Here is a 168,962-nt window from a genome sequence, read left to right as displayed (position 1 = left end):
GCCCCCCCCCCCCCCCCCCCCCCCCCCCCCGCTCCCACAAGGACGGCGGTGGCTTTGTGGGAGATTGTTGGGTTCAGGCCTGACGGCGTTGACGCGCGAGGGTCATGGCGGTGTCTTCGATCATGTCCTCCTGGCCGCCGACCATGCCGCGGCGGCCCATTTCCACGAGGATTTCCCGGGCCGACACACCGTATTTTTTCTCGGCACGCTTGGCGAACAGCAGGAACGAGCCATAGACCCCGGCATACCCCATGGTCAGGGCATCACGGTCGCTGCGGATCGGGAAGTCCATGATCGGCACCACCAAATCTTCAGCCACGTCCTGGATCCCGAAAACGCTGACACCGGTGTCAATGCCCATCCGGTCGCAAACCGCCACCAGCACTTCCATCGGCGTGTTGCCGGCACCGGCACCCAGGCCCGCGCAGGCGGCATCGATTCGCTGGGCTCCAGCGGCAATCGCGGCGATGGAGTTGGACACGCCCATCGACAGATTGTGATGACCGTGAAAACCGATCTCCGTCTCCGGCTTGAGGGCGGCGCGCATCGCTGCGACACGGGCGCTGACATCATGGGGCAACAGGTAGCCTGCCGAGTCGGTCAGGTAGATGCAGTTGGCACCGTAGCTCTCCATCAGCAAGCCTTGCTTGACCAGGCCTTCGGGGCTGTTCATATGGGCCATCATCAGGAAGCCGACGGTGTCCATGCCCAGGCTGCGAGCGTAGGAAATGTGCTGCTCGCTGACATCCGCCTCGGTGCAATGGGTGGCGACGCGAATGGTATTGACCCCCAGTTCATGGGCCATTTTCAAATGATCGACCGTACCGATGCCCGGCAGCAGCAACGCCGAGACCTTGGCCTTTTTCATCAGCGGGATCACCGCCGACAGGTACGCTTCATCGGTATGGGCCGGGAAGCCGTAATTCACCGAGCTGCCGCCCAGGCCATCGCCGTGGGTGACTTCGATCAGGGGCACGCCGGCCGCGTCGAGGCCGCAGGCGATGTCCTTCATCTGTTGCAGGCTGATCTGATGTCGCTTGGGGTGCATGCCGTCGCGCAGGCACATGTCGTGAACGGTGATGCTTTTGCCGCGAAGATCCATGGTCGACTCCTTATGCGTGAGCGGTTTGCGCGGTAGCGGTCAGCACGAGTTCGCCCTTGAGGATTTCCTCGGCGAACATCTCAGCGGTGCGCGCTGCCGCAGCAGTCATGATGTCGAGGTTGCCGGCGTACTTGGGCAGGTAATCGCCCAGGCCTTCGACCTCCATGAAGATCGACACGCGATGGCCATCGAACACCGGACCGTTGACCAATTTGTAGCCGGGCACGTAGCGCTGCACTTGCAGGATCATGGCCTCGATGGCAGCGGTGATCGCCGGCTGGTCGGGTTCGCTGGCGGTCAGGCAATGGACGGTGTCGCGCATGATCAGCGGGGGTTCGGCGGGGTTGATGATGATGATCGCCTTGCCTTTTTTCGCGCCGCCCACCTTCTCCACTGCGCTGGAGGTGGTGCGGGTGAACTCGTCGATGTTTTTTCGGGTGCCGGGGCCGACGGACTTGGACGCGGCGGTGGCGATGATTTCCGCGTACTCCACCGGCTGCACGCTGGACACCGCCGCTACCAGCGGAATCGTTGCCTGGCCGCCACAGGTGACCATATTGACGTTCATCACGCCCAGGCCCAGCTGCGCCTTGAGGTTGACCGGCGGCACGCAATACGGGCCGATGGCCGCCGGCGTCAGGTCGATCATCAGCACCCCGAGGGCGTTGAGCTTGCGCGAGTTCTGCGCGTGCACGTAGGCCGATGTCGCGTCGAAGGCAATCTGGATCTGATCGTCCAGGACATGAGGCAGCAGACCGTCGACACCTTCGGCGGTGGTTTTCAGGCCCAGCTCTCGCGCCCGTGCCAGACCTTCGGAAGTGGCGTCGATACCCACCATCCATACCGGTTCGAGGACCTCGCTGCGCATCAGTTTGTACAGCAGGTCGGTGCCGATGTTGCCCGGCCCGATCACTGCGCACTTGATCTTGTTGCTCATGGTTTTTAGCTCCGGAGGAGGAAAGGAGAATCAGGCGACGAAGTGCAGGCTGGCTTCGCCAAGCCCGCTCATGGACAGGCTGATGCGATCGCCGGGGCCCACCGGGACCAGCGGCGCCAGTGCGCCCGAAAGGATGATTTCGCCGCGACGAAACGGTATGCCCAGCTCGCCCAGGGTATTGGCCAGCCAGGCCACCGCGGTACAGGGGTGGCCTTGCACGGCCGAGCCCAGGCCAGAGCCGGCCGGTTGGCCGTTTTTCAGCATGTGCATCTGCACGGCAGCGAGATCCAGTGAACGTGGGTCAATGCGTTGATCACCCAGGACGAATACCCCGCAGGAAGCGTTGTCGGCCACGGTGTCCTGAATACGAATCTGCCAGTCGTCGATCCGCGAATCGACGATCTCGAAGCACGGCGCAACCGATTGGCTGGCCGCCAGCACGTCTTCGGCGCTGATGCCCGGGCCTTGCAAGTCTTCACCGAGGATAAAAGCGATTTCGCCCTCGGCCCGTGGCTGGATCAGGTTGTAGCGGGCGAAGCTGACGGCGCTGCCATCCTCGACCTGCATGGCGTTGGTGAGGAAGCCAAAATCCGGTTGGTGGACGTCGAGCATTTCCTGCACGACGCGGCTGGTGACTCCGATTTTCTTGCCGATCACCTGCTCGCCGAGGGCTTCGCGGCGTTGCAGGAATTGCAGGGAAATCCGGTAGGCCTGCTCGAGGGTGATCTGCGGATATCGGCGGGTCAACGGTGCCAGGGTCTGGCGAGTGCGCAGGGCATTGAACAGCTCTTCACCGAGCGCGTTGATCAGATGAGCATCCATGGCGAGGGCTCCAGAGGGTGGGAAGAAAAAAAGCCCGCCCCACCGTGATCAGGGACGGGCCCAAAGGAGGGGTCAGCCGGGCCAGACCGACGAATCGGCACCACCGTCGACATCGATGATCTTGCCGGTGACCCAGGCCGAAGCGGGGCTGGCCAGGTACAGCGCGGCGGCGGCGATGTCTTGTGGGGTGCCCAGGCATTTGAGCGGTGTGTTGGCCTCCATGGCCTGGCGCATGGCGCTGGGCATCACGCCGTTCAGCGCTTCGGTCAGGGTAGGGCCGGGCGCGACGGCATTGACCCGGATCTGCGGCGCGAAGTCCTGGGCCAGCAGGCGGGTCAGATGACTGAGGGCAGCCTTGGCCGTGCCGTAGGCGCTGAAGTGGCGCTGGGCATAGCGCGCCGCCACTGAGCTGATGTTGAGGATGTTGCCGCCACCGGCTTCGCGCATCAGCGGCACGCACAACTGGCAGAAGGCGTAGCTGGTGGCGACATTGAAATTCAGCACCTGGGCGAACTGTTCGGGTGACAGGGCCAGTGGATCGTTGGGCCCGCCGCCGCCGACGTTGTTCACCAGGTGGGTGAGACGGCCCATCTGTTCGACGCTTTGGCGCACCAGTGCCTGGCGTTGCTCGGCCTCGTTGACGTCGCACGCTATTGCCAGGGCGCGCCGGCCCAGCCCGCGCACCTCTTCGGCCACCGCCTGGACCTCGTCCAGCGAGCGCGCCGAACACACCACATCGGCGCCGGCCTCGGCGTACGCCAGGGCAATCGCCCGTCCAATCCCCCGGCCGCTGCCGGTGACGATGGCGACGCTGCCATGCATCTGGAAACGCTGCAAAATACTCATGGCCCTTGCTCCGTGGGGTCGATAGTTGATGGGTTCACTATCGCCGCCACGGCCGCCGCCAGCATCGTCTCAATGGACTATCAGGCAGGGCACATAACCTGTGGGAGCGAGCCTGCTCGCGAAGAGGCCGGCAGAACGGAGTCCGCCCCTAGTCCGCTTTGACGATGAAGGATTGTCCGCTCGATCCGATGATCGATCACAACTGGCGCAGTGGCGCAGTGAGATCGGGAGAATTGAGTGATGCACTTCATGCGAGAAAAGACCCAGGACGAATGTGATCTGCTGGAGCGCGCACGGCGCCTGGTGCCGGTACTCAAGTCCCGCACGGCACAGGCCGACAAGGACTTGAAGGTGCCGGTGGAGAGCGTGATCGAATTGCAGTCCGCCGGCTTGCTGCGCGCCTTGCAGCCACGGGCGTTTGGTGGCTACGAAGTGGACCCGCGGACCTTCTTCGAAATCCAGGCGATCCTCGCCGAGGGCTGCATGTCCACGGCCTGGATCTACGGTGTGATGGGGGTTCACCCCTGGCAGCTGGCACGCTATCCGATCGAGGCGCAGCGCGAAGTCTGGGCCGAGGACCACAACGCGCTGATCTGCTCCACCTATATGCCCGCCGCCAAGGTGACCGTGGTCGAGGGCGGTTATCGCATCAGCGGGCGCTGGGGGTTTTCCAGTGGCAGCGAGCACTGCCAGTGGGCGTTTCTGGGCGGAATCCTGCCGCCGGATGGTGAACTGACCGCCGAGCACGGGACCTTTCTCCTGCCGCGCGAGGACTATCAGATCGAGCGCAACTGGGACGTGATGGGCCTGCGCGGAACCGGTAGCCATGACATCGTGGTCGAGGATGTCTTCGTCCCGGCCCATCGTGTGCAACGCACCAACAACTGGACGCTTGAAGCAACGCCGGGTCGCCTGGTCAACACCAATCCGATCTACGCGATCCCGTTCGCCCAGGTGTTCTCCCGCGCCGTGTCGACCTCGGCCATCGGCGCCCTGCAGGGCGCGATCAACGAGTACCGTGAAAACGCCGCCAAGCATATCGGCAAACACGGCGCACGCACGGCGGAAGACCCGGTGGCACAAACCGCCGTTGCCGAAGCGATGATCACCGTCGATGCCCTGCGCCTGGTGCTGGAACGCAACTACGAGCACCTGATGAGCTTGGCGCAAGCCGGCGAATACCCGGACACCGAAACCCGCCTGTTGTACCGCTACCAGTCGGCCTACGTGACCAACGTCTGCGCCGAGCGAGTCAACGACTTGCTGCGCAGCATGGCCGCCTCGGGCCTGTACAACACCAACCCGGTGGCGCGCCTGTTCCGCGACCTGCACCAGGCGCGCGGGCACATCGCCAACAACTACATGGCATACGGCCGCAGCTACGGCGCGGTGCTGATGGGCCTGCCCAACCCCGATCCCTACGTCTGAGGCCGCGACGTTCGTTCCGACACCCCCTGTCCGGGATACGCGGCCAGGGGGTCATGAGTACCTGACCTATGAACAACTATCTTGCCCTGCGCGTGGCGCGAGTCATCGAGGAAACGGCGGATGCCCGTTCCCTGGTGTTCGACGTGCCGGACCATCTGGCTGAACGCTTTCGCTACCAGCCCGGCCAGTTCCTGACGTTGCGAGTGCCCTTCGAGGACGGCTGGCTGCCCCGTTGTTATTCATTGTCCAGCACGCCGTTGCTGGGCGAACCGCTGAGAGTGACGGTCAAGCGCGTGCACCAGGGGCGCGCCTCGAACTGGCTGTGCAGCGAGCTGCAGGCTGGCCAGATGCTGGAAGTGCTGGCACCGGCCGGGGTGTTCGTGCCGCGCAGTCTCGACGGTGACTTGCTGCTGTTCGGCGGGGGCAGTGGCGTGACCCCGGTGCTGTCGATCCTGCGTTCGGCGCTGCTGGCCGGAACGGGGCGGGTGCTGCTGATCTACGCCAACCGCGATGAGGCGTCGGTGATTTTCAAGGACGAGCTCAAGGCTCTGGCCAGCGCTCATCCGCAACGCCTGCAGATCGTCCACTGGCTCGATTCGGTGCAGGGCATTCCGAGCGTCGGACAACTGACTGAACTGGCCCGGCCGTTTATCGATGCCCAGGCCTTCATTTGTGGCCCCGGCCCGTTCATGGACGCGGCGGTCAGCGCGCTCAAAGCGTTGGGCATGCCGGACCGGCGGGTGCATGTCGAGCGTTTCGTCTCGCTGCCCGGCGAAGGCGAACTGCCGCTGGTGGCCAGCAGCGAGGCGGCGGTGGCCGCGCAACTGGCGGTGCGCCTGGACGGTGAAGATCACCAGTTGCCCTGCGACAGCGGTGAAACCGTACTGGCCGCCATGGAACGTGCCGGTCTCAAACCGCCCAGCGCCTGCCGTGTGGGGGGTTGCGCCTCGTGCATGTGCACGCTGGAAAGCGGCGACGTCGAGATGCTGCACAACGATGCGCTGGATGCGGGCGAGCTGGCTGAAGGCTGGATCCTCGCCTGTCAGTCGGTGCCCACCAGCGCGCAACTGCGTATCCGCTTTCCCGAATGATGCACCGAATCACGCCGACCGCGAGCCTACGATGAATCAGAGCCTGAACCTTGCCGCGCCCCTGAGCGCAGCCCCCACCACCCTGGCCCAATTGGTCTTCAGCTGCGCCGAACGTTTTGCCGGGCTTACCGCCATCGAGGAACACGGCCAGTGCCTCGATTATGCCCAGTTGCCCGAGCGCGTCCTGGGCTTTACCCGGGGCCTGATGGCCCTGGGCATACAGGCCGGTGACCGGGTGGGTCTCTGGGCACCGAACGGCGCTGAATGGATTCTCGCGGCACTGGGCATTCAATGCGCCGGTGCGGTGCTGGTGCCGATCAACACGCGGATGAAAGGCCTTGAGGCCGCCGATGTGCTGGAGCGCAGCGGATGTCGGTTGCTGTTCGTCCAGCAACGCTTTCTCGATGTCGACTATCCGGCGCTGCTCGCGCCCCATCGGCCGGCCAGTCTTGCGCATATCGTGACGTTCGACGGGGACATGCCCGGACGCTCCTCGGACCTGACGCTTGCACAGTTCCTGCTCGGCGCGGCGAGCATTGATGTTGACCACGCCAGGGACCGCGCGTTGGCCATCAGGCCCGAAGCGATGTGCGACCTGCTGTTCACCTCCGGCACCACCGGCAAACCCAAAGGCGTGATGAGCGGCCACGGGCAGAACCTTCGTGCATTCACCGAGTACGTGAGGATCATCGGCCTGGTGCCGGGTGACCGCTATTTGATCGTCAACCCGTTCTTCCATGCCTTTGGCTACAAGGCCGGCTGGCTGACGTGCCTGATCGGCGGGGCGACCATCCTGCCGCATGCCGTGTTTGACGCCGAGCAGGTGTTCCAGCGCATCGCCCGTGAGCGCATCAGCGTACTGCCCGGCGCGCCAACCCTGTACCTCTCGCTGCTGGCTCATCCCCAGCTCAAGCAGGCCGACCTGTCGAGCCTGCGTATCGCGGTGACCGGTTCCGCCAGCATCCCGCCGAGCCTGATCGAGCGCATGCGCACCGAGTTGGGTTTTGCCGTGGTGACCACCGCCTACGGCCTGACCGAGTGTGGTGGCCTGGCGACGATCTGCGATCCGGGTGATTCGGCGCAGGTGATCGCCGGCACCAGCGGACGGCCGATCGCCGGCACCGAAGTGAGCATCCGTGACCCGCACAACCAGGCACTGGCCTCGGGGCAAACCGGTGAGATCTGCCTGCGCGGCTTCCACATCATGCAGGGCTATTTTCAGGATCCCGAGGCGACTGGCGAAGCCATCGACGCCGATGGCTGGCTGCATACCGGCGATGTCGGACGCCTGGACGAAGCCGGCAACCTGATCATCACCGACCGCCTGAAGGACATGTTCATCGTCGGCGGTTTCAACTGCTACCCGGCGGAAATCGAAGCGGCGCTGATCAGGCACCCGGCCATTGCCCAGGTGGCCGTGATTGGCATCGCCGATGAGCGCATGGGCGAAGTCGGATGTGCCTGCGTGGTGCTGCGCGAAGGTGCAGCACTCGACGAGGCGCAATTGATCGCCTGGAGCCGTGAGCAGATGGCCAACTACAAAGTGCCGCGCCAGGTGCGCTTCTTCAGTGCCTTGCCACTCAACCCGTCGAGCAAGGTGGCGAAGAACGACCTGCGTGCGTGGGTGGCCGACCGCGCTCGGGGCTGAGCGGCACACCGTTCACCAAACGGACGATGTGGGTGACTGCGGATTTTTTCATGCTGGGACACAAACCAAAACAACAACAAAAGGAGAGGAGCATGGTTACGCGAAACACGGTTGCACGTTATCCGGGGAAGCAGATCAGTGGACGGTGCCTGCTGGCCACGGCCATTACCGTCGCGAGTGCCACGGCCGGTGCGGCGCCGACGATCCAGCTGGGGGAAAACACCACCCTGGATTCGTCGCTAACGGTCAATTACACCGCGTCCATGCGTACCGCCAAACAGGCCAGTCAATACCTGAACGATCCGAACAACGACGACGGCACGCGCAACTTCAAGCGCGGTTCGTTGATCAACAATCGCTTGAGCCTGTTCGGCGAGTTGCAGCTCAAACACGACAACCTCGGTGCGGTGCTGCGCGGCAGCGACTTCTATGACGACGTCTACAACCAGCGCAATGCCAACGATTCGCCGGACACCGTGAACAAGCTCGGGCACAACGACGGCTTCAGCGACAAAACCCGCCAACTGAGCGGCAGCACCGCGCGCCTGCTCGATGCCTATGTGTACGGCAACTTCGATGTGGGCGAGACCCAATACCTGTCGATCAAGGCCGGGCGGCATCTGGTGGCCTGGGGCGAGAGTCTGTTCTGGCCCAACATCAGCCAGGGTCAGGCCCCGGTGGATTCCACCAAGTTCAACGTCCCCGGTACAGAGGCGAAGGACTCCTACCTGCCAGTGGGCCAGGTGTCCGGTTCGTGGTCGCTCAATGATCGATTGGCGCTGGTTGGCTACTACCAATACGAGTGGGAAAAGACCCAGCTCAACCCGGTGGGCGATTATTTCGGCAGTGACACCTTTGGTCCCGGCGCCGAATTCTTTCGCCTGGGCAGCGGCGTGATCGACAGCCTGCCCAACGGTGGCGCCGTCAGCTACGCCGGTGAGAAAGAGGCCAGCGACAGCGGTCAATGGGGCGTGGGGGTGCGCTATCGGATCACCGAGAACACCGAGGTCGGGCTGTTCCATTACCGCTACAACGAGCGTGTCGGCTCGTTGTTCTTCGACTTCACCGGCAACACCCAGTATTCCTCGCTCAAGAGCATCGGCCACAAAGGCAATGCGATGACCTATCGCATGGGCTACTTCGAGGACGTCGAGCTGACCGGCGTCAGTTTCAGCTCCAAGGTCGGCGACTCGGTGCAATACGCCGGCGACCTGAGCTACCGCGACGGCGCTTCGGTGTACTTGAACAATGGCGCACCCACCACCGGGCAAATCTGGCAAGGCAACCTCAACGCTTCGTACATCCTGGGCCCCAGCTTCCTGGCGCAACAGACCACCTTCATGGGCGAAGTTGTGCATCAACACATTGCCGGGGTGGACAGCTTGACTGTTACCGGCGGCGGGCCGGGCGTGGACGGCACCTTCGACGAATTCGAGTCGAAAACCCAGACCCGCGGCTCGACCTTGCTGGGGCTGGGGGCCTACATGGACTACCCGTCCATCGCCAACGGCCTGGACCTGAGCACCAAGGTGGTGTGGACGCAGAACGTCGATGGCAGCGCCTATCAAGGATTGGGCCGTGACGAGAAACGCCTGACCGTGGGGGGCGATTTCAAGTACCTGGGCAACTTCCAGATCGGCATGACCTATGTCGCCTACCTGAGTTCGCCGGATGTCGCCCAGGGACGCTTGCTGGCTGACCGCGATTACCTGTCGCTAAACGCCAAGTACACCTTCTGAAGATCAGGGCTGCGTCACGATCCGGCGACGCAGCCTTCATTTGTAGCCTGATAACAATAAAGCGAGGCCTGTCATGATCCTTCGTCCGACCCCATCACCGTTCAGCCCCATCGCGATCGGCCCACTGACCCTGAAAAACCGGTTTATCAAAGCCGCCACCAACGAGGGCATGAGCGCCGGGGGCGTGCCTTCCAAACAACTGGTCAAGCTGCATTCGGCCCTGGCCGCAGGCGGGATTGCCCTGACCACCGTGGCGTACTGCGCGGTGAGCAGCGATGGCCGTACCTTGCCCAATCAATTGACCCTCACGCCCTCCAGCGTGCCACATTTCAAGGCCCTGACTGACGAGGTGCACCAGGCGGGTGGCCTGGCCAGCGCGCAAATTACCCACGGCGGCTGTTTTACCTTCATTCGTGAACGCTCGACCAAGCGCCCGTTGTCGGCCAGCGGCGGCTTCAACAAGATCGGCTTGATGAGCGGCATGTTCCTCAAGCAAGCGATGAACGAAGCCGACATGCAGCAAGTGGTGCGCGACTTTGCACAAGGCGCACGACTGGCACGCCAGGCGGGTTTCGATGCGGTGGAAATCCACATGGGCCACGGTTACCTGCTCAGCCAGTTCATTTCGCCGATGTACAACAAGCGCCGCGACCAGTACGGCGGCAGCCTTGAAAACCGCCTGCGCTTTCCGCGCCGGGTGCTGCGCGCGGTGCTGGATACGGTCGGCCATGAGATGGCAGTGATCTGCAAATACAGCGTCACCGAAGGCGTGCGCGCCGGTAACAGCGCCGAAGACGGCGCCAGGATTGCACGCATGCTGGAGGAGGAGGGCGCGCATCTGCTGGTGCTCAGCGCCGGGATGAACGCGGAATCGATCACCACCATGTTTGGTTCTTCCTTCCCCAAGGAAAACCGCGTGCAGCAGAAAAACAAGTTGATTGCCTTCGCGATGGCCATTCAGCGCCGCAAAGAGCCTACCGTTGAGTTTCGTGAGCTGTATTTGCTGGAACATGCGCGCAAGGTGCGAGCGGCGGTGAACATGCCGTTGGCTTACCTGGGCGGCGCCAAAAGCCTGGCCAGTATCGAGCAGATCATGGCCGAGGGCTTTGATCTGGTTGCCATGGGCCGGGTGTTGCTGGCCGAACAGGACTACGTCAACAAGCTCGCCAGTGGCGCCAGTCGCGACTCGATCTGCACCGCCTGCAACCGTTGTGTAGCGATGATGTACACCCCCGGTGGAACCTCGTGCGTGCTGGGCCAGCCTGGCGACGCCGTGTTGAACAGCCAGAAAGCGGCAAGTCGCTAACCCCGGTCTTTCTGCAGGAGCGAGCTTGCTCGCGAAGGTCGTGAACGATAACGCGTGTTTGCCGGATGAACGCGTCGTTCGTGAGTCCTTCGCGAGCAAGCTCGCTCCTGCAAGGGGGGCCGTTTTTGCGATCAACCGTTCTGCAGAAAGTCGATGCAGGTGCGGTTGAACAGCTCGCGATGTTCCACCTGGACCCAATGCCCACAGCGGTTGAGCACGATGAAACGGGCATTCGGCGCACCATCGATAATGCGCTGCGCGCCGCTGACCGGATTGAAGTGATCGTTGTTGCCCCAGAAACCGAGGATCGGGCACTGGATCTCGCCAAGACGCGCCTCCATGTTCGGCACCATCATCGTGCTGAACAGGTTCTTAGGCTGAGTCACGGCCACCGCGACGCGTTCCTGCAACAGACTCTCCGGCAGGATCGAATCATCGAACAACTGCAAGCGCATCATGCTGCGCATTTCGTTCATGCCGATAGGGCCGGCGCTGAACAGGCTGACCATGCGCACGATGCCTTCCATCTTGAAGTAGGTTTCCCGTTCTTCGACACCGCCCGGTGCCAGCAGAATCAGGCTTTGGGGCAGTTGCGGCAGGCGCAGGGCCAGGCCCAGGGCGATCGCGCCGCCCAGCGAGTTACCCAGCAGGGTGCAGCGCCGCAAACCGACGGCTTCGAGGAACGCCGCCACACTGTCGACGAAGAAATCCAGGTTGTACTGGATATCTTCCGGTTTGTCCGAGCGGCCGAAACCGGGAAGGTCGAGCACGATGTTGCGATAGCCCGCGGCGACCAGTTGCGGGTAATTGCCCTTGAAATTGCTGAAGCCGCTGGCGCCCGGCCCGCTGCCGTGCAACCACAGCACCACGGGGCCGGCGCCCTCATCCAGATAATGCAGACGCAGGCCGTTGGGCAAGGTCGCGTAATGGCCCACGGGCAGGGGCAGGTCTACGGGTTGGTTCATGGGGTTCTCCAGTGTCTGCGGATGCGTGAAGCACAGCCGCGCCAGGCCCAGCGGCACGTTGAAGGGGAGTGCTCAGCCCGGCGCGGTGCGCACCCTGCAGATGCTGGGCCTGCGCCGCGATGACGGCATCGTCCGTTCAGACCACGCGCCGCTAGTCCCATCGGACGATGTGGCCCAAGGCACAGGCCGCTAATCATTCAGGGGACGGTTCCCTGCAAGGGCAGCGAGCTGCAGCGTATTTGCACATTAGGAGAACGCTATGAAGTTACTCGATAAAGTGGCCTTTGTGACCGGTGCCGCGCAGGGCATGGGCCAGGCCATCGTGCGCGGTTTTGTCGCCGAAGGCGCCAAGGTGGTCGCTGTCGACCTGAACCAGGCCACCCTCGCCGAAACCCTGGCAGACCTGGGTGACTCGGTGCTGGCCCTGGCCTGCAATGTCGGCGACGGCGCTTCCGTGGCCGATGCCATGGGCCAGGCCGAACAGCACTTCGGCGGCCTCGACATCCTGGTCAACAACGCTGGCGTGGGCGCGCTGGACAGCTTCCTCGAAACCCCAGACGAGAGCTGGGCGCGGGTGATCGGCGTCAACTTGGGTGGCACCTTCCTCTGCTGCCGCGAGGGCGCCAGGTTGATGATCAAGGGCGGCCGCCAGGGCGCGATCATCAACCTCTCCAGCACCGCCGCGCTGACCGGCGATGGCCCGAGCCACTACTGCGCCTCGAAAGCCGGCGTGATGGGCCTGACGCGTTCGATCGCCCGTGAACTGGCGGCCAGCGGCATACGCGTGAATACCCTGGTCCCCGGGCCGACCAACACGCCGATGATGGCCGGCATCCCTGACGAATACATGCAAGCGCTGCTGAAGAACGTGCCCCTGGGGCGTATGTGCGAGACCGACGAGATCGCCAAAGTGGCGGTGTTCCTGGCCAGCGAAGATGCCAGTTTCATGACCGGGCAAAACATCGCCGTCAACGGCGGCATGGCCTTTATCTGATCAGGGAGTCACCCATGAGCAAACGTCTACAAGGGAAAATCGCCTTCGTCACTGGCGCCGGTTCCGGCATTGGTGAGGCCACCGCCCTCCGCTTCGCGGAAGAGGGCGCGACCGTGGTGCTGTGCGGGCGCCGCATCGAACCACTGCAAGGCGTGCAGGAGAAAATTCGCGCCCTGGGCGGGCAGGCTGACATCGCCGTCGCCGATGTCAGCGATGAGCAGGCTTATGTCGACGCACTGCACGCCACCGCGCAACGTCACGGACGCCTGGATATTCTGGTCAATAACGCGATGGCCTATACCTGGGGCGGCATCGATGCGATGAGCACCGCGGACTGGCACGCCAACTTCGCCACCACCGTGGACGGCACCTTCTGGGGCACCCGCACCGCGATGCAGTTGATGAAGGCGCAGGGCGGTGGTTCGATCGTCAACATCGCGTCCATCTGCGGCCTGTTCGGCACCGCGTGGATGGCCGGTTACTCGGCGGCCAAGGCCGCGGTCATCAACTTCAGCCGGGCGGCGGCCAGCGAAGGCGCACCGCACAACATCCGCTGCAACGTGATCATCCCGGGCGTGGTCGACACTCCGGCGACGGCCGGCATGCTGGGCGACGCCAAGACCCGCACCAATACCGAAAAAGTGATCCCGATGAAACGGGTCGGCCTGCCGGTGGAGCTGGCCAATGCCATCCTGTTCCTGGCCAGCGACGAAGCGTCGTATGTCACCGGTGCCAGCCTGGCAGTGGATGGCGGGCGTGGCTCGGACCTGTACACGGTGCTCGATTGATGAGCCAGGACACGCACGCATTACTGGCCCGCATCGACCGGCTGGAATCGCTGGACGCGATCCGCCAGCTGGCCGGCAAATACGCCCTGGCACTGGACATGCGCGACATGGATGCCATGGCCAACTGCTTCGCCCCAGACGTGCGCGTGGGGCGCGAAAAGAGCGGTCGCGCGCACCTCAAGGCGTGGCTCGACGAAACCATGCGCAAGCAGTTTCACGGCACGTCACATCACCTGGGTCAACACATCATCGAGTTCAGCGATGCCGACCACGCCACCGGCGTGGTCTATTCGAAGAACGAGCATGAGACGGGCCCGGAGTGGGTGATCATGCAGATGCTGTATTGGGACGACTACGAGCGAATCGACGGACGCTGGTGCTTCCGCCGCCGCCTGCCGTGCTACTGGTACGCGACCGACCTGAACAAACCACCGATTGGCGGGCTGAAAATGCGCTGGCCGGGGCGCGAACCGTACGCGGGCACGTTCCACGAGCTGTTTCCATCCTGGGATGCGTTCTGGGCACAACGCCCGGACAAGGACGCGCTACCCCAAATCGCCGAACCGGCGCCGCTGGAGGGCTTCCTCGAATCCCTGCGCCGCGGATCGCAGGCCCCGAAAATCCGCGTACGCTGAAGACTGAGGCGGCCGACGCAGGATGGCCGCCTCAGGTGCAGCGCATCCCGAGTCGGGATTCCAGATTGGCGAGCAACCCGGAATCCCGAGCTCACCAGAGATCCCTGTGGGAGCTGGCCTGCCAGCGATGGGGCCGGCACATCCAGCATCTTCATTGCCTGACCCACCGCCATCGTCAGCAAGCTGGCTCCTACAGTGGATTGGCGTCGAGCCTGAAATCTGCGGCCACTGCCATCCCCTGTGGGAGCTGGCCTGCCAGCGATGGGGCCGTCAGATTCAGCATTAATGTTGGCTGACCCACCGCCATCGCCAGCAAGCTGGCTCCTTCAGTGGATGGGGGGTGGAGCATTCAAACCGCCCGCGGCTCTCGCGGCATGCCCAGCGCCCGCTCGGCAATGACGTTGCGTTGAATCTCGTTGCTGCCGCCGTAGAGGGTGTCGGCGCGGGTGAACAGGAACAGCGACTGCAGGCGGCTGAGTTGATAGGGCGCGGCGTCGAGGATTTCTCCTGCATCGCCCAGCACATCCATGGCCAGTTTGCCCAGGTCGCGATGCCAGTTGGACCAGGCCAGTTTGTAGATCATGGCCTCGCGGCCGAGGTTGCCATCTTGCGGACCCGAGAGCATGCGCAAGGAGTTGTAGCGCAACACCTTGAGGCCGGCCCACGCCTGGGCGATGCGCTGGCGCAGCAGCGGGTCGCGTGCGGCACCATTGGCGCGGGCAATGCGAATGATGTCGTCGAGTTCGTTGTGGAACTGCATCTGCTGCCCCAGCGTGGACACCCCGCGTTCGAAACCCAACAGGGCCATGGCGATTTTCCAGCCATCGCCGGGCTGGCCGATCAGGTTGTCGGCGCGTGTGATCGCCTGGTCGAAGAACACCTCATTGAACTCACTGGTGCCGGTCAATTGCTGGATCGGGTGCACGCGAATGGCAGGCTGGGCCATCGGCACCAGCAGGAACGACAAGCCCTGATGGCCCTGACTGCCGGGTTCGGTGCGCGCCAGCACGAAACACCAATCGGCTTCATGGGCCAGCGAAGTCCAGACCTTCTGTCCGCTGATCAGCCAGTGCTCGCCCGAGGCATCCAGCCGTGCCCGGGTCTGCACGTTGGCCAGGTCCGAGCCGGCCCCCGGTTCCGAGTAACCCTGGCACCAGAACTCACTGCCGCTGAGAATGCCGGGCAACAGGCGTTGTTGTTGGGCCGGGGTGCCGAAGGCGGCGAGTGTGGGACCGACCAGGCCTTCGCCGATGTGGCCCATGCGTCCGGGACCACCGGCGCGCGCGTATTCCTCATGAAAGATTACCTGCTGACTGATAGACAGGCCGCGTCCGCCCTGTTCCCTGGCCCAGCCCACGCCAATCCAGGCGCCTGCCGCCAACTCGCGCTCCCAGGCCTTACGCTCCTGCGTAAAGCTGTGTTCGTCGCCCGGGCCGCCACGAAAGCGCAGGGGCGCGAAGTCCCCGCTCAGGTGCTCGGCCATCCACTGGGCGACTTCTTCGCGAAAGGCTTCATCTGCACGACTGAATCCGATTTTCATGCTTGCTCTCCCAGTAAATGCGCGGCCAGTCGCTCGCGGTGCAGCGCCGGGCTGCCGAACAGCTGCTCGCCGGCGCGAGCACGCTTGAAGTACAGGTGCGGATCGTATTCCCACGTGAAGCCCACTCCGCCATGCAGCTGGATCGACTCGGCGGCACAGTGGAAAAACGCTTCGCTGGCATGGATTTTCGCGGTGGCGGCGGCCTGCTCGAGCTCGATGGCCACGGCGGCATCGCCTTGCGGGTCGAGGCGTTCCTGGGCCACGCAAGCGGCGTAGTAGGCAGCTGACCTGGCGCATTCGACTTGCAGCATCATGTCGGCGCAGCGGTGCTTTATCGCCTGGAAACTGGCAATGGTGCGTTTGAATTGCCGGCGTTCGGCGATGTACGCCAGGGTCAGGTCCAACGTCTGTTGCGCGCCGCCTGTCTGTTCGGCGGCGAGCCCGATGGCGGCGATCAGCAGCGTGTCGCGCAGCACGGCCCAGCCTTGCTCGGGGCCGCACAGTTGGTGCGCCGCGCTGACCCGCACTTGACGCAGCTCGATGCGCGCCAGGCGCCGGGTCTGGTCGAGGGTGGCCAGGGCCGTGCGGGTCACCCCCGGCGTATCGCCTGGCAAGGCGAACAGGCTGATGCCCTGTTCGTCGCGGGTTCCGGGGGCGCGGGCGGCGACGATCAAAAGGTCGGCCGAGGCGCCGTCAATCACCTGCGCGTACTGACCCTCCAGGATCCAGCCCTCGGGGTCCGGTTCGGCCACGGTTTCCACACGGCAAGCTTCCAGTCCCGCAGTGCTGGCGAACGCCAGGGTGGCGCGGGTTTCACCGGCGGCAATCGCCCCCAGCCACTGCGTCTGCACGGCTTCGTTGTGCCCCAGCAACAGCGCCGGGCTCGCCAGGCACGCAGTGGCGAACAGCGGCGAACCCAGTAGAAAGCGACCACTTTGTTCGAGCAGGATAGCCAGTTCGACAAACCCCAAACCCATGCCGCCAAAACGTTCGGGCACCATCAGCGCCGGCCAGTACAGTTCCTGGCCGATCTGTCGCCAGACCTCGGGATCATGCGCATCCGCGCGACTCATGGCGGCGCGTACCGCAGGCGAATCGCTGGCCTGGGCAAGGAAGCGCTCGGCACTGTCGCGGATCATCAGGTGTTCTTCGGTAAAAGCGAACTCCATGGGGCTGTCTCTGCAAAGCGGATGGATGCGCCAGTCTGCGGCGTTGGGGGCGGGGTCGAATCACTAAAACGGACTAGAACACCCTGCGCCCACCCCATCACCGACCGACTCCCCCAGGCGCCAGGCTTGCCCGCGAATAAGAGGCGCATGCGGTGCTTAGTCTCAACGGACGATGAAGCGGCGGGCGGCGCTTTGCACAATGTTCGCCACGAAGCCATTCAGCCAACGAGGACCAAGGCATGATCGACATTCGCGGTTTGAGCTATTTCGTCTCGCAGATCGAAAACCTCAGCCAGTGGCAGCGTTACGCCGAAGACGTGCTGGGCATGCAAGTGCATCCTGCGCCGGGTGGTGGTTTGTACGTGAAGATGGACGAGCGTCCCTTTCGCATGCTGATTGTCGAAGGCAGCGAGGCGCGTTACCTGGCCTCCGGTTGGGAGTTGAGCAACGAGTTGGCGTTCAAGGCCGCACTCAAGCACCTGACCGATGCCTGCATCGAATGGCAACCGGGCTCCGCTGCCGAGATCGAGCAGCGCGGCGTGCAGGCGCTGGTCAAGGTCATCGACCCGTCGGGCAACTGCCATGAACTGAGCTGGGGACATCGCTCCGATTGCCAGCCGTTCGTCTCCCCTCAAGGCGTGCCGCGTTTTATCACGGGCGACATGGGCCTGGGCCACACGGTGCTGCCGGCACCGAATTTCGACGCGACGCTGGCCTTCGCCAAGGACGTACTGGGCTTTGAACTGTCGGACATTTTCAACTTCCGCCACGACCCTTCCGCGCCGCCGATCCGCATTCACTTCCTGCATTGCCAGAACGCCCGCCACCACAGTTTGGCGCTGGCCGAATACCCGGTGCCGTCAGGTTGCGTGCACGTGATGGTCGAGGTTGATTCGATGACCGAAGTCGGTCGTGCCCACGACCGTCTGCGCGCCCATGAAGTGCGCCTCTCGGCCACCCTCGGCCAGCACCTGAACGACCGCATGACCAGCTTCTACATGAAGACACCGTCGGGCTTCGATCTGGAGTACGGCTTTGGCGGATTGCAAGTCGACTGGGCCGAACATTCGGCGTTCGAGTTCACCCGCGTGAGTATTTGGGGGCACGACTTTTCGGTCGGCCAACAGTAAGGAATTGTCATGATGAACAAACAACTGACAGCGGCCGATGCGGTCGCTCAATTGCGCGATGGCATGACCATCGGTTTCGGTGGTTGGGGCCCACGGCGCAAGCCGATGGCGATCGTGCGCGAGATCCTGCGCTCGGAGGTCAAGGACCTGACAGTGGTCGCCTACGGCGGCCCGGAAGTGGGCATGTTGTGTGCCGCCGGCAAGGTCAGGAAACTGGTGTTCGGCTTTGCCACCCTCGACGCCATTCCACTGGAGCCTTACTACCGCAAGGCCCGTGAGGCCGGCGAGCTGGAGTTGCTGGAGCTGGACGAAGGCATGTTCCAGTGGGGCCTGCGCGCCGCCGGCATGCGCCTGCCGTTCCTGCCTACCCGTTGCGGCCTGGCCACCGACGTCACGCGCTTGAATCCGGACCTGAAGACTGTTCAGTCGCCTTACGCCGACGGCGAGGTGCTGTTGGCGATGCCGGCACTCAACCTCGACGTCGCGTTCCTGCATGTCAACGTTGCCGATCGCCTGGGCAACTGCCTGGTGACCGGGCCTGACCCGTATTTCGATCACCTGTTCGCCCGCGCCGCCCAGCAGTGTTTTGTCTCGTGCGAACGCCTTGAAGAGCGTCTTGAACTGAGCGCCGATCAGGCTCGCTTCAACACGTTCGAACGTTACCTGGTGAGCGGCGTGGTGCACGCGCCCCTCGGCGCCCACCCGACGACCTGCGCGCCCGACTATGGCTGGGACATGAAGCACCTCAAGGCTTATGTCGCCAGCAGTCAGGCGGAAAACGGCTGGCAGGACTATGTGCAGACCTACATCGCCGGTGGCGAGCAGGCCTATCAGGCACAGAACGGCGGTGCCGATTCCATGGGCGCCTTGCCCCTTCCCGTGTTCTGAGGATTAGCGACTATGTCTGCAACCTGTGATTTCACCCTCGCTGAACTGATGATCGTCGCCGCCAGCGAAGCCTGGCGCGGCAATGGTGAGGTGATTGCCTCCGGCCTGGGCGTGATCCCGCGCCTGGGCGCGAGCCTGGCCAAACTGACCCATAGCCCGCAATTGCTGATGACCGACAGCGAGGCATTCCTGGTCGAGGAACCGATTCCCCTGGGCCCGCGCGGTGACTACGTGCCGCGTTACTCGGGCTATATGTCCTTCGAACGGGTCTTCGAATGCGTGTGGGGCGGGCGTCGTCACGCGATGATCGGGCCGACCCAGATCGACCGCTGGGGCCAGACCAACCTGTCCTGCGTCGGCGACTATCAAAAGCCCAAGACCGCGATCCTCGGTGTGCGCGGCCTGCCGGGCAACAGCATCAACCACCTCAACTCGTTCTTTGTGCCCAGCCATAACACCCGGGTGTTCGTCAGCGGCGAAGTGGACATGGTCTCCGGTGTCGGCTTCAAGGCCGAGCGCTGGCCTGAAGGCGCGCGCCGCGACTTGATGGACATCCATTGCGTGGTCAGCGACCTGTGCGTGCTCGATTTCAATGGTCCGGAACGGGCGGTGCAAGTGCGCTCGCTGCACCCCGGCGTGAGCTTCGAGCAGGTCCAGGACAACACCGGCTTCCCGTTGCTCAAGTCCGCACAGCTGCACGAAACGGCACACCCCACCGGTGAGCAGTTGGCGCTGATCCGCCGGCTCGATCCACACGATTACCGCGCCACGGCGATCAAGGGCAACCCGCCCGGTATCCGTACGGCCTGAGGCAAGGACAGCGAGCATGCACAGCAGCGACAGTGAATTCATCGTCCGCCAGGACAACGCCGTCTACGAGACGGACACCCCGGTGCTGTACAGCGTGGCCGAGGGTATCGCCACGCTGACGCTGAACCGGCCGACGTTCAACAACGCGCAAAACTCGCAGATGACCTACGCCCTCGATGCTGCCCTGCGCCAGGCCGTGGACGACGACAGCGTCAAGGTCATCGTCCTGCGCGGCAACGGCAAGCATTTCTCGGCGGGGCATGACATCGGTACGCCGGGGCGCGATATCGACAAGCCATTCGAGCGCGCGCACCTGTGGTGGGACCACACCAACAAGCCCGGCGGCGAGCAGCTGTATGCCCGCGAGCAGGAGGTGTACCTGGGCATGTGCCGACGCTGGCGCGAGTTGCCCAAGCCGACCATCGCCATGGTGCACGGTGCGTGCATCGCGGGCGGGCTGATGCTGGCCTGGGTCTGCGACCTGATCGTCGCCAGCGATGACGCGTTCTTCCAGGATCCGGTGGTGCGCATGGGCATTCCGGGGGTGGAGTACTTTGCCCATCCCTACGAAATGAACCCGCGTCTGGCCAAGGAGTTTCTCTTCACGGGTGACCGTATGAGCGCCACCCGCGCCTGGCAGGTGGGCATGGTCAATCGGTTGGTGCCGTTCGCCGAACTGGAACAAGCCACCTATGCCCTGGCGGCCGGTATCGCCCGTCAGCCGCGCATGGGTCTGGCCCTGACCAAACAGGCGATCAACCACGTCGAGGACTTGCAAGGCAAACGCACGGCCATGGATGCCGTGTTCGCCTGGCACCACTTTGCCCATGCCCATAACGAATTGTTGTCCGGGGACAAACTGGGCGGTTTCGATGCCAGGGGCATGGCGCAAGCGAACAAGCGGGCCGAGGACAAAAGCCAATGAATCGCTGGCTCGATACGCCGCTGACTGAGGCCCTTGGTTGCCGTTACCCGATTGTCCAGACCGCCATGGGCTGGGTCGCCGATGCGAACCTAGTGATCGCCACGACCCAGGCCGGGGGCTTCGGCTTCCTGGCGGGAGCGACCATCGCGGCCGATGAGCTGGAAGGCGAGATCCGCAAGGTGATCGATGTCACCGGCGGCAGCAACTTTGGCCTCAATTTCCACATGTTCCAGGACAATGCCGCACAGTGCGTCGACCTGGCGATCCAGTATCGCCTGCGTGCCGTGAGCTACGGACGCGGTCCGGACAAACACACCATCGCCCGTTTCAAGGCGGCCAACGTGCTGTGCATTCCCACCGTGGGCGCGCTGAAACATGCGCTCAAGGCGGTGGAACTGGGGGCCGACCTGATTACCGTCCAGGGCGGCGAGGGCGGTGGCCACACCGGCGGCGTGCCCAGTTCGATCCTGTTGCCGCAAGTACTGGCGGCGGTCAAGGTGCCCGTGATCGCGGCGGGGGGGTATGCCACCGGCCGTGGCCTGGCCTCGGTGCTGGCGGCCGGTGGCGCCGGTATCGCCATGGGCACGCGCTTTCTCATGACCCGCGAATCGCCGACGCCGTCCACGACCCTGGAACGCTACCTGAAAGTCAACGATCCGCAGCAGGTGCGCGTGACCACGGCAGTGGACGGCATGCGCCACCGCATGATCGAAAACCGTTTCATCAATCATCTGGAACAGGCGGGTCCGTTCGGTCGCCTGCGCATTGCCCTGGGTAGCGCCTGGCAGTGGAAGCAGCAGACCGGCATGAGCCTGGGGCACATGGCCTCGGTCTTCATCCGGGCCGTGCGTGAAGACGCCTCGACGCTGTCGCAGGTGGTGATGGCCGCCAATCAACCGGTGCTGTTGCAACGCTCGATGGTCGATGGCGCCCCGGACGAGGGCATCTTGCCCAGCGGCCAGGTCGCGGCGGCCATCGGCGAGCTGCTCAGTTGCCGTGAGGTCATCGAAGGCATCGCCAGCGAGGCCCAGCACTGTCTGGACGCGCTTCTGGCGCGCAGCCAGCCCAGTCCCTCGAACCATCCCGCCAGTATTGGAGAACCCCTGTGAACCAGGCATTTACGACACAACTCAATCAGGGGATCGCTGAGCTGGTGATCGCCAAGCCCCCGGTCAATGCCCTAGATAGCCATGAATGGCATGCACTGGCGCGGGAGATCGAAGCCCTCGGGGCCGACCCAGACGTGCGGGTGATCGTCATCCGCGCCGAAGGCCGGGGCTTCTGCGCCGGGGTCGATATCAAGGAACTGGACAAGCACCCGGAGCGAATCGTCGCGGTCAACGCCGGCAACTACGCCACCTTCAAGGCTGTGCATCGCAACCCGGTGCCGGTGATTGTCGCGGTCCATGGTTTCGTCCTGGGTGGCGGCATCGGCATCACCGGGGCCGCAGACATCGTCCTCGCCGCCGAATGCGCCACCTTCGCCCTGCCGGAAGTCGACCGTGGTGCCATGGGCGGCGGTGCGCATTTGCAGCGCCTGTTCCCGGTGCAAAAAGTCCGTTACCTGTTCTTCACCGGCGACACCATCGGCGCCCGCGAGGCCCTTCAGTACGGCTTCATCGAGCGCATCGTGAGCAAGGAACAACTGCGCGAAACCGCCCTCGGCATCGCCGCGAAAATCGCCGAAAAGAGCCCCGCCATGATCCGCCTCGCCAAGGAAGCCTTGAACGGTATCGAAGACGGCAACCTGGAGGACAAATACCGCTGGGAGCAGGGCTTCACCCTGCAGGCCTATAGCAGCCCCGATTCCGCCGAAACGCGCCGGGCCTTCGTCGAAAAACGCGACGCCAAGTTCTGAGGTAACGCCATGGACCTGACTTTTACCCCCAAGCAAAACGCCTTTCGCGCCGAGGTGCGCGCCTGGCTCGCGGCCAATCTGCCTGCCGAGCCGCTGGCCAGCTACGACACCCGCGAAGGCTTCGAGCAGCATCGGGCCTGGGAGGCCAAGCTGTTCGAAAGCCGCTGGTCGATGGTGATGTGGCCGGCCGAACTGGGCGGTCGGGGTTGCGACCTGATCGAGTGGCTGATTTTCGAAGAAGAATATTACGGCGCCGGGGCACCGATGCGTGTCAACCAGAACGGCCAGTTGCTGCTGGGGCCGACCCTGATGGAATTCGGTACGCCGGAGCAGAAGCAGCGCTTCCTGCCGCGCATGGCGGCCAGCCTGGACATGTGGGCGCAAGGCTGGTCCGAGCCCAACGCCGGCTCCGACATGGCGGCGATCACTAGCAAGGCCGTGCTCGACGGCGACCATTATGTGATCAATGGGCAGAAAACCTGGTCGACCCGGGCGATCTACGCCGACTGGCTGTTCGGCCTGTTCCGCAGTGAACCGGGATCGACCCGTCACCACGGCCTGTCGTTCGTCATGGTGCCGCTGGACACGCCGGGGGTGAGCATTCGCCCGATCAAGGCACTCAACGGCAAGGACGCGTTCGCCGAGGTGTTTTTCGACGACGTGCGGGTGCCGGTGGCCAACCGCATCGGTGCGGAAGGACAGGGCTGGCATGTGGCAATGGCCACCGCCGGTTTCGAGCGCGGCCTGCTGTTGCGTTCACCGGCACGCTTCCAGGCCACGGCACGCAAACTGGTTGAACTGTACAAGGCGCACCGCGCCAGCGCCGACCGCGACCCGGGCTTGCGCGATGCCGTGCTGGAGACCTGGATGGGCGCCGAAGCCTACGCCTTGTCGGCCTACCACACCGTCGGCCGCTTGAGTCAGGGCGAGCAGATCGGCGCCGAGTCGAGCATCAACAAAATCATCTGGTCGGAGCTGGACCTGAAGATGCACGAAACCGCCATGCGCATTCTCGGTACGCGCGGCGAGCTGCTGACCAATGGCCCGGACGCCAGTGATGCAGCGGGCTGGCTGGAGGGCTTTCTGTTCGCCCAGTCCGGCCCGATCTATGCCGGCACCAATGAAATCCAGCGCAACATCATTGCCGAGCGGATGCTCGGCCTGCCGAAATAAGGAGCCGCCATGGACTTCACTTTTAACGACGACCAGTTGGCGTTCCGCGAAGCCATCAGCCGTTTCCTGATGACCGAGGCCGCGCCGGAAATGCTCCGGGAAATCTGGGAAACCGATGTCGGGCGCTCCCGTGACCTGCGCAACAAGATCGCCGGCCAGGGACTGACCGCCTTGTCGGTGCCCGAGGCCGAAGGAGGCCTGGGCATGGACGATGTGACCTGGGCACTGATGACGCAAGAGCTGGGTTACTACGCCATTCCCGACTCATTGGCCGACACCGCCTACGTTGCCAGCGGCCTGCTCGCCGGTCTGCCCGCGCAGCACCCGGTTCGTGCCGACCTGTTGCCGCGAATTGCCGACGGCAGCTTGCGCATGGCGATCGGTCATCCGGTCAATGCCCTGGTCAGCGACGCGCAGCTGGCTGAAGTGCTGATCCTCACCGACGGCGACGACATCCACGTGGTGCCGCGTTCCCAGGTGACCGTGGACAATCATTCAAGCATCGATGCCTCGCGGCGCCTGGGCCGGGTGACCTGGACTCCGTCGCCGGCCACTTGTGTGGCCAGCGGCGAGCTGGGCAGCACCTTGCGCGATCGCCTGCTGGACCGTGGCGCACTGTCGGTGGCCGGGCAATTGCTGGGGCTGGCGCAGCGCATGCTGGATCTGTCGGTGGACTACGTGGCCCAGCGCAAACAGTTCGGCAAGCCGATCGGCAGTTTCCAGGCGGTCAAGCATCACCTGGCCGATGTGGCCCGTTACATCGAACAGGCCAAACCGGTGTTGTACCGCGCCGCCCATGCCTTGGCCCGCGGTGATGCCAACGCTGGCGTGCAGGTCTCGCAGGCGCGCCTGGCCGCCAACGAGGCGAGCTGGATCGCGGCTCGCAAGGGCATCCAGGTGCACGGTGCGATGGGATACACCTGGGAAGTGGACCTGCAGATGTTCATGAAGCGCGCCTGGGCCCTTGATGCGTCCTGGGGCGACCGCGGTTTTCATAAAGACCGGGTCAGCGACTACCTGTTCGCCGACGCCACCCGCCTGGGGCCGGGACACACTTTCGAGGAATGAGTCATGACACAGGCTTACATTGTTGATGCACTGCGCAGCCCTACCGGCAAGCGCAAGGGGTCATTGAGCGAGATCCACGCCATCGACCTGGGCGCCCATGTGCTCAAGGCGCTGGTGGGGCGCAACGTGATTCCCGCCGAGGACTACGACGACGTGATATTCGGTTGCGTTGATACCATCGGCTCCCAGGCCGGCGATATCGCCCGCACCAGTTGGCTGGCTGCCGGTTTGCCGCTGACGGTGCCGGGCACGACGGTGGATCGCCAGTGCGGTTCATCGCAACAGGCGCTGCATTTCGCCGCGCAAGCGGTGATGAGTGGCACCCAGGACGTGGTCGCGGTGGGTGGGGTGCAGACCATGACCCAAATCCCGATTGCTTCCGCGATGCTGGCCGGTCAGCCGCTGGGCTTTGCCGATCCGTTCTCCGGCAGCGTCGGCTGGCGGGCGCGGTTTGGGCAGCAGCCGGTCAACCAGTTCTATGCTGCGCAACGGATTGCCGATCATTGGCAGATCAGTCGCGAGCACATGGAAGCCTTTGCCCTGCAAAGCCACGAGCGAGCGTTGGCAGCCATCGCCAGCGGACGCTTTGCCCGGGAAATCGTTGCCTGCCAGGGGTTGGCGGTGGATGAAACGCCGCGCCAGAGCAGCCTGGCGAAGATGGCCGAATTGCAACCGGTGGACCCGCAGTTCCCGTCGATCACCGCGGCCGTGTCCAGCCAGACGTGCGACGCTTCCGCGGCCTTGCTGGTGGTCTCCGAAGCGGCGCTCAAGCGTTACGACTTGACCCCGCGGGCGCGGATTCATCACCTGACCGTGCTCGGCGACGATCCGATCTGGCACCTCACCGCACCCATTGCCGCGACCCGCCGGGCCCTGGCCAAAAGCGGTCTGAGCATGGCTGACATCGACCGGGTGGAGATCAACGAGGCCTTCGCCTCGGTGGTCATGGCCTGGGCGAAGGAGCTGGATTACGACCCGGCGCGCACCAACGTCAACGGCGGCGCGATTGCCCTGGGTCATCCATTGGGCGCCACCGGGGCACGACTGATGACCACGCTGCTGAACGAACTGGAATGCAGCGGTGGCCGCTACGGCCTGCAAACCATGTGCGAAGGCGGTGGCCAGGCCAACGTGACGATCATCGAGCGTCTGTAGTTTTTTCAGGCGGGCCGCCGCTTCGGGCGTGCGGCCCTGCGCATTTTTCAAGGAGTAAAACATGGCTACGTGTACCGATCGTACGGTGATTATCACGGGGGCGGGTGGCGGGCTTGGTCGGGCCTACGCCCTGGCGTTCGCGGCCGAGGGCGCCAAGGTGCTGGTCAACGATATCCGCGCCGAGGCCGCCGAAGCGGTGGCAGACGAGATCCGCGCCCAGGGTGGCCAGGCCATCGCCAACAGCGACGACATCACCACCCTGGCCACCGCGCAACGCATCGTGGATGCGGCATTGGCGGCGTTCGGCGAGGTCCATGTGCTGATCAATAACGCCGGCGTATTGCGCGATCGCATGTTCATCAGCCTCAGTGAGGAGGACTGGGACATGGTCATGCGTGTGCACCTCAAGGGTCATTACTGCCTGGCCAACATCCTCGGTCGCCGCTGGCGCGATCAGGCCAAGGCCGGCCAGCCGGTCGACGCGCGGATCATCAACACCAGCTCCGGTGCCGGCCTGCAGGGCTCGGTGGGGCAGTCGAATTATTCAGCGGCCAAGGGCGGCATCGCTGCGCTGACCCTGGTGCAAGCGGCGGAACTGGCCCGCTACGGCGTTACCGCCAACGCGCTGGCTCCGGCCGCCCGTACCTCGATGACCGAAAGCGCCATGCCGGAGGTGGTCAAGAAGCCGGAGGACGGCAGCTTCGACGCCTGGGCCGCCGAAAACGTCGCGCCGCTGGTGGTGTGGCTGGGCAGCACGCAATCGGCCCACGTCACCGGTCAGGTGTTCGAAAGCCAGGGCGGTCGCATCTCCCTGGGGGATGGCTGGCGCACGGGCGTCACCCGCGACAAGGGCGCGCTGTGGAAAGTCGAAGAAATCGGCGCGGCCGTGGATGCCATCCTCGCCGAAGCCCCAAGGCCCCAAAGAGTCTGGGGCAGCTAAGGCCCCGATCCCAGTGGGAGCTGGCCTGCCAGCGATGGCGGCGTTACAGCCGACCCATCTCCCGCAGTCATACCCGATCTACTGTGGGAGCTGGCCTGCCAGCGATGACGGCCTGACAGCCAACCTGATGTCAAGCGAGCGCGTTCCCCTGCAGCTTGCCCGCGAAGCGGATAGCGCGGTGCATGTGTTGCTCCACGCGTCCATACCCCATTTTGACGATGCGCCCGCATCGCCCCCTCCGTACAACTGCAGCGTATTGATTTCTTCGGAGGTAGACGCTGTGAAACAAGCCCCCCCTTATGTGCCCGGTCACCAACTGTTGGCCGGCAAGTCGGTATTGATCACCGCTGCCGCCGGTGCCGGTATCGGTTATTCGGCGGCCCGGCGCAGTGCCGAGGAGGGTTGTCGGGCATTGATGATTTCCGACGTCCACCCGCGCCGGCTGGAGGAAGCGGTCGAGCGCCTGAAAGCCGAAACCGGTCTGCAGGCGATTTTTGGCCAGCTGTGCAATGTCACCGTCGAAGACGAAGTCCAGGCCTTGGTGGCTGCAGCCGAGGACGCCCTGGGCGGGGTCGACGTGCTGATCAACAATGCGGGGCTGGGTGGCCAGAAACGCGTGGTGGAGATGAGCGACGAAGAGTGGTTGCGGGTTCTCGACGTGACCCTGACCGGCACCTTCCGCATGACCCGGGCGATGTTGCCGCACATGCAGCGGCGCGGCGCGGGGGCCATCGTCAATAACGCATCGGTGCTCGGTTGGCGGGCGCAGAAAGAGCAGGCCCATTACGCCGCCGCCAAGGCCGGCGTCATGGCGCTGACCCGCTGCAGCGCGCTGGAAGCCGCCGAGTTCGGCGTGCGCATCAACGCGGTATCGCCATCGATTGCCCTGCACGACTTTCTCAAGAAGGCCTCCAGTGAACAACTGCTGGCGAGCCTGGCCGGGCGCGAAGCGTTCGGTCGCGCCGCGGAAGTCTGGGAGGTGGCCAACGTGATGATGTTCCTGGCCAGCGACTATGCCTCCTACCTGGTCGGCGAAGTGCTGTCCGTCAGTTCGCAACAAGCGTGAGGATTGATACATGAGCCACGTATTCAGCAGTGCCCGGGCGTTGCTCGCGGCCGAAGGCCTGGACCTGGGGCACACCGAATGGTTGACCATCAGCCAGCAGCGCATCGACCTGTTCGCCGAGGCCACCGGCGATCACCAGTGGATCCATGTCGACCCGGTGCGTGCCGCCAACGGACCGTTCGGCGCCTGCGTTGCCCACGGCTACCTGACCCAGTCGCTGGCCAATCTGTTCATGCCGCAGTTGATGACCCTCGAAAACATGGCGATGGGGGTCAACTACGGCAGCGACCGAGTGCGCTTTCCGGCGCCGGTCAGGGTCGACTCGCGGGTGCGCGGCAGCGGCCTGATCATTCGCGCCGAAGCGCTGGGCGACACCGTACAAGTGGTGGTGCGCATCACCGTGGAAGTTGAGGGCCAGGCCCGTCCCGGTTGCGTGATCGACACCATCAGCCGCTACACCTTCCACCCCCTTTGCAAGTGAGTGCCTCATGGACCTGAATGAAGTTGTAATCGTCGCCACTGCCCGTACCGCGCTGGCCAAATCGTTTCGTGGATCGTTCAACGATACCGAGGCCCCGGTGCTGGGTGGCCATGTGGTTCGCGCGGTGGTCGAGCGTGCCGGCATCGAGCCGGGCGATGTCGAGGACGTGATCATGGGCGCGGCGGTGCAGCAGGGCACCCAGGCCTATAACATCGGCAGGCTTTGCGCCTATACCGGCGGCTTGCCGGACAGCGTGCCGGGCATGGCCCTGGACCGGATGTGCGCCTCGGGCCTGATGAGCATCGGCGTGGCGGCCAAGAGCATCATGGCTGGCGAGATGAACATCGCCATCGGCGGTGGCGTGGAGTCCCTGTCGCTGACCCAGACCAAACACAAGAACAGTTACCGCGCCCAGTCCGAAGCGGTGTTGCAAGTGATGCCCAGCGCCTACATCCCGATGATCGAAACCGCCGAGATCGTATCCCGTCGCTATGGCATCAGCCGCGCGGCCCAAGACGAATATTCGCTGCAAAGCCAGCTGCGCACCGCCGCCGCGCAACGGGCTGGCCTTTTCGATGAGGAAATTGTTGGCCTGAGTGTGGACAAGCTGCTATTCGCCGACGGTCAGCCCAATGGTCATGAGCGCGTGCAGGTGCTGCGTGACGAGTGCAACCGGCCGACGACGCGCCTGGAAGACCTGGCGGGATTGAAGCCGGTCTGGAAGGACGGTAAATGGATTGAACAGGGCGAGTTCGTCACCGCCGGCAACGCCTCGCAATTTTCCGACGGGGCCGCGGCAAGTCTGCTGATGAGTCGTGCCGAAGCCAGGCGCCGCGGCTTGACGCCGCTGGGTATCTACCGAGGCATCGCCGTCGGCGGTTGCGCACCGGAAGAGATGGGCATCGGCCCAGTGATCGCCATCCCCAGGTTGCTCAAGCGTTTTGGCCTGAGCGTGGCGGACATCGGTTTGTGGGAGATCAACGAGGCTTTCGCCAGCCAGGTATTGCATTGCCGCGATGCGCTGGAGATACCGGCGGAGCGCTTGAACGTCAATGGCGGCGCGATTGCCATCGGCCACCCGTTCGGCATGTCCGGTGCGCGGATGGTGGGCCATGCCTTGCTCGAGGGGCGCCGCCGTGGTGTGCGCTATGTGGTCATCGCCATGTGCATTGGTGGCGGGATGGGCGCCGCGGGCTTGTTCGAACTGCCCTGAAGCAAGCGGGCCGGCTGCGCTTTCTTGATTGAATCCATGGGGGCCCGCGGGTCGGGCCTCCTGCTGGGGAATGGTTATGCAAAGTTGTCTGCCCAATGCACAGGTCCTGGCACACATGGGCCTGGAGTTAGCCGAGTACGAACAGCTCATTGGCGACCTTTACGATTCGGCGATGAATACCCGCAGTTTGAGCGATGCGTTGCGCAAGCTGCGGGCGTTGTTCAAGGCCAACTTCGTGACGTTGATCCTGCGGGTCCAGGACGAGCCGCTGCTGTCGCCCATGGTGGTTGCGGGCGATATCGAGCTGGGGGAGGGCGGGATCAATCATTTTGCCTATTACTCCAAATCCACCCTGTTCGACAGCCTGCCCACCGACACGGTGTTCACGGTCGATGAACTGATGAGCGATGCCGAATGGAGCCGTTCGGCGTTTTACCTGTTGTATTGCCAACCTTACGATTGCTACCACATGCTCGGTGCCGATATCCGCATTCCGGATGGCGGCACCGTACGCTTCCGGGTCAATCGGCCTCAGGGCCAGCCCCGGTTCAGCGAGGCCGAACGGGCCATGTGCGCCATGCTGTTGCCGCATTTGCGCCGGGCCTTGCACATGCATTCGCTGCTGGGCCGCAGCGAGTCGCTGGGCAGCCTGTATTCCCAGACCATCAGCCGCCTGGCGGTGGCAACCATCGTGCTCGATGAAAACGGCAGCGTGGTGCAACTCAATCCCGTAGCCCGCGAGATTATCGACAGCCAGGACGGCCTCAAGGTGGTGGGCGGTCGACTGGAAGCGACCTACCCCAGCGACAATCGTGAGCTGGCGCGCTTGGTGCGCAACGCCTTCCAGCGCGCCAGGCAGGGCGTCGCCAAGGGTGTGCAGGTGGCTGAGGCCACGTCGATATCCCGCCCTTCGGGCTTGGTCAGTCTCGGCGTGGTGGTGGAGCTGATCCCGTCCCAGGAACTGCTCGAAGGCAAGGGCAAACCCACGGTGGTGGTGTATGTGCGCGACGCGGTCAGCAAGTCGCTGGTCAGCACGGTACTGACGTCGCAGCTGTACAACCTGACCCCGGCGGAAACCGCGCTGGCCCTGGAACTGGCCAACGGTCTGTCGCTGGAGGAAGCCTCGGAAACCCTGAATATCCGGCGCAATACGGCGCGGGCGCATTTGCGCTCGATCTTTTCCAAGACCGGCGTGCGGCGCCAGACCGAGCTGGTGCGGATCATGCTTAACAGCGTGGTGGCGCTGGGCGCGCCGCAGCCGACGGCGTCGCCGCTATGACGCGCCGGACGTGAAAATGCGTTAGTCCGTGCGGACGATGCTGGTCGAATCCTGAGATGTCGATACTGGGCAACCAATGTCGAACTGAACAAGGAGAATAATAATGACCGGCAGTAATCAGTCCGCGGGCTGGGCCCTGGTGTTGTTGATGGGATGCTGTGGCGTCGGGACGGCGAATGCCGCCCCGGAAGACGTCGCGCGCCTGGGCAATGATTTGACGTGTCTGGGTGCGGAAAAGGCCGGCAACGCCGACGGCAGCATCCCTGCATTCAGTGGCAAATGGCTGGGGGCGCCGCCTCATGTGGATTTCAAGGGCACCGGCAATCATCCGGTGGACCCGTATCCGGACGAAAAACCGTTGTTCGTCATTACCGCGCAGAACCTCGCGCAATACAGCGACTCTCTGTCCGACGGCCAGAAAGCCCTGTTCAAGCTGTACCCGGCCACCTACAAAATGCCGGTCTACCCTTCGCACCGGGATTTCCGTTTCAATGATGCGGTATGCCAGGCCACCCGCGAGAACGCCAGCGTGGCGCGGCTGGTGGATGATGGCGAAGGGGTGGTCGGCAAGACCGGCGGCACACCATTCCCGGTACCGCGCAGCGGTCTTGAGCTGCTGAAGAATGCCTCGACCTTCACCTTGCGCGCCTGGACCGAGGAATACACCTCAGACAACGCCTACGTGCTCAAGGACGGCAACATCAATTGGGGGCGCGTACATTCGCGCAACCTGGCCCCCGCGCTGGAGCCGGGCAAGGTGGGCGATACCACCGGCAACTCGTCGTTCTATCTCAACGAAACCCTGCTGCCGCAGCGCGACAAGGGCGAGATCAATACTGGGACCGAGTTCTGGAACGACAAGACCGAACCTCGCCAGGCCTGGCGTTACGATCCGGGCACCCGGCGCGTGCGCCAGTCGCCGGGCTATGGCTTCGACATGTCGTTCCCGGGCAGCGGTGGCTCGATCACCGTGGACGAGGTTCGGCTGTTCAACGGTTCCGGGCAACGTTATGACTGGAAGATCGTCGGCAAGCGCGAGATGTTCATTCCCTACAACACCTATCGCCTGCACGCGGCCAACCTCAAGTACGCCGACCTGTTGACACCTGGGCACATCAGTCCGGATGCCATGCGTTATGAGCGTCATCGGGTATGGGAGCTGGAGGGCACCTTGAAGCCGGGCTTCCGCCACCTCTATGGCAAACGCAAGTTGTACATCGACGAAGACACCTGGTTCCCGATGCTCGCCGACAACTACGACAACCGCGGCGAGCTGTGGCGCACGTCGATGGTCAACTATTTCTACGCCTACGAAAGCCAGCGGCCGCAAGCGGGGGTGGGTCTTTATTACGACCTCAACGCCGGCAGCTACCTGGCGTTCAACCTGATCAATGAACAGCGCAACGGCTACCTGTTGAACAGGCCCGGTTTCAGTCCCCGGGACTTCGGTCCGGAAGCTGCCCGGCGTTTTGGCCAGTGACCGTGACACGTCGCGTCCTGTGTCGCTGTGTGAGAGTCCATCGCATTTGACCTAGTCCAACTGAAGGATGATCCCGTTGCGCGGCCACCTGATGATGGGCGCCATGGGGTCACCCTGTATTTCTTGGGAGCGTTGCCTGCTCCGAAGTCTGCAACCGAGGAACAATAACAATGACGAAACTCGCTGAAATCAACATCGAGAATGCCCAGCGTACCCACCGGTACGCGCGCGGCTGGCATTGCCTGGGCAACGCCGAGGATTACCGTGACGGCAAGCCCCACACCCTGGAGATATTTGGTACACGGCTGGTGGCTTTTGCCGACAGCCAGGGTTCCATCAGCATCCTCGATGCCTATTGCCCGCACATGGGCGCCGACCTGTCCCAGGGCACGGTCGAGAATGACAGGCTGGTGTGCCCGTTCCATCACTGGAAGTACGACACCGCCGGCAAATGCGTGGAGATTCCCTACTGCAAACGCATTCCGCCCAAGGCCAAGACGCGCAGCTGGTTGACCTGCGAGGAGAACAAGCTGCTGTTCGTGTGGAACAACCCCGAGGGCCGTCCGCCGAAGGAGGGCGTGGTCATTCCGCACCTGCCGGAAATGGACGATCCCGACTGGGTTCATGACTGGAACATCGACACCATGCTGATCGAAACCAACCCGCGGGAGTTGGTCGATAACCTGGTGGATGCCCAGCACTTCGGCCCGGTACACGGCACGCCGACCAAATACTTCGCCAACGTCTTCGAAGGACATATCGGCCACCAGATTTTCCACGGTGACTCCGAACGCCTGGGCGGTGACCTGATCGCGCCGTCGGCCTACTACGGCCCGGCCACCCACTTCACGCACATCAGCTCGATGTTTGGCGATGTGCGTATCCACGCCATTCTGCTGAACAGCCATGTGCCGGTCACGCCCAACAGCTTCGACCTGCGCTTTGGCTGTATGGTCAAGCGCGTGCCGGGCTGGACTGAAGAGCAGAACCGGGAAGTGGCCAGGGCCTACGTCCAGGGCAACCGCGATTCGTTCTACCAGGACGTGGTGATCTGGAAACACAAGATCCGCATCGACAAGCCGGTGCTGGCGGAAACCGATGGGCCGGTCTATCAGCTGCGCGAATGGTACGAGCAGTTCTTCACCGATGAGGATGAGGTCCCCGCGTTCATGGCGGAGCGTCGCGAGTTCGTCACGGTCGACGAGCGCTGACGGAGCAAAGGGCGCCCTGGAGTGACCGACAGATCACTCCAGGGCCTGGTCTTGATGGTCACGAGAGCACTGACAATGAAAATAAAAAGTCATCCTGGCTACTACGTTCCTTTGTTGATCCTGGGTTTGCTGGTGTTGATCGTGCTGGTTTCGGCCCCGCCGGAATCGGCCAGCACCCGGGCCTGCAAGCAATACGCAAGCTGCGTTGCGATGAACGCCGGTGTCCCGAGCTTGCTCAACCTGCGCTAGCGACGCTCATGCACGCTTTGATCATTAACTTGTCAGTTTCGGTCATTGAGCGACCGCTGGAGTGCTCATAATCTGTAATCCATGACAAAGGGCGCCAAAGAGCGCCCTCACTTTTCCGTGATGGAGTTACCGATGACCGCCGCTCATTACCCGCACCTGCTGGCCCCGCTGGACCTGGGCTTTACCACGCTGCGCAACCGTACCCTGATGGGCTCGATGCACACGGGCCTGGAAGAAAAACCGGGTGGTTTCGAGCGCATGGCGGCGTATTTCGCCGAGCGCGCCCGCGGCGGCGTCGGCTTGATGGTGACCGGCGGCATCGGCCCAAATGACGAGGGCGGCGTGTATTCCGGCGCGGCCAAGCTGACCACCGAAGAGGAAGCGCTCAAGCACCGGATCGTGACCCGCGCGGTGCACGAGGCGGGCGGCAAGATTTGCATGCAGATCCTTCACGCCGGTCGTTATGCCTACAGCCCGAAACAGGTGGCACCGAGCGCAATCCAGGCGCCGATCAACCCGTTCAAGCCCAAGGAACTGGACGAGGAAGGCATCGAGAAGCAGATCAGCGATTTCGTCACCTGCTCGGTACTGGCGCAAAAAGCCGAGTACGACGGCGTCGAGATCATGGGCTCCGAAGGTTATTTCATTAACCAGTTCCTCGCGGCCCACACCAACCACCGTACCGACCGCTGGGGCGGCAGCTACGAAAACCGCATGCGCCTGGCGGTGGAAATCGTGCGCCGCGTGCGTGAAGCCGTTGGCCCGAACTTCATCATCATCTTCCGCCTGTCGATGCTCGATCTGGTGGAAGGCGGCAGCACCTGGGAAGAGATCGTGACGCTGGCCAAGGCTATCGAGCAGGCTGGCGCGACGATCATCAATACCGGGATCGGCTGGCACGAAGCGCGGATTCCGACCATCGCCACCAAGGTGCCGCGCGCGGCGTTCAGCAAAGTTACTGCCAAGCTGCGTGGTTCGGTGAGCATTCCACTGATCACCACCAACCGCATCAATACCCCGGAAGTGGCCGAGCAGATCCTGGCTGAAGGCGATGCGGACATGGTGTCGATGGCGCGGCCGTTCCTCGCCGATCCGGATTTCGTCAACAAGGCCGCCGAAGGCCGCGCCGATGAAATCAACACCTGCATCGGTTGCAACCAGGCGTGTCTCGATCACACCTTTGGCGGCAAGTTGACCACGTGCCTGGTCAACCCGCGGGCCTGCCACGAAACCGAACTGAATTACCTGCCGGTGCAGCAGATCAAGAAAATCGCGGTGGTCGGTGCCGGGCCTGCGGGCCTGTCCGCGGCGACCGTGGCCGCCGAGCGCGGTCACCAGGTGACGCTGTTCGATTCGGCCAGTGAAATCGGTGGCCAGTTCAACATCGCCAAGCGCGTGCCGGGCAAGGAAGAGTTCTACGAAACCCTGCGCTACTTCAACCGCAAACTGCAGACCACCCACGTCGAGGTCTGCCTGAATACCCGCGTCGATGTGGCGAAGCTGGTTGAAGGCGGTTATGACGAGATCATCCTGGCGACCGGTATCGCACCGCGTACGCCGGCCATTCCGGGCGTCGACAACGCCAAGGTGCTGAGCTACCTGGACGTGATCCTCGAGCGCAAACCGGTGGGCAAGCGGGTCGCGGTGATCGGCGCGGGCGGCATCGGGTTCGACGTCTCGGAGTTCCTCGTGCACCAGGGCGTGGCGACCAGCCTGGACCGTGAAGCGTTCTGGAAAGAGTGGGGCATCGACACTCGGCTTGAAGCCCGCGGCGGCGTCGCCGGGATCAAGGCCGAACCGCATGCCCCGGCCCGCGATGTGTTCCTGCTGCAACGCAAGAAATCCAAGGTTGGCGACGGCCTGGGCAAGACCACAGGCTGGATCCACCGCACCGGCCTGAAGAACAAGCAGGTGCAGATGCTCAACAGCGTCGAATACCTGAAGATCGATGACCAGGGCCTGCACATCCGCATCGGCGAAACCGGCGAGCCGCAGGTGCTGGCGGTGGACAACATCGTGATTTGCGCCGGGCAGGATCCGCTGCGGGAGTTGCAGGACGGTCTGGTCGCGGCGGGGCAGAACGTGCATCTGATTGGCGGTGCGGACGTGGCGGCGGAGCTGGACGCTAAGCGGGCGATCAATCAGGGGTCGCGGTTGGCGGCTGAGCTGTAACAGGCAGGTTCGCTCCCACCTGGATTGAAGTGTTCATTTGATTTGTGAACACCCCAGAACACTGTGGGAGCGAGCCTGCTCGCGATGGCGCCCATGGCGCCTTTTGATCGACTAGAATGCTGGCTCTTCACCCTGAGCCAGCCTCCATGCTTCTCCCTCCCAATCATTGGCTCCCCCAAGCCCCACTGGATCGACTCGACCTCGACTGGCTCGCCGCAGCAGGCATTCAGGTCGCCATCCTGCGCCTTGACCTGATCGACCCGCTCATCAGCGGTAACAAGTGGTTCAAGCTTATCGAACATTTGAAGGCTGCCGATCAGGCCGGTGCCCAGGGCATCATCAGTCTGGGCGGTGCGCACTCCAATCACCTGCATGCGCTGGCGGCGGCGGGGCAGCGCTTCGGTTTCACCACGGTCGGCTTGCTGCGGGGGCATCCGCAAGACACGCCAACGGTCAACGATCTGCAGGCGTTCGGCATGCAACTGCACTGGCTCGGGTTTGGCGGCTATCGCGCGCGGCATGAAGCGGGGTTCTGGACACCCTGGCAGGCGCTGTATCCCGATCTGTGGCCGGTGCCGGAAGGTGGCGGCGGTTTGCCGGGCGCCGAGGGTTGCGTGCAGTTGAAGGCGATGGTCAGCGAGCAGTTGAATGGGCTGGGCTGGAATGACTACGACGGCTGGTGGCTGGCCTGCGGAACCGGCACCACACTGGCGGGCCTGGTACTGGCCGAAGCGGGGGAGCATCCGGTGTATGGCGCGTTGGCGGTGCCCGATGACCATGGCGTGGCGCAGCACGTTGAATCGATCGTGCAAGAGGCGGGTTTGCAGCTTCCGGCGTATGAACTGTTCGACGCCAGCCGTGGCGGCTTCGCCAAAGTCGATCCGCCGTTACTGGATTTCATTGCGCAAACCGAGCAGGCCTGCGGCATTCCCCTCGAACCGCTGTACACCGGCAAAGCGCTGCTCACGCTCAAGCAGCAGCTCGACACCGGACGATTCGCCAGGGGCACGCGCCTGATCTTCATCCATACCGGCGGATTGCAGGGCCGCCGCGGATTTCATTCGCAACTTTGAAGTGTGCAACAGCCCCACACATTCAGGTATTGCGGCTGACTCGCTTGGGCATCATCCGCAGCAACGTGTTATCGCCGACCACATAGTGGTGATAAATCCCCGCCAGCGCGTGCAAGCCGATCAGCCAGTAACCGAGGGTGCCACCGAGTTCATGCCAGCCCTGGATACGTTTGGCCAACGCCTTGTCCTCGGACACCAGCATCGGCAGATCAAAACCGTAGAACATCACCTGATGACCCTTGGCGCTGGTGACCAGCCAACCCAGAATCGGCATCGCGATCATGAACAGGTATAGCGCCCAGTGCATCACCCGCGCGAGGGCGGTTTGCCAGTGCGGGGAGGCGGGGAAGATCTGCGGCGCCGGGCCCAGGCTGCGGGCGAATAGCCGGAACCAGACCAGCACGAATACGGTCAGCCCGAGCATGAAGTGCGATTCGGTGATCAGCGTTCGACCACCGCTGCCTTTTGGAAAGACCCCGCGAAATTCGATACAGGCGTAAACCAGCGCCAGCAGGACCAGCATTAACCAGTGCAGGGTGATCGACACGGTGCTGTAGCGTGAATCGGAGTTCTTCCAGGGCATACGGCGTTCCTCGCAGGTCGGGTCAAGCCACCGTTCTTGGTCGACGGTGTGCTTTAACTGTAATCCTGTTTTGGAGGGTTTGCCTGAGACTGTTGGACGCTGAATGTGCTGATTCAGGTAATTGACAGGAAAACGAGTAGCCCAGTAGGAACGACGCTTGCCCGCGAAGGCGTCTGTCGGCAGACATTCATGTTGAACGTCCGGACGTCTTCGCGGGCAAGCCTCGCGCCTGCAGGCGTGGTGGATCAGTTGGTCTGTGGCATCTCGCCGTTGGCCAGGCGCTGGTTGATGTCGACGATCACTTGCGGCAAATCGGTGATGGTGTCGATCATGTAATGCGGGCGCGAACCCTCGAACAGCGCGTGGATGCGCTTGCGTTCGCTAGCCAGTTCATCGCTGTCGAGGGCGCGATACCCTTCGTAGTCCAGGCCCAGCGCATTGCCCGAGCAGATCAGGGCGACGGTCCACATGCCGGCGCGGCGACCTTCAAGAATGCCCGGCACGGTGTCGTCGATCTTCACGCAGGCCGCGACATCGTCGATGCCCAGGGCGATGACGTTGGCCAGTGCCTGGGCCGGCCATGGACGGCCGTTCGGTACTTCGTCGGTGGCGACCACGTGATCGGCGATGTAACCGTTGGTGGCGGCCAGTTCGACCACTTTGTCCATGACCTGTTTCGGGTAGCCGGAGCAGGAACCGATCTTGATCCCTTGCCCGCGCAGGTTGGCGATGGTGTCCAGCGCGCCGGGGATCAGCGCCGAGTGCTCGGCGATTTTCTCGATCTGCAGCGGCATGAAGCGTTCATAGATGGCGGTAACGTCAGCGTCGGTCGGCGTGCGGCCGAAGGCTTTGCGATAACGTTCGGCGACCGCTGGCTGATCGCACAGGGTGCGGATGTGGTCCCACTTGCCCATGCCCATCGGGCCACGGGCTTCTTCGATGGACACCTGGACGTCGAATTCGGCGAAGGCTTCGACAAAAATCTGCGTCGGGGCGAACGAGCCGAAATCGACCACGGTGCCGGCCCAGTCGAGGATGGCGGCCTGGAGTTTGGTTGGGTTGGTGTAGTTCATGATGATCAGAATCCTGTGGCAACGGGTTGAATAGGGAGCTGCTTTTGGTGGCAGCGGGCTTGCTCGCGAAGGCGCTGGATCAGGCGACAGCAATGTTGAATGCTGAATCGCCTTCGCGAGCAAGCCCGCTCCCACAGGGGAATGCGCTGTGGTTAGATTGTTGACACTTCCATCTCGCGCAACACTTCGCCGATGGCGGCCACGGCCTGGCGCATCTCGGCGGGTTGCACATGACCGATGCAGCCCACGCGGAAGGTCTCGACCTGGGTCAGTTTGCCGGGGTAGAGGATGTAACCCTTGGCCTTCACGCGTTCGTAGAACTCCTTGAACTGGTAGCGCGGATCTTTCGGGGCGTGGAAGGTGGCGATGATCGGCGCCTGAATCGCCGCCGGCAGGAAACTGCGCAGCCCCAGTTTGCCCATCTCTTCCATCAAGGCCTGGCAGTTGTCGGCGTAGCGCTGATGGCGCGCCGGCAGGCCACCTTCCTCGCTGTATTGCAGCAGGGCTTCGTGCAGCGCTGCGACCACGTGGGTCGGCGGGGTGAAGCGCCACTGGCCGGTCTTGGCCATGTAGCTGTGCTGGTCGTAAAGGTCCATCGCGAGGGAGTGCGAGTTGCCGGCGGCATTGGCCAGCGCTTCCTTGCGAGCGAAGACGAAGCCCATGCCCGGTACGCCTTCCAGGCATTTGCCCGAGGCGGCGATCAGTGCGTCGAACGGCACCTGCTGCGCATCCACTGGCAGCGCGCCGAAGGAACTCATGGCGTCGATGATCAGGCGCTTGCCGTGTTGCTCGACCACCTGGGCGATCTCCGGCAGCGGGTTGAGGATGCCGGTGCTGGTTTCGCAGTGGATCAGCGCGACGTGGGTAATGCCGGGGTCGGCGCGCAGCAGACGGTCGACGTCGGCAGCGGTGGTCGGTTCGTCTTCGGCGGTTTCAAACGTGCTGAACGAGCGGCCGAGCACGTCGCAGATTTTCGCCAGGCGTTTGCCGTAGGCGCCGTTGATCAGCACCAGCACCTTGCCATCGCGAGGCACCAGCGTGCCGATCGCCGCTTCGACCGCGAAGGTGCCGCTGCCTTGCAGAGGAACGCAATGGTGGCTGGCGCCGCCGTTGATGATTGCCAACAGTTGCTCGCAGAGGCTGGCGGTCAGTTGGTTGAAGCGGTCATCCCATGAACCCCAGTCGACCATCATTGCCTGGCGGGTGCGGGCCGACGTGGTCAATGGGCCGGGGGTGAGCAGGATGGGTTCGGCAATACTCATTCTCGTGTCCTCGCAATCGATGGGATGAAGCTACGGGGCTTAAATTGCAATTTGCCGTTGCATCAATCAAATTGTTTGTTGTTATGCCAACCATCAGTGAGGCTTATTCATGAACCTGTTCCAGCTCCGCGCTTTTGATGCGGTAGCCCGCGAGGGCAGCTTCACCCGTGCCGCCGCGCGGTTGTTCATCAGCCAACCGGCGGTCACCGGGCACATCAAGGCGCTGGAGGAGCACTACCAGATCACCTTGCTTCGGCGTACCGCGCGGCGGGTCGAACTGACGGAGGAGGGCACCAAACTCGCGGCGATCACCCGGGCGATGTTCGGCCTGGCGGAAGAGGCGCAGGTGATGCTCGAGGCCAATCGGCAGTTGCTCACCGGGCGACTGGAAGTGGCGGCGGACGGGCCGCACATGGTCATGCCGATGCTGGCCAGTTTGCGTACGCGCTATCCGGGGATCACCGTGAACCTGCGCCTGGGCAATGCCCAGGAAACCCTCGCGGCGTTGCTGTCCGAGCATGCCGACGTGGCGGTGTTGACCGAAGTCGAGCCGCGCAAGGGCTTGCATTTGCAGGCGTTGAGCGAATCGCGGATTTGTGCGCTGGTGCCCGAGGGTCACCCGTGGGCGCAGAAATCGAAGGGTGTGCACCTCAAGGAGCTGGATCAGGTGATCATGGTGTTACGTGAACCGAGCTCGATTACCCGGCGTACGTTCGACGAAGCTTGTGTCCAGGCGAAGGTCAATCCGCGGGTGTTGCTGGAACTGGACAGTCGCGAGGCGGTGACCGAGGCCGTCGCCGCGCAGTTGGGCGTGGGTGTGGTGTCGTCAGTGGAAGTCAGCCATGACCCGCGGGTGGCGGCGGTGCCGATCATGGGGGACGGGTTGGTGAACCGGCACATGATGGGGTGCATGGAGCGGCGCCGGGATTTGCGCTTGATACAGGCGTTTTTCGAGCTGGCGCCAGGCCCGTAAACCGAGTCGCCTGCATCGCTAGCAGGCTAGCTGTCACAATGGATTTGCGTCGACGCATCACCCCTGTGGGAGCTAGCCTGCTAGCGATAGGGCCAGACCTGCTTACTCCAGACTCTCGCGCACCATCTCCAGAAACGTCGCCACAATCCGCCGCGAACTCTGCTCGCGCAAGCACACCAGCGTCTCCGTCAGCCGCCGTGTGCAATCGGTGATCGGCAACGCACACACCCGCGAATCCGCGCCAAACTCCGCGGCCGAAACCACGCCGACGCCAATCCCCACCACCACCGCCTCCCGCGCCGCTTCCCGCCCTTCAACCTGAATCGCCGGCCGAATGCGAAACCCCGCCCGGGCCATTTCTTCTTCGAGCGTCTGGCGCGTCACCGAGCCGATTTCCCGTAGCACCAGTGGCGTGTCGTCCAGGTCCGCCAGGCAGATCGACTCGCGATCGGCCCACGGGTGGTTGCGTGAAACGAACGCCACCATCGGGTCGTTGCGCAACGGCAACGAGATCAGCCGGTCATCACTGACATCACGCCCCAGCAGCGCCAGGTCGGCCTGATAGTTGAACAGCCGAAACAGCGATTCATCCGTGTTGCCGGTCTCGATCTTCACGCTGATGCCGGGGTAGCGCTCGCAAAACCGGGCGATCTGCGGCAGCACGTGCACCGGGGCATCCACCGCGAGGATCAGGCTGCCGGTCTGCAAGGCCCGGGAATCGTGCAGCAACTCCTGAGCCTCGGCCTCAATGACGAACAGCCGCTGCGTAATCCCGAGCAAGCGTTCTCCGAGATCGGTCAGGCGCACGGAACGTTTGTTGCGATGAAACAGCAGCACACCAAAGCGCTCTTCGAGTTTGCGCACCTGGTCGGAGATGGCCGGTTGGGTGAGAAAAAGCCGCTCGGCGGCCTTGGTGAAGCTGCCGTGAACGGCCACGGCGTGGAAGGCTTTGAGCTGGGCGTGGGAAACCGACATCGACACCTCCAGTAACAAGCTGAGCTTATATTGGAAATACGATAAATCGATTTCACTTATTAATCAGTAATTGTTTTGATCGGCCTCAGTCGCGGTGACTGCTCGGTCGAGCAGCAGCGTGACCATGAGCCTGCCCGTGCATTTGCAGGCCTCATCTGACCGGTATCGCCACAGGGAAGCCGCGATATCGCAGTGCTCAACAATAAAAAGACAGGCGTTATTTCTCAATTTCTGCCGGCACACTCACACCCTGAGGTCAGAACCACAATGAACAAGCACATCGGCACCATCAAGCGTTGGCGCGTGCAGATCTTCGCGATCACCTGGCTCGCCTACGCCGCTTTCTATTTCACCCGCAAAGCGTTTTCCGTCGCGAAACTGGGGATCGCCGAAGACCCCACGTTCATGCTCGACAAAATGGCCATGGCCAACCTCGACGCCATCTACCTCGCCGCTTACGCTGTCGGCCAATTCACCTGGGGCATCCTCGCCGACCGCTTCGGCCCGCGGGTCGTGGTGCTCGGCGGATTGCTGATTTCCGCCGCGGCGGCGCTGGTGATGGGCAGCTTCGCGACGTTACCGATTTTCGCCACCTGCATGCTGATTCAAGGCCTGGCCCAGTCCACGGGATGGTCAGGGCTGTGCAAGAACATCGGCAGTTTCTTCCCCGCCGAACAGCGTGGGCGGGTGCTCGGTTTATGGAGTTCCTGCTACGCCTTTGGCGGGCTCGTGGCTTCGCCGTTTGCCGGTTGGTGGGCGTACACGCTCATCGGCACCTGGCACGCGGCGTTCATTTCCAGTGCGGCGGTCGTTGGGCTGGTCGCCGTGCTGTTTTTTATTTTCCAACGCAACAAACCGGAAGACGTGGGCTTGCCGGCCGTGGAGCCTGAACCCGAGCTGACCGCCGAAGAAGCGCACGCTCAAAGCCAGATCAGTGTGCTCGAACCGTTGAAGGAGATCCTGCGCAACCGCACGGTGCTGATTCTCGGCCTCGCGTATTTCCTGCTGAAACCGGCGCGTTACGCGATCTTGCTGTGGGGCCCGGTGATCGTGTTCGAGCAGATGCCGACCGTGGGCAAGGTCGGCGCGGCGATCATTCCGACCGCGTTCGAGCTGGCCGGGTTGCTCGGGCCGATCCTGCTCGGGCTGGCCTCGGACAAAGTGTTCGGCGCCCGACGCATGCCGGCCTGCGTGCTCAGTTTGTTTGCACTGACCGTGTCCCTCGCACTGTTCATGGGCGCCTTGCACACCGGCAGTGTGACGTTGGTGGTGGCACTGTTGTTCGTCATGGGTCTGACCCTTTACGGTCCGGATTCGATGATCAGCGGCGCGGCGGCCATCGATTTCGGCACCGCCAAGGCCGGCGCAACGTCGGCAGGCTTCGTCAACGGCTGCGGCTCGGTCGGGGCGATTCTTGGCGGTTTGCTGCCGGGTTATTTCGACTCGGTCACCGTGTTCATTATTTTCGCAGGCTGCGCGTTGTTCTCTGCGCTGGTGCTGGTCCCTTACTGGAACAGTCGCCCGGCTGGCTTGCGAACCGAAAGTGCCTTCGTGCCCAACCGGCCGATGAGTGTCAAACCCCTGCGGACCTGAGGAAATACCCATGAGACCTTTCTGGCTGGAACAGGCGCTGGCGGCCGAGTCCTGCGCGCCCTGCGAACCGTTGCGCGCAGACACCCGTGCCGATGTGTGCATCGTTGGCGGTGGCTACACCGGGTTGTGGACCGCGATCATGCTCAAGGAGCAGAACCCTGAGCTCGATGTGTTGCTGATCGAGGCCGACATCTGCGGCGCCGGTGCCAGCGGCCGCAACGGCGGATGTGCGCTGTCGTGGTCGGCCAAGTATTTCACCCTGGAAAGGTTGTTCGGCGTCGAAGAGGCGGTGCGACTGGTCAAGGAATCCGAGCGCAGCATTTACGCGATCGGCACCTTCTGCGAACAGTACGGCGTGGAGGCCGATTACCGCCTCGACGGCACGCTCTACACCGCCACCAACCGCGCGCAGTGTGGCTCGACCGACGCGGTGATCACCGCGCTGGAACGCCATGGCATCAACTCGTTTACCCAACGCCCGGTCGCAGATGTGCAACGGATGGCCGGCTCCGATAAACACCTGGAAGGCTGGTTTTCCCCGGCTGCCGCGAGCGTGCAGCCGGGCAAACTGGTGCGTGGCTTGCGCCGCGTAGCGTTGCAGCTCGGGGTGAGGATTCATGAAAACACCGCGATGACCGGGCTGGAGGAAGGCAAGCCGGCCGCGATCCAGACCCCGCACGGCACGGTCCGCGCGGACCGCGTCGTCCTGGCGATGAACGCCTGGATGGCCCGCGCGTTCCCGCAGTTCGAACGCAGCGTGGCGATCGTTTCCAGCGACATGCTGATCACCGAGCCGCGGCCCGACCTGCTTGACGAAATCGGTTTGACCAGCGGTGTCACGGTGCTGGATTCGCGGATTTTCGTGCACTACTACCACAACACGCCGGACGGCCGAATTATGCTCGGCAAGGGCGGCAACACCTTCGCTTACGGCGGGCGGATGCTGCCGGTGTTCGATCAGCCGTCGCCCTATGCCGGCTTGCTGCAGAGCAGTCTTACGGATTTTTTCCCGGCGTTTGCCGGGGTCAAGGTCGACGCGACCTGGAACGGCCCGTCGGATCGCTCGGTCACCGGTCTGCCGTTCTTCGGCCAGATGAGTGGCCACGGCAATGTGTTCTACGGTTTCGGTTATTCCGGCAGCGGCGTCGGGCCGTGTCACATGGGCGGGCAGATTCTCGCCTCGATGGTCCAGGGCCTGGACAACGCCTGGACCCGCTCGCCGCTGATCAACGGCCCCTTGGGTTTTTTCCCGCCGGAGCCGATTCGCTACCTGGGCTCGCTGATGGTACGCAACGCCATCCGCCGCAAGGAGCGCGCCGAGGATCATGGGCGGCGGCCACGGCATCTGGACGTGCGCCTGGCGAAATTCGCCGCCGCGGCGGGCAAGGCCGACAAGGGCTGATCAGGGATTGCGGTTCACCAGCCAGTCGAGCAACAGGCGGTCGTCGCCCTTGGGTGGCTGGCTCGGCCGCGGCGCCGGCGGGCTGTTCGCCGTGGCGTACAACACCGGGCGGTCCGGATCGCTGTCGAGAAAACTGATGAGTACGTCGGTGCCGGCCACCGGCAGCCTCGAGGGATCGATCCGGCTGTCCGGGGTGGCCTGGACCATGGGCAACCAGAACCCGCTGGCTTCATTCGCATCGGTGTCCGGTGTTGGCCACAACCTGACCTGTATCCGGCCCTGATCGTCGGGTGTGGCCGGTTCACCGATCGGCCCCAGCACCCGCGCCGTCTGGAAACCTGGAATGACCGGTCTGGCCTGCGTGAGGGCGGGGCGGAACACCGTTGACCAGGGAATCGCACTGAACTGATTGCTGTAGCGTCGGACCCTGTCGGTTGTAACGTGTTCGAGAATCGACGGCTGCTGGCCCTGATGGCGGATGTCGGTCAGCAGCCATTGATCGTTGAAGTTGGGCAGCGGATGGTCCGACACCTGGACGATTCGTCCGCTGCGCAATGCACTGTGGTTGCTTCGACCCTGCATCTGCCCATGCCGGCAACGCAGCCGCTCCAGTATGCGACGGCTGAGCCGGTCGAGGTCGAGGGGCGGCGGGGTGGGGGGCGCAGTCAGTGGCGGTGAGGTGTGGCGCTGGAACAACTCGCTGATCACCGGCACGTGGGTATCAGGCGACTCATCGCCGTGGAAGGGCATCAGCAGCGGTTCCTGCGGGAAACTCAGGCTGTCATCCGCCAGCACCAGTACATGGCCGCCACGCTGATGTTCGAAGTGATAGTGGATGCCTTCTTCCTCGCAGAGTCGCTGCAGGAACGTCAGGTCGCTCTCGTCGAACTGAATACAGAACGGCTTCACGGGGTAGCGGCCGCTGGGCAGTTCAAAGCGGTAGCTGCTTTCAGGCAGGCCGTTTTCTTCGAGCAGCTGGCGCAGGATGGCGGGCACATCGAGCTGATGAAAAACCCGTCGCGAACGCTGTCGGTCGAGGGTTTGCAGCCAGGGCACCAGCACCAGGCTGTAGTCGATCCGCTGCGGGCCGCGGTGTTCGCGGCTGGCGCTGTGGATGATGCCGTGCACGCCGTGGCCGTCTGCCAGACTGAGGAACACCGGTTGTTGCAGCAGTCGGTCGAGGTGCATGGCCGGTGCCAGGCCGATCACTTCGATGTTGAACCGATAAGGCTGGTTGAGGGCTTCATGGCCGGTGAACTGCAACACCTGCAGGGTCAGATCGCCGTCCAGCAGTGTCAGGGTGAAGGGACTTTCCTTGTCGTTGTGCATCGAACGCGCTTCTGCCTGGGAGTACGGGCACTGAGGGTACGAAACCATGGCGCTTTATGCTCAGTGCAACTCAACGTTTCAGAAACGCCCTACAACTATCGGTAAAGATGTTGATTTGGCAGGATCGATTTTTTGGTCGATTGCCGACTTTAGGCCGTATAAACTTGCGCAAAGCGTCGGCCAATAGATGTCTCGGCGCCACAGATAAGAGAGTGAGTAATGGGCGCACAGTGGAAGGTTAAACACAAAGAAGCGGCAGCCAATGCCAAGGGCAAGATCTTCGGCAAACTGGTGAAGGAAATCACCATCGCTGCGCGCAACGGTGCCGATACCGCCACCAACGCGCACCTGCGTCTGGTGGTCGAACAGGCGAAAAAAGCGTCGATGCCCCGCGAAACCCTGGAGCGCGCGATCAAGAAAGGCTCCGGCCAGCTCGGTGAAACCGTGCAATACCATCGCGTGACTTATGAAGGCTTTGCACCGCATCAGGTGCCGCTGATCGTCGAGTGCGTGACTGACAACATCAATCGCACCGTCGCGGAAATCCGCGTCGCGTTCCGCAAAGGGCAGTTGGGCGCCTCCGGTTCCGTGGCCTGGGACTTTGACCATGTCGGCATGATCGAGGCGTCCCCGGACAGCCCCGACGCCGACCCGGAAATGGCTGCCATCGAAGCCGGCGCCCAGGATTTCGAGCCGGCCGAAGACGGCGCGACCCTGTTCATCACCGAAGCAGTCGATCTGGATTCGGTGCAGAAGGCCTTGCCCGAGCAGGGTTTCACCGTGTTGTCGGCGAAGTTGGGCTACAAGCCGAAGAACCCGGTCAGCGGCTTGAGCGACGAGCAGATGGCTGAAGTCGAAGCGTTCCTGGAAGGCCTCGATAACCATGATGATGTGCAGGATATGTTTGTCGGGTTGGCGGGGTAATTTGTTTCTTCAGTGACGGTTTGGCAGGCCGTCTTCGCGACTTGCTCGCGAAGACGGCAGAAGCGACGCCGCAACGCCCGGGTTTAACCCGGCTCCCTGACTTCCAGCAACTGCCCCAACCGACTGCGAGTCCGCGCCAGATCGATCGCCTCACCTCCCAGGCTCTCGCGCAACGAGCGCCGTCCCAGCAGAATCAGGTGCTTGTCTTGGTCATACAACACATCCACCAGATTGATGAAACGTTGCTGCGCCGCGATCGAGCAGTCGGCGAGGCTGGGCAGTTCGTCGATGATCCAGTGATCGAAGCGCCGACACAGCTCCAGGTAATCCATGACGGCGGTGGGGTGATCACACAGGTCGCTGAAGGTGAAACCGATGGTGCGCCCTTCGCAATGGCGGGCCGGCAGATGCCGGGTGCCAACGGCTAACAGAATGGCGGGCGCGTCGGCGTAGGGTTCGGGCAGGTTCAGCGCCAGACGCTGCGCGGCGGTGGCTGGCCAGACGTAGTGGCCTTGGGTGAACAATTGCTGGGCGTGGGTTCTGGCGTGACTGCGATAGTCGTGCGGACCGCCGACCTCCATCACTTGCATACGCGCGTGGATCAGGTCGATGACCGGTTTGAATCGCGCGTGATAGAGCGGATTCGGCAGCAAGCCTTCGGGCGGGTAGTTCGAGGTCACCAGCAGCAGGATGCCGCGGCGAAACAGCGCTTTGAACAGCCGCGTAATGAGCATCGCATCGCCGATGTCATGCACATGAAATTCGTCGAAACACAGCACCCGGCAGTCTTTCAATAGCTCGTCGAGTGTGGTCGCCAGCGCATCAGGCTGGTCGCGGTGACTGAACATGCCCTGATGCAGCCGGGCAAAAAACTCATGAAAGTGCAGGCGTTGTTTTTCCGCGAGGGGGAGCGCCTGGAAAAAACCATCGAGCAGCCAGCTTTTGCCGCGACCGACCGCACCGTGCAGGTACAGGCCTGGCAGCGGTTTCGCCGAGGTGCCGAGCAGCGCCGTGGCGTGCTGCGCCATGCAATCGATCACGCGCTGCTGGCTGTGGCTGAGGGTATAACCCTGGGAGTGGGCCTTCTGGCGAAAGTAGTCGTGGACGATGCGTCCTGGCGCGGAATGACTGCTGGCGCTCGAGGCCTTGCCGAACAGGCGGCGCAGCGCGAGCCAGCGTGGAGTGAATCGTGAACGGTTGGGCGGTCGAACGGCCACTGATGTTCCCCGGTAATCGTCAGGCAGGCTTCCCGAGCCGCGGCGGCGTAGTGTAACCAATACGGGAATTTTGCTTCCAGTTGTGTCGACCGGCGACGTCAGGACTTGAACAAAAAAATGCGGGCTGTACAGCTTGTTTCACCTAGGGGCGCGGTGTTTTGTCAGTGGTACGACACAAAAGCATACCCTTTTCGTGGATCCAATTTTCCGGCGTCGCTGGAAAATCCTCGTTCCGTTGCTAACCTCAAAGTCTGAAGCCACCCCCCTCAAGGATTGGGCCGTGAATGGAATCGCTGTATTGGCAGGCGCTGGCATGGTGTTCAGCGCGCAGGTAGTGGCCGCGGAGCTTCAAGTTCAGGTGCGGGTTGACGTGCAGCGCGGCTGTCAACTGGTCGGCCAGCAACGCAGTGCGGGCGTCGAGCAACTGGGCGTGCTGGACTTCGGCCAGACGGCGCGCCTCGATGATCCCGCCGGCCCCTTGGGAGCGGCGTTGATGAATCAGCGCTTGCCTCGTCTCGAATGCAATCCCGACACCCCTTATCAATTACGCGTCGACGGCGGCCAGCACGGCGGCGTCGGCGAAGTGCGCTACATGGCCGGTTCCGCTGGCAGCAAACCCATTCCCTATCGGCTCTACCAGGACCCCGCGCGGCGGATCCCGCTGGCGGTGGATGTGCCGATGAGCGGACGGGTGCCGGACACCGGATCAGTGGATTTACCGTTGTATGCACGCATTGAACGGCTCGCGGAGATTCCCCGTGTCAGTCGCTATACCGACCTGGTGAAGGTGACCGTCAGCTGGTAGCAGCACCGTGTAACGGCCCCGGATGGATTCGTGGGGCGCAGGGAAGGGGCGTTGCGCATTGAACGCCCGGGTTTTGGCATCCTGAGGGAATTGGGATTGGCGTTATGACAAGCAAGCACTGGATATGGATCGGTGTCGGGGCACTGGCCATGCTGACCGACGACGCGCAAGCGGCGGTCAGCGGGCAGATCCACGCGCGCCTGACCATTATTGCCGGTTGTGAAGTCACCAACGGTGGCAGCAGCGGCAGCCCGGTCAGCGATTTCGGCACGCTGGATTTCGGTGAACAAGGTCCGACCTGGAACGCCCCGATCAAGGCCACCCTCGGCGAAGACGGCAGCGGCAAGCTGAATGTCGCCTGCAACCCTTCGGTCACCGGCTTCACCGTCACCATCGACGGTGGCGCCCATGGCGACGGCACTACTCGACGCCTGAGCAACGGTAGCCAGACCCTCCCTTATCAGCTGTTCCTCGATGCCTCTGGAAACCAGAGCTACAGCATCGGCCAACAACACAATTTCGCTGTCACCAGCGGCGCCCAGGTACCGATTCCGGTCTTTGGCGCGGTGGTGGCGAATACCCGCGCGGTCCCGGCCGGTGTCTATACCGACACCCTCACCGTGACGCTCGATTGGTAAACCCGTAGAGGACGGACACCATGCACAAGCTCGCTACAAGGATAGGTTTGTCACTGCTCGGCCTGACGCTGGCGTCCAGTGCCCAGGCGGCCACCACGGTCACCGGCCAGATCACTTCCAGTCTGATTCTGATCAGTAGCTGTCAGGTGAACGGCGCCGGCGGTTCCAGCGGGTTGAATTTTGGTGCCTTGAACTTCGGCACCGCCAACAGTCTGTTCACCGAGGCTGACGCGCAAGTGCTCGGCGGCGGTGGCGGGGCGCTGTCGATCCTCTGTTCCAGCGGCACCACGCCGGCGGTCAAGGTCCGCGCGGGCAGCCACGATGGGCAATCGCCCGGAGGCAGTCGCGCTCTGGCCGATGGCAGCGGCAATTTCGTGCCCTATGACCTGTACACCGACGCCGGGCATTCGCAGCTGTTGGCCATCGACGGGGTGATCAATCTGGCGGCCAGCACCGGCGTGGCGCAGACCGTGAACATCTACGGCAAAGCGGTGGGCAAGGCCGGTTTGCCGGCCGGGACCTACAGCGACACCGTCGCCGTCGAACTGACGTTCTAGGACGATGAACCGCCATGGACGTGCGGCGCTGCTGTTGTTGTGTGCGGGCTGCTGTGTGCCGTTGCCATTGGCGGCGGTGACGAGCCAGAGCTTTCAGGTCAGCGCCACCGTGACGGCTGGCTGTCTGGTGGTTGGCGGCGTGTCGAATTACGGCAACCTGAATTTCGGCAGTCAGTCGGCGTTGGCCACGACCACTGTGCAGGTGGCGTTGACCGGGGGCGTGCAGTTGCAATGCACGCCGGGGGTGACGATGAACATGACCGTCGATGGCGGCCAGTACAACAGCAGCGGACGACACATGCAGCTCACCACCGGCAGCAATCGCGTGGCGTATCAGTTGTTTCGCGATGCGGCGTACAGCCAGAGCCTGGGTATCGGTCAAAGTGTGGCCGTGGCCTATGCCGACGCCAACAACATCCGCCTGCCGATTTACGGCCAGGCGCAGTTACCCGGCAATCAGCCCGGGGGGACCTACAGCGACGTGCTGCAAGTGCAGCTCTCGTGGTAATGCGGCGTTTTTTGATCGCGCCTGGCAAGCTTGAGGAGCAGGGAAATGGAGTTACCTTCGCGGCGACATCCGGTCGTGCGTCATGCAGTATTGCTGATGGTGTTGGTGGCGGCGGTCAAGGTGCAGGCGGCCAGTTCGGTACTGATCTGGCCGATCGATCCGGTGCTTGAGGCCGATCAGCAAGCCAGCGCGTTGTGGCTGGAAAACCGCGGCACCGAGACGGCGAATTTGCAGATTCGGGTGTTCGCCTGGAACCAGAGCGGTTTTAGCGACCAGTACCAAAACCAGCGCGACGTGATCGGCAGTCCGCCGGTGGCGAAGATCGAACCTGGCCAGAAACAATTGGTGCGCCTGACCCGCACCCGGGAAATTCCGCCGGGGCAGGAGCTGGCGTATCGCATCATCATCGACGAAATTCCCTCGGCGAAACCGCCCGCTGCCGAAGAGGGCAAGACGGCGGCGGCGATTCGTTTCCAGATGCGTTACTCGGTGCCGCTGTTCGCCTACGGTGCGGGGCTGTGGAGCAAGGAGGACACCAGTCGCAAGCGTGACCCCAAAGGTGCGGGGCTGCCGGATTTGAGCTGGCGCACGGTGGCGGTGGACGGCCACCCCTATGTGGAAGTGCGCAATCGGGGGGCGGTGCATGCGCGGTTGACGGATGTGGCGGTGAAGCAAGGCGGGCAGACCCAACCGTTGGTGGAAGGCTTGCTTGGTTACGTGCTGCCGGGCGCGATCATGCGCTGGCCGGCGCCCGGGCCAATGGCGGGGGATCCGGCGTTGCAGGTTCGAGTGAACGGAGCACCGCAAGTACAAAGCATCACACCTGCGCGCTGATACGTGCGGCGTTCGCGGTGATTGAGGGACAGGAGGGCAGAGTCCATTGATGGACGTAAAGCGGCAATGAGCCGGGGGCGGGCTCGCAGTTTCCAGCGTTCGTTGCGGGCCATGAGCTGTGTGGGTTGCCTGGTGTTCGCTCACTCATCCGGAGCCGGTGATTTACCGCCTCCCCCCAGCGGCATGGAGGCCGTGGCCGATGCGCAGTTGTTTTTGGAATTGGTGGTCAATCAGATGAATACCGGAGACGTTGTCGCGGTGGAGCAGCGCAACGGGCGGTTGTTCCTGCCGGCCAGCGCGTTGCGTGACACCGGTATAAAGCTGCCGGCCAGCGTCGAGGCCGAAGTCGACCTCGACAGCCTGCCAGGCCTGCATCGCGAGTACGACAGCGCTGCCCAGCGCCTGCTGCTCGACGTGCCGCCGAACTGGCTGCCGGAACAGTTTGTAGGCAACCGCGACGCCTACCCGCGAACCCCGGCGCTGAGCAGCTTCGGCGCGTTGCTCAATTACGATGTGTACCTCAACGACACCGATGATGCCGGCACGTATCTCGCGGCGTGGAACGAAGTGCGCTTGTTCGACAGCTGGGGCACGCTGTCCAACACCGGGCAATATCGCCGCACGCTTTCGGGGGAGGCGGTCAGCTCGCTGAACAACGGCTACCTGCGTTACGACACCACCTGGCGCTACTCCGATGACGAGCGACTGCTGACCTACGAGGCGGGGGACCTGGTCAGCGGTGCGTTGCCCTGGAGCAGCTCGGTACGGTTGGGCGGGGTGCAACTGTCCCGGGATTTCGCGGTGCGCCCGGACCTGGTGACTTATCCCTTGCCGCAGTTTGCCGGGGAAGCGGCGGTGCCGTCCTCGGTCGACCTGTTCATTAACGGCTACAAGTCCAGCAGCGCGGACCTGCAACCGGGTCCCTACACGCTGACCAATATTCCGTTCATCAACGGTGCCGGTGAAGCGGTCGTGGTCACCACCGATGCCCTGGGTCGGCAAGTCTCGACCACCGTGCCGTTCTACGTCACCAGCAGTTTGCTGCAAAAGGGCTTGAGTGATTTTTCCGTCGCCGCCGGCACCTTGCGCCGGGACTACGGCCTTCGTGATTTCGGCTATGGACCCGGCGTCACCTCAGGCAGCCTGCGTTACGGCCTGAGTGACAACTTCACCCTGGAAAGTCACGCCGAGGCCTCGGATTCACTCAGCGTCGGCGGCCTCGGTGGCAACCTGCGCGTCGGCAATTTCGGCGTGCTGAACACCGCGCTGAGCCAGAGCCGATTCGACGGTGACAGCGGTCAGCAACTCAGCCTCGGCTATCAATACAGCAGCCAGCGTTACAGCTTTTCCTATCAACGGCTGCAACGCCGCGACCAGTACGCTGATCTGACGGTGGTTGACAGCCCTTACACAACCCTCAGCAAACGCAGCGAACAAGCGACCCTGAGCGTTAACCTCGACACCTGGGGCAGCCTCGGCGCCGGCTATTTCGACGTGCGCGCGGCGGATGATTCGCGCACCCGACTGCTCAACCTGACGTGGAGCAAACCGTTGTGGCGCAACACCAGTTTCTACCTGTCGGCCAACCGCGAGATCGGCGACAGCAACTGGGCGGTGCAGGCGCAACTGGTGATCCCGTTCGATCTGCGCGGCAGCCTGGCGATCAGCAGCGAGCGCAGCAAAACCGGGCAAAGCCAGCAGCGGATCAACTACAGCCGCGCGGTGCCCACCGAAGGCGGCGTCGGTTTCAACCTCGGTTATGCCCACGGCGACGGCCCGGCCTATCGTCAGGCAGACCTGACCTGGCGCCTGCAATCGGTGCAGTTGCAGGCGGGTGTCTACGGCAACAGCGACGCCGAAACCCGTTGGGCGGATGCCAGCGGTTCACTGGTGTGGATGGACCGTCAGGTGTTCGCCGCCAACCGCATCGACGATGCGTTTGTGGTGGTCAGCACCGATGGCTATGCCGACATTCCGGTGCGCTACGAAAACCAGCAGGTCGGCCAGACCGATCGCAACGGCCACCTGTTGGTGCCGTGGAGCAGCGCCTATTACCGCGGTAAATACGAGATCGATCCGCTGAACCTGCCGGCCAACGTGCGCAGCCCGAATGTCGAACAGCGGATTGCCGTGCGCCGTGGCAGCGGTTATTTGCTGGAGTTTCCGCTGAGTCGGGTGATCGCGGCGAGCATCGTGCTGGTGGACGCGCAGCAGCAGGAGTTGCCGTTGGGCAGCGGCGTCGAACACGAGCAAAGCGGCACACAGACCGTGGTCGGTTGGGACGGTCTGGTGTACCTGGAAAACCTTCAGGCGCAGAACACATTGCGGGTGACCTTGGCTGACGGCAAAGCCTGCCAGGTGCAATTCGCGGTCGATATGAAGCAAGACCAGATTCCGCTGATCGGGCCGCTGGTGTGTCGATGAAGACAGTGCAGTGGCTGGTGCTGGTGGCATGGTTATCGCCCGGTTCGGCGTGGGCACTGTGCTCGGTGGTCACGACGACACCGGTGGGGTTTGGGTCGCTGAGTTCGATCGCCGTGCGTACCACCTCGCAGCCCAGTTCAACCTTGAATGCGGGGTTGAGTTGCACCGGCTCATTGCTTTCATTGCTGACCAGCAGTGACCATTTCTACGCGACGATCACCTCGACACAGTCCGGACTGTTGGGCCCCAGCGGGGACGTCATCGGTTACACGTTGTATGCCAACAATTCCACCAGTTACCCGATAACCCGCGGTGTGGCGTTCGATTTCGCCCGCAACGGGATCATCGATGCGCTCGGGTTGCTGGGCAGCGTGGTACCGAAAACCGCGCCAATCTATTTGGGTACCACCATTGGTAGCAACGTGGCGGCGGGCATCTATACCGAAACCCTGAGCATTGCCTGGAACTGGAATTATTGCGCCGGCATCGGCGTCGGCAATATCTGCCTGGGGCGCGATATCAGCAGTGGCAACACCACGCTGACCGTCAACCTGACCGTGGCCAACGATTGCACGATCACTGCGCCGAACATCAGTTTCGGCAGCGCGCCGGTGATCAGCGCCTTTGCCCCGGTCACCGGCCTGACCATCAACCTGGCCTGCACCAAAGGCAGCGCCTATACCGTGGGCCTGAGCGATGGCCAGCAGGCGCTGAGTGTCGGCGGGCGACGGCGGATGATTTCCGGCAGCAACTACCTGGCCTACGACATTTTCAAAAGCGCTGGCACCACCCGCTGGGGCAGTGTCGGCAGTGCGCGTCGGGCCAGTTCCGATGCCGAGGTCAATCCCGGCAACGGCCTGGGTACCGGCAGCCAGATCTTCAACTACAACGCGAAAATCTACACTGACCAGGCTACCCCACCGGCAGGGACGTATCTGGACAGCGTGGTTCTCGATGTGGGGTTCTGAACCATTGTCCCGCTGACAAAGAACCTGTGGGGCCTGTGGGAGAACCTGTGGGAGCGACGGTGCGACGATTCGAACTGCTCGCTCCCACAGGGGGTAAAGGGGATGGACGGGTCAGAATTGCACGGTCTGCCTGAGCATCTGCGCCGCCGGCGTATCGCTCGGGCTGACCATCGCGTAGTTGTATCCACTTCCCGACCAATACTCAGCCTGTAACTCGCCGTCACTGCGACTACCCCTGGGCAGTAGGAAGTTCTTCGGTCCCGGCGGGCGCACGTAGAAGCTGATTTTATGCCCGCTCAAATCCTCATAAACCACCATTGCCGCCGGCCCTTGCTCGGTGCTGAGCAAGCGTCCGCTGACCGGCTTGAACCCGGCATCTGAAAGGTCAGGCAAGCGATGGGCCTGAGTGAAATAGCGGTCGAGCCAGCGCTGCATATCGCCATCGTCGCTGACCTTGTAGTCGGCCGGGAGCATGCCCTGCTGGGCAAACAGCCGATACGCCTGCATCGCGTCTGCCATCGGCGCCGCGGTACTGAGCAGGGTCATTTCCCGCGCCTGCCAGCCACTGAATCCACCGATGCTCACGGCGATCAGCAGCACGGCGGCGCTGGCCAGGTGACGGCGCGATTGGTGTTTGCGGCGCTGCCGAATCAGCGCCGGGTCGAGTGCCGGGTTGGCCGGTTGTTGCAAGGCACCGCTGAGGGCGGCGCGCAGTTGTTGGGCGTCCTGTTGCCAGGCGCGTACCTGGGCGGACAACGACGGGTTGCCGGCCAGAAAATTCTCCACCAGACGTCGGTCGTCGTCGTTGAGCTGGTGGTCCACGTAAGCGTGCAGGTCACGCTCGCTCGGGGGCATGCTGATCATTTGAGTCTCCGCAGGGAAGGGCGGGTGATTTCGCCGTCGCTGAGTTGGCGCAAGGCCTGGCGGGCGCGGGACAGCCGCGACATGACGGTGCCCGTAGGGACATCGAGAATCTCGGCGACTTCCTTGTAGCTCAAGCCCTCGACCGATACCCAGAGCAGCAAGGCACGCTGCTCGGTGCTGAGCTGGTCGAAGGCTTGCAGGGTCGATTGCGCGATCACGGTGCGCTCCACCGACGGCTGGGCGTCGTCGCGTCCGGTAAAGAATTCGAGCATCCGCGCGTAACGTCGGGAGCGCCGGTGAGCGTCGAGAAATTGCCGATAAAGAATCGCAAACAGCCAGGCACGCAAGTCGCCTTCCGGGCGTTTGTCGCTCCAACTCGACAGCGCCCGCTCAAGGCACCCCTGCACCAGATCGTCGGCGCTGCTCGGATTGCGCGTCAATGACACGGCAAACCGGCGCAATCTGGGAATGATTTCTCTCAGTTGTTCGTCGATATCGTTCATGAAGTTCTGACTAGTCACTACGCTGTGGACTAGGAAGACGCCCGGAACCCGAGGTTATTCCAAGCCTGAAAAATTAAATACCGTGCGATGGAATAAACCGGCGTGCGGTTCGTCTGCTTGATCCTTCTCACTTGTGGCCGCTGGCCCTGGAGTCTTTCATGGTAGATCGCCCATCACCGCCCACCCGGCCGCCCTTGAGTGCCGCGAGCCTGACATTGCGCCTGGCCGGCATCGCCGTGGTGGTCGCCGCCGTGGCCGGGGCCTTTGCCTACGTCAATGGCACCCTCGACCCACAGCGTCTGACCCCGAAAAAACTGATCAACGTGCTGGAAACCAACAACGGCGTGCACCCGGGGTTTCGCCGTAATCACTCCAAAGGTGTGTGCGTAATCGGGCATTTCGAAAGCAGTGGCGAAGCGCGCAGCTATTCCAGCGCCCAGGTATTCAACGAGGCGCGGACCCCGGTGGTCGGGCGTTTCGCCTTGCCGGCCGGTAATCCTTATGCGCCGGACAGCGCAGTGCCGATCCGCAGCCTGGCGCTGCGTTTCACCCAGGCTAACGGCCAGCAGTGGCGCACCGGGATGAACAGCATGCCGGTGTTTCCGGTGGGCACGCCGGAAGCGTTCTATCAATTGCAACAAGCCCAGTCGCCAGACCCGGCCACCGGCAAACCGAACCCGGCTGCCGTGCCGGCGTTCTTCGGTGCGCACCCGGAAGCCGGGCCGTTCCTGGCCTGGATCAAGACCGCCAAGCCGTCCGCCAGTTACGTGACCGAAACCTACAACAGCGTCAATGCGTTTTACCTGGTCAACGCCGCCGGGCAAAAGCAGGCGGTGCGCTGGAGCATGGCGCCGGTGGCGCAGGATGCGGCGGGCGCGACGGCGCCAGAGGGAGCGGATTTCCTCGAGAAAGATCTGGTTCAGCGCATCGCCGCGGGACCGTTGCGTTGGCAGCTGAACCTCACGCTGGCCAATCCCGGTGACCCGGTCAATGACGCCAGCAAGGCGTGGCCAGAGGGTCGCAAAGTGGTTAACGCCGGCACGCTGGTGCTCGAAAGCACCCAGCCGCAGCTCAACGGCGAATGCCGCGACATCAACTACGATCCTCTGGTCCTGCCGGCCGGTATCGAAGGCTCCGAGGACCCGTTGCTCGCGGCTCGTTCCGCCGGGTACGCCAGCTCCTACCTGCGCCGCACCAGTGAAGTCAACCAATTGCCAGCCGCTAAACAGGAGGCTCAACAATGAGCACTCAACCGAACCACTTTGCACCGCTGGCGCGACTGCTGCACTGGCTGATGGCGTTGATGATCATTGCCATGCTGTTTATCGGCGCGGGAATGGTCGCCTCCGTGTCGGAGCGTCACGAGTGGCTCATCCACCTGCATAAACCGCTGGGCATCGCCATTCTGCTGCTGGTGATCGTGCGCCTTGCCGTGCGCCTCTCGACCCGACAGCCGCCATTGCCAGCGGACTTGCCTGGTTGGCAAGTGCTGGCAGCCAAGGGCTCGCATTACTTGCTGTATGCGCTGATGTTCATCCTGCCACTGCTCGGCTGGGCGATGATTTCTGCCGCGGGCGACCCGGTGATGCTCAGCACTTCCTTGCAGCTGCCGTCGATCCTGCCGGCAAATGCGCAGGTATTTGCGTTCTTGCGCAAGGCGCATGGCTATCTGGCATATCTGCTGTTCCTGACTGTGCTGCTGCATCTGGCGGCAGCGTTGTTTCACGGTTGGGTACGGCGTGATGATGTGCTGGATAGCATGTTGCGAGGCAGGGATCGCGGTTAATCGCTAGCCGCAGTGTCAACCGCTGATCTGTTGGTGGCCAGCGTCGTCCACCAATAGACCAGCGCCACGGCGTTGATCCCCGCGCCCAACAGGCAGACGCCGGGCCACCCGGCCCAGGCGTACATCGCCGTTGAACCCATCGAACCCAGTGCGCTGCCAATCGAATAGAACAGCATGTAACCGGCGGTGAGGCGACTTTGGGCTTCGGGGCGCACGCTGTAGATCATGCTCTGGCTGGTGACGTGCACCGCCTGCAAACCCAGATCGAGGGTGATCACCCCCAGCAACAAGGCCCATAACGAGGATTGTGTCAGGGCGATTGGCGCCCAGGAGGCCAGCATCAACAGCAGTGACAAGCCGCTGGTCCATTGACCGAGGCCGCGATCGGCCAGATGCCCGGCGCGCGCAGCAGCCAGCGCACCGGCGGCGCCGGCCAGTCCGAATAATCCGATTTGCGTGTGGGACAACGACAGCGGCGGCGCGCTCAGCGGCAATACCATGGGCGTCCACAACACCATGGCGCTGGCGAAGGTCAGCAGGGCGAGCATTGCCCGTTGACGCAGCACCGGCTCCTCCTTGAACAGCGTAAACACTGAGCCGAGTAGCGCTGCGTAGGCACTGGCGGGTTGCGCGTCTTCGTGTTTGGGCAGTACGCGAAACAGCAGCAACGCCATCACCACGGTCAGCCCCCCTGATAACAGGTAAATCGAGCGCCAACCCGCCAGATCGGCCATGCCACCCGCCACCGTACGGGCCAGCAGAATACCGACGACGATGCCACTGGTGACCACGCCGACCACACGGCCGCGTTGCGCCGGGATGGCCAATGTCGCGGCGTAAGCCACCAACACCTGCGTCACGACTGCCAGCAATCCGGTCAGCGTCATGCCGATCAATAACCAGGTGCTGCTCGGGGCTAACGCAATGATCAATAGAGCCAACGCCGACAGCAGCGTCTGCGTGACGATCAGGCGTCGGCGATTCAGCAGATCGCCGAGCGGCACCAGCAACAACAGGCCGACGCCGTAACCGACTTGCGTGAGGGTAACGACAATCCCGATGGTGGCCGGGTCCATGGCAAATGCATCGGCCATGGCGTCAAGCAGAGGCTGTGCGTAATACACATTGCCGACGGCCAGGCCGCAGGCGACGGCGAACAGCAGCACGACGCCGGTGCCAAGGGAAGTTTGAGTGGGCTGCATACCAGGCTCCTAAAGTGGTTTTGAAATGAAACCAGTTGTAAGGTAGGTAGTCCGGTTTTATATTGCAACCACATTTGTTTCGAGGGCACGCTCATGGCCAAACGTACAAGCCTGCAAAGCGCCGAATGCCCGGTTGCCCGTTCACTGGATGCCATTGGCGATTGGTGGTCGTTGTTGATCGTGCGTGACGCGTTCGATGGCATTCGCCGATTTGGCGAGTTTCAACGCAATCTGGGGATGGCGAAAAACATTCTCTCGGCGCGCCTTCGCACACTGGTGACCCACGGGATTTTCGATCTGGTGCCAGCGTCGGATGGCAGTGCGTATCAGGAATACGTGCTGACGGAGAAAGGCAAAGGGCTGTTTCCGTTGATCATCGGCTTGCGCCAGTGGGGCGAGGCGTTTTTCTACGAGGAAGGGGAGGCGCACTCGCGAGTGGTCGACCGCGAGCAGGGTCAGCCTGTACGCACACTGGAATTGCGCGCCGAGGACGGGCGCCTGTTGGGGCCCGAGGATTGTGTGCGAGTGGCGGCTGAATGAAACGGGGCTGCAGGCCAGGCATGCAGCCCCTTGAGGGTTAACGCAAGGTATCGACCATGTCCGCCACGGTGGTCAGCACATCCTTCCCCAACTGCTTGGAGCGCTTGCCCGACCAGCCCGTCAACGGATTCGGTGCGTCGTTGTTGTCCTTGAACGGCATTTCCAGGGTCAACGACAGGCAGTCGAATTTCTCGCCGACGCTGTTGCAGGCCAGCGTCATGTTGGCTTTGCCTGGCTCGTCGCGGGTGTAGCCGTGTTTGGTCTGGAAGTCTTTCGTCAGATGCTGCAGATGGCTGCGGAAACGCTCTTCGAGTTTTTCCAGACGCGGGGTATAGCCCGGATTGCCTTCGCAACCGGCGGTGAACACGTAGGGGATTTCTTCGTCACCATGGACGTCGAGGAACAGGTCGACGCCGTATTTTTCCATCTGTTGTTGTACGAAGAAGACTTCCGGACTGATCTCCTGGCTGGCGCTCTGCCAGGCGCGGTTGAGGTCCTGACCCATGGCGTTGGTGCGCAGGTGGCCGTGGAACGCGCCATCCGGGTTCATGTTTGGCACCAGGTACAGGTCGGCGTTGGCCAATAATTCGTTCAAGACTGGGTCGTCGTGCTTTTCCAGGCGTTCGATCACACCTTCCATGAACCACTCGGCCATGTGTTCGCCGGGGTGTTGCTGGGCAATCATCCACACCTTGCGCCGGCCTTCGGCACCCGAACCTTTGCGCAGCAGCTGAATGTCACGACCTTCAACACTCTTGCCGGTGGCCAGCAGTTCGGTGCCAGCCTTGGTCAGTGCCTGCTCGATCAACCAGTCATGACGGCCACGGCTATAGGGTTCAAAGTAGGCAAACCACGCGTGGGTGGCGGTGGCTTCGAGGCTGAAGCGCAGGCAGTCGCCTTCAAAGATGGTCGGCACCCGAAACCAGTTGACGTGATCGTAGGACGCCACCGCCTGATAACCATCCCAGGCCCTGTTGTACGAGGACTTGCTGGCATTGTTCAGGCGAAACCAGTGCTCCTGACCGACGTGCAGACCGCTGGCCTTGAAGTGAAACCATTGGAAATGCTGACTGCGGGTATCTGGTTTGATGGCCAACAGCGCTTGCAACGGGTTGCTGATATCCAGCACTTCGATGTTGCCGCTGTCGAAGTTTGCACTGATGCTGAAGGAGGATTTAGCCACGGTCATAGTCGATTCCTGAATATGATTTTTATGGCTGTAACTTTACACGCTGGGGGAGGAAAAAACGGGGAAATTGCGGGGGGCGTCTTCCTTGACGCCGAGGCAGCTTAGAGACTGTGCGATTGATTCTCAAGTGCTATTTTTCTTTAGTTTTACCCAATGTTGCCGGGCTTCTCTTGCCAGCCCATATTATTTTGCTATCATCCGCGCCATCGAATTTGCAGCACCCAAAGACTTCATTAGCCTGAAGGTTAAGCCAGAATAACTGGCAAAAAAAAGACCCGGCAAAAAGCCGGGTCAAAAACCGTGATTAGCCTGATGAGGAGAAAGTCCAGGAGACCGACCTGAGGTCACTTGGACAATCGACTGATCTCGCGACCAGCTGAATGCAATAATAATCATTCTCGTTTGCAAGTCAAACGATTTCATCTGTGCGATTGTAAAAATCTTTCTTGCACCCTCCGAAACCCGCTCGCCTTATCCGTGATGGATCCCGTCCAGGGATCGGTCCAGCAACGCCTTGGCCATATCGATCATATGCACCGTCGAGAACGCCAGATCCCGATGAACACCCTGCAAATGGTTCGCCGACTCGTAGGCCGTGGCGGCGGCGCAGCGCAACAGGTCTGAAGCGCGCACCAACGCCTCCTCGCTGCTGACATTGCGGTTCACGTCGAAGAAACGCTCTTCTTCCAGCTCTTCGGACGCAGCTGGTTTCAAGTAATAGTCCAGCGCGCGTTGCGCCGCGGCCGAGCCTTTTGGCGAGGTGAGGGAGGTGTCGATTTGCACGTCGGGCAGTTCGTTGCTGGGGATGTTCATGGCAATGGCAAGCTCCGTGATAGATTCAGATCCGTGAATCAATCCTAGTACGATCTGTATTTGTGACGAGAATTTAAATACTACAATTTGTGTTTTGATGGCCGGAGGCGCCCACGTATCGTGCCGCACATGGATAAATGGATTGAATTGGTCAAGGCCAAGATGAGTGAACTGAACGTCACTCAAGAGATACTCGCCGACCGCCTCGGGATGTCCCAGGGCGGCATCGGGCATTGGTTGAACAAACGTCGCCAGCCTGGCATCGATGACATGAACCGGGTGCTCCATGCACTGGGCATGAGCTTTCTCGAGGTGGCGCTGGTCATCCGTGAGCCGGACTCGGCGAGGGAAGAAAGCGAGGACCTGGTGCGCAAGTACAACCCGTACTTCCGTTACCCAGTCAGCAACTGGCGGGAATCCTGCGAGGTGCGCGACGGCGAGCCGGCGAAATATGACAAGGCGGCCTTCGAATTGACCGATTACCACGCCCAGGGCGCGGCTTTCTGGTTGCGAGTGGTGGGTGACGCAATGACAGCGCCGAGCGGCGTCAGCATCGCCGAGGGCATGATGATCCTGGTGGACCCGGCCATCGTGCCGGAACCCGGAAAGCTGGTGATCGCCCGCTGGCCGGACAGCCCCGAGGCGACGTTTCGCAAGCTGATCGAAGAGGGCGGTCAGCGTTACCTGGTCCCGCTCAATCCGACTTATCCGAAAGCCCTGTTCACCGACGCTTGCCGAATCATCGGCGTGGTCGTTCAGGCAACGGCCAGGTTCTGATCAGATCGGTCCTCGCAATGCGTAGGACCGATCTTCATTTCACGCTTCTTCCAGTTCGACCAACGCACTGCCTTCGCTGACCATCTCGCCTTCCTGGCAATACAGCGCCTTGATCACTCCAGCGTGTGGCGCACGAATGCTGTGCTCCATTTTCATCGCTTCCAGCACCACCAGTTGTGCGCCGGCCTCGACCGTCTGCCCGGCCTCCACCAGTACTCGCACGATGCTGCCGTTCATCGGCGCGGTGAGCCCGCCTTGATGGCTGTGACTGGCTTCGACCGCGCTGATCGGGTCGTAGGCCTCGATGCGCCGCAACTCACCTTCCCATTGCAGATACACAACGCCGTCGCGACGGATCGTTCGATGCTGGCGGCGCACGCCATCCTGTTCGGTGGACAGATACTCGCCCTTGAGCTGAGCTGAACCGGCCTTCAGGGTCAATGCCCGGTCCTGGCCTTCGCAGCTCAGATGCAGCGTGATCTCTTTCGGCAGTCCGGCACGGAAGCCGTTGCCGTTAGCCCAAGGCGAACTCAGGTCATCGATGCGGGTCGTGTCTGGCTGGCTCCGCGCAAATGCCTGCGCCGCGGCTTGCCAGAATTCATCGCTGAGTTCAGATGGCGTGGGCAGCAGTTGATCCTGATAACGTGGAATGAACCCGGTATCCAGTTCTGCCGCCGCAAACGCGGGATGGCCGATGATGCGGCGCAGGAAGTTGATGTTGGTCTTGAGCCCGCCGATCGCGAATTCGTCGAGCATGCTCAGCAAACGCAGACGCGCCTGTTCACGGTCCTCGCCCCAGGCAATCAGCTTGCCCAGCATCGGGTCATAGAACGGCGAAATCTCGTCGCCTTCTTCAACGCCGCTGTCGACCCGCCGTCCCGGCCCTTCGGCAGATTCGCGGTACAACTCCAGACGCCCGGTGGCCGGCAGGAAATCATTGCCCGGGTCTTCGGCATACAACCGCACTTCAATGGCATGCCCGATCAACGGCACCTGATCCTGGGTCATCGGCAGGGCTTCACCGCGAGCCACGCGAATCTGCCAGGCCACCAGGTCGAGACCGGTGATGGCTTCGGTGACCGGGTGTTCGACTTGCAAGCGCGTGTTCATCTCCATGAAGAAGAACTCGCCGCGGGCGTCCAGCAAAAATTCCACGGTGCCGGCGCCGACGTAACCGATAGCCTGCGCCGAACGCACGGCGGCTTCGCCCATCGCGCGACGCAGTTCCGGGCTCAGGCCTGGCGCAGGCGCTTCCTCGACGACTTTCTGGTGCCGGCGCTGGATGGAGCAATCGCGCTCGTTGAGGTAAAGGCAGTTGCCGTGCCGGTCGGCAAAAATCTGGATTTCCACGTGCCGCGGTTTCAGCAAATATTTCTCGACCAGCATCCGCGAATCGCCGAACGAGGACTGTGCTTCACGCTGGGCCGAGGCCAGGGCTTCGGCCAGTTGGCTGACCTCCTCGACCACTTTCATGCCTTTGCCGCCACCGCCCGCGGTCGCCTTGAGCAACACCGGATAGCCGATGCGTTCGCAAGCGTCGCGGAAGGTGTCGAGGTCTTGAGCTTCGCCGTGATAACCCGGCACCAAGGGCACGCCAGCGGTTTCCATCAAGGCTTTGGCCGCGGACTTGCTGCCCATGGCGTCGATGGCCGAGGCGGGCGGGCCGAGGAAAATCAGGCCGGCGGCTTCGATCGCACGGGCGAATCCGGCGTTCTCCGACAGGAAGCCATAACCGGGATGAATGGCCTGGGCGCCGCTGGCCTTGGCGGCGGCGATCAGCTTGTCGATTTGCAGGTAACTGTCGGCGGCTTTGCTACCGCCGAGATCGACACGAATATCCGCTTCGCGGCTGTGCCGGGCTTCACGGTCGGTGGCGCTGTGCACGGCCACGGTGGTCAGGCCCAGTGCCTTGGCGGTGCGCATCACCCGGCAAGCGATTTCGCCACGGTTGGCCACCAGCAGGGAAGTAATGACAGGTGCGCTCATCAACGCGGCTCCTTGGGGGTGATTTCGGCCTGCCAGCTCGGCGGACGTTTTTGCAGAAAGGCGCGCAGGCCTTCCTGGCCTTCGGGGCTGACGCGGATTCGCGCGATGGCATTTTCGGTGTAGCGGCGCAGCGCCGGGGTCAGCGCACCGTTGCCGACTTCACGCAGCAAGTCCTTGCTAACGCGCATGGCGGCAGGGCTGTTGAGCAGCAGGTTGTCGATCCACTGTTCGACTTTCTGGTCCAGCTCCGCTGCCGGGTAGCTCTCCGACAACAGGCCGATTTCCCGCGCCCGCTGCCCACCGAAGCGCTCGGCGGTCAGGGCATAGCGACGTGCGGCGCGTTCGCCGATGGCTTGAACCACGAACGGGCTGATGACCGCCGGTGCCAGGCCGATGCGCACTTCCGACAGGCAGAACTGCGCGTCATCAGCACCGATGGCCATGTCACAGCAACTGATCAGGCCCAGCGCGCCGCCGAACGCCGCGCCTTGCACCACGGCCAGCGTCGGTACTTTGAGCTTGGCGAGGTTGTACATCAATTCCGCCAGTTCCCGGGCGTCGTCGAGGTTGGTGCCGTAATCAAGTTCGGCCGATTGCTGCATCCAGGCCAGGTCGGCACCGGCGCTGAAGTGTTTGCCGCGGCCGCGTACCAGCAGGAAACGCAGGCTGGCATCGGTCGAGACCTTGTCCAGCGCGAGGACCAGTTCTCGGATCATCTCGGCGTTGAAGGCGTTGTTCTTTTCTTCCCGGCTGAGCCACAGCGTGGCGAAACCACGCGGGTCGATCTGCAGCTCGAGGGTGTTGAAGTCGCTCATATTCTTCCGTCTCCACAACTCTTTCCTGTAGGAGCGAGCTTGCTCGCGATGGTCTTGAACTCGCCGCGGGGTGTCAGGTGTGCAGCGTTATCGTTGAGAATCATCGCGAGCAAGCTCGCTCCTACAGGGGGCAGGATCACATCCGGAACACGCCGAAGCGGCTCGGTTCGATTGGCGCATTCAGCGATGCGGACAAGGCCAGGGCCAGCACGTCGCGGGTCTGCGCCGGGTCGATGACGCCGTCGTCCCACAGCCGTGCACTGGAGTAGTAGGGGTGACCCTGTTCCTCGTACTGATCGAGGATCGGTTGCTTGATCTCGGCTTCCTGCTCGGCGCTGAACGCCTGGCCACTGCGCTCGGCCTGCTCGCGCTTGACCTGCACCAATACGCCTGCGGCCTGTTCGGCACCCATCACGCCGATGCGTGCATTCGGCCACATCCACAGGAATCGTGGATCATAGGCCCGACCGCACATGCCGTAGTTACCGGCGCCGAAACTGCCACCGATGATCACCGTGAATTTCGGCACCTTGGCGCACGCCACAGCGGTGACCAGTTTCGCCCCGTGCTTGGCGATACCGCCAGCCTCGTACTTCTGGCCGACCATGAACCCGGTGATGTTCTGCAGGAACAGCAACGGAATGCCGCGCTGGCAGGCCAGTTCGATGAAGTGCGCACCTTTCTGGGCCGCTTCGGCGAAGAGGATGCCGTTGTTGGCGAGGATCGCGATCGGGTAACCGTGCAGGTAGGCAAAGCCGCACACCAGCGTCGTTCCGAACAGTGCCTTGAATTCATCGAACACCGAACCGTCCACCAGCCGCGCGATCACTTCCCGCACGTCGAACGGTTGCTTGGCGTCCGCCGGCACCACGCCGTACAGCTCGTCGCTGCTATAGAGCGGGGCGATCGGCGTGCGTTGCTGGACTTCACCGAGCTTGCGCCAGTTGAGGTTGGCGATGCTGCGTCGGGCGATGGCCAGGGCATGTTCATCGCTTTCGGCGTAATGGTCGGCGACACCGGAAATCTTGCAGTGCACATCGGCACCACCGAGGTCTTCGGCACTGACCACTTCACCGGTCGCCGCTTTCACCAGCGGAGGGCCGGCGAGGAAAATGGTCGCCTGTTCGCGCACCATGATCGCTTCGTCCGCCATCGCCGGCACGTACGCACCGCCGGCGGTGCACGAGCCCATGACCACGGCAATCTGCGGAATGCCCATGGCGCTCATGTTCGCCTGGTTGAAGAAGATCCGCCCGAAATGCTCCCGGTCCGGGAACACTTCATCCTGACGCGGCAGGTTGGCGCCACCCGAGTCCACCAGATAGATGCACGGCAGGCGGTTCTGCTGGGCGATAGTCTGGGCGCGCAGGTGTTTTTTTACGGTCAGCGGGTAATACGAGCCGCCTTTCACCGTGGCATCGTTGGCCACGATCATGCACTCGACGCCTTCCACGCGGCCGATCCCGGCGATCACGCCAGCGGCCGGCACGTCTTCGCCGTATACCTCGTAAGCGGCGAGTTGACTGATTTCGAGAAACGGCGAGCCCGGATCCAGCAGGCGATTGATCCGCTCACGGGGCAGCAACTTGCCTCGCGACGTGTGGCGCTCTTGCGCCTTCGGGCCGCCACCTTGCTGCACTTGTGCGAGCAGGGTGTGCAGGGCGTCGACCTGTTTGAGCATCGCCGCACTGTTGGTCGCGAACTCCGCCGAACGGGGGTTGAGCTGGGTATGCAGGATAGCCATGGACAGCTCCGTCTTAGCGGGTTTCGTTGAACAGTTCGCGACCGATCAGCATGCGACGGATCTCGCTGGTGCCGGCGCCGATTTCGTACAGCTTGGCGTCACGCAACAGGCGACCGGCCGGGAATTCGTTGATGTAGCCGTTGCCGCCGAGGATCTGGATCGCGTCGAGGGCCATTTGCGTGGCGCGTTCAGCGCTGTAGAGAATGACGCCGGCGGCGTCCTTGCGCGTGGTTTCGCCGCGTTCGCAGGCTTGCGCCACGGCGTACAGGTAGGCGCGGCTGGCGTTGAGCTGGGTGTACATGTCGGCGACCTTGCCCTGGATCAGCTGAAATTCGCCGATGCTCTGGCCGAACTGCTTGCGGTCATGGATGTACGGCACGATCAGGTCCATGCAGGCCTGCATGATCCCGGTCGGGCCACCCGACAGCACGACGCGTTCATAGTCGAGGCCGCTCATCAGCACTTTCACGCCGCCATTGAGCACGCCGAGGATGTTTTCTTCCGGCACTTCGACGTCATCGAAGAACAGTTCGCAGGTATTTGAACCGCGCATGCCGAGCTTGTCGAACTTGTTGCTGCGGCTGAACCCTTTCCAGTCGCGTTCGACGATGAACGCGGTGATGCCGTGAGGGCCTTTTTCCAGGTCGGTCTTGGCGTAGATCACGTAGGTGCTGGCGTCGGGGCCGTTGGTGATCCAGGTTTTGCTGCCGTTGAGGACGTAGCGGTCGCCACGTTTGTCAGCGCGCAGTTTCATCGACACCACGTCGGAGCCGGCATTCGGCTCGCTCATGGCCAGTGCGCCGACGTGCTCGCCGCTGATCAGCTTCGGCAGGTATTTGCTTTTCTGTTCGTGGTTGCCGTTGCGGTTGATCTGGTTGACGCAGAGGTTGGAGTGCGCGCCGTAGGACAACGCTACCGAGGCTGAACCCCGGCTGATTTCTTCCATGGCCACCACGTGCGCCAGGTAACCCAGGCCGGCACCGCCATATTCTTCCGGCACGGTCACGCCGAGCAGGCCCATGTCGCCGAATTTGCGCCACAGATCGGCGGGGAACAGGTTGTCGATGTCGATCTGAGCGGCGCGCGGGGCGATCTCTTTGGCGACGAAGGACTGAACCTGATCGCGCAGCATGTCGATGGTTTCACCGAGGGCAAAGTTCAGGGATGGGTAGCTCATGGGTCACCTTTTGGCTTTTTTGTAGGGCGGGGAGGCCAGCGATCCAGCTCTCACCTTTACGTTAACGTAAGCCTGTGACGAATGGCTGTCAATGGCCCTTTACGTTAACGTCAACTTGAGCGACAGTAGCGCCAGTTCAAGATAGAAAAGCGGACCCGTTCTGTAGGAATGATCTTGTTAGCGAAAGCGTCTGTCTGTCGATGCAGGCGTCGTCCGAAACACCAGATTCGCGAGCAAGCCCCTTTCTGCAGGTGAGCGTCGGCAACCCATTAATAAAGACAATAGGGGTCGTCATGGATCAACCCAGTGCAAGCCCGCAGCGCAGCTACACCCGTGGTTCTCAGGACAAAGCCTTGCTGGCGATGACCATTGGCGAGGCGTTCGATCACACCGTCGCGCAGTACCCGTCAGGGGAGGCGCTGGTGGTGCGCCACCAGCAGCGGCGTTACACCTGGCAGCAACTGTCCGATGCGGTGGACCTGCATGCCCGGGCATTGCTGGCGCTGGGCTTGCAGACCGGTGACCGGCTGGGCATCTGGGCACCGAATTGCGCGCAGTGGTGCATCAGCCAGTTCGCCAGCGCGAAGATCGGCGTCATCCTGGTGAATATCAACCCGGCATATCGCAGCTCTGAACTCGAGTACGTATTGAAGCAGTCAGGCTGCCAGTGGCTGGTTTGTGCAGGTTCTTTCAAGACCTCTGATTATCACGGCATGCTCCAGGGCCTGGTGCCTGAGCTGGCCGAACAATCCATCGGACAATTGCACAGCGAACGCCTGCCGGACTTGCGCGGCGTGATCAGCCTCGATGCACAGCCGCCGTCGGGTTTCCTGCCCTGGTCGCAATTGACCGATCTCGCCGCGGGCGCCTCCATCGAACAATTGCGCGAACGTCAGGACAGCCTGCACTTCGACCAGCCGGTGAACATCCAGTACACCTCCGGCACCACCGGTTTTCCAAAGGGCGCGACCCTCAGCCACTACAACATTCTCAATAACGGTTACATGGTTGGCGAAAGCCTTGGCTTGACCGCCGATGATCGGCTGGTGATTCCGGTGCCGCTGTATCACTGCTTCGGCATGGTCATGGGCAACCTCGGCTGCATCACCCACGGCAGCACCATGATTTACCCCAACGATGCCTTCGATCCGTTGTTGACCCTGACCACCGTTGCCGAAGAGAAAGCCACCGGGCTCTATGGCGTACCGACGATGTTCATCGCCATGCTCGACCAACCCCGGCGTGGCGAATTCGACCTGTCGACGTTACGAACCGGGATCATGGCCGGCGCGACGTGTCCGATCGAAGTGATGCGCCGGGTCATCAGCGAAATGCACATGAGCGAAGTGCAGATTGCCTACGGCATGACGGAAACAAGTCCGGTGTCGTTGCAGACCGGTCCGTCAGACGAACTCGAATTGCGTGTCACCACCGTCGGCCGTACACAGCCGCAACTGGAAAGCAAAATCATCGACGAGGCCGGCAACCTGGTGCCACGCGGCACGATCGGTGAACTCTGCACTCGCGGCTACAGCGTGATGCTCGGGTACTGGAACAACCCTGACGGCACCGCCGAAGCGATCGATGAGGCGGGATGGATGCACACCGGTGACCTGGCGAGCATGAATGACGAAGGCTACGTCTGCATTGCCGGACGCAACAAAGACATGATCATTCGCGGCGGTGAGAATATTTACCCGCGGGAACTGGAAGAATTCTTCTTTACCCATCCAGCGGTGGCGGACGTGCAAGTGATCGGCATTCCGTGTTCGCGTTATGGCGAAGAGATCGTTGCCTGGATCAAGTTTCACCCGGGCCACAGCGCCACCGAACAGGAACTGCAAACCTGGTGCAAGGAACGCATCGCGCACTTCAAGACGCCGCGTCACTTCAAGTTCGTCGAGGAGTTCCCGATGACCGTGACCGGCAAGATCCAGAAGTTTCGGATGCGCGAGATCAGTGTCGAGGAGTTGCGCAGCAAACAGAGCTGATCAAATCCCCTATAGGAGCGAGCTTGCTCGCGAAGAGCGTCAACGATAACGCGTGCAGTCTGGATAAACGCGGAGGGTTGGCGTTCTTCGCGAGCGAGCTCGCTCCTACACAGGGCGGGATGAAAACCTGAATCGCAGACAGCACAAAGGGGAGCCGAAGCTCCCCTTTAATTTTCGTTGCGCGTGCTCTTTTTTTATTATTGAGGGGCGGTCTGTTTTTGTTTTTAGTAACCGTGACCCTTTACCGCTGTTTTTGTCGATCCCCATCCGGGATCAAGAGCAAACGTATTTTTTTGAGCGCTGATCTGCTTTTTCGCCGAGCGATCCAACCAGTTCGGGAGCTACCTGAAGGTAGTTTTATTGTTCTCTGCCCGGTTGCGGGTTACTTCGAAAAGCACCCTGAAAAGCACACCTTCTCCAAAAAAATCTGTTAGCTGCGTCTCTGCCGTGTTGTTCTTGTTATGTCAGAGTCGTTTCGTCTTATTTTTATTGGTTTGCTGCTTTTTATTCTTGTTATGCCATAGAGATAGCAGAAGCCGTGCCAACTTTTAAAAATCCTTATAATTCAATTAGTTGAGTTTTTGTGGGATTTTTCGGTCAGGCGAAAACCGACTATTTGTTTCCGTGTTACTCGCCGGCGCCCCACATTTCAGACCCGGCGGTAACACCCGGACATACTCAGCGTGCCATGCTTGCCTTGGCCACCCGCGAAGCAGTCGGGCGGCCGAGCACGGCACTGATCTGCTGCCCGGCGAGAATCAAGGCGTCCAGGTCAATACCGGTGTCGATACCCAGGCCATTCAACAGATACACCACGTCTTCGGTCGCGACGTTACCGCTGGCGCCTTTGGCGTAGGGGCAGCCGCCGAGGCCGGCGATGGAGCTGTCGAACACCGCGATGCCTTCCAGCAGGCTGGCGTAGATGTTGGCCATGGCCTGGCCGTAGGTATCGTGGAAGTGGCCGGCCAGCTTCTCTCGCGGGACATCCGCGGACACCACATCGAACATCGTGCGTGTCGCGCCCGCCGTGCCGGTGCCGATGGTGTCACCCAAGGAAATTTCGTAGCAGCCCATCGCGTAGAGCTCGCGGGCCACCCGGGCGACCTGTTCCGGAGCGATGTGACCTTCGTACGGGCAACCCAGCACGCAGGACACGTAACCGCGGACGCTGATGCCGTGTTGTTTTGCGGCTTCCATGATCGGCGCGAAACGCTCCAGGCTTTCGCTGATCGAGCAATTGATGTTGCGCTGGGAGAACGCTTCGGACGCCGCGGCGAACACCGCGACTTCCTTGACCCCGGCGGCGACCGCATCTTCAAACCCACGCAGGTTGGGGGCGAGGGCCGCGTAGATCACGCCCGGTTTGCGCTGGATCTGTGCGAAGACCTCGGCGGACCCGGCCATTTGCGGCACCCATTTGGGCGAGACGAAACTGCCGACTTCTATATAGCCGAGGCCGGCTGCGGTCAGCGCGTCGACCAGTTGCACCTTGTCGGCCACGCTGATCGGTTGGGCTTCGTTTTGCAAACCGTCGCGTGGGCCAACTTCGACCAGGCGTACGTGGGTGGGGAGAGACATGGGAATTGACCTGTGCTGTCTGTCTGAATGTCCACAAAGCCCTGTGGGAGCGAGCCTGCTCGCGAAGGGGGCGTGACATTCAATAGAGATGTTGACTGACCGTCCGCTTTCGCGAGCAGGCTCGCTCCCACAGTGGACCGTGTGAAGTTCTACTTAATCGCTTGGCTTTTCATGGTTTCTTCCAGCGCCTGAGTGCAGCGCTCCTGCGCCGTGTCCAGCTCCAGCTTCATCTGTTCGATGTCGAGCATCTGCTGCTCCAGCTGTTCACGACGTTCGGCGATTTTGTTGAGCATGGTTTGCAGTTGTTTCTGGTTGCCGCCGGTCGGGTCATAGAGTTCGATCAGCTCGCGGCATTCGGCGAGGGAGAAGCCGATACGCTTGCCCCGCAGGATCAGTTTCAGGCTGACCTTGTCCCGGGGCGAGTAGATGCGTTCCTGGCCACGGCGCTCGGGGCTGAGCAGGCCTTGCTCTTCATAAAAGCGAATGGCCCGCGTGGTGATGTCGAGCTCGCGAGCGAGGTCGGAGATGCTATAGGTCTGGCTGCTCATGGAAGCGCTCGAAAAAGGTCATGGCGCTAAACTAATGGCAGGTTGACGTTTACGTCAAGGGGCGGGCTCTGCGATGTGATCCTGGCCTCTTCGCGGAAAAGCCTCGTTCCTACAGGGCGACGATGATTCTGTAGGCGCGAGGCTTGCCCGCGAAGAACGACACGCGGATTAACGCCCTACATCTTGTCCAGCTTCTTCTCATGCGCCGTCACTTGCTGGCACAACTCGATCATCTGCTCGCGCATCCAGCGGTTCGCCGGGTCCTGGTCGGTGCTTTCATGCCAGTAAAGGTGGGTTTCCACCGGTGGCACATCGTTGACCGGCAAACTGAAGGCGTGCAGGTCGTTACGCCGGGCAAAGCGTTCCGGCACGGTCATGACCATGTCAGTCTGCTGCAACACCTGGGAGGCCATCAGGTAATGCTGGGAACGCAGGGCGATCTTGCGCTGGATGCCCATCTTGCCCAAGGCCAGGTCGACATGGCCGAGACCGCTGCGACGGCTGGAAATATGGATGTGGGTCAGCGCCAGGTAATCATCGAGGGTGATTTTCTCTTTACCCGCCAGCGGATGGCCCTTGCGCATCGCGCAGACGTAACGGTCTTCCATCAGTTTGACGTGACGCACCTGCGGATCGGTGTTGAGCGGCGCATCCACGGCAAAGTCGAGGCGCCCGGCCGCCAGTTCCTTGGTGGTCTCGCGGCGCTTGGACAGGAAGCTTTCGATGATGACCGTCGGCGCCAGACGGCGCAGACGCTGGAACAGCGGCGGCAGGATCACCGCCTCGGTGAGGTCGGTCATGCTGATGCGATAGGTCTTGACCGCCTGCAGCGGGTTGAAAATACGGCTTTCCTGCACCGACACCCTGAGCAGGGAGAGGGCGTTGCGCACCGGGCCGATAATGTTCTGGGCCATGGGCGTTGGCACCATGCCCTGGGCGGTCCGCACGAACAATGGATCGTTGAAGGTCTCGCGCAGGCGGGCCAGTGCGTTGGAAACGGCTGGCTGAGTAATGCCGACAATCTGCCCGGCGCGGGTCAGGTTGGCTTCGGTGTAGATCGCGTCGAAGACGATGAAAAGGTTGAGGTCGACCTTGCTCAGATTCATTGCGCTGCACTCTTATTGTTGGGGCATTTTTGATAAGGCCGGGGGCCTCGGCAATCACCCGATCATATATCGGTGATGAATGTTAATACACGCCGAGAATAGGCTAGGTAAATTTTCGTAGCTGTTCTAGCATCGATTGCATGACCTGAACAACTTCCCCCAAGAAGGTAGCTGCCCATGGATTTCGCTTATTCGCCCAAGGTGCAAGAACTGCGTGAGCGCGTAACCGCGTTCATGGACACTTACGTTTATCCCGCCGAAGCCGTGTTCGAGCGTCAGGTTGCCGAGGGCGACCGCTGGCAGCCGACGGCGATCATGGAAGAACTCAAACTCAAGGCCAAGGCCGAAGGCCTGTGGAATTTGTTTCTGCCTGAGTCCGAACTCGGTGCCGGCCTGACCAACCTTGAATACGCGCCACTGGCAGAAATCATGGGCCGCTCGCTGCTGGGTCCCGAGCCGTTCAATTGCTCGGCCCCCGACACCGGCAACATGGAAGTGCTGGTGCGTTACGCCAACGAAGAACAGAAACAACGCTGGCTCGAACCGCTGCTGCGCGGTGAGATTCGCTCGGCGTTTGCCATGACCGAGCCTGACGTGGCGTCCTCCGACGCCACCAACATGGCGGCCCGCGCCGTGCGTGACGGTGACGAGTGGGTGATCAACGGCAAGAAATGGTGGACCTCGGGTGCCTGCGATCCGCGCTGCAAGATCCTGATCTTCATGGGCCTGAGCAATCCCGATGCGCCACGCCATGCGCAACACTCGATGATCCTGGTGCCGGCGGATGCTCCGGGGGTGAAGATCGTCCGTCCGCTGCCGGTGTTCGGTTACGACGATGCGCCACACGGCCACGCCGAAGTGCTGTTCGAAAACGTCCGGGTGCCGTACGAAAACGTTCTGTTGGGTGAAGGCCGCGGCTTCGAAATCGCTCAAGGTCGCCTCGGCCCAGGCCGGATTCACCACTGCATGCGTTCGATCGGCATGGCTGAACGTGCACTGGAGCTGATGTGCAAACGCTCGGTGAACCGCACTGCATTTGGTAAACCGTTGGCGCGTCTGGGCGGCAACATCGACAAAATCGCCGACTCGCGGATGGAAATCGACATGGCGCGCCTGCTGACCTTGAAGGCGGCGTACATGATGGACACCGTCGGCAACAAAGTGGCGAAGAGCGAAATCGCGCAGATCAAGGTGGTCGCACCGAACGTGGCGCTGCGGGTCATCGACCGGGCGATCCAGATCCATGGCGGGGCAGGGGTTTCCAATGATTTCCCGCTGGCCTACATGTATGCGATGCAGCGCACGTTGCGTCTGGCCGACGGCCCGGACGAAGTACACCGTGCAGCGATCGGCAAGTTCGAGATCGGCAAGTACGTGCCCAAGGAAATGCTGCGTAGCAACCACTAACCAACATCATTTCCTGTAGGAGCGAGCACGCTCGCGATGGTCGCTGACGATGACGCGTATTGTCTGGATAAACGCGGCGTCTATTTAACCCATCGCGAGCCATCTCGCCCCTACACGATGGTTGGCAGCCCAAAGAAGGCTCGCGCACACGCTGTGCTGTGAGCCGCGAGCGCTTCCTTGCTTTCCCCCCGATGCAATGCCACTTCCCGCAATACTTCAGTGAGATAAGCCGGCTCGTTACGACCATTTTTCGGTTTCGGTCGCAAGCTGCGTGGCAGCAGATACGGCGCATCGCTCTCCAGCATCAATCGGCCGCGCTTGATCTCCTTCACCAGCGGATGCAAATGCGTGCCGCGACGCTCATCGCAGATCCAGCCGGTAATGCCGATGTGCAGGTCCAGATCGAGGTAGCTGAACAGCGCTTTCTTTTCCCCGGTGAAACAATGCACCAAGGCGGCCGGTAACTGGTCACGGTAATCCCGGAGGATTTCCAGCAACCGCTGGCTGGCATCGCGTTCATGGAGGAACACCGGTAATTGCAATTCGACCGCCATCGCCAGGTGCTCTTCGAGGACTTTTTCCTGCTGCGGACGCGGCGAGAAATCGCGATTGAAATCCAGCCCGCATTCACCCACGGCCACCACGTTTGGCTCATTAAGCAGGCTGCGAAGACGCTGTGCGCTGTCGGCGTTCCAGTCGCTGGCTGAATGCGGGTGGATGCCTGCGGTGGAGAACAGGCGCTGAGCCGTCTCATCCCGCTGGCGGCACAGCTCCAGCGCCTGTTCGCTGCCATCGACGCTGGTGCCGGTGAGCACCAATTGGCAGACCCCGGCGGCATACGCACGGTCGAGCACAGCCTGGTGTTTGTCGGCAAAACTGGGGTTGGTCAGGTTGACGCCGATATCGATGAGTTGCATGGTGCTACCTCGGACCCAAGGCCGGAAAGCATATCAGAGCTGTAGATTTATAAGAAAAGCCAAGAACTACAACGAGTTAAAGCTGTCTTTTGATGCCGCGAGACAAACCGGGGTGGTCGCCGTGCCATCACGGCGCCAGTCTTTCGCACTTTGCCAGCGCTCCAGGCGCTCTGTTTCTGTCGTGCGATTTCACTTTTTTGAGATCGACTCAGTATTCTTTCCGGAGAGTGGATGATACGTCCCTCGATTTTGTTACTGCTGTGTGGTTCGTTGCTTCTGTCGATGCCGGCGGTCGCGCGTCTGGCCGGCCCGCTGCAAGCCGTGCCGGCGACCAAGGTCCGCGACCTGCAGGAAATCCGAAGCAGCCGTGTGCTGCGGGTGCTGGTCAACCAGAGTCGCAACAGTTCCGGCGAGGTCCAGGGCCAGGCCATCGGCGTTGAATACCATCGATTGCGCGCCTTCGAACAATACCTCAACGGTCACGCCCGTGACGGTCAGGAAATCACCCTCAAGATCATCCCCAAAGCCAAGGACCAGTTGCTCGGCGCGTTGCAGCGCGGGGAGGGCGATCTGGTCGCACCGGGTGAATTGCTCGATCTGCAACCGGGTCATGCCGTCAGTGCCAGCGAACCGGTTGCCAGCAACATTCCGCTGGTACTGGTCGGGATCAAGGGCGAAAAACGCTACACACGTCTCGAACAACTGTCCGGGAAAACCCTGGCATTGCCCAATGGCAGCGCCGCTGGGGATGCGATCAGTCAGATCAACCAAAAACTCGCCTTGCACAAACTGGCGCCGGTAAAGATCGAGTGGGTCGATCCAACCCTGGCGGTCGAGGACGTGCTGGAGATGGTTCAGGGCGGCATCTTTCACCTGACCATCGTCGAACAACCGATTGCCGAACGGTGGGGCAAGATCCTGCCCAAGCTGCGTTTTGATCGGCAGGTGTTGATCAGCGACATGGGTGAAGAGTACTGGTTCGTCCGTCGCGATGCCTCGATGCTGCGGGCGAGTATCGATCGGTTCCTGGTCGGGTACAAAAAGCCTTCGGATCAGGACGCGGCCTTCCTGCGGATCTATCGCCGCCTCTACCAAGTGCACTATCCGTTGGCCAAGGGCGATCGCCAGCGCTTGGAAAAACTGCGACCGGTGCTGCAGAAACACGCCGATGCCCAAGGCATGGACTGGCTGAACCTGGCAGCACTGGCGTTCAAGGAATCTGCCCTGCAGCCCAGCGCCCGCGGCGGTGGTGGCCCGACCGGCCTGATGCAGATCACTCCGTCAGCGGCCCAGCGCGTGGGGGTCAATAACATCCAGGACCTCGACGCCAATGTTCAAGCCGGGGCCAAGTACCTGGCCATGATCCGCCGCAAGTTTTTTGCCAGCCCCAAACTCAACGAACGTGAGCGCATGGCGTTCGTGCTGGCGGCTTACAACATCGGACCGGAAAGGGTTCAAGGCATGCGCGCTGAGGCGCGACGCCGCGGGCTGAATCCCAATCAGTGGTTCTTTCAGGTCGAGCGTATCGCTATGGAGCAAGTGGGAATGGGCCCTGTCAGCTATGTTAATAGCGTGAACAAGTATTACCTGGCGTTCGATCGGGAGCGGGAGTCGTTGGAGCCCCAAGGGCAGAAAGTTGCCTCACGTAAATGATCGACTTAACTGATTGTTATGACGGAATAATTGCACTATTAATATTTGGTTTACTGATTAATATAGCGATCAACCACACACAACTCCGAGAATGGATGACATCGCATGAGCTCACTGATTAACAAGGTACTGTTTACCCGCGCTGGCTACGGCCTGACTGTTCTGCGAATCTTCATCGGCATCATTTTCGCTGCCCACGGCTCGCAGAAACTCTTCGGCGCCTTCGGCGGCTATGGCCTGGCAGGCACCGCGCAGTACATGGAGAGTGTTGGTTTGACGCCGGGTTACGTGATGGCCACCTTGGCCGGTGGTACTGAATTCTTCGCCGGGCTGGCGCTGATCATTGGTCTGCTGGTACGTCCGGCGGCGCTGGGGCTGGCGTTCCTGTCGCTGGTTGCGATCTTTACTGTGCACATCAGTCACGGTCTGTTCATGGCCAATAACGGTTATGAATTCGCCCTGGCCCTGCTGGGCGGCACCCTCGCGGTGCTGATCGAAGGGGCTGGCAAGTTGTCGGTTGACCGCGCCATCGCTGGCTGACCGCTCTGGCTCAACGAAAAGGCCCGCATTGCGGGCCTTTTTTGTTGCTAGGGATTCTTGACACTGCTGTATCGGCTTCTCTAGGATGCTGCTCATGCGCCGATTTAAACAGCTACTTGCGGGGCGCCAGGTGACTCATCCAGTTACCGACAGAAGCCTGGAACAGGCTTCGAAATACCGCTAAAGCGCTGGTTCGGTGTTGCCTCTCACCTGCCATGCAGACTTTTGAGGCAGAGACACGACACGATGAATGCATTAAACCCCGTTGTACGTCCCGCGCCGATCACGGCACATCTCACCCAGCGCAATCCAAAAATCCTGCTTGGCGGCAAACATCAGCCGACGCTCCTGCGTTACCTCGACGGTTGGCCACGTCGCACCGGTGGGCCTGCAGCGTTCCTGATCCAGTTTGTCGAAGATGGCGAGTCGCTGGCCCGATTTGCCAGTGACAGTTTCGACCTCGCGGTGATTCAGTCACCCAGCCTCGAAGACGCCCCCGAAGTGATCAGGCAACTGACCCGCGTGGCCCGGCAAGGATTGATTACGCGTCGCTGATACTGGAGCGCTTCCAGGCGTTTGGTAGAACGCGCACGTACCTGTCCATTTCGCAAAGCCGTTAGCCGCGGCCTATGGGAACTAACAAAAATATTATTACCCCCCCCTTATCTGCAATGATGATTCTTCGGGGGTGGAGACGAGCTCAAAAAGTATGGCGCCATCAATGCGCTCAGCTTAAGCGGCAGGTTGGAAACTCGTATTTATCCTCCTACAGTATGTGGTGAGACTACAAGTCTTTGGAATGTCTCGTGGCTGTAACACGTTTTGTTGTTTTTGTTAGGCAATATAGCCAGTCGCTATACCTGAAAGATTGCGTCGCTTAAAAAAGTTTTAAATTTCAGTTTTTTTTGTCTTTAGATTTTGTATCGACTGCTACGCTTGTGCCTGTCAGTGGGTGTACCAGTCACAGCGGCGAAGCTTTATTTTCCGGCTTTGCAATGATCACTTGGGTTTGATTTTTCTATCAACAATATATGGAAGGGGTGGGGTGTGGAATGATTCGAACTTGCCTCCCTATTGTTATGCTGGGCTTGTGCGCAACCAGTGTCTGCGCCGAGCCTATGTGCAATGACGATGGCTCAGTGAGAAAAAGCGAGTCGGCTTACAGTATTCCGCAGGCTACGTATTTGCTCGAGGCGAGAGAAAATTACAATAACAAGGTTTTGGCTCTTTCCAAGCTCGACAGCTCAGTTGATCTGGCGATTTTAAAGCTTCAAGGGAGCAGTGAAGGGATTTATCTTAAACGGCAGGATTTTTTGCGCATTCTCTATGCACCCGACCCTGACTCAGTTTTAGGTAAGAAGCTGTCGTTGCCAGCGAGCGACATAGATTCGCTCAAGAAATGCAATAAGTCGGTGGCGCCATTCAGGGATATGGGGCCAATTCCTTCAAACGTCTCTCTGAATCCCAAGGATGCTTGCAGAATTTTACAGTTCGACAAGTATTGTCTGACAGGTAAAGACGCACCCGGGTTTGTCGTCGAAGGACGGGCTGAGCAAGCTGTTTTCAGTGTGCTGACAGTGATTGTTTCGGACGGGGGGACGCCCTATTGCATGGGGATTTTAAACAAAAAATACGGGGAGCTATATTTAATAACTTCACGTCATTGTTTCATCGATAGAGAGACGGGCAGGGCTCGTGTCGACATCAAGCTACGGCGTGGCGTGACGGTGGATGAAAAAACCAAAATAGCAATTAGTGAGTCAGCCATCGGTAGTTTGGAATTCCCATGTACTGGACGCTGCACTTTACCTGTAGGTGCCTATGGACCAGAGCAAGATGCCATATCAATAAAAGTATCCAGCACAGGTAGCCCCAACCTAGACGCCGGAGTTATAGAGGTGGTACGGCCTGTCCTCTGCACTTCGGCTGTGAGTGGTGACATGGATAGTTGTACCAAAGTTTGGGTCATGGGGTTTTTTCCTGGTTTATTGCAAGCAAAGCTACTTGAGTCCGAGCGTACCGGCAGTGCCAGGGATACGTCCTATCGAGGACAGTTAAGATGGGCGAGACCTTACGGCGATTATGCCAGAGTAAATTATGTAGAAAATGAGTGCGGATATTACACAGCACAAACCACTGGTGGATTTAGCGGATCGCCGCTGATTGCTGGCGTGCAACAGGTTGGCGGTAAATGGGTCATCAAAATCGTGGGAGTCCATATAGGTGCTAATAGCGCCGACAAGGAGGCATGGCCTGCCTGCAAGACAGATGACAAAAATCCGAGTGACTCCAGGCTGTCGTTGAATATTGTAGATCTGAAGGTGGACTCTCCATGAAAACAACATTTTTAATGCTGTCGGTCGTACTCGCTAGTTTCACAGGTTGCTCAAATTGGTCTGGAAAACCCAATCCTCATATCGTCGGCCCGGAGGGAGATAAAAACCTGATTTTAAAGTCCGGTGTTTTTAAAAGTTGTATGCATTTTGATAATGCAAAAGCCGGCGCTGAGATTGCACCAATTGCCGCGGCTTTTGCACTTTCGGCCATTGAAAAAGTCAGTACCTTGGCGGTGGATAAGATGGTGGGTGCTCTGTCAGAAGTGGCAAAAAATAGAAATGATGCTTTTCCTGTTGACGGAAAAAGTGTTGCTAACATGTATAGGAATGAGCCTGCGGGAGTCGCGCTGCAGCGCTGCCTGGTTGTAGTTGCAGGTGTTCAGGATTCGACCAGTCAACTATGTGAGAACAAGGATTCTGATTGGTATAAGCAGCTAACGAATATGGATGCCTGTCGCAACGATGAACCGGTTATCGAGAGCATCAATGGCTGGGGCATCAGCAAGCCTGCATTTTATGCGGAAATTGTTTTGTATTCTCCTAATGATGAATCCCCAAGTTATGTTGTTCCAAAGCTAGTATATTTATATTATCCCGAGCCGCTCTCATCACACGCTGCTAAGGATCTGAAAAGCACGATATTTACTGTTTCAGCCGCCGCCCCCAGCAACCTGACCGCTCCTGTTTTTTCATTTGTTTACGATGCAGGTCAGGTTTCGCCCAGTAAATCAATCAAGTTAGCGGGTACTCCTGAAGCTTTAAAGTTTGCGGATGATCCCGGTGTTTGGACAGTTGTACCGAGCACTCTTTCAGCTTTGGGTAATGGTGCGGTAAATTTAACGGCTTCGCTGATTGAAACACCCAAACCTAACTTATTGATTACGCAGGCTGAGGAGTTGCTCAAAGAGCAGGAGCCTATGCTTAAGACCGAACTGAACTCAAAAGTACAATACGCGTTTCTTAGTGATACGAGGAATGACGTCAGGCAAGCTGAGCTGGCCAAGGCTGAAGTTGATGACAATGCGGCACTTACTTCATGCGTCAAGCTTGGAGAGAAAATCACGGCGGCGGAAGGTGCTGCCCGCGAGCTTACAGGCGGGAAGCCAACGGTGGCTCACCAATCAGCTTGTGTGGAGTACAGAAGTGCCAGACGGCTGGCTTCACTTGCTTGGGTGAAGAGCAGTTTCAAGCGTGATGCATTGTGTTTTATCGATGATAATCAGGAGCTGATAACAGGTTGCGGTAAATAAGTAGCGTTACCGTTGGAGACCGAACGTTAGAGTCTAGCTGATGCTATTTCTTCTGGTTGGGTAATTCTGCTCTGGAAGTCAGGGATCGTTGATCGCCACGATATACACGCACTGTTCGCCGGTCGGCGTCTGCACCCGGACTTGCGCGTCTATTGCCTTGCCGATCAGGGCGCGCGCCAGTGGCCAGTCGATGCTGATCAAGCCCAGCTTCATTCACGATCATGCGCATGCGAGTGAATCGTCAGGGCGCCCGGTACTTTAGTTCGCTCAAGCCCCCCACCGTCCAGCCACCACAGCGTCTGCTTGTAAGCGCGCTGCAACAAGGACTCGGTCTGCGCGAAGTTGAACACCGAGACATCGACCGGACACAAAGGCGGGACGATGTGCAGGCTGGTGAGGGTGCGGAAGTGTTCGATGTCGCTCACCAGCTGGCGCATGCTCATCAGGTTGACGGTGTGCAAGGCTAAAGCGACCAGGCCTCGCGGCGGTTGTGTCAGGGCGCAGCTCACGCCGGTGGGAATGACCACAACGTTGGTGGCTCCCAAGCCTACGGCAGTCGAAATAGGTGTGTTGCTTGCCACACCTCCATCCACCAGAAATCGTTCGGCGATTTGTACGCAGGGGAATACCAGCGGGATGGCAGCACTCGCCAGTAACGCCTGCTTGAGTTCGCCGCTGGACAGGACGGTCTCGGCACCGCTCAGCAGATCGGTGGTAACGATGTGCAAGGGAAGTACCGCATCTTCAATGCGGTGAATGGGCAGTGCATGCCCCAGCAGTCGGTGCAAGGCTGCCGGCTGCAGCAGATGGCCACGCCGCTTGATCAGTCCTCTACAGGTATCGAGCCAAGACAGGGGAAAGATGTCGGCTTTACTCAGGCCGCGCCAGAAACCGGCTAGCGCCTCGACGCCCTCGGCATCGGGCCTTGCGGCAAAGTACGCTCCGTTGATGGCGCCTACCGACGCACCTACCACGAAATCGAAGCGAACATCGGCCTCGACCAAGGCCCGCAACATGCCCACCTGCACAGCACCCAAGCTGCCACCGCCCGCGAATACGATTGCAGTTTTGGTCGCCATGCCTGAAGCCTCTGAAGAGCCATGCGTCGAATCAGTGTAGCCGACGAAGCAGCGTTTTTTCGGGAGGGCTCTCTAGTGCGGGCGAAGTATCCCGAGCGATTTTTTAACCACCGAAAGGTTGTCACAAAACCGCATTCAGACAAGAGGGGGATTCAACATCGGAGCAGATGTTGTTAATCACCCACTTATTTTCAAGCCAAAAAGCAGAGCACTTCGAATAGAGGTTTGTATCCTTTGTTGCGACAGAGCGTTGCTTTTCGACGGGCTTATTCTTTCCTTCGCTCCGGGCATAGTGATCTCAACGGAATCGACACCACAACGGTTGTCGACGAACCGATGACCAGAGGAATTCATGATGTCCATTAGCACCCAATTGATCCCCTTTCGCGTTGAGATCCCCCAAGCCGAACTCGATGACTTGAAGCGTCGTCTGGATGGAACCCGCTGGCCGGATCGCGAAACCGTAGCCGACCAGTCCCAAGGGGCGCAATTGGCCAAGGTGCAGGATCTGGTTGGATACTGGCGCACTCAGTACGACTGGCGTCGATTCGAAGCGCGTTTGAATAGCTACCCACAGTTCAAGACCGAAATTGATGGCTTGGGTATTCACTTCCTGCACATCAAATCCCCCCATGAGAATGCCTTGCCATTGATCATGACCCACGGTTGGCCGGGCTCGATTGTCGAGTTCCTCGATACCATCGATCCATTAGTCAATCCGACCGCCCACGGCGGTGAAGCGAAGGACGCTTTCCATGTGGTGCTGCCATCGATTCCCGGGTACGGTTTTAGCGACAAGCCCACCACCAAGGGATGGAACCGCACCCGCATCGGCAATGCCTGGCACGAGCTGATGCAACGTCTTGGCTACCCTCGTTATGTTGCCCAGGGCGGCGATTGGGGCAGTGTGGTGACCACCGAGATGGGGCGCTTGAAATTTGATGGTCTGGCGGCGATTCATGTAAACCTTCCCTTTGTTGTCCCGGCCGATTTGCCGGCAGAGTTGAGTGCCGAAGAGCAGGCAGCGCTCGATCAGTGCGTGCTGTTTGCGTCTGACGGTATCGCCTATCACGATCTGCAGACGACTCGACCAGAGACCATCGGCTTCTCTCTGGCGGATTCTCCGGTGGGCCAGGCCTCGTGGATCTACGAGAAGCTTGCATCCTGGAGCGACAGCGACGGTTCTGCCGAAAGCGTGTTCTCCTACGATCAGATACTCGACAACATCATGTTGTACTGGGTAACTAACAGCGGTGCTTCGTCGGCGCGTATGTATGCCGAACATCCAGGCCTCAACTTCGGTGCCGTTCACCTCGATCTGCCGGTCGCTGTCTCGGTGTTCCCGGGAGAGATCTACACCCCGCCAAAAGCGTGGGCTGAGCAGGCGTACAGCAACCTCATCTACTGGAACAAGGCGGAAAAAGGCGGTCACTTTGCAGCGTTTGAACAGCCTGCGATTTTCGTCAGTGAAGTACGGGCGGCGTTCGCCAGCGTCCGTTAATAGTGCGGTCGGCGGCTGTGCGATGTAGTCGCGCCTGATCAACCCAAGGTTGAATAAGGGCCCGCGTGTTGAGTCTGTAAAACAGAGTCTCTGCACGTCGGGCCCTTCGTCTGCTCCCTGGTTTTGTGAGACTGCACGCCACCCGAAATGTGCAAGCGGTACTCTTTCAATCGCTGTATCTGCAGAGCGGCAGACTGGCAGACTGGCTCAATGCGTGCGTGGACTCTTCCCGTTCAGCTCAACGGACAGCGCCGCCTGGGCACTGGGGCGGGCGGCGATGCGCTCCTGGTAACGTACCAGCTCTGGCCAACGACCCAGGTCTATGGAGAACCAGGCAAGCCATCGTAGTAACGTGTAGAGATACGGATCCGCCACGGAGAAAGTCTCCCCGAGTAAATACGGCTGCTGGCTCAGCGTCTCGTTGAGTGAATCAATACGCCTGAAGAGGCGAGTGAAGATCTGATCGCGTACCTGCTGCGGGATGTCCCGAAAAAGAGGACTCATCGCACAATTCAGCTCGCAAGACAAAAAGCTCAGCCATTCACGCAGACGAATTCGTTGCCAACTGTCGACCGGAGGTGCCAAGCCTGCTTCTGGTTTGAGGTCCGCGAGAAATTCGAGAATGGTCGATCCTTCCGTCAAAACCTCTCCGTTATCGAGCATCAGCGCTGCGATGTATCCGTGAGGATTGATACTCCAATAGTTCTCACCTGCAGAGGTGGTCTTGGTGGCGTGGTCAACTTGGATTAAATCAAACGGAAGGTTCAGCTCGCGCAAAACGATATGGGGAGCCATCGAGCAGGCTTCTGGAGTGAAATAGAGCTTCATGGTGGGGCTCTCGTAACACGTGTCTGGAGGTAAAAAGGATAGCTTGCTGGCAGAAAATATCCGTCTGACGTTGATCCAGCGAAGCTCCGTTCATCTCCAAGGAAAGCGCGTCAATCACGCCTTGACCGCAACGTCTATACAAACAGGCACATGCTCCGATTGTCGCTTTTCCGGCAACTGTGAAACAACCTTGGCGTTATTTATGCGCCTTTGGCGACGCGGCATAATTTCTCGTAGGTCATGTAGGAGGGTTGAAAATGTTAATTTCAGCAATCAATACCGTCGAAATCGATGCCGCTCCAGGGCGGGTGGGCGAGGTGTGTTCGAAACTTCCTCGCATTGTTCGCGCACTCCTTGGCAGCACAGAGTGTGTGGGATACGCCATTACCGATAATCGTGGGGCTAATAACTCCTGGATTGTTAGCGGTTACTGGGCGTCAGAAAGTCAGATGCGTGCACATTTCGATCATCCGGAACTGGCTGGATTTATGGACATGCTGAGCGCTGGCATGGCGCGTCGGATTAATTTCAATAGCTTTATTATTGATCCAGCTGAAGATCAATCAAGTAATGGTATGCCCTCCTGAGAATTGAACAGAACTTCATGTCTACATGCCTTATGTTTTTACCGAGTGAGCGTCACTAACGCGTCGATCAGCTAGCTCCTAACTTATCCTGCCGTCAGCAGTTTCTAAGTGCTGTTGCGGTGGAGCGTTCGTGTGTCTGATTTTTCACGGTGTTTATAACGCGCTCACGGTGACGTGGATTAGAAGAGTCGGGGTCATTGTCTCTTGGGTGGCTACTAACAGTAGAACCCCGCGTTATTTATCAGCTGTCAGCATTCCTGCACTATTCATCCATGGGCAGTTCACTTCCTGGCTGCCGATAAGGTTCACATCTGGGCTGCCGCATATTTCGCGCACCGATAGCCAAGCTGAACCGGATCTATTTCTAGAATGGGCGTAGAAGCAGAGGCAGCGGCGATGTTGACGAAACACCACATTACCTCCGGTGCTTACCTCGAAAATTTCGGTGAGATGCCAAAAGAGATTTTATGGACGCTTAAGCAAATTGAGCAGTCCATGCACGAAACGTTAGCAAATCGCCCTACTAAGGGCGATATCTGGATTTTCGGTTACGGTTCATTGCTTTGGAATCCGCTCCTGAACTTTTCGGACCAAAAGCGGGCAACTTTACAGGGCTGGCACCGAAGTTTTTGTATGCGAATACTTGCCGGTCGAGCCACCGTGGAAACGCCGGGGCGCATGTTAGCGCTGGAGCCGGGCGGCTCTACTCAGGGCGTCGCCTTCAAGCTGACCGAACAAGTTGCACAGGAAGAATTAATACTGCTGTGGGTGCGTGAGATGCCCACAGGTGCCTACCGGCCAATATGGGTGCCATTGTCCATAGATGACGGGACTGAAATCATGGCACTTGCATTTGTGGCAGAGCCAGATCATCCACTGTATGAACAAGATGCGAGTATTGAGTCAGTTGCGCGGCACATTGCAGAAGCCTCGGGCCCTATGGGCACTAACGCTGACTATGTCCATAAATTGAACAGCGCGTTATGCGAAAGCGGTTTTGTAGATGAGTATATCGGCGCACTTTCGGCAGGGATAATGCCTTGAACTAATCCTGTTGTAACGAATGATACGTTGTAAAGGCCCCTATTTTGGGTGACAGCTTCCTCGCGCCCGAATTTTGTAAAAGCAGCTCTTTGAAATTTAGCAGGCGGTCGGAGTATTTGTTCGATCACTGTCTTTCTAAAGCAACTTAATTTAGTAGGAGAAAAGAAATGATCGCCCATCACAAACGACTTTCCGTTGCGTTGAGTGCGCTCTTAGTGGCCGGCACAGCCGGGATCGCCGTGAAGTATGGCGATCATTTTTCCCCGGTTGCAGCGGCTCATGCAACCGAGGCGTCGGCCGTTCCAAAAACAGAGGTCGACGTAGCCACGGTGGTCTTCAAACAGATCAGCGAATGGCAGAGTTATTCGGGACGCCTGGAAGCGGTGGGCAAGGTAGATATCCGCCCATTAGTGCCGGGCACTATCGTTGCCGTCTATTTCAAGGACGGGGCACTGGTCAACAAGGGTGATCGCTTGTTCACCATCGACCAACGCCCTTATCTGGCTGAAGTGGATCGTGCTGCCGGCCAGTTGGCCGCTGCTGAATCCCGTGCTGTCTACACCGCAACCGATGCTGCTCGCGCTGGGCGACTGATCGAGTCGAACGCTATTTCCAAGCGCGATCTGGATGAAAAGCAAAATGCTTCGCGTGAAGCGATTGCCAACGTGAAAGTCGCGAAGGCCGCACTCGACGCTGCCAAGGTCAATCTCTCTTACACCGACATCACCGCACCCATCGCGGGTCGTGTTTCTCGCGCGGAGCTGACTGTCGGCAACGTTGTTTCGGCTGGCCCGGCTGCACCGGTACTGACCAGCCTGGTATCGGTTTCGCCTATCTACGCTTCGTTCGATGTCGATGAGCAGACCTACCTGCGCTACCTGAACCAGGCTTCCACCAAGCCCGCACCGGTATCCCTCGGCCTGGCTGACGAAACCGGCTATTCGCGTACCGGCGTGGTCGACTCGATCGATAACCAGCTCGACACCCAGTCCGGAACCATCCGCGTTCGTGCGCGTATCGACAACGCCAATGGCGCACTGCTGCCAGGCCTGTACGCACGTATCAAGGTCGGCGGCGGCAAGCCGACGGACGCTGTGCTCGTGGATGACTCGGCGATCGGAACCGATCAGGCGAAGAAATTCGTCCTGCTGGTTGGCCAAGGCGATGTTGTCGAGTACCGAGAAGTCACCCTGGGCAACCTGCACGAAGGGCTACGCATTATCACCTCCGGTTTGAAGGCGGGTGATCGTGTGGTGGTCAGTGGTGTGCAGCGTGTGCGCCCTAACGACACCGTCCGTGCCAACTCGGTTGAAATGGCGAACATCGGCCGTTCTGCCAAGCCTTCGGCTTAACGAGAGAACATCATCATGAATATCTCTAAATTCTTTATTGACCGGCCCATCTTCGCCGGCGTGTTGTCGGTGGTGGTGGTGCTGGCGGGGCTGATTGCCCTGACCAAACTGCCGACCGCCGAATACCCGGAAGTGGTGCCGCCATCGGTGGTAGTGCGCGCTGAGTACCCCGGCGCCAACCCGAAAGTCATCGCCGAAACCGTTGCTTCGCCAATCGAAGAGCAAATCAACGGCGTGGAAGACATGCTTTACATGCAGTCGCTGGCCAACAGCGACGGCAAGTTGACCACCACGGTGACCTTCAAACTCGGCACCGACCCGGACAAGGCGCAGCAGTTCGTACAGAATCGGGTGGCTCAGGCCCTGCCGCGTTTGCCCGAAGACGTACAGCGGCTGGGCGTGACCACGATCAAGTCGTCACCCACGCTGACCATGGGCGTGAGTATCACCTCGCCCAGCGAGCGCTACGACCTCACTTACCTGCGCAACTACGCTTTGATCAACGTCAAGGATCGCCTGGCACGTATTCCAGGCATCGGTGAAGTGGTGATGTGGGGCGCCGGTGACTACTCGATGCGGATCTGGCTTGACCCACAGAAAGTCGCTCGCCTGAACCTGACGGCGACCGATGTGGTCAACGCCATTCGTGAGCAAAACGTGCAAGTGGCGGCGGGTATCGTCGGCGGTGCACCGATGCTCACCAACGTACCGCTGCAGTTGAGCGTCAACGCCCAGGGCCGTCTGAAAACCGAGCAGGAATTTCGCGACATCATCCTCAAGACCAGCGGCGGGGCGGTGACTCACCTGTCCGATGTGGCCCGTGTCGAGATGGCGGCTTCCGAGTACACCCTGCGCGCGCTGCTTGATAACAAACCTGCGGTGCAGTTGATCATCTTCCAGCAACCGGGTGCCAACTCGCTGCAGATTTCCGATGACGTGCGCAAGGTCATGGAAGAGATCAAGCAGGACATGCCCGACGGTGTCGACTACGGCATCAAGTACGACCCGACCCAGTTCGTGCGGGACAGTATCCACGCTGTGATTCAGACCCTGCTTGAAGCCATCGCCCTCGTGGTGCTGGTAGTGATCGTGTTCCTGCAAACCTGGCGCGCCTCGCTGATTCCGTTGCTGGCGGTGCCGGTGTCGATCATCGGGACCTTTGCGCTGTTGTTGGGGTTCGGCTACACCATCAACGCCCTGTCGCTGTTCGGCATGGTCTTGGCCATCGGTATTGTGGTGGACGATGCCATCGTGGTGGTGGAGAACGTCGAGCGTAATATTGCCGAAGGGTTGTCGCCGCGCGACGCGACCTACAAGGCCATGCAGGAAGTAAGCGGGCCGATCATCGCCATCGCGTTGACGCTGGTTGCGGTGTTCGTACCACTGGCGTTCATGTCCGGCCTTACCGGTCAGTTCTATCAACAATTCGCGATGACCATTGCGATCTCGACGGTGATTTCGGCGTTCAACTCGCTGACCCTGTCACCAGCGCTGTCGGCCATCCTGCTCAAAGGGCACGACGCGCCAAAAGACCGTCTGACCCGGATCATGGACGCGCTGTTCGGCCGCTTTTTCAACGCCTTCAACCGCGTCTTCAACCGTGGTTCTGAAAACTACGGCAAGGGTGTTCGCCGGGTAATCGGTCGCAAGGCTGTGATGCTGGTGATCTATAGCGTCCTGCTCGGTGGTGCGGTGTGGATGGGCGAGATCGTGCCTGGCGGTTTCGTGCCGGCGCAAGACAAAGACTACGTGGTTGCCATTGCGCAGCTGCCAAGCGGTGCCACCCTGGATCGCACCGAGAAGGTTGTCCGCGAAATGGGCGATATCGCCCTGGCCATTCCTGGGGTCAAGAACCTGCCGCAGTTCCCGGGGTTGTCGGTCAGCCTGGCCAACTCGCCAAGCAGCGCACTGGTATTCCCTGTGCTTGAGCCATCCAAGTATCGCTCCAAGGAGGAGTCCGCCTCGGCCATCGTTGCGCAGTTGAACGCCAAATATGCCGGGATCAAGGACGCGGCCATTGCAGTATTTCCACCACCGCCGGTGGCGGGTCTTGGGACAGTCGGCGGTTTCAAACTGATGATCGAAGATCGTGGCGCTCTGGGGCTGGAGGCGCTGAACAAGGCAACCCAGGACTTCCTGGCCGCTGCTGCGAAAGCGCCTGAACTGGGCCCGGCGTTCTCGATGTTCCAGATCAACATGCCTCAACTCAATGTCGAGCTGGATCGGGTCAAGGCCAAGCAGTTGGGTGTGTCGGTGACCGACGTTTTCAGCACCTTGCAGATCTACCTGGGCTCGATGTACGTCAACGACTTCAACGCCTTTGGCCGTGTCTATCAAGTGCGGGCTCAGGCGGATGCGCCGTTCCGTGCCACCGCTGAAAACATCGGTTTGCTGAAAACCCGCAACGACAAAGGCGAGATGGTTCCGCTGTCGTCGTTGATCAAAGTGACCACCACCTACGGCCCGGAAATGGTAACGCGTTACAACGGCTATACCGCCGCCGATATCAACGGTGGCCCGGCGCCGGGTTACTCGTCCGGCCAGGCTCAGGCGGCTGTCGATCGCATTGCCAAAGAAGTGTTCCCACGTGGCATCAAGTACGAATGGACTGACCTGACGTATCAACAAGTCCTGACCGGCAACGCGGCAATGTGGGTATTCCCGATCAGCGTCTTGTTAGTGTTCCTGGTACTGGCAGCGCTGTATGAAAGCCTGACCTTGCCGCTGGCAATCATCCTGATCGTGCCGATGAGCATCCTGTCTGCACTGGTGGGTGTGTGGCTGACTAACGGCGACAACAACATCTTCACCCAGATTGGTTTGATGGTGTTGGTAGGGCTGTCGGCGAAGAACGCGATTTTGATTGTCGAGTTCGCCCGAGAGTTGGAGATGCAAGGTCGAACCATCGTGCAAGCTGCGATCGAAGCCAGCCGTCTGCGTCTGCGCCCGATTCTGATGACGTCGATCGCCTTCATCATGGGTGTTGTGCCGCTGGTGTTCTCCACCGGAGCCGGTTCCGAAATGCGCCAGGCCATGGGTATTGCGGTGTTCTTCGGCATGCTCGGCGTGACCTTGTTCGGCCTGATGTTGACGCCGGTGTTCTACGTGTTGCTGCGCAAGCTGTCGGGTGTGGAGCACCTGGTGGACAAGCACGGTAAACACCCACACCTGGGCGCTGACTTTGATGCCGGTTATGACATCAGCCCGGATCACGCCTCCCACGCCAATGATGGTCATCACACTCAAGCGTCAGCTCGCGTGCCTGAAGCCGCGTTCCTGAAGTAAGGAGAACGACATGAAAGTGTTTGCAATGAATCGGATGCTTTTTCGCTCGGTGTGGCTGGCGACGATGTTGGTGACTGCTGGCTGTTCACTGGCGCCAACTTATGAGAAACCTGAGGTGTCGGCACCTCAGTCATATAAGGAGGAAAAGGCGCTGACGCCACTGGCACCTGCAGAGGCTGGTAATTGGAAAACCGCTCAGCCATCGGAAGAGTTCGCCAGAGGCGAATGGTGGCGGGTGTTCAATGACACTGCCCTGAATCACCTCGAAAGCCAGGCCCAGGACGCCAACCAGAACCTGGTCGCTGCGGCAGCCCGGTTGAAGGAGGCGAGGGCACTGAACCAGTCGGCTCGTTCGGCCTTGTTCCCGACGGTGGACGCAGGTTTTGGCCCAACCCGTCAGCGAGTTTCACCGGCCTCGCAGTTCCAGTCGGACAGCGGGCAGGGGGCCAGTCAGACGATGTGGCGTGCCCAGACCGGCATCTCGTATGAAGTCGATATGTTTGGTCGTGTGTCCAACACGGTCGATGCGGCGGATGCGGAAACTCAACGTAGCGAAGCCTTGTTCCACTCGGTGCTGTTGGCCTTGCAGGCGGACGTTGCGCAAAACTATTTCGCGCTGCGTGAACTGGACTCGGAAATTGACGTTTATACCCACGCGATCGAGTTGCGCGAGCAAGCGTTGAAACTCGTGCAGCAGCAATATGCCCAGGGTGATATCAGCGACCTGGACGTTGCTCGCGCGCAATCCGAATTGGCAACTGCACGCTCGGATGCCATGACGGTACAACGTCTGCGTGCGGCATCTGAACATAGCCTCGCAGTGCTGCTGGGCAAGACTCCAGCGGAGTTCTCAATGGCGGCCAATCCTTTGCAGCCGGTGAATCTCAGAATTCCGGCAGGCTTGCCATCGTCGCTGTTGGAACGTCGTCCAGACATCGCAGCAGCTGAGCGCTCCATGGCAGCGGCCAACGCACGAATCGGTGTAGCGAAAGCTGCATTCTTCCCATCGTTAACGCTGACAGGTACTGCAGGCTTCGAATCCGGTTCGCTGAGCAACCTTTTCAAATGGAGCAGTCGTACTTTCCTTCTGGGTCCATTGGCTGGCACGGCGCTCAGCCTGCCGATCTTCGACGGCGGTCTGCGCAAGGGTAACCTGGCCAAGGCCCGGGCCGAGTACGAGGAAGATGTTGCCAACTATCGGCAACAAGTGCTGGTGGCGTTCCGTGAGGTGGAGGACAACCTCTCTGACCTGCGGGTTCTTGAAGAGCAGACCCAGACACAGTCTCAAGCGGTAGATGCATCGGGCCGAGCTGCGAAAGTGGCGCGGGCACAGTACACCGAGGGCGATGTCATCTATCTCTCGGTGATCGATGCCGAACGCACGGCGTTGCAAGCCCGTCGGGCGGCGGTGCAATTGCAGGGTGCGCAGGCGGCAGCCACGGTCAATTTGATTCGCGCATTGGGCGGTGGCTGGGGGAATGCTTCGCCGGTGAAAACGCAGGAGGTCACGCAGCGGTAAAGTCGACCAGACATCACTGACAAGAAAACAAAGAAGCATGCCGGCGAGCATGCTTTTTTGTTTTTGTAACAGCGCAGCGTGGGCACGTTCCATTGTCTCTTTGCGAGCGACGAAGCGTCTCACGCAGGTGCGTTTAAGGTCTTCGTCCCATGCGGGACAATTGCTTCTCCAGAGCGCAATCACACGCGCGGATCTTCAAATGCTGTGCACGCAGCGCTGCCCAATCCCACTAACGGTGAAATCATGAAATCAACAGACCGCGACGCCAAGGCGAGGGACAAGCTGCTTATTCTTGCAGCGATTTGTCTTTCCGCACTGGTACTACCCCTGAGCTTTACCGGAGGGGCGGTTGCTACGCCCGCTATCGGCCGCGATTTGGGCGGGAGCCCCGTGGCTCTCACCTGGATCACCAACGCGTTCATGCTGTCCTTCGGCAGTTTGTTGATGGCGGCGGGCGCTTTGGCCGATGTTTACGGGCGCAAGCGCCTTTTTGCGATCGGCATGATGTTGTTTACCGCAGCGTCACTGGCACAGAGCTTGGCGCCCTCGGTGGTCTGGCTTGATATCCTGCGAGCTATTCAGGGCGTCGCTGGCGCGGCTGCTCTGGCCAGCGGTTCTGCGGCGCTGGCGCAAGAGTTCGAAGGGCATGCCCGTACTCGTGCTTACAGTATGCTCGGGACAACGTTCGGTATTGGTCTTGCGTTCGGCCCACTGGTTGCGGGCGTATTGATCGATGCCTTCAGCTGGCGTGCGATCTTTGTCTTTACCGCTCTGATCGGTGTAATCGCGATGGTCTTCGGCCTTCCTCGTATGCGCGAGACCCGTGACCCTGGGGCTCAAGGGCTGGATTGGCCAGGCACGATTACCTTCAGCGCTACTTTGGCGTTGTTCACCTTCGGTGTCATCCAGGCGCCAGACAGTGGTTGGGGCAGCCCGTTGGTTGTAGGTCTGTTGGGCGCGTCGGCAGCCCTGCTGGTGGCATTTATCATGATCGAGATGCGCGTCAAGCGTCCGATGCTCGATCTGACGCTGTTTCGCTTCCCCCGTTTTGTCGGTGTGCAAATGCTGCCGATCGGCACGTGTTACTGCTACATCGTGTTGGTGGTGATGCTGCCATTACGTTTCATCGGCGTTGAAGGTTTGAGCGAAATTGACGCGGGTCTGTTGCTGCTGGCGCTTTCCGCACCGATGCTCGTAGTACCGATGCTCGCTGCCGCCATGACCCGTTTTATCTCGGCCGGCGTGCTGTCAGGCGTGGGTTTCCTCGTTGCTGCGATTGGCCTGCATTGGCTGAGTCTGTACAACGTTGGTGAACCCAAGTTTGGTCTCGTGGGCCCGATGTTGTTGATCGGCATCGGAGCAGGTCTGCCATGGGGTTTGATGGACGGTCTGTCGGTCAGCGTCGTGCCAAAAGAGCGCGCGGGTATGGCGGCTGGCATTTTCAACACCGTGCGTGTGGCGGGTGAGGGTATTGCCTTGGCAAGTGTCGCCGCGATGCTTGCGTCCTTACTGCACACCAACCTGACTGATGCCGTGCAGGTGGTCGTCGGCAGCGCCGATGCAGCGCTCATTGCGGAGACAGCGCACCGCGTTACCACTGGCGACATGGCTCACGCAATCAACACTGTCCCAGGTCTGGCCAACGAGCGTCTCGTTCAGGGTTATGCCTCGGCGTTCCAGTACCTGTTGCATATCCTGACCCTCATTACATTGGCTTCCGCTGCTGTGGTGCTGGGGCTGTTGAGTAAAGATCGTTCTGTTGCTGATGACGGTGTAAGCGAGGCAGCTTAATCGCCAGGAGGTTTGCCCTCGGCGACGCTGGCGCGGGCAATCCCTCTGAGGGCTCCCGGAGTAGAAGACTTTCTTCTGCTCCGGGAGTTTTTACGTTTGAGCGTTGGCGTTTCAGCAGGCTAGCGCAAGCGATCGGCAAGGTAGTTCAATACCGCTCGCGTTTTCGCTGGCATTCGACTGCCCAACGGAATAAGAGCATGTACCGGGGGGCCAGGCGAATCCACCGCAGTGAGTACGCGCACAAGCTTCCCGCAATCGACGTACGGTTGAGCCACTTTGTCATAGATCTGGGCAATACCGAGCCCAACGACAGTGGCGTCAATCACCGCTTGCCCATCCGATACAATCAAAACCGGAGACGGAGCGAACTCCCGAGTATGGCCATTTTCGGCAATCGACCACGGTCGTAGTCGTCCCGTAAAGCCGCGAAAAATCACCGCTTCATGGTTGACCAGGTCGGCTGCTGACTCTATCGGTGTATGACGGGCCAAGTAGTCGGGAGCGGCGTAAAGGCTGAGTGTGATATTGCACAGCTTGCGGACAGTCATCTCACTGTCTTGTGGCAATTCGCCCGCTCGAACGACGATATCCCATCCTTCTCCAACAGCATCCGACATGCGATCCGTCATGGACAACTCCAGCGTTACCTGTGGGTACCTTTGACGAAGCTCAGATATGGTTGGAAGAAACAGTTGGCGAAAGCCCGACGGAATGTCCAATCGAACACGCCCGATAGGCTCTTCTTTTCGAGCTGCCAACTCATGCGCTGCGTCTCGGAGACCATCCAGTGCCGCGATGGCAGCATTTAGATAGGTCTCTCCGTCTTCGGTGAGGCGCACGGCACGGGTGGTTCGCTGGAAAAGCTTGGTGCCCAGCCTGACCTCAAGGCGCTGCACCGCCTTTCCAACGTTAGATTTGCTTGTTGAGAGATTTTCAGCGGCTCGGGTGAAGCTGCCGGTCTGCGCGACTCCCACGAAGGCGGCGATGTCCGGAAATGAAGTGTCGGCTCTTTCCATTACGGTTCTCTTTTGGTCTTTTCATTTTTGACGTGACGCACAGAGCTCGCCTGATCAACTATGGCTCAGTTTTCGGAAAAGTATCAAGTTTCCAAGGTGCTTAGTGAACGCAAGCGTATGTTGCGATTGGTCGGGTTGGTTTTTATGTGTGGCTTGAGACGACCGCGTCGATCGAGTCGTTCTTATTGTGAGCTAAGGCGGAAATCTTACATGAAGTTTCGGTTGCGTTGGGGCGGAGAGCGCTAGATACATTGATATTGTTGAAAGTGATAATTTTAAAGGCGCGCTTGAGAATTCTCTTGTCCCGTTAAAATTGTAAATCGGCAGATGTGGTAATAAGGATTTTGATAGTGATTATTATTGTTTGTGATTTTTAGGTAACGCTGTAATCGGTAGAATACGCCGCAGCGGATAGTTGAGTGGCCAGTTGCAGAACTGGTTCTTTTATTGCTGCCGCTGCTCTGAGATGGTTGTTTTGGCCCGCCCGCATGCGGGCCTTTTTTTTCGAATGAAAATGGTGTTGTGTTAGTTGGCCGGACTCATGAGAAAGGCCCGATGGCTGAGGAATGATTGTATCTGCGAGAGCTACAGAGCGTATCGTTTTGGACGGTTTATCATTTTCCGAGTGAGGCTCAGACTTTGATCACCAGCCCAGATTCAGGGCGCGGAAAAACGTCTGACTCCCGAGGAATGCAATCATGACCAAGTTGTACATCGCCGATCAAACCTGCTCCCAAGCTGTTCAAATCATCGCTAATGAAATCGGTCTGAATCCAGAGCTGGTTCACTTCAACGTGTTCAACGAGACCACTTCGAATGGCGACTCTTTTGCCGAGGCCAATCCGCTTTTGTACGTCCCTGTTCTGGATCTGGAAAATGATTCCCAGGACAAGCTCACCGAGACGATCGTTATCACTTCCTACCTGGCAGACCAGCATCCTGAGTCAGGCCTGATCCCAGTTCGCGGCACTTTGGATCGGGTCAAAGTTGATCAACTGTTGGTGTTTATCGCCACTGAAATCGCGCAGAAACACATCCCTCTGATGCGTAAGCTGATGACTGAATTCGGCACCGAGTGGACGCGCGCCAAATTGGTCGCTGCTTACACCACCCTGGACACGCGCCTGGCTGATGGCCGCGCCTATCTGCTTGGTGACAATTTCTCCGTAGTTGACGCTTATGTTTGGGCCACCCTGTGGCACGAACGCTCTGGAGCCGAGATTGGCCATCTGGAAAACCTGGCGGCGTGGAAAGCCCGCGTAGACGCTCGCCCATCGGTGCAAAAAGCCCTGAAGGATGAGGCCGAGATCGTGGCTATCCACAAGGCACAAGCGACTGCTTGACGCTGGGGTATAGAAGGGCGATGGGCCGCGGTGGCAACTGCGGCCCATTTTTTCCGGCCTTTCTTGTCATTCGAAAGGCGTCGCAAGGTTAGTAAACCTTCATCTGATTCCACGCTTGGAAACGCGTCTTTACACCCGAAAGTGAGTGTCAGGAGGCCATCGTAGTGCTCGTTCTAAATCGCCTTTCGGTTTTAGGGCATCGGAAAGATGAACCCGTCGCAGGCTTGGATAGCGACGCCCGTCAGCAAGCCCTCCCGCTCGGAAGTGGTGCGCTAGAAACGTTGAGCGGCGGTTTTTGTCGATGTTTTCTAACGTGGGTGACGTTGGCTACGATCCTGTTTTGTTCAATGGCGCTGAACCACGAACTGCCGTCCCTTTCGATGCCTCCCCCCTACAAAGAAGAAAGGACTGAACCAACGCTCAGTTGTTTCAAGACACTGGTTCTCCACGATCAGTCTCAATAGTGCAAGGTTTACTCACATAGCGAGGGAAAGAGGAACATGGCGATCAATGAGGAAAATTTTCATGACGTCGACCTCAACTTGATGGTGACGTTTTTAGTGCTGTACCGTGAACTAAGTGTTACGCGAGCGGCAACACTTATGAAAGTGGGACAACCTGCCGTGAGTGGTTCTTTGGCCCGGCTACGAACTCACTTTGATGACCCGCTTTTTCTTCGCACCGGTAGGGGCGTGCGCCCGACAAATAAAGCGATTGAAATCGCGGAAAGTTTATTGCCCGCATTAAGTCGTATTGAAACCGTCCTGACAAGCAATCTTCATCGCGTGAGTGATGGGGAGAAGGTCGGCCAGCAGTGAGTACTTGTCATTGTTTCAATTATTTTGGGTGCGTCTTAAGCGCGGCTGATATGTCTCTTAAGTCGCTGGGTAAACACCACGTGCTCGACATCTGTTTTTTCGGCCAGGGAAAACAGCCTCTAGATTGACTCATAAGTGATCTTGTTGACGTACCAGACGGCTTCGCCGCTCGGCGTCGGTACGATGACCTCGTCACCTTCACTTTTCTTCAGTAGCGCACGGGCCATCGGTGAGTCGATGGAAATGTAGTCATTACGGCCATAGATTTCATCGTAACCCACGACCCTGAATTTCTTGAGCTCGCCTTCATCGTTTTCGACCTCCACCCAGGCGCCAAAAAAAACCTTTCCTTCCTGTTCGGGGGAGTAGTCGACGACTTTGACGTCCTCCAAGCGTTTGCGCAAATACCTCACCCTTCGATCAATTTCACGCAGCAGCTTTTTGTTGTATTGGTAATCGGCGTTTTCGCTCCGATCTCCAAGGGAAGCCGCCCACGTGACCTTTTGTGTGATCTCAGGCCGGTAAACGCGCCACAAGTGATCGAGCTCAGCCTTGAGGGCGTCGTGGCCACCGCGAGTGATGATGTTTGTGGCCAAAGCGGCGTCCTTCTGAAAAATGATGCAAGCCCTAAAGGAGGGCGAAGCAGATTGCCGTGAGCGAGGATCAGATCTTTGTGGTGGAGAAGGCTGGAGTCTATCAACCCTCGCGCAGGACTGTCAGGGGGCTTGCATTCAAGGCCCGGCGGGTGCCGAACACGCCGGCCCCGCCGATCAGCACGGCGCCGATCAATGGCAGCACCAGCAGCCAGGGATGCGGGTGCCAGGGCAGGTCGAACGCGTAGCGGTAAAGCACCAGGCTCACCAATTCCGACCCGAGCGCTGCCAGCAACCCGCTGACCGCGCCGAGCAGGCCGAACTCGATGCGGCGCGCCTTGACCAGCAGCTGCCGCTCGGCCCCCAGTGCGCGCAGCAAGGCGCCTTGGCGAATGCGCTCATCCAGCGTCGCTTGCAGGCCCGAGAACAACACCGCCATCCCTGCTGCCAACACAAACAACAGCACGTATTCCACCGCCAGGGTGACCTGGGCGAGGATGCTGCGCAGTTGCTCCAGTAACGCTTCGACTTGCAGGATGGTCACCGCCGGGAAGGCGCGGGACAGGTCGACAATCTGTTGGTCATGACCGGCCGCCAGATAGAAACTGGTCAGGTAAGTCGCCGGCAAATCCTTCAGCGTCCCAGGCTGGAAAATCATGAAGAAGTTCGGCTGGAAGTTGTCCCAGTTGATCTCCCGTAGACTGGTCACTTTCGCTTCGCGGTTGACGCCACCAACGGTAAACACCAGGTGATCGCCCAGTTTCAGCTTCAGGCTTTCGGCGACTTTGCCTTCCACCGATACGCCAGGGATGTCATCCGGCGTCTGTTCGCTCCACCAGTTGCCGGCAGTGAGTTTATTGCCAGCCGGCAGGTCTGCCGCCCAGGTCAGGCTGAGGTCGCGCTGGATCGCCCGATCACCCGCCGAGTCCTTGCTGACAATGTCCTGCACCGGCGCGCCGTTGATGCTGATCAGCCGTCCCGGCACCACCGGATACAGCGGCGCGGACTGCGCCGACAGTTCGATCAGGCGATCGGTGAACGCCTGTTTGTCCGCCGGCAGAATATTCAGCGCGAAATAGTTCGGCGCGTTTTTCGGCAGTTGATTCTGCCAGGTGTCGAGCAGTTCACCGCGCAACAGGGCGATCAACGCCATGGACAGCAGGATCAGGCCGAAGGCCAGCGATTGGCCCGCGGCTGCCAGTGGGTGTCGCAGCAATTGACCCAGCCCGAGGCGCCACGGTAACGAAGCGCGGGCGAGCATCCGGCGCAGGCTCTTCAGCAGGAGTAACAGCAACCCACCCAGTATCAACGCTGCAATCACGCCGCCGCCGAGCAGGGCGAAGGTCAGCACCAGGTCCAGGCTCAGGCGCCACATGATCAGCCCGAGGGCGCCCAGCGCGGCACCGTAGACCATCCAGGTACTTGAAGGAATCGGCAGCATGTCGCGGCGCAATACGCGCAATGGCGGCACTCGCCCGAGCGCGGCCAGTGGCGGCAAGGCAAAACCGGCGAGTGCTACCAGTCCGGTGCCGATCCCGGCAATGGCCGGAAACAGGCCGCCCGGTGGCACGTCGGTCGGTAACAGATCATGCAGCAGGGCAAACAGTCCAAGCTGCGCCAGCCAACCAATCACGGCACCGCTGATGCTCGCCAATAATCCAAGCACGGCCAGCTGCAAACTGAACAGCACCATGGTTTCCCGACGGGACAGGCCGAGGCAGCGCAGCAGCGCGCTGGCATCGAAGCGACGGGTGGCGAAGCGTGTCGCCGAGAGTGCCACGGCGACACCGGACAACAGCACGGCGACCAGGCTGGCCATGTTCAAGTAGCGTTCGGCCTTGCCCAGCGCACCGCCGATCTGCCGGTTGCCGTCGCGGGCATCCTGGATGCGCTGGTTGGCGGCGAGGCCGGGTTTGATCAGTTGGCGATAGGTTTCCAGTGCCTCGGCTTTGCCGCGCCAGAGCTCGCGATAACTGACCCGGCTGCCGGGTTGCACCACGCCGGTGGCGGCGAGGTCGCTGAGGTTGATCAGTACACGCGGCGTCAGGCTGTAGAAGTTGCCGGCGCGGTCCGGCTCGTAGGTCAACACGCGTGCCAGCTTCAGGGTGCGCATGCCGACGTCGATGCTGTCGCCGATCTTCAGGTCCAACGCAGTCAGTAGTCGGGCTTCGACCCAGGCTTCACCGGGTTTCGGCCCGCCACCGGTTTCCTCCGGCGCGAAGGGCGCGGGGGCGCTTTTCAGTTCGCCGCGCAGCGGATAGACATCGTCGGCGGCTTTGATGCTGGACAGTTGAATGCCGTTGTCGGTGGCGATGACACTGGAAAATTCCACCACCTGCGCATGTTCGAGGCCCAGCTCCGTCCCGCTTTTGATCTGTTCGGGGCGCGCCGGCGAACTGCCTTCCAGCAGCAAATCGGCGCCGAGGAATTCGGTAGCGCGCAGCATCATCGCGCCATTCAGGCGGGCGCCGAAGTAACCGATGGCGGTACTCGCCGCCACCGCCACCAGCAAGGCGAAGAACAACACCCGCAGCTCGCCGGCGCGGGCGTCGCGCAGCAGTTGGCGGATGGCGAGACTGAACAGGCGCAACAGCGGCAGGCGTGCCATCAAGGCTCCAGAGGGGCGACCAACAGGCCGGCTTCAAGGCGGATCAGGCGCCGGCAGCGATGTGCCAGGCGTTCATCGTGAGTCACCAGCACCAGGGTCGTGCCGCGTTCCTTGTTCAGTTCGAACAGCAGGTCGCTGATGCGCTCGCCGGTGTGGCTGTCGAGGTTGCCGGTGGGCTCGTCGGCAAACAGCACATCGGGTTCGGCGGCAAACGCACGGGCAATCGCCACGCGCTGTTGTTCGCCGCCGGAAAGCTGGCGCGGCGAATGGGTCAGGCGCTGGCCCAGTCCGACCCGCTGCAACAATTCGGTGGCGCGCTCCCGGGCGTCTTTGCGGCCGTCGAGTTCCAGCGGCAGCATGACGTTTTCCAGGGCATTGAGACTGTCGAGCAATTGAAAGGACTGGAACACGAAACCGACGTGTTCGGCGCGGACGCGCGCGCGCTGGTCTTCATCGAGATTGCTCAGGCCCTGACCGGCGAGGGTGACTTCGCCGCTGCTCGGCAGATCGAGGCCGGCGAGCAGGCCGAGGAGGGTGGATTTGCCGGAACCGGAGGCGCCAACGATGGCCAGGCTGTCGCCCTTGTTCAGTTCCAGGCTGAGTTCGTGCAGGATAGTCAGTTCACCTTCCGCGCTGGGAACCACTTTGCTGAGGTTCTTCGCGGTGAGAATGCTTGCGCCCATGGAGAATCCGATGCGTGTGTGGTTTTTGAGTGCTGGCCTGGCCTTGATGTGCATGGCCCAGAACGCAGCGGCGGGTACAGTCCTGATCGTTGGCGATAGTATCAGCGCCGGTTTCGGCCTGGATACCCGCTTGGGGTGGGTGTCGCTGCTTGAGCAACGGCTCAAGCGCGAAGGTTTCGACGATAAGGTGGTCAATGCGTCCATTAGCGGCGACACCAGTGCCGGGGGGCAGGCACGCCTGCCGGCGCTGCTTGCAGAGCATAAACCGGAGCTGGTGATCCTCGAATTGGGCGGTAACGACGGCCTGCGCGGGATGCTGCCGACGCAATTGCAACAAAACCTTGCAGCGATGATCGACAGCTCCCGCGCCAGTGGCGCCAAGGTGCTGCTGCTCGGCATGCAATTGCCGCCTAACTACGGTGCGCGTTACACCAAGGCGTTCGCCGAGGTCTACGCCACCCTCGCCACCGAGAAAAAAATCCCGCTGGTGCCCTTTTTTCTCGACGGCGTGGGCGGTCATCCGGACCTGATGCAAGCCGACGGCCTGCACCCGGCCGCAGGGGCTCAGGACAAGTTGCTGGAAAATGTCTGGCCGACGCTGAAACCGCTGCTTTGACGCTTTTCTAGCGGCGGCGTTTCGGCTAAGGTGGCGCCCCCGATTTGGAGGCCCCGATGCCGCGTCCCGCCTGGTCCCTTTTTGCCTATCAACTGATCGAGCCTGACGAACAGCTGGATCTGTTCGCCTGCCAGGAAGTGCGGGTGCATCTGGTGACCCGTCAGCTGGAACTGGGCGGCTCGGCCGATCGAACCTTGTGCGGCAGCCTGCTGCCCGCGCAGCCGCGCTGGTCGAGCGTCGACCGCCGGGTGTTCCAGGACCAGCGCCTGTGCTCCCTGTGCCGGGCCATCCTTGAATCGCAGAAACGCGGCACTTCGCCGATCTGGCCAGAGTTGCGTTTCGAGCTCTAAAGTCATAAAGATAGCGTGCTATCGGCCAACTCCCCGAATTTACGGGCGTCGGTGTACAATCCCGTTTTTACCCAGTCGATCATGCGAAGGATTTTCCGGATGTTGCCGCGCTTTCCTGCCGTCACCCGCTGCCTGACACTTGCCGCCCTTTGTGCGGCAGGTCCCGTGGCCGCATTGGAGTTGCCCCTGCCACCGCCTGGTGAAGACATCGTCGGCCAGGTGCAAGTGATCAAGGCCAAGTACGAAGATACCTTCGCCGATCTTGGTACCACCTATGACCTGGGTTACACGGAGATGGTCGCGGCCAACCCTGGCGTCGACGCCTGGTTGCCGGGCGCCGGCACCGAAATCATCCTGCCGACGCGCTTCATCCTGCCGCCGGGCCCGCGTGAGGGGATCGTGATCAACCTCGCGGAATACCGCCTCTATTACTACCCGAAAGGCCGGAACGTGGTGTACACCTTCCCGCTGGGTATCGGTCGTGAGGGTTGGGGATCGCCCATCGCCCACACCACCATCACCGCCAAGACGCCGAACCCGACCTGGACGCCCCCCGCGTCGATCAAGGCCGAGCACGCCGCCGATGGTGACCCGCTGCCGAACGTGGTGCCAGCCGGCCCGGATAACCCGTTGGGGCCGTTCAAGTTCAGCCTGGGCACACCGGGCTACCTGATTCATGGTTCGAACAAGAAGTTCGGTATCGGCATGCGCACCAGCCACGGCTGCTTCCGCATGTTCAATAACAACGTGCTGGAAATGGCCAGCATGGTGCCGGTCGGAACGTCGGTGCGAATCATCAACGATCCGTACAAGTTCGGCGTCAGCGGCGGCAAGGTTTACCTCGAAGCACACACGCCACTGGACGACAACGGCAACCCGTCGGTGGTCGACAAGCACACCGCCGTGATCAACGCGATGCTCAAGCGCGAAGACATTACCAACAACCTGCGCATGAACTGGGATGTGGTGCGTGACGTAGTGGCCGCGGAAGATGGTTTGCCGGTGGAAATCGCCGTGCCGAACAATTCCGCGCCGATGGTATCGAGCGCACCGCTCGACCCGCTGCAGTAAGGGTTGACCGAACCCGCCGATGCAGGCCGCATCGGCGGGTTTTTTATGGCCTGCGCAAAACAGCAGATCATAAAAAAGCCGACCCAAAAAATGGGTCGGCTTGATAACAATCCCGAGGGATTATTACTTGCGGCTAGCTTTGTCCAGCATGCGCAGAGCGCGCTCGTTAGCTTCGTCAGCAGTCTGTTGTGCTTTTTGAGCAGCAGCCAGAGCTTCATCAGCTTTACGGTAAGCTTCGTCTGCACGAGCCTGGGAGCGAGCAGCTGCGTCTTCAGTAGCAGTCAGACGTGCTTCGGTTTCTTTCGATGCGCTGCTGCAACCGGTAGCCAGAACTGCGGCCAGAGCCAGAGCAGAGAATTTCAGAACGTTGTTCATCGTGTTCCCCTTCAAGGACTTTCTATTAAGTAGCTGTCTCCTCAGACTGAGGAAATAGCCGGCGTACATACTACCCATTACTTGTCGTAAGTAAACTGACGTAAAGCAGGAAGCAAAAAAAATTGTAGGCGTTGATTCTTTTTCGGGCAACTTTTACTTGCATTTGATTAAAAAATATCCAGCTGCAAGGCCCGCGCAGAGCGAGTTGGCATGAAAAAGTTCCCGGCCAACGCGACAGTTTTCCCAGTCTTGGCTAAAGTCTGTCTAGATGGATTCGTCTATACTTTTGTTCAGGATTTGCGCAGCACCTCTCATATCTTTCTCCTAGTTGAGGTGACTTAATAGAAGGGCGCTCGTCTTAAGTCTCAACATCCGGCAATGTTCAGGCGCTCGACGCCCAGAAATTTCAGTCGAGCAGCCCCTGCGTACCCCCGGAGCAGCACCTGCCACCCCAGCATGATGACGAGCGCACCTTGAGCATTTCTGCCATTGGTGCCTACTATTTGATACGTGCCAGGTTGCGCGAGATCGGTGCAGCTCTTCTCGGTGTCCATTCAGGCACAGGGTGGCGTAGATGTTCCTTCGCCGGAAAAACATCGGTAAGGTAGGGGTCGGAATTAAGACCCGCGAGGAGTAGTGATGAGTGAGGCGTTGTCCATCCACCATGACCAGGCTGGTCATCAGTTCGAGACCAATGTGGACGGTCATCGTGCCTACCTGACCTATATGGATCTGGGGAAACAGACCCTGGATATCTATCGCACGTTCGTGCCCAATGCCTTGCGTGGTCGCGGCATTGCGGCCGCCTTGACCGAGAAGGCGCTGGAGTACGCTGAGGAAATGGGCTACACCGTAATTCCTTCATGCTCCTACGTGGAGCGCTACATGGAGCGTCACCAGCGGCACGCGGCCAAGCTGAGCCAGTAAAAAAAACGCATAAAAAAACGCCGGGTCAAGCCCGGCGTTTTTGTGTGCGCTGAAAAGTGATCAGGTGCGATCACGTTTCGGCAGCACATCCTTGAGCTTGGCGTGCATGCTGCGCAAGGTGGTCTCGGTCGCTGACCAGTCGATGCAGGCATCGGTGATCGATACGCCGTATTGCAGGTCGGCGAGGTCTTTCGGGATGGCCTGGCAGCCCCAATTCAGGTGACTTTCGACCATCAGGCCGATGATCGACTGGTTGCCTTCGAGGATCTGGTTGGCGACGTTCTCCATCACCAGCGGTTGCAGCGCCGGGTCCTTGTTGGAGTTGGCGTGGCTGCAGTCGACCATGATGTTCGGCTTGATCTTCGCCTTGCTCAGCGCCTGTTCGCACAGGGCGACGCTGACCGAATCGTAATTCGGCTTGCCGTTGCCGCCGCGCAATACCACGTGGCCGTAGGCATTGCCCTTGGTGGTGACGATCGACACGCCGCCTTCCTGGTTGATCCCCAGGAAGCGATGCGGACTGGAAACCGATTGCAGGGCATTGATCGCCACCGTCAGGCCGCCATCGGTGCCGTTCTTGAAGCCGACTGCCGAGGACAGGCCGGAGGCCATTTCCCGGTGCGTCTGGGATTCGGTGGTGCGCGCGCCGATGGCCGACCAGCTGATCAGGTCCTGCAGGTACTGCGGGGAAATCGGGTCGAGGGCTTCGGTGGCGGTCGGCAGGCCCATCTCGGCCAGGTCCAGCAGCAACTGGCGCCCGATGTGCAGACCGTCCTGAATCTTGAAGGAGTCGTCCAGGTACGGGTCGTTGATCAAGCCCTTCCAGCCGACGGTGGTGCGTGGCTTCTCGAAATACACGCGCATGACCAGATACAGGGTATCGGACACTTCGGCAGCCAGCGCCTTCAGGCGCTCCGCGTATTCGTGGGCAGCCTTGATGTCGTGGATCGAGCAAGGCCCGATGACCACGAACAGGCGATGGTCGGTGCCGTCCAGGATGTTGCGAATGACTTCGCGGCCCTTGGTGACGGTGCGCAGGGCAGCGTCGCTCAGGGGGATGTCACGCTTGAGCTGGTCAGGAGTGATCAGCGTCTCGTTGGAGGCGACGTTTAGGTCGTTGATCGGTAAATCAGCCATCGTTTACTCGTCAGGTCACGGGTGCCGGCCGCCAGCGAACCCGCGCGGCGGAGCACAGCAAATTAAGCGCGTCGGGGAGCGGAACCTTATCGCGTTACACCGTGGCTCGACAATGGGCAGACGCCGGTTTAACGGGCATTTGCAACGAATTGATGACGTTCCCTAATCCAGTACGGCCTGAGCAAATGCCCGGCGAACCGTGTCATGGGAGAACTCGTCGGCGTGCTGCTGGACCCACTCGAGGGCCAGCGCCTGGGTTTCCTGCAAGTCATCATCGGCGTTATGCAGGCGGCAGTAACGTTCGATCTGACACACTTGCTCACCCATTCGCGCGCTGAACATCATCTGTTCGTCCACAAAAGCGATGCCGACGAGGTAGCCTTTCTTTCGTCGCAGGCACCAGGCGACATAGCCCAGATAGCGCAAGTCCGGGTTCAGGGTCGGCATGCGCACTTCCAGCGCCGTGCCGTGGCGCCAGGCGCGGTGGTAATTGCAAGCCATGCCCCCGAGGCTGATAGTGTGCAGCTGTTGCCGTGAAATACACTCAGGTTTGAGCAACGTTAATTCGACGGGCACTTCGTCAGGATGAGGAATAAAGCGTCCCATGAGCACGGACTCCATGTGTCGGCCATCTGACATTGTTTCCCCCAGTATAGTGGTCGAATCGGAATTGACCGATTTCGACGCCGACCAACGGTTGCTGGCGATGAGCGGCGTTTCGTTGGTGATTTTCACCAGCATCGGCTGCGCCAGTTGCCGGTTTGCCCGCGAGCAATTGCCAAGGCTCGATCTGCACGTCGACCGCTTGTGCTGGATCGATGCCGCGGACAATGGCGGGGCGGTCGAGCGTTATCAGGTCTTCCATTTGCCGGCGCTGTTTGTGGTGCGTGACGGTGAATTTTTCGGAGCACTTAATTCGCGTCTGACCCGTACTGAACTCAATGCGGCGGTGGCTCAGGCGTTGACCAGAACAGCAGAGGAGTTGCCATGACGGGTGCAGTTGCCAAGCCGACCATCGGGATTATCGGGACCGGTGCAATCGGTGGTTTCTACGGAGTGATGCTGGCGCGAGCCGGTTTTGATGTGCATTTTCTGTTGCGCAGCGAATTTTCCGCGGTGGCCCAACGCGGGTTACAAGTCGACAGCGCGGTGCACGGCGCGCTGACGTTGAATCCGGTCCAGGCCTATTCGTCGGCTGAGGACATGCCGCCTTGCGACTGGCTGCTGGTCGGCGCCAAAACCAACAGCAACGCCGATCTGGCGCCGGCCATTCTGCAAGCCGCCGCGCCGGATGCCAAAGTACTGTTGCTGCAAAATGGCCTGGACGTCGAAGACAGCCTGCGCGAATTGCTGCCCGACTCGCTGCACATCCTTGGCGGGCTCTGCTTTATCTGCGTCCATCGCGAGGGGCCAGGCGTCGTTACGCATCAGGCGCTCGGCGCGGTGAATGTGGGCTATCACAGCGGTCCTGCAACCGACGACCAAGCCCGAAAAGCAATCGTCGAAGAGGGCGCCGGATTGTTCCGCAGCGCCGGTATCGACTCCCAGGCCATGCCCAACCTGCATCAGGCACGCTGGCAGAAACTGGTCTGGAACATCCCTTATAACGGTCTATCGGTACTGCTCGGAGCGAGCACCCTGCCGTTGATGGCCGATGTTGACTGTCGGGAACTGATCAAGGCCTTGATGGCCGAAGTGGTTCAAGGCGCGGCGGCTTGCGGTCACGATATTCCGGCGGGGTACGCCGAGCAGCTGTTGAGCGTGACCGAAAAGATGCCGGACTACTGGCCGAGCATGTACCACGATTTCCTGCACAAGCGGCCGCTGGAACTGGCGGCTATTTACGCCCGCCCATTGGCGGCGGCCAAGGCTGCCGGGCGCGAATTGCCGCGGATCGAAGCGCTGTACCGCAGTCTGAGTTTTATCGATCGACGCAACACCTGAGTCGATCAACCCGAGGGGGAAGGGCATGGCCAAGACGATTGACGACAAACTGGTGCTGGCGATTTCTTCGCGTGCGCTGTTCGACCTGAGCGAAAGCCACAAGGTGTACCTGTCGAGCGGCGTTGAAGCCTATCGGCAATACCAGATCGAACACGAAGACGAAATCCTCGAACCCGGCGATGCCTTCCCGCTGGTGCAAAAACTCCTCAACCTCAATACCCGCCTCGGCCGCGCCCGGGTCGAGGTGATCCTGGTGTCGCGCAACAGCGCCGACACCGGGCTGCGGGTGTTCAACTCTATCCACCATTACGGACTGGCCATCTCCCGTGCGGCGTTTGTCGGCGGGCGCAGTCCGTATCCCTATCTCAAGGCGTTTGGTTGCGACCTGTTTCTGTCGACCCACGCCGAAGACGTGCGCAGTGCGCTGGACGCCGGGTTCGCGGCAGCGACCATATTGTCCGGCGGCGCCAGCCGTGCCGCGAGCGATGAATTGCGGATCGCCTTCGACGGTGACGCCGTGCTGTTTTCCGACGAATCGGAGCGCGTCTATCAGGCGGGCGGCCTGGAGGCGTTTCAGGCCAGTGAGCGCGAAAGTGCCCGCGAGCCACTGCGCGGTGGGCCGTTCAAAGGTTTTCTCGCGGCGCTCAATTTGTTGCAGCGTGAATTTCCGGAAGACGATTGCCCGATCCGCACCGCGCTGGTCACCGCCCGTTCCGCGCCGGCCCATGAGCGGGTGATCCGCACCTTGCGCGAATGGGACATTCGTCTGGATGAGTCGCTGTTTCTCGGCGGCCTGACCAAGTCCGCCTTCCTCGAAGCCTTTGCCGCCGACGTGTTTTTCGACGACCAGGCCGGTCATTGCGAGCTGGCCCGTGAGGTGGTCGCTACCGGCCATGTGCCCCATGGCATAAGCAACGAGCATAAGGTTTAAGCCGACGGTTCAATGTGTTACGCGGGGCGTCGTACTCGCCTAGGCACTGCTAAGCTGAATCACATCTGCGCCATGTTGGCCCTCGAGGAGGTCATATGATTCGTTCGATGCTTTATGCCACTGACCTCGGCCTGTACGCCCCATTGGTGATGCAGCATGCCTTGGCGCTGGCTCGAACATTCAATGCCGACCTGTATGTGGTGCACGCCGTCGAACCCATGGGGCTGTTTGCCGAATCGGTGCTGCAGAGTTATCTCGATGAGCAGGCGCTGAACGATTTTCACAGTCAGGGCCTGAACACGGTCATCGCCAATATCGAGCAGCGTGTGCTCGACAGCTTTCGTGAGGAACTGGGAGAGGAAGGGGTGCAGGACCTGGAGCGGATACAGGCAGTGCGAGTGCTCCAGGGCGATCCGTCGCAGGTGATTCTCGACCAGGCGCAGAAACTCTCCGTGGATTTGCTGATCGTAGGTAGTCATAGCCATGGCGCTGGCGCGGAAACGCCTCTGGGCAGGACCGCCACGCGGGTATTGCAGTTGGCTCGGGTCCCGGTCTATCTGGTGCCGCTGGTGGAGCGCAGGCGTCAAGGGGACCGCTAGAACACGAATAATGGCATTTTGATAAAAAGTTCTAGATTTATTCTTCAAACCATTAATATAGTTATATACCGTCGCTGATGCCCGTGGCGTCTACCTGCTTTGAGGGATTCATATGAAGCTTCAACAATTGCGCTACATCTGGGAAGTGGCGCACCACGACCTCAACGTTTCCGCTACAGCCCAAAGCCTCTACACCTCGCAACCGGGTATCAGCAAACAGATCCGCCTGTTGGAAGACGAATTGGGCGTCGAGGTTTTCGCACGCAGCGGCAAGCACCTGACTCGCGTCACCCCGGCCGGCGAACGCATCATCACCACCGCTGGCGAGATTCTGCGCAAGGTTGAAAGCATCAAGCAGATCGCCCAGGAATTCTCCAACGAGAAGAAAGGCACCCTGTCGATTGCCACCACGCACACCCAGGCGCGTTATGCATTGCCGCCGGTGATCAGCAATTTCATCAAGCAATACCCGGACGTGGCGCTGCACATGCATCAGGGGTCGCCGATGCAGATCGCCGAAATGGCGGCCGACGGCACCGTCGATTTCGCCATTGCCACCGAAGCGCTGGAGCTGTTCGGCGACCTGGTGATGATGCCGTGCTACCGCTGGAATCGCTGCGTAGTCGTGCCTCAGGGCCACCCGCTGACCAAGCTGTCGAAGCTGACCCTTGAAGCCCTCGCCGAATACCCGATTGTGACTTACGTGTTCGGTTTCACCGGCCGTTCGAAACTCGACGAAGCCTTCAGCCATCGCGGTCTGACCCCGAAAGTGGTGTTCACCGCCGCCGACGCCGACGTGATCAAGACTTACGTACGCCTGGGTCTGGGCGTGGGCATCGTCGCGAAAATGGCGGTTGACGCCAAACTCGACAGCGACCTGGTCATGCTCGATGCCAGCGATCTGTTCGAATCCAGCATCACCAAAATCGGTTTCCGTCGCGGCACCTTCCTGCGTGGTTTCATGTGCGACTTCATCGAGAAGTTCGCCCCGCACCTGACCCGCGAAGTCATGGCCAAAGCCATTCAGTGCCACAACAAGCAGGAACTGGAAGAGCTGTTCGACGGCGTCGAACTGCCGGTTCACTGATCTGCGGTTTCAGACCACCTCGGTGACAGAAAACTGTTGCCGAGCGCCCGCCACCAGAATCTCCACCTCGTCCCCTTCGAGCTTGCCCAGCAGGCTTTTGCCCAGCGGCGAGCGAGGGGTGATGACGGTAATCCATTGTCCCACCAGATCGACCTTCAAACCCGCCGCGTCCGGCGCCAGAAACAGCCATTGCTCACGACCTTTTTCGTCTTCCAGGCCGAGCAGGGCGCCGACTTCGATGCCACGCTGATCGTCGTAAGGCCGCAGGCTGAGGTTTTGGCACAGCGTCAGTGACTGTCTGATTTCCTCCACTCGCCTGGCTTGCCCGGCCGCCAGATAAGAGGCCTCCAGGCCCAGAGTGTCGTACTTGTTTTCGGCGATGTTTTCTTCGTGGGTCGCGGTTTCGTAGGCGGTTTGCGCGGCACGCTCGGCGATGTCGAGATCGACTCGCAGCTTGTCGAGGATCAGTTGGTGGACGATTTGCTTGTTCATGATCAATCGCAGAATTGCAGGACATTGGCGCGGCTTTTTTCGCTCGGCGCGTTCTGGTCCTGTTGCAGCCAGAACTGGCATTTCGGGTTGGCCAGGTTGCGGGTGGCGCTGCGGGCCTGGTCCAGGCGTTGCTGCTGCTCGTTCTTGCGCAGGTTCTCCTCGTACTGGTCGAATAGTGGGCTCTGCGGTGGAATGTCCGGCACCGGTTGCGCTACCACCGGCGGTTTTGCCAGCTGCTCCACCGCTTGCGCGACCGGCGCCAGTTGCTCGCTGAACAGCAGCCGCGAAGCGAGCCAGCAAGTCAGTGCGATGGCGAGGAATCCCAGCCACAAGCCGAAGGCAATGCTGCCGGTCAGTTGCAGGGCATTGAGCTGAACTGGCAAGGTCCGGCGCGGGTTGGGACGGTAGGGCATGACTGCCTCCTGGCGGGTGGTCGCGGGGGAGTGGCGATTGTCGCATGAAGATTAATCGCCGTCGGCCCTTCTGCGCGGGGTAATTTATGCGGACAATCGGCGCCTTTGCCAACGGGAGCCTGGAATGCCTGAACTGAAAACCCGCTGGGATATTTTTTGCACCGTGGTCGACAACTTTGGCGACATCGGTGTGACCTGGCGCCTGGCCCGCCAACTGGTGGCCGAGCATTCGCTGGCGGTGCGCTTGTGGGTCGATGACCTGCGTGCCTTCGAGCGACTCTGTCCGGACATAGACATCAATGCTGTGCAGCAATGGCAGGAAGGTGTCGAAGTCCGCCAATGGCCAACCGACTGGGTATCCACCGACGCTGCGGAAGTGGTGATCGCCGCCTTCGCCTGCCAGCTGCCGAGTGCCTATATGGACGCCATGGCCGCGCGGGAAAAGCCGCCGCTGTGGATGAACCTTGACTATCTGAGCGCCGAAGACTGGGTCATCGGCTGCCATGGCTTGCCGTCGGTGAAATACAAAAGCGTGCAGAAGTTCTTCTTCTTTCCGGGGTTCCAGCCGGGCACCGGGGGCTTGCTGCGCGAAAGGGGGTTGCTTGAGCGACGTCGGCATTTTCAGCAAGGCCGCGAGGCTCAGGAAAAATTCCTGCAAGGTCTGGAAATTTATCCGGCGCAGGGCGCGCAACTGATCTCGCTGTTTGCCTATGAAAATGCCGGGCTGGCCAGTTGGCTTGATGTGATGTCCGCCGAGTCGATGCCGACGCATCTGCTGGTGCCGGAAGGGCGGATCCTCGGTGATGTCGAGCGCTGGCTCGGTGTCGTCGGGCTGGCGGCGGGTGACGTGCATGTGCGCGGGGCTCTGACCGTGCAAGTGCTGCCATTCGTCCGCCAGGATCAATACGATCAGTTGTTGTGGAGCTGCGATTTCAATGCCGTGCGGGGTGAAGATTCGTTTGTTCGTGCGCAATGGGCGGGACGGCCGCTGCTCTGGCACATCTACCGGCAGGACGAAGATATTCACCTGGACAAGCTCGAAGCGTTCCTGACGCTGTACACAAAAAGTCTCTCGGTGCCGGCCGCCGAGGCGATCGGCGGTCTTTGGCGCGCGTGGAATAGTGCTCAGCCGGTATCCGACCACTGGCTGGCGACCCGCAAACACTGGCCGGAGCTGCAAAAACATGCTGAGGCGTGGTGTCTGGAACAGGCCTTGCAGGCGGATCTTGCCGCAGCGCTGGTACAGTTTTATGAAAGTTGGATATGATACGCGGCCTAGATTTTTGTAAATCCCATCCAAATTCGGATATTCGCAATGAAAACTGGTAAAGAACTGAAACCCGGTACCGTGATCCGTCTCGAAAACGATCCATGGTTGGTTCAGAAAGCTGAATTCACCAAATCCGGTCGTAACAGCGCGATCATGAAGACCAAGCTGAAAAACCTGCTGACCGGTTACAAGACCGAGATCGTTTACAGCGCCGACGACAAACTGGACGACGTGATCCTCGACCGCAAAGAAGCGACCCTGTCCTTCATCAGCGGCGACACCTACACGTTCATGGACACCACCGACTACACCATGTACGAGCTGAACGCCGAAGACATCGAAGCCGTTCTGCCTTTCGTTGAAGAAGGCATGACCGATGTTTGCGAAGCGATCTTCTTCGAAGAGCGTCTGGTCTCCGTAGAGCTGCCGACCACCATCGTGCGTCAGGTTGACTACACCGAAGGTTCGGCTCGTGGCGACACTTCCGGCAAGGTGATGAAGCCTGCCAAACTGAAGAACGGTACCGAGCTGTCGGTAGCTGACTTCATCGAAATCGGCGACATGATCGAGATCGATACCCGCGAAGGCGGTTCCTACAAAGGCCGTGCTAAATAAGCACCGCTTCAGGAATGAAAAAGCCCGACCATTGAGTCGGGCTTTTTTGTGTCCGATGTTTTCTGTAGGAGCGAGCAGGCTCGCGATGGTCGTTAACGATAACGCGGGAAATCAGATACTCCCGGTGCCCTTGCGTTCATCGCGAGCATGCTCGCTCCTACAGGGGGGTTAGACAGTCACGTGCAGACGCACATCAACGTTTCCGCGAGTGGCGTTGGAGTACGGGCAGACCAGGTGGGCGGCGTCGACCAGCGATTGGGCGTCGGCGTGTTCCAGGCCTGGCAGGCTGATGTGCAGGTCGATGTCCAGACCGAAACCACCAGGAATCTGGCCGATGCCGACATGGGCGGTGATCGAGGCGTCGTTTGGAATGGTGCGTTTGGTCTGGCTGGCGACGAATTTCAAGGCGCCGATGAAGCAGGCCGAGTAACCGGCGGCAAACAGCTGTTCAGGGTTGGTTGCAGCGCCGCCAGCACCACCCAGTTCTTTTGGAGTGGCGAGTTTGACGTCGAGGATGTTGTCGCTGGAAACCGCACGACCGTCACGGCCGCCAGTGGAGGTTGCGATTGCGGTGTAGAGAGTTTGCATGATGTAGGCCTCGTTTCAGGATTTGATGTTCTGCGCTAAATGTTTGCGCGCTAAGTAAGTGCGTAGTGAATGTATCGCGCTAATGTTTAGTGCGCAAGATAAATTTTGAAAAAATCGATGAGCGAAGCAAACGTTGATCGAAGCGGCCTGAATCAATGTTGTAGGAGCCGGCTTGCTGGCGATAGCGACGTGTCAGTCAGCACGAATGCCGAATGTGAACCCCGCCATCGCCAGCGAGCCTGGTCCTACAAGGATTCAACGCTAGAGACTGTCCTGCAGATTGCTGCGCAGCACTTGCAGCTCCGCTTGCAGCTTTTGCAGTCGCTCAAGCGTCATGCCGCTGGCGCTGAGGATGCACTGGGGAATGCTCCGCGCCTTTTCCCGCAGGGCCCGGCCTTGTTCGGTCAGTTCGACAATCACCACCCGCTCGTCCTCGCGGCTGCGGGTGCGGCTGAGCAGGCCTTCGACTTCCAGGCGCTTGAGCAGTGGCGTCAAGGAGCCCGGATCGGTCAGTAGGCGCGTGCTGATTTCGCCTACGGTCAAACCGTCCCGTTCCCACAGCACCATCATTGCCAGGTACTGCGGATAGGTCAGGTTCAGTGCTTGCAGCAGCGGCTTGTAGACCTTGGTCATCAGCAACGAGGTGGAATGCAGGGCGAAGCAGGCCTGATTGTTCAGCAGCAGGTCGTCGCAGTTATCCTGGGTGTCGCGTTTGGTGGTCATGTTGAAGCCTTGATCTGTGATCTTCATGAATCTAGCGGGCGAATGTTTAAGGCGCCAGATAATTCTGTCCTAGTGCCGGTCGAGGTTACTGTGCAAGGCCAGATCCCAGGGCGGGACAGGGCTGAAACGGGTCTTCAGGTATTCCAGCAACAGACGGCTGCGGGAATTGGGCTGCTGCTCCAGGCGCAGAGCGTAAATGCCTGTGGTTTCCGGCGCAGGCAGGCCGTTTTCGCAGAACAGCGGCAGCAGTTCACCGCGTAACAGGTATTCGCTGGCCAGCCAGGTTGGCAAGTGCGCGATACCCAGCCCGGCCAGGGCGCCGCAGACCAGGGCCTCGGCATTGTTGGCGCTCATGCGCACGCGTGCCGGACGGTGTAACTGCATCTGTCCGTCACGCTCGAAACGCCAGGCGAAGGTCGGCGCGAGGCCATCCCAATCCAGCCCGTCGTGTTCAATCAGCTGTGCCGGGTCAGTCGGCACGCCACGACGCTTCAAATAGTCGGGGCTGGCGCAGGCGATCCGTACCATGCTTGCCAGCGGCGTGGCCACCAGCCGGGTGTCGGCCATCTGTCCGGCGCGCAGCACCAGATCGACCTTGCCCAGGTTCAAGCCCTGCATGTCGACAAAACTGTCGATCAGGTGCAACTGCACATCGAGGCCAGGGTAAAGCATCAAGAAATCCGCAATCACGGGCGCCAGATGCCGTCGGCCAAACGCGGCGGGTGCGTCGATACGGATCAGGCCTTCCGGCGCGCTGCTCAGGGAGACCGCCTCGGCCCGGGCCAGTTGCAATTCCGCCACGATCCGCCGTGCCCGTTCGGCGAATGCCAGTCCGGCCGGGGTGGCACGCACGGCATGGGTGCTGCGGATAAACAACTGGCTGCCGACGGCGATTTCCAGGCTGTCGATGCGCCGCGCTACCGCCGAGGGCGTCAACGGATGACGGCGGGAGGCGGCGGAAAAACTGCCGGTTTCCAGTACATCGAGGAACAGGCCCAGTTGTTCGGTCAGTTGATTGGGATTCATGAGTTCGTCAGCGCTTGTGCGAATTTGGCATAGCCATTGTGCGTTGCTGTGCGTTTCCCCGCCAGCGTTGCCTGCGTAGGATGAATTGCCTGAAATGAAGGAAATAGGCCGTGATCGAGTTTTTGATGTACCTGGTGTTTGGCATTGCCCTTGGCACCGTGGGTGGTTTGTTCGGGATTGGCGGCGGGCTGATCGCCATTCCGCTGCTGGGCGTGCTGGTCGGTCTCGATCAGCAGGTCGCCCAAGGCACCGCGTTGGTGATGGTCGTACCGAATGTACTGCTGGCGTTGTGGCGTTATCACCAACGCAACCGCATCGAGTTGCGCCATGCAGTGCCTTTGGCTTCGATGGGCTTTTGCTTTGCCTGGGTCGGTTCAATCTGGGCGGTGGGCATTGATGCGCAAACCATGCGCGCAGGATTTGTCGCGTTTCTGGTCGCGCTGTCGGCCTACAACCTGCTGCGAATGTTCTCCGCCAGTTCGCCAGCCAGTTCACAGATGAATTATTCCTGGCCATGGCTCGGTGTGCTCGGCGCAGCGTCGGGCACCATGGGCGGCTTGTTCGGCGTGGGCGGGGCGGTGGTGGCCACGCCGGTGCTGACCAGCCTGTTCGGCACCACTCAAGTGGTTGCCCAGGGGCTGTCGCTGGCGCTGGCATTGCCCAGCACCGGCGTAACCCTGGTGACCTATGCGGTGCACCATCAGGTGGACTGGCTGATCGGCGTGCCGCTGGCAGTCGGCGGTTTGATGAGCATCAGCTGGGGCGTGAAGATTGCCCACGCGCTGCCGGAGCGGCTACTGCGCGGGCTGTTCTGCGGTTTCCTGGTGCTGTGTGCGGTGATGCTCGCGTTTAAAGTTTGAAGCCCTCAACGATGTGCTCGGCGAGGCACTCGGTGATCGGCGACGGCTTGTGCAGGTTGCGCAGCAACATGATGCTCGCCTCCGGCAACACCGGCAGGTCCTCGGCTTCACCGAGAATCCGCAGGTCGGGGGTGATCAGGCTTTCCAGTTGCGCCGTGACCGCGAGGCCGGCGCTGACCACCGCCATGATCGCCGACAGGCTGGAGCTGTTATAGGCCACGCGGTAATCGCGACCCATACCGTCCAGTGCGTTACAGGCCCACAGCCGGCAGAAACAATCGCTGTTGAACATCGCCAGCGGCAACGGCGTCTGCTCATGGACGCTGTAGCATTGCGCCTCGGCCCAGACAAATCGCTCCTTGCGCAACAATTGGCCGATCTCGTTGCCCGGCTCCCGGGTGATGATCGACAGGTCGAGGTCCTGGCGCATCAGCAATTGTTTTGATGATTCGCAGTGCACCTCGATCTGGATCAGCGGATACGACTGGGCAAAGCGCCGCAGGATCCCTGGCAGAAAACGCATCACGTAATCGTCCGGCGTGCCGATGCTCACCGTGCCGACCATGTGCGGTTCGCGTAACGTGTTGAACACTTCACTGTGCAGCTTGAGGATGCGCCGGGCGTACCCCAGCAGCACCTGGCCTTCTGCGGTCAGCCGCACCTGACGGCCGTCGCGCTGGAACAACTGACGCTGCAACACGTCCTCTTCCAGCCGCTTCATCTGCATGCTCACGGCGGACTGCGTGCGGTTCACCAGTTCCCCGGCGCGGGTGAAACCGCCCTGATCGGCGATGGCGACAAAGGTGCGTAGCACCTCGGTGTCGATACTCGGGTAAGCGGACATTCATCAATCTCCGAGATGTATTGCATCAGAAACATTCGTTGGATTGATCTTAGCCCCGGCGCGACACTTGAGCCATCCCAAACGGAGGGCAACAAGATGAAAGGTCAAAAGGGTTATGTCGAGGTGGAAAAACATTCCGTCCACATCGTCTCGGAACTGCTGCACAAAATCACCCGCTGGTACGAACTGCACCGCGAACGCGCGCTGCTGGCGAGCATGAGCGATGAAGCCTTGAAGGATATCGGCATCAGTCGTGCGGATGTCGAGCATGAAACCGTCCGCCCCTTCTGGGATGACCCGATGCACAAATGAGTAACCCACAACTACACAAACCGTCTCCCGGTGAGGTAGGTTGCGAGCAGACAAGGAGATGCTCATGCCCGCAACGCTGTCCTTTTCCATCAAACAGGCTCGACGCCTGGCGCTGGCCGCCCAAGGGTTCAACGGGCGGCAGCCGCCGGCGACGATTAAAGCACTACAGCTCAATCGGCTGATCGAACGGCTCGGTATTTTGCAGATCGATTCGGTCAACGCGTTGGTGCGTTCGCACTACCTTCCCCTGTTTTCCCGCCTCGGCAACTATTCTTCCGACTTGCTCGACCAGGCTGCCTGGAGTTCGGGTCGGCGGCGCACGCTGTTCGAATACTGGGGTCATGAGGCGTCGTTGCTGCCCCTGTCGATGTACCCCCTGATGCGCTGGCGCATGTTGCGCGCGGCCCGAGGCGAAGACATCTATCAGCAATTGGCGCGTTTCGGTCGCGAACAACAGGACACCATTCACCGGGTGCTCGCGTCGGTTGAGGAACTTGGCGCGCTGGGCGCCGGGAGCTTGTCGACCCGTCAGGAACGGGCGGGCCCGTGGTGGGACTGGAGCGCGGAAAAGCATGCGCTGGAATGGTTGTTCGCCGCCGGTGAAGTGACCGTGGCTGGCCGCCGCGGTTTCGAGCGGCTTTACGATTTGCCGGAGCGGGTGATTCCAGCAGCGATCCTGCAGCAGCCATCGCTCGCGGAAGACGAGGCACAACGGGGTCTGTTGCTGCATGCCGCGAATGCGTTGGGTGTCGCCACGGAAAAGGACCTGCGCGATTACTTTCGCCTGAATCCCGGCGATGCGCGTCCGCGCCTGGCGGAGCTGGTGGAGGCGGGCGAGTTGCAGACCTGCGAAGTCCAGGGCTGGCGGCAACTGGCGTTTTGCCTGCCCGAACCGAAAGTGCTGCGCAAGGTCGAGGCCAGTGCCTTGCTGTCACCCTTCGATTCGCTGATCTGGGAGCGCAGCCGCACCGAGCGGTTGTTCGACTTTCGTTATCGGCTGGAGATTTACACGCCTCAGGACAAGCGGGTCTACGGTTATTACGTGCTGCCCTTTTTGCACCATGAGCGGATTGCCGCGCGGGTGGATCTGCGTGCCGAGCGAGCGTTGGGCCGCTTGGCGGTGCACGCGGTGCATGAGGAGGCGCCGGGACTGGACGAGGAGGGGATGCTGGCGTTGGCGATGAATTTGCGGCGGATGGCGGACTGGTTGGGGCTGGAGCGGGTGCAACTGAATTGTCAGCGGGCTAGTGGGGACCGGTTGCGGGTGGCATTGGCCAACATTGAGGGTGCCTGAGCTGTCCTTAATCGCCAGCAGGCTCGCTCCCACAGTTGACCGAGTCGCTTCTGTGGGAGCGAGCCTGCTCGCGATGGCGTCAGCTCAGGCACTACAAAACTAAAGGGCTCAGCGCCGAACCTGCTTCAACGTCTCGGCAATCAAAAATGCCAGCTCCAGCGACTGGTCCGCATTCATCCGCGGATCACAATGGGTGTGATACCGGTCCGATAGTCCATCTTCGGTAATCGGCCGCGCCCCACCGATGCATTCGGTGACATTCTGCCCGGTCATCTCGATATGAATCCCGCCGGCATACGTGCCTTCCGCTTGGTGAACCTGGAAGAACTGCTTCACCTCGCCGAGGATCTGCGCGAAGTCGCGGGTCTTGTAGCCGCTGCTGGCCTTGATGGTGTTGCCGTGCATCGGGTCGGAACTCCAGAGCACCTGCTTGCCTTCACGTTGCACGGCACGGATCAGCGCCGGCAGATGATCGCCGACCTTGTTCGCGCCCATCCGCGCGATCAGGTTCAGACGCCCTGGATCGTTGTCCGGGTTGAGCACGTCAATCAGGCGGATCAGGTCGTCCGGGTTCATGCTCGGGCCGACCTTGACCCCGATCGGGTTGTTTACCCCGCGCAGGAATTCGACGTGGGCACCGTCGAGCTGGCGGGTGCGGTCGCCGATCCACAGCATGTGCGCCGAACAGTCGTAGTAATCGTTGGTCAGGCTGTCGCGGCGCACGAAGGCTTCTTCGTAGTTCAGCAGCAACGCTTCGTGAGCGGTGAAGAAACTGGTTTCGCGCAGTTGCGGCGAACTGTCCATGCCGCAGGCGCGCATGAAGGCCAGGGTTTCATCGATGCGGTCGGCGAGGTGGCTGTACTTCTCGGCCAGCGCCGAGTTGGCGATGAAGTCGAGGTTCCACTTGTGCACCTGATGCAGGTCGGCAAAACCGCCCTGGGCGAAGGCGCGCAACAAGTTCAGGGTCGCGGTGGACTGGTGGTAGGACTGCAGCAGACGCTCCGGATCCGGCACACGGCTTTGTTCGTCGAAGCCGATGCCGTTGACGATGTCGCCGCGGTAGGCCGGCAGGGTTACGCCATCGATGGTTTCGTCATTGGCCGAACGCGGCTTGGCGAACTGACCGGCCATGCGCCCGACCTTGACCACCGGGCAACCGGCGGCGAACGTCATGACGATCGCCATTTGCAGCAGCACTTTAAAGGTGTCGCGGATTTTCGCCGCGGAGAACTCGGCGAAGCTTTCGGCGCAATCGCCGCCCTGCAACAGAAACGCGCGACCCTGGGTCACTTCGGCGAACTGACGACGCAATTCCCGGGCTTCACCGGCAAACACCAGCGGCGGGTAACTCGCCAGGGTCTGCTCGACCTGGCGCACATGCGCGGCGTCGGGGTAAACGGGTTGTTGCTGGATCGGCAGGGCACGCCAGCTGTCAGGGCTCCAGGGTTGGCTCATCACGGTCTCGGTTGTCTTACGCTCGGGCGTTCATGTTATCAGCAAATTAGTGCGTGACCTGTTCCCGTCGCTTCGCGGACAATCGCGCCTTTGCCGCTTCGTGTTGCGGCAGGCCCGGTAACGATCTGGAGACGAAATGACTGAGGAGCGCGTCGAGCATCTGCTCGCCGAGGTGCATGACGAGTTCGGCGTGATTCGCGTGCTGGAAGTGGCCGATTACCGTTTTCTCGAGTTCGGTGATGCCATCGAACAGAGCTGCGTGTTTACCGCTGATCCGAGCTGGCTCGAATACGATTACACCCGGGCGATGCTGATCGGCGCGCTGTGTCACGAGCAACCGGAAAGCGCGCTGTTTCTTGGTCTCGGTGCGGGTACGCTGACCCAGGCCTGCCTCAAGTTCCTGCCGCTGGAAGATGTCGAGGCCATCGAACTGCGCCCCGACGTACCGCGCCTGGCCATCGAATACCTGGGACTGGATGACGATCCGCGCCTTTACATCCGCGTCGGCGATGCGCTCGAGTTGCTCGATACCGCCGAGCCGGCGGACCTGATCTTCGTCGACCTGTACACCGATGTCGGGCCGGGTGCAGGGCATCTGGCCTGGCGCTTTCTGGAAAACTGTCAGAAACGCCTGAATCCGGGCGGCTGGCTGGTGATCAATCAGTGGGCCACCGACGATGGCAAACCGTTGGGCGCGGCGTTGCTGCGCGGGCTCTATCATCGGCATTACTGGGAGCTGCCGGTGAAGGAGGGCAACGTGATTCTGCTCGTGCCGTCGGAGCTGGATCAGGAACTGGACATGGACGGTTTGGTGGCCCGGGCTGAAGGGCTGGCACCGCGGTTGGGGTATTCGTTGCAGTCGTTGATCAAGGCGATTCGCCCGGCCACCTAACTGCTTCGGCCGCACCGGCCTCATCGCCAGCAGGCTGGCTCCCACATTTTGAACTGCATTCCAATGTGGGAGCGGGCTTGCTCGCGAAGCGGCCCGTATAATCGATACAAATTTCAAACCCCTTTGAAGACACCGGGCCGCTTCTCCAACATCGAGCGCACGCCCTCCCTGGCATCCTCACTCCCCAACAACTTCTTCACCAACGGCGGCAAACCTTGCGCCGCTGCAGTCTCCCCCTCATAACGCGCCTGCCGCGCCGACATCAGCGTCGCCTGCACGCCCAGTGGCGCCTGCCGGGCAATCCGCTCGGCCAGTTCGATGGCACGCGGCAGCAAATCCTCGCTGGCCATGACTTCCTGCACCAACCCCAGATGCAGCGCGTCGTGTGCATCGAATTCATCGCCCGTCAGCAACCAGCGCATGGCGTTGCCCCAGCCGGCGACTTGATGCAGGCGCAACGTGGCGCCGCCAAACGGGAAGATCCCGCGCTGCACCTCTTTCTGGGCGAACCGGGTGTTGCTCGCACACAGGTTGATGTCGGCGGCCAGCATCAACTCGATGCCGATGGTCAGGCAATAGCCCTGCGCCGCGACGATCACCGGTTTACTGACCCGCGGTCCGGCGAACACGCCCCACGGATCGCAACCTCCGGGCGGCGCCTGCCAGCCCTCGGCCAACGCCGCGCTGGCATTGACCAGGTCGAGCCCGGCGGTGAAATGCTCGCCATGGCCGAACACCACCGCCACCCGCGCCTCGCTGTCGGCTTCGAATTCACCGTAGGCCAGGCTGAGTTCGTTGAGCAGGTCGAGGTCGAAAGCGTTGCGCTTGGCCACCCGATCGAGGCCGATCAACTGGACATGGCCGTGTCGCTCACGGGTGACACGACTGCTAGCAGGCTGATTCATGTGCAATTCCTCGGGCGGAAAGGGGCGGGATGGGGTCTACAGGACCGCAGGTCTGCGTCACAAGGATGAACCGTTTTAGCGCCATCGCCAGCAGGGCCGGGCCTTTGAAAAATAGACCGTTGTACGATTATCTGCAAAGCGTGTGACACAACGGTGTATCCGTCAGTTTTCCGACAAATAATGCTCCCTTTTTGGGCGAATTCCGGTATAGTGCGCGCCGGCCTTTAACCGGGCCGCGTTTAGGTAGCGCAATTCCCCGAAGTCAGCTTCGGCTGCACGTCCGCACAGCGGACTCTCCCTTGACGAATCTTTTTCATTCATTCGTTTTCGCAAATCCCCGCCGACAAAGCAGCCAGGGCGACTCTTGAGTCTTACACGGCATGCGCAGCTTTGGAGCATGGGTCTTTGCGGATGCACTTAGAGGCAGACCCATGACCCAGGAAACCGGCGGCTTCGCCGCTTTTAATCTTAATCCGAACATTCTTGCAGCCGTCATTGCGACCGGCTACGAAGAACCTTCGGCTATTCAGCAGCAATCGATCCCGATCATCATGGCCGGTCACGACATGATTGGTCAGGCGCAAACCGGTACGGGTAAAACCGCTGCGTTCGCCCTGCCGATCCTGCACCGCATCGATCCTGCGAAGCGCGAGCCGCAAGCCCTGATCCTGGCGCCAACCCGTGAGTTGGCGCTGCAAGTAGCAACCGCTTTCGAAACCTACGCCAAGCAAATGCCGGGCGTTACCGTTGTGGCCGTTTACGGCGGTGCCCCGATGGGCCCACAACTGAAAGCCATCCGTAACGGCGCACAGATCGTTGTCGCCACCCCGGGCCGTCTGTGCGACCACCTGCGTCGCGACGAAAAAGTCCTGGCCACCGTGAACCACCTGGTTCTCGACGAAGCCGACGAAATGCTCAAACTGGGTTTCATGGACGACCTCGAAGTCATCTTCAAGGCCCTGCCTGCTACCCGTCAGACCGTTTTGTTCTCGGCGACCCTGCCGCAGTCGATCCGTGCGATCGCTGAACGTCACCTGCGTGATCCGCAGCACGTGAAGATCCAGACCAAGACTCAGACCGTTACCGCGATCGAACAGGCTCACCTGTTGGTTCACGCTGACCAGAAGACCTCGGCTGTACTGAGCCTGCTGGAAGTCGAAGACTTCGACGCCCTGATCATGTTCGTGCGCACCAAGCAAGCGACCCTGGACCTGGCCAGTGCCCTGGAAGCCAAAGGCTACAAAGCCGCTGCGCTGAACGGTGACATTGCCCAGAACCAGCGTGAGCGCGTGATCGAATCCCTCAAGGATGGTCGTCTGGACATCGTTGTGGCGACTGACGTTGCCGCACGTGGCCTGGACGTTCCGCGTATCACTCACGTGTTCAACGTTGACATGCCGTACGATCCGGAATCCTACGTTCACCGTATCGGCCGTACTGGCCGTGCCGGTCGCGAAGGTCGTGCACTGCTGCTGGTGACTCCACGTGAGCGCCGCATGCTGCAAGTGATCGAGCGTGTAACCGGTCAGAAAGTTGCCGAAGTCCGTCTGCCGGATGCTCAGGCCGTTCTCGATGCCCGCATCAAGAAACTGACCAACAGCCTGTCGCCGCTGGTTGGCGATGCCGAATCGACCCACGGTGATCTGCTGGATCGCCTGACCGCCGACATCGGTTGCAGCCCGCGTGCCCTGGCCGCTGCCCTGCTGCGCAAAGCTACCAACGGTCAGGCGCTGACCCTGGCGGCGATCGAGAAAGAGCGTCCACTGGTGCCGAACAACGCACCGCGTGGCGATCGTCCAGAGCGTACCGGTGATCGTCCGGACCGTGGTGATCGTGAGCGTCGTGCTCCGGTTCCATTGGCCGAAGGTCGTGCTCGCTGCCGTACTGCGCTGGGTGCGCGTGACGGTATCGCCGCGAAGAACCTGTTGGGCGCGATCCTCAACGAAGGCGGCCTGGCCCGCGAAGCGATCGGTCGCATCCAGGTGCGTGACAGCTTCAGCCTCGTCGAGCTGCCGGAAGATGGTCTGGAGCGTCTGCTGACCAAGCTGAAGGACACTCGCGTCGCCGGTAAGCAGTTGAAGCTGCGTCGCTATCGCGAAGATTGATCCGCTCTCGGGCTGATTGATCGAACATAAAAAATCCCCGACTGGTTCGGGGATTTTTTTTGCCTGCGCTTCGCCTCTCCTCCTGTAGGAGCGAGCATGCTCGCGATGGTCGTCAACGATAACGCTGGCTGTCTGAATGCCCGTGTCGTCTGCGCTACCATCGCGAGCAAGCTCGCTCCTACAGGGTTCAGGTTTCAGGGTTACTCCGTGACCTGACCGCCGCCCGCAGTCACCACCTGCACGGTCATGCGCGGCATCGCCAGATCGAGCCCGGCTTCGTCCAAATGACGTTTCAGCGAAAGGTTGAACGCACGGGAAACTTCCCACTGTTTGATCGGCGCTGTCTTGAAGCGGGCCCGCAGGATCGCGTTGCCTGACTCGAAACTCTCGACTCCCTGAATTTCCAGGGGCGACCAGATGTTGCGCCGTTGCAGCGGATCGCTGCGCATCTTCTGGCCGACGTCGCGCATCAGTTTGATCGCGTTGTCGATGTCCATGTTCGCAGGGATCGCCACGCGGAAAATCGCGTAGCCAAACTCCCGTGAGTAGTTCTTGATGCTTTTGATTTCGCTGAACGGGATGGTATGGACGATGCCGTCGATATCCCGCAGGCGTACGGTACGAATCGTCAGCCCTTCGACGGTGCCGAGGTGGCCGCCGACATCCACGTAATCGTCGATGGCCAGCGAGTCTTCGATGATGATGAACAACCCGGTGATCAGGTCGGCGACCAGCGACTGCGCGCCGAAACCGATGGCCAGGCCGATCACGCCGGCACCGGCCAGCAGCGGTGTGACGTTCATGCCCATGTTCGCCAGGGCGACGATCAGCGCCACAATGAAAATCGCCACGAACAGCACGTTGCGGATCAACGGCATCATCGTCTGCGCGCGCGCATTCGCCAGGCCTTTGCGCGAGCGCGTGAGTGCGTGGTGCACCGCGGTGTCGCTGAGAATCCAGATCAACCAGGCAAAAATCAGCGTGCCGCCGAGACTGAACAGTTTGACGCTGACTTCATGGCCTTCGCCTTCGGTGAACGCGATCAGCGACATGCCCCAGACCCGCAGGCCCAGCTCGATGAACGTCAGCCACACCACCAGGTGGGCGAGGGTGTAGAAGAAGCTTTTCAGGCGCTCGGAATACAGCGCATGGCGTTTTACACCGCGTTGCGGTTTCAGCGCATGTCGACGTACCAGCCCGTTGATGACCATGCACAGGACTACCAGCACGGTGCAGATCAGCGACTGGCGCAGCGCGGTGCTGGTGTCGCCGGCGGAGACGAACGTGGCGAACAGCGAAATGGCCACCAGGAGCAGGGCCGGCACGTACCAGAAGGTCCCGAGGATATCGATGGTGTCGCTAAGGGCGCGGCGGGTCAGGCGCCGCGACAAGGGCTGGTTGCGGATCAAGTGGGCGATGGGGCGGCGGAAGCGCAGGATGAAAAGCCCGGTGGACAGCGCGGCCAGCACGTTGGCGACGGTGGCGGCGGTGTGCGCCAGGTGAATACCCAGGCTGGCGACCAGTCTCGGGTCGCTCACGGCTTCGCCGAATGCGGCGAAACTGCCGATCAGCCACAACGGCCGAAAGGCCTGATGCCGCAGGATGTACAGCGCACGGTGACGGTGGGGGCCGTCGAGCAACGAAAAGGCAATCACGCAGATCGCGGAAAAACACGTGCCGACCACCAGCGCATAGGCCAGCACCATCGCCAGGCTTTTACCCAATGACGAGGGCAGGGCATAACTCATGTACACGGTGATGACCAAGGCAATCAGCCACGGGCCGAGTTTGCGCAGGGCAAAGCGCAGCATGTCGAGGGCCTTGGGGTGTTGCGGCAATTCTTCAGTGAGGCCGAAGCGCATCCGTACCCGGTGGCCGAGCCAGATCAGCGCGGCCGCCAGCAGGCTCCAGACCATCAGGATCATGGCGAAGGCAAAGATGATCGGCAGCCATTCGTTGACCGGTAGCGCCAGTGCCTGCAGTTCATCCTGGGCCAGTTCGAATTCCTGGCTCCAGCGGGTGAGCGGGCTGTCGGCGCCGGAGAATTGTTTTTCGAAGTTGGCCAGTGTCCCGCCGATCAGGCCGAGTACGCCTTGTTCCGTCGCGGGTTGGGCTTGCTTGGTGGCATCGCGCAGTTTCTTCAGGTCGGCCAGCAGCTTGGTGCGCTGCTGATCGTTCTCCAGCGACTTGATGACCTCGTCAAGGGACTGGCCGAGGGGTTCTTGCGCCTCGGGTTGGGTTTTCGCCGAGCTGTTGAGCAGGCTCGGCAAACCAACGGCCTGGGCGGGCGTGATCGGCAGCAACGTCATCAGGCAGACGAGGAATAGGCAGGGCAGAGCAAAGAGACGAGCGAGCACTAGGCGGTCAACCTTGAAAGAAGCAGATCGACCGAGTGTACGAGCCCGTCAAAATCAATGCGAGCCAGGGGCGAGGATTTATTCGTTGAGTTTGGCGAGGATCTTGAAAATGATGGTGGCGAGGATAGTCAGCATGCCGATCCACATCGCGAACACGCCGGCATTCTTGTCACGGAAATTGAAGCCGAAGGCCAGCAGGATCATGCCGATCAGGATCGGGATGAGCATGGCGTGGAAGGAAGACATCGAGATCATGGGCGACGGCCTTGTCGTGAGTGATATTCAAAGTTTAGGCAAGTTTCGTGTCATCTGTAGGAGCGAGCATGCTCCGGGCGGCGCTCCGACGATGGAGGTTCAGACTCCGCTGGCATTCATGATGCCAGCGTTATCGTTGACGCCCATCGTCGGAACGCCGCCCGGAGCATGCTCGCTCCTACAGGGATTACGGTAACTCGCGGCTGGCGTAGAACGCGCTCAACACTTTTACCAGGTGCGCCAGGTCATGGCTGCCACACAGCTCGCGGATCGAATGCATGGCGAACGTCGGCAGGCCGATGTCCACGGTGCGCACGCCCAGGTGGCTGGCGGTGATCGGGCCGATGGTCGAGCCGCAGCCCATGTCGCTGCGCACCACAAAGCTTTGCACCGGTACTTCCTCGGCCATGCACAGGTGGCGGAAGAAACCGGCGGTTTCGCTGTTGGTGGCGTAGCGCTGGTTGCTGTTGACCTTGATCACCGGGCCGGCGTTGAGTTTCGGGCCGTGGTTGGCGTCGTGCTTGTCGGCGTAGTTGGGGTGCACGCCGTGGGCGTTGTCGGCCGAGACCAGCAGGGATCTCTGAATGGTGCGTACGAATTCGTCACCTTCAGGCAGCAGGCGACGCAGTGTCTGCTCGAGCATCGGGCCGTCGGCACCGCACGCGGAGCACGAGCCGACTTCTTCGTGGTCATTGCAGACCAGCACGCAGGTTTCGTCGGTGTCCACCGTCAGCAGGGCTTGCAGGCCGGCGTAGCACGACAGCAGGTTGTCCAGGCGTGCGCCGGCGATGAAGTCGCCATGCAGGCCAATAACCGCCGCGCTCTGGGTGTCGTAGAAGCTCAGCTCGTAATCGAGCACCACGTCGGCGTTCAGGCCATGTTCCAGGGCCAGTTGGTTGGTGAGGACGGCGCGGAAGTCCACGCGTTCGTCACCGGCAAACTGCGCGAGAATCGGCGGCAATTCGTTCTGGGCGTTGATGGCCCAGCCCATGTTGGCTTCGCGATTGAGGTGGATGGCCAGGTTCGGAATGATCGCAATCGGTGCCTTGAAGTCGATCAGCTGGCTTTCGACCTTGCCATCGCGGCGGAAGGTCACGCGGCCGGCCAGGGACAGGTCGCGGTCGAACCATGGAGCCAGCAGCGCGCCGCCATAGACTTCGACGCCCAGCTGCCAGAACCCCTGACGTTGCAGTTCAGGTTGCGGCTTGACCCGCAGGCACGGGCTGTCGGTGTGGGCGCCGACCAGGCGGATGCCGCCGTGCAGCGGCGAATGGCGGCCCATCTTGATCGCGACGATCGAAGAGTCATTGCGGGTGACGTAGTAGCGACCGTTGGCTTCGGTGGTCCACGGCTCGCGCTCGTCGAGACGTTGGTAGCCCGCCGCTTCCAGGCGTTGAACAAGGCTGGCGGTGGCATGGAACGGGGTAGGGGAGGCCTTGAGGAAATCGATCAGGCCTTGGTTCAACTCTTCGCGCATAAGTAGCTCCAGACAGCAATGGCGCCAGTTTAACGTATTGGTCCAGAAATTGGCTGCTGGGATGGCGTGCCCACGCCGGTGATTTGGGCGGACGATAATTCCTGTGGGAGCGGGCTTGCTCGCGAATACGATCTACCCGTCGTCGCCGATGTCGAATGGCGCACCGCTTTCGCGAGCAAGCCCGCTCCCACAGGGTTTTGCATTAGCTGTTAAAACGGTGCCGGGCATTCGAAGCGCAAGCGCTCGCCGGTCTGGGGGTGGGTAAAGCTGAGCATGCTCGCGTGCAGGCACAACCGTGGCCAGGCGGCCAGCGCCTGCTCATGGGCATAAAGCCCGTCGCCCAGCAGCGGGTGGCCAATGGAGAGCATATGCACGCGCAACTGGTGGGAGCGGCCGGTGATGGGCGTCAGCTCGACGCGGCACCAGTCGCCGCACCGCTCGAGCACGCGCCAGAACGTCAGGGCGTTTTTGCCGAACTCGTGATCCACCACATGGCGCGGCTTGGTCGGCGGGTCGTAGCGCAAGGGCAGGTCGATGCTGCCACTGTCCAGTGCCGGCTGGCCCCAGCAGAGTGCGGTGTAGGCTTTTTCGGTTTCGCGGTCGTGAAATTGCCGGGACAACTCGCGATGCGTGTCCGGGTCACGGGCCAACAGAATGATGCCGGAGGTTTCCCAGTCCAGGCGATGGACGATGCGGGCTTCCGGGTAGCCGTTTTCCTGCAGGCGGGTGATCAGGCAGTCCTTGTTGTCATCGGCCCGGCCAGGCACGGAGAGCAACAGGGTCGGTTTATCCACCACCAGTACGGCGGCGTCCTGATGGATGATGCGGATGTTGGACAACGGCATTAAAGCAGCCTCGTAACAAACGCCAACGGCGACTCAGGCCTCCGCTATCCCTGCAGGAGCGAGCTTGCTCGCGATGGTGTGTCAGTCGCCATCAAGGTGTCTGACCAATCATCGCGAACAAGCTCGCTCCTACGGGGTGCTGAAAGCCTGAGCCGCCGTGGCTCCCGCCGGATCGACTCAGCGATCTGGCAGGGTGATATTGAGTTCCAGAATCGAGCAGCTACCCTGGTTTTCGAGGGCGACGTGCACGTCATCGGACCCGATATTGACGTATTTGCGGATCACCTCGACCAGTTCCTTCTGCAAGGCGGGCAGGTAGTCCGGGGTACTGCGTTGGCCGCGTTCATGCGCCACGATGATCTGTAGACGCTCTTTCGCTACCGAGGCGGTACTGGGCTTCTTGTTAGCACGAAAGAAGTCAAAAATGTTCATTACCGGCCTCCAAACAGACGCTCAAAGAATCCTTTCTTCGTCACATCGAGAAAACGATGCTCCACGGTTTTGCCCAGCAGTCGATCGACCGCATCGCTGTACGCCTGACCGGCGTCGCTCTGGTCGTCGAGGATCACCGGCACGCCGGAGTTGGAGGCCTTGAGCACCGCTTGGGACTCAGGGATCACACCCAGCAGGGTCACGGCGAGGATTTCCTTGACGTCTTCGACGCCGAGCATCTCGCCATCGCTGACGCGTTGCGGGTTGTAACGGGTCAGCAGCAAGTGTTCCTTGATCGGCTCTTCGCCGTTTTCAGCGCGACGCGATTTGCTGGCCAGCAGGCCCAGCATGCGGTCCGAGTCACGCACGGAGGAGACTTCCGGGTTGGTCACGACGATCGCTTCATCGGCGAAGTACATGGCCAGGTGAGCACCTTTCTCGATGCCGGCCGGGGAATCGCAGACCACGAATTCGAAGTCTTCCTTCAACGCCATCAGGACTTTTTCCACGCCTTCGACGGTCAGCGCGTCTTTGTCGCGAGTCTGGCTGGCGGCCAGTACGTAGAGGTTTTCCAGGCGTTTGTCTTTGATCAGGGCCTGTTGCAGGTTGGCTTCGCCGTTCACTACGTTGACGAAGTCATACACGACGCGACGCTCGCAACCCATGATCAGGTCGAGGTTACGCAAACCGACGTCGAAGTCGACGATCACTGTCTTGTGCCCGCGCAGTGCGAGGCCGGTACCGATAGCAGCACTGGTGGTGGTCTTACCCACACCACCCTTGCCGGATGTAACCACTAGAATCTTGGCCAAGGTGTTTCACCCCTAAGGAAAAAGGACTTCTGGTCCCTGAAAAACATCTCTTGAAAAAAACGACTGCAGTCGGACAGCCTTGGCTGGAATCTGGTCCTGAACGGTGTTCACCCGCTGGTAAACACGCTTTTGACCATTTTCCTACTTCGTTTGAGCCGTTTTCGCTACGTTTTAGAGATGCTTGGAAAATGCGGCAGTATCCGTTAAAGCCGAATGATGTTCAACACATCGCCCGACAGGCTGACCTGTACGCCGGCCCCCCATAAAGGGTCGCGACGCAGATCCTCCGAAACCTTGTAGTGGCCTGCGATGGAGACCATTTCAGCGCTCATCTGCTGACAGAAAATCCGCGCTTTCGTGTCGCCTTTGACCCCGGCCAGGACACGACCGCGCATCGGCCCGTATACATGGATGTTGCCGTCGGCGAGAAGTTCCGCCCCCGGGCTGACCGAGGAGATCACCACGAGGTCGCAACCCTGGGCGTAGATCTGCTGGCCACCGCGTACCGGCGAGGTAATGATTTTGGTCGGTTTGATCGTGGGTTCCGGCGGTTTTTCCGGCTTCTTCGGCGCGACGTTTGCGGGCGACTCCAGCGGACGCTCGCGGGCGCCGGACGGCGGCAGCACCGGCAGGTCGACCGCGATGGCGGCGGCGATGTCCTCGATGCGACTGGCGCGGATGGCCAGGGTACGCAGGCCATGCTGGCGACAGACACGCATCAAGCCTGGCAAATCGACCGCGCCTTCGCTGGCTGGAAGCTTGTCCAGCGCCAGCACCAGCGGCGCGTTGCTGAAGAAGCCGGGCGCCTGGGCGACCTTGGCGGCCAGTTGCCGATCAAGGGCGTCGAGGTCGTTGCGGGCCAGCTCCAGCACCGTAATGGCGAGCATGCTGCCCTTCAACTGGAACACGGGATCTTGGTCTAGCAGGTCGGTTTGGCTCATGGTCGGCATACAACGGCTTGTCACTAAAAGTGCCGAGACTTATAACGAGAACGCTCGCCAGCCGCAAGCCGGGTCGAACGATGTAGAATGCGCGGCCATCGTCTTTCCGGAAGCTTTAATGGATCGCCCGCGTTTTCGAAAAACATTTCTGATGCCGCGTTTCTGGCCGCTGTGGTGTGGGCTGGGGCTGTTGTGGCTGATCGTTCAATTGCCGTATCCGGCGCTGCTGTTTATCGGTCGCGCGTTGGGTGCCCTGATGTATCGCCTGGCCGGCGACCGACGGCGCATCGCCCGACGCAATCTTGAACTGTGTTTCCCTGAAAAATCCCTGGCCGAGCGCAAGCGCCTGCTCAAGGAAAATTTCGCTTCCACCGGTATCGCCTTCTTTGAAATGGCCATGAGCTGGTGGTGGTCGCGCGAGCGTCTGGCGAAGCTGGCTCACGTCGAAGGCCTGGAACACCTGAAAAAGGCCCAGCGCGACGGCAAGGGCGTGATCCTGATGGCCGTGCATTTCACCACCCTGGAAATCGGCGCGGCGTTGCTCGGTCAGCAGCACACCATCGACGGCATGTACCGCGAGCACAAGAATCCGCTGTTCGATTACGTCCAGCGTAGCGGCCGTGAGCGCCACAACCTCGACTCGCTTGCCGTGGAGCGCGAGGACGTACGCGGCATGCTCAAGCTGTTGCGCGCCGGCCGGGCGATCTGGTACGCGCCGGATCAGGACTACGGCGCCAAGCAAAGCGTCTTCGTGCCGTTGTTCGGCATTCAGGCTGCGACTGTGACCGCGACCAGCAAGTTTGCGCGGCTGGGCAAGGCGCTGGTGGTGCCGTTCACTCAGGAGCGCCTCGCGGACGGCAGCGGTTACCGACTGGTGATCCACGCGCCGCTCGAGGGTTTTCCCGGCGAGAGTGAAGAGGCCGATTGCCTGCGGATCAACCAGTGGGTCGAAGGCGTGCTGCGCGACTGCCCGGAGCAATATCTCTGGGCCCATCGCCGCTTCAAGAGCCGTCCACCGGGTGAACCCAAGCTGTACGCAAAACGCGGTTGAACCACCGATCCCCTGTAGGAGTGAGCTTGCTCGCGAGAAACCTGAGACCACCGCGGGGTGCCAGGTTGCCAGCGTCATAATTGACGACCTCGGGAGCAAGGTTTTGTATCAGACAGGGTTGGAGCCATGACCTCCCACCCAGCACCATGGAGCGTTGCGATGAGTCCTGCGGAACCGGTTACAGGGTTGATTCTTTCCGGCGGCGGGGCTCGGGCGGCCTATCAGGTCGGCGTGCTGGCGGCGATTGCCGAACTGCTGCCGGCCGGCGCGAATAATCCGTTTCCGGTGATCGTTGGCACGTCGGCCGGAGCGATCAACGCGGTCAGCCTGGCCAGCGGGGCGATGGACTTTCGTGGCGCCATCGAACGCCTGACCGCCTTCTGGCAGGGCTTTCGCAGTCATCTGGTGTTGCGCAGCGATTGGCCGGGAGTGATCCATCAGGCCAGCCGCTTCGTCGGGCACAGCCTGCTCGGCATCGGCGCTCAGGTGCCGGTGGCGCTGCTCAACAGCTCGCCGCTGCGCGGGTTGCTCGACGACAAACTGCACATGACCGGCATCGCCGAGGCCATCGCGCAACAGCAGTTGCAGGCTGTCGCGGTCACTGCATTCGGCTATGAGTCCGGTCAGGCGGTGACGTTCTACCAGGGCGGTGGCACCATCGACGCCTGGTTGCGGCATCGGCGCATCGGCGTTCCGACCCGATTGACGGTCGAGCACTTGCTCGCCAGCTCGGCCATTCCGTTGTTGTTTGCACCGGTAAAAATCGGCGAAGAATATTTCGGCGACGGCGCGGTCCGCCAATCGGCGCCGATCAGCCCGGCCCTGCACCTGGGCGCCAGCCGCGTGCTGGTGGTGGGCGTCAGCGGCAACCCGCGCGGCGTCGACCCGCAACAGCCGCTGCAACGGGCCTATACCGGGCAGCAACCGACGCTCGCGCAGATCGGCGGACACATGCTCAACAGTACGTTCATCGACAGCCTGGAGAGCGACATCGAGTTGCTGCAGCGGCTCAATCAGTTCAGTCACCTGATGCCCGACGGTACGCCGGTTCGGACGCTTGGCGTGGCGCCGGTGGAAGTGCTGGTGATTTCGCCGAGCCAGCCGATCGACGAGATTGCGGCACGGCATCGGCAGGAATTGCCGGCGGCGTTACGTTTGTTCTTGCGCGGGCCGGGGGCGACCAAGACCAGTGGGGCAGGGGTGCTGAGTTACCTGCTGTTCGAGGCGGGGTATTGCAGCGAGTTGATTGATCTGGGCCGGCGCGATGCGTTGGCCAAGAAGGCTGAGTTGTGCCGGTTTCTTGGGTTAGTGGAACCTGCGGTTTCGGCATGAGATCGGCAGTGCGGCTATCGCTGGCAGGCCAGCTCCCACACAACTGCGGGAGCTGGCCTGCCAGCGATGCTTTTGGGATCAGAAGTGGAACTTCACCAGGAAGCTGGTCACGCTCTGATCGGTCTTGAAGCCCTGGCTGTCTTCAATGCCGTACTTGTTCTTCCAGTAGTCATACTCGACACCCACGTACAGCTGCTTCTCGCCCAGGTTCAGCGCCTTGCCGAGGTCGTACTTGACCTGCGGATTGAAGTGCAGGTTGGCGTGGTATTCGCCTTTTTTGTTGACGTCGTTGTCGACCACCCAGTCCATGAAACCATCGATCAGGATGTTCGAATCGCCCACCGGAATGGTGTAGGACCAGACCGGGGTGATCTGCCAGATATTGTCGCCCGGACGGTCGCCTTCGGTATGACGGTTGTAGAAGTTCAGCTGGAAGTAATCGAAGCCCGGAATGGCCAGGTCGAAACCAGGGCCGATCAGGTAGGACTCGGTATCGTCTTCGCCAAACTCGTACGTCATGGCCAGCAACACGTCTTTGATCGGGCCGAATTCGAGTTTCTGGTCGAAAATCTTGTTGAACGACAGGCGCGGGCTGAATTCACCGTAGTAGGTGTTCTTACCGGCGAAGGCATCTTCTTTGCCGTTGTAGAAGATCTTGTCGAAGAAGAAGAAGTTGTCCCCGTATTTCCAGCCATCGGCGTGTTCGAAGGTCACCGTTTGCTGAATCCGCGGGTTGACCTGGAAGTCTTTGCCATACAGGTAGGTCAGGCTGTTGTTCTGCCATTGCAGCAAATCGCCGGCCATGGCCTGGCCCCCGGCCAGCAACGATCCCGCCAGCATCAGGCTAGTGCACGTACGTTTCATTCGGTTGCTCCCAAAAAGTAGGTGTTCGACGTTATTTTTTTAAGGTCGGCGCTCTGGTGTGGCGCCTTTTTCTGCAGCGGTAAAAAATCATCCAATCGGTCAGCTTCAGTGCTGTTAGCAAGAGCTGCGCCAAGGCTTTCAAAACGCAAAAAAACTCCCGTTCGGCGGCTCAGGAGCTGTCGATTGAGAGGGATGTCGGAAGGCCTTGATACCGTCCAGGGCCGGGATAAGTTGGCCTTCTGGTCAGGAATTAAATCCGGGCTTTTTTTTAAAGCGGATTCAGGCGGCCGCGGAGAATACTGACTCCTTGGCCAGGTCTCAAGTGCCCCGCAACAGCGCACCGACGACAGGTTTGGGGCACGGTTGCGGGCCATCTTAAAAGTGCACCTTCACCAGCAGGCTGGTGGTGTTTTCATTGGTGTCGAGGTTGCCGTTGTTTTCGATACCGTATTTGTCTTTCCAATAGCTGTACTCGGCGCCGACATACAGCTGTTTTTCCCCCCAGCCCAGGACTTTGCCCAGGTCATATTTGATCTGCGGATTGACGTGCAGGTTGGCGTGGTAGGTGCCGTGTGCGTTCTGGTCGTTGTCCACGACCCAGTCGATATAGCCGTCGAACAGCACGCTCGAATTGCCCAGCGGCAGGGTGTAGGACCAGGCCGGCGTGACCTGCCAGACCCCGTCACCGGGGCGCGAGCCTTCGGTATGGCGTCGGTAGAAGTTCAGGGTGACGAAGTTGAAACCCGGCACCACCAGGTCGAAACCGGGGCCGATCAGATAGGCTTCGGTATCGTCTTCGCCATTTTCGTAGGTCATGGCGAGCAATACGTCCTTGATCGGGCCGAGTGCGAAATGACGATCAAGGATCTTGCCGAAGGAAAGGCGTGAACTGAACTCGCCGTAGTAAGCGTGCACGCCTTTGTTGCGGTCTTTTTCGCCGTTGTAGTAGGTGCTGTCGACGAACAGGAAGTTGTCGCCGTACTTCCAGCGATCGGCGTGCTCGAACGTCACCGTCTGCTGGATCGACGGATTGACGGCGAAATCCTTGCCGTACAGGTAACTCAGGCTGTTGGTCTGCCACAGCAGCAGGTCGCCGGCCATGGCCTGACTCGCGGCGAGAAGACCGCCGCCCAACAGCGTGTTTGTCTGAGTCCGAATCATCTGTTGCTCCTCCTTGTTGTTATTTTTGCAAGGCGCAGGAACCCCAGCCTGTGGGAGCGGGCTTGCTCGCGAAGGCGGTGTGTCAGTCAACAATGATGTCGAAGCTGATGGCCTCTTCACGGGCAAGCCCGCTCCCACTGGGGGGAGCGTTATCTGTCAGTGCGCGTGGCAGTCGTTGATCGCTGTGCGGTCACGGCCGCCGAGGATGTTGAACAGCAGGTTCAGCGACAGCGCGCTGATCGTGGCCATGGCAATCCCGCTGTGGGTGATCGGACTCATCCACAGAGGCAGGTGCGAAAAAAACTCCGGCCGCACCACGGGAATCAGGCCCATGCCGATGCTGACGGCCACCAGCAACTGGTTGCGGCGGTCACCGATGTCGGCTTCCTGGAGAATCTTGATGCCGGTGGCGGCGACCATGCCGAACATCGCAATCGCCGCGCCGCCGAGCACGGCCGGTGGAATCGAGGCGACCAGGAAGGCCGCTTTCGGCAGCAGGCTCAGCACCACCAGCAAACCGCCGGCCACGATCGTCACCGAGCGGCAGCGCACGCCGGTCATCTGCACCAGGCCGATGTTCTGGGCGAACGAGGAGTGGGTGAAGGTGTTGAAGAACCCGGCGAAAAACGAAGCGCCGGCATCGCACAGCAGACCGCGACGCAGCATCCGTGGGCAGACTTCCTGGCCGGTGATCTTGCCCAGGGCGAGGAACATTCCGGTGGACTCGACGAAGATAATCACCACCACCAGGCACATCGACAAAATCGGCGCGAGTTCAAACGTCGGCATACCAAAGTGCAGTGGGGTGACGATCTGTAGCCACGGCGCCTGGGCCATGCCGCTGAGGTCGACCATGCCGATCAAGCCGCAAATCACATAACCCAGGCACATGCCGATCAGCACCGAAATGTTGACCCAGAAACCGCGCATGAAGCGATGAACCAACAGGATGGTGCCCAGCACCAGCGCGGCGATGGCCAGGTAGATCGGTGAACCGAATTGACTGGCGCCGGCACCGCCGCCAGCCCAGTTGACGGCCACGGGGAACAGCGACAAACCGATCGAAGTGATGACCGTGCCGGTCACCAGGGGCGGGAAGAAGCGCACGACTTTGGACATGAACGGCGCGATGAGCATGCCGAAGAACCCGGCGGCAATGGTCGCGCCGAAAATGCCCTGCATGCCGATACCGGGCATGCCGGCCATGGCGACCATGCTGCCGACCGCGGCAAAACTGGCGCCCATCATCACCGGCATGCGAATGCCCATGGGGCCGATGCCCAGCGACTGGACGATGGTGGCGATGCCGGCCACCAGCAGGTCGGCGTTGATCAAAAAGGCGATTTCTTCACGATTCAGGCCAGCGGCCTGTCCGATGATCAGCGGCACCGCGATGGCTCCGCCGTACATCAGCAAAACATGTTGCAGACCGACCAGGATCAGTTGCAAAAGGGGCAAACGCTGAATGGCGGGTGCGTCGGGGATGCGTGCTTCGGATAGCTCGGACATGCAACACCTCGGATCTTTTTTATTCTTGTGATTTTTTGCATCAGGTAGACCGCAGCGCGGCCAATCGCCAGCAAGCCGGCTCCTACGGGTTTCGGGTCGGTCGTATCATTTCTGAACGACATGGATCCGTAGGAGCCGGCTTGCTGGCGATGCTTTCAACGGCTAATTGGTCTGGGCTCCCTGAACGATCCACGCGCCGATCAGGTCACGTTCCTGCTGGGTCATCTGGGTGATGTTGCCCAGTGGCATGATCTGGCTGGCGACCGCTTGAGCCTGGATGCGCGGCGCGTTCTGGCGGATCTGCTCGGGGGTGTCGAACATCACACCGGCCGGTGCGGCGCTGAACAGCGGGCTGGTCGGCTTGGCCGAGTGGCAGACCGCGCAACGTTCCTGGATCACGCTGTGCACCTTGTCGAACCCCGGACCGGCATTGGACGCCTGGGCCGGTGCCGCGGCCGGCGCGGCCGGTTTGGCTTCAGCAGGTTTGGCCCCGCCACCGAGGGCGGTTTCCGGCAGCGGCTGGTACTCGATGGTGCCAGGGGCCTTGGCCACTTCCGGTGCGCTCGGCATTTGCGCCGGGCCGGTCACGTAGGCCAGGCAGATCATGCCCACCGCGGCGACGGGTAGAGTCCAGGCAAACTTGTGGCTGTCGTGACGGGTGTTGAAGTAGTGACGCACCAACACCGCCAGCACCGCGATCCCGGCCAGGATCAGCCAGTTGTACTGACTGCCGTAGGTGCTTGGGAAGTGGTTGCTGATCATGATGAACAGCACCGGCAAGGTGAAGTAGTTGTTGTGCCGCGAACGCAGCAGGCCTTTGGCCGGCAGTGCCGGGTCCGGCGTGCGGTTCTCGGCAATCGCCGCGACCAGTGCGCGCTGGGCCGGCATGATGATGCGGAACACGTTGCCGACCATGATGGTGCCGATGATCGCGCCGACGTGCAGGTAGGCGCCGCGGCCACTGAACACCTTACTGAAGCCGTAAGCCGCGGCGATGATCAGCACGAACAGGATGGCGCCGAGCAGGGCAGGGCGTTTGCCCAGCACCGAGTCGCAGAGGAAGGAGTAGACGAACCAGCCGATGAACAGCGAGCCGATGCCGATGGCCACGCCTTCAGGACCGCTCAGGGTGCTGCCCGGTGCCAGCAGGTACAGCGTCGGGTTGGAGTAGAACACCACGCACAGCAGCGCGATCCCCGACATCCAGGTGAAGTAGGCTTCCCATTTGAACCAGTGCAGGTTGTCCGGCATGGTCGGTGGGGCCAGTTTGTATTTTTCCAGGTGGTAGATACCGCCGCCGTGGATCGCCCACAGATCGCCGGCCAGGCCGCTTTTCGGGTTGACCCGATTGAGGTTGTTTTCCAGCCAGACGAAATAGAACGACGCACCGATCCAGGCCACGCCAGTAATCATGTGAACCCAGCGCACGCTCAGGTTCAGCCATTCCAACAGATGTGCTTCCACAGTCTTTACCTCTCGCCTGTCACTCTGTCGTCGAGTGATCAGACCTTCTCTTATTGGTGGGGGGCGAGGATCAAACGCTCATCCTCTTTGAAAAAATGCTCATCGCAGTTATTGCCTGTGCCACTGCGATCAACCACCAGGAAGTCATCCCGCTTTTCGATCGTCAGCACCGGGTGGTGCCAGACGCCGCGATGGTAATTGATGCCCTGCCTGCCGTTGGTGACGAAGGCGCGGACCAAGCCTGATACAGGTTCATCGCCAAGGGGCGCGACCACGATCAGAAAGGGGTTGCCGAGCAGCGGAATGAAAGCCTGGCTGCCCAGCGGATGACGCTCCAGCATGCTGACGGTCAGCGGCATGTCCTGCGCGTCGGCGCGGAAGATGCTGATGATCGCGTTGTCCTCTGGCGTGGCGGTTTGCACCGTCGCCAGTTTGTGGAAGCGCATGGTCGAACCGTTGTTGATCATGAAGTGATCACTGCCGTCGGTTTCGATCACGTCACCGAAAGGGGCGAAGGCTTCTTTGGTCAGCGGTTCAATCGTCAGTGTGCGCATGCTGGTCTTCTTATCCGAATTCTGTGTTGTGGTTTCTATTGCTATCGCTAGCAGGCTAGCTCCCGCATTGGGAATGCGTTCCCTGTGGGAGCCAGCCTGCTGGCGATTGGGTTCAGCGCTTATTTAGCGACCTTGCCCAGCACGCGCAGGCGGCTCACACCACCATCCGGGAACACGTTCAGGCGGATGTGGGTGATCGGGCCCAGGGCCTTGATCTGCTCGGCGAAGGTGTGTTCGGCGTGCATTTCCAGTTTCTGCGCCGGCAACAGTTCACGCCAGAACAGCGACTGGGTTTCGATCTGGCTGTCGGTGCCGCCCTTGACGAACGCGCCCTGGATCGAGCAGGTGTCCGGGTAGTTGCCCTTGAAGTGCAGGGTGTCGACGATGACTTTCTCGATCTCGCCGGCATGGCCCAGCGCAACGATGACCCAGTCATTGCCCGGGGTACGACGACGCGCGGTTTCCCAGCCGTCGCCCATGTTGATGCCACGACCCGGGTTGAGGATGTTGCTCATGCGACCGAAGTGTTCGTCGGAGCAGGCGAGGGCGCGGCCACCGTTCAGAGCTGCAGCCAGGTCGACCTGCTCGCTGTCGCCGACAGCGGACCAGTCGCGGAATGGAATGCCGTACACGCGCAGACGGGCCACGCCGCCATCCGGGTAGATGTTGAAGCGCAGGTGGCTGAAGGCCTGGTCGTTGCTGATTTCGTGGTAGTGGTGGCTGTTGCCCTGCAGCTCGACGGCCGACAGCACTTCAGTCCACTGGGTGTTGTCGTCCGGCTCACCGGAGGCCAGGAAGCAGGCTTCCAGAGAGGCCGATGGCGGGAAGTTGCCGGTGAAGAATGAAGTGTCGATGTCCACGCCCTTGATCGAGCCCGGCACACCGAGGCGGATCACTGCGCTGTCGTAGCCTTCGAAGCGCTTGCGGCGCGACTCCCAGCCGTCCATCCACTTGCCGTTGTCATCGAACACGCCCTCCTTCCACACGGCCGGGGTCGGTTGGAACAGACGGTTGGCGTCTGCGAACCAGTCATCGGTGACCGAGATGATCTTGGTGCCCAGGCGGGCGTCGGCCAGGTTGACGAACTTCTCGAAAGGTACGGCGTAAGCTTTCATTCTTCTTGTCTGCCTTTAATAAGTTGGCTTGGGATGCTTGCGGTGCCCTGGGTATTTTCGCGTTGTTAATACTCGGGCAAGGCTTGCTATAGGGTCAGTAATCGGAACAGGGCGATCTTGTTGATCTCCGCCAGCGCGCATTTGAATTCGGTGTCGACCGAGTTGTGAATGCGCGTTTCGAACGCCGCGAGGATCTGATGCCGGTTGCTGCCTTTTACCGCCATGATGAAGGGAAACTTGAACTTGGCCTTGTAGGCGTCGTTCAGCTCGGTGAAGCGCTGGAACTCTTCGGCCGTGCATTGGTGAATACCGGCGCCAGCCTGTTCATGGGTGCTGGCTTCGGTCAGTTGGCCCTGGACGGCAGCTTTGCCGGCCAGGTCTGGGTGAGCGTTGATCAGGGCCAGTTGGCTTTCATGATCGGCGCTCAACAGGATGTCGCTCATGCGCTGGTGCAGGGTTTCGATCTGGTCGATCGAAGCGTCCCGGCCCAGGTCGAAGGCCTTCTCGGCCACCCATGGCGAATGTTCGTAGATGTCGGCGAAGGCCGCGACAAACGCGTCGCGACTCAGGGTCGAGGGTTTCAAGGTTTGAAAGGCGCTCATTTTGCGGCCCCTTGGTACGGGTGGGTTTCCTGCCAGTGACGCGCGATGTCGACACGACGGCTGAACCACACCTGTTCATGACTTTTAGCGTATTCGATAAAGCGCTTGAGCGAGGCCAGACGCGCCGGACGGCCGATCAGGCGGCAGTGCAGGCCGATCGACAGCATTTTCGGTGCTTCCGCGCCTTCGGCGTACAGCACATCGAACGCGTCTTTCAGGTATTCGAAGAAATCGTCGCCTTTGTTGAAACCCTGGACCTGGGTGAAGCGCATGTCGTTGGTGTCCAGCGTGTACGGGATCACCAGGTGCGGCTTGCCGGTCGGGTTGTTCGGTTCCCAGTAGGGCAGGTCGTCGTCGTAGGTGTCGCAGTCGTAGAGGAAACCGCCTTCTTCCATCACCAGCCGACGGGTGTTCGGGCCGGTGCGGCCGGTGTACCAGCCCAGCGGACGCTCGCCGGTGATTTCTGTGAGGATGCGGATCGCTTCGAGCATGTGCTCGCGTTCCTGCGCTTCGTCCATGTACTGGTAGTCGATCCAGCGATAACCGTGGCTGCAGATCTCGTGGCCGGCATCGACCATCGCGCGGATCACATCCGGGTGGCGCTGGGCGGCCATGGCCACGGCGAAGATGGTCAGCGGAATGTCGAATTCCTTGAACAGTTTCAGGATCCGCCAGACGCCGGCACGGCTGCCATACTCGTAAAGGGATTCCATGCTCATGTTGCGCTCGCCTTGCAGCGGCTGCGCCGAGACCATTTCCGAGAGGAACGCTTCGGATTCCTTGTCGCCGTGCAGGATATTGCGCTCACCGCCTTCTTCGTAATTGAGTACGAAGGACAGGGCAATGCGGGCATTGCCCGGCCAGTGTGGGTGAGGAGGGTTACTGCCGTAACCGATCAGGTCGCGTGGGTAGTCAGCGCTCACTGCAGTCTTCCTTCTTATTCGTTGACAGGTTGTGTGGCGTGCCTGTGGATGATAAGTCAGGCTGGCGTCACAGCGATGGGCTGATTGTATACAACTTTATATCCACTTTGTAAGCCTGAATTTTCGCATTTTTCGTTAGTCGTGCGCTTCGGATGATTCTGCAAGAAACCTGCCTGAAGGGTCAGCTAATGGATGGAAGGTCCATTACTGCTCTGGTTCAGCGATAGATTGGGCGTGAATCCGCGGCTGACGGGGAGGGTGTGAAAAATGTCGTTTTTATTGTGTACAATTTTTTTGAAAAGTGTCTTAATCAGTCGCTCGCCGCAGCTTTTCGTGCTCCGAATCGGTGCGGTCTCCTTTTCAACTGACTTCGGGAGGCGCGAGGTCTGACTGCTCACGCAGCAGGCGCGCAGAATCAATGGGACGTTTGACTACACACGTTTTGGACGCTGCACACGGTTGCCCGGGCAGCTCGATCAAGGTCGAGTTGTACCGCGTTGAAGGTTCGCAGCTGGAATTGGTCGCCAGCGCAATCACCAACAGCGATGGCCGTGTCGATGCACCGTTGCTGCAGGGCGATGACTACCGCACCGGGGTCTATCAGGTGCAGTTTCATGCGGGCGATTACTACCGCGCCCGTGGCGTTCAGCTGCCGGAACCGGCGTTTCTGGATGTAGTGGTGCTGCGGTTCGGCATCTCTGCGGAACAGGATCACTACCATGTGCCGTTGCTGATCTCGCCTTACAGTTATTCCACGTATCGCGGCAGCTGATCCCCCAAGCAGCTGCCTCAACCTGGAAGCGACTGCGCATATAGCTTCTTTGGTCTTTCGCCCGCTCACACTGCGGGCTTTTTTTCGTGTGGCAATCAGTAGAGGTCACGATTCCTGTGGTCACTGCCCCACATCAGCCTTTCAAAGCCTCGGATCTTCCGACCGCACGATAAAAACCGAATCCGGGCGATCCGCCGAAATCTGCCCTCCACCTTTCAGCCAGATCAGTTTGTTCGCCGCCTCGGCGTTTTGCATGGCGCGCATGGCGGGCAGGCCGATCAGTTCTGGCAGGCGCTCAGGCGCGTAGCCCCGTTCGTTGGAGGCGTGAATGTGCACCCGGTGGCCGTGCACGCGGTGCAAGGTCATATGGAACACAAAGTCGTGCCCGGTTCGCGTGAACACCAATGCCGGGTAGGACTGGGCGGGTGTTGGCTCGAACACCCTGTAGCCGTTGCGCTTCAGCAGATCTTCCATGAAGCGCTTGATGTCACCGGCGTATTGGGTGCTGATGAAGTAACGCCATTCTTCGCGGAATTTCTTCGGATCAAATTCCAGTCTCTGCAGCGACACCTGATCACCCGGTTCAGGCACCTCCAGTATCCGGGAAGTGCCTTTGCCCGGACCCGGTTGCAAAATCGAAAGCATGAGCAACGGGTCGGCCAGGTCCGGTTTTGGCGTGATGCTCGCGGTTTTCCAGTCGTTGAAGACTTGCCGCAGGGTCGTCAACCCGGCGCCGGTGGCGATGTGCGAGCCATTGGCCAGGAAAAACTGTTTTCTCGCAACGTTCAGCAGCGACAGGTCCGACAGCTCGGGGAAGTACGCGGCGACATAATCAGTTAGCGTCCTGTCAAAAGGCAGCGTCGGGTCGACTTCCCAGCGGTGACTCGGCGGGACCTGGATCGCGCCGCGGGGTTGTTGTTCGACGTTTCGGCGCAGGATGCCCTGGAGCAGATCGAAGTCATAGATCGGGTGCGCCGGGTTCTTGATATAGGCAATCGGATGGCTGGGCGCGTCCGCGCGCGGCACGGTCTTGTAGTGCACGCCGTCAATGGTGATGCCGTCGGGCGATGCATGCTGGGCGGAGATCCCCCAGTCTTTCCAGGGTTCGACGGTGTTTTCGGGCAGGCGCGGTCGTTTGGACGGACCCGCTTGTTGCTGCCCATCGTATTCCCGCGGGCGGCGTGTAACGAGCAATTCAGAATCCCGCTCGTGCACCTGACGCCATTGCAGCGTGCCTTCCACCCGTTCGAGTCGCGGGCCGGACGGCACCAGTTCCGAAGGTTGTCTGGCACGGAAGTGGCCTTGCAGATCGCTGCCCAGCATCACAGTCCCGCCGTCGATGAGATCGACGTATTTGCGCGCAGCGATAATCGATCGAAAGCCTGTCCGCGAATCGGCAGCGGGTAGCCGCTCAACCACGCTCGATGGCAGGTAGTAATCGCTGATGGGATAAACGGTGGTCGGGCTGATGTGAGTGCCGGCCGGGAGATCGATTATTTGAATCGCCGGCGATCGGGCATCGGGTGTATGTGCTTGCTCGGTCACTGCAGGCCGCTGTGGCAGGTGAGCGTCATGACCCGGTGAAATACCGGGAAACCTGGGTACATGATCCGCGGTCGTGTCGCGCGTACCGGGTGTGCTGTCGCTTGAAGCGCCGGGGCCTTTTGGGCGATTAGGGGGTTTGGGTCTCATGGACATTTCTTCTCGAATCGTTGGAATGTTCGACGTGGCAGGCAGTTCTCGCCGGCATGGCCGGCGAGACAAAAGGCGCGATTAACCTTCCCTGATCATGAACACGGACTCTGCGCCCGTAGCCGTTATCTGAGTGCCGCCCATCAGCCACACCACTTTGTTCTGGTCGAAGGCAACACGCAGTCGCGCGTGCGCCGCCTGACCAATGCGCAGCGTCAGCAGCGAGTCGGAAAGCTCATCCCCGGACGGGGTGACCTGGCGGATGGACTCGCCGTTGACCTGGCCGAGTTTCAGGAAAAACACCGAATCATGGTTGGCGCGGGTAAACACCAGCGTTGGCCCGCGGTGTTCGCTGGTCAGTGGAAAAACGTTGTAGCCATTGCGCCCCAGCACATGGCTCACCAATAGCTTGAGGTTGTGATTGGAAGGGTCGGCGATGAAGGTGTTCCATTGCGCCGGGAAATGCTGCGGATCGAAGTCCAGCCGCCGCAACCCGCCCGCCAGTTCGGCGGGAGGCAACGCGATCCAGCCACTGTTGAGGGTCCTTGGGAGGGCGGGCAGCATCAGCAGCGGGTCGGCCAGATCCTGTCGAGGAGCGCGCGCACCAATCGGGTCGACCCAATGGCGAAAGGTCTGTTTCATGACCGAAAGACCCAGACTGTCGATCACGTCGGAATGATTGGCGCGGACAAAGACGCCCTTTGCGACGGTGTTCAAGGAAACCTCCGAAAAGTCCCGGAAGGTTTCCGCGACATGCGCCTTCAGCGGCTTATCGAACGGCAGGCGGTCCCCCAGCACTTCCCACTGGCCTTCGCGTTTGATCGCCCAGCGCGGTTGCAGCCCCGGATCTTCGTGCAGCATCCGTTCGAAGGCTTCATAGCGCGACGGCGAAAATCGCGGATGCTCCAGGTACGCAATGCCGTTGCGCTCTGGTAATCCATGGGGCACCAGCCGATAGTGCAGCCCACCGATTTCCAGGGATTCGCCCGAAACGGGTTTCATCGAAGTGCCCCAGTTGCGCCAGAGCGCCGTGGACAAATCCACAGGCACGGCATTTTGTGCGAGAAGATCGCTGACCAACGCGTCCGCGCCGGAGGCCGTGTCCTCTTGCACCTCCAGGCGTGGTCGCTTGCGCGCGCTCGGTCCGGCTTGTTCGTCGGTGTTTTTCCTGCGCCAGAAGGCCGTTTCGGCAATTCTTTCCAGCACCGGTCCCGAAGCCGTCAGCTCGTTGGCCCATGCCGCGCGGTACTCGCCGTCATCGCCATGGCGAACCAGGGTGACCCCTTCGTGTTCAATTTCCGCATAAACCGTTTGCCGTTTGCCGTAGCGCAATCCATCGGCCTGGGGCCCGGGCAGACTGCTGACCAGAAAGGACGGCAAAAAGCTGATGTCCGAGGGCGAACCACGGGTGGTCGTTGCGGCTTGCCCGGAAATGGGCATGTCCGCTACCTCGACTTGCGGTTGGCGGGGGAGGTTGTCGGAATCGCCTTCAGTGCGACCGGTTCCTGGCGAGCCATCGCTCGAAGGTACATCCGGGTTGCGTCCGGGCAGGTCAGGCAACTCGCGACGGGGCGGTGCACCGTCATCGGGCGAGGTGTCCCTGACCGTTGGATCGGTGTCCGGTGTAGAGGGTTTGGGGATTTTTCTTGGCGGCTTCATATCATGTTCCAGTCAATAAATAACGAACGCGTAGGGAAAGTGCGTCTGGCCGGCTGGAGTCGCTCAGCCAGGACGCTTTTCACTATCTCTTACGTTCGAATGCGTTAAGCGGTAACTATGTATCGCTGTCGGCGGGCAAATGTTACGTGGGATGTTCTGATCAAGTTTCAGTCGGGAAACTGTTCCAGTTTCGGCGTGTGCAAATAGACTTGCTCAAAGATCAGGTCGACGGCATAAGTAACGCCGGATGCAGTGATCACGTAGATCTGTTCAACGGGTATGTCGTCGCTCTTGTATTGCGGCAGATAAACGATGGTGCGGCCAATCAGCAGTTTGTTTCCCGCCAACTTGATCTCGGCCGGGTCGAGGGCCCTTGAGTAGAACTGCCAGGTGGATGCGTTGGAGATCTGCTTGACAGCGCCCGGCGTGGCAATCCGCAGGATGGTGTCCCCGTTGAGGTAGACGTGATAGGTCGCGCCCATGCCCTCTAGCGACGTCACCGTGTTCTGCACGCTGGCGGGGAATTCGACCCGCTGCGCCAGGGCTTTCAGCACAATCGGCTTGCTGTCTTCGGGGGCAAGTAACAGATAACGGCCGTTTCGCGGCTCCAGCATGAGTCGCCCGTCAAATAGTTTGACGCCTGGGGTTTTCACGTCCTCCAGATAGTTCGGCGAAGGAAGTTTTATCCGATAAGACTCGCCGTCACGCAGCGTCAGGTTGAACGATTGATTCAACGCCAATCCTTTGACCAGATACGAAGTGCCGCGCACGTTTGTATAAGTGCCGGACGCCGCTGTCGCAAGGTTTTTCAATTCGATGGTTTTATTGTTGAAGTGCAACGTCAGGTTGAAGTTACCGTAGTTCAAATAGTGGTTGCTGTTCCGTGATTCAACGTCAACGGTGTAAGTGGCTTGGGCTTTGATCATTTCGCTACTTTCACAATCGATGTGAAGTGTATTGAGCGCCTTGTCATCTTTTTTTGTAATGTTGAACACAGTCTGGCGCAGGTCGCGATCAATAAAATAGTGTGCGGTTTTACCGGAGGACAGCTCATGCGCAGGGCCATTCATGATCATCGGTGCCGGGCGCGTGCCCTTCACCAGGATCAGCACTTCCAGGATGTGGTTACCGGTGCCGGTCAGTTCGCCGGGAAGGTCCGGGGTCAACTGGAAACCGTCCGCAGTCAGGAAGCGCAACTTGTGCTCCTGAAACTGGCGCTTGTCTCCCACGGTTTTGTAAACGTCCTTGATGACCAACGTCTGCTCGGGCCACTCGCCATCTTTGCCACACAGTGACGAGACCACCAGCGAGGTGTTTTCGATCGACCACTTCTGAATATTTTCAAAGGCCCAGTCCATGATGATCACGCTGTCTTCCAGCGGGTCTTCAATCAGCGTGACGGTGCCGCTTTTGTGCGCGATAACGTACTGATCGTTGCCGGCACCGCCCGCGACCTGACCATAACCGCCCATCAAATAGATCGTGTCATCGCCGGCGCCGGCGTCAATCCGATCATGGCCTCGAGAGACAATGCGGTTGGCATTGGCGGTGCCTTTGACGATGTTGCTCGCACCGGCCAGCGTTTCGACGTTCTCGATATTTTCCAGGGTGGTGTGGGCAGTGAACCGCGTCGAATCGCTTTCGCTCAGCAGCCCGATGCCGCCGTGTTGCAGGTCGATTTCAAAGCCTTTGTGGAGGGTCGCTGCGCGGCTGTCCAGTTGGCCCTGGAACACCAGGGTGTTGTTGCCGTCCCCACCGCGAAGGTGGCTTGGCTTGTCAGGCGGGGTGTCTTTGAGCGCCTGCGCGGCGCCTTCGAACAGGAACTGGTCATCTTTTTCACCGCCGGTCAGGTGCTTGATGCCGCTGCCGTAACTGAAGTGATTGGGTTTCTTTTCAACACCCACGACGGTATCGTTGCCGCCGCCCAGCAACCACAGCGTGGCCTTCGATTCACCAGCGCTTCCCTTGACCACGCCGGAAAGATCCGCGGGTACGCCATGTCGGGCGTCTATGGTGTCGTCGCCGTCCTTGAGCGAAGGCACTTTGGTCTCCTTGGACGGCGTGGATTCGCGTCCCTGGGCGTCCCATTCGAACCAGAACACCTGGGCGGCTTTCAGGCCCACCTCGAACTTGCCGTGGACGATGGCTTCGATGGTGTCCTTCATCTCACCTTTCAGCCACTTGCGCGCTCGGTTGCCGAGCATCTTCGAATGCTGGTCAGTGGCCACGGCGATGGTGTGGCGGTCATGAATGCGCTGCGGCGGCTTCTGGTTGATGAACGCGAGAAAACCGGTGACAAGGCGCTCGTCGACGCTCAGTTCGATGTAGTCGTCGATGTCATCCACCTGGCGCACGGCGCTGTAGATCTGCGAACCGGTGATCAGGATGGCCGCCGCCGCGATGCCCACCGGACCGGCGTGGGCGAAACCGGCGATGGCGGCCGTGCCGAGAATCAGGGTCAGCGCGGCGCTGGTCAGGTTCAGGCCGGCGGCGACGTAAAAATCCAGCGCCTGCTTGCCGGTCGTCTGGGACGCATCGTTCAACGCCTTGATCGCGAAATAGATGTCGAAGGGCAGGGTCAGCACGCCAGCGATCAAACCCGCGCCGCGCGCCAGGTACAGACCGAACTGGGTCCTGGCAAAGCCCTGGTAGATCCGCGCGCTGTTTTCGATCAGTTCCTGGGCCGTTTTCACCAGGCCGCGTTCGATGATCAGCGAGCCGACTTCGGTCACCACCGCGCCGGCACTGATGGCCGCTTCGGTTCGGTCGCCGCGTTTGATCGCATCGGAAATGCCTATCAAGCCGCTGTAGATGCCAAACGCCTGGAGCCCGACGCCCATGCTGTTCACCACTTTGCTTTTTTGTTTGTTGACCCAGCTGGGGACATTTTCGGGCAGGCGGGTATCGCGAATGTCCAGCTTCTGTGCGGCGTGCAGCAGTCGGTCGAATTTTTTGCTGTGGAGGCCTTGAGCCTCGCCGAACAGCGGCGGGGCGCCGACCGAACGATGGGTGGCGATCTCGAACAGCAGCGTCGGGATGGTGTAGTCGCCGACGTTGCCGCTCGCCCAGATACGCTGTTCGACGTCGATCGCGTTCAGGCGCAAGCCATCGATAAATTCTTGCGGTGTGTGGCGAAAGTTGCTGTTGCCGATGTCCAGCGGCGCGCCGTCAACCGTGGCATTCAGCAGATGCAGTTCTACGCGGCTGACCGTGAAATGGCCGAGGGCGAGAGGGCCGTAATACTGGTCCATGGCGCGCAGCACTCGCTCGCGTTTGCTGGCGGATCGGGGGGATCGGTCGGGGGCGCCGTTGCGGATGAAGTCGGCGATCTCCGGGTCGAGCGTCGCCAGGTTGGGTGGGTCGACGTCCGAGATTTTTACGTCGGTTGGATCGAGCGTGAAGGTTTGGGCCATAGGGGCTTCCTTGTTGGGCGTGGGTAAAACGCCGAACTGTAAGGAAGCGGAGGAAGGGCAAAGCGATAACTATGTAGTGCATGTGTTGCGGCGGGTGACGGCGCCCATCCACGGCGGATTAATACGGCCGGGATGGGCGATCAGTTGAACTCAGTGCCCGCTCAGCAACGAAGCGGCACCGGCGCCACCGAACAATCCGGCACTGATCCGGTTGAACCAGCTCTGGCCTCTGCCTGTGCGCAAGTACCGTGCGGCGCCGTGGGCACCGAGGCCGTAGGCGAGCTTGCAAAGCAGATCCAGGACCGTCCAGGTGGCGATCATCACCAGCAATTGCGGGAGGAACGGTTGTTCGGCGCTCAGAAATTGCGGCAGGAACGCGGCGAAAAACAGAATGTCTTTCGGGTTGCTCGCGCCCAGCACGAACGCACGCCCGAACAGCGCGCGGAAGCGTGGCACCGGCGCAGCCTGGGGCACCTCGGCACCCACCGACGGCCGACGCGATTGCTGCCAGCTCTGCCAGGCGAGGTAGAACAGGTACAGCGCGCCGACGACTTTCAATGCGCTGAACAGCTGTTCCGAGGCCAGCAACAACGCGCCCAGGCCCAGTGCCGATGCACTGAGCAAGCAGATCGAGGCAATCACGCCGCCGAGAAACGCCGGGTAGGAACGGCGCAGACCATAATTCAGACTGTTGCTGATCATCAACAACGACAGGGGTCCCGGGATCAGGATCACCACCAGCGCAGCGCCGCTGAACAGCAGCCAGGTTTCCAGACTCATTACTTTCCTCCATTTGCACAAAAGCCTCACCCGACGGGGTGAGGCTGTTTTGAATCACTGTTCCTGCCGCGTTGACGGCTTACAAGAAGATGAACTTGGCGATGAAAATCGCGCAGAGCACCCACAGGCTGACGGAAATTTCCTTGTGCTTGCCGGTGAAGGCCTTCAGCACCACGTACGTGATGAAACCCAGCGCGATGCCATCGGCGACCGAGAAAGTCAGCGGCATCATGATCGCGGTAACGATCGCCGGAATGCTGTCGGTCGCTTCGTCCCATTCGATGTGCTTCATGCCGCCCATCATCAGCATCGCTACATAAATCAGCGCACCGGCGGTGGCATACGCGGGGATCATGCCGGCCAGCGGGGCGAAAAACATCGCGGCAATGAATAGCACACCTACGGTCACGGCGGTAAGACCAGTCCGACCGCCCGCCGCGACACCGGCGGCACTTTCCACGTAACTGGTGACGGGTGGCACACCGACCATCGCCCCGAATACGCTGGAGGCGCTGTCGGCTTTCATTGCACGGGACAGGTTTTCGATGCGGCCGTCGGCGTTCACCAGGTTGGCGCGCTGGGCGACGCCCATCAACGTGCCGGCGGTGTCGAACATGTGCACGAACAGGAAGGCCAGCACCACGCTGATCATGCTGACGTTGAACACACCGGCGATGTTCATGGCCATCCAGGTCGGTGCCAGGCTCGGCGGGGCGGACAGGATGCCCTCGTAATGCACCAGGCCCAGGCCCCAACCGGCGAGCGTTACGGTGATGATGCTGATGAGGATCGCGCCGAACACCTTGTGGTAGCTGAGCACGGCGATCATCAGGAAGCAGATGGCGGCCAGCAGCGGTCCAGGTTCACGCAACGAGCCCAGCTTGATCAGGGTGGCCGGGCTATCGACAACGATGCCGGCGGTTTTCAAGCCGATCAGTCCGAGAAACAAACCGACCCCGGCTCCCATCGCAAAGCGCAGGCTCACTGGAATGCTGTTGAGCAGCCATTCGCGGATTCGCGAAAAGGTCAGGATCATGAACAGCACGCCGGATACGAACACCGCACCGAGCGCAGTTTCCCAGTTGTAGCCCATGGTGCCGACCACGGTGTAGGTGAAGAATGCGTTGAGCCCCATGCCCGGCGCGAGCCCGACCGGCCAGTTGGCGTACAGGCCCATCAGCAGGCAACCGAGCGCCGCCGCGATGCAGGTCGCGACGAAGGCTGCGCCGTGATCGATCCCGGCGTCGGCCATGATGTTGGGGTTGACGAAGATGATGTAGGCCATGGTGATGAAGGTGGTCAGACCGGCGATCAGCTCGGTCTTCACCGTGGTGCCGTGCAGGGTGAGTTTGAAGAGGCGCTCCAGCAGGCCATTGCGTAACGGCGGCGAGAGTTCCAGCGTCGGGGCTTCGGATTTGCGGCTTTCCACAGCGAGTACTCCTCAAGAGTTTTATTGTTATTTCCAGGGCCGGACCCATGAGGGTGGCAGCGGCCCTTTGAGGCATTCGCGAATTTGTTGACCGCTTGGTCAGGAACTCGCACGCAGTGGATTATGCTTTTGTATACAAATAATGCAAATAATGTTTTTGGTTTTGTAGACGAAAAGTTTGGCAGTTGGGATATATGTCGTCTGGAGCCGCTTGAGTCAAAAACAAAAAAACCGGCTCAAGGGCCGGCTTTCTTGTTGGATGTGAGGCGGTTGTACTGGCCTCATCGCTGGCAAGCCAGCTCCTACAGGTGTTGTGAGCACCACAAATCACTGTGGGAGCTGGCCTGCCAGCGATGAGGCCATCAGCGACACCCGAAAGACTTCAGGCTGCCGCGAACCGCTTGTCCAGATAATCGATAATCGCCTTGGACTCATACATCCAGGTCGTCTGGCCATTTTCTTCAATGCGCAGGCAAGGCACCTTGATCTTGCCGCCTTGTTCCAGCAGCGTCTGGCGATCCTGTTCGTTGTTCTTCGCGTCACGCAACGCCACCGGCACATTCAGGCGGCGCAGGGTGCGGCGGGTTTTCACGCAGAACGGGCAGGCGTGGAACTGATACAGGGTCAGGTCCCTGGCGGCCGCTTCGACCTGGGCCTGCGCGGCGGCGGGGCGCTGCTTCTTGCCAGGGCGGGTGATGAAGTCGATGAAGATGATCAGTTGGCCGAGGCCGACACGAAGCGCTTTGACGAACACAGTACAAGCCTCACGGGGCGAAAGAAGGCGCGCAGCTTACCTGATTTTTCACGGGCGAAAAAAAACCGGCGATGAATACCGGTTTTCTTCGTTACCGCGAATTACTTGATCAGGCTGAGAAACTCGCTGCGCGTCGCGGCGTTTTCCCGGAACTCACCGAGCATCACCGAGGTGATCATCGAAGAGTTCTGCTTCTCCACACCGCGCATCATCATGCACATGTGCTTGGCCTCGATCACCACCGCCACGCCGAGGGCGCCGGTGACCTGCTGGACCGCGTCGGCGATCTGGCGGCTGAGGTTTTCCTGGATCTGCAGGCGACGCGCGTACATATCGACGATCCGTGCAACCTTCGACAAACCCAGCACCTTGCCGCTCGGGATGTAGGCGACGTGGGCCTTGCCGATAAACGGCAACAAGTGGTGTTCGCACAACGAGTACAACTCGATGTCCTTCACCAGCACCATTTCGCTGTTGTCAGAGCTGAACAAGGCACCGTTGGTGACCTCTTCCAGTGTCTGTTCATAACCGCGGCAGAGGTACTGCATGGCTTTGGCGGCACGCTTGGGCGTGTCGAGCAGGCCCTCGCGGGAAACGTCCTCGCCCAGTTGGCCGAGAATCGCGGTGTAATTCTGTTCCAGGGACATGAAACTACCTGTGGGATTTTACGCAAAGGGCAAGGGTACGGTGGCAGACACGGCGCTGCAAGCTTGTCGCAACCACTTTACTCATCACGGCCTTCCATCATGGTCCGTTTGAGCATCACATAAACCGCTCCGGCGCCGCCGTGTTTAGCCTGGCATGAGGTGAAGCCGAGCACTTGGGAATGCTGGCGCAGCCAGGTGTTGACGTGGCTTTTGATCATTGGGCGCTTGCCATCCAGGCGTACGGCTTTGCCGTGGGTGACGCGGACGCAGCGGATTTCGAATTTGGTCGCTTCGGCGAGGAATGCCCACAGTGTTTCCCGGGCCTTTTCCACGGTCATGCCGTGCAGGTCGAGGCTGCCTTCGAACGGGATCTGGCCGATCTTGAGCTTGCGCATCTGGCTTTCCTGCACACCGTCGCGTGCCCACATCAGCTCGTCTTCCGGGCCGACGTCGATCACGAACTGATCGGACAGCCCATCAACGATGGTGGCATCGGTGCGCACGGTGGCAGCCTGGCGCAATTTGGCGATCTGCGCGCGGTCAGCCTTGGGTTTGCCGGTTTCGGCGCGATCGTGTTTGATCGGCTTGACGCCTTGGATCGCGCTTTTGAACAGGGAAAAATCGTCGTCTTGCATGTCAGCCTCCGCGAAGGGCGGCCAGTTTACCCAAGTCGAGACACGATCGATAACAATTGGGCCTGTCAGAACGCCAGGCCATCCATTCAGTCGTGTTTTTTCATCAGATGCGGGGACATGTTCAGCGCTCGCGACTGGCGCGCACGGCGCCGGCAACGACGCCACAGCCAGACGCCCAGATACAGCAGGAACAAGCCAACCGCCAGAATGATCGCCGAGCCCAGAGGACTGGCGTTCAGCTCGCCGAGTGCCGGCGGGCGGCCGAGCAGGCTGGCGGCACCGGCCATTGCCAGCAAGACACCGCACGTTGCCAGCAGGGCAGCGAACGCTGCGCCGAATCGAAAACGCCAGTTGCTTTGGCCTTTGGGCCGCAAGCGGCGTGCGTCAAAACCATCGGATAACTTCATTCCGACCTTCCTCAATGGGTATCGGCCCTTCGACCGGGAGTTGACCGGGATGTTCCTGAGGCTATGACAATTACAGCTAATGAGAGGCTTTTGCGGATGAGCGGCGGCATGAACCGCTCATCGAGCGTCGATCAGATCAGATCGTTGGTCAGGGCGAGGGTGGCGAAATTGTCCGCCATGATCGCCATTTCGGCCTGTTGAACGTGGTCCGCGCTCAACACCCCACCCTTGTAGGGCAAATCCCGCGTGGCGCAGGCGTCTTCAACGAGGGTGCAACGAAAGCCCAGGTTTTTCGCAGCGCGCACGGTGGTGCTGACGCTGGAGTGGCTCATGAACCCACACACGATCAGATCCAGCGAACCGAGGTTCTGCAGGCGTTCCAGGAGTTCGGTGCCATGAAACGCACTGGGCAGCAGCTTGCCGATAATGGTTTCGTCGGCCAGTGGCTCCAGGCCCGGGATGAATTCACCGCGCTCGCCCTGCGGGTCGAACAACCCGCCGACGGTGCCGAGGTGGCGCACATGCACGATGGGGCGGCCGGCGGTACGGGCGGCAGCCACCAGCTGCTTGATGTTCGCGACGGCAGCATCCATGCCGCTCAGGGCCAGGGGACCGCTGAGGTATTCTTTCTGGGCATCGATGATGACAAGGGTCGCATGGCTCAGATTGGCTGCTGCATAACCGCGGCCGCTGAGTTGAAACATCGTTTTTGGAACGGACATTCTGGGGCTCCTTCGGGTGGGGCTTTTGCGACATTGTCCTCTGGCTGAGCGGTTCTGTGAATCGCTACCATCGCAGGGGCCGTCGTTGCTGGCGTGTAGCCTTGTCAAGATCCTCGTTTTGTTCAATAGCCAGCGCAAAAAATGGATTTGTCCTACGTCTGAGCTTCTGTGTTTCCTGCGTCGTCGTGGCGCGTTTTGGCTGGTAGAATCGTCAGTCGTTTTTTCTGGAGTTTGCCCTCGTGATCACTTCCCGCCTTCGCACCCTGCGCGACCATATCCGTTGGGCCGTCAGCCGCTTCCATGGGGAGGATCTGTTTTTCGGCCATGGCACCGACAATGCCTGGGACGAAGCCCGTCAATTGGTGCTGGGCGCGTTGCATCTTCCGTGGGAGATTTCTGACAGTTACCTCGACTGCAATCTGGAAGACGATGAGCTGGTCAGGTTGCAGCGCCTGCTCAAACGCCGTATCGAAGAGCGCATTCCGACCGCTTACCTGTTGGGCGAGGCGTGGTTCTGCGGCATGTCGTTCATCGTCGACGAGCGTGTGCTGATCCCGCGTTCACCGATTGGCGAGCTGATCGAAAAGCAGTTCACACCATGGCTGGGCGCCGAGCCTGCGCGAATTCTTGACCTGTGCACCGGCTCCGGTTGCATCGGTATCGCCTGTGCCTACGAGTTCCAGAACGCTGAAGTGGTGTTGGCCGACTTGTCGTTCGAGGCGCTGGAAGTGGCCAACAAGAACATCGAGCGGCATGGCGTCGATGAGCGCGTGTACACGGTTCAGGGCGATGGTTTCGACGGTTTGCCCGGGCAGCGTTTCGACCTGATCGTGTCGAACCCGCCCTACGTCGATGCGGAAGATTTCGCCGACATGCCGCAGGAATATCAGCACGAACCCGCACTGGGCCTGGCCTGTGGCGACGATGGTTTGAACCTGGTGCGCCGTATGCTCGCCGAAGCGGCGGACCATCTGACCGAGAAGGGGTTGCTGATTGTCGAAGTGGGCAATAGCCAGGTTCACGTTGAAGCGCTGTACCCGGAGGTCGACTTCGCCTGGCTCGATTTCGAGCGCGGCGGGCATGGGGTGTTCATGTTGACGGCGGAGCAGTGCCGGGCGCATCAGGCGTTGTTCGCGTCCCGCGTCTGAGTCAGGCAATCATCTGTAGGAGCGAGCTTGCTCGCGATGGACCTGAAAGCGACGCGCTTTTCCAGTAGACACGCGTTATCGTTGACCTCCATCGCGAGCTTGCTCGCTCCTACAGGTAATAACGTTCAAGCCGTTATCGGTGCGTCGCAATCCAGATCAGCAACCCTGCCTGAAACATTGCGAATGCCACCAGACAGGTGATGGTGAAACGCAGCCCGGCGTCTTCACGCTTGTACTTGCTGACCTTTTCCTCGTGCTTTTTCAGCTTCACTTCCTGCTCGGCCAGGTTCTGCTCGGCCTGCTGAAGCATCTGCGCCGCTTCGAGGATTTCCACCTGCTGCAGCTTTTCGGTGTTCCAGTCGGCCAGCAGATCGCCGACCAGTACCGCCTTGACGCTGCCCTTCAAATGCTGGGCGTCGGCGTAAACCACGTCAAAACCATGCACCCGCAGAAAGTGATCGCGACGCAGGCGCGTGTCTTCGTTCAGCGCGTCCTTGTTGTTCAGGTCGGTGCCGTCGACGGTGTAGCCGGGCCAGCGTTTTTTCAACCAGGTGATTGCCTGGGCCGCCAGATAGCGGCCGAGACCCCGGTTCATCGGTTCGATCTGCAAACCGCTGTCCGGCCCGAAACGCACGCGTTTGCTGGTGTGATCGACCCACACGTCGAGGTGATTCTGTTCCTTGCGCACGCGCTGGCCGGGCAGCGAAATGGTCATGCGCAACAGGCTGTGTTTCTTGTCGTTGCGCTCGGCATAGCCAAACTCGACAAAGCGCAGCGGCCGCCCGCCGGTGTTGCGGTCGATCTGCAACGGCGCCAGACGGAGCATCTTGTGGTGCTCGACGTGGACGTCCGCCCACGGCAGCTCGGCCGCTGTCGGTGCGTCTTTTTCAGCGGTGGTGTCGGGTGAAGTCGGGGTATCAGTCATAACGGCGAGATCCTGTCCAAGCTCAGCTTGCCACCAGTCTTGGCGCTGGCGACAAAGGCTTATCGGCCGTTTTCTACAAGACTGGAGGGCAAAAAGCGCTTAACGGGTACGAAGTCCGTCAATAAATCCGAGAATTCGCGTGCCGAGCTCAGCGGCCAGGGGCAATTGCGGGTCCTTATAGGAAGCCAGTTGCCGTTTGACGTCGTTGGGCACGATGCGCATGACGTGGTTCATGCCGTCGATCAGCGCCAGTTCGGCGTCCGGTTTGGCCGCCTTCAGCAGCCGTGCATCGTCGACACCGACCTGAATGTCATTGCTGCCCTGAATGATCAACGCCGGCATCTTCAATCGGGCGAACGCGGCGGCTGGATCCTGGCGAAACAGCGAAATCAGGTACGGCTGCACGCTCGGGCGGAAAATGACCTGCAATTGCGGCGGCACGTTGTCGTCGGTGTGGCCGGCCTTGAGGCTGTCGAGCAGCTCGTTGCTGCGCAGCATCAGCGGTGGTGGCAGGCGATTGCTCAGTTGCTGGCGCAGAACCTGGTCGATAGGGCGGGCGCTGCCGGACATGGAAATCACCGCCCCAGCATCCACGCTTGGCGCGGCGAGGCTGGCGATCAACGCGCCTTCGCTGTGGCCCAGCAGGATCAACGGGCCAAAACGCGGATCGGCCTTGAGCTTGCGGCCCCAGGCTTCGGCGTCGGCCACATAGGCCTCGACTGACAGGTTGCGTTCGTCCGGAGTCGCCGCGAGGCTCGCCGCCACGCCGCGCTTGTCGTAGCGCACGCTGGCGATGTTGTGTTTGGCCAGCACCCAGGCGAGGCGCTTGAGGCTGTCGTTACGGCCACCGTCGGGGTTGTTGCCATCGCGATCCGTAGGACCGGAGCCGGAAATGATCAGGACCACCGGCACGGGCTGGTCGGATTTTGGCAGCAACAATGAGCCGAACAGCTCCCCGGTGCCGGTATCCAGCGTAATGGGCCGTTGCAGGACAGTGGCCTGTACGAAGCCGGTAAACAAGGTAAGGCTCAAGGCTAAAACTCGCAGCATCATCACGCCATCATTCACAAAGGTGCCGGTTGGACCCGCGGCCACCCATAAGGTTCGAGGATGAACTACTTGGGTAGCCTGCGTATACTGGCGCGCATTACGTATTCAGGTTCATTTCACGGAGCGTCCTGCATGTCCGGCAATACATACGGCAAGCTGTTCACTGTCACCACCGCAGGCGAGAGCCATGGTCCGGCGTTGGTCGCCATTGTCGACGGCTGCCCGCCGGGTCTGGAGATTTCCCTGGAGGATTTGCAGCGCGACCTCGATCGCCGCAAACCGGGCACCAGCCGTCACACCACCCAGCGCCAGGAAGCGGACGAAGTCGAAATCCTCTCCGGCGTGTTCGAAGGACGCACCACCGGGTGCGCCATCGGCCTGCTGATCCGCAACACCGACCAGAAGTCCAAGGACTACTCGGCAATCAAGGACCTGTTCCGCCCGGCCCACGCCGACTACACCTACCACCACAAATATGGCGAGCGCGATTACCGCGGCGGCGGCCGCAGCTCGGCGCGGGAAACCGCCATGCGCGTGGCGGCCGGCGCGATTGCCAAGAAGTACCTGGCCAGCCAGGGCATCGTCATTCGCGGCTACATGAGCCAGCTCGGGCCGATCGAGATCCCGTTCAAGACCTGGGACTCGGTGGAAGAGAATGCGTTTTTCAGCCCTGATCCGGACAAAGTCCCGGAGCTGGAAGCCTATATGGACCAGTTGCGCCGCGACCAGGATTCGGTCGGCGCCAAGATCACTGTCGTCGCCGAAGGCGTGATGCCGGGCCTCGGCGAGCCGATTTTCGACCGCCTTGATGCCGAGCTGGCCCACGCGCTGATGAGCATCAACGCGGTCAAGGGCGTGGAAATCGGCGCCGGTTTCGCCAGTGTCGCCCAGCGCGGCACCGAGCACCGTGACGAACTGACCCCGGAAGGTTTCCTCAGCAACAACGCCGGCGGCATTCTCGGCGGCATCTCGTCCGGGCAGCCGATCGTCGCGCACCTGGCGCTGAAGCCGACCTCGAGCATCACCACTCCGGGGCGTTCCATCGACATCCATGGCAACCCGGTCGACGTGATCACCAAGGGCCGTCACGATCCCTGCGTCGGCATCCGCGCAACGCCGATCGCCGAAGCGATGATGGCCATCGTGCTGATGGACCACCTGCTGCGTCACCGCGGACAGAATGCCGACGTGCGCGTGAGCACTCCGGTGCTGGGTCAGCTTTAAATGGCTGACTTTACAGCCGCTGCAGTCTGATGGCTGTGGCGGCGCTCCCGTACTGGCGGCTCTCCAGTTTCTATCTGTTCTATTTCGCCTTGCTCGGTTCGACCGCGCCGTTCCTGGCGCTGTACTTCGATCACCTGGGTTTTTCCAGCGCGCGCATTGGCGAACTGGTGGCGATCCCGATGCTGATGCGCTGCGTCGCGCCGAACATCTGGGGCTGGCTTGGCGACTACACCGGTCGGCGCCTGGCCATCGTGCGTTTCGGCGCGGCCTGCACATTGCTGACCTTTTCGCTGATTTTCGTCAGCAAGAGTTATGCCTGGCTGGCGATGGTCATGGCCCTGCACGCGTTTTTCTGGCACGCGGTGTTGCCGCAGTTCGAAGTCATCACCCTGGCGCACTTGAAGGGCCAGACGCAGCGCTACAGCCAGATTCGCTTGTGGGGCTCCATCGGTTTCATCATCACGGTGGTGGCGCTGGGGCGCTTGTTCGAATGGCTCAGCCTCGACATCTACCCGCTGGCGCTGGTGCTGATCATGGCCGGTATCGTCGTCAGTAGCCTGTGGGTGCCGAATGCCCAACCGGTTCAAGGCGAGCGGATTGTCGGGGACGGTTTTCTCAAGCAGTTGCGCATGCCGGGTGTATTGGCGTTCTACGCTTGTGTGGCATTGATGCAGATGAGCCACGGTCCGTATTACACGTTTTTGACCTTGCACCTTGAACGACTGGGTTACAGCCGGGGTTTGATCGGCATGCTCTGGGCGCTGGGCGTGGTTGCCGAGGTCTTGATGTTCCTCGCCATGAGCAAGATCCTGGCGCGGTTTTCCGTGCGCCGGGTGCTGCTGGCGAGTTTCCTGCTGGCGGCGTTGCGCTGGCTGCTGCTGGGTTCGTTCGCGGAATTCGTCGGGGTGTTGCTGTTCGCCCAGGTGTTGCACGCCGCGACGTTCGGCAGCTTTCACGCGGCTGCCATCCAGTTCGTGCAACGTAGCTTCGGCGCTCGCCAGCAAGGGCAGGGCCAGGCGTTGTACGCGGCGCTGGCCGGCACCGGCGGGGCACTCGGCGCGTTGTATTCCGGCTACAGCTGGAATGCCCTCGGCGCCACGTTCACCTTTAGTATCGCCAGTCTCGCAGCCTTTGCCGCTGCCGTTATCATTGCCACACGTATGCAAGAGGACAGGCCATGAGCCTTACCCGTGAACACCTCGCCCAGGACATCATCGACGCCGGGCGTTTCCTCTATGGCCGCGGCTGGTCGCCGGCCACCAGCAGCAATTATTCGACGCGCCTGTCGCCGACTGAAGCGTTGCTGACCGTCTCCGGCAAGCACAAGGGCCAATTGGGCGTCGACGATGTGCTGGCCACCGACCTGTCGGGAAACAGTCTGGAGCCGGGCAAGAAACCGTCCGCCGAAACGCTGTTGCACACCCAGCTCTACAACTGGCGCCCGGAGATCGGCGCGGTGCTGCACACCCATTCAGTGAACGCCACGGTGCTGTCGCGCCTGACGCCGGAGGCTTTTATCGAGTTCGAAGACTACGAATTGCAGAAAGCCTTCAGCGGCATTTCGACCCACGAATCCACAGTGCGCGTACCGATTTTCGACAACGATCAGGATATTGCGCGCCTCGCCGCCAAGGTGCAGCCTTGGCTGGACGCCCACCCTGATTGCGTCGGCTATCTGATTCGCGGTCATGGCCTCTACACCTGGGGCGCGCGCATGAGCGATGCGCTGCGGCAGATCGAGGCCTTTGAATTTTTGTTCGAGTGCGAATTGAAGACGCGCTCGATCCTCAAGCGTTAAGGAGTTGCCCTGATGAGCAGCCTGTCCGTCTACCACGTCTCAAGCCCTGACATTCCGAACAAGGTGCTGACCCATTTCGAAGACATTGCCTCGACCCTGGCCGAGCAGGGCGTGCGCTTTGATCGCTGGCAAGCGGCGGCGAAAATCCAGCCGGGCGCCAGCCAGGAAGAAGTGATTGCCGCGTATCAGGAACAAATCGACCAACTGATGACCGAGCGCGGTTACATCACCGTCGATGTGATCAGCCTGAACAGCGATCACCCACAAAAAGCCGAGCTGCGCGCCAAGTTCCTCGACGAACATCGCCATGGCGAAGATGAAGTGCGATTTTTCGTCGCCGGGCGTGGCTTGTTCACCCTGCACATCGACGATTACGTGTACGCCGTGCTCTGCGAGAAGAACGACCTGATCTCGGTCCCGGCCGGCACGCCGCACTGGTTCGACATGGGCGAGCATCCGCACTTCGTGGCGATTCGCCTGTTCAACAACCCCGAAGGCTGGGTGGCTAATTTCACCGGCGAAGACATCGCCAGCCGCTTCCCGCGTCTTGAGGATTGAGCCGATGCCGATCAAAGCCATCCTCACCGACATCGAAGGCACCACCAGCGCGGTGAGTTTTGTGTTCGACGTGCTGTTTCCGTACGCCGCCAAACACTTGCCGGACTTCGTTCGCCAGCACGCTACCCGCGCCGATGTGGCCGAACAACTGGCTGCGGTGCGCCGAGACAGCCAGGAGCCGGACGCCGACGTCGAGCGCGTCATCGCCATCCTCCTCGGCTGGATCGCCGAAGACCGCAAGGCCACGCCGCTCAAGGCGTTGCAGGGCATGGTCTGGGCCCAGGGCTATCAGGCAGGTCAGTTGAAAGGCCATGTCTATCCAGACGCAGTTGAAGCGCTGAAGCGCTGGCATCAGGAGGGCTACAAACTGTTTGTTTATTCCTCGGGTTCGATTCAGGCGCAGAAACTGATTTTCGGTTGCTCCGAGGCGGGGGACTTGTCGCCGCTGTTCAGCGGCTATTTCGATACGACCTCCGGGCCGAAGCGGGAAGCACAGTCTTATCAGAACATCACCCAAACAATTGGCGTCGAGGCGGCGCAGATCGTCTTCCTCTCTGACATCGTCGAAGAACTGGATGCGGCGCGGGCGGCGGGCATGGCGACCTGTGGCTTGGCCCGTGCAGGCGGGGAGTTGGCGGGGCATGTGACCGTCGACAGCTTCGAGCGGATCAATCCCTCCACGTTCTAAGGGTCAACGCACCGCTCCCACATGGGATTTGCGTTGATCCAGAAACAACTCAGGCCGTGAAGCGCTGGCTTTCACGGCCTGTTTGTTTACAGCTGAAAACGTTTACGCCGAATGATAGGTCGGCAGGGCAAAGCGCTGCTGGCTCTGCAGCATGGAGATCTGCGGCAACTCACTGGCTTGTTCGGCCAGGTCACGGCGGATGGCGCTGATTACCCAAGACAGCTGATCACCGGCATGCAGCTGCTGATAGGAAATCGAGCGTTTAAAGACTTTGCCTTCGTTGCTGCGCAGGGTCAGCAAAATGCCACCGTCCGGACGAGGCTGGGTGGTGACGTCGAAGTTGGAGAACAGGGAGGTAAATTTTTCTTGGATCAGGCTCATGTCTATCAGCTCCGTAGGCTCTGGAATGGCAAGCATGCGGAGGTAGTTGCAGCGATTGTGCCAGCATTTGTAATTTTTAAAATCGTTATAAATCAGTAAGTTAAGAATATCTGTATTTTTTGCTTTCGTGCAATCTGCATGAAGGGCCATCGTGCATCCTGCATTTTGCGAGATGGCCGGCGACGCAATGGAACCATTCGAACCCCTGGCGTTCGTGTTTCCGCTGCACCGTCGGCGGATACAAAACATTTCAAAAACCGCGTGTACAGCTCAAGAACCGTTGACGTATTTTCGGGCTCAATCACCGTCGCCCGACAATAAAAAGATCGAACGGGAGCCAGCATGAGCCGCACCACGAACGACACGATTACCTGGGGCATGATGCTCCGCAAGCTGCCTTCAATTGCCAAAGCCCTGCCGCGGGTGGTCAAGGGTATGAAGGCCGCCAACGTCAAGGACCCGACCCAACCGTGTGGCCTCGGCTGGAGTTTCGAGCAAGCGACCTTGCGCAACCCTGACGGCCCGGCATTGCTGCAGGGGCCCGTGGCGCTCAGCTATTCACAGGTCAATCGGTGGGCCAATCGCATCGCGCATCACCTGATTGCCCAAGGTATCCGCAAGGGCGATGTGGTGGCGGTGTTCATCGAGAATCGCCCGGAATTGCTGGTGGCGATTCTGGCGCTGGCCAAGGTCGGTGCAATCAGTGCCCTGCTCAACACTTCGCAGACCCGCGACACCCTGGCCCATAGCCTGAACCTGGTGGCACCTGCGGCGATCATTGTCGGTGAAGAGCTGGTCCCGGCGTTTGCGGCGGTTCGCGAGCGGGTTTCGATCGATCCTGCGCGTACCTGGTTTGTCGCCGACCAGGACACTTACCGCCAACCGGGCATTGCGCCCGACGGTTTCATCAACCTGATGACCGCAACGGCGGACGGCCCCGACGACAACCCCGTCAGCAGCCAGCAGGTGTATCTCGACGATCCGTGTTTCTACATTTACACCTCGGGCACCACCGGGCTGCCCAAGGCCGGCGTGTTCAAACATGGCCGCTGGATGCGCAGCTCCGCGAGTTTCGGCTTGATCGCGCTGGACATGCGCCCCGACGACGTCGTCTATTGCACTTTGCCGCTGTATCACGCCACCGGGCTGTGCGTGTGCTGGGGCTCAGCGATCAGCGGCGCAGCGGGATTCGCCATCCGCCGCAAGTTCAGCGCCAGCCAGTTCTGGAACGACGTGAGGAGCTACCGCGCGACCACCGTCGGTTACGTCGGCGAATTGTGCCGCTACCTGGTCGATCAACCGGCGAGTGCCGACGACAGCCGGCACGGCGTGACGAAGATGATCGGCAATGGCCTGCGCCCTGGAGCGTGGCACGAGTTCAAGACGCGCTTTGGCGTCCGGCACATCTGCGAGTTGTACGCCGCCAGCGACGGCAACATCGGTTTTACCAACGTGCTCAACTTTGACAACACCGTGGGGTTTTCTCTGATGTCCTGGGAGCTGGCTGCCTACGACCACGACAGCGGGGCACCCACGCGCGAGGCGACGGGCTTCATGCGCAAGGTGGCCAAGGGCGAGCAGGGGTTGTTGCTGGCGAAGATCGACGACAAGGCACCGTTGGACGGTTATACCGATCCGCAGAAGACCGAAAAAGTCGTGCTCCACGATGTGTTCGAGAAGGGCGACCGTTACTTCAATACCGGTGACCTGCTGCGCAACATCGGTTTCGGCCACGCGCAGTTCGTCGATCGCCTGGGTGACACCTTCCGCTGGAAGGGCGAAAACGTCTCGACCACCGAGGTCGAGAATATCCTCCTGCAACACCCGAACATTTCCGAAGCCGTGGCCTACGGGGTGGAAGTGCGCAACACCAATGGCCGCGCGGGGATGGCGGCGATCACGCCCGCCGAGTCCCTGGCGACCCTGGATTTCAGCGAGCTGCTGGCGTTCGTCCGCGCGCACATGCCGGCCTATGCGGTGCCGTTGTTCCTGCGGGTGAAAGTGAAAATGGACACCACTGGCACGTTCAAATACCAGAAGACCCGGCTCAAGGACGAAGCCTTCGACCCGGGCCGGACGGGCGATGATCCGATCTACGCCTGGCTGCCGGGAACCGAGACTTACGTGCAGGTTACCGAACAATTGTTGGCGGAAATTCAGGGTGGCAAGTACCGCTATTGATGACGGCTATGGCGCCCCTTGAGAAAAAACAAGTGACAGCCATGGGGCTGCTCGGGAAACTGTCGGCTTTGCGAATAACTGTAAGTGGAGTCTCCAATGTCCGACCAAAGCCGCCAGATGACCCCCGAAGAAGCCGCCGAGTTTGCCGAGCAGGTCTTCAACAAAGCGCGCGAGGGCGATGCGGCCATGATGGCTGCGCTGCTGACCAAAGGCCTGCCGCCGAACCTGCGTAACCACAAGGGCGACACCCTGCTGATGCTGGCCGCTTACCACGGCCATGTGGAAACGGTGAAAGTCCTGCTTGAACACAAAGCCGACCCGGAGATCCGCAACGACAACGGCCAGAGCCCGATTGCCGGCGCGGCCTTCAAAGGTGATCTGGCAGTGGTCAAGGCGCTGGTTGACGGTGGCGCGCAGGTGGAGGGCTCGTCGTTCGACGGCCGCACCGCGCTGATGATGGCGGCTATGTTCAACCGTGTGGAAATTGTCGACTACCTGATCAGTAAAGGCGCTGATCCGAAGGCCAAGGATGCCAATGGCATCTCGGCGCTGGATGCGGCCAAGACGATGGGCGCGGTGGATACCACGGCGCAGTTGCAGAAGTTGCTGGGGTGATCAGGCGACAGCGGTAAGCGCCAGTAGGCTGGCGATGGACGCAAGCGCGCCGCGTTGAACCAGACGGCCCGCGTAATCGTTGACGACCATCGCGAGCGTGCTCGCTCCTACAGGGATGCGTACAACCGGGCACATTCAGTAAACCCAAACCTCAACCCGCCGATTTTTGATCCGCCCTTCATCCGCGCTGTTGGCCGCCACCGGCATCTCGGCGCCGAAGCCGCGGATCTCGCGGAACACCACGCCGCTTTTCACCAGCTCGCGCCGCACCGCCATGGCCCGCAACTTCGACAGCAGGTCGGCGCGCGCCGGATCGCTCTTGGCATCACCAAAACCCACCAGCGTTACCTGCCGGTCAGTCTTCTCATTCTGCTTGAGGTAATCCAGCACCCGCGTCAGGTCCTGCCGGGCCTTGTTGTCCAGGGTCGCGCTGCCCTCTTCGAAGCGGAAGTTCACGCTCAGGCGCTGGGCATGGCGACTGAGCGCCTGATAGCCTTCGGGCATCAACGCATTCGGCGTAACGGTCATGGCTTGCACGGTCTGGGCGATAAACCCGTTGGCCGCAACGATCGCCTGGCCTCTGCTGCTTTGGGCAAACGCCACCAGCGCTTCGGCCCAGGGATTTTTGCCGTTCGGCGGCAGGTAGAAAAACAGCCGGCGCGATAACGGATAGTCCTCGGTGGCGATCAGACTGTTAAGCGGCAACATCGCCTGGGACTGGCCATCGACAATCGCCACGGCTTTGGCCTGGCGTACATAGGGCAGGCCGATGAAACCGATGCCCTGCGGGTCGAGGCTGACCGCATCGGACAACTGCTCGCTGGACTCGAACCTTTTCGCCGCGCTGTTCAGATTTTTCCCACGTCGGCTGAGGACCACTTCCTTGAAGGTGTCGTAGGTGCCTGACTGATCATCCCGCGCATAAAGATGAATGGTCCCACCGTGGCCGCCGAGTTCTTCCCAGGTTTTCGCTTCGCCGCTGAAGATGCGCGCCAGTTGCTCGGTGTCGAGTTGATTCAGCGGATTCTGCGGATGAAGAATGATGGCCAGGCCATCGATGGCGATGACCTGCTCGGCCCTGGGGCTTTTCAGATCACCCAGGGATTGCAGGGCGAGCAGTTCGCTGTCCTTGATCGGGCGCGAAGAGGCGGCGAGGTCCGCGGTTGCGGTTTTCAGGGCGCTGAACCCGGTGCTGGAACCGTGGGCCGCGACCTCCACCTCAACCCGACGACCCTGCGCGGTTTCGCCAACCACCCGCAGTTCGTTGGCGGTGTCTTGCGCCTCACTGTGTACCTTGAGCAAACCCTGGTCGCGCATCAGGCCTTCAACCAGCGCCGGGCCCAGCGCCGCGCCGATGGTGTTGGAACCCTGGATGCGCAGCACCGGACCTTGTTTGGGCGTCGGCAAGTCAGCGGCCGATGCGGTGACTGGCAGCCCGGCACACAGCATTAACAGGAATAAAACGCGCAGCGTCATGCCCGCACCTTACAAAGCCAAGGAAAGTGCCGGGAGAATAAGTCAGTAAGGTTTCCGAAAGATGACAGTTACTACTGTAGGAGCAAGCTTGCTCGCGATGGCGGCGTGTCGGTCGATATCAGTATCGACCGTTACACCACGTGCGTCGCAACGCCACCCGGAGCAAGCCCGCTCCCCATAAGATCCGCGTGAATCTGGTAGATCAGCTCAACTCAAGCCAGATCGGCGCATGATCCGACGGTTTTTCCATCCCGCGCAGTTCGTAGTCCACGCCGGCATCCTTGACCCGCGGCAACAACCCGTGAGACGCCATGATCACGTCAATCCGCAGCCCGCGCTTGGGTTCATCCTCAAATCCGCGGCTGCGGTAGTCGAACCAACTGAAACGATCGGCCACGTCCGGGTTCAGGTGACGGAAGCTGTCGACCAGGCCCCAGTTCTTCAAACGGGCCATCCACTCGCGCTCTTCCGGCAGGAAGCTGCATTTACCGGTTTTCAGCCAGCGTTTCATGTTGTCCGGGCCGATGCCGATGTCGCAGTCTTCCGGGGAAATGTTCACATCGCCCATCACTACCAGTGGCTGTTCATTGTGGAACTGGCTTTCGAGCAAGTGCTGCAGATCGTTGTAGAAACGCTCCTTGGCCGGGAATTTGGTGGGGTGGTCGCGGCTTTCGCCCTGTGGGAAATAGCCGTTCATGATGGTCACCGGCACACCATTGGCGTCGGCGAAAGTGCCCCAGATGAAGCGGCGCTGCGCGTCTTCTTCGTCGGTGACGAAACCTTTGTGCAGCGCCAGCGGTTCCTTGCGAGAGAGCAGGGCAACGCCGTAGTGACCCTTTTGTCCATGGAAATACACGTGATAGCCCAGCGCCTGAACCTCGGCCAGCGGGAACTGGTCATCGTGGACCTTGGTTTCCTGCAGGCCAATCACGTCGGGTTGATGCTTTTCGATCAGCGCCGCCAGCTGATGGGGGCGAGCGCGCAGCCCGTTGATGTTGAAGGAGACGATCTTCATGGTCGGCAGGTCCTGGCAAAAGGCCGATGCTAGCTGACCTGTAGGAATCGGGCCAGTGTGCGGTGAGGGGATTCACCGTGTTTTGTCAGATATGGTTGCTGCATAAGCCGTCTTCGCGAGCAAGTCGGTCCCTAATCAATGTCGACTGACACACCGCATTGGCGAATGAACCTCGCTGTTCACCGCAACAATGAGTAACGCAAGAACATTCGCACACAGCTTCAGGCCCCTTCCTACATCATTCTTCCATGCCCGCTGCTAGCGTTTCGGATTCTTGCGATTCGCTCGGGCCCTGCATGTCACGAGCGTCGTATCTTTTTATCTCGGCTCAAGGATGGGCTATCGAAGCAAAAGGATGAGTGCATGCTCGCACCTGCTGATTTTCCTCAATTCACCCTGCAGATCCCCACCGTTCACCACGACTTCAAGGTCCTGAGTTTCAAGGGCACCGAG

At 60.7% G+C, this 168,962-nt stretch carries 159 protein-coding genes and 1 pseudogene; 85 read left to right on the top strand and 75 right to left on the bottom strand.

Annotation, left to right across the window (positions count from 1 at the left end; genetic code table 11):
- Positions 1-73: 73 nt before the first annotated feature.
- The 4 genes from dmpG to NTD84_RS11140 all read right to left on the bottom strand — a co-directional run bounded on the left by dmpG (position 74) and on the right by NTD84_RS11140 (position 3,707).
- Positions 74-1,102, bottom strand: a complete 1,029-nt coding sequence (gene dmpG, locus NTD84_RS11155) for a 4-hydroxy-2-oxovalerate aldolase (RefSeq protein ID WP_262165193.1) — start codon at positions 1,100-1,102, stop codon at positions 74-76.
- A 10-nt stretch (positions 1,103-1,112) separates the two neighbouring features.
- A complete protein-coding gene (locus NTD84_RS11150; RefSeq protein WP_262165191.1) occupies positions 1,113-2,039 on the bottom strand; it encodes an acetaldehyde dehydrogenase (acetylating) in 927 nt (308 codons plus the stop codon).
- A gap of 30 nt (positions 2,040-2,069) precedes the next feature.
- On the bottom strand, positions 2,070-2,861 hold the full coding sequence (locus NTD84_RS11145) for a fumarylacetoacetate hydrolase family protein (protein WP_262165188.1): 792 nt from the start codon (positions 2,859-2,861) through the stop codon (positions 2,070-2,072).
- A gap of 72 nt (positions 2,862-2,933) precedes the next feature.
- Positions 2,934-3,707: a glucose 1-dehydrogenase gene (locus NTD84_RS11140; RefSeq protein WP_262165186.1), complete on the bottom strand. Its 774-nt coding sequence runs from the start codon at positions 3,705-3,707 to the stop codon at positions 2,934-2,936.
- A 240-nt stretch (positions 3,708-3,947) separates the two neighbouring features.
- On the opposite strand from NTD84_RS11140, the gene NTD84_RS11135 reads away from it, so the two are divergent.
- The 5 genes from NTD84_RS11135 to NTD84_RS11115 all read left to right on the top strand — a co-directional run bounded on the left by NTD84_RS11135 (position 3,948) and on the right by NTD84_RS11115 (position 10,919).
- Entirely contained in the window at positions 3,948-5,135 is a 1,188-nt protein-coding gene (locus NTD84_RS11135) for an acyl-CoA dehydrogenase family protein (RefSeq protein ID WP_262165184.1), read from the top strand.
- A gap of 68 nt (positions 5,136-5,203) precedes the next feature.
- A complete protein-coding gene (locus NTD84_RS11130) occupies positions 5,204-6,226 on the top strand; it encodes a ferredoxin--NADP reductase (RefSeq protein ID WP_262165182.1) in 1,023 nt (340 codons plus the stop codon).
- Between the two features lie 31 nt (positions 6,227-6,257).
- Complete coding sequence (locus tag NTD84_RS11125; RefSeq protein WP_262165180.1) at positions 6,258-7,874, top strand: FadD3 family acyl-CoA ligase; 1,617 nt, start codon at positions 6,258-6,260, stop codon at positions 7,872-7,874.
- Between the two features lie 92 nt (positions 7,875-7,966).
- Positions 7,967-9,613, top strand: a complete 1,647-nt coding sequence (locus NTD84_RS11120) for a DUF1302 domain-containing protein (RefSeq protein ID WP_262165178.1) — start codon at positions 7,967-7,969, stop codon at positions 9,611-9,613.
- A gap of 73 nt (positions 9,614-9,686) precedes the next feature.
- Positions 9,687-10,919, top strand: coding sequence for an NADH:flavin oxidoreductase (locus NTD84_RS11115; RefSeq protein WP_262165176.1), 1,233 nt, complete (start codon positions 9,687-9,689; stop codon positions 10,917-10,919).
- A 131-nt stretch (positions 10,920-11,050) separates the two neighbouring features.
- Here NTD84_RS11115 and NTD84_RS11110 read toward each other — a convergent pair whose 3' ends face one another.
- Entirely contained in the window at positions 11,051-11,884 is an 834-nt protein-coding gene (locus tag NTD84_RS11110; protein WP_262165174.1) for an alpha/beta fold hydrolase, read from the bottom strand.
- 259 nt (positions 11,885-12,143) lie between these two features.
- Here NTD84_RS11110 and NTD84_RS11105 point away from each other — a divergent pair, with 259 nt between their 5' ends.
- Genes NTD84_RS11105 through NTD84_RS11095 form a run of 3 tightly spaced genes read left to right on the top strand, consistent with a single transcriptional unit; the run spans position 12,144 to position 14,301 of the window.
- Positions 12,144-12,878 carry an SDR family NAD(P)-dependent oxidoreductase gene (locus tag NTD84_RS11105; RefSeq protein ID WP_262165172.1) on the top strand — a complete coding sequence of 245 codons (735 nt, stop codon included), beginning with the start codon at positions 12,144-12,146 and terminating at the stop codon, positions 12,876-12,878.
- Between the two features lie 14 nt (positions 12,879-12,892).
- The gene (locus NTD84_RS11100; protein ID WP_262165170.1) at positions 12,893-13,666 is read left to right on the top strand and encodes an SDR family NAD(P)-dependent oxidoreductase; all 774 of its coding nucleotides are present in this window, start codon (positions 12,893-12,895) and stop codon (positions 13,664-13,666) included.
- Entirely contained in the window at positions 13,666-14,301 is a 636-nt protein-coding gene (locus NTD84_RS11095) for a nuclear transport factor 2 family protein (protein WP_262165169.1), read from the top strand. Before NTD84_RS11100 ends, NTD84_RS11095 begins: the two co-directional genes overlap by 1 nt.
- A gap of 349 nt (positions 14,302-14,650) precedes the next feature.
- On the opposite strand, the gene NTD84_RS11090 is transcribed toward NTD84_RS11095, so the two are convergent.
- Positions 14,651-15,841, bottom strand: coding sequence for an acyl-CoA dehydrogenase family protein (locus NTD84_RS11090; protein WP_262165167.1), 1,191 nt, complete (start codon positions 15,839-15,841; stop codon positions 14,651-14,653).
- The gene (locus NTD84_RS11085) at positions 15,838-17,010 is read right to left on the bottom strand and encodes an acyl-CoA dehydrogenase family protein (protein WP_262165164.1); all 1,173 of its coding nucleotides are present in this window, start codon (positions 17,008-17,010) and stop codon (positions 15,838-15,840) included. The genes NTD84_RS11090 and NTD84_RS11085 overlap by 4 nt, the downstream gene beginning before the upstream one ends.
- Positions 17,011-17,249: 239 nt before the next feature.
- Between NTD84_RS11085 and NTD84_RS11080 the strand changes: the two genes are divergently transcribed.
- The 19 genes from NTD84_RS11080 (at position 17,250) to NTD84_RS10990 (ending at position 37,181) form a co-directional block, all read left to right on the top strand.
- Positions 17,250-18,140 (top strand): VOC family protein, encoded by an 891-nt coding sequence (locus NTD84_RS11080; protein ID WP_262165162.1) that lies wholly within the window; start codon positions 17,250-17,252, stop codon positions 18,138-18,140.
- 12 nt (positions 18,141-18,152) lie between these two features.
- Positions 18,153-19,028: a CoA transferase subunit A gene (locus NTD84_RS11075; RefSeq protein WP_262165203.1), complete on the top strand. Its 876-nt coding sequence runs from the start codon at positions 18,153-18,155 to the stop codon at positions 19,026-19,028.
- 12 nt (positions 19,029-19,040) lie between these two features.
- Positions 19,041-19,838 carry a CoA-transferase subunit beta gene (locus NTD84_RS11070; protein WP_262165161.1) on the top strand — a complete coding sequence of 266 codons (798 nt, stop codon included), beginning with the start codon at positions 19,041-19,043 and terminating at the stop codon, positions 19,836-19,838.
- Positions 19,839-19,854: 16 nt separating this feature from the next.
- Positions 19,855-20,763, top strand: a complete 909-nt coding sequence (locus NTD84_RS11065) for an enoyl-CoA hydratase (protein ID WP_262165160.1) — start codon at positions 19,855-19,857, stop codon at positions 20,761-20,763.
- On the top strand, positions 20,760-21,872 hold the full coding sequence (locus tag NTD84_RS11060) for an NAD(P)H-dependent flavin oxidoreductase (protein WP_262165157.1): 1,113 nt from the start codon (positions 20,760-20,762) through the stop codon (positions 21,870-21,872). Before NTD84_RS11065 ends, NTD84_RS11060 begins: the two co-directional genes overlap by 4 nt.
- Complete coding sequence (locus tag NTD84_RS11055) at positions 21,869-22,621, top strand: enoyl-CoA hydratase family protein (RefSeq protein ID WP_262165155.1); 753 nt, start codon at positions 21,869-21,871, stop codon at positions 22,619-22,621. Before NTD84_RS11060 ends, NTD84_RS11055 begins: the two co-directional genes overlap by 4 nt.
- A 9-nt stretch (positions 22,622-22,630) precedes the next feature.
- Positions 22,631-23,794, top strand: a complete 1,164-nt coding sequence (locus NTD84_RS11050; protein WP_262165152.1) for an acyl-CoA dehydrogenase family protein — start codon at positions 22,631-22,633, stop codon at positions 23,792-23,794.
- A 9-nt stretch (positions 23,795-23,803) separates the two neighbouring features.
- Positions 23,804-24,862 (top strand): acyl-CoA dehydrogenase family protein, encoded by a 1,059-nt coding sequence (locus NTD84_RS11045; RefSeq protein ID WP_262165150.1) that lies wholly within the window; start codon positions 23,804-23,806, stop codon positions 24,860-24,862.
- 3 nt (positions 24,863-24,865) lie between these two features.
- Positions 24,866-26,017, top strand: coding sequence for an acetyl-CoA C-acetyltransferase (locus tag NTD84_RS11040; RefSeq protein ID WP_262165147.1), 1,152 nt, complete (start codon positions 24,866-24,868; stop codon positions 26,015-26,017).
- A gap of 61 nt (positions 26,018-26,078) precedes the next feature.
- A complete protein-coding gene (locus NTD84_RS11035; RefSeq protein WP_262165145.1) occupies positions 26,079-26,957 on the top strand; it encodes an SDR family oxidoreductase in 879 nt (292 codons plus the stop codon).
- 280 nt (positions 26,958-27,237) lie between these two features.
- The gene (locus NTD84_RS11030; RefSeq protein WP_262165144.1) at positions 27,238-28,023 is read left to right on the top strand and encodes an SDR family oxidoreductase; all 786 of its coding nucleotides are present in this window, start codon (positions 27,238-27,240) and stop codon (positions 28,021-28,023) included.
- Between the two features lie 10 nt (positions 28,024-28,033).
- A complete protein-coding gene (locus tag NTD84_RS11025; protein WP_262165143.1) occupies positions 28,034-28,504 on the top strand; it encodes a MaoC family dehydratase in 471 nt (156 codons plus the stop codon).
- 7 nt (positions 28,505-28,511) lie between these two features.
- On the top strand, positions 28,512-29,717 hold the full coding sequence (locus NTD84_RS11020; protein ID WP_262165142.1) for an acetyl-CoA C-acyltransferase: 1,206 nt from the start codon (positions 28,512-28,514) through the stop codon (positions 29,715-29,717).
- Between the two features lie 76 nt (positions 29,718-29,793).
- Positions 29,794-30,996: a helix-turn-helix transcriptional regulator gene (locus tag NTD84_RS11015; RefSeq protein ID WP_262165141.1), complete on the top strand. Its 1,203-nt coding sequence runs from the start codon at positions 29,794-29,796 to the stop codon at positions 30,994-30,996.
- A gap of 103 nt (positions 30,997-31,099) precedes the next feature.
- Positions 31,100-32,476 carry a DUF1329 domain-containing protein gene (locus NTD84_RS11010; protein ID WP_262165140.1) on the top strand — a complete coding sequence of 459 codons (1,377 nt, stop codon included), beginning with the start codon at positions 31,100-31,102 and terminating at the stop codon, positions 32,474-32,476.
- 170 nt (positions 32,477-32,646) lie between these two features.
- On the top strand, positions 32,647-33,687 hold the full coding sequence (locus NTD84_RS11005) for a Rieske 2Fe-2S domain-containing protein (protein WP_262165139.1): 1,041 nt from the start codon (positions 32,647-32,649) through the stop codon (positions 33,685-33,687).
- Between the two features lie 75 nt (positions 33,688-33,762).
- Positions 33,763-33,936, top strand: a complete 174-nt coding sequence (locus NTD84_RS11000; protein WP_262165138.1) for a hypothetical protein — start codon at positions 33,763-33,765, stop codon at positions 33,934-33,936.
- A 132-nt stretch (positions 33,937-34,068) separates the two neighbouring features.
- Complete coding sequence (locus NTD84_RS10995) at positions 34,069-36,108, top strand: NADPH-dependent 2,4-dienoyl-CoA reductase (RefSeq protein WP_262165137.1); 2,040 nt, start codon at positions 34,069-34,071, stop codon at positions 36,106-36,108.
- A gap of 146 nt (positions 36,109-36,254) precedes the next feature.
- Entirely contained in the window at positions 36,255-37,181 is a 927-nt protein-coding gene (locus NTD84_RS10990) for a 1-aminocyclopropane-1-carboxylate deaminase/D-cysteine desulfhydrase (RefSeq protein WP_262165136.1), read from the top strand.
- Positions 37,182-37,203: 22 nt separating this feature from the next.
- Here the strand turns inward: NTD84_RS10990 and NTD84_RS10985 are convergent, their stop codons facing one another.
- The 3 genes from NTD84_RS10985 to NTD84_RS10975 form a co-directional block, all read right to left on the bottom strand.
- Complete coding sequence (locus NTD84_RS10985) at positions 37,204-37,764, bottom strand: cytochrome b (protein ID WP_262165135.1); 561 nt, start codon at positions 37,762-37,764, stop codon at positions 37,204-37,206.
- Positions 37,765-38,009: 245 nt separating this feature from the next.
- Positions 38,010-38,837 carry a phosphonoacetaldehyde hydrolase gene (phnX, locus tag NTD84_RS10980; protein WP_262165134.1) on the bottom strand — a complete coding sequence of 276 codons (828 nt, stop codon included), beginning with the start codon at positions 38,835-38,837 and terminating at the stop codon, positions 38,010-38,012.
- Between the two features lie 152 nt (positions 38,838-38,989).
- Positions 38,990-40,099, bottom strand: a complete 1,110-nt coding sequence (locus NTD84_RS10975) for a 2-aminoethylphosphonate--pyruvate transaminase (protein ID WP_262165133.1) — start codon at positions 40,097-40,099, stop codon at positions 38,990-38,992.
- A gap of 109 nt (positions 40,100-40,208) precedes the next feature.
- Here NTD84_RS10975 and NTD84_RS10970 point away from each other — a divergent pair, with 109 nt between their 5' ends.
- Positions 40,209-41,072, top strand: a complete 864-nt coding sequence (locus NTD84_RS10970; RefSeq protein ID WP_262165132.1) for a LysR substrate-binding domain-containing protein — start codon at positions 40,209-40,211, stop codon at positions 41,070-41,072.
- A gap of 102 nt (positions 41,073-41,174) precedes the next feature.
- Here the strand turns inward: NTD84_RS10970 and NTD84_RS10965 are convergent, their stop codons facing one another.
- On the bottom strand, positions 41,175-42,047 hold the full coding sequence (locus NTD84_RS10965) for a LysR family transcriptional regulator (RefSeq protein ID WP_262165131.1): 873 nt from the start codon (positions 42,045-42,047) through the stop codon (positions 41,175-41,177).
- Between the two features lie 267 nt (positions 42,048-42,314).
- Here NTD84_RS10965 and NTD84_RS10960 point away from each other — a divergent pair, with 267 nt between their 5' ends.
- Positions 42,315-43,640, top strand: a complete 1,326-nt coding sequence (locus NTD84_RS10960; protein ID WP_262165130.1) for an MFS transporter — start codon at positions 42,315-42,317, stop codon at positions 43,638-43,640.
- Positions 43,641-43,644: 4 nt separating this feature from the next.
- A complete protein-coding gene (locus tag NTD84_RS10955; protein WP_262165201.1) occupies positions 43,645-45,042 on the top strand; it encodes an FAD-dependent oxidoreductase in 1,398 nt (465 codons plus the stop codon).
- On the opposite strand, the gene NTD84_RS10950 is transcribed toward NTD84_RS10955, so the two are convergent.
- Entirely contained in the window at positions 45,043-46,371 is a 1,329-nt protein-coding gene (locus NTD84_RS10950) for a type VI secretion system Vgr family protein (protein WP_262165199.1), read from the bottom strand.
- A gap of 219 nt (positions 46,372-46,590) precedes the next feature.
- Here NTD84_RS10950 and NTD84_RS10945 point away from each other — a divergent pair, with 219 nt between their 5' ends.
- A complete protein-coding gene (locus tag NTD84_RS10945) occupies positions 46,591-47,295 on the top strand; it encodes a YebC/PmpR family DNA-binding transcriptional regulator (protein ID WP_262165129.1) in 705 nt (234 codons plus the stop codon).
- 83 nt (positions 47,296-47,378) lie between these two features.
- Here the strand turns inward: NTD84_RS10945 and zapE are convergent, their stop codons facing one another.
- On the bottom strand, positions 47,379-48,512 hold the full coding sequence (gene zapE, locus NTD84_RS10940; RefSeq protein ID WP_262165128.1) for a cell division protein ZapE: 1,134 nt from the start codon (positions 48,510-48,512) through the stop codon (positions 47,379-47,381).
- A 313-nt stretch (positions 48,513-48,825) separates the two neighbouring features.
- Between zapE and NTD84_RS10935 the strand changes: the two genes are divergently transcribed.
- From NTD84_RS10935 to NTD84_RS10905, 7 genes are all read left to right on the top strand, one after another.
- Positions 48,826-49,317: a spore coat U domain-containing protein gene (locus tag NTD84_RS10935; protein WP_262165197.1), complete on the top strand. Its 492-nt coding sequence runs from the start codon at positions 48,826-48,828 to the stop codon at positions 49,315-49,317.
- A gap of 104 nt (positions 49,318-49,421) precedes the next feature.
- On the top strand, positions 49,422-49,955 hold the full coding sequence (locus tag NTD84_RS10930) for a spore coat U domain-containing protein (RefSeq protein ID WP_262165127.1): 534 nt from the start codon (positions 49,422-49,424) through the stop codon (positions 49,953-49,955).
- A gap of 20 nt (positions 49,956-49,975) precedes the next feature.
- Positions 49,976-50,512 carry a spore coat U domain-containing protein gene (locus NTD84_RS10925; protein ID WP_262165126.1) on the top strand — a complete coding sequence of 179 codons (537 nt, stop codon included), beginning with the start codon at positions 49,976-49,978 and terminating at the stop codon, positions 50,510-50,512.
- Between the two features lie 4 nt (positions 50,513-50,516).
- Entirely contained in the window at positions 50,517-51,020 is a 504-nt protein-coding gene (locus NTD84_RS10920) for a spore coat U domain-containing protein (protein WP_262165125.1), read from the top strand.
- Between the two features lie 45 nt (positions 51,021-51,065).
- A complete protein-coding gene (locus NTD84_RS10915; RefSeq protein ID WP_262165124.1) occupies positions 51,066-51,854 on the top strand; it encodes a molecular chaperone in 789 nt (262 codons plus the stop codon).
- A 66-nt stretch (positions 51,855-51,920) separates the two neighbouring features.
- A complete protein-coding gene (locus NTD84_RS10910) occupies positions 51,921-54,278 on the top strand; it encodes a fimbria/pilus outer membrane usher protein (protein ID WP_262165123.1) in 2,358 nt (785 codons plus the stop codon).
- Entirely contained in the window at positions 54,275-55,246 is a 972-nt protein-coding gene (locus NTD84_RS10905) for a spore coat protein U domain-containing protein (protein WP_262165122.1), read from the top strand. Before NTD84_RS10910 ends, NTD84_RS10905 begins: the two co-directional genes overlap by 4 nt.
- A 111-nt stretch (positions 55,247-55,357) precedes the next feature.
- Here the strand turns inward: NTD84_RS10905 and NTD84_RS10900 are convergent, their stop codons facing one another.
- Together NTD84_RS10900 and NTD84_RS10895 are read right to left on the bottom strand one after the other, a co-directional pair.
- Positions 55,358-56,110 (bottom strand): anti-sigma factor family protein, encoded by a 753-nt coding sequence (locus tag NTD84_RS10900; protein ID WP_262165121.1) that lies wholly within the window; start codon positions 56,108-56,110, stop codon positions 55,358-55,360.
- The gene (locus tag NTD84_RS10895) at positions 56,107-56,613 is read right to left on the bottom strand and encodes an RNA polymerase sigma factor (RefSeq protein ID WP_262165120.1); all 507 of its coding nucleotides are present in this window, start codon (positions 56,611-56,613) and stop codon (positions 56,107-56,109) included. Before NTD84_RS10895 ends, NTD84_RS10900 begins: the two co-directional genes overlap by 4 nt.
- A 158-nt stretch (positions 56,614-56,771) precedes the next feature.
- Here NTD84_RS10895 and NTD84_RS10890 point away from each other — a divergent pair, with 158 nt between their 5' ends.
- Entirely contained in the window at positions 56,772-57,857 is a 1,086-nt protein-coding gene (locus NTD84_RS10890) for a catalase family peroxidase (RefSeq protein ID WP_262165119.1), read from the top strand.
- The gene (locus NTD84_RS10885; protein WP_262165118.1) at positions 57,854-58,399 is read left to right on the top strand and encodes a cytochrome b; all 546 of its coding nucleotides are present in this window, start codon (positions 57,854-57,856) and stop codon (positions 58,397-58,399) included. The genes NTD84_RS10890 and NTD84_RS10885 overlap by 4 nt, the downstream gene beginning before the upstream one ends.
- On the opposite strand, the gene NTD84_RS10880 is transcribed toward NTD84_RS10885, so the two are convergent.
- Positions 58,396-59,601 (bottom strand): MFS transporter, encoded by a 1,206-nt coding sequence (locus NTD84_RS10880; RefSeq protein WP_262165117.1) that lies wholly within the window; start codon positions 59,599-59,601, stop codon positions 58,396-58,398. The genes NTD84_RS10885 and NTD84_RS10880 overlap by 4 nt on opposite strands.
- A gap of 93 nt (positions 59,602-59,694) precedes the next feature.
- Here NTD84_RS10880 and NTD84_RS10875 point away from each other — a divergent pair, with 93 nt between their 5' ends.
- On the top strand, positions 59,695-60,141 hold the full coding sequence (locus NTD84_RS10875; protein WP_262165116.1) for a winged helix-turn-helix transcriptional regulator: 447 nt from the start codon (positions 59,695-59,697) through the stop codon (positions 60,139-60,141).
- A gap of 37 nt (positions 60,142-60,178) precedes the next feature.
- Here the strand turns inward: NTD84_RS10875 and NTD84_RS10870 are convergent, their stop codons facing one another.
- Both NTD84_RS10870 and NTD84_RS10865 read right to left on the bottom strand, forming a co-directional pair.
- On the bottom strand, positions 60,179-61,330 hold the full coding sequence (locus tag NTD84_RS10870; RefSeq protein ID WP_262165115.1) for a M14-type cytosolic carboxypeptidase: 1,152 nt from the start codon (positions 61,328-61,330) through the stop codon (positions 60,179-60,181).
- 471 nt (positions 61,331-61,801) lie between these two features.
- Positions 61,802-62,143, bottom strand: coding sequence for a DUF3077 domain-containing protein (locus tag NTD84_RS10865; RefSeq protein WP_262165114.1), 342 nt, complete (start codon positions 62,141-62,143; stop codon positions 61,802-61,804).
- A 129-nt stretch (positions 62,144-62,272) separates the two neighbouring features.
- Here NTD84_RS10865 and NTD84_RS10860 point away from each other — a divergent pair, with 129 nt between their 5' ends.
- Positions 62,273-62,920 carry a LexA family protein gene (locus tag NTD84_RS10860; RefSeq protein WP_262165113.1) on the top strand — a complete coding sequence of 216 codons (648 nt, stop codon included), beginning with the start codon at positions 62,273-62,275 and terminating at the stop codon, positions 62,918-62,920.
- Between the two features lie 39 nt (positions 62,921-62,959).
- Here NTD84_RS10860 and NTD84_RS10855 read toward each other — a convergent pair whose 3' ends face one another.
- The 4 genes from NTD84_RS10855 to NTD84_RS10840 all read right to left on the bottom strand — a co-directional run bounded on the left by NTD84_RS10855 (position 62,960) and on the right by NTD84_RS10840 (position 68,642).
- Entirely contained in the window at positions 62,960-64,906 is a 1,947-nt protein-coding gene (locus NTD84_RS10855; RefSeq protein ID WP_262165112.1) for an acetyl/propionyl/methylcrotonyl-CoA carboxylase subunit alpha, read from the bottom strand.
- Positions 64,906-65,721: a gamma-carboxygeranoyl-CoA hydratase gene (locus NTD84_RS10850; protein WP_262165111.1), complete on the bottom strand. Its 816-nt coding sequence runs from the start codon at positions 65,719-65,721 to the stop codon at positions 64,906-64,908. The genes NTD84_RS10855 and NTD84_RS10850 overlap by 1 nt, the downstream gene beginning before the upstream one ends.
- Before the next feature lie 136 nt (positions 65,722-65,857).
- Positions 65,858-67,465: a carboxyl transferase domain-containing protein gene (locus NTD84_RS10845; protein WP_262165110.1), complete on the bottom strand. Its 1,608-nt coding sequence runs from the start codon at positions 67,463-67,465 to the stop codon at positions 65,858-65,860.
- Positions 67,466-67,478: 13 nt separating this feature from the next.
- Positions 67,479-68,642, bottom strand: a complete 1,164-nt coding sequence (locus NTD84_RS10840) for an isovaleryl-CoA dehydrogenase (RefSeq protein ID WP_150712620.1) — start codon at positions 68,640-68,642, stop codon at positions 67,479-67,481.
- 293 nt (positions 68,643-68,935) lie between these two features.
- Here NTD84_RS10840 and NTD84_RS10835 point away from each other — a divergent pair, with 293 nt between their 5' ends.
- Positions 68,936-70,633, top strand: a complete 1,698-nt coding sequence (locus tag NTD84_RS10835; protein ID WP_262165109.1) for an AMP-binding protein — start codon at positions 68,936-68,938, stop codon at positions 70,631-70,633.
- A gap of 678 nt (positions 70,634-71,311) precedes the next feature.
- On the opposite strand, the gene NTD84_RS10830 is transcribed toward NTD84_RS10835, so the two are convergent.
- The 3 genes from NTD84_RS10830 to NTD84_RS10820 form a co-directional block, all read right to left on the bottom strand.
- Entirely contained in the window at positions 71,312-72,211 is a 900-nt protein-coding gene (locus NTD84_RS10830; RefSeq protein ID WP_262165108.1) for a hydroxymethylglutaryl-CoA lyase, read from the bottom strand.
- Between the two features lie 149 nt (positions 72,212-72,360).
- Positions 72,361-72,759, bottom strand: a complete 399-nt coding sequence (locus tag NTD84_RS10825; RefSeq protein ID WP_262165107.1) for a MerR family transcriptional regulator — start codon at positions 72,757-72,759, stop codon at positions 72,361-72,363.
- Positions 72,760-72,935: 176 nt separating this feature from the next.
- Positions 72,936-73,865, bottom strand: a complete 930-nt coding sequence (locus NTD84_RS10820) for a LysR family transcriptional regulator (RefSeq protein WP_262165106.1) — start codon at positions 73,863-73,865, stop codon at positions 72,936-72,938.
- Between the two features lie 177 nt (positions 73,866-74,042).
- Here NTD84_RS10820 and NTD84_RS10815 point away from each other — a divergent pair, with 177 nt between their 5' ends.
- Entirely contained in the window at positions 74,043-75,272 is a 1,230-nt protein-coding gene (locus NTD84_RS10815; protein ID WP_262165105.1) for an acyl-CoA dehydrogenase, read from the top strand.
- 110 nt (positions 75,273-75,382) lie between these two features.
- On the opposite strand, the gene NTD84_RS10810 is transcribed toward NTD84_RS10815, so the two are convergent.
- Positions 75,383-76,189 carry a TatD family hydrolase gene (locus NTD84_RS10810; RefSeq protein ID WP_262165104.1) on the bottom strand — a complete coding sequence of 269 codons (807 nt, stop codon included), beginning with the start codon at positions 76,187-76,189 and terminating at the stop codon, positions 75,383-75,385.
- Between the two features lie 231 nt (positions 76,190-76,420).
- Here NTD84_RS10810 and NTD84_RS10805 point away from each other — a divergent pair, with 231 nt between their 5' ends.
- From NTD84_RS10805 to NTD84_RS10785, 5 genes are all read left to right on the top strand, one after another.
- Positions 76,421-77,842 (top strand): transglycosylase SLT domain-containing protein, encoded by a 1,422-nt coding sequence (locus NTD84_RS10805; RefSeq protein ID WP_262165103.1) that lies wholly within the window; start codon positions 76,421-76,423, stop codon positions 77,840-77,842.
- Positions 77,843-77,947: 105 nt separating this feature from the next.
- Positions 77,948-78,382: a DoxX family protein gene (locus NTD84_RS10800; protein WP_262165102.1), complete on the top strand. Its 435-nt coding sequence runs from the start codon at positions 77,948-77,950 to the stop codon at positions 78,380-78,382.
- Positions 78,383-78,628: 246 nt separating this feature from the next.
- Entirely contained in the window at positions 78,629-78,937 is a 309-nt protein-coding gene (locus tag NTD84_RS10795; RefSeq protein WP_262165101.1) for a class I SAM-dependent methyltransferase, read from the top strand.
- Between the two features lie 584 nt (positions 78,938-79,521).
- A complete protein-coding gene (locus tag NTD84_RS10790) occupies positions 79,522-80,718 on the top strand; it encodes a hypothetical protein (protein ID WP_262165100.1) in 1,197 nt (398 codons plus the stop codon).
- A complete protein-coding gene (locus tag NTD84_RS10785) occupies positions 80,715-81,968 on the top strand; it encodes a hypothetical protein (protein WP_262165099.1) in 1,254 nt (417 codons plus the stop codon). Before NTD84_RS10790 ends, NTD84_RS10785 begins: the two co-directional genes overlap by 4 nt.
- Before the next feature lie 78 nt (positions 81,969-82,046).
- Here NTD84_RS10785 and NTD84_RS10780 read toward each other — a convergent pair.
- Positions 82,047-82,181: pseudogene (locus NTD84_RS10780) on the bottom strand (GreA/GreB family elongation factor); the annotation flags it as partial.
- Complete coding sequence (locus NTD84_RS10775; protein WP_262165098.1) at positions 82,178-83,047, bottom strand: patatin-like phospholipase family protein; 870 nt, start codon at positions 83,045-83,047, stop codon at positions 82,178-82,180. The pseudogene NTD84_RS10780 and the gene NTD84_RS10775, both read right to left, overlap by 4 nt.
- A 355-nt stretch (positions 83,048-83,402) precedes the next feature.
- Here NTD84_RS10775 and NTD84_RS10770 point away from each other — a divergent pair, with 355 nt between their 5' ends.
- Complete coding sequence (locus NTD84_RS10770; protein ID WP_262165097.1) at positions 83,403-84,548, top strand: epoxide hydrolase family protein; 1,146 nt, start codon at positions 83,403-83,405, stop codon at positions 84,546-84,548.
- A gap of 207 nt (positions 84,549-84,755) precedes the next feature.
- Here the strand turns inward: NTD84_RS10770 and NTD84_RS10765 are convergent, their stop codons facing one another.
- Complete coding sequence (locus tag NTD84_RS10765) at positions 84,756-85,376, bottom strand: glutathione binding-like protein (RefSeq protein ID WP_262165096.1); 621 nt, start codon at positions 85,374-85,376, stop codon at positions 84,756-84,758.
- A gap of 257 nt (positions 85,377-85,633) precedes the next feature.
- Between NTD84_RS10765 and NTD84_RS10760 the strand changes: the two genes are divergently transcribed.
- The 6 genes from NTD84_RS10760 (at position 85,634) to NTD84_RS10735 (ending at position 94,954) form a co-directional block, all read left to right on the top strand.
- Positions 85,634-85,963 carry an antibiotic biosynthesis monooxygenase gene (locus NTD84_RS10760; protein ID WP_262165095.1) on the top strand — a complete coding sequence of 110 codons (330 nt, stop codon included), beginning with the start codon at positions 85,634-85,636 and terminating at the stop codon, positions 85,961-85,963.
- A 369-nt stretch (positions 85,964-86,332) separates the two neighbouring features.
- Positions 86,333-87,007 (top strand): gamma-glutamylcyclotransferase, encoded by a 675-nt coding sequence (locus NTD84_RS10755; RefSeq protein WP_262165094.1) that lies wholly within the window; start codon positions 86,333-86,335, stop codon positions 87,005-87,007.
- A gap of 167 nt (positions 87,008-87,174) precedes the next feature.
- Positions 87,175-88,359, top strand: a complete 1,185-nt coding sequence (locus NTD84_RS10750; RefSeq protein ID WP_262165093.1) for an efflux RND transporter periplasmic adaptor subunit — start codon at positions 87,175-87,177, stop codon at positions 88,357-88,359.
- A 15-nt stretch (positions 88,360-88,374) separates the two neighbouring features.
- Positions 88,375-91,644, top strand: a complete 3,270-nt coding sequence (locus tag NTD84_RS10745; protein ID WP_262165092.1) for an efflux RND transporter permease subunit — start codon at positions 88,375-88,377, stop codon at positions 91,642-91,644.
- A 10-nt stretch (positions 91,645-91,654) separates the two neighbouring features.
- Complete coding sequence (locus tag NTD84_RS10740) at positions 91,655-93,163, top strand: efflux transporter outer membrane subunit (protein WP_262165091.1); 1,509 nt, start codon at positions 91,655-91,657, stop codon at positions 93,161-93,163.
- A gap of 243 nt (positions 93,164-93,406) precedes the next feature.
- Positions 93,407-94,954, top strand: coding sequence for an MFS transporter (locus NTD84_RS10735; protein ID WP_262165090.1), 1,548 nt, complete (start codon positions 93,407-93,409; stop codon positions 94,952-94,954).
- Positions 94,955-95,073: 119 nt separating this feature from the next.
- Here the strand turns inward: NTD84_RS10735 and NTD84_RS10730 are convergent, their stop codons facing one another.
- A complete protein-coding gene (locus tag NTD84_RS10730) occupies positions 95,074-95,970 on the bottom strand; it encodes a LysR family transcriptional regulator (protein WP_262165089.1) in 897 nt (298 codons plus the stop codon).
- 698 nt (positions 95,971-96,668) lie between these two features.
- Here NTD84_RS10730 and NTD84_RS10725 point away from each other — a divergent pair.
- Together NTD84_RS10725 and NTD84_RS10720 are read left to right on the top strand one after the other, a co-directional pair.
- Positions 96,669-97,313 carry a glutathione S-transferase family protein gene (locus NTD84_RS10725; protein WP_262165088.1) on the top strand — a complete coding sequence of 215 codons (645 nt, stop codon included), beginning with the start codon at positions 96,669-96,671 and terminating at the stop codon, positions 97,311-97,313.
- A gap of 500 nt (positions 97,314-97,813) precedes the next feature.
- Positions 97,814-98,131 (top strand): LysR family transcriptional regulator, encoded by a 318-nt coding sequence (locus tag NTD84_RS10720; RefSeq protein WP_262165087.1) that lies wholly within the window; start codon positions 97,814-97,816, stop codon positions 98,129-98,131.
- 119 nt (positions 98,132-98,250) lie between these two features.
- Here NTD84_RS10720 and greB read toward each other — a convergent pair whose 3' ends face one another.
- The 3 genes from greB to NTD84_RS10705 all read right to left on the bottom strand — a co-directional run bounded on the left by greB (position 98,251) and on the right by NTD84_RS10705 (position 102,015).
- On the bottom strand, positions 98,251-98,727 hold the full coding sequence (gene greB / locus NTD84_RS10715) for a transcription elongation factor GreB (RefSeq protein ID WP_262165086.1): 477 nt from the start codon (positions 98,725-98,727) through the stop codon (positions 98,251-98,253).
- A gap of 100 nt (positions 98,728-98,827) precedes the next feature.
- Complete coding sequence (locus NTD84_RS10710; RefSeq protein WP_262165085.1) at positions 98,828-101,332, bottom strand: ABC transporter permease; 2,505 nt, start codon at positions 101,330-101,332, stop codon at positions 98,828-98,830.
- The gene (locus NTD84_RS10705) at positions 101,332-102,015 is read right to left on the bottom strand and encodes an ABC transporter ATP-binding protein (RefSeq protein ID WP_262165084.1); all 684 of its coding nucleotides are present in this window, start codon (positions 102,013-102,015) and stop codon (positions 101,332-101,334) included. The genes NTD84_RS10710 and NTD84_RS10705 overlap by 1 nt, the downstream gene beginning before the upstream one ends.
- 10 nt (positions 102,016-102,025) lie before the next feature.
- Between NTD84_RS10705 and NTD84_RS10700 the strand changes: the two genes are divergently transcribed.
- From NTD84_RS10700 to NTD84_RS10690, 3 genes are all read left to right on the top strand, one after another.
- Complete coding sequence (locus tag NTD84_RS10700) at positions 102,026-102,631, top strand: arylesterase (RefSeq protein WP_262165083.1); 606 nt, start codon at positions 102,026-102,028, stop codon at positions 102,629-102,631.
- Between the two features lie 56 nt (positions 102,632-102,687).
- Entirely contained in the window at positions 102,688-102,981 is a 294-nt protein-coding gene (locus tag NTD84_RS10695; protein ID WP_003226812.1) for a hypothetical protein, read from the top strand.
- Positions 102,982-103,080: 99 nt separating this feature from the next.
- Positions 103,081-104,052, top strand: coding sequence for a L,D-transpeptidase family protein (locus NTD84_RS10690; RefSeq protein WP_262165082.1), 972 nt, complete (start codon positions 103,081-103,083; stop codon positions 104,050-104,052).
- 123 nt (positions 104,053-104,175) lie between these two features.
- On the opposite strand, the gene oprI is transcribed toward NTD84_RS10690, so the two are convergent.
- A complete protein-coding gene (oprI, locus tag NTD84_RS10685; RefSeq protein ID WP_003199355.1) occupies positions 104,176-104,427 on the bottom strand; it encodes an outer membrane lipoprotei OprI in 252 nt (83 codons plus the stop codon).
- 639 nt (positions 104,428-105,066) lie between these two features.
- On the opposite strand from oprI, the gene NTD84_RS10680 reads away from it, so the two are divergent.
- Positions 105,067-105,354 (top strand): GNAT family N-acetyltransferase, encoded by a 288-nt coding sequence (locus tag NTD84_RS10680; RefSeq protein WP_008057026.1) that lies wholly within the window; start codon positions 105,067-105,069, stop codon positions 105,352-105,354.
- Between the two features lie 60 nt (positions 105,355-105,414).
- Here the strand turns inward: NTD84_RS10680 and NTD84_RS10675 are convergent, their stop codons facing one another.
- On the bottom strand, positions 105,415-106,491 hold the full coding sequence (locus NTD84_RS10675) for a 3-deoxy-7-phosphoheptulonate synthase (RefSeq protein ID WP_262165081.1): 1,077 nt from the start codon (positions 106,489-106,491) through the stop codon (positions 105,415-105,417).
- 162 nt (positions 106,492-106,653) lie between these two features.
- The gene (locus NTD84_RS10670) at positions 106,654-107,097 is read right to left on the bottom strand and encodes a PilZ domain-containing protein (RefSeq protein ID WP_262165080.1); all 444 of its coding nucleotides are present in this window, start codon (positions 107,095-107,097) and stop codon (positions 106,654-106,656) included.
- Here NTD84_RS10670 and NTD84_RS10665 point away from each other — a divergent pair.
- The 5 genes from NTD84_RS10665 (at position 107,096) to cysB (ending at position 111,052) form a co-directional block, all read left to right on the top strand.
- Entirely contained in the window at positions 107,096-107,482 is a 387-nt protein-coding gene (locus NTD84_RS10665) for a thioredoxin family protein (RefSeq protein ID WP_262165079.1), read from the top strand. The genes NTD84_RS10670 and NTD84_RS10665 overlap by 2 nt on opposite strands.
- Positions 107,479-108,435 carry a putative 2-dehydropantoate 2-reductase gene (locus NTD84_RS10660; RefSeq protein ID WP_262165078.1) on the top strand — a complete coding sequence of 319 codons (957 nt, stop codon included), beginning with the start codon at positions 107,479-107,481 and terminating at the stop codon, positions 108,433-108,435. The genes NTD84_RS10665 and NTD84_RS10660 overlap by 4 nt, the downstream gene beginning before the upstream one ends.
- 25 nt (positions 108,436-108,460) lie before the next feature.
- Positions 108,461-109,366 carry a 5'-nucleotidase gene (locus NTD84_RS10655; RefSeq protein ID WP_262165077.1) on the top strand — a complete coding sequence of 302 codons (906 nt, stop codon included), beginning with the start codon at positions 108,461-108,463 and terminating at the stop codon, positions 109,364-109,366.
- Between the two features lie 95 nt (positions 109,367-109,461).
- On the top strand, positions 109,462-109,965 hold the full coding sequence (locus tag NTD84_RS10650) for a universal stress protein (protein WP_262165076.1): 504 nt from the start codon (positions 109,462-109,464) through the stop codon (positions 109,963-109,965).
- 112 nt (positions 109,966-110,077) lie between these two features.
- A complete protein-coding gene (gene cysB / locus NTD84_RS10645; protein WP_008148549.1) occupies positions 110,078-111,052 on the top strand; it encodes an HTH-type transcriptional regulator CysB in 975 nt (324 codons plus the stop codon).
- Between the two features lie 9 nt (positions 111,053-111,061).
- Here cysB and NTD84_RS10640 read toward each other — a convergent pair whose 3' ends face one another.
- A complete protein-coding gene (locus NTD84_RS10640; RefSeq protein ID WP_262165075.1) occupies positions 111,062-111,544 on the bottom strand; it encodes a transcription elongation factor GreAB in 483 nt (160 codons plus the stop codon).
- Positions 111,545-111,546: 2 nt separating this feature from the next.
- Complete coding sequence (locus NTD84_RS10635) at positions 111,547-111,957, bottom strand: hypothetical protein (RefSeq protein WP_262165074.1); 411 nt, start codon at positions 111,955-111,957, stop codon at positions 111,547-111,549.
- A gap of 124 nt (positions 111,958-112,081) precedes the next feature.
- On the opposite strand from NTD84_RS10635, the gene earP reads away from it, so the two are divergent.
- Both earP and NTD84_RS10625 read left to right on the top strand, forming a co-directional pair.
- Positions 112,082-113,224, top strand: a complete 1,143-nt coding sequence (gene earP, locus NTD84_RS10630; protein WP_262165073.1) for an elongation factor P maturation arginine rhamnosyltransferase EarP — start codon at positions 112,082-112,084, stop codon at positions 113,222-113,224.
- A gap of 48 nt (positions 113,225-113,272) precedes the next feature.
- Positions 113,273-113,842, top strand: coding sequence for an elongation factor P (locus NTD84_RS10625; protein ID WP_007943632.1), 570 nt, complete (start codon positions 113,273-113,275; stop codon positions 113,840-113,842).
- Positions 113,843-114,010: 168 nt separating this feature from the next.
- Here the strand turns inward: NTD84_RS10625 and NTD84_RS10620 are convergent, their stop codons facing one another.
- From NTD84_RS10620 to NTD84_RS10610, 3 genes are all read right to left on the bottom strand, one after another.
- Complete coding sequence (locus NTD84_RS10620; protein WP_262165072.1) at positions 114,011-114,430, bottom strand: organic hydroperoxide resistance protein; 420 nt, start codon at positions 114,428-114,430, stop codon at positions 114,011-114,013.
- 261 nt (positions 114,431-114,691) lie between these two features.
- A complete protein-coding gene (locus NTD84_RS10615) occupies positions 114,692-115,153 on the bottom strand; it encodes a MarR family winged helix-turn-helix transcriptional regulator (protein ID WP_262165071.1) in 462 nt (153 codons plus the stop codon).
- A 69-nt stretch (positions 115,154-115,222) separates the two neighbouring features.
- The gene (locus tag NTD84_RS10610) at positions 115,223-116,179 is read right to left on the bottom strand and encodes a LysR family transcriptional regulator (RefSeq protein WP_262165070.1); all 957 of its coding nucleotides are present in this window, start codon (positions 116,177-116,179) and stop codon (positions 115,223-115,225) included.
- Between the two features lie 125 nt (positions 116,180-116,304).
- Here NTD84_RS10610 and NTD84_RS10605 point away from each other — a divergent pair, with 125 nt between their 5' ends.
- On the top strand, positions 116,305-117,039 hold the full coding sequence (locus NTD84_RS10605; protein ID WP_262165195.1) for a sulfite exporter TauE/SafE family protein: 735 nt from the start codon (positions 116,305-116,307) through the stop codon (positions 117,037-117,039).
- Here NTD84_RS10605 and NTD84_RS10600 read toward each other — a convergent pair.
- Positions 117,029-117,883: a LysR substrate-binding domain-containing protein gene (locus tag NTD84_RS10600; protein ID WP_262165069.1), complete on the bottom strand. Its 855-nt coding sequence runs from the start codon at positions 117,881-117,883 to the stop codon at positions 117,029-117,031. The genes NTD84_RS10605 and NTD84_RS10600 overlap by 11 nt on opposite strands.
- Before the next feature lie 96 nt (positions 117,884-117,979).
- Between NTD84_RS10600 and NTD84_RS10595 the strand changes: the two genes are divergently transcribed.
- Positions 117,980-118,195, top strand: a complete 216-nt coding sequence (locus NTD84_RS10595) for a DUF1127 domain-containing protein (protein WP_262165068.1) — start codon at positions 117,980-117,982, stop codon at positions 118,193-118,195.
- Positions 118,196-118,259: 64 nt separating this feature from the next.
- Complete coding sequence (locus NTD84_RS10590; RefSeq protein WP_262165067.1) at positions 118,260-119,489, top strand: winged helix-turn-helix domain-containing protein; 1,230 nt, start codon at positions 118,260-118,262, stop codon at positions 119,487-119,489.
- Between the two features lie 108 nt (positions 119,490-119,597).
- Here NTD84_RS10590 and NTD84_RS10585 read toward each other — a convergent pair whose 3' ends face one another.
- Positions 119,598-120,944: a class II 3-deoxy-7-phosphoheptulonate synthase gene (locus NTD84_RS10585; RefSeq protein WP_262165066.1), complete on the bottom strand. Its 1,347-nt coding sequence runs from the start codon at positions 120,942-120,944 to the stop codon at positions 119,598-119,600.
- Between the two features lie 136 nt (positions 120,945-121,080).
- Here NTD84_RS10585 and NTD84_RS10580 point away from each other — a divergent pair, with 136 nt between their 5' ends.
- A complete protein-coding gene (locus tag NTD84_RS10580) occupies positions 121,081-121,836 on the top strand; it encodes a spermidine synthase (RefSeq protein WP_262165065.1) in 756 nt (251 codons plus the stop codon).
- A 113-nt stretch (positions 121,837-121,949) separates the two neighbouring features.
- Here NTD84_RS10580 and NTD84_RS10575 read toward each other — a convergent pair whose 3' ends face one another.
- Positions 121,950-122,741, bottom strand: a complete 792-nt coding sequence (locus tag NTD84_RS10575; protein ID WP_262165064.1) for a crotonase/enoyl-CoA hydratase family protein — start codon at positions 122,739-122,741, stop codon at positions 121,950-121,952.
- A gap of 431 nt (positions 122,742-123,172) precedes the next feature.
- Here NTD84_RS10575 and NTD84_RS10570 point away from each other — a divergent pair, with 431 nt between their 5' ends.
- The gene (locus NTD84_RS10570; RefSeq protein ID WP_262165063.1) at positions 123,173-124,846 is read left to right on the top strand and encodes a DEAD/DEAH box helicase; all 1,674 of its coding nucleotides are present in this window, start codon (positions 123,173-123,175) and stop codon (positions 124,844-124,846) included.
- 200 nt (positions 124,847-125,046) lie between these two features.
- Here NTD84_RS10570 and NTD84_RS10565 read toward each other — a convergent pair whose 3' ends face one another.
- The 7 genes from NTD84_RS10565 to minC form a co-directional block, all read right to left on the bottom strand.
- A complete protein-coding gene (locus NTD84_RS10565) occupies positions 125,047-127,203 on the bottom strand; it encodes a mechanosensitive ion channel family protein (protein WP_262165062.1) in 2,157 nt (718 codons plus the stop codon).
- A 78-nt stretch (positions 127,204-127,281) separates the two neighbouring features.
- Entirely contained in the window at positions 127,282-127,458 is a 177-nt protein-coding gene (locus NTD84_RS10560) for a hypothetical protein (protein WP_262165061.1), read from the bottom strand.
- Positions 127,459-127,645: 187 nt separating this feature from the next.
- Complete coding sequence (locus tag NTD84_RS10555; protein WP_262165060.1) at positions 127,646-128,935, bottom strand: M18 family aminopeptidase; 1,290 nt, start codon at positions 128,933-128,935, stop codon at positions 127,646-127,648.
- A gap of 209 nt (positions 128,936-129,144) precedes the next feature.
- Positions 129,145-129,780 (bottom strand): RluA family pseudouridine synthase, encoded by a 636-nt coding sequence (locus tag NTD84_RS10550; protein WP_262165059.1) that lies wholly within the window; start codon positions 129,778-129,780, stop codon positions 129,145-129,147.
- Between the two features lie 177 nt (positions 129,781-129,957).
- The gene (gene minE / locus NTD84_RS10545) at positions 129,958-130,212 is read right to left on the bottom strand and encodes a cell division topological specificity factor MinE (protein WP_007944431.1); all 255 of its coding nucleotides are present in this window, start codon (positions 130,210-130,212) and stop codon (positions 129,958-129,960) included.
- The gene (gene minD / locus NTD84_RS10540; RefSeq protein ID WP_150631077.1) at positions 130,212-131,024 is read right to left on the bottom strand and encodes a septum site-determining protein MinD; all 813 of its coding nucleotides are present in this window, start codon (positions 131,022-131,024) and stop codon (positions 130,212-130,214) included. The genes minE and minD overlap by 1 nt, the downstream gene beginning before the upstream one ends.
- A 203-nt stretch (positions 131,025-131,227) precedes the next feature.
- Positions 131,228-131,965 (bottom strand): septum site-determining protein MinC, encoded by a 738-nt coding sequence (minC, locus tag NTD84_RS10535; RefSeq protein WP_262165058.1) that lies wholly within the window; start codon positions 131,963-131,965, stop codon positions 131,228-131,230.
- 118 nt (positions 131,966-132,083) lie between these two features.
- On the opposite strand from minC, the gene NTD84_RS10530 reads away from it, so the two are divergent.
- The gene (locus NTD84_RS10530) at positions 132,084-133,016 is read left to right on the top strand and encodes a lipid A biosynthesis lauroyl acyltransferase (RefSeq protein WP_262165057.1); all 933 of its coding nucleotides are present in this window, start codon (positions 132,084-132,086) and stop codon (positions 133,014-133,016) included.
- A gap of 159 nt (positions 133,017-133,175) precedes the next feature.
- Positions 133,176-134,348 carry a patatin-like phospholipase family protein gene (locus tag NTD84_RS10525; RefSeq protein WP_262165056.1) on the top strand — a complete coding sequence of 391 codons (1,173 nt, stop codon included), beginning with the start codon at positions 133,176-133,178 and terminating at the stop codon, positions 134,346-134,348.
- A 78-nt stretch (positions 134,349-134,426) separates the two neighbouring features.
- Here the strand turns inward: NTD84_RS10525 and NTD84_RS10520 are convergent, their stop codons facing one another.
- The 9 genes from NTD84_RS10520 to puuE form a co-directional block, all read right to left on the bottom strand.
- Entirely contained in the window at positions 134,427-135,212 is a 786-nt protein-coding gene (locus tag NTD84_RS10520; RefSeq protein ID WP_262165055.1) for an outer membrane protein OmpK, read from the bottom strand.
- On the bottom strand, positions 135,209-135,586 hold the full coding sequence (locus tag NTD84_RS10515; protein WP_262165054.1) for a hypothetical protein: 378 nt from the start codon (positions 135,584-135,586) through the stop codon (positions 135,209-135,211). Before NTD84_RS10515 ends, NTD84_RS10520 begins: the two co-directional genes overlap by 4 nt.
- Position 135,587: 1 nt before the next feature.
- Positions 135,588-136,373, bottom strand: a complete 786-nt coding sequence (locus tag NTD84_RS10510) for a DUF5020 family protein (RefSeq protein ID WP_262165053.1) — start codon at positions 136,371-136,373, stop codon at positions 135,588-135,590.
- Positions 136,374-136,529: 156 nt separating this feature from the next.
- A complete protein-coding gene (locus tag NTD84_RS10505; protein ID WP_262165052.1) occupies positions 136,530-137,882 on the bottom strand; it encodes a nucleobase:cation symporter-2 family protein in 1,353 nt (450 codons plus the stop codon).
- Positions 137,883-138,044: 162 nt separating this feature from the next.
- Complete coding sequence (locus NTD84_RS10500) at positions 138,045-139,346, bottom strand: urate hydroxylase PuuD (RefSeq protein WP_262165051.1); 1,302 nt, start codon at positions 139,344-139,346, stop codon at positions 138,045-138,047.
- A 50-nt stretch (positions 139,347-139,396) separates the two neighbouring features.
- A complete protein-coding gene (locus tag NTD84_RS10495; RefSeq protein ID WP_010456681.1) occupies positions 139,397-139,900 on the bottom strand; it encodes an ureidoglycolate lyase in 504 nt (167 codons plus the stop codon).
- Between the two features lie 119 nt (positions 139,901-140,019).
- Positions 140,020-141,015, bottom strand: coding sequence for an allantoicase (gene alc, locus NTD84_RS10490; protein WP_262165050.1), 996 nt, complete (start codon positions 141,013-141,015; stop codon positions 140,020-140,022).
- Positions 141,016-141,101: 86 nt separating this feature from the next.
- Positions 141,102-141,617: a 2-oxo-4-hydroxy-4-carboxy-5-ureidoimidazoline decarboxylase gene (uraD, locus tag NTD84_RS10485; RefSeq protein WP_262165049.1), complete on the bottom strand. Its 516-nt coding sequence runs from the start codon at positions 141,615-141,617 to the stop codon at positions 141,102-141,104.
- The gene (gene puuE, locus NTD84_RS10480) at positions 141,614-142,540 is read right to left on the bottom strand and encodes an allantoinase PuuE (protein ID WP_262165048.1); all 927 of its coding nucleotides are present in this window, start codon (positions 142,538-142,540) and stop codon (positions 141,614-141,616) included. The genes uraD and puuE overlap by 4 nt, the downstream gene beginning before the upstream one ends.
- A 418-nt stretch (positions 142,541-142,958) precedes the next feature.
- On the opposite strand from puuE, the gene uraH reads away from it, so the two are divergent.
- Positions 142,959-143,312 carry a hydroxyisourate hydrolase gene (gene uraH, locus NTD84_RS10475; RefSeq protein ID WP_008031462.1) on the top strand — a complete coding sequence of 118 codons (354 nt, stop codon included), beginning with the start codon at positions 142,959-142,961 and terminating at the stop codon, positions 143,310-143,312.
- Positions 143,313-143,453: 141 nt separating this feature from the next.
- On the opposite strand, the gene NTD84_RS10470 is transcribed toward uraH, so the two are convergent.
- From NTD84_RS10470 to NTD84_RS10425, 10 genes are all read right to left on the bottom strand, one after another.
- The gene (locus tag NTD84_RS10470; protein ID WP_262165047.1) at positions 143,454-144,857 is read right to left on the bottom strand and encodes a hypothetical protein; all 1,404 of its coding nucleotides are present in this window, start codon (positions 144,855-144,857) and stop codon (positions 143,454-143,456) included.
- Between the two features lie 228 nt (positions 144,858-145,085).
- Positions 145,086-146,663, bottom strand: a complete 1,578-nt coding sequence (locus NTD84_RS10465; protein WP_262165046.1) for a hypothetical protein — start codon at positions 146,661-146,663, stop codon at positions 145,086-145,088.
- 167 nt (positions 146,664-146,830) lie between these two features.
- Positions 146,831-150,076: a calcium-binding protein gene (locus NTD84_RS10460; protein ID WP_262165045.1), complete on the bottom strand. Its 3,246-nt coding sequence runs from the start codon at positions 150,074-150,076 to the stop codon at positions 146,831-146,833.
- Between the two features lie 150 nt (positions 150,077-150,226).
- Complete coding sequence (locus NTD84_RS10455) at positions 150,227-150,856, bottom strand: LysE family translocator (RefSeq protein ID WP_262165044.1); 630 nt, start codon at positions 150,854-150,856, stop codon at positions 150,227-150,229.
- Between the two features lie 79 nt (positions 150,857-150,935).
- A complete protein-coding gene (locus tag NTD84_RS10450; RefSeq protein WP_262165043.1) occupies positions 150,936-152,285 on the bottom strand; it encodes an NCS2 family permease in 1,350 nt (449 codons plus the stop codon).
- Between the two features lie 382 nt (positions 152,286-152,667).
- On the bottom strand, positions 152,668-153,039 hold the full coding sequence (locus NTD84_RS10445; protein WP_262165042.1) for a glutathione S-transferase N-terminal domain-containing protein: 372 nt from the start codon (positions 153,037-153,039) through the stop codon (positions 152,668-152,670).
- Positions 153,040-153,140: 101 nt separating this feature from the next.
- The gene (folE, locus tag NTD84_RS10440) at positions 153,141-153,686 is read right to left on the bottom strand and encodes a GTP cyclohydrolase I FolE (RefSeq protein WP_003204506.1); all 546 of its coding nucleotides are present in this window, start codon (positions 153,684-153,686) and stop codon (positions 153,141-153,143) included.
- A gap of 77 nt (positions 153,687-153,763) precedes the next feature.
- The gene (locus tag NTD84_RS10435) at positions 153,764-154,321 is read right to left on the bottom strand and encodes a Smr/MutS family protein (protein ID WP_262165041.1); all 558 of its coding nucleotides are present in this window, start codon (positions 154,319-154,321) and stop codon (positions 153,764-153,766) included.
- 86 nt (positions 154,322-154,407) lie between these two features.
- Positions 154,408-154,728, bottom strand: coding sequence for a hypothetical protein (locus NTD84_RS10430; RefSeq protein ID WP_262165040.1), 321 nt, complete (start codon positions 154,726-154,728; stop codon positions 154,408-154,410).
- Between the two features lie 131 nt (positions 154,729-154,859).
- Complete coding sequence (locus NTD84_RS10425) at positions 154,860-155,450, bottom strand: cysteine hydrolase family protein (protein WP_262165039.1); 591 nt, start codon at positions 155,448-155,450, stop codon at positions 154,860-154,862.
- Positions 155,451-155,689: 239 nt separating this feature from the next.
- Between NTD84_RS10425 and prmB the strand changes: the two genes are divergently transcribed.
- On the top strand, positions 155,690-156,598 hold the full coding sequence (gene prmB, locus NTD84_RS10420; protein WP_262165038.1) for a 50S ribosomal protein L3 N(5)-glutamine methyltransferase: 909 nt from the start codon (positions 155,690-155,692) through the stop codon (positions 156,596-156,598).
- Between the two features lie 133 nt (positions 156,599-156,731).
- Here the strand turns inward: prmB and NTD84_RS10415 are convergent, their stop codons facing one another.
- Complete coding sequence (locus NTD84_RS10415) at positions 156,732-157,523, bottom strand: hypothetical protein (RefSeq protein WP_262165037.1); 792 nt, start codon at positions 157,521-157,523, stop codon at positions 156,732-156,734.
- Between the two features lie 99 nt (positions 157,524-157,622).
- On the bottom strand, positions 157,623-158,576 hold the full coding sequence (locus NTD84_RS10410; RefSeq protein ID WP_262165036.1) for an alpha/beta hydrolase: 954 nt from the start codon (positions 158,574-158,576) through the stop codon (positions 157,623-157,625).
- A 129-nt stretch (positions 158,577-158,705) separates the two neighbouring features.
- Between NTD84_RS10410 and aroC the strand changes: the two genes are divergently transcribed.
- The 5 genes from aroC to mtnC are packed head-to-tail and all read left to right on the top strand — an operon-like array spanning position 158,706 to position 162,841.
- Entirely contained in the window at positions 158,706-159,797 is a 1,092-nt protein-coding gene (gene aroC / locus NTD84_RS10405) for a chorismate synthase (protein ID WP_262165035.1), read from the top strand.
- Positions 159,798-159,826: 29 nt separating this feature from the next.
- Positions 159,827-160,978, top strand: coding sequence for an MFS transporter (locus NTD84_RS10400; RefSeq protein WP_262165034.1), 1,152 nt, complete (start codon positions 159,827-159,829; stop codon positions 160,976-160,978).
- Entirely contained in the window at positions 160,975-161,595 is a 621-nt protein-coding gene (locus NTD84_RS10395) for a methylthioribulose 1-phosphate dehydratase (protein WP_262165033.1), read from the top strand. The genes NTD84_RS10400 and NTD84_RS10395 overlap by 4 nt, the downstream gene beginning before the upstream one ends.
- A gap of 12 nt (positions 161,596-161,607) precedes the next feature.
- Positions 161,608-162,153, top strand: a complete 546-nt coding sequence (locus tag NTD84_RS10390; protein WP_262165032.1) for a 1,2-dihydroxy-3-keto-5-methylthiopentene dioxygenase — start codon at positions 161,608-161,610, stop codon at positions 162,151-162,153.
- Positions 162,154-162,157: 4 nt separating this feature from the next.
- The gene (mtnC, locus tag NTD84_RS10385; protein WP_262165031.1) at positions 162,158-162,841 is read left to right on the top strand and encodes an acireductone synthase; all 684 of its coding nucleotides are present in this window, start codon (positions 162,158-162,160) and stop codon (positions 162,839-162,841) included.
- Between the two features lie 102 nt (positions 162,842-162,943).
- Here the strand turns inward: mtnC and NTD84_RS10380 are convergent, their stop codons facing one another.
- Positions 162,944-163,222: a DUF3509 domain-containing protein gene (locus tag NTD84_RS10380; RefSeq protein WP_315975565.1), complete on the bottom strand. Its 279-nt coding sequence runs from the start codon at positions 163,220-163,222 to the stop codon at positions 162,944-162,946.
- Between the two features lie 342 nt (positions 163,223-163,564).
- On the opposite strand from NTD84_RS10380, the gene NTD84_RS10375 reads away from it, so the two are divergent.
- Together NTD84_RS10375 and NTD84_RS10370 are read left to right on the top strand one after the other, a co-directional pair.
- On the top strand, positions 163,565-165,403 hold the full coding sequence (locus tag NTD84_RS10375) for a long-chain-acyl-CoA synthetase (RefSeq protein WP_262165029.1): 1,839 nt from the start codon (positions 163,565-163,567) through the stop codon (positions 165,401-165,403).
- Positions 165,404-165,499: 96 nt separating this feature from the next.
- Entirely contained in the window at positions 165,500-166,018 is a 519-nt protein-coding gene (locus tag NTD84_RS10370) for an ankyrin repeat domain-containing protein (protein ID WP_262165028.1), read from the top strand.
- Between the two features lie 135 nt (positions 166,019-166,153).
- On the opposite strand, the gene NTD84_RS10365 is transcribed toward NTD84_RS10370, so the two are convergent.
- Positions 166,154-167,494, bottom strand: coding sequence for a phosphate ABC transporter substrate-binding/OmpA family protein (locus NTD84_RS10365; protein ID WP_262165027.1), 1,341 nt, complete (start codon positions 167,492-167,494; stop codon positions 166,154-166,156).
- A 202-nt stretch (positions 167,495-167,696) separates the two neighbouring features.
- Complete coding sequence (gene xthA / locus NTD84_RS10360; RefSeq protein WP_262165026.1) at positions 167,697-168,509, bottom strand: exodeoxyribonuclease III; 813 nt, start codon at positions 168,507-168,509, stop codon at positions 167,697-167,699.
- Between the last annotated feature and the right edge of the window lie 453 nt (positions 168,510-168,962).

It is taken from the genome of Pseudomonas sp. 14P_8.1_Bac3, assembly GCF_025466085.1.
Classification (GTDB): Bacteria; Pseudomonadota; Gammaproteobacteria; order Pseudomonadales; family Pseudomonadaceae; genus Aquipseudomonas.
Note: the sequence above shows the minus strand (reverse complement) of the source record. Positions and strands in the feature narration are given on the sequence as shown.

Coding starts and splice junctions, on each gene's coding strand:
- earP (WP_262165073.1), top strand. CDS start 112,082: ATGCCTGAACTGAAAACCCGCTGGGATATTTTTTGCACCGTGGTCGAC.
- NTD84_RS11005 (WP_262165139.1), top strand. CDS start 32,647: ATGACGAAACTCGCTGAAATCAACATCGAGAATGCCCAGCGTACCCAC.
- NTD84_RS10975 (WP_262165133.1), bottom strand. CDS start 40,099: ATGAGTATTGCCGAACCCATCCTGCTCACCCCCGGCCCATTGACCACG.
- NTD84_RS10605 (WP_262165195.1), top strand. CDS start 116,305: ATGTACCTGGTGTTTGGCATTGCCCTTGGCACCGTGGGTGGTTTGTTC.
- NTD84_RS10705 (WP_262165084.1), bottom strand. CDS start 102,015: ATGGGCGCAAGCATTCTCACCGCGAAGAACCTCAGCAAAGTGGTTCCC.
- NTD84_RS10435 (WP_262165041.1), bottom strand. CDS start 154,321: ATGCAAGACGACGATTTTTCCCTGTTCAAAAGCGCGATCCAAGGCGTC.
- NTD84_RS10890 (WP_262165119.1), top strand. CDS start 56,772: ATGGTAGATCGCCCATCACCGCCCACCCGGCCGCCCTTGAGTGCCGCG.
- NTD84_RS11115 (WP_262165176.1), top strand. CDS start 9,687: ATGATCCTTCGTCCGACCCCATCACCGTTCAGCCCCATCGCGATCGGC.
- NTD84_RS11060 (WP_262165157.1), top strand. CDS start 20,760: ATGAATCGCTGGCTCGATACGCCGCTGACTGAGGCCCTTGGTTGCCGT.
- NTD84_RS10665 (WP_262165079.1), top strand. CDS start 107,096: ATGAGCACGGACTCCATGTGTCGGCCATCTGACATTGTTTCCCCCAGT.
- dmpG (WP_262165193.1), bottom strand. CDS start 1,102: ATGGATCTTCGCGGCAAAAGCATCACCGTTCACGACATGTGCCTGCGC.
- NTD84_RS11075 (WP_262165203.1), top strand. CDS start 18,153: ATGAACAAACAACTGACAGCGGCCGATGCGGTCGCTCAATTGCGCGAT.
- NTD84_RS10365 (WP_262165027.1), bottom strand. CDS start 167,494: ATGACGCTGCGCGTTTTATTCCTGTTAATGCTGTGTGCCGGGCTGCCA.
- NTD84_RS10550 (WP_262165059.1), bottom strand. CDS start 129,780: ATGCCGTTGTCCAACATCCGCATCATCCATCAGGACGCCGCCGTACTG.
- uraH (WP_008031462.1), top strand. CDS start 142,959: ATGGGACGTTTGACTACACACGTTTTGGACGCTGCACACGGTTGCCCG.
- NTD84_RS10765 (WP_262165096.1), bottom strand. CDS start 85,376: ATGAAGCTCTATTTCACTCCAGAAGCCTGCTCGATGGCTCCCCATATC.
- NTD84_RS10910 (WP_262165123.1), top strand. CDS start 51,921: ATGAGCCGGGGGCGGGCTCGCAGTTTCCAGCGTTCGTTGCGGGCCATG.
- NTD84_RS10675 (WP_262165081.1), bottom strand. CDS start 106,491: ATGGCTGATTTACCGATCAACGACCTAAACGTCGCCTCCAACGAGACG.
- uraD (WP_262165049.1), bottom strand. CDS start 141,617: ATGAGCGCCTTTCAAACCTTGAAACCCTCGACCCTGAGTCGCGACGCG.
- NTD84_RS11120 (WP_262165178.1), top strand. CDS start 7,967: ATGGTTACGCGAAACACGGTTGCACGTTATCCGGGGAAGCAGATCAGT.
- NTD84_RS10380 (WP_315975565.1), bottom strand. CDS start 163,222: ATGAGCCTGATCCAAGAAAAATTTACCTCCCTGTTCTCCAACTTCGAC.
- NTD84_RS10870 (WP_262165115.1), bottom strand. CDS start 61,330: ATGACCGTGGCTAAATCCTCCTTCAGCATCAGTGCAAACTTCGACAGC.
- NTD84_RS10515 (WP_262165054.1), bottom strand. CDS start 135,586: ATGGCCCGCAACCGTGCCCCAAACCTGTCGTCGGTGCGCTGTTGCGGG.
- NTD84_RS11100 (WP_262165170.1), top strand. CDS start 12,893: ATGAGCAAACGTCTACAAGGGAAAATCGCCTTCGTCACTGGCGCCGGT.
- NTD84_RS10745 (WP_262165092.1), top strand. CDS start 88,375: ATGAATATCTCTAAATTCTTTATTGACCGGCCCATCTTCGCCGGCGTG.
- NTD84_RS10495 (WP_010456681.1), bottom strand. CDS start 139,900: ATGCGCACACTGACGATTGAACCGCTGACCAAAGAAGCCTTCGCCCCT.
- NTD84_RS10925 (WP_262165126.1), top strand. CDS start 49,976: ATGCACAAGCTCGCTACAAGGATAGGTTTGTCACTGCTCGGCCTGACG.
- NTD84_RS11145 (WP_262165188.1), bottom strand. CDS start 2,861: ATGGATGCTCATCTGATCAACGCGCTCGGTGAAGAGCTGTTCAATGCC.
- NTD84_RS11015 (WP_262165141.1), top strand. CDS start 29,794: ATGCAAAGTTGTCTGCCCAATGCACAGGTCCTGGCACACATGGGCCTG.
- NTD84_RS10610 (WP_262165070.1), bottom strand. CDS start 116,179: ATGAATCCCAATCAACTGACCGAACAACTGGGCCTGTTCCTCGATGTA.
- NTD84_RS10375 (WP_262165029.1), top strand. CDS start 163,565: ATGAGCCGCACCACGAACGACACGATTACCTGGGGCATGATGCTCCGC.
- NTD84_RS10865 (WP_262165114.1), bottom strand. CDS start 62,143: ATGAACATCCCCAGCAACGAACTGCCCGACGTGCAAATCGACACCTCC.
- NTD84_RS10525 (WP_262165056.1), top strand. CDS start 133,176: ATGAGTCCTGCGGAACCGGTTACAGGGTTGATTCTTTCCGGCGGCGGG.
- NTD84_RS11095 (WP_262165169.1), top strand. CDS start 13,666: ATGAGCCAGGACACGCACGCATTACTGGCCCGCATCGACCGGCTGGAA.
- NTD84_RS10590 (WP_262165067.1), top strand. CDS start 118,260: ATGCCCGCAACGCTGTCCTTTTCCATCAAACAGGCTCGACGCCTGGCG.
- NTD84_RS10595 (WP_262165068.1), top strand. CDS start 117,980: ATGAAAGGTCAAAAGGGTTATGTCGAGGTGGAAAAACATTCCGTCCAC.
- NTD84_RS10915 (WP_262165124.1), top strand. CDS start 51,066: ATGGAGTTACCTTCGCGGCGACATCCGGTCGTGCGTCATGCAGTATTG.
- NTD84_RS10830 (WP_262165108.1), bottom strand. CDS start 72,211: ATGTCTCTCCCCACCCACGTACGCCTGGTCGAAGTTGGCCCACGCGAC.
- folE (WP_003204506.1), bottom strand. CDS start 153,686: ATGTCCCTGGAACAGAATTACACCGCGATTCTCGGCCAACTGGGCGAG.
- NTD84_RS10415 (WP_262165037.1), bottom strand. CDS start 157,523: ATGACTGATACCCCGACTTCACCCGACACCACCGCTGAAAAAGACGCA.
- NTD84_RS10960 (WP_262165130.1), top strand. CDS start 42,315: ATGAACAAGCACATCGGCACCATCAAGCGTTGGCGCGTGCAGATCTTC.
- NTD84_RS10815 (WP_262165105.1), top strand. CDS start 74,043: ATGGATTTCGCTTATTCGCCCAAGGTGCAAGAACTGCGTGAGCGCGTA.
- NTD84_RS11025 (WP_262165143.1), top strand. CDS start 28,034: ATGAGCCACGTATTCAGCAGTGCCCGGGCGTTGCTCGCGGCCGAAGGC.
- cysB (WP_008148549.1), top strand. CDS start 110,078: ATGAAGCTTCAACAATTGCGCTACATCTGGGAAGTGGCGCACCACGAC.
- NTD84_RS11110 (WP_262165174.1), bottom strand. CDS start 11,884: ATGAACCAACCCGTAGACCTGCCCCTGCCCGTGGGCCATTACGCGACC.
- aroC (WP_262165035.1), top strand. CDS start 158,706: ATGTCCGGCAATACATACGGCAAGCTGTTCACTGTCACCACCGCAGGC.
- NTD84_RS10770 (WP_262165097.1), top strand. CDS start 83,403: ATGTCCATTAGCACCCAATTGATCCCCTTTCGCGTTGAGATCCCCCAA.
- NTD84_RS10850 (WP_262165111.1), bottom strand. CDS start 65,721: ATGAGCGACTTCAACACCCTCGAGCTGCAGATCGACCCGCGTGGTTTC.
- NTD84_RS10530 (WP_262165057.1), top strand. CDS start 132,084: ATGGATCGCCCGCGTTTTCGAAAAACATTTCTGATGCCGCGTTTCTGG.
- NTD84_RS10580 (WP_262165065.1), top strand. CDS start 121,081: ATGACTGAGGAGCGCGTCGAGCATCTGCTCGCCGAGGTGCATGACGAG.
- NTD84_RS11040 (WP_262165147.1), top strand. CDS start 24,866: ATGACACAGGCTTACATTGTTGATGCACTGCGCAGCCCTACCGGCAAG.
- NTD84_RS11065 (WP_262165160.1), top strand. CDS start 19,855: ATGCACAGCAGCGACAGTGAATTCATCGTCCGCCAGGACAACGCCGTC.
- NTD84_RS11050 (WP_262165152.1), top strand. CDS start 22,631: ATGGACCTGACTTTTACCCCCAAGCAAAACGCCTTTCGCGCCGAGGTG.
- NTD84_RS10625 (WP_007943632.1), top strand. CDS start 113,273: ATGAAAACTGGTAAAGAACTGAAACCCGGTACCGTGATCCGTCTCGAA.
- NTD84_RS10650 (WP_262165076.1), top strand. CDS start 109,462: ATGATTCGTTCGATGCTTTATGCCACTGACCTCGGCCTGTACGCCCCA.
- NTD84_RS10795 (WP_262165101.1), top strand. CDS start 78,629: ATGAATGCATTAAACCCCGTTGTACGTCCCGCGCCGATCACGGCACAT.
- NTD84_RS11000 (WP_262165138.1), top strand. CDS start 33,763: ATGAAAATAAAAAGTCATCCTGGCTACTACGTTCCTTTGTTGATCCTG.
- NTD84_RS10640 (WP_262165075.1), bottom strand. CDS start 111,544: ATGAACAAGCAAATCGTCCACCAACTGATCCTCGACAAGCTGCGAGTC.
- alc (WP_262165050.1), bottom strand. CDS start 141,015: ATGAAAGCTTACGCCGTACCTTTCGAGAAGTTCGTCAACCTGGCCGAC.
- NTD84_RS10400 (WP_262165034.1), top strand. CDS start 159,827: ATGGCTGTGGCGGCGCTCCCGTACTGGCGGCTCTCCAGTTTCTATCTG.
- NTD84_RS10820 (WP_262165106.1), bottom strand. CDS start 73,865: ATGAATCTGAGCAAGGTCGACCTCAACCTTTTCATCGTCTTCGACGCG.
- NTD84_RS10950 (WP_262165199.1), bottom strand. CDS start 46,371: ATGCACAACGACAAGGAAAGTCCCTTCACCCTGACACTGCTGGACGGC.
- NTD84_RS10810 (WP_262165104.1), bottom strand. CDS start 76,189: ATGCAACTCATCGATATCGGCGTCAACCTGACCAACCCCAGTTTTGCC.
- NTD84_RS10700 (WP_262165083.1), top strand. CDS start 102,026: ATGCGTGTGTGGTTTTTGAGTGCTGGCCTGGCCTTGATGTGCATGGCC.
- NTD84_RS10750 (WP_262165093.1), top strand. CDS start 87,175: ATGATCGCCCATCACAAACGACTTTCCGTTGCGTTGAGTGCGCTCTTA.
- NTD84_RS10455 (WP_262165044.1), bottom strand. CDS start 150,856: ATGAGTCTGGAAACCTGGCTGCTGTTCAGCGGCGCTGCGCTGGTGGTG.
- NTD84_RS10845 (WP_262165110.1), bottom strand. CDS start 67,465: ATGGCTATCCTGCATACCCAGCTCAACCCCCGTTCGGCGGAGTTCGCG.
- NTD84_RS10395 (WP_262165033.1), top strand. CDS start 160,975: ATGAGCCTTACCCGTGAACACCTCGCCCAGGACATCATCGACGCCGGG.
- NTD84_RS10920 (WP_262165125.1), top strand. CDS start 50,517: ATGAACCGCCATGGACGTGCGGCGCTGCTGTTGTTGTGTGCGGGCTGC.
- NTD84_RS11080 (WP_262165162.1), top strand. CDS start 17,250: ATGATCGACATTCGCGGTTTGAGCTATTTCGTCTCGCAGATCGAAAAC.
- NTD84_RS11130 (WP_262165182.1), top strand. CDS start 5,204: ATGAACAACTATCTTGCCCTGCGCGTGGCGCGAGTCATCGAGGAAACG.
- NTD84_RS10390 (WP_262165032.1), top strand. CDS start 161,608: ATGAGCAGCCTGTCCGTCTACCACGTCTCAAGCCCTGACATTCCGAAC.
- NTD84_RS10825 (WP_262165107.1), bottom strand. CDS start 72,759: ATGAGCAGCCAGACCTATAGCATCTCCGACCTCGCTCGCGAGCTCGAC.
- NTD84_RS10575 (WP_262165064.1), bottom strand. CDS start 122,741: ATGAATCAGCCTGCTAGCAGTCGTGTCACCCGTGAGCGACACGGCCAT.
- NTD84_RS10970 (WP_262165132.1), top strand. CDS start 40,209: ATGAACCTGTTCCAGCTCCGCGCTTTTGATGCGGTAGCCCGCGAGGGC.
- NTD84_RS10465 (WP_262165046.1), bottom strand. CDS start 146,663: ATGAAGCCGCCAAGAAAAATCCCCAAACCCTCTACACCGGACACCGAT.
- NTD84_RS11105 (WP_262165172.1), top strand. CDS start 12,144: ATGAAGTTACTCGATAAAGTGGCCTTTGTGACCGGTGCCGCGCAGGGC.
- NTD84_RS10570 (WP_262165063.1), top strand. CDS start 123,173: ATGACCCAGGAAACCGGCGGCTTCGCCGCTTTTAATCTTAATCCGAAC.
- NTD84_RS11090 (WP_262165167.1), bottom strand. CDS start 15,841: ATGAAAATCGGATTCAGTCGTGCAGATGAAGCCTTTCGCGAAGAAGTC.
- NTD84_RS10620 (WP_262165072.1), bottom strand. CDS start 114,430: ATGCAAACTCTCTACACCGCAATCGCAACCTCCACTGGCGGCCGTGAC.
- NTD84_RS10505 (WP_262165052.1), bottom strand. CDS start 137,882: ATGTCCGAGCTATCCGAAGCACGCATCCCCGACGCACCCGCCATTCAG.
- NTD84_RS10615 (WP_262165071.1), bottom strand. CDS start 115,153: ATGACCACCAAACGCGACACCCAGGATAACTGCGACGACCTGCTGCTG.
- NTD84_RS10680 (WP_008057026.1), top strand. CDS start 105,067: ATGAGTGAGGCGTTGTCCATCCACCATGACCAGGCTGGTCATCAGTTC.
- NTD84_RS10370 (WP_262165028.1), top strand. CDS start 165,500: ATGTCCGACCAAAGCCGCCAGATGACCCCCGAAGAAGCCGCCGAGTTT.
- NTD84_RS10800 (WP_262165102.1), top strand. CDS start 77,948: ATGAGCTCACTGATTAACAAGGTACTGTTTACCCGCGCTGGCTACGGC.
- NTD84_RS10520 (WP_262165055.1), bottom strand. CDS start 135,212: ATGAAACGTACGTGCACTAGCCTGATGCTGGCGGGATCGTTGCTGGCC.
- NTD84_RS10895 (WP_262165120.1), bottom strand. CDS start 56,613: ATGAACGATATCGACGAACAACTGAGAGAAATCATTCCCAGATTGCGC.
- NTD84_RS11150 (WP_262165191.1), bottom strand. CDS start 2,039: ATGAGCAACAAGATCAAGTGCGCAGTGATCGGGCCGGGCAACATCGGC.
- NTD84_RS11045 (WP_262165150.1), top strand. CDS start 23,804: ATGGACTTCACTTTTAACGACGACCAGTTGGCGTTCCGCGAAGCCATC.
- NTD84_RS10755 (WP_262165094.1), top strand. CDS start 86,333: ATGGGCGTAGAAGCAGAGGCAGCGGCGATGTTGACGAAACACCACATT.
- NTD84_RS10995 (WP_262165137.1), top strand. CDS start 34,069: ATGACCGCCGCTCATTACCCGCACCTGCTGGCCCCGCTGGACCTGGGC.
- NTD84_RS10885 (WP_262165118.1), top strand. CDS start 57,854: ATGAGCACTCAACCGAACCACTTTGCACCGCTGGCGCGACTGCTGCAC.
- minE (WP_007944431.1), bottom strand. CDS start 130,212: ATGAACATTTTTGACTTCTTTCGTGCTAACAAGAAGCCCAGTACCGCC.
- NTD84_RS10805 (WP_262165103.1), top strand. CDS start 76,421: ATGATACGTCCCTCGATTTTGTTACTGCTGTGTGGTTCGTTGCTTCTG.
- NTD84_RS10835 (WP_262165109.1), top strand. CDS start 68,936: ATGGATCAACCCAGTGCAAGCCCGCAGCGCAGCTACACCCGTGGTTCT.
- NTD84_RS10880 (WP_262165117.1), bottom strand. CDS start 59,601: ATGCAGCCCACTCAAACTTCCCTTGGCACCGGCGTCGTGCTGCTGTTC.
- NTD84_RS10720 (WP_262165087.1), top strand. CDS start 97,814: ATGGCGATCAATGAGGAAAATTTTCATGACGTCGACCTCAACTTGATG.
- NTD84_RS10935 (WP_262165197.1), top strand. CDS start 48,826: ATGGTGTTCAGCGCGCAGGTAGTGGCCGCGGAGCTTCAAGTTCAGGTG.
- NTD84_RS10875 (WP_262165116.1), top strand. CDS start 59,695: ATGGCCAAACGTACAAGCCTGCAAAGCGCCGAATGCCCGGTTGCCCGT.
- NTD84_RS10585 (WP_262165066.1), bottom strand. CDS start 120,944: ATGAGCCAACCCTGGAGCCCTGACAGCTGGCGTGCCCTGCCGATCCAG.
- NTD84_RS10735 (WP_262165090.1), top strand. CDS start 93,407: ATGAAATCAACAGACCGCGACGCCAAGGCGAGGGACAAGCTGCTTATT.
- NTD84_RS10730 (WP_262165089.1), bottom strand. CDS start 95,970: ATGGAAAGAGCCGACACTTCATTTCCGGACATCGCCGCCTTCGTGGGA.
- NTD84_RS10840 (WP_150712620.1), bottom strand. CDS start 68,642: ATGAGCTACCCATCCCTGAACTTTGCCCTCGGTGAAACCATCGACATG.
- NTD84_RS10775 (WP_262165098.1), bottom strand. CDS start 83,047: ATGGCGACCAAAACTGCAATCGTATTCGCGGGCGGTGGCAGCTTGGGT.
- NTD84_RS10965 (WP_262165131.1), bottom strand. CDS start 42,047: ATGTCGGTTTCCCACGCCCAGCTCAAAGCCTTCCACGCCGTGGCCGTT.
- NTD84_RS10670 (WP_262165080.1), bottom strand. CDS start 107,097: ATGGGACGCTTTATTCCTCATCCTGACGAAGTGCCCGTCGAATTAACG.
- NTD84_RS11125 (WP_262165180.1), top strand. CDS start 6,258: ATGAATCAGAGCCTGAACCTTGCCGCGCCCCTGAGCGCAGCCCCCACC.
- mtnC (WP_262165031.1), top strand. CDS start 162,158: ATGCCGATCAAAGCCATCCTCACCGACATCGAAGGCACCACCAGCGCG.
- NTD84_RS10710 (WP_262165085.1), bottom strand. CDS start 101,332: ATGGCACGCCTGCCGCTGTTGCGCCTGTTCAGTCTCGCCATCCGCCAA.
- NTD84_RS10460 (WP_262165045.1), bottom strand. CDS start 150,076: ATGGCCCAAACCTTCACGCTCGATCCAACCGACGTAAAAATCTCGGAC.
- NTD84_RS11020 (WP_262165142.1), top strand. CDS start 28,512: ATGGACCTGAATGAAGTTGTAATCGTCGCCACTGCCCGTACCGCGCTG.
- NTD84_RS11135 (WP_262165184.1), top strand. CDS start 3,948: ATGCACTTCATGCGAGAAAAGACCCAGGACGAATGTGATCTGCTGGAG.
- NTD84_RS10635 (WP_262165074.1), bottom strand. CDS start 111,957: ATGCCCTACCGTCCCAACCCGCGCCGGACCTTGCCAGTTCAGCTCAAT.
- NTD84_RS10655 (WP_262165077.1), top strand. CDS start 108,461: ATGGCCAAGACGATTGACGACAAACTGGTGCTGGCGATTTCTTCGCGT.
- xthA (WP_262165026.1), bottom strand. CDS start 168,509: ATGAAGATCGTCTCCTTCAACATCAACGGGCTGCGCGCTCGCCCCCAT.
- NTD84_RS10740 (WP_262165091.1), top strand. CDS start 91,655: ATGAAAGTGTTTGCAATGAATCGGATGCTTTTTCGCTCGGTGTGGCTG.
- NTD84_RS10990 (WP_262165136.1), top strand. CDS start 36,255: ATGCTTCTCCCTCCCAATCATTGGCTCCCCCAAGCCCCACTGGATCGA.
- NTD84_RS10985 (WP_262165135.1), bottom strand. CDS start 37,764: ATGCCCTGGAAGAACTCCGATTCACGCTACAGCACCGTGTCGATCACC.
- NTD84_RS10945 (WP_262165129.1), top strand. CDS start 46,591: ATGGGCGCACAGTGGAAGGTTAAACACAAAGAAGCGGCAGCCAATGCC.
- phnX (WP_262165134.1), bottom strand. CDS start 38,837: ATGAACTACACCAACCCAACCAAACTCCAGGCCGCCATCCTCGACTGG.
- NTD84_RS10905 (WP_262165122.1), top strand. CDS start 54,275: ATGAAGACAGTGCAGTGGCTGGTGCTGGTGGCATGGTTATCGCCCGGT.
- NTD84_RS10560 (WP_262165061.1), bottom strand. CDS start 127,458: ATGATCTCGATGTCTTCCTTCCACGCCATGCTCATCCCGATCCTGATC.
- NTD84_RS10785 (WP_262165099.1), top strand. CDS start 80,715: ATGAAAACAACATTTTTAATGCTGTCGGTCGTACTCGCTAGTTTCACA.
- NTD84_RS10600 (WP_262165069.1), bottom strand. CDS start 117,883: ATGTCCGCTTACCCGAGTATCGACACCGAGGTGCTACGCACCTTTGTC.
- NTD84_RS11085 (WP_262165164.1), bottom strand. CDS start 17,010: ATGGAGTTCGCTTTTACCGAAGAACACCTGATGATCCGCGACAGTGCC.
- minC (WP_262165058.1), bottom strand. CDS start 131,965: ATGAGCCAAACCGACCTGCTAGACCAAGATCCCGTGTTCCAGTTGAAG.
- oprI (WP_003199355.1), bottom strand. CDS start 104,427: ATGAACAACGTTCTGAAATTCTCTGCTCTGGCTCTGGCCGCAGTTCTG.
- NTD84_RS11035 (WP_262165145.1), top strand. CDS start 26,079: ATGGCTACGTGTACCGATCGTACGGTGATTATCACGGGGGCGGGTGGC.
- NTD84_RS10410 (WP_262165036.1), bottom strand. CDS start 158,576: ATGATGCTGCGAGTTTTAGCCTTGAGCCTTACCTTGTTTACCGGCTTC.
- NTD84_RS10930 (WP_262165127.1), top strand. CDS start 49,422: ATGACAAGCAAGCACTGGATATGGATCGGTGTCGGGGCACTGGCCATG.
- NTD84_RS10425 (WP_262165039.1), bottom strand. CDS start 155,450: ATGTCCGTTCCAAAAACGATGTTTCAACTCAGCGGCCGCGGTTATGCA.
- NTD84_RS10760 (WP_262165095.1), top strand. CDS start 85,634: ATGTTAATTTCAGCAATCAATACCGTCGAAATCGATGCCGCTCCAGGG.
- NTD84_RS10555 (WP_262165060.1), bottom strand. CDS start 128,935: ATGCGCGAAGAGTTGAACCAAGGCCTGATCGATTTCCTCAAGGCCTCC.
- NTD84_RS10660 (WP_262165078.1), top strand. CDS start 107,479: ATGACGGGTGCAGTTGCCAAGCCGACCATCGGGATTATCGGGACCGGT.
- NTD84_RS10855 (WP_262165112.1), bottom strand. CDS start 64,906: ATGAGCGCACCTGTCATTACTTCCCTGCTGGTGGCCAACCGTGGCGAA.
- NTD84_RS11140 (WP_262165186.1), bottom strand. CDS start 3,707: ATGAGTATTTTGCAGCGTTTCCAGATGCATGGCAGCGTCGCCATCGTC.
- NTD84_RS10690 (WP_262165082.1), top strand. CDS start 103,081: ATGTTGCCGCGCTTTCCTGCCGTCACCCGCTGCCTGACACTTGCCGCC.
- NTD84_RS10430 (WP_262165040.1), bottom strand. CDS start 154,728: ATGAAGTTATCCGATGGTTTTGACGCACGCCGCTTGCGGCCCAAAGGC.
- NTD84_RS10725 (WP_262165088.1), top strand. CDS start 96,669: ATGACCAAGTTGTACATCGCCGATCAAACCTGCTCCCAAGCTGTTCAA.
- NTD84_RS10510 (WP_262165053.1), bottom strand. CDS start 136,373: ATGATTCGGACTCAGACAAACACGCTGTTGGGCGGCGGTCTTCTCGCC.
- NTD84_RS11010 (WP_262165140.1), top strand. CDS start 31,100: ATGACCGGCAGTAATCAGTCCGCGGGCTGGGCCCTGGTGTTGTTGATG.
- NTD84_RS11070 (WP_262165161.1), top strand. CDS start 19,041: ATGTCTGCAACCTGTGATTTCACCCTCGCTGAACTGATGATCGTCGCC.
- NTD84_RS10900 (WP_262165121.1), bottom strand. CDS start 56,110: ATGATCAGCATGCCCCCGAGCGAGCGTGACCTGCACGCTTACGTGGAC.
- NTD84_RS10860 (WP_262165113.1), top strand. CDS start 62,273: ATGGATAAATGGATTGAATTGGTCAAGGCCAAGATGAGTGAACTGAAC.
- NTD84_RS10695 (WP_003226812.1), top strand. CDS start 102,688: ATGCCGCGTCCCGCCTGGTCCCTTTTTGCCTATCAACTGATCGAGCCT.